This window comes from Flavobacterium sp. SLB02 (assembly GCF_009664855.1).
Taxonomy (GTDB): Bacteria; Bacteroidota; Bacteroidia; order Flavobacteriales; family Flavobacteriaceae; genus Flavobacterium.
The window spans coordinates 3615543-3846228 of the sequence record NZ_CP045928.1 but is presented as its reverse complement, the minus strand read 5'-3'; the positions used below and the strand labels follow the sequence as shown (position 1 = coordinate 3846228).

The window sequence follows — 230686 nt, the reverse complement described above, 5'->3', positions numbered from 1 at the left end:
GGGAGATGCAAAAGAACATAGGGTCCTGTAGTATTCCAGCAAAGGAGTGCTTAGAGGTTTATTGATGATATTGATTCCGAAAAAAGTTTTTCCAAAATTATCTACAAATCCAATTCTGTCTTCTTTAATTGAATTTGCTGTAGTTTCGCTTTTTTCTTTTGGATGTCCATCAGGATTATCACTTGTTTGTAATAAAAACGGAACTACCGACGAGATTAAAGCTGCTTTTGTAACTCCTTTTCCGCCGTAACGACTAAAATAGCGAACCACTTCGCCGCCACCCATTGAGAACCCTACAAGAGTTGCGTTTTCTAATTGAAGCTGTTCAATAATTTCTTTTAAATCATCTGTTAACGTATCATAATCATAACCATCATAAGGCTGAGATGATTTGCCAAATCCTCTACGGTCATAAGCAATAACCCTGTAATTGTTCTGAACTAAAAAATCGATCTGATATTCCCACATTTCATTCGAAAGTGGCCAGCCGTGAATTAAAATTACTGGTTTTCCTTTTCCATAATCCTTTACATACAAGCGTACATTTTTAGCAGTTTCTATGTATTTGTCTGTATTTAGTTCTTGAATATCAAAATCAAAATCTCTTAGAGATTGGTCGGCGTTAAGGAGGGTTTTTTCCATTTTATAATTTTTTAGTTTGAGCTTAATAACTTGTTGAGTAAAATTAGCAGTAGTACTAAAAAAACGGTTATAGAATTAGTGGTAATAATTACAAAATTAATAGGTTTGTAATTCAACAATATTGAAAATAAAAATGGATTTAACCTGGAATGAATTCGAAAGAACCGATATGCGTGTCGGAACCATTATAGAAGTAAATGATTTTCCCGAAGCAAGAAAACCGGCCTATCAGCTCACAATCGATTTTGGTGCTGAAGTTGGTATTCGAAAATCATCGGCACAAATTACCAAACGCTATCAAAAAGAAGATCTGGTAAACAGACAAATTGTAGCTGTTGTAAACTTCCCAAGAAAACAAATCGGGAAATTTATGAGCGAATGTTTGGTTCTTGGTGCTGTAGGCGAGCAGGGAGATGTTATTTTATTAGCTCCTGATTTTAAAATAGAAAACGGTCTTAGGATTGGGTAGTTTTTTGAGTTTACAGTCTCAGTCCAAAACTGTAAACCGCTACTGAGACTGTAAACTAAGAAACTTTCTTAATTAACTGCTGTAATATCAATTGCCCTTCTTCCCAGTATTTTAAATCAGAATCAGAGTTGATGTGTCCTTGCTGACCAACATTTACAAAATCGCTTCCCCATTGTTGGGCAAAATATTGCTTTCTTTCAAAGGTAGCATAAGGATCATTTTCGCTTGCCACAACTATCGACGGAAAAGGTAATTTGTAAATTGGCATTGGTGAAAAATTACGAACAGATTCTGGTGTGTGTTGAGGTGAATCTACATCTGCAGGAGCTACTAAAAAAGCACCCACAATATTTGGATTGCTATTTTCTTTTGCCCAATGCAATACTAATGAAACTGCTAAACTATGTGCCACTAAAATAGTGGGCTGATCTAGTTTTGATACTTCTTCATTTAATCGTTTCAGCCATTCTTCGCGAATGGGTTCGTCCCAATTGTCCTGAACTAAACGTATTGAGTTTTCGAATTTTTTATGCCAAAAGGTCTGCCAGTGTTTCTCACCGGAATTTCCTAGTCCGGGTAATATTAATAATTGTGTTTCCATTGCCGTGGATTTGTTTTAGGGATTATTTTTTCTTTTCTTTTACAATTCGGTTGATTTCATTTACAAGTAATGGAAATGCCGGTTCCGTCATTCCGTGGCCGTAACCGTCTAGTTCGTAAATTTTGGTTTGTTTATGACCAACCAGTTTCATCATTCTTGCCATATAAGCGTTTTCTTCATATCGCCCCAGCATTTCTAATTCGCGATCTCCGGTGATTAGTAAAAGTGGCGGAGCATCAGCGCGAACATAAAACAAAGGTGCAAAAGCATCTATAGTGGGAGTTGTTTCCGGAATTCCGTTTTCTCTTCTAATTTCAAAATGAGTAATACATTGCCCGCTAAACGGAATTAATCCTGCAATTTTATTGGCATCGATTCCTTCTTTCTTTAAGTATTCTTTATTTAAACCAATCATTGAAGCTAAATAACCTCCTGCCGAATGTCCGGAAACGAAAATTAAAGAAGTATCTCCCCCGTAATTGGCAATATTGTTAAATGCCCAGGCAACTGCCGCGGCTGCATCGTCGATTGCTTTTGCTGCTTTTGCTTTTGGCGATAATCTATAATTTACACCAATAATGGCAAAACCTTTATTTTTTAAAGCTTCCGGAATTTCTTTGCTTCCGCCTGTTAATCCTCCTCCGTGAAACCAGACAATCGTTGCGAAATTTTTAGTGTTCTTAGGATAATAAATATCCAAAACACATCTTTCATTAATATAACTGTCGGACTTATTGGTTGCTGCGTTGTGATATTGAATATTTGATTTGGTTTCGTATTCTAATTTCTGTGAGAAAGAAGTCGTATAGATAAAGAAGAAAGTAAGTAAAAGGATTAATTTTTTCATTTTAAAGATATTGAATTGTTGTTGTTGAGTTGTAGTGAATTTAAGAAGTCTAAAATCTAAAAAACTAAACTCTAAAATAATAAATTAATATATAAAAAAAGTCCAAAATGCAGAACATGTTGGACTTGTACTTTTTAAAAAGTTATTTTCGACTAAATATCGTCAAAATCAATATCGGTAAAACTGGTTCTTTGCCCCTCAGGTTTATCAGAACCATATTCTTTCTTAAAATCTTTTTGGTGTCTCTCAGAAATTACTTCTTCGCCTTTGTGGTTCAAGACATACGAAGTCATTTCTTCTAGTATTTCGGCGAAAGCACTAAAATCTTCTTTGTACAAGTAGATTTTGTGTTTTTTAAAATGAAAAGAACCGTCTTCTTCGGTAAATTTTTTGCTTTCGGTAATAGTGATATAATAATCATCAGCTTTAGTAGCTCTCACATCAAAGAAATAAGTTCTTCTTCCTGCTCGTAATACTTTAGAAAAAATCTCTTCTTTTTCTAACATGTCATTTTCTCTCATAATACGTTCTATCATTTTTGGAATTAATAGTACTCAAAAATCATAAAAAATTATCTATTACGCAACATTTAAAGTAATTCTTTTTCCGAAAGTTGTTTTAAATATAACGATGCATAATATCCTTCCTGATTTATTAATTGATTATGAGAGCCTTGTTGAATGATCCTTCCGTCTTCTAAAATGATTATGTTGTCTGCATTCTTTGCTGAGGATACTCTGTGGCTTACAATTATTGTAGTTTTATCTTTACAGATTTCGAATAAATTATTCAAAATTGTTTCTTCTGTCTCGGTGTCTACTGCCGATAAACAATCATCAAAAAGCAGTATGGCCGGGTTTTTTATAATGGCACGCGCAATAGATACACGCTGCTTTTGTCCGCCCGAAAGTGTGATACCTCTTTCTCCTAAAATAGTATCATATTGTTTGTTGAAAGCTGCAATATTATCGTGAACTACAGCATTTTTGGCCGCTTCGATTACTTGCTCGTCTGTAGCGTTTTGATTACCAAATTTTATATTGTTTTTAATAGTGTCTGAGAATAGAAAAGCATCTTGAGGTACAATTCCGATATTATTTCTCAGATCATTTAAGTTCAAAGTGCTGATTTCGTTTCCGTCAATGGTGATTCTTCCTTCAGTAACATCATATAAACGGGAAATCAGAGATAAAATAGTCGATTTTCCAGACCCTGTTTTTCCTAAAATAGCCAGTGTTTCTCCTTTTTTTACTCTAAAAGTTACATTTTTCAACGCTTCGATATTTGTATCTTCATAAGTGTAGCTCACATTTTCGAAAGCAATCGAACCTTGAATATCGGATGAATTCTCATTTTTATTTTTAATTTCCGGCTCCAGTTTTAAAAATTCATTCAAACGTTTCTGAGAAGCTTCTGCTTCCTGTACCATAGAGGAAACCCATCCTAATGAAGCAACAGGCCAGGTAAGCATATTTACATATAAAATAAACTCAGCAATCGTACCAATATTGGGAATTGTCCCGTTGATGTACATAACACCTCCAAAATAAATCACCACCAAATTACTGATTCCGATTAAGGCAATCATTAAAGGACCAAATAGCGATTGCACTTTGGCTAAATCTAAACTTTTCTTTTTGCTTTCATCAGCAAGAGCCACCATATTATTCTGATGTTGGTTTTCTAACGAATTTGCTTTGATTACTCTGATTCCTGAAAAAATTTCCTGAGAGAAACTCGAAACTTTCGATAAATATTGCTGAAAAGTGGTGCTTCGTTTATTGATTTCAGAACTTAATTTAAAAATGCAATACGAAAGAATTGGTAAGGGCAAAATAGTATATAAGGTCAATAATGGTGAAACATTATACATATATATAATAACGATGGCAAAACGTATAAATGTATTGATGGTGTACATTACGGCCGGACCAACATACATACGTACTTTTGAAACATCTTCACTAATACGATTCATTAAATCTCCCGTACGATTTTGTTTATAAAAATTTTGCGAAAGATTTTCATATTGTCTGAAAACCTCATTTTTTAAATCAAACTCAATATGGCGTGACATTACAATTAAAGTCTGGCGCATTAAAAAAGTAAGGAAACCTGCAACAATCGTAGTGGCTATGATTAGCAATACGTTATGAATTAATCCATCGCGATAAGTATCAATAATTACTTGCGATGTCTGATCGGCTTCTGGCAGCTTATCAAACTTTTCGATAGCGTTTAAAGACTTACTAATAAGCTTAGGAGTGAATAAAGAGAATATTTGTGCGATTATAGTGATTAAAATTCCTAAAGAGAAACTATATTTATATTTTATGAAATATTTGTTTAAATAGCTTAATTCTTTCATTTTTTTATGATATTCAATGTTGAATTGTGTTGATTTTGTAAATTTTTATGAATTAAAATTAACGGAAAGTACAATTTAATCAAAACAAAACGATTGTTATATTGTTATTTTAAAGATAAAAAATTAGCACAAGTGTATTTTTTATATAAATTTGAGAAGTCTTTTTGACAAATTCATAATTTTAACTAATAAAATACTAGCGCTATGGATGCAACTTTCGCAACTGGAAAGGAACTTCAAAAAATGGATCCTGTTTTTGGTCAACTATCTTTTGATGATCACGAACAAATTGTTTTTTGCAATGACAAAGATACGGGTTTAAAAGCAATTATTGGTATTCATAATTCAGTTATGGGGCCAGCTTTAGGAGGGACCAGAATGTGGAACTATAATACCGAATGGGAAGCATTAAACGATGTTTTGCGTCTTTCAAGAGGTATGACATATAAATCTGCCATCACAGGATTAAACATTGGTGGAGGTAAAGCAGTAATTATTGGGGATGCTAAAACGCAAAAAACGCCTGAATTAATGCGCAAGTTTGGAGAGTTTGTACACTCTTTGGGCGGAAGATATATTACAGCAGAAGATGTTGGAATGGAAACTAAAGATATGGACACTGTAAGAGATGTAACGCCTTATGTTACGGGTATCTCGGAAGAAAGAGGTGGTTCAGGAAATCCTTCTCCAATAACAGCTTATGGTGTTTATTTAGGTATGAAAGCTGCTGCTAAAAGTCAGTTTGGTACTGATGTTTTAGACGGTAAAAAAGTTTTGGTTCAGGGAATTGGTCACGTTGGTGAAGCTTTGGTAGAGTATTTGACTAAAGAAGGAGCAATCGTTACAATTGCTGATATTAACGAAGAAAAATTATACGAAGTAGCTCAAAAATACAACGCAACAATATTTACAGGAGAAGATTTATATGCTGCTGATGTTGATATTTATGCGCCATGTGCAATGGGAGCAACTATTAATAACGATACCGTAAATAAAATCAAAGCTAAAGTTATTGCTGGTGCTGCCAACAATCAGTTAGCTGATGAAAATATTCACGGAGCAAGATTACAGGAAAGAGGTATTTTATATGCACCTGATTTCCTAATCAATGCTGGTGGAATTATCAATGTTTATGCTGAATTAGAGCACTACGGTAAAGCCGAAATCATGACAAAAACCGAAAATATCTATAACACTACTTTAGAAATTATCGATTATGCTGTGAAAAACGGAATGACAACTCATAAAGCTGCACTTACAATTGCTCAAAATCGTATCGATTTAAGAAAAATTGAAAACGCTGCTAAGAAGTAATTTTTAGTTTACGGTCTCGGTATACAGTCTCAGTCTCAGTTTTCAGTTTTGAAAATTGAGACTGAGACTTTTTTTATACTTATGGCCTGAAATCGCGACTAAAAACGGGGATTTTTTAACCACTTTCTGCAATATTGAAAACCGCGACTGATAACTGTGACTAAAAATTGCGAATTAATTTTAATATAAGGATTGAAATCCTTAATTTTGCAGACTAATTTTTAAATGTTCTTACAAGGTGGTAAATAGAAGACACATACGCGTTAAAGTAATGCAATCCATTTATGCAATGCATCAAAGCGGTTCTGATAATCTGGAAAAAGAAGAAAAGTTTCTTTTTTACAGTATCGATAATATTCAGGATTTATATCTTATAATGCTTTCTTCACTGATTGAAATTTGCAAAAAAGAATCTGTTTTTTTACATCTTTCAAGCAAAAAACATCTTGCAACTGCTGCAGAACGTAATCCGAACGAAAAGTTCATCAACAACAAAATTTTCCAACTTCTTGCCGAAAGTAATTCTTTGAGTATTGCTTTAGAAAATCGTAAAATCAACAATTGGTCTTTGAATGATGATTATATCATTTTACTTTTAAATGATATTAAGTCAAGTGATTTGTATGCAAAATACATGAGCACTACAACTAATACTTTTGAGGAAGACAGACAATTTGTAATCGATTTATTTGCTGATGTAATTGTTCCTAACGAAAAATTATATGAGTATTTAGAAGATGATAAATTAACCTGGGTTGATGATATTCCGGTTGTAAATACACATATCGTTAAGCAATTAAAAGCAATAAAAACTCAGGATCCTGATGATTTTAGAGTGCCAAAATTGTATAAAGATGTTGAAGATAAAGACTTCGCTAAAGATTTGTTCAGAAGAACAGTTTTGAACGAAACTATTTTTGCAAAAGAATACGACGATAAAACACCAAATTGGGACAGTGAAAGAATCGCCGAAATCGATACTATTATTTTGAAAATGGCAATTTGCGAATTTTTAAAATTCCCTTCGATTCCAGTAAAAGTAACTCTTAACGAATATTTAGAAATTGCAAAAGAGTATTCTACACCAAAAAGTAGTATTTTTATCAACGGAATTTTAGATAACCTTGTTAAAGAGCTTACGGCTAATAAAAAGATGGTTAAAGTTGGGCGTGGTTTAATGTAATTAAATTTCAATCTTAAAATTCCAAACTCCAATCCCGATACTATCAGGAATAAGAGCTAAAAACATAAATATTAATAACAAAAATAAAAACTGAATACTATGCAAGATTTAATGAAATTTGCTCCTTATTTACTAATGTTTGTAGTGTTGTATTTCTTCATGATAAGACCACAACAAAAAAGAGCAAAAAACGAAAAAGAATTTGAAAGCAGCCTAAAAGTAGGTGATAAAATAATTACAAAAAGTGGTTTTCACGGTAAAATTGTTGAGCTTGCTGAAACAAGTGCAGTAATCGAAACAATGTCAGGAAAATTAAAAATTGAGCGTTCAGCTATTTCTATGGAAATGAGCGCTGCTTTGGCTAAAAAAGCGTAAGTTTTTTTATAAATTTCAATTTTAAAAAATCCCAAATTCCAATTTTACGATTGGAATTTGGGATTTTTTTTGTTCAACGCATTTTATGTCCTTTGCGAGGAACGACGTGTTAACCGGGAGAAGGTAATCTCAATTATATTTCCGTAAAAGTTTACACACGACCTAGCTGTAATCTTGTGATCTCGACGCAGGAGAGATCACACAAGAAACTCGACAAAGATTGGCGAATATCTGAACGGAAATACGAGTATGATCTAATTGGTCTGTTTGCTATCGAGTCTCCCTTCGTTCGAGATGACAAACTAGAGGAAAATTCCTCGCAAGGACAAACGTGCGTAAAAAAAACCTTTGTCAAAGTTTTAAAACTTTGACAAAGGTTTATACAGATAATTGGAATTTGGAATTTGTGCCTTTCCCAATCTTCAAAATTAGAATTTATCTTTTTCTTTTAGTTTTTTCAGCTACATCAAAAGCGCCCGGAATTGCAGTTAATTCGGCAATCTTTACAATTACATCTGTTGCTTTTTGGATACTTTCTGCGGGAACATATTCGTATTTACCGTGAAAGTTATGTCCGCCTGCAAATATATTTGGGCAAGGTAGTCCCATAAATGATAATTGCGATCCGTCAGTTCCGCCACGAATAGGTTTAATGATCGGTTTGATATTTAATTCGCGCATTGCTTTTTCAGCAATATCAACGATATGTTTTACTGGAAGCACTTTTTCTTTCATATTGTAATACTGATCGTTAACTTGGGCAGTTACAATATCTTCACCAAATTGTTTGGCGAATTTTTTATTGATTTTCTTGGCAATTTTACCAATTAAATCTTTTCGTTTTTCGAATTTCAATTTGTTATGATCACGAATAATCAATTCTAAAACTGTTTCTTCGATACTTCCTGTAATGTGATGTATGTGAAAAAATCCTTCGTAACCTTTAGTTTCCTGAGGTGTTTCTCCTTTAGGCAGTTCGTTGATGAAATCATTAGCAATCAACATCGAATTGATCATTTTTCCTTTGGCATAACCCGGGTGAACACTTTTTCCTTTGAAAGTGATTTTGGCTCCGGCAGCATTGAAATTTTCATATTCTAATTCACCAATCTGGCTTCCGTCCATCGTATACGCCCATTGTGCGCCAAATTTCTCCACATCAAAATGATGAGCGCCACGGCCAATTTCTTCATCGGGGGTAAAACCAATTCTGATTTTTCCGTGTTTAATTTCAGGATGCTGAATCAGGTATTCCATTGCCGAAACAATCTCGGTAATTCCAGCTTTATCATCGGCACCTAACAAAGTAGTTCCGTCGGTTGTGATGATTGTTTGTCCTTTATATTGTAGTAGATCTTTAAAGTAATTTGGAGATAAAACAATGTTTTTCTCAGCGTTTAAGATGATATCTTTTCCGTCGTAATTCTCAATAATTTGAGGTTTTACATTAGCTCCGCTAAAATCAGGAGAAGTATCAAAATGCGAAACAAAACCAATCGTTGGTACGTCATGAGCTACATTACTTGGTAAAGTGGCCATGATATAAGCTTTGTCATCAATAGTAACATCTTCAAGGCCAATTGTTTTTAGTTCTTCGACTAATTTATTGGCAAGATTCCATTGTTTTTCTGTACTTGGAGTGGTATTTGAATTTGGGTCTGACTCAGTATCAATAGTTACGTAACTGATAAAACGATCTATAATATGTTGCATTTGTTTAATTTTTAGCAAATATAAGCAAATAATTAGGCGTTGTGAAGCTCTAAATTATGAAAAATGAAAAAACGAGTTGAAAAGGGTTTGCCACGAATTTCACGAATTAGCACTAATATTAACTGTTTGGTTAAAACTTTAAAAATCCAATTTCACGTATCTTAATTGGTGAAATTGGATGATTATATTAAATTGATTCGTGCAAATTGGCGGCAAACTTTTTTCAAAAAATTATTGCACACATCTAAAACCAATATGGTTTGCCGGTGATTTGTAGTCACCTTTTCCTCTGGTGCCAACCATATAGCGCGTACAATATTGATCGGTACATAAAAATGATCCTCCGCGCTGTACTTTTTTAGGTAAATTTGGTTCTCCCGGGTCGTATGATGACTCAGGGCCCTGCGGATTTTTGGCTACTTTTCCACTTTGTTTTAAAACATCATAATAATCTGCGGTATACCAGTCATTTGTCCATTCCCATACATTTCCTCCAATGTCATAAAGACCATACGGATTTGGTTCAAATTGAGCAGTTGGTGCAATACCAATATACCCATCTTCTCCAGTATCGCCTTTTTCTATAGGAAAGTGTCCCTGATAAATATTAGCCTGAAATTTTCCTTTAGGTTTTAATGTATTTCCCCAGGCATATAATTGTCCTGATTTTCCGCCTCGTGCAGCAAATTCCCATTCGGCTTCTGTTGGTAATCTTTTACCTGCCCATTTGGCGTAAGCCGCCGCATCATCGTATGAAATTTGAACAACAGGATAATTGCCTCTTCCTTTTATAGAACTTCCGGCGCCTTCAGGATGTCTCCAGTCTGCCCCCTTAGCATAAGACCACCATTGCATATAATTACCCAAATTTACCTTAGCAGCAGTAGGGGTAAAAACGGCAGATCCGGCAACTAAATTTTCCAGTGGTGCATCCGGATATTCTTCGTGAGTTGGTTTTATTTCGGCTAAGGTAACATAACCCGTAGCTTTAACAAAGGCTTCAAATTGATCGTTGGTTACTTCGGTTTGATCCATATAAAAACCATCTACATAAACCTGATGTATGGGTGCAGCATCTTTTGTAACGCCTTTTATGCTGCATAAACTTTCATCTTCGACATTGCTTCCCATCGAAAATTCTCCGCCTGGAATCCAGACCATACCTTTAGGCGCTTTATTTAAAGGAGGCTTGTTTTTATTTTCGATGGTGGGTTTAAATAAAGATGTATCAGAAGTATTTGGAGTTTCGGCACAATCCATTGCAGCTAATTTTTGCTTGGGAACAATAATTTTGGTGTAGCCGTAAGCAATGGAAATGATGGAGATGGTGAGAATTGCTAAAATCCAATAAGTTTTATTTTTCATTATGGTGGTATTTTATTTGTGTCAGTTAAAATAGGGGATAAAGTTAAAAAAATAACATTAAATCATAGTAATCCTATGGAGTTAATTCTATTCATTCTTCACTGAAAATAATCTTGTAGTATAATACTATCAAGTTAAGTTAAGAACTTTTGGTTGAGTATATTTTGCTTTGTTTTGTAAGCTGCTTTTTATGTTTTTCATTTACAGTATTTTAAGCTCATTAAAATTATAAAAAAATAAGAATAATTATAAAAAAGTAACATTATTTAGTTTGAAATCTATTAAATTAAAATCCACTTTTTCGACTTTAAATTTTTCAATTGCAAAATCGGTATGCAGGCCTATAGCCCAGTTTTTATGAAACTGAAAAGTATAATCAACTCCACATGCCGAAAGGCTTAAAACTTCACGATTTCCTTCGCCGTCTCTTCCTTCAAAAACATGAATATAATTGATTGAAATCCCAATTTGATGATGGGGTTTAAAAAACTTCTTTATCCTCATTTTCCTGAGCTATAGATTTATTAGTAAGGATGCTAATGAGGCTAAAAAGAAGTGCAAAAAGCAAAGTTTTTTTAAATAACCACTCATTCTGTGTAGCATTTTGTTGTTTATTAAATCAGACTTTAGTTTAGAAGTTTTAAAATTAAAGAATAAAAAGTCTAGTAAGTTTACCGAAAAGCCTTAAGGTGTTTCATTTTATAACTTGCAACATTAAAAGATGAATTTTTGTCTGGAGTTTAAGGGGTCAATTTGCCTGAGAAATCCTTTAAAATCACTTACTAATTTGTTTCTGTAAAAAAGAAGTCATTTTCAAGTATTATAATTAAATTTGCAATCGAAAAAAACACACAACAACTCTTATGTATAAATTGATAATTCGCCCGATACTTTTTTGGTTTGATCCGGAAGAAGTGCATTACTTTACTTTTTCATTTGTTAAATTTATTTCGAAAATTCCAGGAGTTTCATCAATTATCAGATCAATATACGAAGTAAAAGATACCCGTTTAGAACGTGAAGTTTTCGGAATTAAATTCAAAAATCCGGTAGGACTTGCAGCGGGATTCGACAAAGATGCCAAGCTATACAAGGAATTATCTGATTTTGGTTTTGGTTTTATCGAAATAGGAACTGTAACACCGGTTGGTCAGGAAGGAAATCCTAAGAAACGTTTGTTTAGGCTAAAAGCGGATCAGGCCATTATTAACCGAATGGGTTTTAATAACGGAGGAGTTCTTGAAGCCGTAGAGCGTTTGAAAAAGAATTCAGGAGTTTTGATTGGTGGAAACATCGGTAAAAATAAAGTGACGCCAAACGAAAATGCCGTAGAGGATTATATCATTTGTTTTGATGCGCTGTTTGATCATGTCGATTATTTTGTGGTAAATGTAAGTTCTCCAAACACACCCAATTTAAGAGCTTTACAAGACAAAGAACCTTTGACAGCTTTATTGCAAACGCTACAAAACAGAAATGTTGAAAAGCAAAAAACAAGCACTCAAAAAATAAAACCGATACTTTTAAAAATCGCTCCCGATCTTACAGACGAGCAATTATTAGATATTATTGATATTGTAAAAACGACTCAAATTGCGGGTGTAATTGCTACCAATACGACAATTTCAAGAGAAGGTTTGCAATCTGAAAATCAAACCGAAATGGGAGGTTTATCCGGAAAACCATTAACGAAACGTTCGACAGAAGTAATTCGTTTTCTTTCTGAAAAAAGCAATAAAGCATTCCCGATCATTGGAGTAGGAGGAATACATTCTGTAGATGATGCCATCGAAAAACTAAATGCTGGAGCAAGTCTGGTACAATTGTACACCGGATTTATTTACGAAGGCCCTGCTTTGGTAAAAGCGATCAATAAAAAGGTTTTAGAGCAATTGTAAAAGCAACGTCTGAACAATTAATCCTGTAATAATAGAGATTCCAAAACTCATCAAAGTACCAATCATAACGTACTCGGTGAGTTTTCTGTCTTTGGCTTCTTTTAAATCCCCAAATCTAAAAATAGATTTAGCAGCCAAAAGAAAGCCAATCGCTTCAAAATGTCCTGTTACGATAAAACAGAACACAAATAATCTTTCCAGTATTCCAATATAATTTCCTGCGGTAGCCAGCGAATTGTCGTTGTGACTATTCTGGCTTTCCGGAGTCCAGATCGAAATAATAGTTTTAATGAAAATAGAAGTGGGTTTGGTAATCAATAAAACACCAGTAATTAAAACCCAAAACTGATTGTTAAACCATTGAAATTGTATTGGTTCGCCTTTGTAAAGTAATACAACTCCAATCAAAATTAAAACATGCGCAATTTGGTCGAGAACAAACCAGGTACGCTTTGTTTTTTTCTTCTGAAAATTGAGTTTGATCAAATCGATAATGCCGTGCGTAACAGCAATTAAAACAGCATAAGGTATAAACTGAATTTCCCCAACCAAAATTGCAGCCAGGATTCCGTGTAAAAGAATATGAAGGTATAAATAAATACTTTTATGTTTTTTGGCTTCTTTATCCGCTACCCATGAGTTGGGCTGCCATATAAAATCGCCTAATAAATGTGCTAAAAGTAGTTTTATAAATAAAATCATGGCGTTGTAAGTTGTTTTATTTGGGTTCTAAAATAACGATCTAATTGTTGTATCAAATCAAATTGGGCGCGCTTTTGTCTACGGCTCACTGCAGCTTGATTAATGCCCAATTTTTGTCCTAATTCTTCTTGCGACAACGCAGGATTTTCTATTGCAGCGGCTACAAATTCAGCTTGTTGTGCGAGCCAGTTATCCATAAAGGTTAAAGCCAGTTGAATCATCAGGTTTATCTTTTCATCAAAAATAGCATCACCGGTTCTCATTGCTAAAGTTAGTTTTTGTTTTTTTAAAGTTTCAAAAAGTTCTCCTGAATGTATAAAAGCAATGCCATTACTTTCGGATATTTTCTCTGCTTCATGCGTTTTGTCGCCAAAACCAATACTCATTCGGGCATCTAATTTTATAGTTCTTAAATGCGCCTTTATCAAAATTGCAGACCATAACGCTTCTTCGGGATTTTTAATTTCGATTTGAAATTCATCACCCCTGTAGACTTCCCATTGACTTGGCGTTTCTCCAAACGGAGACAGGATTTTTTTTAAATCCTCCACCCAATGTTTAGACGTTTGTTGTCTTGAACCAATGATATCTCCGGTAATTACGCTTGTCATATTCAAATATAATTAAAAATAAATTAATCTCTATATTACAAATATACGTAATAAATAAATATATTACATTTATGTGTAATATTTATGTTTATTACTTTTTTAAGTAATAAGAAATATTTAAAAACTTAAATGATTTTTATCACTAGCATTCATACAATTATTTTAAAATGAACTTATATAAATTATATGATAAAAAATAACACCAAGAGTTTTTTTTTATTTCTTTAAAAAAGAAACTAACTTAGCCTTCACTAAAGAATAAGCTTTGAATAAAGAAATCAAGATTATCGAATGTCCACGTGATGCTATGCAAGGTATCAAAACTTTTATACCCACTAAAAACAAGGTTTCTTATATACAAGCTTTGCTTAGAGTAGGATTTGATACGATTGATTTTGGGAGTTTTGTATCGCCAAAGGCCATCCCACAAATGCAGGATACGGCTGAGGTTCTGGCACAACTTGATTTGTCGCAGACTACTAGCAAATTGCTGGCTATAATTGCCAATACGCAAGGCGCAGCAGCAGCGGCAGAACATGAACCTATTCAATATTTGGGATTTCCTTTTTCGATATCCGAGAATTTTCAGATGAGAAATACGCATAAAACCATTGCTGAATCTTTAGTAACGCTAGAAGAAATTCTTGAAATTGCAGACAAGAAAAACAAAGAAGTCGTAACCTATCTTTCAATGGGCTTCGGGAATCCGTACGGAGATCCCTGGAATGTTGAAATCGTGGGCGAATGGACAGAAAAGCTAGCCGGAATGGGTGTGAAAATTTTATCACTTTCAGATACCGTTGGCAGCTCTACGCCGGAAGTGATCACTTATCTTTTTTCAAATCTGATTCCTAAGTATCCTCAAATAGAGTTTGGGGCACATTTACATACCACGCCTACTACTTGGTTCGAAAAAATCGATGCCGCATCAAAAGCAGGCTGTACCCGTTTTGATGGTGCAATTCAGGGATTTGGCGGATGCCCGATGGCAACAGATAAACTAACGGGAAATATGCCTACAGAAAAACTGATTTCTTATTTTACATCCAACAAAAAAGCTACCGGTTTAAACTCTTTAAGTTTTGAAAGTGCTTATAATGAAGCTTCGAAATTATTTGGTAAATTCCATTAGGAAATTTACTATATTTACTTATAGCAGATAATAAGTAATAACAGAATAACGTTGTGTGTTATTTAGATATATAACCTACCCATGAAAGCAACTTTTGTAAAGAGAATCTCTACGATATTATTTTTATCAGGCTTGTTTCTTTCATGTTCAAGCGACCTCGATTTTGATCAGACCAAAGACCTGAAATTAGAACCTGTTTTTGTGGCCAATCTGGCTTATTTCAATGTTCCCGCAACTCAACTTGTAAATGACGGAAGTTTAGCGCTCTATCCTGATGTAACTGAATTTGATGCTTTTAAAGAAAAATTCTTCAGGGATAATTTGGTCAAAACAGAACTTGACTTCGAAATTGAAAACACCATAATTAGAGCCTTTAGAATTGATCTTTTGCTTCTCGATGCTAATAATGAGGTACTTGAAACAGATTCGTATAATGTTCCGGCATATTCAGGAACCTCAAATATTATTAAATTCCCAACAGAAGTATTTGAAGGCCAAAGGTTAGATCTCCTAAAAAGAACTACTAAGTTAGGTTTCCTTGTAACAATGGCGCCCGGACCTCCATTAGATCAAAATAGTACAGGTAATTTAAAATTCAAATCAGGCGCAACCGTTTATATGGTAATAGAATGAGAAAATTATACCTGATTTTAATCGTCGCTTTACAACTTTCCGGTTTTGCCCAAAACAAAGAAGTGTTGTATAATTTTACTTCTATTCCGCAATCATCGCTCGTAAATCCAGGAGCCGATGTTTCGTATAAATTCTATTTTGGCATTCCCGTTTTGTCCGGAGTATCAGCCAATTTAGGTTCCAGCAGTTTCTCTGCCTATGATTTATTCGCTAACAACGGAGTCGATTTTAATGATAAAGTGCGAAATGTGATCAATAATTCTTCGAGTAAAGATAAAACACAGGTCAATCAGCAACTCGAATTATTTTCCGGAGGATTTAGAGTAGGAGGAAGAGACAGCCAGTCTTATATTTCGTTTGGCGCCTATCAGGAATTCGATTTCTTAATGTATGTTCCTAAAGATCTCGCCATATTAGCCTTAGACGGAAATCGCGATCATATTGGCAGAGCATTCAATCTGGCTGATTTAAATGTAAGGGCTGAAGTACTTTCTGTATTTCACGTAGGATTTCATAAAAAGCTAAGTGAGAAACTAGTTTTAGGAGGTCGTGCAAAATTGTATTCAAGTGGTGCAAATGCAACTTCTACCAAAAATTCAGGATTTATTTATACAGGTCAAAGTGTGGGAACGCCCAATATGTACGAGCAGATAATAGCCTCGAATTTAGAATTGAAAACCTCAGGTATTACTACTTTTACCAAAGATGAATACGAAGGAAGTATTCCTAAAGATATTGCTCATAACACCTTTTTTAACGGTAGTTTAGGATTTGGTATCGATGCTGGACTTACCTATTATTTCAAAGATAATCTTCAGTTTACGGCGAGCATTGTTGATCTTGGTTTTATAAATCACACTAAAGATATCGAAACATTAACCTACAAAGGAACTTATAATTATAAAGGTGCAAATCCTAGTTTTGATCCTACAAACGAACCGGAAGATATTTTTGATGAATTCGATAAAGCCATACCACGAGATACGCTTTATAGTAAGTATACCACCTGGCGGCCAACCAAATTTTATTCTTCGATTCAGTATTCATTTGGTGAATCACGTTCTAATGCCGATTGTAATTGCAAAGGAAAAGTAACCACAAGTTATGCCAATGCAGTCGGTGGACAATTGTTTATCATGTCAATGCCAGTCGAACCTTTTGTAGCACTAACCGCTTTTTATAAACGCAATATTTTCGAGAAGCTAGATGTCAAAGCCACTTACACCTTCGATCCTTATTCGAACAAAAACATCGGTTTAGGAATTTCGGGAACACTAGGGAAACTCAATATGTATCTTCTCGTCGACAATGTTCTGGAATTTAAAGATGTCTCGAAGGCCAATAGTATTGCATTTCAGTTTGGTTTCAATTTTGTTTTCCATGATTCGGAAGAATAGAACAAATTCCAATACTTTAAAATTCCAAATTCCAAGTGAGCCGTAAGAGTTGTATTGGCGTTTGGAATTTAATCGAAAATTGGCATTTAGAATTTTTTTATTGGATTTTAAACCCGCAATTGGAATTTAAAATTTAAAAATTATTGGAATTTAACGTCAAGTTATTTGTAAGATCTTTCGTGTAAAGCTAAATTTATGAATAAGTTAGTAATCAAGTTTCCAATTTATTCACTATATTTGCACGCAATTCAACTAGAAATTGCAACATGATAGCACACAACTCCAAGATTATCGGCGAAGGTTTAACTTACGACGATGTATTATTAGTACCTAACTACTCGAATGTGCTTCCTCGCGAAGTGAGTATCAAATCAAAATTTTCACGAAATATAACACTAAACGTTCCAATAGTATCAGCTGCTATGGATACAGTTACCGAAAGTTCTATGGCAATCGCTATGGCACAAGAAGGCGGAATAGGTGTTTTGCATAAAAACATGACAATCGAGCAACAAGCTGCGAAAGTTAGAAGAGTAAAACGTGCTGAATCAGGAATGATTATCGATCCGGTAACTTTACCAACAAATTCTACCATTGCAGATGCAAAAAATGCGATGAAAGAATTCGGAATTGGCGGAATCCCAATTGTTGACGAAAACAAAATTCTAAAAGGAATCGTTACTAACCGTGATTTACGTTTCGAAAAAAACGGAGCAAGACCAATCGCTGAGGTAATGACAAGTACCAATTTAGTTACTGTTGCCGAAGGAACTTCACTAGAACAAGCCGAAGTAGTTTTACAAGGACATAAAATCGAAAAATTACCAGTAGTAAATGCTAACTATGAATTGGTTGGTTTAATTACTTTTAGAGATATTACAAAACTGACTCAAAAACCAATCGCTAACAAAGATGTTTTTGGTCGTTTAAGAGTAGCTGCAGCCATTGGTGTTACCGGTGACGCAGTTCAAAGAGCAGAAGCATTAGTTGCTGCCGGAGTAGATGCGATCATTATCGATACCGCTCACGGACATACTGAAGGTGTAGTAAATACATTGAAAGAAATAAAATCAAAATTCCCAAATATTGATGTAATTGTAGGGAACATTGCAACTCCTGAAGCGGCTAAATATTTAGTAGCAAACGGAGCAGACGGAGTAAAAGTAGGAATCGGACCTGGTTCTATCTGTACAACCCGTATCGTTGCTGGTGTTGGTTTTCCTCAATTCTCAGCAGTTCTTGAAGTAGCTGCGGCTATTAAAGGAACCGGAGTTCCGGTTATTGCAGATGGAGGAATTCGTTATACAGGAGATATTCCTAAAGCAATTGCTGCCGGTGCTGACTGTGTAATGTTAGGATCTTTATTAGCAGGAACAAAAGAATCTCCAGGTGAAACTATTATCTTCGAAGGAAGAAAATTCAAATCTTACCGCGGAATGGGTTCTGTTGAGGCAATGCAAACAGGTTCTAAAGACCGTTACTTTCAGGATGTTGAAGACGATGTTAAAAAATTAGTTCCGGAAGGAATCGTTGGTCGTGTTCCTTACAAAGGAGAATTAAACGAAAGTATGCTTCAATTCGTTGGAGGTCTTCGTGCCGGAATGGGATACTGCGGTTCAAAAGACATTCCTACTTTGCAGGAAACAGGACGTTTTGTTAGAATCACATCAAGCGGAATCACAGAAAGTCATCCACACAACGTAACGATTACAAAAGAAGCTCCAAATTATTCAAGATAATCCAATATGAATTTACAGTTCAAGTTGAAAGACACTCTTGAAGTTGATTTGTATTATGGTTTTTATGATATTTTTGTTTTGGGTGGTTTTGATGTTCAGGTAAATGATGACTTTTTTATCGAAATTCTGGATTTAAAAACTAATGAAGCAATACTTTTAAGAGAAAAAAACTTAAAAGTAAGGGATTATAAAAATGGAAAAAGAGCAGTGAAATTTTTTAGTTTTCAGGTCACTGATAAATCAAAATATAAAATTTCAGTTCATAATTATGAAGATCTGACTGTGTTTTATTCCATGATTGGTCCTAATCCATTTAGTATTTTCAATTTATTAAAAAAACTATACGGAGTAAAACGGAAGCAAATTCAATTAGATGAAGTTGAAATACTGATTAGTTGAAAATGATATAAATAATAAAACAAAAGGCATAAGATTTAGTTTCTTATGCCTTTTGTTTGTTTTACTCATTTTTTTTCGGAAGCTAATCCCGCTATTCGCTACAATCTTTTGTGTCTCCCGATAGCTATCGGGACCGCCACAAAAGGATTTCCACTTCTATCGGGGCTAGAATCAGTTTTTACAATATATTTGTTATTTGGTTGATATTTAAAATAGTAATCGCAATCTTGTCATCCTGAGGAACGAAGGATCACAATCGGAAATCACTAAAGATTGGCGACATTCGACTAACTTTTGAGCAATATTCGATTCAGATTAAATGAACTTATATACTTTATGGTAAAAGAAAAAAACATTAAACACCACCGCGGCTATTGAGTATCTTCTCAGTTGTAACATCAGAATGCAGTAATACCTCCATTTGATAAGTGGTGCGTTGCGCTTCAAGAGCATAACCAAACATTTTTTGTTCATAATCGTCAATTGCATCCTGGGTAGTTGAGAATTCTCCGTTCGTCAAATTTTCAGTTAGTTGATAAGCATCCATTAAGCCCATATTTACACCTTCGCCAGCAAATGGTGGCATTAAGTGTGCCGCATCGCCTATAAGTGTAATGTTGGAATGTTTTTTCCAGGATTCTTCTAAAGAGAACAAACGTAATGGCAATCCTGAAAAATCTGTAGCAGCGGCAAAGAATTTTTTATAATCTTCGTTCCAGTTCTCAAATTTTTTATTCAGAAAAGCAATTACAGAAGCATTGTCTTCAAAGTCAATTCCGTTGTTTAAAACCCATTCTTCATTTGTTTTAAAAGAAACTCCAAAATGTACAGAACCATCGCGTAAGGTGTGCGTATAAAACATTTTTTGTTCCCCCATTGCCATTACATTTCCGTCACCGTATTTAGGTTTAAATTCAGGATAATCACGATCCGGATGTTCAATTTCTCCTTGAATAATATAAGTACCGGAAAGCTGAGGTTCTTTATCGGTAACAAATTTTCTGGCATTCGATCTTCCGCCATTCGCCACAATAACAAAATCAGCAATTGTTTTAGTACCGTTTTTAAATTCTAAATGATATTGTTCGTCGATTTTCTGAATTTCAGTCAACTGGCTATCCCAAACTACAGTATTTTCCTTTAAGTTTTCCAGCATGATTTTTCTCAAATCATTCCTGTCAATTTCAGGTCTAGAATAAGCATTCTCTTCAGTAGGCATTTCCTCCGAAGTAATATTGCCGTGCATATCAGCCATTTTCTCTCCGGTTGGTCTGGCGTAGCGATAAAATTCATCCATTAAATCAGCTTTTTGAATCGCTTTTTGTCCTGAATCAGAGTGGATGTCTAATGTTCCTCCCGAAGTTCTGGCCTGAGCATTTACATCTCTTTCGTAAAGCGTTACATCAGCCCCGTTAATTTGTAAAATTCTTGCTGTTGTTAATCCAACAGGTCCACCGCCAATAATGGCGATTTTTTTATTTTTTATAAGTGAAGTATTCATTTGATTTTTTATTTAATTGATATTGTATTGATTAAATTTTCAGTTTGAGTTAGCCATTGCATTTGCCATTGAATTTACCATTGCCATTGATGTTGCCATTGATATTGATATTGATTTTTATCTAAGGAGTCAAAGCTTTAATAACTACATTAAAAGCCTCATCTCTAATTTTCTGAGTAAAAACAAAAGGCTTTCCCGACATTGATTTACCTTCTCTGTGAAGTTCTAAGAGAGAATAAAGCGATCCATAAGCAATGCTCCAAAAAACCTCGAAAGTAATGGGTAGAAGTTCTTTCTTTTCAATAGCTTTTGTGATGAATTTTGTCATTTGTTCCTTGAAGTCTGTTGTAATTTCTGCTAAAATAGCATCGCCATAAGTCGAATGTTTTAGAAGTTCTAAACAAGTAGTTTGCAAAGAAAAGTTGATCGCAAACTTAGAACGGTTATCCCATTGCTTGCGTAAACCATCTATAAAAGACATTTCAGGCGAAAATCCGACTAACATTTCTTCAAAGAAATTTTTACCAATTTCGATTCCAATTTTCCTGATAAGATCTTCTTTATCCGAATAATAAATATAAAGTGTTGCCACAGAAACTCCGCATTCTTTCGCCAGTCGGTTCATCCCAAAACCTTCTACGCCTTGTGAAACCAGCATTTCAATAGCTTTTTGTTTTACGATTTCTTCTTTATTTATATCTCTTGTTCTCATGATTTTAAGTGATTATGGTACAAATATATAAATAATAAATGAACGTTCGCTTATTTATTGATGAAAAGGTTCAAGGGTCCATAGATCCATAGGTTCAAAGGGACAAAGGAGCAAAGTTTAGGTAGAAACGCACTGCTGTGCGTCTATTTTGAGGTTTTAATTGAATAGTCCCCAGCTTTAGCTGGAGGATGAAAGGGTGGGATAGAGAAATAGGCTTTAGCCGAATTTTATTGATGATAAATTCTAAAAAAAAACTTTGTGTCTTAGCGCCTTCGTGGCATAAAAAACATAAAGCAAAAAAAAAAAACTACTACTACAATTCGTCAAAATTATAATAGCAGCTTTTCCTTGGATAACAATATTTTTACGGAGTAGCGGTTGGTTCGGCTTCTCTAACTTTTTGATTTTCTAAAATCTTTTGTATAAAAGGTTTCGTTTGATTTTCCACTTCAGCTTCAGAGATATCCAATGCTTTTGGATCTTTCACTAATTCGAACCAGGGTTTTGGCCCATCAAAATTGTAACTTCCAAAAACGATTACCGGGGTTCCTTTTACTTTTACATTTTCTTTATCCTGTAAAATCCATTCATCGGCAAATTTGTATAGAAATTTGGCATCATTTTCTTGTAATCTTAAACAAGAATGAGAGGCAGGATAACCTGGCAATGCATATTCGTGAAAACCAACACCTAATTTATTTTCGATATTAAAATTCCATTTTAAGTCCCATTCGTCGTTAAAAGTACTCGTTGTTTTTTCGGCTTTCCAGTTGGTGAAAAATAATCCCGTTGGAGTTTGATCTTTCTTTCTACCCATATTGGTAGGACCTGTATGTACTAATTCACCATTTTCATAAGCGGCAAATGTTTGAGTAGGATAAGAGAAGATAATTACTTTTGAAACTTCTTCAAGTGCTTTTACATGAAAAGGAAACGGAAGATAATACACAATATCTCCAGTAAAATCTGCAGGAAGTACCACTGAATCTAATTTTGCAAAATTAGCTTTATCCGTTCTGTTTATAGCATAAGCTATACGAAGTTTGGTGCTGTCAGATCCGTTTGTTTTAAGCCATTCTTTTGTTTTTTCAAATTGATAAGAAATAGTTTTGGGTTTAGTATGCTCAATTGATTTTTTTGGTTTTGCTTTTTCTTTAGTATCAGTTGATTCATTTTTTTTACATGAACCTAATAAGACTAAGATTAATACAAGCAGGATATTGGATGTGTAATATAACTTTTTCATAAACTGGTTTTTTTAGTACTGTAAAGTTATTTTAATCATCCCGAAAAAGACTTACACAATTTTTTGAATTGTTTACTGGATTTTCATTTTGTTAAAAAAGCAGAAATGTTTTTAATCCATTCTGTTTTATTTTTTATCAAGTAGTTCTCGTGTCCTGTTCCTTTGTAGGTATTTAGTCTTTTAGGACCTTTTAAGTTGGAATAAATTCCGTCAATTTCTTTACGACTTACGCTTTTATCTTTTTCTCCGTAAAGAAGCAGAGTAGGACAATCTATATTTTTTGCATATTCTGTTGGATTATGGTTGAATCCCCAAAAACCATTTTGAATACCTCCCCAAAAAACTAAAATTCCTGCCATAGGAATGGTAGGTGCGTTCATTTTTTTAAACCTTGCGCAAACTGTTTCATACATAGAGCCAAATGGACATTCAATGATTATCCCTTTTGGTTTGATTTTATTATCGTTAATACATTTCATAATGGCTACAGCTCCCATAGAAGTGCCAAATAAATAGATGTTTTTTTCTCCTGATTGAATTAAATAATCAAATGATGTTTTTACTTGTGCAGCTTCTTTATATCCAATTGTGGTTTGATTTCCTTCTGAATTTCCACTACCCATAAAATCAACAAGCATTGTATTAAAGCCGAGTTTTATAAATTCATTTGATTTATCGATCATTGAAGATTTCGCGGCACCATAGCCATGGAACAAAATAATTGTTCCTTTTGAATTTTGACTTTTAATTAACCAACATTCAATTTCTTTATTACTTTTTAGCTTTAGAGTTTGATATTTCTGAAGAGGATACTTTTTATTTTCAGGTTTAGGGTTATTCACGCCAAAAATTAAAGTTTTTACTTTTTCGGATGTTGATAATTTTTCAGGGTTTTTGGTCTTTATTGATCCATTTTCTGCAAAATGTGTGAATTTATATGCATGTACAAAAGCTACGATGTTAATGATTAAAAAAAGAATGAATACTATTCGGATAAATTTTTTATAATTTTTAAATATGCTCATTTTACTTTTTCTCAATTAATTTCAAAACATACTCCATTTGAGCATCTTTATTTTGCATAAAATCATCAAAACTCTGTTTAACTTCAACGTCCGGAATTACACCACGACCAAAAATCTGATTTGGTTTTTTAGGAACGTCCTGTTCTAAATTTACGATAGAGAACTGTGTTTTTATTTTTGTATTGGGCAATTCGTACTCGATAGGAGTATGGCCATTATGTCCGTAATAACCTCCCATAGTCTCTTCGCCAATAATAATTGCATTTGTTTTTGCTGTAACTAACGATGCGAAAAGCGATCCCGCCGAAGCCACTCTTGGACTGATTAATAAGTAAACCTGACCTTTAAAGGTATTTTTATCCGGCTGTAATAAACGATTGAATTTTGGATCCTGAGGATATATTTTGCCTTTTAAGATTGGGTATTCTTCTTTTAACTCCGCTTCAAAATCATTTTTTTCTTCCAGCTTTTTTTCGGTCTTAGTTTCTTCGTAAACAAAATAAGGAAGAAATGGAATTTTCTGAAAATTGATGTAGGCACTTTTATTTTCGCGATAGTTTTTTTGAGTTAGGTACGAAAAAGTTACCAAATCGTTGGGGTCTGATCCACCACCATTATTTCTAACGTCTACAATTAGATTCTTTATTTCAGGATGTACAGAAAGCATCTGAAAACAGCTATCCAGATATTTTTTATACACTATATGTTCCTTATCTTCTGCATTTCCTCCAATGGCAAAAGTATGAACGGCAAGTAAGGCGGTATTTTTGGAAATAATCTTAAATGAATATTTGTCTTTGAAATTGGTGTAGAATAAACTGTCAGAAGGAAAAGAGTGCCGCTTTTTAAAGTTCTCCTTTCTTTCTTTCTTTCTTTCTTTCTTCATTAGAAATACCGGCAATAGTTTTAGAAAGCTTTTCAGTTTGTTTTGGAAGAGAGTATTCGACTGAAAATGCTTCTTTTGGTCCATATTCCATTTCAAAGTATCTTGGAAAGGCAGCATTAATTCCGATTGATTTTCCGGATATATTAAAACCATCTGTGGTGTAATATTTATAAAAAGAGCGTACTATTTTATTTATTTCAATTCCGTTAATGCTATGAATTTGTGAACCTAACGCAATCTCATCGTTTTTTAAATTGACGATTGTTTTGTTGCCAATCAACTTTACAGGAAAAGGAAAAAATACTTTTCCTGATGTATTTTTATATACGTCAGGAAGAGTGGTATTGTTATGTACACTGCCTTCGAAGTTAGTTATTTGTAGAATTATTTTGTAGAAATCCACTACTTTCCTGGGATTTTTTAATTGCAAAAATGCCCAATTGTAAATACTGTCAATTTGTTTTTTAGTTCGGTATTTGTAAATGCCCGAGTTTGCTTTTTCTCTAATTTCTCTAAAAGTAGTAAGGTCTTGTTTTAATTTTTCTGCCGGAAATTTTTCATTTTGAGAAAACAGGACAAAAGGGAAAAATAGAAAAAACGCAATTTTAAATTTGATCATATAAAGGTCTTTTTACAAACCTAAAAATAGTCAAAAAATCTAAATCAAATTTTTTATTTTGGCGTGTTGTAATAACAAAATGGTTTTAGCATCTGTAATCTCACCAGATTCAATCATGTTGTAAGCTTCTTCAAAAGTGTATTCCAACACTTCGATATTTTCCTGTTCAGCATCCAATCCTCCGCCATCATTTACCTTCATGGTTTCGTCGTACTCTCCAACAAATAAGTATAAAATCTCTGTAACAGAACCTGGAGACATATAGGTTTCTATTACTTTTTGAACCTTTTTTAAGCGATAGCCTGTTTCTTCTTCGGTTTCGCGAATGACCGCTTGTTCTGCATTGTCCTGATCAAGAAGTCCTGCACAAACTTCGATCATCATTCCGGTTTTGTTTCCGTTAAGATAAGTTGGTAAACGAAACTGACGCGTTAAGATTACTGTTTTTTTAGCTGAATTATACAATAAAATGGCGGCTCCGTTTCCTCGGTCATAAACTTCACGAATATGAGATTCTACTTTACCGTCCTTTTTTTGGTAGTCAAAAGTTACTTTGTTTAGTATGTACCAATTGTCTGATAGTAACTTTGTTTCGGTAACTTTAATTTCTGGATTTTTCATAATAAGAAATCTTTTGTATAAAAAAAACGCTCTGGTTATCAGAGCGTTTAGATGTATTATTTTGTTATTGTTTGCTTTCTGTCTGGTCCAACAGATACAATCTTAATTGGAACGCCAACTTCTTCTTCAATAAACTCGATATATTCTTTTAGCTCAATTGGTAATTGATCGTAAGTCGTCAATCCTGTTAAGTCAGCTTTCCATCCTTTAAATTCCTTATAAACAGGAGTTACGTTTTCCGGCTCGATGTTGTAAGGAAAGTGAGAAATGTTTTGTCCTTTATAGTTGTATTCTGTACAAACTTTCAAAGTTTCGAATCCTGAAAGAACATCGCCTTTCATCATCATTAACTGAGTAACTCCGTTTACCTGAACAGCATACTTTAAAGCTACAAGGTCTAACCATCCGCAACGTCTTTGTCTTCCTGTAACAGATCCAAATTCGTTACCCACTTTTGCCATAGTAGCACCAACTTCATCAAAAAGTTCCGTTGGGAAAGGTCCACTACCAACACGCGTTACATAAGCTTTAAAAATTCCGTAAACCTCTTTGATTTTGTTAGGAGCAATTCCTAAACCAGTACAAGCTCCGGCAGCAGTAGTATTTGATGAAGTTACGAAAGGATAAGTTCCGAAATCTACATCTAATAAAGATCCCTGAGCTCCTTCGCATAAAATAGATTTACCTGCTTTTTGAGCTTGGTACATATATTCTTCACTGTCGATAAAGTCTAATTTTTTTAATTCTTCGATAGCTTCAAAAAACTCTTTTTCAAGTTCAGCTAAGTTGTATTGAATTGCTACATCATAAAAAGCAATCATTGCCTCATGCTTGTCAGCCAATGCTCTGTAACGTTCTTTAAAGTCTTCTAATTCAATATCTCCAACACGTAATCCGTTTCTTCCGGTTTTGTCCATATAAGTTGGTCCAATTCCTTTAAGGGTAGAACCAATTTTAGCTTTTCCTTTAGATGCTTCAGATGCTGCATCAAGCAAACGGTGTGTTGGTAAAATTAAATGTGCTTTTCTTGAAATGATCAATTTGCTTTTGATATCAAGGTTAAATTTCTCTAAACCTTCGATTTCTTTTTGAAAAACTACCGGATCTATTACAACACCATTACCAATGATGTTTATTGAATTTTTATGAAAAATTCCAGAAGGAATGGTTCTAAGTACATGTTTAATTCCGTCAAATTCTAATGTATGTCCTGCATTTGGTCCTCCTTGAAAACGTGCAATAATATCATAATTAGAGGTAAGAACGTCAACAATTTTCCCTTTACCTTCATCTCCCCATTGTAATCCTAGTAATAAATCTACGGTCATTCTGTTTTAATTTGCGTTGAGGCAACCCAAGTTGCCCTACTGATTAATGTAGTTAATTTTTTTTTTTTTTTTATTTCTTTAAATAATGCGTTTCCGGACTATTGTTTTTGCTTTTTGTTTCCGTAGAAATACAATGAATGATTCGTGATTTCGATATCAAATATTTCTTCGATTGTTTTTTTGATGGTTTGAATTCTTGGATCGCAAAATTCGATTACTTCACCAGAATCAGTCATGATAATGTGATCATGCTGTTTATCAAAGTATGATTTTTCGTAGTAAGCCTGATTTTGCCCAAATTGATGTTTTCTAACCAAAGCGCAGTCTAACAATAACTCGATCGTGTTGTATAATGTAGCCCTACTCACACGATAGTTCTTGTTTTTCATTTTGATATATAAGTTTTCTATGTCAAAATGCTCTTCGCTATCGTAAATTTCCTGAAGTATAGCATAACGCTCAGGAGTTTTGCGATGCCCTTTTTGCTCAAGATACATTGTAAATACATTTTTTACAATTTCTTGATTCTTAGTGTTGTCAGTTGAAATGAGTGTCATATCCGGCAAAGATAAATTTTTATTTTTAATGAATAAAAGTTTCGGGTTTAAAGTTTAGTTATAAATCCCTTATAGATAGGTTAAAAAAGTTTAAGTTCTGTACTCTCTTGTAACTTTGTCAACACCATCAATTTTTTTAATCGCATTAATCATTTTCTTTAAAATGGTATTATTCTGAACAATAACGGCAATCTGGCCGTGAAATATTCCGGCATCTGTACTCAAAGAAATACTCTGAATGTTCACGCTCATATTATTCGAAATTACCCTTGTTAACTGGTTTGTAAGTCCTAAAACATCCATTCCGGTAATGTTGATAATGGCTTTGAATTCTTCTTGCGATGAATCAATCCATTTGGCACTCATAATTCTGTAAGCGTAATTAGATTGCATACCAATCGCGTTCGGACAGTCTTTTTTGTGTACTTTGATTCCTTCGTTTATGGTTACAAATCCAAAAACATCATCACCGGGAATCGGGTTACAGCATGGAGAAAGTTTATAATCTAATTTATCATGTTCAGTTCCAAAAACCAGCATATCATAATTACTGCTAATTACTGGTTTGTGTATATCATCAGCGGCGGTTGTATCTTTATTTCTCTTAATTTTATTTTTAAAGAAATTGATAAACGTATTGCTTTTTTGAGCTGCGTAATCTTTTAGCTGTTGATTTTCGATCGCTCCAATTCCAACTCTGTAAAATAAATCTAAACTTGTTTTTAGTTTAAAAAAGTTGACCAGTTCGTTGATAACTTGCTCGTTGATCGTTATTTTTAAATGTCTCAGTTTTCGGGTAAGCAATTCTTTTCCTTCTTCTGCAATTTTTTTAGTGTTCTCGTTAAGAACGTTTTTGATCTTGTTTTTGGCTCTCGAAGTGGTTACATATTCCAGCCAGTTTACCGTTGGTTTTTGGTTTGCAGAAGTAATAACTTCGACCTGATCACCACTTTTTAATTCATGATTTAACGGAACCAAACGACCGTTTACACGTGTTCCTCTGGTTTTAATTCCAATTTCGGAGTGAATACTAAAGGCAAAATCCAGTGAAGTAGCACCTTTTGGCAACGATTTGATTTCTCCTTTTGGCGTAAAGACAAAGATTTCTTTTGAATATAAATTCATTTTAAAATCCTCTACAAAATCAACCGCATTGGTTTCCTGATTCTCCAGCGCTTCGCGAAGTAAATTCAGCCAAACATCAAGACCGCTTTCTTCTGTAGCTCCGTTTTTGTATTTGTAATGTGCTGCATAACCTTTCTCTGCAATTTCATCCATACGCTCGCTTCGAACCTGCACTTCTACCCAGCGACCTTTTGGTCCCATCACGGTAATGTGCAGAGCTTCGTAACCGGTCGATTTTGGAGATGAAATCCAGTCGCGCAAACGACTTGGGCTGGGTCTGTAATGATCTGTTACGATTGAATAGATTTTCCAGGCTACAAATTTCTCGTCATGTTGATCTGATTTATAGACAATTCTAAGGGCAAATTTGTCGTACACTTCATCAAAACTCACATTTTGAGCGCGCATTTTACGACGAATCGAATAAATAGATTTCGGACGTCCTTTAATTACATAATCAATTCCCTCATTATCCAGAGATTTCTTCAAAACATCCGAGATATCTTTGATGTAAGCATCCTGTTCTTCTTTGGTTTCCCTGATTTTGCTTACAATATCATTGTAAACAGCAGGTTCAGTATATTTTAAACCTAAATCTTCTAGTTTAGTTTTAATGTTATAAAGTCCTAAACGATGGGCGAGAGGGGCGTAAATATAAAGCGTTTCCGAAGCAATTTTGGTTTGCTTGTATTCCGCCATCGAATCCATGGTTTGCATATTATGCAAACGATCGGCGAGTTTTATCAAAATTACACGAACGTCATCGTTCAGTGTAAGGATCATTTTTCTGAAATTTTCTGCCTGCATCGACGCATTCAGATCTTTTTGAACTAACGAAATCTTGGTTAAACCTTCTACTAATTGCGCCACTTTTGGGTTAAATAAACGCTCAATATCCTCGACAGTTATGGGAGTATCTTCGACAACATCGTGCAATAAGGCCGCAGCAATAGAGGTCGCTCCTAAACCAATTTCAGAAGCCACAATTTTTGCAACTGCAATAGGATGAAAGATATACGCTTCGCCAGATTTACGTCTTTGTTCTTTATGTGCATCTACTGCGACATCAAATGCTTTTCGGATTAATTTTTTGTCGGTTGGACTTAAAGTCTGATAACTGATTCGAAGTAATTCTTTATACTCTTGGGCAATTGCTTTATTTTCTTTCTCAATATCTATTTCTATCATAACGGCATAGTTCAAGTACTAAAAATAAGAATAAGTTTGAATATACGCAAGGGAATGAAGGGTTGATTTTAGAATGAAATTATTTTGTTTCACGTTTCAGGTTTCAAGTTTTTGACCACAGTTTTAACGTTGCGTTTTAAACCTGAAACCTGAAACCTGAAACCTGAAACCTGAAACGTGAAACAAAAAATTATTCCTTAGAAAAATCCAAATCCTGAAAATCATAACTAAAATCAGTTAACTCAGAGATTGGAAGCATTTTTAAGTTGATGACCTTTCCGGTTTGATCGTATTTGAAAAGCAAATGCGCATCGGCATGAAAAAAGGCATTGTTCCATTTTACGACATAGTTTCCATCTTTGTAGAAAAACACTTCACCAACTAGTTGCGGCGAACGTTTTGAAGCAAAATAGGCTTTTGCTTTTTTCTCTGTTATGGTAACTTCTCCAAACCAATTGTCTTTGTAAGTTCCGGTAATTTTAGAGAAATCAATTTTTAGTTTGTCTTTTTTATTTTTGGCAACGCTTGCCCAAACTTCATCTGTCACTTTATCTGCCGATGCTTCGCTGGCTTTTACGCGGTTGCTGTAAGTTGTAACGTAATCTTCGGGTTTAATGCCTAAATAACTGTCTTTTATCGTATTGGTAATCGCGTTAAAAGCAGCTCCGGATTGTTGATTGGTCAGGACAATAATTCCCAAGCCTATCTCCGGAATTAAAGTCGTTTGAGTTACATTTCCTTCTAAACCACCGGTGTGCGAAACTTGTTTGTATCCTTTTACATCACTTAAAAACCATCCTAAACCATATCCTGAAAAATGAGTATTGTAAGGTGGTTTTGTCTTAGTTGGAATAATGGTTTGCAATTGCCACATTTCGTCGTGTTCTTTTTCAGAAAATAACTGTTTATTATCGCCGTATTTTCCGTTATTGATTTGCAGAATTGCCCATTTGCTCAAATCATTTACACTTGAATAAATTCCTGCTGCTCCGTCAAAGAGCTGATTTTCGTAACGTTTTATGGTTTTTAGTTTTCCGTCAAGCGGAACGTGGGGCGTAATAACGTTTGTAGTATCTTTTAAACGTTTTACAGAAGCTATACTATTGTTCATTTCCAGAGGTTTCATAATGCGTTCTTCGACAAAATCTGCCCAGGTTTTTCCGCTTACCACGTGTATAATTTCTCCTGCAATGATGTACATCAAATTGTCATAATCGTATTTGGTTCTAAAACTCGAAACCGGTTTTAAGTATCTTAAATTATGAATGATATCCTGCGCTTTAAAATCGCTTCCGTCAGGCCAGATCATCAAATCTCCGGCGCCAAGGCCAAGTCCGCTTCTGTGTGTTAAAAGATCACGAATCGTAAATTCACGCGTTACAAAATCGTCGTACATTTTAAAATCCGCAAGATATTGTACGACTTTATCATCCCATTTTACTTTACCTTCATCTACCAGCATAGCAAGTGCGGCTGATGTAAAAGCTTTACTATTTGAGGCAATCCCAAAAAGGGTATTCGCATCAACTTTTTGTTGGCTCAAAACCGATTTTACTCCATATCCTTTTGCCAGCACTACTTTTCCGTCTTTTACAATCGCAACCGCAATTCCGGGAACATCAAAAGCTTTTATCGTACGATTGACCAACTCATCTACTTCCTGATTCGAAATTTGTGCCGATACCGAAAAACTAAATAATAAGGCTAAAAGTGATAATTTATAACTCATAATTTCGAATTTATAATTAATTAAATCCTCTTTGACGTTTGGCTTCAAAAATTAAAATTGCCGCAGCAACCGAGACATTCATACTGTCGATTTCGCCCTGCATGGGGATTATAATATTTTGGGTGGCAGCATCACGCCAATCTTGCGTTAAGCCTGTAGCTTCTGTGCCCACAACCAAAGCAGTTGGAGTAGTGAAGTCTTGTGTATGATATGAAGTTGAATTTTGTAAGGTAGCACAATAAAAATCGATCTTTTTTTCTTTCAAAAATGCGATGATTTCGCCTGTTGTTCCTGTTGCTATTTGGTTCGTAAACAAGCAGCCAACGCTCGAACGAACAATATTTGGGTTGTATAAGTCACTTTTAGGATTTGCGATCAAAACTGCATCAAGATTTGCAGCATCGGCAGTACGTAAAAGCGCGCCTATATTTCCTGGTTTTTCTGGCGCTTCCGCAACAATAATCAACGGATTATCGGATAGTTTTAAATCAGATAAAAGCATCGATTTGGTTTTGGCTATAGCCAAAATGCCTTCGGTCGTATCTCGATACGCTAATTTTTGATAGACTTCTTTGTTGATTTCGATTAATGAAACTGGTGTATTGACCAATTTATTAATCTGATTTTCAGTTACTAATTCCGGTAAAAACAAAACAGTTTCTATTTCGTAACCGCCTTTTATGGCTAATGAAATTTCGCGTAATCCTTCAATCAAAAATGTTCCGGTTTGTTTTCGGGCTTTTGCCTTTTCTTGTAGTAAAACGAGCGATTTTATAAACGGATTTTGTATTGAAGTGATTTGTTTCATTCTGAAAGTTACTGAGTTTCTAAGGTGCTAAGATACTGAGTTTTTTTGTAAAGTTACAAAGGTTCATAGTTGCAAAGGTTCAGAGGTTTAAAACGAAGTAAAAAAAGTTTGCCAATAATTTATTCCCCCTGTTCGTTATCGCTCAAGTTAAGAATCTTTACGAATTCTTTTTTTTTTGCTTTGCGAAAAAAGCGGCTTAAAAAAGTTTAGCCACAGATTAAAAGATTAAAATGATTTCTGATTTTTGAATCATCTTTAATCCTTTAATCTGTGGCAAAAAAAAATTATTCCTCAGTAGAATTATTTTCCTCTAATAAAGCGGTTTCTTCTTGAGGTCTTGATACAACCTGATCTTTTTTACCGAAGATAAATTTCTTAAGAGCCGCAAATGCTGCAATAATTCCGATTACGATAATTTTTCCAAATTTAGCCAAAATAGCAAAAAAGCCAACTTTTGCCAGTACTTTTCCGGCAACTAAACCTCCAATTGTCCAGGCGGCAACAGTATCTGTATCGGCATCAAAGTCCAGATATTTATGTCCCTGATTGAATTCTACACTTTTTAAAATTCCCGGAATACTTGCTTTTACTTCTGCCAGTTCATTCATTCCTGCTACGGCCGAAATATTGTACATTCCTTTTCTTCCTAAAACTCTTAAATCATAGTTTAAAGTATTGGCTTTGTCTGTGCCGAATTTTAATTCTTTAGCCCAATGTAATACTTTTAAATTGGTGTCATAGTAAGGCTTTGATGCCCAGCCTACTAATTGCACTTCTGGATAACCGCCTTTTTTACGTTCTTCATTTTCTGCCTGAACATCTTCTTTCATGGTTTTTAGCAAGTCGTCATAATCGATATCTCCGGCATCATCATCTTTTACAAAACCATCTCCCTGATAGCTAATGACGAACATCCAGCTATTGCTGTGCGTTACGCCTTTTCCGTCAGGAACAAGCGATCCTAAAACGCTTTTGTCTTCAGGATTGCCCCATAAATTAGTCAAGATTCCCTGAGTTTGTTCTGCATTGAGGAACTTAAATCCTTTAGGAACATTAAGAGTTCCTTCTCCTTCAGATAAAGTAATTTTTCCGGATTCATATTTGAAAGATTTTTCAATCTTATCATAATATGCTCCAAGGGTATCGTTTTCTTGCGCTAGTAATTTTGGACTGAAGACAGTCATTAAAAAAAGAAATAATAAAGTTTTTTTCATTTGAATAAATTGGTTTTGGTTGGTTGTTATTTTGGTTTGATTGATTATTGCTGAAATATTTCTTTAATTTCATCGGCCACCGGATGCGAAGTTGTAAAAGTGTATCCCATAACTTTGGCGATGGTTTGGGCCGTTTGTTTTTGATACAATTGCGATTGGGTTTTAAGTTCGCCTTTTGGTGCAATTTCCGGTCCCATTGCAGCAAACCAAATCTCAGATGCTCCTGCAACGTCAGATCCGTGATCTGTCCATTCTTTCTTCTTTTTATCACCGCGGCCGTGATCGACAGTGATCAGTAAAGTCGTTTTGTTTTTGTATTGTGGATCATTTTGTACAAATTCCCAGATTTCCTTAATCCATTTATCTACCTGATTGGCAGCATCAAGATAAGATCTGTATTGTCCTGAATGTGCCCATTCATCAGTTTCTCCATAAGCAATATAAAGTACTTTTGGTTTGTTTGTTTTAAGTTCATTTAGCGCTTGATAATGGGTAAAAACATCCAGACATTCATCTTCATGAAAAGGCTTGTAAGAGTTATCACGCATTGCATTGAGCAATTTTTGAGTTTCGGTTGGATTATTTCCTCCAATGCTGTCAAAGGCCGAAATTACAGGAAAGCCGCTTCTTTTTTCGTTTAAGATTCTATCAAATGCATTCCATGCACCAAAAGCTTTTACTTTACCCTTTAGATTAGGCTGCTGGTTCAAAAACTCCAGCACATTTACATTTGGATTGTCTTTATAATGATTAGAATTTACTGCATTATCAGCATTTCCGGTCATCATTTCGCTATATCCGGGATAACTTATCCAGTATTTATTGGTAACATCTACTTTGTTGCCCAAATCACGATTACCATAAATTTGTCCTTTCGAAGCAATTTCAGACCATAAAAAAGGCATTATTTTTTGGCGGGCTTCTGCAATATCAGCACTTCCGTATTTTTTGTAAATGTAAGTTCGGTCTCCCTGATTGAATCTTTTATTGTCGGCTATTTCTTTGTCCATTCCCTTAAAAACTTCCTGCCATCTAAAACCGTCTGTGGTGATAATAATGATGTTTTCTGTTTTTTGTGCGTGAGACAAAAGGCTTGTAAAGGCGAATATAAATGCGGTTATTTTTTTCATATTTAGTTAATTATATTAAAAATGATTAATTGGATTGTATAAATCGATATTTCAAAACTAACTAAATAATGCTGTAGCGATAAATTATTGTTAGTTCATATCTTAAATATAACCATAAATTAACAAATATCTTCTACAAAATTCCCCTCGCTTTAATCTCTAAATATTTATTAATCGTATCCAAAGTCAGATTCTCAGGTTGCGTTAAAACCGAATGTATTCCGTATTTTTTGAGTTCGTTTGCGATTAATCGTTTTTCGAACATGAATTTTTCGGCGATTACTTTATCATACACTTCCTGAATGGTGTCTGTTTTTTTGTTGATGATCGAATTCAGTTCTGTATTACTAAAAAAGACAACAACTAATAAATGGCTTTTTGCAATTCCTTTTAAATAAGGTAATTGTCGATTTAAGCCATCCATGGTTTCAAAGTTTGTGTAGAGAATAATCAAACTCCTCTGATTGATGTTTTTCTTGATGTCGACGTATAAACGGCTATAATCACTTTCGAAAAAATCAGTTTTAATATTGTATAAGGTTTCGAGTATTTTTTGCATTTGCGACGCTCTCTTCTCGGCAAAAACTCTGTTTTCTACCTTTTTAGAGAACGCAAAAATTCCGGCTTTATCCTGCTTTTTCAGAATTACATTAGATAAAACCAAAGTCGAATTAATGGCATAATCCAGTAAACTCAATCCGTCAAAAGGCATTTGCATGACGCGTCCTTTATCGATCGCCATATAAACCGATTGTGATTTTTCATCCTGAAACTGGTTGACCATCAATGCATTTTTCTTTGCTGTGGCTTTCCAGTTTAGTGTTCTTAAATCGTCGCCCTGAACATATTCCTTGATTTGTTCAAACTCCATCGTGTGGCCAATGCGTCGGATTTTCTTGATTCCGTATTGATACAAATTATTCGAGAAAGCCAGTAAATCGTATTTTCTTAACTGAATATAGGAAGGATAGGTAGGTACCATTTTATCCTTATCGAAAGAAAATCTTCTGGAAACTAATTTCAAAGGAGAAGAGACATAGATATTCAGATATCCAAAATAATATTCACCACGTTCAGTTGGGCGAAGATCGTAACCAAATTCTTTTTGCTCAGAGGCTTTAATCGTTTTTACAATTTTGAAATCACGTACCTGAAACTGAAACGGAATCTCGTCTATAATCTTAACTGAAATTTTAAAAGTATAACGGTTTTTGATACTGACGGTTACAGGATTTAAATCACCATTAGAAAGTTTTTCTGGTGTTATTCTTTCAGCTTGGATTCCTGTTTTGGTGATGTATAAAATTAAAATATCAAGCCCTAAAAAAGTGACTAAAACCAAAACCAAAAACCAAACAGCATTGTATAAGTTCGGAAAAATAAAAGCACAAACAAATAATCCAATAATGCCCAAAAGCATATAGAAGAAGAAGTTATTGAGGTAAAGGCTTTTTATGAATTTCAATTTTTATAAAATTAGGGTTAAAGGTTTTTTACTATATTTTAGTAAAGCTTTTATAATCAAAACCATCTAAAACGGCAATTCTCCAGATTCCATTTTCTTTAACTGCAGTTACTTTATATGTAGGAGTTTCTTTCCATTCTGTCCAGGTCCAGTAAAAAGTAGCTTTGTTATTTTGAATCTTTAAGTCGTTTATTTTTAGTGTTTTCCAATACGATTCCGGATTGTCCTGACAATCGCACCAGGGATTACTATCAGAGCCATATGGGGGTAATTCTCCAACAAAATATTCGATCTTATTGGTTTTAAGATTCTCTCCAATTTTCAGTGCAATTTTGTTATAATTGTCAATGAATTGTTGTGTAAAAAAATTAGAGTTTTTAAGTTCTGCCAATATTTTATTGTGCGTTTTTACATTTAGTGCAACATATTTATCTCCTTTTTTATTCTCGACAACATCAAAATCAACTTTTGTTTTCTTGGTTTCGATCCATTCATAGGTTTTTCTTATTAATGTTTCGAGTTCTTGTTTGTCAGTTAAAAAATAGACAGACGTTTTGTTTTTTTTCAAAGTTTTCACTTCCATTGGTTTAAAACTTACCAATGGAACGAATATAAAAGACAGAAAAAATATTGTAGAAAATTTCATTAAAAAAGGTTTATTATTTAGCATAGCACTGAACACTGAAAACTGCGACTGGAAAACTATCTCGGAATCTCGACTGTTTCTATAATTTGCCTGATAATTTCAGAACTTGTAATTCCTTCCATTTCACGTTCTGGTGCTACAATTACGCGATGCTGTAAAACCGGAATTGTGGCTTCTTTAATATCTTCGGGAGTTACAAAATCACGTCCGCGAATGGCTGCGAAACCTTTTGAAGCGTTTAGAATCGCGATCGAAGCACGAGGCGAAGCTCCCAGATATAAAAAGGCGTTTTCGCGTGTGTTCACTACAATTCTTGCAATATATTCCAGTAGATTTTGTTCTACTCTTATTTGTTTTACCAGCGCCTGATATTCTTTTATCTCAGCGGCAGAAAGTATGGTTTTTATAGCTTCCAGTTTTCCGTGATCCTGCAATAAATGTTCTCTTTGAATGATCAGGATTTCTTCGTTTAATTTTGGGTAATCAATGGTGATTTTAAACAAGAAACGGTCTAATTGTGCTTCGGGCAAACGATAAGTTCCTTCCTGCTCGATTGGGTTTTGTGTTGCAATAACCAAGAAAGGTGTTTCAAGCTTATAGGCAGATCCGTCAATAGTGATCTGGCGTTCTTCCATAACTTCAAAAAGTGCTGCTTGTGTTTTGGCAGGGGCACGGTTTATCTCATCAATTAAAATTAAATTAGAGAAAATAGGCCCTTTTTTAAACTCAAATTCAGAAGTTTTTAAATTGAAAATCGAAGTTCCTAAAATATCAGACGGCATTAAATCCGGCGTAAACTGAATTCGGCTAAAGCCAATATTCAAGGTTTTCGATAATAATTTGGCTGTGATGGTTTTAGCAACCCCGGGAACACCTTCGAGCAAAACGTGACCGTTTGATAAAATGGCCACCAAAAGCTGATCGATCATTTTGTGCTGCCCTACAATTACGGTTTCCAGTTCTTTTTTGATACTGTTTACGTGATCTAAAAGCGGCGTTAGATTTATTCTGGTTTCAAAATTCACATTTTCGTTTGTGATTTCATTTTCTGTTGTATTGATATTGTCCATGTTTGGTCTGTTTTCTGGGTTGTTTTTTGCCACACATTAAAAAGATTAAAGAGGATTTTTTATTAAAATTGATTAATTTTTTCTAATCTGTGTAATCCTTTTAATCGGTGGCAATTTTTTTTTATCTAATGTATAATCTTTTCTATTGCATTATTAATTCTAATTAAATCTTCTTCAAGACTTCCGTGATAACTATTTCGATGTTCGTTGATCAAAAATACAAGTTCCTGAATATCTGTTTCACTTTTTCCTGTTTTGTGATGCAATTTTTGAATAAAAGTATCGTCGAGTTTTGTGGTATCGATCAAATATTCGGTTCGCATTTTTTCTAAAAAATAAATAATCTTTTTATCGATGATATTGCGGTGATCGCCTTCCTGATAATATAAATTGCCTATAGTTTTGGTGAAATCAACTGTTGAATTGGCCAAAGGTTTAAGTATAGGCACCACACGTTGCTTACGTTTGGCATTAAAAATAATAAAAATCAACATTCCGAATAAAAAGAAATACCAGGCCCATTTTAGTCCGGGCTGAGCCAGGATATAACGCAGGGGCGATTGAGAAATATTTTCATTATTCTGACCTTTGGTATACCAGAAAATATCGCCTTTTGGTAAATAAGATAAAACACTCTCGGCATATTGATAATGATCTGCTTTTAATAAATTAAAGTTCGTAAAAGCGACAGGCTGCGTATGTAAATAAAAATAGCCTTGTCTGTAAGGAACTTTGATATAATTGATGTGTTTTTTTTGATTTGATTTTGTGCCCTGATATCCCAGAACGGTTGTATTTAAGGTGTCAATTTTAGAAAAATAATCTTGTAATTGATGTTCAAAAGTATATTTTTTAGTCTTTTTGTTGGCCAGCCATATTTGAGTTGTATTGGCATTGAGATAATCTGAATTAACTTCCAGTTTCAGGGTGTCTAGTAAATATTTAGGGAAACTCTTCATGCTTAAAAAAGCATTGTTTCCGTGCGAGACAAAATAAAAAATCTCCTTAATTGATTGTTCGTCAATTGTATTGGATTCTGATATATTGATGAAAGTTCCTTTTATTTTATAATTTTCTACCAGCGTATCCTCATCATATTTTGAATCTAAAAATTCATATGGCGTTACATTTGGAATTCTTTCTACTTTATGATTTTTAAAAAATCCATTAATTTCCTTATCAAAAACATATAATCCGTAGGGGATTTTGTCATTGACAGCATAGGTTGGTCGCCAATCGATGGGTTTTGGCTGGTCACGATCTATTACTAAAATCAGGGTTAAAATAAAAACCAGAACAGCAATGTAAATTTTGATGCTTTTATCCATTACTAAAGGTTTTTATGGCGTTCTTAAATCGGTTTTCGGCTTTTATAAACGAGATTTCATCAATGGCAAATTCGCCATACCAGATATAATTATACAAGTAAGACAAGTAGGTAAATTCCTCTTTATGTGCAGGTCGCTGCAGTTCGTATAAATAATCAGAATTGGTTTTTTCGATATCCCATTCGATATAATGATTTTGTGCCATTACTTTTAGCAGCCATAGATAATAATAACGAATCGCGATTCTTTTCTCTCCCGTTTCAAGACTTTCTTTTATTAATTTTTCGAAATCCACAAGGTGAATATTCTTTTCGATATCAGAGTAATAAACATTTCTTTTATTCGAGTTTTTACCAAAAATCCATTGACCTTCTTTATTAATTACTGCTTTTGCTATTAAGTAGATTACAATAACAATAATTAAAACCGCTATTACTCTTAAAAAGATCGTGACAAAATCCAGAGAGGCTTTGGTATCTGACTCGCTAAAAATGCTTCGGTAAATACGGGCAAGCCATTCAATAAAGCTTTGCCATAAACCTTTTTCAGGAGCTTTTTGTTTGTATACGAAATCAGAATCAGTATATTTTTTTTTGAAATTCTTAGAGAAGGTTTTGGCTTCTACAGTACTGCTGTCAATTTGAATATCTTTCTCGGTATATTTTACGGTACTTATTTTTGGAGGCTCGGCTCTAGCCAAAGAATCCTGGGCATGCGAAATACCGGAAAAAAAGAGAAAAGATAAAAAGAGGAGGAGTTTATTCATTATTGCTTCCAATTGATTCAATTTCAGTTGCCGAAATTCTATCTTCTGCTCCCAAACTATAATAGATAATTCCCTGATTGATTACCAAAACGTTACTAAAAATGTTACTCAATGCCATAATTAAAACAAATGCTACAGTAATCAGGATTAAAAAAATGGGCGAAGGTTCAAAAGGCATTTTATCGAAATCAGGATTGGCTATTGCAAAGAAAATAAAGGCAAATATTCCAACAAAATAAAAAAACATAGTGATGGATGCCTGTACCATCTGAAGCATAATCATGACGATAAAACTGGCCCCAATTGTAGACCAGAAATCTTCTTTTAGCAAAAGATGTGCATGGTTTAAAGATTCAAAAAAGCTTTTATCCTCCGTTAAATAGGTATAAAAACTCAAATTTACCCAGGTAAATAAAGTAGGTATTGCCACTATTAATAATGGTATGCCTACTAAGACAAAGCAGAGAAAAAATAAAGCGATTATAAGGATAAATAAAATTGGAAATATAATGAATACAACGCCCAGACCGAACTTAATTATTTTCCAAAGGCTTTTTCTAAAGCCGGCTAATATATCCTGTGTGGTAAAATCGTTGGTATTTTTTTCGGCTATTAATTTTAAATATAAAATTGGATAGGAGGAATTAAAAAGGGATAAAAATATAATTACCACTAAAAAGAGTATGGCAAATCCTCCAAGAAGAGGATAACTGTCAAAGTAATTGAAAAGTTCATCGGGAGTAGTTTTTTCTAAATTATTACCTGCCAGAGACTTAAAATTAGTTTCTAAAAATAAATACATTAACGCCCCCATAATGAGCAGCATACCAACGTTTATGGCGAAAAAAATCTTAAAAAAGTGTTTGCCAAAATTTTTAAAGAAGGTAAACGAATCTACTATATAGTCGCCGAGTTGTCTTTTTTTGTAAAGTTCAAACATTATAATGAAGTTGTTTTTTTGTGAACAATGAAAGGATAAACCAAATAATAAAATGAGATGATTGCTAATGTAAATAAGATGATAAAACTACTGAGCCAATTGGGCATATCGATCGAATATCGGGTTATAAAACCTTCGAGAAATCCGGCGCTTATGGTAAAAGGAAAGGTGCTCAGGAATATTTTGAAACTGTTTTTGAATCCTATTTTAAGTGAATTTAATCTCGAGAAAGTTTTAGGAAACAGGATCGAAGCGCCCAGAATAAATCCGGCCGCACTTTCGATTACGATGGCGAAAATCTCCATAGAACCGTGAATCCAGATACCGCGAACACTTTTCCAGAAAACACCCTGATCGTAGAAAAAGTACTGAAATGATCCTAACATCAATGAGTTTTGAAGAAAAATATAAAATGTTCCCAAACCGCCAAATATGCCGTAAATGTAACATCTCGCCCCTACATAAAGGTTGTTCAGGGTAATACCTATAAAACTTCCCCAGTTGCTTCCGGAGCCGTAAACCGCCATTGGATTTCCTTTTTTGATGTTGTCAAGAGTCATGTTTACATAATAGTCGCCTAGAATTAAGCGAACAAAGTTTTGATCGTATCTAGCCGAAACGACGCCCATGGCAACGGTGACAAAAAATAAAATAAAGGCATACAAAAGATATCTCCTGTATTCGTAAAGCAGTAAAGGAACCTCGGTTTTAAAAAATTCAAGGAATCTGTTTTTTTCGGTTCTTTTGGTTTTGTAAATTTTTTGATAAATCTGTGAGGCGAGGTGATTGAGATACACAACTGTCTTACTTTTTGGGTAATAGGTTTGCGCATACGACAAGTCATTCATCATTTGAATGTACAAATTAGCTAACTCATCAGGATTTTTTTTAGCTTTACCAAAAATAGCGAGCTCAAACTCCAGCCATTTTTCTTTATTTTGTTTTATGAAGGCAACTTCTCTCATTGTAGGCTAAAATATAAAATATGTCAGAATTATCTATTAATACAACCCAAAATGTTAAAATAAATTTCATTGCCGCTTCACCAGGCGAGCGAATAGGTTCTTATTTCATCGATTTGGCTATTAAACTGGCCTATATAACCGTGGTTTCTCTTGTATTTTTTTATTGGTTAAATCTCGGTAAATTATTCGATAGATTAGACAATTGGTCGAAAATTTCGATTGTTTTAATTCTTTATTTTCCGTTTTTTATTTATTCGCTCACTTTAGAAAGTATTTTTGAAGGTCAGACTATCGGGAAAAAACTAGTAAAAATAAAAGTGGTTAAAATTGATGGCTATCAGGCAGGATTTGGAGACTACTTAATGCGCTGGTTTTTTAGGTTAGTTGATATTACACTTTTGTATGGCATTGTGGCTATAGTAAGTGTGGTGTCGAGTAAAAAAGCCCAACGATTGGGTGATATGGTGGCGGGAACTGCCGTTATTACTTTAAAAAATAAAATAGACATTAGTCATACCATTCTTGAGGAAATAGGCGAGGCTTACGTTCCTACTTATCCTTTGGTTATTAAATTGTCTGACAATGATATGCGTATCATTAAGGAGACTTTTAAGAACGCCGAAGCCCGAAATGATCATGAAGTTATTTACAAATTGGTCGCTAAGATCGAAAGTGTAACAGGAATTAAAAACCAATCCGGTAACAGCAGCGATTTTTTGAGGGTTATTTTGAAAGATTACAATTTCTACACCCAGAATATGTAAAGGTGTTTTACGTCAGAAATATTCTGTGTTTTTTGCTGTTTCTTATAAAAACTATATCCTAGTCCCGATAGTAGTGGAAATCTTTTAGCTTTTTCCTTTAAAAAGCTAAAGATTACTTCACTTAATTTTATTTTATTTTATTTCGGAGTTCAATGAACTTCGTTTGAAACGGATTGCTTCGCCAGTTCTCACTTTCAGGCTCGGGTGCGGGAATAGCTCCTAAAAAAAATCATTTACGAGTGAAATAAGATGATTTCATGACTTTATTTTTAATTTAATTTTATAAATTTAACAAGCCTTTTTTTTATAAAAGAGAAGCTGAAAAATTTAGTAGTAAGAAAATTAAATTTAAATACCATGAAATCTAAACAAATCATTACCGCAATATTGATGTTTATTACTGTTTTTTCTTTTGCTCAGGGCGTGAAAAAGCTCGATAAAATAATAAAACGAGATTATCAGATTATTGAATGTACGATTGCAAAAATGTCTGATAAAACGGTTGAATATTCGTTGCCGGGAGAAACAATGCAAATTTCGCTTGATGTATCGCAAATTGCGAGAATTGATTTTGCCAGCGGGCGTTCGCAAACTTTTGATGTTTCTGAGAATAATGCGCCATCTGGTAATTCGGTGCAGGTTACTTCTTCAGAAATGAAACCCAATACAATTGCTGTACTGCCGGTTCCGTATGTGAATTCAGGTACTATGGAAGAGTCTGGGGAAATGGCAAAATTTGCTCAAAATGACCTTTATAACAAATTGCTGGACAAATCTGCGAATCTTTTTCCGTTGACGGTTCAGGATTTAAGGGTTACAAATAGTTTGCTGCATAAGGCCGGAATTGATTATAAAAATATTGATGAAACCCCAATAGAAGATCTTCAAAAAATTCTGGGAGTGGATAATATTATTGCCGCAAAAGTTTCGTTTACCCTTACCGAAGGCTCAACGGCTTCGACTTACAGCAGCGGAAGCGCCAAAGTGAGCGATAATAACAAGAAGGTAAAAACGAGCGATGTATCGACTACCAATGCCAGTAATCTTACTTATTACAATTACATGGTTTATTTTGACATGTACAAAAACGGCACAAAAATTTACTCGCAAAGTCGTAAACCGTTCCTGAATATCAAAGACAGCTGGATGGATTCTATTACTTATTTGCTGAAAAGAAGTCCAATTTATGTAAAAAAATAAGCAGTAAATGGAAAAATTTGAATCTAAAATTGACCTGTGGCTTATACTTTTTTTGGTTTTAGTTTTTGGAGGAATCCTTGTAAGATCAGCTTATGATCAAAACTGGATTAGTTTTTCCTTTATACTTTTGGTAGTGATTTTTATTGCCTATATGTTTTCGACGACCTTTTATATAATCGAAAATAAAAAATTAGTCATAAAATGCGGGGTTTTTTATAATTTATCAATTGAAATTGAAAAGATTAAACGAATTTCTGAAAGCTATAATATTATTAGTTCTCCTGCGCTTTCTTTTAACAGGCTTGAAATTTTATACCATAAATTCGATATAGTTCTGATTTCACCAAAAGATAAAAGAAGGTTTATCGAAGCTATTGAAAAAATTAATCCTCAGGCAGAAATAAAAATTAAAGAAAAAAGTTACAAAATAAATTAAAATAATTGGCTTTTTTGAGTCTTTGTACCTTCGCACCTTTGTACCTTTGCACCTAAAAAAAATAAAATGTTTCATTTATTAGACCTTATTGGTACAATGGCTTTTGCAATGTCCGGCGCATTAACGGCAATGCACAAAAAACTAGATCCGTTTGGTGTTTTTATCATTGCTTTTGTAACGGCGGTGGGTGGCGGAACGCTTCGTGATGTTTTAATAGGCAGAACTCCGGTGGGCTGGATGCAGGATTTAAAATATGTTTATGTTATTATTTTAGGTTTTGGATTGGCAATTCTCTTTAGAAAAAAGTTTGACAAATTAAGAACTTCTTTGTTTTTGTTTGATACAATTGGGTTAGGTGTTTTTACTTTAATAGGCCTTGAGAGAGGTATCATGACGGGTTTGCATCCGGTAATTTGTATTGCTTTGGGCACCATGACGGCTTGTTTTGGCGGTGTAACCCGTGATATTTTGTGTACCGAGATCCCAACGATCTTTAGAAGGGAGATTTATGCTACGATTTGTATTTTTGGAGGAATTGTATTTTTTGCGCTAAAAAAACTCAATCTTGAAGATGACGTTTTGTATTTAGTTACCTCGGTTGTCATTATTACTGCTCGATTACTGGCGGTAAAATTCAAATGGTATTTACCGGCATTTGACCACAAATAAGATTTATTTGCTACCAATTTCACGAATCATGTCCACTGCAAAAAATGTGCGCATATTTTTTTTGTATTTTATGCAGAGAAAAATTAGTGTAAATTCGTGCGATTCGTGGCAAAAAAAGCAACCATAATAAATGACAAAATATACCGTAAAAAAATACGATCAGAGCGATTGTAAAATCTGGAATGAGTTTATTGCTCAGGCCAAAAACGCTACATTTTTATTTCATCGTGATTTTATGGAATATCATAAAGATCGTTTTGAAGATTTTTCGCTTTTGGTTTATCAGGATGAAAAGCTCATAAGTATTTTGCCTGCCAATAAAGTTGGAAATTCTGTTTATTCGCATCAGGGACTTACCTACGGCGGATTGGTATATGCCAGTAAATTGAAAGGTGAAAAAGTAGAAGCTGTTTTAGACGCCGTTTTACTTTTTTTGAAAGAGAATGCATTTGATACCTTTTATTACAAACCCATTCCAAACTTTTATTTTCCTGAAGGCAATAACGAAGTTGACTTTTTCTTGTTTAAAAGAGGAGCAGTGATAGAGCGAAAAGAAATGAATCTGGCTGTTAATCTTGAATTGCCTTTGCAAATTTCTAAAAGTAAGCTGAAACATTTTAGAAGAATTGAAGATCTTGATTTGGATATAATTGAAGAAGAAGATTTTAATCCTTTTTGGGATGAAATTTTAGCGCCGAGATTATTGGAGAAATTCAATGTAAAACCAGTTCATTCAAAAGAAGAAATCTTACTTTTGAAACAGAAATTCCCCGAAAATATCAGGCAATATTCTGTTTATCGAAACGATGAAATCATTGCCGGAATTACGATTTTTGAAACCGAAAATGTTATAAAATCGCAATACGGGGCCACATCAAAAAAAGGAGAGGGAGTAAGAGCACTTGATTTTTTATTCATTAATTTGATCGAAAAGTACAAAGGAAAAGGCAAACGCTTTTTTGATATGGGAATTGTAAATGAAGAGAATGAAAGCGGCTATCATTCCGGACTTTTAAAACAAAAAGAAGAATTAGGTTGTAGCGTTTACAATCAGGATTTTTATAAAATTGATATAAAATGATACCATTTCTGGACCTAAAAAAAATAAACCAACCTTATGAAACTGCTTTTCAGGAAAAACTGAAATTGGTTTTAGATAATGGCTGGTATATTTTAGGAAAAGAAGTAGAGACATTCGAAAAGGCTTTTGCCGAATATTGCCAAACCCAATATTGCATAGGAGTAGGGAATGGTTTTGATGCTTTGGTTCTGATTTTTAAAGGATATATTCAACTTGGAAAATTGCAGAAAGGAGATGAAGTTATTGTTCCTGCAAATACTTACATCGCCAGTATTCTGGCTATTTTGCAGGCAGATTTAATTCCGGTTTTGGTTGAACCAAAGTTGGAAACCTACAATATCAACCCGGCTTTAATCGAGGAAAAAATTACGTCAAAAACTAAGGCAATTTTAGTGGTTCATTTATACGGTCAGTTGGCTGAAATGGATAAAATAAATGAAATAGCAAATCGAAATAATTTATTAGTTGTTGAAGATGCTGCGCAATCGCATGGAGCTTTTGGGAATTCCAAAAAAAACAAATTCCAAATTCCAAATACGGATGTCCTGGAAAATAATCTAAAATCTAAAATCAGCAATCTAAAATCAGCTACGGCGTATAGTTTTTATCCCGCTAAAAATTTAGGCTGTTTGGGCGATGGCGGAGCCATAAATACAAACGATCCCGAATTGGCAAAAGTGCTTTTTTCGCTTCGTAATTATGGTTCTGATAAAAAGTATTTCAATGAATATATTGGTGTAAATTCGAGATTAGATGAGCTTCAGGCGGCGTTTTTGAATGCGAAATTGCCTAATTTAAATAGTGATAACGATAAACGCCAGATTATTGCAAAACGTTATTTAGCAGAGATTAAAAACGATAAAATAACGCTGCCGTTTTGGGATTTATCCAATAATCATGTTTTCCATTTGTTTGTGATCAGAACTTCAAAAAGGGAAGATTTACAGGCTTATTTATCTGAAAATAATATTCAGACGGTGATTCATTATTCGGTTCCTGCGCACAAACAGCAAGCACTTAAGGACTGGAATAATTTATCTTATCCAATAACAGAGAAAATTCATAATGAGGTTTTGAGTCTGCCTATTAGTCCTGTTTTGACAGATGAAGAAGTGAGTTTTATTGTTGATGTTTTAAATCGATATTAGATTGTATTTCCTGAAAAAAATAACGCAAACGACTCTGTTTAAAATCACTTCTTTAAACAGTCTGAGTATTGCAATTAAAATTGGTATAGGTTTAATAACCTCTAAAATATTAGCCATTTTTGTTGGTCCCGGCGGAATGGCTTTGGTGGGGAATTTGCGCAATTTTTTGACTTCATTAGAGAGTATTTCAACTCTTGGTTTTCAAAGCGGAATAATAAAATATGTAGCCGAAAATCAGAAAAACAAAGAAGTTCTAAAAAAAATATTAGCTACGGTTTTTATAAGTTTAGTTTTTATCGCTCTTATATTAAGTGGCATTTTGTATTTTTTTGCTTCTTTCTGGAACAATACTATTTTAAATTCAACTTTCGATTATGGTCTGGTTTTTAAGATCTTGGCGTTGGCTTTGCCCTGGTATGCGGTATCGGTTTTTTTATTGGCGGTTCTGAACGGTTTAAGTCAGTTCAAGAAGGTAATTTGGGTAAATATCATCGGGAATACTTTGGGATTATTGGTTTCTCTTTTCATGATTTTAAAGTTTCAAACATTAGGAGCATTGCTGGCAATTGTTATTACACCTTCTTTACTGTTTTTCGTTACCTTTTATTTTGTACAAAAAGAAATCAATTTTTTAGAGGCTATAAAGTGGCATTTGTATGATTTTAAAATTATAAAATATTTGTTGCCTTTCTCTTTAATGGCAATAGTTTCATCCGTTTTAGGGCCAATGGTTTATTTGGCTATGAGAAATAGTGTTATTGAAAAATTAGGTATCGATCAGGCAGGTTTTTGGGAAAGTATGACCCGAATTTCAACGTATTATATGCTCTTTGTAAGCACTATATTGTCTGTTTATTTTTTACCGAAATTAGCAATAGCAGAGGGGAATAAAGAAACAAAAAGTATTTTTTGGCAATATTATAAATTTATTTTACCCGTTTTTATACTCGGTGTAGTAGTCGTTTATTTTGCCCGGTTTTTTATCGTTCAGTTATTGTTTACTAAAGAATTTTTACCAGTTGCTTCACTTTTCTTCTGGCAGCTTATAGGTGATGTTTTTAAAGTCGCTTTCCTTATTTTAGGCTATGAGTTTTTTGCTAAAAAATTAACCAAAGCTTTTATTATTGCCGAAGTATCTTCTCTAGCGCTCTTGTATTTTTCGAATTTGGTTTTTATGGAATGCTTTGGAATACAAGGCGTTGTAATGGCTCAGGCTTTTGATAATTTTATTTATCTAGTGGTTTTATGTGTGTATTTTAGAAAAAGTTTATTTTAAAAAACACACCATTTATATCAAAACCTCAATTTCAATTCCAACGGAATATATTTGATAAACAACCCAATATCGTACGTTTTTTGCGCTTTTACCATTTCCTGATGCACTCGTTTTAGAACTGCTTTGTTTTCGGCTTTTGTTTTATTTAATGCAATTGCTTTTTTAATAATAAGATAAGTCGAATGATTTATTTTTCGGGTTCGGGAACTGAATTTTTTATAAAACTGACTTCCCAATGAATTCTCCAGTTCTCTTTTTTGGATCAAAACCGCATCAATAAATTCAAAGTTATAGTTTCGGGCTGTTCTGATCCAAAGGTCTAAATCCTCGTACGCCAGATTTTCATCGTAACCGTTTAGTTCTTCTAAAACTTTCCGTTTTACCATCGAAGAAACAGAACAAATCATGCTGCTTTGGCCTAATATAGACGAATAAATATCTCCAGTAGCTGGTTTTTTTAGTACTTTTTTCTCAGGATTCACTTCATAATAATAACGAAGATGTTTGTTGTTCTCTGATATTATTTCGGCATTTCCATAAACTATAGCTAGTTTTTTCTTATCCGAATTTAAAAAAGTACCGATTTGTTTTTCGACACATTTTGGCAATAAAACATCATCGGCCGCAAGATCAATTACATAATCTCCTTTTGCGATCTTCAATGCTTTATTGAACGTTTTGGTATTTGCTAAGTTCGTTTCGTTTGTGATGAATTGTATCTCAGGATATTTTTCGAGCCAGTTTTTAATGGTTTTTTTAGAAGAATCCGTACTGCAATCGTCCGCAATAATGAGCTCAATATTTTTATAGGTTTGATTTAAAACTGAATTCAATGATTCAACTACAAATTGCTCATGGTTGTAACACAAACAAATAATGGTAACTAATGGAGTTTTTTGCATAAAAGTTGAATATCAAAACGCTTCTTGAAGCATTCAAAAATAAGAAATATTATGCCTGATTGCGTTAAGATTTGCTGAATAGAAAAACAAAACTAAAGAGCAGGTTTTAAATTGTATTCTTTTCGTTTAGTATTTTTTACATTTGCTCTAAGATGGAAGATAAACTAGAAAACTTTTTTACGGAAAATGATGTTGAAATTTTGATTGCTACCATGAATCAGGATTCATTAGATTTTTTAGTTCCAATGTTTCCGTTTCTTCATTTTTCTAATTTCCGAATCTTAATTGTTAATCAAACTCAAGTCGGAAAAAAATTAGAATCAGAATATGCTAAGATCAGAGTTGTAAATTCTTTCGAAAAAGGTTTATCCAAAAGCAGGAATTTGGCACTTGAAAATGCTGTTGGAAAAATCCTTGTAATTGCTGATGATGATGTAGTATATCAACAAGGATTTATTGCTAAAATAATCAACGCTTATAGCCAATTTCCGGATGCAGCCGCAATCAATTTTTGTGCTGTAAAGTCAGATGGAAGTTTGATGAAAAAGTATCCTGATCGTTCTAAAACGAATTTGAATGCCTTTGATATTTTTAATACAAGTTCGATAGAAATGACGCTGAATCGAACAGTTTTGGATAAAACTAAAGTTAAGTTTGATGAAGATTTCGGGTTAGGAGCAGTCTTTGAAATGGGAGAAGAAGCCATTTTTTTATTTGATATAAAGAACAAAAAACAACAGCTGGTTTTTGAACCTGAGATTATTGTGAAACATCGAGAACCTACATCTTCGGACAAAAAAAGTATCACAGAAAAATATTATATACAAGGTGCATTGTTTAGTAGAATTTTCAAAAGCAATTATATTTATTGGATATTTGTGAAGTTCTTTTTCGATTTAAAACAACAAAAAATAAGATTTCGTGAGCTTAAATCAGCATTTAAAAGTTCAAAAGAAGGACATCAAAAATTGGAAAAACTACAGTATGGCAATAAAAAATAACGGAATACAAATTTTATCCATCCCAAAGATAGAGGACCCCAGAGGTAATCTTTCTGTGATCGAAAATGATATTGTTCCTTTTGGTATTAAGCGCGTTTATTATTTGTACGATGTGCCAAGCGGTTCGGAACGTGGCGGACATGCGCACAAAGAGCTTAAGGAGTTTTTGGTTGCTTTAAGCGGTAGTTTTGATGTGGTACTCAAAGATGGAGAAGAGGAAGAAATCGTGACTTTAAACAAGCCTTATGAAGGTTTATTGATCAATCCGGGAATTTGGCGTGAACTTCAAAATTTTTCTTCGGGATCTGTTTGTTTGGTAGTGGCTTCAGAAGTTTATATCGAAGAAGATTATATCAGGGATTTTGATGAGTTTTTGGAATATTCTAGTGATAAACAGAAAAATTAATTCCCCATTTTTTTAAAAGACGATTTGATTTAAAGAGAAAGCGTAAACAAAAAGGAGGCATATTCAATAAAAAACGAATCTTTAAACTGATATTTTGTTTGTCGAGATCTTTTAAATAAAAAGAGCTTTTGTCTTGATATCCAAAAACATAATATTTAAATCCATATTCTATTCGGTACAAATCCAGAAACTTTTTTAGAGAAGGATTTTCCTGTTCAGCGCTTTTAAATGGCGTAAAATCCATTACGTTCATCGAATTAATATTTTTCTTAGCGAGGCTTTCGGGGATATCATTATTGTAAATGGCCGTAATATTATTGGTTATCGCAATGGGAAATTGTATTCCAATTTTGGTCCACAATTCCAAGTCCTGGCCATTTGTTACACCCGGCGTAAATCCTCTAAAAGTTTCAAGAATTTGTTTGGGTATCGCCAAAGACGAAGTCCAGGTAATTCTAAAAGGCATATTTGAGGCGAAATAATCTTTTACAACTCCGCGAAAAGATTCCTCTAGACCAGAATAATAGGGAGTTTGAAAGTGTTTTTTGGCGGTTTTAATTTTGTAGCGTGAACAGTAAATACCACAATCCGGGAAATTATGATATAAGTGAGCTAATTCTTCGAGATGATTTGAAAACCAATAATCATCAGCATCCAGAAAAGCGATCAGTTTCCCTTTTGATTTTTCTATTCCAAGATTTCGGGCAACGGAAACACCTTGATTTTTTTGATTAAAGATCTGAATTCTCTCGTCATTCAATTTACGAACCAGAGCTTCGCTTTCATCAGTAGATTCATCATTAATTATAATGATTTCATAATCTGTAAAGGTTTGATTGAGAGCACTTTTTAGAGTGTTTTCAATATAGCGGGCTTTATTGTATAATGGAATGACAACGGAAAAAAATACCATAATCGATTATTTTTTTAGATTACAATAATAGCCTAATTTATAAAAATCCAGTAGATATAAACCCGGATTTTCTGAAGTTAAATTAGTTAGGATTCGTTTCTTTGTTTTTAGATATATTGCCTTTACAATTCCTGTAAGATATAGTTTATTTAAAATGACATAAAGTTTGCTCAATCTGATTTTTTTAGGATCAATTTTATGAAAGTAAACTAAGTGATGTAAGTTTTTGACCGCTATTTCGGATTTCTTTATAAAATCGATACTCTCTTCGTTGTTATGGTGAATTAAGGTATTTTCGATATGAGTAACAGGAACTGAATTGAAACGTAGGTTTTCTAGAAAAATAAAATCTTCATATCCGTATTGCTTTATAAATTCCGGAAAAGGGAATTGAAGAAGAATCTCTTTTTTTAAAAGTAAATTCCAGGTAAAAACAAAATCGTACTGATTTTTAAGCCGGTGTTGTAAAGATTTCGTTTCCCTGTTTATACCGTATTTCCATCGCAGTAATTTTTCTTTAGAAGGAATAGTTTCAGGGTATTTAACTCCGCCAAAAATCACATCAGGATTCCATTTCGATAGTATTTCGGTATAATTTTTAAGATAGGATTCATTCTCAGCCAAGGCATCAGCTTCCATAATCAACACATAATCATATCTTGATTTAGCGCATAATACATTGATGTTCTTTCCTCTGCCTAAATTTTCTGCATTAAGGGAGAAAGAACAATTTTCTAATAAATTGATCTGAGAATTTTCAGCAATAAATTCCTGACTGAGATCATCTTGTACAAGGATTTCATATTGAATTCCTAAATTATCGGCTTGTTTTTTAAGCTCTAAAACAAGCGGAAAAACATTATAATTATAAGTAGGAATTAATATAGAAAGCATTACACGCTGCGTTGCACCACTTCAAAAATTCTTTCGTCTTCACATTTTAATGTTTTAGACGGGAATTTTAGCAATAAAGCATAATCGTGAGTCGCCATGATAACCGTTTTACCATTAGCATTGATTTTTTTCAATACTTCAAGAACTTCAGAACTTGTTTGAGGATCAAGGTTTCCGGTTGGTTCATCGGCCAGGATAAATTCAGGGTCGTTAAGCAAAGCTCTTGCAATGGCAACACGTTGCTGCTCACCACCAGAGAGCTGATGCGGCATTTTGTTAACGTATTCTTTCATACCTACTTTGTCCAGAACTTCATCAATTTTACGTTCCATTCCTTCTTTGTCAACCCAACCTGTTGCTCTTAAAACAAAAAGCATATTGTCTTTTATAGAACGGTCCGGAAGTAGTTTGAAATCCTGAAATACGATCCCAATCTTACGTCTCAAATACGGAATATCTTTTTCTTTTAAAGTAGCCAAATCAAACTCAACTATGTGACCTTCACCTTCAGATAAGGGTAAATCTGCATATAAAGTTTTTAAGAAACTACTTTTTCCGGATCCTGTTTTCCCAATGATGTAGATAAATTCACCGTGGTTAACATCCAGATTAATATGAGATAAAATTTTTCTTCCTTCCTGATATATAGTGACTTCTTTAAGAGATAGTACGGTTTGTGACATAATAAATTGATTTGATTGGTAAAAGTAATAAGATAACGCTTCGATTCAAAATAAATTTGAATCATTTCAGTAAGAAAATTTTAAAAGTTGCCACAGATTAAAAGCATTAGAATGATTTTGCTGTTTTTTTTAAAGAAAAATTGAATTTAATTTGTGAGAATCTTTGACATCTGTGACAATAAAAATAAGCAGAATTTTAATATTGGTAAAACAATTATAGCTCAGAAAGTTTGAGAACCAATATTTTGGAGTCTAATAAGCTGTTTTATAACAACCATTAAAATATTTGTTCATAATAAAAGGCTGAAACGTTTCGTTATAAACGGTATAAAATGATACATTTGAATACTAAATATAATTAAAATGCGTAAACTTTCCTGGTTCTTTTTATTACCAATTATCCTTTTTTCGACCATAGTTTCGGCACAAAAATCAGCTATTTACACTTACGATTTAAAGGAATTTGACAAAGCACTGGCTTTATATAATGACAAACAATATGCCTCGGCACAACTTATTTTCGAACATGTAAAAAACAACGCTACGACCGAAGAAGTTCAGTCAGATTGTGCTTATTATATCGCCAATTGTGCCATTAGAACCAATAAAGCAAATGCTGATGCTCTGATGGAAAAATTCGTAACCGATTATCCGACAAGCACCAAACAAAATCAAGCTTATATCGAGGTTGCACAGTATTTCTTCGAGCAGGGAAATTACCCAAAAGCGCTCCAATGGTTTGATAAAGTAGATGAAAGTTACATGAGCAAATCAGACTCGGATAAATTTAATTTCCAGAAAGGTTATGCTTATTTCAATGCCAAAAAGAAAAAAGAAGCGACAACTTATTTTAATAAAGTGGTGAATTCTTCTGAATTTGGTTCTCAGGCCAAATATTATTTAGGTTTCATGGCCTATGAAGGTGATGATTACAAAGAAGCAACCAAATATTTTGATGAAGTTTCGGGCGAAGAAAAATACAAAGAGAAGCTTTCGTATTATCAGGCTGATATGAATTTCAAGTTAGGAAATTTCCAAAAAGCAATTGATTTGGGACAAAAAGCAATGTCTAAATCGAATGAACTTGAAAAATCAGAACTAAATAAAATCATCGGTGAAAGTTATTTCAATTTAAAACAATACGACAAAGCAATTCCGTTTTTAGAGCAATATGCAGGTAAAAAAGGAAAATGGAATAATACCGATTTCTACCAGTTAGGTTATGCCTATTATGAGCAAAAAGAGTATGAAAAAGCGATTTCCCAGTTCAATAAAATCATTGAAGGAAAAGATTTCGTTGCTCAAAATGCGTATTACCATTTAGGTTTAGCTTATTTGAATACGGGTAAAAAACAAGAAGCTTTAAACGCTTTTAAAAATGCTTCTGAAATGGATTTTAATGCCCAAATTCAGGAAGATGCGGCTTTGAATTATGCCAAAGTGAGTTATGATATTGGTAATGCGTATCAGACTGTTCCGGCTATTTTACTTGATTTCCTGAAAAAATATCCAAACAATTCAAGCAGATCTGAAGTAGAAAAATTATTGGTTGATTCTTATATCTCGACTAAAAACTACAAAGAAGCTTTGACTTTATTGGAGAAAAACAGATCGGCAGAAAATAAAGCTGCGTATCAAAAAGTACTTTTCTATAGAGGACTAGAATTGTATAATGAATCGAATTATCAGGAAGCGGGAAAAATGTTTAAAAGCGCGATCAGCGAACAAAAAACTCCTGAGTTTACAGCCCGCGCCACTTTCTGGAAAGCAGAAACAGAATATGTTACTGCCGATTTTCAGAATGCATTATTGAGCTACAAACAGTTTGCTGGATTGGCTGCAGCCAAATCAACTGATGAATATAAAAACATCAATTACAATATTGGATACACCTATTTTAAACTAAAAGAATACGATCAGGCAGGAAATTCATTTCAGGCACAAATCGACAATTCAAAAGAAGATAAAGTTCGTCTGAATGATTCGTATTTGCGTTTGGGAGATTGCCGTTTTGTAAATTCAAAATATACTGCTGCCAATGAAGCTTACGCCAAAGCCATCGAAGCAAGAGGCGTTGATGCTGATTATGCTCAGTTTCAAAAAGCGATTTCTTATGGATTCATGTCTAAAAATGATAAGAAAATTGATGAGCTGAACAATTTCCTTTTGATGTATAAAAAATCAGAATATCGCGACGATGCATTGTATGAATTAGGAAATACGTATGCCGCAGAGAAAAAGAACGATCAGGCGCTTAAAACCTATGATCAGTTAATTTCTGAATATAAAAACGGAGCTTTTACTTCAAAATCAATTTTAAAACAAGGTTTGATTTATTACAACTCAGATCGTGATGCTCTGGCTTTGACTAAATTCAAAAAAGTAGCTGCTGAATTCCCAAAAACGCCTGAAGCTTTAGAAGCAGTTTCTACAGCGAGATTGATTTATGTAGATTCAGGAAAAGTAGATGAATATGCAACCTGGGTTCGTACGTTAGATTTCGTTGCCGTTACAGATGCTGAACTGGATAATGATACTTATGATGCCGCTTTTAAACAATACAGCCAAAATAACAGCAAACTGGCCATTACTGGTTTTACAGGTTATATCAATAAATTTCAATCAGGACTTCATTCATTAGAGGCTAATTTCTACTTGGCACAATTGTATTATACGGAAGGTTCAGAGACGAAATCGGTAGCCAATTACCAATATGTAATCGATCAGCCAAGAAGCGAATTCACAGAGCAATCCTTAATGAAGTTAGCACAGATATATTTAAAAGCAAAAGATTGCGATAAATCGATTCCGGTCTTAAAACGCTTAGATGACGAAGCTGATTCAGCTCAAAATAAAAGTTTTGCGCAAGCGAACTTAATGAAATGTTACTACGACAAGAAAGATTATGATAACTCGGTTACCTATGCAGATAAGGTATTGCAAAATGCAAAAGCAGATACAAACGTAAAAGCCGACGCACAAATTATCGTAGCACGTGCTGCAATGCAAACAGGAGATGAAGACAAAGCGAAAGCAGCTTACGCAAAATTATCAACAACATCAAAAGGAGAATTAGCAGCAGAAGCGTTGTATTACGATGCTTATTTTAAAACGAAAGAAGGCAAGTTTGATGCTTCGAACGTTTCAGTTCAAAAATTGGCTAAAAATTATTCGGCTTATAAATATTACGGAGCGAAAAGTTTGGTGTTGATGGCGAAAAACTTCTACGGACTAAAAGACAGTTATCAGGCAACTTATATTTTAGATAACGTAATCAACAATTTCACTGATTATCCGGATGTTGTCGAAGAAGCTAAAAAAGAGTTGGCAGCTATAAAAGCAGAAGAGTCTAAGACAAATTCTTCGATTAATAAATAAGAATAAAGAGCATAGAATGCAGAAAATAGAAAAAAAGAGGCAAGAAGAAAGATTGCTGAAAAGTCTTTTCTCTATTTTCTAAGAAAAAAAAGAAAAATAATGAGTTTACCTTTTTACATAGTTGATGTTTTTGCGGATAAAAAATATGCCGGTAATCAATTGGCTGTTTTTATGGATGCAGGGAATTTAAGTTCGGCAGAAATGCAGCAAATTGCGCGTGAAATTAATTTCGCCGAAAGCACTTTTATCACCAAACTTGATAAAGAAAATAATAAAGCCGAGATAAAAATATTTACACCATCTCAGGAGATGCAATTTGCGGGACATCCGATAATTGGAACTTCATGGGTTTTGATAAATAAAATATTTGATAATTCGCCGGAGAATATAAAATTAAACGTTCCAATTGGACCCATTGCAATTCATCAATCGGAAGGTTTGATTTGGTTAAAAGCCGCTCAGCCGAAATTTTGGGATATTTTTTCGAAAGAAGATATTACAGTATTTAGCAATCTAAAAAATCACGATTTTGAAAATCAGTTTCCGATTCAGGAAGTAACGACCGGAAGCGCTTTTGTAATGGTTGGATTAAGCAGTAAAAGAGCGTTGGAAAATTTAGTCTTAGACAAAGATAAAACCGACAAATGGCTTAAAAAGAATTGCAAAACAGCACACAGAGGTTTATACTTTTATTATTTGGAAGGTTCGAAATTGTTTAGCAGAATGTTGTGTGTCGAACACAATCAATTGGTAGAAGATGCAGCAACAGGAAGCGCGAGTACTTGTTTGCAGGCTTTTCTATTAAAATATCATAAACCTGAATTTGAACTGATCAATTATCAGGGAGATTATATAGGTCGTCCCTCTCAGATTTATTTTAAAGGGAAATTAACCGACAATGATTTTGATATTCAAATAGGAGGAAAGGCTCAGTTTGTAGCCAAAGGCGAGTGGGAAGCTTAATTGAAAGAAAATAGAATAAAGAATAAAGAAAATAGAACAAAGAATAAAGAATAAAGAATAAAGAGAATAGAATATAGATTTTAGAATAAAGAACAAAGAGTTTGAGCAGAATAAAAAGGATTTAGCATAGTCTATTTTCTATATTCTTTACTCTATACTCTTAAAAAGAAGAAATATGAAAATTAATTGCCATAATAAAATCATCATTTTACTAGTATTGTTTGTTGTCCAGCTTTCGTTTGCTCAAAAGAAAAAAGAGGAAACTATAGGAACAGAAACGGTAAATGTGGTAAAACCTTATTCGCCAACAATTTCGGATGCATTTAAAGTGAAAGAGACTCCTTCGCTTGACGATACCGGAAATCAGCCTAAAGAAACTATCAAGTATAGTATTCTCTCGGTTCCTGTGGCATCTACATTTACGCCATCAAAAGGAAAAGCGGAAGGTGTTGAGAAATCAAAAAGAGAAAAACTGTTTAATAATTATGCCACTTTAGGAGTTGGGAATTACGGAACTCTAAATGCTGAATTATTCGTGAATCAGGATTTAGGAAACAATGATTACGTGGCAGGAATGTTTCGTCACCACTCTTCGCAAGGCGGAATCAAAGATGTAGATTTAAATGATGAGTTTTATGATACGGCATTAAATGTAGGTTACGGGGTAAACAATCGCGATATGTCATGGAATGTTGATTTGGGTTATCAAAACCAGGTGTATAACTGGTACGGTTTACCAGCTGATTTTGGTTCGACTTTGGCAGGACAAACTCGTGATGATTTAATTCGGGGGATTAATCCAAATCATTCTTATAATACGATTTCATTGGGTGGAAATGTCGAATTTAATGAAGGGATCTTTAGTAAAATATCCACTAAATTCACACATTTTTCAGATAGTTTCTCTTCTTCAGAAAATCGCTTTTATGTAAAGCCTTCTTTCAAGGTAGAAGTAATGGATCAATCCATTAATACTAATATTATTGTGGATCACGTAAGCGGATCTTTCGAACATAATTATGCGCGTGATAATACAAGTCCTTTAAAATACAGTTTAACTAATTTTGGTATTGAGCCAAGTTTTGTAATTCTTGAAAACGACTGGACATTAGAACTAGGAGCAGGCTTGTTCTACGGTTTGGATTCTGAGAACAGCGGAAACAAATTTTATATTTATCCAAAAGTAAACGCTTCATACAAATTAGTAGGCGATTTAATGATTTTCTACACAGGAGTAAATGGTAGTTTAGAACAAAATTCTTATGCCGATTTTGTAAATGATAATCCGTTTTTGTCGCCAACTTTAAACATGCGACCAACTAGTAATCAATACACTGTTTTTGCAGGTTTAAAAGGTAAATTGGCCAACAATATCAATTATAATCTTACGGGTTCATACCTGAATGAAAAAGACAAAGCATTATACAAAGGCAACGATTATACAGAAGATTTCTCGAATCAGAATTATGCTTTCGGAAACTCTTTTGCAGTGGTGTATGATGACGTAAGAACATTTCGTTTCTATGGAGAATTAAAAGCTGATTTTTCAAGAAATGTATCTTTTGGAATCAACGGAACTTTTAATAGTTATAAATACGATGGTATCGAAGCGTGGAATTTACCATCAATGAAAATAAGTTCAAATCTTGATGTAAACATTACCAAACAATGGTATGCAGGTTTGAATGTTTTCTTTGTAGGAGAACGTAAAGACATGCAATCGAACTTAGATTTGGGAACTGATCCGGTGATTACAACTCTAAAAAACTATTTTGATGCCAATGCGCATTTAGGATACAAATACAACGAACGTTTGACTTGTTTCCTGAAGTTGAATAATATTGGAAACCAGGCGTACGAAAAATGGCTGAATTATCCGGTACAAGGATTTCAGGTATTAGTGGGGGCAAATTATAAATTCGATTTTTAAGTTCTTGCCACAAAGGCGCTAAGCCACAAAGGTTTTTTATAAAGTTTCAAGCCGCCAATTCACGAATTTAGTTAAAAATAATTCGTGAATTTGTGGCTAACTTTTTTTTACGATCTTTGCAACTTAGCGCCTTTGTGGCAGACAACCTATGGAATTCAAACAAAAAATACATTCTCATTACCTGCAAATGGTTCAGGACCGAATAGATGTTTTCAGGGACATGATTTCGGCTTTGACCGAAGATTCTAAAAACGATGCAAAAGGTTCTGCCGGCGACAAACACGAAACTGCTTTGTCGATGATGCATATCGAACAGGAAAAACTTACTAATAAACTAAAAGAAGCGATTACTCAAAAAGCGATTCTGGATAAAATTGACGCTTTAAAAACAACTGAAAATATCATTTCTGGAAGTTTGGTAAAAGCCAACGGAATCTATTTGTATGTAAGTGTTGCGCTTCCTAAAATTGCAATTGATGGAATCAATGTTATTGCACTTTCTCCGCAATCTCCTTTGGGATCTCATTTAATGGGAAATAAAGTGGGGTTTACTTTTGAGATTAATAAGACGCATTACACGATTCAAAACGTTGATTAGTCTGTAAAAATAATCGACCAAGAACTTTGACAAAGTTTAAGTAAGCACAGAATATTTCATTCAGAGGAAAGAATAATTCTTCTTAACAATCAGAAAGGTGAGATAACTGTAAAGTATGGCAAAAACGACAAGATTGACAAAAACAACAGTTCCTCAACGATATTTCTTCTTCTCTTTGTTAATCTTTCAATGATTTTTAAATATCATAAAATTTAATTCAAAGATCTCTTTCAAACCTTGTGTTTTGTGCTTTGTTTTAGTTCTAAATTGAAATTTTCAAGTTTGAGCCTTTTTTTTGGGTTAAAATTTTACATTTTATATGTAAAAACAAATTTATGCTTTTAAATTATAACTGAAATCAATATTTATGTTTTTCAATTGTAACCATTAATGCATCTTTGCCCTATCAAAATAAAATTTATAATAAAAAATATATAGTTATGTGTGGAATCGTATGTGCCTTTGATCTAAAACAAAAAGCCGAAACATTAAGACCTCAAGTATTAGAAATGTCTAAAATCATTCGTCACCGCGGACCGGACTGGAGCGGAATTTACAGCAATGATAAAGCAATTCTTTCTCACGAGCGTTTGGCAATTGTAGATCCAGCTTCAGGAAAACAACCTTTATTTACAGAAGATAAAAAATTGGTTTTGGCTGCAAATGGTGAGATTTACAACCACAGAGAATTGCGTAAACAATTTGAAGGAAAGTATAACTTTCAGACAGAAAGTGATTGTGAAGTTATCTTGGCGCTTTACAAAGAAAAAGGACCTCACTTTGTAGATGAAATGAACGGAATCTTCGGATTTGCGATTTATGATGTTGAGAAAGATGAGTACTTTATCGCTCGTGACCATATGGGAATTATTCCATTGTACATTGGTTGGGATCAGCACGGAACTTTTTATGTAGCTTCTGAATTGAAAGCTTTAGAAGGATATTGCACAAAAATTCAATTATTCCCTCCGGGACATTATATGACAAGCAAAGACGGTGAATTTGTACAATGGTACAAAAGAGACTGGACAGAATATGATGCGGTAAAAGACAATGAAACAAGTATTACTGCAATTAAAGAAGCACTTCAAGCAGCAGTTCACAGACAATTAATGAGTGATGTTCCTTACGGAGTTTTACTTTCTGGAGGTTTAGATTCGTCTATTACTTCGGCTGTAGCCAAAAAATTTGCACAAAAACGTATTGAGTCAGATGATACGACCGATGCCTGGTATCCGCAATTGCACTCTTTCTCAGTAGGATTAGATGGTTCTCCTGATTTAGCAGCAGCTCAGGTTGTGGCAAAACATATCGGAACAATTCACCACGAAATCAAATTCACCATTCAGGAAGGTTTAGATGCAGTTCGTGATGTAATTTATAACTTAGAAACATATGATGTAACTACAGTTAGAGCATCAACTCCTATGTGGCTAATGGCGAGAGTTATTAAATCAATGGGAATCAAAATGGTATTGTCAGGTGAAGGTGCAGATGAATTATTCGGAGGATATTTGTACTTCCATAAAGCGCCAAACGCAAGAGAATTTCACGAGGAAAACGTTCGTAAATTAGGTAAACTTCATATGTACGATTGTTTACGTGCTAATAAAAGTTTGGCAGCCTGGGGAATCGAAGGTCGTGTACCGTTCTTAGACAAAGAATTTATGGATGTTGCCATGCGCATCAATCCACAAGATAAAATGATCAACAAAGAACACCCAATGGAAAAATGGGTAGTTCGTAAAGCTTTTGAAGATATGCTTCCTGAAAGTGTAGCATGGAGACAAAAAGAACAATTTTCTGATGGAGTAGGATACAGCTGGATTGATACTTTGAAAGAAGTGGTAGCCAAAGAAGTTTCCGATGAGCAATTGGCAAATGCGAAATATAAATTCCCATTGCAAACCCCAACTTCTAAAGAAGAATATTACTACCGTTCGATTTTTGCAGAACACTTCCCAAGTGATGCAGCAGCATTATGTGTGCCGCAGGAAGCAAGTGTGGCTTGTAGTACAAAAATTGCTTTGGAGTGGGATGAAGCTTTCAAAAACATGAACGATCCATCAGGAAGAGCTGTAGCAAGTGTACATGATGACGCTTACGCGAAAGCATAAAAACAGGAATTTTTAGAATTAGTATATATTATATTTCCGAAAGACGTTCTCAATGCTGAGAGCGTTTTTCTTGTCTTATAATGTTAAATTATATTATTTCAGTTACTTAAAATTATTTTTCAATAATTATTTAAGTTTCTTTTTTATATTTGACATTCGCCGAAATAATATTAAATCGCTTATGTTGTAGCGATATGAGTATATAAAAGCGGAATTTAATATTTGGTTTAGCTGAAAATTAGAGGACTATAAAAGGTTTTGTATTAGGCTTGCCTCTTTTAGTTGTGAGTAAAATTAAAAGAAATAAAAAAATAGAATAGTATGTCTGGATTATTGGCTGTTATTGGTAAAGGAAAAGACCCGCAACTCGTAAAAGAGCTTTCTTCAAGAATGTCGCATCGTGGTCCTGATGAAAGTGATTTGCATATTATGGAAAATGGCAGTATTATTTGTCATGAAAGTCTATCAATTATCGATCTTAAATCAGGTAAGCAGCCTATTCAGGGAACAAATAAAGCCTGGATGGTGCATGACGGAGAAATTTATAACTACCAGGAATTAAAAGATACAGTTTTAAAAGAGCATACTTTTAGAACAAAATCAGATTCTGAAGTAATTGTGCATTTGTACGAAGAATTTGGATACAAATTTTGTAATATGCTTGATGGCGATTTTGCTTTTGTGATTATCGATGGTGATAATTACATTGCGGCAAGAGATGCTGTAGGTGTTAAACCTTTGTATTATGGACTGGACGAAAGAGGAAGAATTTATTTCTCTTCAGAAATGAAATCAATTGCAGATCAGTGTAAGTCATTTTCGACTTTTCCTCCCGGACATTATTATACCGGTAAAACAGGTTTTGTAAAATATTATAATCCGGACTATGAGGATCATTCGAATGCGAATAAATCTTTAGATCTGGATTTGGTTCGCCAATCATTAATCGAGGCTACGCGTAAACGTTTAATGAGCGAAGTTCCGGTTGGCGTATTGCTTTCCGGAGGTTTGGATTCTTCATTGACATCAGCAATTGCATCGCGAATATTAAAAGATAGCGGGCAAAAGCTACATTCGTTTTCTATTGGTCTTGATGCAGATTCGCCTGATAATGCTGTGGCAAGAAAAGCTGCTGAATTTTTAGGGACCGAACATCACGAAATACATTTTACGGTAGAAGAAGGTGTTGCTATTTTAGAAAAAGTAATTTATCATATCGAGACTTACGATATCATTTCAGTACGATCCGGGGTTCCAATGTATTTATTGTCGAAAGCCATAGCCGATCAGGGAATTAAAGTAATTCTTTCGGGTGAAGGTGCCGATGAGGTTTTTGGAGGTCATTTGTATTTTAGAAATGCTCCATCTGCAGAAGAATTTCAGGATGAAACGATCGAAAGAGTCCAGAAGTTATTTACTGCCGATTTATTACGTGCCGATAAAACAACTATGGCGCACGGATTAGAAGCCAGAATTCCGTTTTTAGACAAAGATTTTTTAGATGTTGCTATTCGAATTAAAACCGAAGAAAAACAGCCCAAAACATACGATGGTGTCGAAAAATACATTTTAAGAAAAGCATTCGATACAGCTGAAAATCCTTATTTGCCAGCTGAAGTTTTATGGAGACAAAAAGAGCAATTTTCTGATGGAGTAGGATACAATTGGATCGATGAATTGATCGAGTATTGCGCAACACAGATTTCAGACGAGCAATTGGCAGGAGCAAGTGCAGAATTTCCGTATAATTCGCCAACGACCAAAGAAGCGTATCTTTACAGGTCTATTTTCCATAAATTTTATCCACAGGTTAGCGCGGCGCAAACCGTTCGAAAATGGATTCCCAAATGGCAGGAAAACCAGGATCCAAGTGGAAGGGCTAATGCAGCTCACTTAAAAGGAAATTTCGAAAGCGTAAAATCCGGAGTAGAAGTTTAATGTTTTAAATTCCAGTAAAAATAAATTCCAAATTCTAATTTGGATTAAAATAATATAAAATCCGAAAGAGCATTTAAAGTGTTTATTTCGGATTTTTTTGTGCGTAAATTTTATCATTACGGGTTACCGTAAATTACTAAAAGTAAGTTAATATTGATGTATGGTATTTAGGAAAAAAACTATATTTGGTTACCATAAATAACTAATCCTTTAACCATAATCTATGAGAAACTTATTGCTAAGCAGTGTTTTATGCTGTTCTCTTGTTTCATTGTCTTGTGTTTATGCACAGAAAAAGACAGAAGCTCCAAAATACATTAAAAATGTCGAAGGTGTAAAAGAATATTCGCTGAATAACGGATTGAAAGTTCTTTTGATTCCGGATGCTTCCCAAAGCAATATGGTTGTAAATATTGTTTATAACGTAGGTTCCAGAAACGAAGGTTATGGCGAAAAAGGTATGGCCCACTTGCTGGAACATATGCTTTTTAAAAGTACTAAAAATTTAGGAGATATTAAAAAAATGCTTTCTGATAAAGGAGGAAATGCTAACGGTACAACCTGGCTAGACAGAACGAATTATTATGAAGTTTTTCCATCAAGTGACGAGAATCTAAAATGGAGTATTGAAATGGAAGCGGATCGAATGATCAACGCGACTATTTTGCAGACTGATCTTGATAAGGAATTTTCTGTAGTAAGAAATGAATTCGAAATAGGTGAAAATAATCCGGATGGTGTTTTGCAGGAAAGGATTCTTTCTGCTGCTTATGTATGGCATAATTACGGAAGAAGTACCATTGGAAGTAAAGAAGATATCGAACGCGTGAAAGCAAATACGCTTAGGGTTTTTTATGAGAAATATTATCAACCCGATAATTCAACTTTAATAATTGCCGGAAAATTTGATGAACAAAAAGCATTGCAATATGTGGGACAGTATTTTGGAGCAATTCCAAAACCGAAAAGAAAACTGGATAAAACCTACACGATCGAACCGGCTCAGGATGGAGAAAAATATGTGGAGCTAAACAGGGCCGGTGATAGTAAAAATATTGGCGCTATCTATCATACTGCTGCTTATGTAGACAAGGATTATGCAGCGCTTGATGCCTTAGGAGAGATTTTAACCGCTGATCCATCAGGTTATTTGTATAAAACGCTGGTAGAAACGCAAAAAGTATCCAGTATTTATTTTTGGCAGCCAACAACCCGAGATGCGAGTTTTATGTATTTTGGCGTTGCAGTTCCTAATGATAAAGACGTAAAAGCGACTAAAGACATTGTAAGATCTGAACTGGATAAAATAGGATCGACCAAATACACAGATGAAGATGTAAGCAGGGCTAAGGCAAAAATTATCAAACAAATTGAAGGTATAAAAAACAATACCATTTCGTTTGCCATAAATCTTACTGAGATTATTGGAGCGGGAGATTACAGATTGGGATTTTTGTATAGAGATGCTGTGGAAAACCTGACAAAAGAAGATATACAAAGAGTGGCCGAAAAGTATTTTAGAAGCAATAATAGAACCGTAGGGGTTTTTATTCCCTCTAAAGATGAGCAAAGAGTAAAACCCGCAGAATATACAGATGAGCAATTACTGGCTTTAACCAAAGATTACAAAGGAAAAGCTTTAGAGAAAGAAGCGGCTGCTTTTGAAGCTTCTATCAAAAACTTAAAACAAAATTTTGTAGAAGGTAAACTGAGCAATGGTGCAAAATATGGCTTGATCAAAAAAGAAATAAAAGGCGGGAAGGTTCAGGCTAGTTTTCAGTTTCCTGTAAGTAACGAAAAGGATTTAACTGGAAAATCAGATACTGGAGGAATTTTGGCTCAGTTGTTAAAAACAGGAACGAAAACAAGAACTAAAGAACAAATCAGCGATCGCTTAGATCAATTAAAATCAAGTATTTATTTTAATTTTACAAGACAAACTTTATCAGTAAATATTAGTACTTACAAAGAGAATTTTAAAGAAGTAATGGAAATTTTAAACGATTTACTGACAAATTCAACTTTTCCGGAAAATGAGTTGACAAAGACAATCAGTGAATACAACACTTATTTAGAGGCAAATCTTAATGATCCCCAATCAGTTGCTTTTACGGAACTTTCAAGACAAACGACAAATTACCCTAAAGGAAGTATTTTTTATACACCAACGCTTCAGGAACAAATAGATGCATTTAAAAAAATCAAGCAAACTGAAATTGTAGATTTTTATAAAAACATTCTGGGAGGAAATAATGGAGTTGGAAGTGTGGTAGGAGATTTAGAAGGAAAATCTACAGTTGAGATTTTAGAAAATACTTTTGGAGAATGGAATTCAAAATCAAAATATGAATTAGCTAAACCTACTTATTTTGAAACAAAAGTATCAGATAAGGATTTTATAACTCCAGATAAAGAAAATGCGGTAGCGCTTGGTAGAATTGGTTTTAAAATGACAAGAAGCAGTACAGATTACCCTGCATTTGTAATGGCTAATGAAATATTAGGAAGCGGAGGATTTTTAAGTGCAAGAATTCCGATGAGATTAAGAGAAAAAGAAGGGATAAGTTACGGAGCAGGTTCATTTATTGATGTGCCTGTTGCAAGTGATGTTGCTTCATGGTCGTATTATGCTTTTTTAAATCCGACTAAAAAGAATGCTGTTCAAACCGCTACAAAAGAGGAAATTGCAAAAGCATTGAAAGATGGTTTTACAGCTGATGAGCTAAAAGCAAACCTGGTTAGTTGGCAGAATGAAAGAAAAACAAGATTGGGTAGTGATGATACTTTAATGAATCTTGTAAACACTTATTTGCAATACGGAATTCCGTTAGAAGATTATGATACATTAGAAACTAAAATAAAAGCGTTAAAAGTCGAAGAGGTAAATACAGCCTTAAGAAAGTATTTAAGTCTGGATAAAATGACTTCAGTTTACGCAGGAGATTTTAATAAGAAATAATAAAAAAAAGGAAAATTTCAATGTTGAAATTTCCAAATTCCAAAATCCGAAATGACATTAAATTGTCGTTTCGGATTTTGTTTTTAAAGTGTTTTAAGTATTGAAATTCAGAATTCATCCCGGTGCTTCGGGGTTGAAATTTTCTATTACTATTGAGAATTTTAAAAAAATCCATTTTAAAATTGATTGTGGTTGTTTTATTAGACTTTTTTTGATAATATGTTAATAACTTAAGTGCTTTAAATGGTATTTTAACGGATATATAATTTGCGTTTTTATATATTTGCGTGTTAGACAATAATTACATTTTTTAGAATAAATTATATGAGCGAAGAAATCAAGAAGAACAATTATTCAGCAGATAGTATTCAGGCATTAGAAGGAATGGAGCACGTAAGAATGCGTCCATCGATGTATATTGGAGATGTGGGAGTTCGAGGGCTACATCATTTGGTTTATGAGGTTGTTGATAACTCTATTGATGAGGCGATGGGAGGACATTGTGATACCATTGGTGTTGCAATCAACGAAGACGGTTCAGTGACAGTTGAAGATAACGGTCGTGGTATTCCAGTTGATTTACATAAAAAAGAAGGTGTTTCGGCACTTGAAGTAGTAATGACCAAGATTGGAGCCGGAGGTAAATTCGATAAGGATTCTTATAAAGTTTCCGGAGGTTTACACGGTGTTGGGGTTTCAGTTGTAAATGCACTTTCGGTTCATATGAAATCCACTGTTTTTAGAGAAGGTAAAATCTACGAGCAGGAATACGAAAGAGGTAAAGCAATATACCCTGTTAAACAAATTGGAGAAACAGATAAAAGAGGTACACGTCAGACTTTTTACCCCGATGATACCATTTTTACCCAAACTATAGAATTCTCTTATGATACTCTGTCAGCTCGTATGCGTGAGCTTTCTTTTCTTAACAAAGGAATTACAATCACCTTTACAGACAAAAGAGAAGTAGATGAAAAAGGCGAATTTAAAGTTGAAGTTTTTCATTCAGATGAAGGTCTTAAAGAATACATCCGTTATTTAGATGGTAACCGTGAACCAATTATTTCTCACGTTATCAGCATGGATCACGAAAAAGGTGAAATTCCAGTTGAGGTTGCCTTGATTTACAACACAAGTTATACAGAGAATATTTTCTCATACGTAAATAATATCAATACGCACGAAGGAGGAACGCATTTACAAGGTTTTAGAAGTGGTTTAACAAGAACCCTTAAAAAATACGCAGATGCATCGGGAATGCTCGATAAACTGAAATTCGAAATTGCAGGAGATGACTTCCGTGAAGGATTAACAGCTATTATTTCGGTAAAAGTTGCTGAACCACAATTCGAAGGACAAACCAAAACAAAACTAGGCAACAGAGAAGTGGTTTCTCCGGTTTCTCAGGCAGTTGGAGAAATGTTAGAGAATTATCTGGAAGAAAATCCAAATGATGCCCGAATCATTATCCAAAAAGTAATTTTGGCTGCACAAGCCCGTCACGCTGCTAAAAAAGCACGTGAAATGGTACAGCGTAAAACCGTTATGGGTGGCGGTGGATTACCGGGAAAACTTTCAGATTGTTCTGAGCAGGATCCTGCAAGATGTGAGGTTTACCTTGTCGAGGGAGACTCGGCGGGTGGAACGGCCAAACAAGGTCGTGACCGTAACTTTCAGGCGATTTTGCCATTACGTGGTAAGATTTTGAATGTTGAGAAAGCGATGCATCATAAAGTATTCGAAAACGAAGAGATTCGTAACATCTTTACCGCTTTGGGAGTTACCGTTGGTACTGCAGAAGATAGTAAAGCCTTAAATCTTGAAAAACTAAGATATCATAAAGTAATCATCATGTGTGATGCCGATGTCGATGGTAGTCACATTTCTACCTTAATATTAACGTTCTTCTTCCGTTTCATGAAAGAACTGATCGAAGAAGGTCACGTTTATATCGCAGCACCACCTTTATACTTAGTTAAAAAAGGAAACAAAAAAGAATATGCATGGAACGACGTTCAGCGCGATCAGGCAAACGAAAGAATGGGGGGTAGTGCTGCTATTCAACGTTATAAAGGTCTTGGGGAGATGAACGCGGAGCAATTATGGGAAACTACAATGGATCCGAGTTTTAGAACTTTACGTCAGGTAACTATTGATAGCTTGGCTGAAGCCGATAGAGTTTTCTCAATGTTAATGGGAGATGAAGTTCCGCCACGTAGAGAATTTATCGAGAAAAATGCCGTTTACGCTAATATCGATGCATAATAAATTTTAATCATCAATTCGTTTAATTGTTTAAATTTACTTAGACCATTAAACGAATTGTCGATTTATTAAATACACAAATTAATTAATAACCGATAAAGTATAAAATATGAAAGTTACCATTGTAGGAGCAGGAAATGTTGGAGCTACATGTGCAGATGTTATTTCTTATAGAGGAATTGCAAGCGAAGTAGTGTTGTTGGATATTAAAGAAGGTTTTGCCGAAGGGAAAGCGTTGGATATTATGCAATGTGCAACAAATACAGGTTTTAATACCAAAGTATCTGGAGTAACCAATGATTATTCTAAAACTGCCGCAAGTGATGTAGTAGTGATTACATCAGGAATTCCAAGAAAACCAGGAATGACTCGTGAAGAATTGATTGGTATAAACGCAGGAATTGTAAAAACAGTTGCTGAAAATGTATTGAAATTTTCTCCAAATACTATAATTGTTGTAGTTTCTAATCCAATGGATACTATGACTTATTTAGCTTTAAAAGCGACAGGATTACCAAAAAACAGAATTATTGGTATGGGTGGAGCGTTAGATAGCTCTCGTTTCAGAACATATCTTTCTTTGGCTCTTGATAAACCTGCAAATGATATCTCGGCAATGGTTATTGGAGGTCATGGTGATACTACGATGATTCCTTTAACGCGTTTGGCTTCTTATAACGGAATTCCGGTAACAGAATTTCTTTCAGAAGAAGTATTACAAAAAGTAGCTGCTGATACAATGGTAGGAGGAGCTACACTTACAGGTCTTTTAGGGACATCAGCCTGGTATGCGCCGGGAGCTTCTGTTGCTTTTCTTGTAGATAGTATTTTAAACGATCAGAAAAAAATGATTGCATGTTCTGTTTTTGTTGAAGGCGAATATGGTCAAAATGATATATGTATAGGAGTGCCTTGTATAATAGGTAAAAACGGAGTAGAAGAAATTTTAGACATCAAATTAAACGAGCAGGAGAAAGCTTTATTTGCTAAAAGCGCAGATGCAGTTCGTGGAATGAATGACGCTTTAAAATCGATTTTAGTATAACTATTTTCGAAAAAAAAGGAGAAGACTGCACTTTTGCAGTCTTTTTTTTAAGATTAATTAATAAATAAATTGGTTAATCATTTCGAGAATTATATATTTGCTCGGTTTAAAAAAAATGTTGTAATTCGTGATCTCGATTTTTTAGTTTTAAGAACTCATGTCAGGGCTTATTTTTAGGGAATTTAAAACCAAAAACAAACAATAAAACATAATTAATTTTTAGTAATAATGCAGAATAAAGGACTTATTAAATTTTTCGCAATTCTATTTGCATTGGTAAGTATTTACCAACTTTCTTTCACTTTTGTGGCAAATAATGTCAAAAGTGAAGCTAAAGCCTTTGCAGGGGATAATCCTGACAAAGAATTAAAATATTTAGATTCTATTGGTAAAGAAAAAGTGTTGAACCTTGGTTTTTCGGATTTTACTTATAATGAAGTAAAAAACAAACAACTTAATAAAGGTCTTGACTTAGAAGGAGGAATCAACGTGATTCTTCAAATTTCTATTAAAGATGTTTTGAAAGGTTTAGCTAACAATTCTAAAAATCCGGTATTTAATAAATCATTAGCTGATGCATCTGCAAATTTAGAAGGAAACAAAACCTATTTAAATAAGTTTTTTGAAGCTTTTGAAGCCAATTCAAACGGAACAGTGAGATTAGCTTCACCTGATATTTTTGCAAACAGAAGTTTACAAGGAGAAGGTGGAATCGATTTTCAAATGTCTGATTCGCAAGTTCAAAAAGTAATTAAAAGAAAAGTTGATGAGTCTGTTGAGAGTGCTTACAAAGTATTAAGAGAGCGTATCGACAAATTTGGTGTTACACAACCAAACATCCAAAAATTAGGAGAAACAGGAAGAATCTTAGTGGAGCTTCCAGGTGCTAAGGATGTTGATAGAATTAAAAAATTATTAGGTGGAAAAGCTCAGTTAGAGTTTTGGGAAACTTATAAAATTGAAGAAATCGGAAACTTCTTGGTTTCTGCAAATGAGGCTTTAAAAAAGACTGAAATCAAAAAAACAGAAACTAAGACTGTTGCTAAAGATTCATTAAATGCTTTATTGACTGATACTAAAGATTCAGTTGCTGCTAAAAAAGGAAACAACCCATTATTTGACAAAATTATAGGTCAGGGTGGTGGACCAGTTTTAGGTTACTTCGCACCAAAAGATACTGCTGTTGTAAACAGCTATTTTAAAAGAGCAGATATCAGAGTTTTATTAGGAGCTGACCAACACAATGCAAAATTTGTATGGAGTAAACCAACTACTATAAAAGATCCACAAGCAAAAGATGTAAAAACGGCTAAAGATATTGAAGTAGTTGAATTATATGCTTTAAAAGGAAACAGAGATAACGTTCCTGCGATGAGCGGTGGAGTTGTTACTGATGCAAAAGATACTTTTGACCAATTAGGAAAACCAGCTGTTTCTATGCAAATGAACAGTCAGGGTGCTAAAGTTTGGGAAGAATTAACAGGTAGAGCTTTCTCTCAAAAAGGGTATATCGCTATTGTTTTAGATAACATCGTATATTCTGCTCCTGGTGTTACCAGCGGATCAATTGCCGGAGGTAGATCTGAAATTACAGGATCTTTTGATGTTGCTGAAACTAAAGATTTAGCTAACGTATTAAATGCAGGTAAATTACCGGCTTCTGCTGATATTGTTCAGTCAACTGTTGTAGGGCCATCTTTAGGTCAGGCTGCAATTGATGCAGGTACAATTTCATCTGTATTAGGATTCTTATTGGTTTGTTTATGGATGGTATTCTATTATGGTAAAGCAGGTTGGTATGCTAACCTTGCCTTATTATTAAACTTACTTTTCTTATTCGGAATTATGGCAAGTTTTGGTTTTGTACTTACATTGCCAGGTATTGCGGGTATCGTACTTACATTAGGTACAGCGGTAGATGCGAATATTATTATATACGAAAGAGCAAAAGAAGAATTGCGTGAAGGTAAATCATTGTCTGAGGCAGTTGCTGCTTCTTACGGATGGCATGGAGCAATGCGTTCTATTATTGATGCGAACGTAACACACGTTTTAACTGGAGCTATCTTGTTTATTTTTGGAACAGGACCAATTAAAGGTTTTGCTTTGACTTTACTTATTGGTATTGTAACTTCAATGTTTACATCAATTTTTATCGCTAGAATTTTCATCGACAGAAATATTGCTGGAAAAGGTGATTTAACTTTCTCTACAAACATTACTAAAAACTGGTTTACTAATTTCCACTTTGACTTTATTAAAATCAAAAAATTCACTTATATCTTCTCTTCTATTGTAGTTGTAGTAAGTTTAGTTTCTATCTTCTTTGTTAATGGATTAGATGAGGGTGTTGATTTTGTTGGAGGTAGAACATTCCAGGTGAAATTTGAAAAACCTATTGATGCTACAACAGTGTCAGATGAGTTATCTGCAGCTTTTGGAACTCCTGTTGAGGCTAAAATTTTAGGTGATGATGATCAGTTAAAAATCACTACAAAATATAAGATTAAAGAAGATGGTGTTGCTATCGACGAAGAAGTGAATCAAAAGTTATACAATGCATTGCAAAAGTATTACCCAAAGACTTCTTACGATAAATTCATCAACTCATTTGATGGTAAAAGAATCGGTGTATTACAAGCTTCTAAAGTTGGAGCTTCTATCTCTGAGGATATCAAAACTAACTCATACTGGGCAGTTCTTGGTGCAATGGCAGCAATCTTTTTATACTTAATGGTTTCTTTCCGTAAATGGCAATATTCATTAGGAGCGATCGCAGCTGTAGCGCATGACGTTATCTTTGTATTAGGTATCTACTCTTTATGTTATAAATTCATGCCTTTCCACATGGAAATGGATCAGCACTTTATCGCTGCAATTCTTACCGTTATTGGTTATTCTATGAATGATACTGTAATTGTATTTGACAGGGTGAGAGAGTTTATCATCGGAAACCGTAAAGGTAGTTTCGAAGATATCGTAAACGCTTCTATTAATACTACATTATCAAGAACGTTGAATACTTCATTGATGATGATCATTGTATTATTAACGATGTTTATCTTTGGTGGAGAATCTATCAGAGGATTTATCTTCGCGATGTTAGTAGGTATTGTTGTGGGAACTTACTCTTCATTATTTATTGCAACACCGGTATTGGTTGATACAATTTCAAGTGATGAGAAACACACAATTGAAGAAAAACACAAACAAGCATAATTTCAAGTTGATATAAAAAAAAAGATCCAACGAAAGTTGGATCTTTTTTTTGTGCTATATTTAAACTTATAAAGAGTTGTCTATGGGTAAAAAATTACTGTTGGTTGTATTGTTTTTGTGTGTTGCGTTTGTTGTTTCCGGACAAGATAAAAAGGATAAAATTGCGATAGGTTTTAATTACGGTTTTGGGAGTGAGTTCAATAATAGAAATTACACCTTTACCAATCACTTTTATAAAGCTCAATTGTATTATCGAATTAAAGAAACGAAACACTTTCAGTATGAAATTCTGGCGCAGCCCGAAATTAATTTTGCCACACATCAATTGCTTAATTTTTATTTTGTAAAGCCTCAAACGCCTGATTATATCCAAAAAAGAGAAGAATATACCAAGTTGAAGAATGTTCATGAATATGTTTTAAATCTCGGATTTTTAATAAGAAAGCCAATAGGTAAAATATTCTCAATTTATGCTTTAGCAAGTATAGGGCCTATGATTACAGATACTCAAACCGAAAGAATGTCTGAAGGGTTTGCTTTTGCAGATGTTTTGGCTTTTGGAGTTTTAGCTAACGTAAATAAGTTTAGGTTTGATATGCGACCGAGTATCCGGCATGTGTCAAATGCAGGGTTAAATGGTGAAAATGCGGGCTATAATACAAGGAATGTTGAAATAGGTATTTCCTATGGTTTGTAAAATAAAAAAGCCCAAAATCTAAGATTTTAGGCTTTTTTATTTTGAATGAAATTTTTAAGATGCTGCTAAAGGATTTCTTTGCGCTCTAATGATAAAGAATAGGCCGATTATAATAAAAGGAATACTTAACCATTGTCCTGTAGAGAAAATTCCTAATTCTTCTTCGATTCCTCCCTGGCTTTCTTTTACAAATTCTACGATAAAACGAACTACAAATAAAAGAACCAAAAACAATCCGAATAATAATCCTGATTTAAGTCTTGCGTTTGTTTTCCAGTACAAGAAATATAAAGTAGCAAAAACAAATATATAGGCGATACCTTCGTAAAGTTGTGTTGGATGTTTTGCAGGAACCTGAGCTAATAATTCAGCAAATTTAGGATCTGTTGCAATTGCCGTGTAAGCTGCTTTTGGATCTGCAATTTGTGTTGCGTTTACAGCTTCAGATTTGCTAAATTGATCATGTAAAAAACGAATTCCGAATGCAGAATCAGTTTCTTTTCCGATAATTTCAGAATTGAAAAAATTACCAAGACGAACAAAAATAGCACCACTGGCTACAGGAATTACTACACGGTCTAAAATCCATAATAAAGAACGTTTTAAGATTTTTTTACTGTAATAGTACATCGCGATTATAATAGCGATTGCTGCACCATGGCTTGCTAAGCCTTGAAAACCGGTAAATTCAAACTTTGGTTCAAATCTAAATGGTAAGAAGATTTCAAGTAAATGATTTCTGAAATATTCCCAGTCATAAAACAAAACATGTCCCAGACGTGCGCCTATCAAAGTGGCTAAAACAGTCCAGACAAATAAAGAGTCTAATTTATCTAGTGATTCATTTTCGCGTTCGAAAATCTTTTTCATTATGAACCAGCCTAATCCAAAAGCGATTACGAACATTAAACTGTAGTAACGAATAATAAAAAATCCTAAGTCGATTCCTTCTGAAGGATTCCAAATGATATTTGAAGAAAGTGTCATATGTTAAATTGTTTTTGTGTTGTAAAAATAAATATTTAAAGTAAAGTTGGTCTTTATAAAAAGTTAATCTTTATGTGAGCATTTCTTTTCGGGAACAGGATCATAGCCGGTTCTTCCCCAGGGATTACAACTCAAAATTCGTTTTATTCCCAGATATCCGCCATAAAATAATCCATGAGTTTGCAGTGCCTGAATCATATAACTCGAGCAAGTAGGTTCGAACCTGCAGCTTGCCGGTGTAAAAGGCGAGATTGCAGTTTGATAAAAGCGAACTAATAAAACAAATGGAGTTGTTACTTTCATGATTTATTAGAAAATGAATGGATTATATTGAAAAGCTTGTGCCTTCTTTTCCGTCTTTCAATTGGATGCCTAAAGCAATCAACTGATCACGAATCTGGTCAGAAAGTGCAAAGTTTTTATCGGCTCTGGCCTGATTTCTCATCCCGATAAGCATGTTTACAACACCTTCTAACTTGTCATTATTAGTATCAGCACCTTTGTCATCGCTTAAACCTAAAACATCAAAAACAAAAGCATTAACAGCAGTTGTAAATGAAGTTAGATCTTGGGCAGAAATCGTTTCTTTTCCTTCTTTCAGTAAATTGATATAACGAACGGCCTCAAACAATTGCGCGATTAAAATTGGAGTATTAAAATCATCGTTCATGGCATCGTAAGACAATTGCTTCCATGAAGCAATATCTATAGAACTCGTTGCACTTGCCGAAATACCCGGCAAGGCATCCACAGCTTCCATTAATCTTTTATATCCCTTTTCAGCTGCAACAATGGCATCGTCAGAAAAATCCAAAATACTTCTGTAATGTGCCTGTAACATAAAAAAACGAGTTACAGATGCAGAGAAAGCTTTACTTAAAATAGTATTATCACCGCTTAAAATTTCGCCTGGTAAAATATTATTTCCAGTCGATTTGGCCATTTTTTTACCGTTCAGGGTCAGCATATTGGCGTGCATCCAGTAATTTACCGGAGACTGGCCTGTACAAGCTTGGTTTTGAGCAATTTCGCATTCATGGTGTGGAAATTTCAAATCCATTCCGCCACCGTGAATATCAAAATGATTACCAAGATATTTGGTACTCATGGCAGTACATTCAAGATGCCACCCCGGGAAACCATCACTCCATGGCGAAGGCCATCTCATGATATGTTCGGGTTCTGCTTTTTTCCAAAGAGCAAAATCCTGAGGGTTTCTTTTATCAGACTGACCATCAAGATCACGGGTATTGGCTAGCATATCTTCGATATTTCGCCCGCTTAAAACACCATAATTATGATTTTGGTTATATTTTACAACATCAAAATAAACAGACCCGTTGGCTTCATAGCCAATTCCGGTATCGATGATTTTTTTGATAATTTCGATTTGTTCAATAATATGTCCTGTTGCTGTAGGCTCGATACTTGGCGGTAAAAAGTTGAAAGATTTCAAAATATCATGAAAATCTACCGTATAGCGCTGTACAACCTCCATAGGTTCGAGTTGCTCTAAGCGTGCTTTTTTGGCAATTTTATCTTCACCTTCATCAACATCATCAACAATATGCCCCACATCGGTAATATTACGTACATAACGCACCTTATAATCCAGGTGTAAAAAATATCGGAATATAACATCAAAAGACATAAATGTTCTCACATTTCCTAAGTGTACATTGCTATAAACCGTAGGTCCGCAAACATACATTCCAACATTTCCTTCATGGATTGGTTTGAAATTTTCTTTTTCACCAGAAAGTGAATTGTATATTTTTAGAGGTTGTGATGTGTATAATGGCATTGTTTAAATGTTTGTTGATGTTTTAGGAGCTAATCCTGCTATCGGCTATATCTTTTATGGTGAACCCCACCATAAAAGGATGCCGCTGCTATTAGGAGTAGACCATAAATATAATAGAAATATCGTATAAAACTAGAATTGAGTGTCTAATTTAATATAATCTAAAAACTCTCTCTTAGTTTGAGGATCTTTGAATTTTCCACCAAATTCAGACGTTACAGTGCTGCTTTCGATATCTTTAATTCCTCTTGAGTTTACACAAAGGTGTTTGGCATCGATAACACACGCAACATCTTCAGTGCCTAAAGCTTTTTGTAATTCCTGAACAATTTGCATCGTTAAACGCTCCTGAACCTGAGGTCTTTTGGCATAATATTCTACAATTCGGTTCATTTTTGATAAACCAATCACTCTTCCGCTTGAAATATAAGCAACATGCGCGCGTCCGATAATTGGCAGTAAATGGTGTTCGCAGGTAGAATAAACGGTAATGTTTTTCTCAACTAACATTTCACCGTATTTGTAATTATTATCAAAAGTTGAAGCTTTTGGTTGTTTTGAAGGATTAAGACCACCAAAAATCTCCTTTACAAACATTTTTGCTACTCGGTTTGGAGTACCTTTTATGCTGTCATCGGTTAAATCCATTCCTAAAGTCTGTAGGATGTTTTCAACATCTTTTTTTATTCTTTCTATTTTTTCATCATCACTTAGATCAAAAGCATCCTGTCTTACAGGGTTTTGCGCGTTGCTGCTAAAATGATTGTCTCCTGTTTCGTCTAAAAAATCTTCGTTATTTATCATTAAAAACTACTATTATGATGGGTATATCTTTTTAAGGCGGTAAAGATAATTAATAAAAAGGAAACCTTTTCTATCGTTTTTACTATTTAATCGTTCCTTTTTGGATATAATTTAAATTAAAACTAAAATGGTATTTTTTTTTAAACACAAAAGACAATAACATAAGGTGTTATTGTCTTTTGAAGGTTTTTGTTATTTGTTATTATTTTTTGTTGTAAACCAAAAGTGCTTCTTTTAAAATCTTTACAGCAGTCACTAAATCTTTTTTGTTTAATACATAAGCAATTCGTACCTGATTGAGTCCCATTCCAGGAGTCGAATAAAATCCTGCAGCAGGAGCCACCATGACAGTTTCTCCGTTAAGATCATATGTTTCAAGAAGCCATTGTGCAAAATCTTCAGAGTTTTCTATTGGCAATTGTGCAATGCAGTAAAAAGCACCTTTAGGTTTGGTAACAATTACACCTTCAATTTTATTTAATTCGGTAATTAGAGTATCACGTCGGCTTTTATATTCTGAAATTACATCATCAAAATAACTTTGTGGCGTATCTATTGCAGCTTCGCAGGCAATTTGCTCAATTGTTGGCGGACTTAAACGTGCCTGGGCAAACTTCATTACGGTTGCCAAAACCTCTTTGTTTTTAGTAACCAGACAACCAATTCTTGCCCCGCACATACTATAGCGTTTTGAAACAGAGTCGACCATGATTACGTTTTGCTGAACATCATCAAGATTCATTACAGAATAATGAACATCATCGCCATCATACAAAAACTCACGATAAACCTCATCAGCAATTAAGTACAAATCATGTTTTTTGATTAAGCCGGCTAGTTGTTTTATTTCGGCTTCTGAATATAAATAACCTGTTGGATTACCAGGATTACAAATTAATATCGCTTTGGTTTTTGGTGTAATCAATTTTTCAACATCTTCAATACTTGGCAATGCAAATCCAGTTTCGATTGTTGAAATTACAGGAATTACAGCTGCACTTGTAGAGGATGCAAAGGCATGATAATTGGCATAAAAAGGTTCCGGAATAATGATTTCATCTCCGGGATCTGTAATTGTGGCCAATGCAAACAATAAGGCTTCAGAGCCACCAGTAGTAATAATGATGTCTTCTGGGTTAACATTTACGTTTTGACGTTGGTAAAATTGAGCTAATTTTTTTCTATAACTTTCATATCCGGCAGACGGACTGTATTCTATAAGAGTTAAATCAATGTTTTTTACCGCCTCGATGGCCACTTCGGGTGTCTTGATATCCGGTTGACCAATGTTTAAGTGATACACTTTTTTCCCTTTTTGTTTTGCAAGATCTGCAAAAGGAGCAAGTTTACGTATCGGTGATTCGGGCATGTTTCTGCCTTTGTGTGAAATTGTTGGCATGAGTTTTATTATTGAAGTGCAAATTTGCATTTTTTTTTCCAATTTAACGTAAACATTACAGGTACTTATTAAAATGTAACAATTATCAATATTTTTAGTAATTTTATCATAAAATATTATCAATGAAAAAATATTTCATGTTGTTTTTTGGGCTTTTGACATCTTTGTCACTTATGGCACAAGGTGATTTTTTGATCGATAAGCATAGTGGCAAGGTTACTATTCCCTTCAAACTCATTAATAACCTTATTTTTATTCCTATAAAAGTAAACGGTATCGAATTAAATTTCCTGCTTGATTCCGGTGTCGAAGAAACGATCTTGTTTAGTATGGAAGAAAGACAGGAAGTGAGTTTTCATAATATCCAGAAAATAAAATTACGCGGTTTAGGAAGTGAAGAAGAAATTGAAGGTTTAAAATCAACAAATAATGTTTTAGAATCACACGGTTTAAAATCGAGCAATCATCTGTTATATATAATTTTAGATCAGAGTTTTAATTTGTCATCGCACATAGGGATTCCGGTAAACGGAATTATTGGATATAAATTTTTTAAAAATAATATCGTAGAGATCAATTATCAAAAAAAGAGAGTAGTTATACATGCAAACGATGAGCAAACCAAACAAAAACTAGATAAAAGATTCAAGAGAGTTCCTATAACTATCGAAAGGTCTAAACCTTATATTTATGCCACAGCGATTGTTGATCAAAATACAGTGCCTGCAAAATTACTGATCGATATAGGCAATAGTGATGCTTTCTGGATTTTTGAGAACAAAAAAATAAAATTGCCTAAAAAGAATTTTCCTGACTTTTTAGGAAAAGGTTTTAGTGGTGATATTGAAGGACATCGGGCTAAAATTGATAATTTTTTAATTGATGATTTTAATTTTAAAAAGCCAATAGTTTCATTTCCGGATTCCACTTCTATTCGAAATGTAAAAATGGTACCTGATCGAATAGGATCTGTAGGTGGCGAAGTTTTAAAAAGGTTTACCGTAGTTTTAGATTATGCAGATAAGAAAATGTACCTTAAAAAAAACAGTAAATTTTCTGAACCCTTTACTTATAATAAAAGTGGAATCACCGTTCAGCACAACGGTCTTCAGTGGGTTCAGGAAACGGTTCATTTAGAGATGGTAAAAGTAGCTTCAACATTAGATGAAGTTGCAAATAATGAAAAAAAAGACGGAAATTTCAGATACAAATTTTCATTAAAACCAGTTTATGAAATTGTCAATATTCGTAAAAATTCAGCTGCCGAGAAATGCGGATTACAAAAAGGAGACATCATTGTAAGTATCAACAAAAATGCACCATATAAATATACACTTCAGCAAATAAATACCCTTTTAAAATCAGAAGAAGATATTTGGATAAACCTTGAAGTAGAAAGAAACAGCCTGATTTTAAAGTTTAGATTTAAGCTTGAAGATGAATTATAAAAATCTCAAAAACAATCAATTAAAAATCTAAACAGAATTTAATTTTATTGGCGTTTATTTTATGATTTATTTGAATTTTGTGAAAATTTAACTATTAAATCACTTTTTTTGTTCAAGGAACGTTATTATTTTATTATGTTTATAAAAAAATAACGGTTTATGGTTAAAAACTACTCTAATTTCTTACAATTTATATTGTTTTTTATTTTCTTATCGGTTTTACCCTCAAAAATGTACGCACAATGTGCTGGTGATGATGCGCAAAAAATAATTTGTGATATTCAGAATTCAGCTCATCAAAACCTTTCTTTATTTTCATTATTAGGAGGCTCACCAACTCCGGGCGGAAAATGGACAGACGATAATAATTTTAGAGGTCTGGATTCCATTACCGGAAATTTAAATGCTCAACTTATTAAAGAAGGTGGGGTTTATCATTATACCTATACCGCTCCTGATGTGGCCGGATGTACAGACAATACAGCCACAATCACACTTACTATTGGTGCCTACGTAGGAGTTGGTTCTAAATCTACTGCTTGTAGCAGAGAGGGATTTTTTAATCTTTTTACAGCATTTGATAGTACCGTTATGGGACCGCATGAAAACGGAATATGGAGAGATAGTTCAGGAAAAATTTTAGATTCACCTGTAATTGGGATTAGATATATAACAACCCAAACAGAAACGCGTCAATTTACCTACGAAGTGCCGCTTATACCGGAATGCCCATCTACGCCATTAATTACCACTGTATATGTCACTATTGTAAGAACACCCGAAGAAGGAACGCCACAAGAATTAACATTATGCGGAACTACAGATTTAGCCGGTTATACCAACTATGATATGTTTGAATCACTTCTTGGTGAAGATAAAGATGGTGTTTGGAAAGGACCAGATATCACATCACGATCAGATCACAATGTTAACCTTCAGGATTTGTTTAACAAATACGGAGCGGTAGAATTGAAATATACTTATACCGTTTTTGCGGTTCCTAACCAGAATGTTTGTAAAGACAGAACTGCAGATGTAGTCATTACACTCGAGAAACGAATTGACTTTACAGGTGCAGAAATTGTTGTACTTAATGATATTTGCGAAAGTGAAATGGCTACTGCGACCTACTCAGCAAGAGTTACGGCAGGTCCTCAGGGTATTCCTGACGGTGCATATAGGATTACTTATAATGTTAGTGGTCCAATAGCAGGATCAGAAACTGTTGCAGTAAATTTTAGAGGCGGCGTTGTGGTTTTTCCCGTTAGATCGGCTTATTTTCAAAGTGTTGGTAAATTTACTATTACCGTTACAAGCATTGTTCCAACTCCTGGTCCAAAAAAATGTATTAGTTTATTTAGTCCTTTTTCTTATGATTTAAATGTATTTCCATTGCCGCGTTTAGATAATGCTGTAATAACTACCAGTCCAATTTGTCAGAACGATATTGCAACTATTCAAATTTCGAATGCCACTCTATTGGCCGATGGTAAGTATCGTATCGTTTATAATATTAATGGTGATAATTCAGCTACAGCCCAAACGGCCACTATAACAGCTGTTGGAGGAAAAGCCAGTTTTGACATTCCCGGAAACTTAAACGCAAAAAGCGGATTATCTGTAATTACAATTACCAATATCACCAATATTACAAATCCAACTCCGCAATGTACTAATACAGCAAATGTTGTAGGAAACCTGACAATTAATTCTTTGCCTGTTGTTAGCAATGTAAAAGTAGTGGTCAATGATGATTGTGTAAACGGAGTTTTTACCGCTAGTGTTTCAGGATTGGGAACTTTAACAAAAGCGAAACTTTCTTATGTACTTTTAGATAGTAATACTTCGACAGAACAAACTGTCGATTTAACGGTTTCAAGCGGAAATGCCAGTTTTGTAATTCCGGCAAGTTTACTTGTAAATACAGGTTCTACCGTAATCTCGGCTACTTATCTAACGAATGATATTACGGGTTGTGGCAATCTTTTGGTAAATGTATTAGATAGTTTTTTAGTCAATCCAATTCCGCTGGCACCCGTTGCAGTGAATCCGCCTGATTTTTGCAAAGTAGACAGAGCGACAATTGCTAATTTAACACCGCATGGCCCGCAATATAAATGGTATAATTCTGCTGCGTTAACCACACCGCTTGCAGATACTTATCTTTTAAAATCTGAAGACCTCTATGTTACCGAAACTTCTGCTGCAAATTGTACATCGCCAGCCAGTATGATTTCGGTTGTAGTAAAAGATACACCCGCACCAACTTTAAATCCTGACGGACAAAATTTTTGCGGTTTAAAAAATCCAGCGATTTCAGATCTTTCAAAAGCGACAAATGTACCTTCGACAGTTTCGTGGTATGATGCTCAAAATAACGGTAATTTATTAGCTTCGAATACTTTGCTTATCGATAAAGCCACTTATTACGGGTATGATCTTTCGAGTGTGACCGACTGTATTTCGGATAGTGTCTTAGAGGTTACAGTTTCCTTAACGGACTGCGATCCTGCACAATATGCCTTTTTTATTCCTGACGGATTTTCGCCCAATGGAGATAATGTAAATGATACGTTCAGAATTCCTGATATTGAATATTTATACCCGGATTATACGCTTGAAATTTTCAATAGATACGGAAATGTAATGTTTAAAGGAAATGCAAATACACCCAATTGGGACGGAAGAAATTCTCAAGCTGCAGGTTTTGGAGACGCAATAGCGCCAAACGGAGTCTATTTTTATATTGTCAATTTTAATAAAGACAATAGAAAAGCGCAGCAAGGTCGACTTTACCTCAATCGATAATTCCTTTTTATATTATTTAATATAATTTTCAAATGAAAAAAATACCACTTTTTATACTTTTTCTCTTTTACATAACATCAGCCTCAGCCCAGCAAGATCCGGAATATACCCACTATATGTACAATATGAGTGTAGTAAATCCCGCGTATGCTACAGGAGTTCCTGCCATGTTAAATCTTGGAGGATTATACAGAACGCAATGGGTTGGAGCCGTAGGAGCGCCAAAAACTTTTACCTTTTTTGGTCATACTGCTCTGACAGATAAAGTCGAAGTGGGGATTTCTTTAGTTTCTGATGATATTGGTGATGGCGCTAAAAAGGAAAATAATTTCTATGCTGATTTTGCCTATGTCCTGAATCTTGGAGGAAAAAACAAACTTTCGTTAGGATTAAAAGCAGGTTTTACTTCACTGCAAACCAATTTTAACGGATTCAAATTTAGTGATACACAAACAGATTTGGCTTTCGCTGATAATATAAACGTCACCAGACCCAACATTGGAGTAGGAGCGTATTATTTTAGAGATAATTTCTATGTGGGTTTATCGGCGCCAAATTTACTGAGTTCTAAACACATCGAAGAAAAGTCCGGAATCAACGCCTACGGATCAGAAGCCATTCATACGTTTTTAACCGCCGGATATGTTTTCCAGATCAATGATATGGTCAAACTTAAACCCGCATTTATGTCCAAGTTTGTGCCCGGAGTGCCAATTTCTGTAGACCTTACGGCAAATGTCTTGTACAACAACAAATTTGAGTTGGGTGCGGCTTACAGAGTAAATGATGCGGTGAGTGCTTTAATGAACATCAATGTTACGCCGTCGCTTCGAGTAGGTTATGCTTATGATCATACACTTTCGAATATGGGGCAGTTTAATTCCGGTACACACGAAATTATGTTGCTGTTTAATTTAGATTTATTAGGAAAAGGATATGATAAATCACCAAGATTCTTCTAAGATGAAAAATATGAAAAAACTACTCGTTATTATATTCGTATTTTCAATACAGTTTATAAATGCTCAGGATCTTGAATTGGCAAGAGCCAAACGATTTTTTGAGAAAACTTATTACAGCGAAGCAATTGTCCTTTATCAAAAGTTAGCTGATGAAAAACCGTCGCAGCAAATCATTAAAAATCTGGCGGACTCTTATTTTTATACCAATGATTTAATAAAAGCGCAACGCTATTACAGGCTTTTAGTTCAAAATTACAGTAATAATTTAGATCGAAATTATTATTTCAGATACGCTCAAACCTTAAAGGCGAGCAATAGTCATGATGATGCCAATGCAGCCCTGAAAGAATATTATGCAAAATCTGCTAATACAGATGATATGGTCAATTTTGAAAAAGAGATTAAAACCTTAGAAAATGTTACGGCAATCGGGAAAAGATTCGATATAAAAAACCTAGCCATAAATACACCAAATTCTGAATTTGGAGCGGTAAAATACAATGATAATTTGGTTTTTGCAGCAGTAAAGCTAAAGCCGGGATTGTTTGATAAAAAGTTCAAATGGGATAATGAAACCTATTTGAATTTGGTCGAAATTCCACTAAAAAACATTAATTCGGCCGATTCTACCACGCATTATTTTGCTAAAGAATTAAAAACTGGAATGCATGAATCGAATGCTGTTTTTACAAAAGATGGCAAGACAATTTACTTTACAAGAAATAATTCTAAAAAAGGAAGCAAGAAAACAGACGATAAAAAAATCTCCAACCTTCAAATTTTTAAAGCCGAACTAATCGAGGGAAAATGGAAGAATATCACCTCGCTTCCGTTTAATAGTCCAAATTATTCGGTAGAGCATCCTGCGTTGAGTGCCGATGAAAAAGTATTGTATTTTGCCTCTGATATGCCGGGAACATTGGGTTCTTTTGATATTTATTCGGTAAACATTAATAAAGGAGCATTTGATACGCCTAAAAATTTAGGTACAATTATTAATACCGATAAACGGGAGCAATTTCCTTTTGTTTCATCAGATAATAAACTTTATTTCTCATCAGACGGACATTTAGGCTACGGGTCTCTGGATGTATTTGTTTCAGAAATTAACCGAAACGAATATTCAAAACCCATAAATGTTGGTTTGCCATTAAATTCAAATTTAGATGATTTCTCCTTTTATATAGATTCAAATACCAAGGAAGGTTTTTTTGCCTCGAATAGAGAAGGCGGGAAGGGAAGTGATGATATTTATTGGTTTAGAGAAACCAAGGAATTAATTGTAGAAGACTGCAAGCAGTTTATTGCAGGAACCATTACAGATATTGATACCAAACTGGCTTTAGAAAATGCAATTGTAATTTTGCAGGATTCAGATAAAAAGATTTTAAATACGATTATTACAAGTGCCGATGGGAAGTTCAGTTTTACGGTTCCTTGCGAAAGTGCGTTTACCGTTTTAGCTTCAAAAGAAAAATATACCAGCGACTCAAGATCGTTAACTTCAGGAAAAACAAGAGAGGCAAGTAATGACGCTTCGATGGCATTAAAATCTCTTGAAGCCATAAAACTCGAAGAACAAAAAATTGCTGAAACGAAAAAGAAAGAAGAAGAAATTCAAACCACCCGTAAAAAAGAAAGAGAAGCTTTGGCAGTTATTGCCTTAAAAGAAGCACAGAAAAAAGCAAAAGCTGATCAAATTGTAGCGGCAGAAATTAAGAAGAAAGAAAAAGCAGAAGAAATTGCAGCAACAGAAATCAAGAAAAAAGAAAAAATAAAGCAGATTTTAATTGATGAGAAAGATGTTGTAAAGGATAAAGACAGACTGATCATAAAAACAGATCCAATTTATTTTGATTACAATTTGTGGTACATTCGTAAAGAATCTAAAGTTATTTTAGGTCGTGTTGTAGCGCTAATGAAGAAATACCCGGACATGGTGATCGAAATAGGATCTCATACCGATTCAAGAGGAAATGAAAAGTTTAATGAAAATTTATCTCAAAAACGAGCCAATTCGACAAGGGATTTTATAATAGAATCAGGAATTAATGCCAAAAGAGTTCAGGCAAAAGGTTACGGAGAATCTGTACCAATAATCAAATGCAAAACAGATGATGCGTGTTCTGAAGAAGAACACGAACTCAACAGAAGATCTGAATTTGTGATTAAGAATTTATAGATTTTCTTTACATACAGTAAGTTAACCTAACAGGTATTAAAAACCTGTTAGGTTTTTTTAATTTTAATTCAGAAGCCTTTTTTTTGGCTTCTTTTTTATTTAACTTTATAAAATAACAATAACCTAAAGATTTGATTTATGAAAAAACTAGCGATATCTTGTTTGCTTTTGTCTTGCATTGGATTTCAAAGCTGTAAAAATGATGAAAAACAAAAAGAAGCTGAAGCTGCTCAGGCCCAAGCCGAAAAAACGGTAAGTACAGAATGCTATAAAGCAGTATATGAAAAAGATACTATTGATCTAAAATTGAATACGCTAAAAAACGGAAAAATTGGCGGGGATATGGTGATGAAAGTGGCAAATGCACCAGAAAAAAACGGAGAAATCAAAGGAGAATTTCGTGGTGATACTTTATTTGTAGATTATACTTTTAAAGAAGTGACAAATAAAGATAAAACATTCAAAAACCCGATGGCGTTTTTAAAGAAAGACAAACAACTTATTTTAGGTAACGGAACCATGCAAACAACGATGGGCGTTACTTATTTAGTAAAAGATAAACCAATTGATTTTGATCGCGTAAAATATAAATTTGACAGTGTTCAATGCGTTGAGAAATAAAAACAGACGTAAGAATCTTTGTCAAAGTTTTAAACTTTGACAAAGATTCTTCATTATACCATAAACCCGATAGTTTTTTAAAACCTGTCGGGTTTTGTCATGTTACAAGATCGTTGCTACTTTGTATTTGTCTGCAAATCTCACCTGAGCGGAGTGGAAGGGTGCCACAATCTTGTCATCCTGACCGGGGAAGGATCACACTAGAAACTCCAGAATCAAATAATCTTTGCCGAATCCCGCGTGTGATCCTTCCCTGGTCAGGATGACAAACTTTACGCTGAAAACTGCAACTGAAAACCGAAAACTGCGACTAAATTACTACTTCTCTTCGCTCGCGAGAGGATAGCAGGACATTACCTTGTAACGCGGATAGCCCTAGAGCATCGCGCTAAGAGGGCGTATAAGGGCAAAGAATTTTTGCCCTTCAGGCGGGATATGGTTATAGTATTATATTTTTAGGGAAGTTTTTTATGCTCGGGATTCTTTAGGTTAAAAAAGTGTATAAAAAAACCGCTTCTTATAAAGAAACGGCTTTTAGTATTTTTAGATTTTATCTTTTTATAAAACTTCTCCCTTGATTTTAAGGGCAACTCTCCCATCAGGATAGTTTACAGCATTAGTCTCAACAGTAATTGTTTTACGAATTGGACCTGAAACCATATTGTATTTTACATCAATTTTACCTTTTTTACCAGGCATAACTGCTGCTGAGGGTTTTGTGACAACGATAGAACTTACAGTTGATTCTGCACCGGTAATCAATAGTGGTGCATCGCCGGTATTTGTAAATTCAAAAGAGCGAAGTCCGTTGTCGCTTTTCGAAATTTTTCCATAATCAATCGTATTGTCTTGGGCTGCAAATTCAATTTTTGGGCCATTTTGTGCATAACCTATTGCGCTAAACAATACGACTGCAATAAAAGAGGCTACATTTTTCATTTTGAAATTGTTTTTAAGTTGTAAGTAAATATACATTCTTTTAATTAACACACAAATTATTAATTCTCTTTTTATAGTGTACTTAATTATTTACTTTTGCTGTCAGTTATAATTACAAAAATTGAACCAAAGTTTTTATGGTTTATTTGTTTAACTGTTTAGCCGGTTAATTGATTTGTAAAATTGTGGTAATAAAGAACCATCAAAAACAAATCAGGGATTAAACAATTTAACGATGAACCAAATCAACGAATTAACGATAAAACAAACCTATTTAAATGACAATTCCAGCACAATTTGACGCTAAGACGATTGAGAATAAATGGTATGATTACTGGATGAAAAACAACTATTTTCATTCAGAACCAGATCATAGAACGCCGTACACTATTGTAATTCCGCCTCCAAACGTCACTGGTGTCTTGCATATGGGACATATGTTAAATAATACAATTCAGGATGTTTTAATTCGTAGAGCACGTCTTAAAGGTTTCAATGCTTGCTGGGTTCCGGGAACGGATCACGCATCGATTGCAACTGAGGCAAAAGTTGTGGCGAAATTAAAAGCGGAAGGAATCAATAAAAACGATTTGTCTCGCGAAGAATTTTTAGCACACGCCTGGGAATGGACGCACAAATATGGCGGAACAATACTTGAACAACTTAAGAAATTAGGTGCTTCATGTGATTGGGAACGTACCAAATTTACGATGGATCCCGATATGTCGGCAGCTGTAATTAAATCGTTTGTAGATTTATACAACAAAGGACTTATCTACAGAGGATACCGTATGGTAAACTGGGATCCTGAAGCAAAAACTACGCTTTCTGACGAAGAAGTAATTTATGAAGAACAACAAGGAAAATTATTTTTCCTAAAATATAAAATAGAAGGATCTGAAGATTTCTTGACTATCGCAACTACGCGTCCTGAAACTATTTTTGGAGATACTGCTATTTGTATCAATCCAAATGATGAGCGTTTTACGCATTTAAAAGGAAAAAAAGCGATTGTTCCTATTTGTGGAAGAGTAATTCCAATTATAGAAGATGAATATGTAGATGTAGAATTTGGAACCGGATGTTTGAAAGTAACTCCGGCGCACGATATGAACGATAAAACGTTAGGAGAAAAACACAATCTTGAAATCGTTGATATTTTTAATGAAGACGCTACATTAAATAGTTTCGGATTACATTATCAGGGGAAAGACCGTTTTGTGGTTCGTACCGAAATAGCAAAAGAATTAGAAGAAAGTGGAGCTTTGGCCAAAACCGAAATCCATTTGAATAAAGTAGGAACATCTGAAAGAACCAAAGCGGTAATCGAACCAAGATTATCAGATCAATGGTTCTTGAAAATGGAAGAATTGGTAAAACCTGCAATTAAGTCGGTTTTAGAAACAGGAGATATTAAATTACATCCAAAACGTTTTGAAAACACTTACGCGCATTGGTTAAACAATATTCGCGATTGGAATATCTCGCGCCAGTTATGGTGGGGACACAGAATTCCTGCGTTTTATTACGGAGACGCAAAAGAAGATTTTGTGGTTGCTGAAAACATCGAAGATGCATTAAAGTTAGCGCAAGAAAGAACATCTAACAACACACTTACAACATCTGACTTAAGACAAGATGTTGATGCATTAGATACCTGGTTTTCTGCCTGGTTGTGGCCAATGTCGGTTTTTGATGGAGTAGTGAATCCTGAAAATGAAGATTTTAAATATTATTATCCAACAAATGATTTGGTTACAGGTCCGGATATTTTATTTTTCTGGGTAGCCAGAATGATCATTGCGGGTTATGAATATACAGGAGAAAAACCATTTAAAAATGTATACTTAACGGGTTTAGTACGTGATAAACAACGTCGCAAAATGTCTAAATCATTAGGGAATTCTCCTGATCCTTTAGATTTGATCGAAAAATTCGGCGCCGATGGAGTTCGTGTAGGATTGCTTTTAAGCGCTTCTGCAGGAAACGATATTATGTTTGATGAAGAGTTATGCCTACAAGGAAAATCATTCACAAATAAGATTTGGAATGCCTTTAAATTGGTTAAAGGCTGGGAAGTTTCTGAAACTATCCCACAACCGGAATCATCGAAAGTAGCCATCGAATGGTACCAAGCCAAGTTGCAACAAACTTTAGTTGACATTGAGGATAATTTTGAGAAGTACAGAATTTCAGATTCATTGATGGCCATTTATAAATTGGTTTGGGATGATTTCTGTTCTTGGTTTTTAGAGATGATCAAACCGGCATACCAACAGCCAATTGATAAAGCAACGTTTGACAAAGCAATTGAAATGTTAGAAAGTAACTTAAAATTACTTCACCCATTTATGCCTTTCTTAACAGAGGAAATTTGGCATTTAATTGCTGATAGAACTCCCGAAGAAGCTTTAATTGTATCAACTTGGCCAGAATTAAAACCTTTTAATGCAGGTTTAATTGCTGATTTTGAAAGTACAATTGAGGTAATTTCTGGAATTAGAACCATCAGAAAAGATAAAAACATTCCGTTTAAAGATACTATCGAATTAAAAGGAATCAACAGCGAGAATCTGTCGACTTATTTTGATACCATTGTAAGAAAACTAGGGAATATTTCAGCTTTCGAATATGTTTCGGCTAAAGTTGACGGAGCGTTATCTTTCCGTGTAAAATCAAATGAATATTTCATTCCGATTTCAGGAGGAAATATTGATGTTGAGGCTGAAATTGCAAAACTAACAGCAGAGTTGGTGTATACGCAAGGTTTCTTAAAATCAGTTCAGGCAAAATTATCAAACGAGAAATTTGTTGGTGGAGCACCAGAGAAAGTTTTGGCTAACGAAAAACAAAAAGAAGCAGATGCTTTAGCAAAAATTGCTACAATCGAGCAAAGTATTGCTGGTTTGAAATAAGAATCAGATTTTTTTTTAAAACATAAAATCCCAATGCTGAAGAATTTCAGTATTGGGATTTTTTAATTTTTATGATATAAAAAAAAATTAATAATAAGTAAACGTTTTTTCTATAAGGTATCGGTCGATGTTATTATTATCATAGTGATGACGTTTTTCTTTAGGGTAGCCATCTGTATTAAGATCGTAACTATAGCGTTTAGTTTCAGTATAAATTGAATTAATTTGTTCAGTAAAAAATGTTATATTGTTAGAATTATTGATGTCTTTAATATCAAAATGTCTATTAAAAACATTTTCAAATGAATCTGTAAAGTACAATTTGTCGAACCCTGTTATATTTTTGTATATATTAGGTTTGTTGTCATATTGGTAATTAAGCGTAGATGTAATTAAGCCTTTTGAACTGAATTTTTCTCTTTTTATAATGTTGCCGTTATCGAAATATATTTTTACTTGAGGAAGAGAACCGGTTGGTACCCAATCATTATTAGAATAGGTGTAAACATAAATCTCCACAAGATTTTCGGAGACATAATTATAGACATATTTAGTTTGATTCATCGCGGGGAAGGTAGTTCCGCTATTCGTGTTTTTAAAAATAGCAGTCTTTAATCTGTTATTCTCATAAGTATAGTCGGTGCTAACATATAATTGATCCTCCACGTATCCATCTTGTTGAGTTATTAAATCTCCAGTATAGCTATAAGTTATTTTTAAAAGACCAACATTTGTCCCAATTGTTGTAGCTTCTTTTATTTTAAAACCATTATAATTAAATGTTGTTACTGAGCCAGTTGAAGGGTTTATCTCCGTTATTGATCTGATTAAAGGCTTAGTGTTTTCTTTTACCGGTTCGTTAGGATTTATTGTTTCTATTGGTTCTTTTATTTCACTTTCTGAACAAGAGGTGATAATTAATAGTAATAAGACAATTATAGGTTTTAATTTATTCATTTAGAATTTGTTTTAAGACAAGTAGCAACTTGTCATTTATTTTAATCAGAATAACTGTAAATCTAGCAAATGTAATTAAAAGGTCTAATTAAAAAAATGAGTTCTTTATTTGATCAAACTAATGTTGTGAGTTTTATTTTAAGTGTTTAATTTATTTTTTCTTCCTGCTCAAAACCAAAAACAAAGGATAAGAAACCAAAGTAATCAAAACTATAATCACAAAGCTTTTAGGATCGCTATAAACAAAACCAATTAATAAAGCCAGCGAAGCTATAATGGCAATAATAGTTGTCCAGGGATACCAGGCAGAGCGATAAGGTCGAGGTAAATCAGGTTCTGAGATTCGTAGTTTAATAAGAGAAAAATAAGCCAGTCCCCAAACGATAATAGAGGTAAAGGCCGCAAATGAAAACAAGACCTCGAAGGAACCAATACAAATTAGAAATAAACTGAAAAGCGATGAAACCAAAAGCGCTACAATTGGAGTTCCGCCTTTATTAACCGTTGTTCCTTTTTCGATAAAAAAACCATCACGGCTTAATCCGTATAAAATTCTTGGCGGAATCATCATAAAGGCATTTAGAATACTAATCAGCGAGAAAATAGAAATCACAGTAACGATAATCGCTCCGTTTTTTCCGAAAATAACCTTGGCAACATCGGCCGCAGCCAGATTCGATTTTGCTATGGTTTCTATGGGTAAAACGTGAAAGAAAGCCACATTGAGTAAAACATAAATTGCGATGACAAGTAACACGCCGCTAAATAATGATTTGGGAATATTTTTACTTGGATCGTCGTTTTCTTCGGCAAAAAAGCAAACACTGTTCCAACCATTATAAGTTCCGATGATGAGCTGAAGTGATTTGAAAAAGCCGAATAATAAACCAATCTGGACAAGGGAATTATCTTTTGGAATTGGAGCTAACTTCACGCCTGTGTACATAAAACAAGCAACAAGCAGAGCAAAAAAGCAGATGACTTTTAATAAACTGGTAATTTGCTGGATAAAGCTTCCGTTTTTTACACCGCTTAAATGCAATAATACAAAAGCTATCAATAACGAAATGGCCATTTCGGTTGAGTAGTTTCCAAGTGCAGGAAATAAAATAATAATGTATTCACTAATTACGATACAGTAAAAAGCGGGCGGAATAACATTGGTGATATAATCGAACCAACCGGACAAAAATCCTGCATACTCGCCAAAAGCCCTTTTGATATAATTGTAAGATCCTCCGGCTTTAGGCAGCATTGTAGCCAATTCTGCGTACGAATTGGCGCCAATCAAAACAAATAATCCGCCAAAGATCCAGGAAGCAATAACAAGCCAGTAATTATCTAATAATCCTGCAATGGCACCGGGTGTTCTTAAAATTCCAACTCCTATTGTTCCTCCAATTAATACGGCAATATTAAAACTTAAACCCAGACTTTTCTTTAATTGGTTTTTCTTGGAATCTGACATATGTAGAATTTTTATTTTAATGAGATAGAAAGTATCTGCAGGGCAAAAGTAATACAATTAGAACACTTTCTTTGATCTAATCCAAAAGCCTCATTTAGGACTAAATGAGGCTTTGTATTTGTTTAAAAACCAAAAACTTCTTCTGTTTTTCAAAAAATGAAAATCCAGAAAAAGCTTTGGAAGATAAAAATCTAATTCAAATTTTTAGAACTTGTATCTAAGGCTTGTCATAATTTGACGAGGCGCTATAGGATTCACGCTGTAATTTTCGTGAACGGTATAATTCAATTCGTTTGTAATGTTTGATAATCTACATAAAATTGAAAATTTTCTCCAGCTATATCCTGCTGATACATCAATTGTTGTATATCCTTTTAAAGGAATTTCTCTGTCCCAGATTCCGTCTGGTTTTGTAGAATCGTATTGATTGTTCCATCCACCAATTCTATCTCCAATATAATTTCCTATGGCTCCAATAGAAACACCTTTGAATAAACCTTCTGGTAAAGTGTAAAAGAAACTTAAATTAGCCGTGTTTAATGGTGTTCTTGCCACACGTTCTCCTTCGATAAAACTTCCATTTAAGCCTGAAGTTTTGGTGTAACGCATATCATTGTAGCTATAACCTGCAATAATATTTAAACCTTCAACCGGTTGTGCTATAACGTCAATTTCTACACCTTTACTTTTAGTTTCTCCGCTTAATACCTTAATGCTTGTTTCTAAATTATCACTTCCGTCAGCTTTAAATGGAGCCATTTGTGCCAAATTACTGTTGGTGATTTGATAAACTGTAACGTTTGTGCTTAATAATCCTTTTAGCCACTGAGTTTTTACTCCAGCTTCATATTGGTCGATAATAGAAGGTTTAAGAGGTTGTAAATTTACAGTTGTTCCTGTATTTGGGGTAAAAGAGTTAGAATAACTTCCAAAAATCGAAATATCTTTTGTTGGTTGGTAAACTAATCCTGCTTTTGGAGAAAATGCATTATCTAAACGTTTTGGAGTAACAGTTGGAACTGCATTTTCTGGAGCTACAGTTTGTTTTCCGCCAGCAAAAGTTTCTTTGTATGTAGTAACTTCTGCTTCTTGCCAAGACCAACGAACACCGGCTAATACCTTGAATTTATCTGTAATTGATATAAAATCCTGAAAGTAAACCCCAAAACGATTTGTATCTGTTTTTGCAATTTGAGTAGCTCTGTCTGTAGTTGGGATATCCATTCTTTGATTACTAGGATCAAAAGTGAATAAATTTATACTATCATAAAGTGTTGGCCCGTAAACTGGTTTTCCGTCTTTTACACCTGTTTGAACGTATTTTTCATTAAATGTAAAAGTATAAGCTGTTACAAATGAATTTTCCCAATCTACACCTGTAAAAATTTGATGTTTTACAGATCCGGTATTAAAGTTTCCTTGCAAACTTAATTGGTCTCCTAATATTTGTTCTAAGTTTTTATTCTTAGTTAAACCTCTATTCCAATCACCCGGAGTTGCATAAGTTTCTAATCCTGATAATTGTGCGGTAGAATAACTTCCTCTATTATAGGTTTGAAAAGAGGTATTAAAATTTAATTTCCAGTTTTTGTTAAAATCATGATTTACTAATGCAGATGCACTGGCAGATTTAGTATTTCCGTTTGACCAAAGTGATCCGTAAAATGCATTACGAGGTAAGTCTAAAATTTGTTTTCCTATAATTCCGGTTCCAAAATCAGGAGTCCAGTCTGCACTTAAATAATCACCTTGTACTGTAATTTGAGTTTTAGGATCGATAATAAAAAGTAAAGATGGATTAATATATACACGTTCGTTTTTTACAACATCTCTAAAGCTCTCAGAGTTTTCGTAAGAACCATTGATTCTAAAAGCGATTGATTTGCTTAGAGGACCATAAAAATCTATCGATGGTTTATAAAAAGCGTTACTTCCCATTTGCATGGCCACCTCACCACCGCTTTTGAATAATGGAGTTTTGGTTACTAAATTTACGATTCCTCCAGGTGCAACGTTACCAAATAATAAAGCGCTACTACCTTTAAGAAATTCTACTTTCTCTAAACCAGAAATATCAGGAATAGATCCTGCGTTGTAACGAAATCCGTTTTTAAGCATATTATTAGCCGACATATCGTAACCTCTTGAGAAAAAAGATTCCTGAGCACCACCACGTGCTGAGCTTACATAAACTCCGTTAGCATTTTTAAGAACTTCGCTCAATCTTATTGCTTGCTGTTGTTGGATAATCTCTGAACCAATAACTTGTATCGTTTGTGGATTATCCATTGGTTTTAAACCAGAACGAACAGCAGTAACAGGTTTTGGTTCTTTATTTTTGGTAACGATTACTTCATTTAGAATTTCTCCCTTTTTGTTTTTTACAGTATCATTTGCTGTTGAGGTATTTTCTGCCTTTGCATAGTCCTGACTATAAGTAGCAATGCTTATAAAAGATAAAACGAGTAGTAAATTATATCTCATGGTATTTATTTAGATTGAATAAAAATAAGTTTTTGCAAATATAAGCGCAGTTAGATGTTTTAACAAAATTTATTGATAGATTTTCTTACTTAAAACTTGATTAGTTTTGTCTTAATATTTGCTTAAGATTTTGCTTTGTTGGATTTAATTATTTATACATAAAGTACCTATTTATGCTTAAGATATTTCTGTTGTAATAATTATCAGGCATAAAAAAACCTTGCTCAAAAGAACAAGGTTAATTGTATTTAAGACTTAGGAAAGAATTACTTATTTAACCGAGATTTGATAAGTAGCCATTTTCCAGATTTCATCATATTTTTTACCATTATGATCGCCAGAAGCTTTTTCAGTGTGAGCATATTCTACCATATAGTTTCCAGACCAGATTGGTGTAAAAGAGAATTCACCTTTATCGTTTGTCCATAATTCTTTTTCCCATCCATTTGGAGCAATTACTTTAATTTTTGTTTCTTTTGCCATAGCGCCGTCATAAGAAGCAACTCCAGTAATTTTGGTATCTTTTTTTGCAACATCTGCATTTTCTGAGAATACGGCAATTTTATTCGTGTTTGATGCAATAGTATTTCCTGCGGCTTTATTTCCTACTACTACCGTAGCACTTGAGTTGTAATCTAAAACCATAGTTCCGTACACATCTTTTACTTTGTGGTGCATTACAATAGTATAAACCCCATCTTCATCAGGAGTAAAAAAGGCCTGGTATTTATTATCTAAAGCTTTAGAAGTAAGTTTTGTTTCTTTTTTTGAAGGAGAAACCAAAACTAAAGTAAAATCTTTTAAATCAGAAAACCATTTGTCTGCTTTTGTGATGTCGTTATCTGAAAATTCTCCAAAATAAACTGAAATTTCCTGAGCTTTTCCTTTTGTACCGGTTGATTTAGTTTCGATCCAAAGAGCGTGAGCAAATAATTGCGGACTTGCAACTAACATAAATAGTACAAATGCTATTGATTTTAAAGTTTTAGATTTCATAAGATGAAGTTTAAATTTATTAGTATTAATATTTTTTACAAACTTAAGTCTTATTTAGAATAATTAAAAATAAAACTCAACAAAAAGACTTTTAAATTGCAATAATTTGAATGTATGGATAAAAATAAGGGAACTAATTTTTAAGATTAGTTCCTTTTGAGATTATGTTGTTATTAAAATTTATAAGCAAAACTTGCTACAAGATTTCTTGGTTTTTGCGGATTCAATGTCGACCATCCACCATTAAAATAATCTTTATTGGTAATGTTATTGATATTTAAGCTTACGCGGAATTTATTTGAATTATAAAAAACCGAACCGTTAATAACAGTATAAGCAGGCAAAACAAATTTTCCCGTTACAGCACCGTCTAAAATAGCATTTTCGCTGGCGTAATTTCCTCCAAATCCAATCCCGAAGTTTTCTAAAGTACCTTCATCAAATTTGTACGTTGCCCATAGGTTTGCTAAGTTTTTTGGACCGGACCAGAAAGGTCTTTTTCCTTGCTCAAGCCAAACATTGCCAACATCTCCTTTTGTAATTTTACTGTCGTTATAACTGTATCCGGCAATAATGCTTAATCCTTTTATTGGTGAAGCATTAAGGTCAAATTCAAAACCTTTGCTTCTGGCTTCACCTCCTTGAGAGCTGAACGTTTGACCGCTTGTTACTAAATTGGCAACATTAATATCATAATAACTTACAGTTGCATTTAATTTATCTGTAAAAAGATCTGCTTTTACTCCAAATTCTAATTGATTGGCATGTTCAGGCTCAAAGGTTTGTGATCCTAATAAAACACCATCGGGATCGTAATTCAGTGCAGGAGCCACATTTCTGAAACCATTCATATAATTAGCAAATACAGCCAGTTTATCCTTTATGGGCTGATACAGCAAGCCAAATTTTGGTGAGAATGCAGTTTGTGTATAGTCATCATCGTCATTATTGATATTTCCTTGGGTATCAAAATAATCTACTCTCAAACTTGCCATTGCTAAGAATTGTGGGGTAATATTAAGTACATCTGAAGCATAAGCACTATAAGTTGCATCTTTCGGCTGGTAATTTCCGGCAGGTTTATTGGCAAGAAGTTTATCTACAGATGTCTGAGTAAGATAATTAGGTGCATCAGGATCTAATTGTCTCACTTCGCCCTGAGCCGTAAGATTATATAATTTACCATAACCTGAACCTCCATACATTACATTTCTTTCAAAGTAGTCAAGACCTACAACCAGACGATTACGCATTGTCCCGATTTTGAAATCACCAATAAAATTTTGTTGGATATCCGTTACAATTGTTTGAGATTGCTCTTTTGTAATCCATAGAGCAAAATCCTTATTTCCGTCTTCATTATCATAAATATACGAGTAGTACCCACTTGATTTAGAAGAACTTCTTGATAATACCGTTTGCGAAGTCCATTGATCTGAAATTTTATATGTCATTTGACCTTGCAAATTAAATCTGGGATTCTTCATGGACAAATCATTACTATAAAAAGACAACTTTGTGTTGTAATTTAGTTCAGCTAAGTTGGCGTATTGCAAAGGAGCATCTCTTCCTAAAAACAACATCGATGGAGTTGTTTTTTCTTCCTGCATAAATTCAGTATTAATTATAAAAGAAAGTTTATCGTTTACTTTATAAGAAAGGGAAGGTGCTACAAAGAGCGAAGTACGAAAACCTGCGTCCTGAAAACTATTTTCTGTTTGATATGCCGCATTAATTCTAAAAGCGATATTATCTGCATCGTCCAGCGATGTATTTACATCTGCAGTAACCCTGTTTAAACCAAAACTTCCTGTGATATAGGAGATTTCGCCACCAAAACCGCTATATGGCTTTTTGGGAACGGTATTAATAAGTCCGCCGTAACTCACTAAACTGCTCCCGAATAAAGTTCCTGAAGGTCCTTTGATTACTTCAATACGTTCTACATTTGCAGGGTCTAAACTTCCGTTTGTTAAACCAGGTAATCCGTTTACGATATTGGCCTGAACTTCAAAACCACGCAATGTATAGTAGGATCCGCCGTCGCCGCCACGTCCTGTCGATTCCCATAATTTTTGAATTCCGGGTACGTTTTTTAAGGCATCTTCATAATTGGTAATGGCTTGTTCTTTGATCAATTCAGAGGATACGATATTGTAAACCTGAGGATTTTCAACATTTTTCAATGGCATTTTAGAAACATAAACACTTTGTTTCGGGAATGCTTTTCCTCTGTTTGCAGTAATGATAACTTCTTTTAATTGCTTATTAGAAACCTTCAATTGCAAATCAAGAGTTGTGGTTTCATTGATAGCCACGTTTACTTCCTGCTTTAGTGTTTCGTAACCGGTTAAGGAAACCTGCAAGGTGTAAGTATTGGCTTTTACACGATTAAACTCAAAAGCACCATCTTCATTTGTGATAGTACCGTATTTTGAACTTTTAAGGATAATGTTTACTCCAACTGCCAGTTCGCCGTCTGAGGTCGTTATAGTTCCTTTAATTTTTCCTGTGTTTTGTTGGGCCAACATAGTGTTTGTGACCAATAAAAAAAAACATAATGCAAAAGTGAAATGCTGAATGCGTAAATTAAGATATTTCATTTTTTTTGGTTTAGTTAATTTGCTCCTATTTATATGCGAAAAGAGTTTTTTGAAATACTCCCAATTAAAAAGCACCTCGGGATAGAGATGCTTTTGATAGAGTTTTTAAAACTTCAAGGTTAAGTTTACTAATATGTTTGACAGAGTCTGAGCCATTCCGTATGAATCCCAGTATTCTTTATTACCGATGTTGTTGAATTTTACACCAAGTCTCCATCTTGGCTGATCATAAAATACAGTTGCATTATAAATCATGTACGATGGAGCATAAAAACTTTCATCTTCAAATTTATATTGTTTGTCTACATAATTTCCTCCAAAACCAAAGCCTAAATCTTTTAGTTTGTTTTGAAATTTATAAGACAACCAAAAGTTAACGACATTCTCCGGAGCACTACTGGCTTTGTTTCCTTCGATAGCAGCATCTGATGATTTTATGATACGATTATCGTTATAAGCATAACCAATCACGGCGTTTAAACCTTCGATAGGATTTGCAATAAATTCGAAATCCAGACCTTTACTGACTTGTTTACCATCCTGAATACTAAATCCGTCAGGCGTTGTTCTTGTAGCATTATCAATAGTAATATTGTAATAACTTAGTGTAGTGCTAAATTTTTTATTGAATGCTTCTACTTTTACTCCTGCTTCGTATTGGTTGGCATAAACAGGTTTTAAGATTAGCAAGCTTCCGTCTGGCTGATTTACCGGACCCGAATTTTGAAAACCATTCATGTAATTTCCAAATAAAGAAACCTGATCCTTAACCACTTCATAAACCAAACCTAATTTTGGCGATAAAGCAGTTTGGTTATATCCTTCGACATCTACAAGCTTTTTCTGAACGAAGTTGTCCAGACGAAGACTCAACATGGCCGATAAACGATCTGTAAAACTGATCACATCTGAGGCATAAACACTAAATATTTGCTCGTCCGCAACAGGCCATGTCAGTTGAGACAGAGCGGCATCAGCTTGTTTTTTTCGAATAGGCGCAAAAGGTTTTGTTACATCAATAGTGTCCAGAACCGGTGTTGCACCATAATTAAAAGTACCTTTTGAAAATCTGTAATTTACACCTAATAATAGTTTATGTTTGATGCTTCCGGTAGAAAACTGACCATTAATGTTTTCTTGTATATTGGTAAACTGATTCGATATTGGTCCAAAACGAGATACACTTCTTTGTACTTCTGTTGGCGAACTCCATTTCGTGTAATATTGATAACTACGATCGACATTTTCGTCTATAAAAGAGTAAAGTGTCGTAGATTTCCAGTTTTCTGCCAATTGATATTCTGCCTGAACAAAAACTTTTGAAGATGAGGTTTTGGCATCAAGATCATCATGAAATAAACTTTTTCTGTAGTCTATTTTAAGATCTGTTGGGTTTGTAATTCCCGGCGCATACGAACGCCCGTAAGTAGGACGTGTGTTGTTTACATTGTAGATCTCAGTATCAATACTTAAGGTTAATTTATCCGTTGCTTTGTAAATAAGACTTGGCGCAATGAGGAATGTTTTATTAAAACCATAGTCTAAGAAGCTTTTTTCAGTATTTACCGAAGTATTTAATCGAAACAATACTTTATTATCCGGTGTTAATGCAGTATTAATATCAAGGGTAAGTCGATTTAATCCAAAACTTCCTCCCGTATAAGATACTTCTGTTTTTTTACCTTCAAAAGGTTTTTTTGTCACTAAATTGACAACCCCTCCAAAAGACGATACTGACGATCCGAATAAAGTTCCTGATGGCCCTTTTAGCACTTCGATACGTTCTGCATTGTCAATCGAAATAGAGCTTCGGCCCGTCATGTTTTCCATTCCGTTTCGGGCATTAACCCCAGTGCTAAATCCTCTGAAAGAAATTTCAAGTCCGCCTGATGGATAAATTTTTGTGGTTACACCAGGTGCATTTATAACTGCGCTTCTAATATCTACAGCAATTTGTTCCTGCAAAAGTTCTTTCTGAATCACGCTGTAAACCTGAGGATTTTCCAGATTTTTCAGAGGCATTCTTGCCACATAATCTGTTTTTTTAGATAAGATGCTTTTCTTGCCGTTTACAACAACTTCGTGCAATTCTTTGTTCGAAACTTTTAATTGCAGGGTTATTGTCGAAGTTTCACTTTCTGCTACAATAACTTCCTGTTGAGTAGTTTCGTAACCGGTTAAAGATATTTGTAGCGTATAAGTATTTGCTCTTACTCTGTTTAGTTCAAAAGTTCCGTCATCATTGGTAGTTGTACCATATTTGGAGCTTTTTAGAATAATATTTACACCGGCAGCCGCGTCGCCGTCAGAGGTTGTTATAGTGCCTTTTATTTTTCCGAAATTTTGTTGTGCAAATGAACAAAAAACCGAGAATAGTAAACTGATTGTGAATAGAAAACGATAGGTTTTCACAGTAGTATATTTCATTTTTAAATTAAATTTGGTTAAGGTTTTTGTTTTTATTTAGAATGAATAAAAACAGCGCAAATGTAAAAATTAATATTTCCTTAACAAATATTATTACGCTTGATTTAATGTACTTTTTGTTATATTTTGGTAAACTTTTTTTAAAAAATTGAGATAAAAGGATTAATTGACTTAAATTTCTCACTTTTTAAAAAAATCTGGAAAGGGTAGAAGTTACACTTCAAATGACTTAATTTTGCAGTCTGAAAAATTGCTTCATGATTTTACCTTTCTTTAAAAAAATTCAAAATACGCCCAGAGGATTTAGAATAGCCAATACTGTATTTTTTTTCCTTTCCGGATTTGGATATTCTTCCTGGGTTTCCCGAATCCCACATATAAAAGCGCAGCTCAATTTATCCGAAGCTGAATTCGGGACTGTTTTATTCGCTTTCCCCATTGGTTTAATGCTAACCATGCCTTTTACAGGAAAATTATTAAATAAATACAGCAGTCGTTATATCATGTTGCTTGGAGCGGTGATGTTTAATATTGTACTCGCTCTGCCGGGTTTGGCGGGTTTTGTATGGCAGTTGGTCATCATACTTTTAATTTTTGGAGCTTCGCGTAATATTTTCAATTTGTCTATTAATGCACAATCGCTTGAGGTTCAAAAATTATATAAACAATCGATTATAACCCGTTTTCATGCTGTTTGGAGTATTGCGGTTTTTTCAGGCGCAGGTTTAGGCTATGTAATGGTATCAAGGCATATTGCGCCAGCGCATCATTTACTAGGAGTAAGTGTTTTTATGATGGCTCTTACGGCTTGTTTTTATCCGCTAAGTATTCATAATGAGCCGGTACCGGTAAAAAAGAAATTCTTTTCGATGCCAGAAAAAAACCTGATCAAGTTTGCCATCATTTGTTTTGTTTCTATGGCCTGCGAGAATACAATGTACGATTGGAGTGGTATTTATTTTGAAAATATATTACACGCTTCGCCAAAGTTAACCAGCGCCGCATTTGTATTTTTCGCCACAGCAGTAACCTTAGGGCGTTTGTTTGGAGATTATGGCGTAATGAAATTTGGTACCAAACGAATCCTGCTTTACAGCGGTATTTTTATCACAGTAGGATTTTTAATTTGTTTTCTGTTGCCTTTTATTTATCCCACGATTTTTGGTTATGTATTAATTGGCGTTGGGGTTTCCTGCGTCGTTCCCTTAGTATTTAGCATTGCCGGAAGATCATCAAAATTAAGCAGCGGTTCTGCCTTAACTTCTATATCTACAATTGGTTATTTGGGGTTTTTATTGGTCCCGCCAATGGTGGGTTTTATCTCTGAATATTTAAGTATGAAATTTGCGTTTTTGGTAATGGCGCTTTTGGGTATTTTGATGATTTTTATGGTGAATAAGATTGGGGAGAACGAATAGGTTTTTTGGGAAGGTGCTGAGGTTCTGAAATTTTTTAAGAATCTTTTTGTTGATTCATTATTTTTACTTTTAATTTTTGGTCATGCCTTTTACTATTTATCTTACTGTTTAATATCCAGTAAATGGCAAAACAAAAGACTAAAGTCAGAATTACTGAAATTAAGGTTATTCCCCAAAAAGCATAAACTATAATAAGTAAAGCTATTAGAAAGATCTCTATGTAGTAAGTCTCTTTCTGGTTAGTACGCTGTTTTATGATCATTACATTTCCTCGTCTTTTTCCAATTCTTTCAATTACTTTTTTTGTAATCTTATCAATACTATAAGTTTTATCAAGATCAGGAAAAGTAAAACAAATTGAAAACTCTAATTCCAGTCTGTCCATGAATTTATTATACCTTTTTACTCCTTTGAAAGAGTTTTTAATATTATTCTTCGAGTGTGCAGGAAATGTCAGGAAATCTAAAAAATGAGATTCCTCAAATGCTAAATCTGGTCTTTGTCGTTCTTCCTTAAAGATTTCTAATATTTTTTCTTTGATTTCAGTTTCGGTCATTTTGATTATTCTTTTCTAATTCATTAAGATAATCTTTCCAATTTTGTTTATTGATAATGTAAGAAAATTGATAACTCTTTTCGCAGATTCTTACCTTGTTTTTAAATTCAATTGTATCAACATAAAAATAGTCAAGCTCTTCTTTTTTGTTTAGAAAGTGAATAGAATAAGAGTTCTTTGGACAACAACAATAATCTGTTTTTTCAGTATTTAGAAATATTTTGTCAAATTCTTCAAGTTGTTTTTTTGTTCTGGCCCTATATATTTTCGATGGAATATAAGCCTCGACATTAACTCTTTTATTTGCTAATGTTGAATCGTAAGATTTAATAATAATTTGAGTACTATTTGAGATTGTTGTGTTAAATGAGTAATCTTCCCAAATGTTCTGGATTGTATTTTGAGTTTTATCACTGCAACTAAATAGTAAAATTGAGACAAGAATTATAATGAAACCTTTTTTCATTTAGTCATGATTTTCCCATTTATGATGTTTCTTTGTCATTTTACTTCTTCACCATAATAAACCTCTCCGTAGTCACTTTTCCTTGTAAATTTCCGGTAGCTTCCGCTGTTATAGTATTATTTGCACCTATTGTATAAGTAATTTTTTGAGGATAATCGTGTTTTGGATTTTCGAAAACCAGTTGTTTATCAGATTCTGCAGTTGAAGGAAATGCAACTGATTTATCATCATTCTGACCTTTTACAGTAGCAAAATACGTTAAGGTTTCTCCTTTTTGAGCCAGGACGATGCTTTCGAAATGTAGGGTGTCTTTTCCTTTAATGAAATAAGAGGCTCCACTAAAAGTACTGTCGTTTAGTTTGGTCCAGTTTTCGGTTAAAGTACCGTCTGGAGATGTATTTTTCCAGTTCCCGATAAGCCAGTCTGCAATTTTGATTTTATCTTTTTCTACAGATTCTTTTTTCTGGCAAGAAACAACGGCAACTAAAAGCATTGAAAGAGTAATTTTCTGAAACATATTTTGGTTTTTTGATGTTAAATTGAAAAGCTAAGATATTAAAAAAAAAGTTTGCCACGAATCTCACGAATTTACACGAATTGATTTGTGTATTAGAATGTAAAAATGCCACAGATTAAAGGATTAAAATGATTTTTTTTTCACGCAGATTTAAAAAGATTTAAGCAGATTTTTTGATCTCAATCAAAATTAAATCTGCCTTAATTTGCACAATCTGCGTGAAAAATAATTCATGAAGATTCGTGAAATTCGTGGTGAAAAAAAATCATTTTAATCCTTTAATCTGTGGCAAGAAATCTATTTTAGACGCTTTCTTGCAAAATAGAATAAACCAATTCTTTTGTGGGTTTTTGATCTTTTAATTTGGCCCTTACATCATCAAAAGTCACTTTAAAATCGCACCCCAATTTATAATCGCCACAACCATAAGCAGTTTTTCCTTTCATGATGGTTCCTTTTTTGCATTTCGGGCAAGTCAGAGCATCAGAATCAGCTGCTGCGGCTGGTTTCGGTTTAGGAGCTGTTTTCTTGACTTCTAATTTTAGTTTGTAATTTTCTTCAAAACGAATCAAACCTTCTACGGTTCCTTCTTCGGTTTTAAAGCCTTTTATGTTTACAGTCGATCCTTTTTGAACCAATCTTAAATATTGATTTTCGGATATTTTTTTCTCTGCAAAAACATTTGGCAATAGAAAATCACAGCCTGCCTTATAATTTCCACATCCGTAAGCCGATTTTCCTTTTATTAAAGTAGCTTTCTGGCATTTCGGACAGGTTTCTGCCAGGATTCCCGCGGCTTTCTTTTTCTCGACTTTTACCACTTCTTTCTGAGTGGCGGTTGCATGCGAGATATTGGCGTGTCGGGTTTCGCTTCTTACTTCGGTAACCAAAGCCTCGACCATTCGCTTCATGTTTTTGATGAATGCTCCGGCGGTAAAAGTACCTTTTTCGATATCTTTCAATTGTTTCTCCCAGGAACCCGTAAGCTCAGCCGATTTGATCAATTCATTCTGAATCGTGTCAATAAGCTGAATTCCCGTAGGAGTTGGTAAAACCTGTTTTTTGTTTCGAACAATGTACTGACGTTTGAATAGCGTTTCGATAATATTCGCTCGCGTAGAGGGACGACCAATACCGTTTTCTTTCATCAATTCTCGTAAATCTTCATCATCGACTTGCTTCCCTGCGGTTTCCATAGCACGAAGTAAAGTTGCCTCTGTAAACTGATTGGGTGGTTTGGTCTCTTTTTCTAAAAACGATGGTTCGTGCGGACCTTTTTCGCCCACAACAAAATTGGGTAATAAATCAGCTTCTTTTTCTTTGGCGTTCGGATCTTCAAAAACAACACGGAAACCTTTTTTTAAGATCACTTTTCCAGTAGTTTTAAACATTACCTCGGCTGCTTTTCCTATTACTGTGGTATTGGCCACCAGACAATCATCATAAAATACAGCAATAAAACGTCTTGTAATAATGTCGTAAACTTGCTGCTGATTGAATTGCAAATTGCTTTCTATTCCCGTTGGAATAATAGCGTGGTGATCTGTAACTTTTTTATCGTTGAAAACCTTAGGCGATTTTTTTATTTTCTTGCCTAAAAGAGGTTGGGTTAATTCGGCATATTTAGATAATTTTTGCAGAATTCCCGGTACTTTAGGGTAAATATCATTGGGTAAAAATGTGGTATCAACTCTGGGATACGTCACTACTTTTTGCTCGTACAAAGTCTGTACAATTTTTAGCGTTTCATCTGCCGAAAATCCAAACTTGGTATTGCAATACACCTGTAAACCCGTTAAGTCAAATAGTTTTGGTGCATATTCGTTTCCGTTCTTTTTATCCACAGAAACAATTTCGAATTCACTTTCTTTGACTTTATTGGCGAGAAGTTCCCCGTCTTCTTTTTTCAGGAAACGGCCTTCTTCATAACTAAAAAGGGTTTCTCTGTATAACGTCTGTAATTCCCAATAGGGTTGAGGTTTAAAGTTTTCGATTTCTTTCCAGCGATCAACAACCATTGCCAATGTTGGCGTTTGCACGCGGCCAATAGACAATACTTGTTTGTAACCGCCATGTTTTACGGTGTATAAACGTGTAGCATTCATACCCAATAACCAGTCGCCAATCGCTCTTGAAAATCCGGCGTAGAATAAATTATCGTAGTTTTCAGAGGGTTTTAAGTTTTCGAAACCTTCTTTTATCGCTTCGGTTGTTAAGGACGAAATCCATAAACGCTGTACTTCACCTTTGTAATTGGCTTCGTTCATTACCCAACGCTGAATTAGTTCTCCTTCTTGCCCGGCATCCCCGCAGTTGATGACCACTTCGGCTTTTTCGAACAGGCTTTTTACAATTCTAAATTGCTTTTCGATACCTGAATTCTGAACGACTTTGGTTTCGAATTTCTCCGGAAGCATGGGTAGGTTGTTTAAATCCCAGCTTTTCCAGTGCGGTTTATAGTCGTTGGGTTCTTTTAAAGTACATAAATGCCCAAAAGTGTAGGTCACGGCATAACCGTTTCCTTCAAAATATCCATCGTGCTTGGTATTGGCTCCCAAAACGGATGCGATTTCTCGTGCTACACTTGGTTTTTCAGCAATACATACCTTCATTTTTCTCCTTCTTATTTATAAGGCGAAATTAGCGATTTTTTATAAGAAAGGAGCAAAGGTTATTAGGAACAAAGGGACAAAGGTTGTTTTTATTTAATCGCGCAGTCCCGATAGCTATCGGGAGCAAAGGTGCAAAGTTTTTGTTTCACGCAGATTATGCAGATTAAGGCAGATTTAATTTTGATTATAAATCTGCGATCATCAGCTTAAATCTTTTTTAATCTGCGTGAAACAAAAAAATCATTTTAATCAGTGGCCTTAAATAAAAAACTTTGCGACTCTGCGCCTTTGTGCGATTATTTTTTCCTTCTTTCCGTCAAATATTTTCGAATAGGAGTATCATAAAAATTCATCGTTAAATAGGCGATTCCCACAAGAAGAATTGTGCCGATAATAACAACAAAAGTCAGTTGAGTTGTATCTGGTTTATACTTAGTATAATAATTTGCAAATATCCACATGGCGGCGTAATGTGTCATGTACAACGGATAAGATATTTGGCCAAAGAATAGACATGTTTTCTTGAATCCCGGTGCCAAAGTTGCTCCGGCTCCCAATACGATCAATAACGGGAAATAAAATAAAACCACCATAGGTTCTGTAAGCCAATTGAAATCTGAAAAAGGAAATACGAAGGCCAAAAGCAGTAATACTGATAAAGCAATAAAGCCCAGTTTTGATTTAATGATCCAATTGGAGCGGTAAATGAGCATTCCTGCTAAAAACGAAAATGAAATACGACCAAGGCCATCCCAAAAGGTTTCTCCGCTCCATCCGCCCATTAAGGAACCTCCCGCACGTTGACTGACCAGACAAATTCCTGCTGCAGCCAAAATGGTTAATACAAATAGAGAACGTCGGCTTAGTTTATAAAGGAAAAGCGCATAAAAAATATTGGCCACATATTCCCAAAATAATGACCACCCTGGCGCATTTAAACCAAACAGGTTAAAATAACGATCAGCCATTATGGGTAAAGGAATCAGAAAAACGGATGCCAGAATTATCAAAATGATTTTACCGGTTTGGTAAGCTTCAGGATGACCGCCAAAAGGATCAAAAAGAAAAGCCAACAAACCCAATACAGAACCAAAGAGAACTAAAGGATGTAATCTGATTAATCTTAATTTGAAAAAGTCGGTAAGTTTCATTTTGCCAATGCGGTCATGATAGGCGTAGGCAATAACAAATCCGGAAAGGCAAAAGAAAAAGTCAACGGCTAAAAATCCATGCGCAATAAAATTTTCGCTGGGCGGATGAACGATTTCCATAAAATGAAAAATAACAATGGACACAGCGGCTATTCCTCTTAATCCGTCGAGGATTTCAAAATGTTGTTTTGGTTTTAGGGTTTCGGTTTGGGGTTGTATCATGGTTTTATTTAATACTGCAGAACAATTATAAGAAACTCAATTTAATTGAATATTTTATTCCTGATCTATTTTAAAAATTCTTGAATAATTCCCAAATTCAGTTCCTTTAAGGCGCTCTTCGATTACTTTTTTGGCTATATCAAAGTCAACAACCATACATCCAACTTCCATAGTTCCGCTGCCAATACTTCCGCCATCGGTATGTCCAAGTCCTGTCCAGCCTAAAACTTCATCCATTTTTTGTTCAAGTATATGTCGTTTTGCAAGATCTTGTTCGGTTCCAAAACCATCAATGCTATATTCGATTTCTAAAAAAGAGACTTTATCCTGGTCAAACTCTGTATAGCCTTCTTTTAGTTTCTGGTCAATTTCTTTTTGAACATTTTTTCTGAAACTCGAAAATAATCCGCCTTTGACTTCTTTATTTTCTCCTTGCTCTCCAACGACTCCCCAATGTACAATGGCAGTTTTTTCGTCTTTATCCCAAGTTTCCCAGTACCAAAGCTGATTGTCTTTTTGTTTGTAGAGTTTAAGCATATTTGAGTTTTTTAAATTGTTTTTGGTTCTATAATAGAGATTTGCAATCTGTTTACACAAAGATTGATTTTTTCCGGTTATAAAAAAAGCCGCAAATAGTGTCTAACTTTTTGGGGCATGTTCAAAATTTCTTGTGGCTTTATTTTATTGTGATGATAACAAATTGAAATGTTTACTCTTTAAAAACATCAATTCTTTCCATCCAGGCAATTCCTGATTCTAAAAACTGAAGTTTTGTCTTCACGATTTTGTCGCTTTTATCTCTTGGGTTTTTGGTTATGAATCTTGCTGTTGAATTATTAAAATCTAAAGTGTATTTCTCGTCAAAATCTTCTTTTTTGTTAGAAGAAAAAGTAATCATATTGTCTTTTGCGCTCCATTTTCCTTTTCCGAATTTATTGACTTCCGGTGGAGTTCGGCCCTGCATTTTCGAATACGAATGAAATTCAAATGTTCCATCCTGATTTAAGGTCAATTTATATTCTATGATATGTTTTCCTTTTTCATCAAGTGAACGCGTATAATCGCCAGCGAAATTGTTCGATTGTGCGAATAGGGTTAGGTTGAAAATTAAAAGTAAGGTGGTTAGTATTAGTTTCATTGGTTTGAAAATGGATTAGAACTTCTTTATCAAAAGTAACTGTTTTGAATTTAAAATCTTTACGTGAAGTTGTAAATCTATTCATGTATATCGGTTGAATGCAACCGATTGTATGCCATTACCTAAAAATAATCTATTATTTGTAGTTTCGTTTCGATGAAAATCGAGATAATAAATAAATATTCAATTAAAATCCAATCATGGAAACACAACATACAAAACAAGTCAAGGAGTTTTTAGAGTCGATGAATAGAATCAATAAATTCGACAAACTAAATCAGAGAATAGCAGTGATAATTCGTTTAGTGTACCGCTAAAGGTTTCCGGTTATAACGAGCTTAATTTAATAGTTTTAGATCTTCTTAAAGCGAGTATTGTTTTAATGAATAAGGAAGCTCGAAGTTTAGCTATTTTTGAATCAGATACAGATATTAATGTAGTGACTTTGCTTGAAATTGCCTTGCAGCTTTTACCTGATCAGGAAATGGAGTTATTGGATGATTTGCATAAGATTTGCTTGGCTTCTGATACACAAAATAAGGTTTTCTATTTCTAATCGATATTATGTATTAAAAATGACCAATAAAAATATAGCGGGGAATCTAGGTCTTTTTAAATTTCCCAATATCTACATTTTTTAGGAATTAATTCTAAAAACTTATTTCGATTATCTATAAATAAACCTTTCCATCCTTCAATAATTCTATTTTCTATTAGCTGATCAGAATAGTTACTATAAAGCTCTTTATTGTCAAAATCGATATATAAACTCGGAAGATAATTATTAAAAGAGGCTTTAGCTAAATTACCACCCTCAGTTTTATATGCTTTGTTTATATTTTCAAATTCAATCTTTAAGTATTCTATTTCCTGTAAATAAGTATTTTTTAAAATATTATGCTCCCAATCATCTAAAAGCCACCAGGAATTTTCCCCATAATAAATAGATAATTTATTATCTATTTTGATAACTACGAATATTCCACCCTGAAATTTATTAAAATAAGAGTTCATCTATTTTAGATTTTTTGTACTTCCATAATATAATCCGATAATGCGAATTTGCAAACCGTCCTTACAAATATTGGTTTGTTCTGTTTGTAAATATAAAATAAAAGCGACATATTTTTTGTCGCTTTTGTTTTGATTATAAGTATTGTTGCTGCGGCTAACGCGATCGTCTCGATCCTGACTTGTTTTTTTGTTTTGTCCTAGAAAAAACTACATTATTTAAACATAATCTTGGAATAGATTTATATTTATTTTTATTTGGCTTGTGTTCACGAGCGGGACGCTTGCGCTAGCGGGGATTGAGTACCTTAAATTTAATAATAAATATAATCGGCTATAACTCGAACGACAATCCATTTTTCATTTTCTTTTTTCATAATTACAACTTGTGGCTGATTACTACCAAAAAAAGATGCTATATTGAAATAAAACATAACGTATTTTTTATCCATATAATACATCGGCTCAGATATCATTACAACATCTTCTATCTTACTGTTTATATATTTATCATGAAATGCAGAGCCAAATAAACCTTCTTTACTTTCTAATATGAAGTCATCTTTAGGAAAGTTTTCTTTTTTCCAATATCTTTTTATTGTATCATATGCGTATTCTTTATACATTTTTTTCCAATGTTTCTCTACAAATAAACCGTCTCTATAATCTAAAGGGACATTTGGCTCTCCAACATGATCAGGTCCTTCTGATCCATTAAAAATTCTTAAAGCCTGTTTGTTTGAAGGTTTATCAGCTTGTAGAATGAACTTCTTGTCCTGAACTATTTTTTGAGTTTCTAAAAATATATTGATTGGCTCGTAACTTTCCACATATTGTGCACTGGCACATGATAATATGAAAAAAGAAATTATTATAAATATTGTTCTTAATTGCTTCATAATTGTTTACTTTTTACAAGGTGTTCCTATTGGAGAATAAATACCATATACATCTCCTTTTTTTTCTGTAATTATTCTACCCAAATTCTTTCTCTGTCTTTATAATTCTTGTGATTCGGATCGTTCGGATAAGTCGTGTTAAATATTTTTGTTTTATCCAAGCCTCCCCACGCCATGTCAAAATACACTTGATTTGGAAAACCTGAAGTGACTGGTTGTCCTGTATGAAATTCTTGAATAGTAGATGCTATTGAATTGACATATTTTTTAGCAATTAATTCATGATGTTCATCAGGAGTCGGAGACTTTTATCAGATTTAGAGTTTCTAAGAGCATAAAAAAAAACGCAAAGTCAGAGACATTTGCGTAGCTTTTTATGAGGAATATTTCGTGGAGCGGGGTATTTATTTTTTCTCATTTAGTATCCTCTTTTTTGGGGCATTCCCTTTGGTTATAATTTTTACTCCGCCAACATGTTGCAGATTATCGCTAACGGGAGCCGGCATAATATAAAATTTGTCAATTAAAAATCTGAATATTCCCAATCAACTTCATATTTAATTATTTTATTAGATTTTATTTTTTCAAAAATATATATTTTAAAAAAGGAGTTGTAGCCTTTGGGTGGATAGAGAAGTTTAACTTTGTTTTTACTTTCTACTTCTTTTTTCTTATTTTTATAAAATACAATTGCATCATTCTCTAATTCACTAGGGTTTTCTAAGCTAATTTTTTTTAGAATATCAACAGAACAAGTATCTACAATATTGTTTTTTATATCAAACTTAAATCGCTCTTTTTTAATTTGAAAATAAGTAACTTGTTTGTCTTGTATTTTACTATTATCATTGTTGCCGGAATCAAACATTACATATTTTATTGGTTTTAAATATTTTTCTCCTCCCTTATAAAAAGAAAAATAATCAGTTGGTTTTGTCTGTGCATTAATCGAATTAATTAGTACAAGCATCAAAAGGTAAATATATTTTTTCATAATTAGTAACAATTAGATGGTCCATTATAAAAATTATCATTAATTAAATTATTTATTTTATTTTTTTCTTCGAGTGATAAATTGTCCCACGCTATTGTAGTAATATTACTATCTAATTTTCCTAAGCCAACCCAAGATACTGCTTCATATGTAGATCTTGGAAGTCTATTATTGTCAAATTGTTGAATAACATCTGCGATAATGCCTTTGTAATGATTCGCCATCATTTCGTGATTCCATGTTGGTTTATATCTCTTAAAGTAGTAATCATATAACCCTGGGAAATTATCTTTCATTGAATTAATATAATTTACTTGTTGCTGAGCAGTCATATTACTTCCGTCAGGCGTTAACGTTCCAATTTGAGCGGCCGATAACATTTTACGATATATTTCAGCATGAATTATCTCATGTGCAAATACAGTCGCTTTACCTAAATCTGATAAGCTATTTAATGCAGTATTACTTATTTGAATTTCTGTTATAAAATTAACAGGTAATTGAGTTTGTCCATACACATTCGTGGATAAATTATTATTAATTGTCAATTTTAGATGACTTACTGTGAAATCTCCATCAAACTTTTTAATCGCATTTTCAAAACCAGAACTAGAACTTCTGAGACTTTCATAAATACATTTTGCTTTTCCTGTAAGTTGGTTTATAATTTCTACCACCGTTGGCGCTGTAATTCCTCCCCCTCCTGCATCCCATGAATAGTAATCAACACCTCCATAATCATTAAATCCCCCACCAAAAATATCATTACCAAATATACTAGAATATCCAAACATATCTAAAGCTTGTACAGTTTTTCGATAATTGTTTTGTATAACAACTCCATCTGATGATGATGGAGTTTTACGAGTTAATGTTGGTATTTTGCCATTGTCAATATTAGTTTTTAAAGTGCTGGTATTTTCAAAAAGCTGACTTACAATAATTCCGTTCTTGGCTCTAAAACCACTAATAAAATTACCATCTAAAGAATAAGAAAATAACTCACCGGAAAAACTTTCCTTAGAAGAATTTTCATCAGGATACATAATAAAAACGACACTTTTAACGTCATTATCAATTTTTAACATCAAAATCCTTTTATTTTCAAGATCATTATTTGTTGTAAAAGGAATTACAGTTAACAGCTGGTCAGTACCTTTTATTTTTTCTTGTGCAATTTTATTGAATTCAAGATTTTCGAATTCGTTGTTGGTTGATTTTGCCGAAGAATTACTTCTTGAATGCATCAGGAAATTTTTTGCTTCATCAATACTTACCGTTTCAATCTTGTTTTGCAACTGATCTGGTAAATTTTCATCATTTTGGCAATTAAACATTAATAACGCAATAAATAATAGCATTATTACTTTTATATGGCTTTTGGTTTTTATTTTCATAATCTTTGGTTTTTTATTAATTAAATTCAAATATATAAGAAGAAATTTGTAAGAAAAATATTTTATTAAAAAAATAAACTTACATAATTAATAAGCTTATTTTTTCATATTCGCAATTTTAAATTTCCACATTTAATTATATACTTGCTGATTTAAATGTTATGCTTTACAGATTCAATTAAAGATTACAAATGTTCTGATGAAGAGTGAATGTCGAAAAATGATTAAATATTTTGCAAAAATAATTTCTTTGAAACAAAAAACTTTACGGAAATCCATAAACACCTAAATAAACCCGAAAACCCCTAGCCCTGATAGAAGTGAAAATCCTTTTGTGACCGTCCCGATAGCTATCGGGATGAACAAAAGATTGTAACGAATAGTCAGTCCCGATAGTTATCGGGATCCTAAAAACGATCCTAATTCCACCAAAAATTAGTCTCAAAAAACACAACAAATCAATAATAGAATTTTAAACAAAAATTTCGTAAATTTGCACTCCAATAAAAGGAATTAGAAAATGTTAGATAGACTTCAAATAGTAAAACAACGTTTTGATGAGATTTCGGACTTAATTATCCAGCCGGATGTTATTTCTGATCAGAAACGTTATGTGCAATTGAATCAGGAGTACAAAAACCTGAAAGCATTGGCTGAAAAGCGTGATGAATATGTACTTGTGATGGCTAATATAGATGAGGCAAACGAAATTATTGCTGATGGAAGTGATGCAGATATGGTTGAAATGGCCAAAATGCAACTAGATGAAGCAAAAGAAAGATTGCCTGAACTTGAGGAAGAAATCAAGTTTATGTTGATCCCTAAGGATCCTGAAGATGCTAAAAACGTTATGGTCGAGATTCGTGCAGGTACGGGTGGAGATGAAGCGAGTATTTTTGCAGGAGATTTATTTAGAATGTATACTAAATATTGTGAGAACCAAGGTTGGAGAACTTCGGTAGTAGATATGAACGAAGGAACTTCGGGTGGTTTCAAAGAGGTTATTTTTGAAGTATCTGGAGAGGATGTTTACGGAACTTTAAAGTTTGAAGCTGGTGTGCACCGTGTACAACGTGTTCCTCAGACAGAAACGCAAGGGCGTGTGCATACATCTGCAGCGACGGTAATGGTTTTACCGGAAGCGGAGGAGTTTGATGTACAAATTGATATGAACGATGTTCGTGTGGATTTCTTCTGTTCATCTGGACCTGGAGGACAATCTGTAAATACAACGAAATCTGCGGTACGTTTAACGCACATTCCTACGGGATTGGTGGCGCAATGTCAGGATCAGAAATCACAGCATAAAAACAAAGATAAAGCCTTGAATGTTTTACGTTCTCGTTTATACGAACAGGAATTGGCGAAGAAAGAGGCTGAAGATGCTACAAAACGTACATCTCAGGTAAGTTCTGGTGACCGTTCGGCTAAGATTCGTACTTATAACTACGCTCAGGGTCGTGTAACAGATCACAGAGTTGGTTTGACTTTATACGATTTAGGAAATATCATGAATGGTGACATTCAGAAAATTGTTGCCGAGCTTCAATTGGTAAACAATATGGAGAAATTGAAAGAGGCTTCGGAGGTTTTCTAAGTTTTAGGGACAAAGGTTCAGAGAGGCAAAGGTTTTGCCAATCTATAAATATAAAAAATCCTGTTTCACAATTAGTGAAACAGGATTTTTTTTTGACCATAATGATAAAATATGCCCAGTGGTTTTAACCACTGGGCCGCAATTTATGTTGTCCAATAAATTATCATATCTATTTTTCTGTATTTCATTTCCCAAGGTTAAAACCTCGGGCTGTAGTTGAAATATCTTAAATACAAAAAGCCCCTGTTTTACTAATGTGAAACAGGGGCTTTTTTTGGTTCGGACAAAGTCTGGTTTTAGACTTTCAAAGAAATCTTAGTAACTTAGCATCTCAGAACCTTAGATATATAGTGAAGGATATTAACTCTTTAACCGTTTGTTTATAAAACGTATAAAGCAAGTTAGATACCTAGAAATACTCTTGAAAATTCGAAACATTTATATAGATTCGAGTAAACGTATACACCATTTTTTAATACTATTTCGCTTAACTTTTCCATAATACATAAATTTGAGTTAGACAATTACTCTCTTGATGGTTCATGTTGTGATGATTCCTCGTTTTGGGATTCATGATGTGGTTTTGAAACTAAATTAGTTACGACAAGCTGTAATAAGGATCCAAATATTCCTTTAAAGACTGAAGTGCTTTTACCCACTACAAATCGTTTTGCGAGATAACCAATCCCTATGCTTATTGCTGATTGTGCCAGATTACTTTTAAATCCTACAGTTTCGTTGATTTCTTCAACTGTGTTTCGGATTAGATTAAGCGGTTTTAAATTGTGCTTAATTTCATCAATTTCGTCTTTTATAGCGCACCATTCTGCGTCCTGTCGAATTTCTAATTCCTGGATCGTCTGATTTAATCCATCAATAGTGTAAATAGTTTCCATAACAGTCTTTTTTAGTTATTAATTAATTTAAATCAGCTTTTGTTTCATCCTTTTTAGTTTCTTTTAAAATACTGGAAATAATCATATTTCCAATTGGTGTTTTAATGATCTTGTGTTGCAGAGTATGCATTACAATTGCAACGATAAGGTAAAAAAGCGCTACGATAAAAAAACCGTAATAATACTCCCCAAGTACTTTACCAAGCCATAAACTAATCCCTATATTAAGGAATAAGGTAAAAAATGCAACAACAGCTCCAACTGCTATTCTTGATGTTAATGTTGATAAAACATCTGCTGCTGCCGATACCGTTTTAAGCTTAATTAATTCTAAGCTAGTTTTGGTATAGTTTTCAGCTTTTTCATAAAGATTTAAGTTCTCGTTTGTTGTTGCATTTGATTCCATGATATAGGGTATTTATGGTTTAAAAATTTCACTCTTTAGTAGTTCGTTTTTACACTTTTTGCTTCATCTTTGATTGTGTTGAAGTCTTCTTTTGCCTGGTTGAATTTTGCTTTTCCTTCTTCGATAATATCTTTACCGTTTGCAGTAATTGTGCTTACAACTCCGTCAAATTTTGTTTTTAAATTATCTCCGTAATCTTTTGATTTATCTTTGATTTTTTTTCTAGTGTTTGACCCTTTGTCCGGTGCAAATAATACTCCTAAAAATGCTCCTGCAGCTGCAGCTCCTAAAATTCCTAAAATTGTGTTACTCGTTTTCATAATATTTGATTTAGTGATTAAAATAATTTTTTATAATGTTGATTTTTAAACTTCTCGACCTTTGATCAGTCTGAATAGTATTGCAATAATTGCAATTACCAGTAATATATGGATGATACTTCCAAGGCTATAAACAAAGAACCCAAGAGCCCAAAGAATAACCAGAATTACCGCGATTGTATATAATAAATTTGACATGGTTTTTATATTAAGGGGTTAATAAAAGTTTTTTTTAGTTTAACTTATATGATAAGTATACAGTTAGGTTGCTGTTTTTAGCGTCTGGAAATGTGTAAGTACCTCCAAAACCATCATTTCTTTCTTTACCTACTTTTGTTAGACCATAGTTGTAACGTACACCAATACTTATTGGGTCAAAGTCTACACCAACACCTGCAGCGATACCGGCATCAAACTTGTTTAAATCGTCTGTGTCTACATTTTCATCAAAAGTAATGTCTCCGTCACCTTTTACTTTAGAACTTACTAAGTATGAAGCGTAACCACCGGCGTGAACGTTAAAATTTTTGGTGATATTTACTCTTACTAATAAAGGAACTTCAATATAGTTTAATTTAAATTTTGCATCTCCTGAAACAAGAGCACTATTATATTCTAATTTTGCCCCTTTTGTAGTAAACAAAATCTCTGGCTGAATAGCGATGAAATCTGAAATAGGTAAAGTGGCATAAACCCCGGCATTGAATCCGTATAATACATTATTGTCGTCTACGTCATCTCCGCTACCGTATAAATTCGACATATTGAATCCTCCCTTTACACCAAACTCGGTATTTACATTATTGTCCTGAGCGTGTAGCATTCCAAATGAAGCTGTTAAAAAAAGTGTTAAGGCGCATAAAAAATTTGATTGCATTTTCATAGTTTAAAATAATTTAGTTAATAATAGATATTTAGGCATTTAATTAATCTCTTTGTTGATCCTCTGCATTTCGCGCAGGATTTGATATTGTTCAGGTAAATATTGTAACACTAATTTTAATATCGTCTTGTCATTTGTTTGTTTGGAAATAGATTCAAACAATCCAATTTGCTCTTTTAATGATTCTGTCATTGAATCCAGATACGCTTTATTAAAATCGGCACTACTTGCATCAATCAGTTCGTATAAATCGAGTTTATTATGTGTCGCATTGATTTCTGTAATAATAATGAGCTTTTTATTGGCCATTTTAGAAACATCCTGCAACAATTGATTCTGATTGATTTCTATTTTTCTACTCCACTCCTGTAAGGTAGAATCTGAACTTTTTTGTTGTGCAATTTGACTTTTTGAAATAATTGATTTTGTTACATTGGCAGTCGCAATAAAAAAAAAGGCTTCTATTTCTTCTTTCTCCGTTTTAGTAAAAGTTTCATTTTTTAGTGATGTTTCTATCGGATTATTTTTCTTGCACGACGTAATGCAAATTATAATTGTCAATAAAAAAATTAGTCTAAAAATTGTCGCTTTTAGTTGGTGCACTGCTATCATTATTACTTCATAAAGTATTACATTACAAAGATGCTAACGAAACAAACATTTCGCTTTACAGCATAAAAACGAATCTTTATATAATTCCCATAATGGGTTTATATAGCTATTTTATCCTTTAATTCTCAGGTGATTATTAACTAAAGTTTAGAGCAAAAAAAAAGAAACCACATTTTTTTGTGGTTTCTTTTTATATTTAGGTATGTAATAGATGTAATTTGTTTTCCTACATATTGAGTCTCAGTTTTCAGTTTCAGTTTTGAGCCGCAGTACGTACTCTTATTAATGAGATTTAGTTTTCGGTTTTATATTCACTGAAAAACTGCGGCTGTAAACTTTTTTTAAGACTGTAAACTTTTACTCAGGTAGAAATACTGTAAAAATAGATCCTTTATTAGGAGTACTGTCTGCTATAATATGACCTTTGTGGTTGTCTACTATTTTTTTGCAGATAGCCAGACCAATTCCGGTTCCGGGATAATCTGTTTTAGAATGCAAACGCTGGAATAAAACAAAAATAGTTTCTTTGAACTGAGGATCAAATCCCATTCCGTTATCTGTAAAGGTGATTTTATGGAATTTTTTAATATTAGGTTCTAATAAATCAGGATAATCGGCTGAGTTTACTTTCTCGCTTTCGATCTTAATTTCAGGCGCAATATCAGGCTTGCTGTATTTTAAAGAATTCCCGATAAGGTTAATAAAAAGCTGCTCGATCTGATAAGGTATAACTGCCAGTTTAGGCAATTTCGAAACGGTGATAACAGCATGTTTCTCCTCGATGATTTCTGCCAATTCCGATTCGGCATTTTCAAGCAGTTCGTTCAGGCTTAATTTTATAAATTCCTTTTTGGTTGTATTGGTTCTTGAGAATAAAAGTAAATCGTCGATTAACACACGCATTCTTTTGGCTGAAACTTCGATTTTCGAAATATAAGCTTTTGCACTATCAGACATAACAGCTTTATCAGATTCTGGAATTCGCGAAACAAAAGTTTGAATTTTTCTTAAAGGTTCCTGTAAATCATGACTTGCAACGTGGTTAAAAGAAGCTAACTCTTTGTTGCTTTTCTCCAGTTCTCTGTTACGCTCCTGAAGTTCTATATTTAAGAGATGTTCATCGGTAATGTCAAAATTAATTCCCAGTAAAATTTTACTTCCCTGTTGATCCGTCAATAACTTTCCGGTAGATTTAAAATAGCGTATTTCGTAATCCGGTCTTGTAATTTTGTAGTATACAAAAGGCAATTGTTTTTTCTCGACAATGCCTTCCATCGATTTTGCTACAGTAGCTTTGTCATCAGGATGCACAAATTCAAGGAAAGTTTCTTTTTCCGGAACAAATGCATTGGGTTCAAAACCCAGTAAACGAAACTGATTGTCTGAGTAATCGATTTTATTAGAATCCAGATCCCATTGCCAGGTACTGAATTTGCCGATACTTTCAGATTCGGCCATTAGACCGCTGGAGATCAAAAGTTTTTTATTGTAAATTTTCAATCGTTCAAAGTCACGACTAATTTGTCTGTAGGCCAGTAAAATAAAACTTAAGGCTACCAGAAATAAAGAAATAGAAAATAGGGGGCTTAATGAGATTTCGGCAGCATATATTTTGAGTCTTTTTGCCAGATAATTTTTCTCGATATCATTCATTTCGTCTACCTGAAAACGAATATTTTCCATCAGGATTCGACCGCCAAACATATGATTGTCGAGTTTTCTCTTATCATATGTTTTGGGATCGCTGTATTTTAAACAATTTTCGAAAGAAACAAAACGCTGAATAATTAGTTTAAATAATTTTTCAAGATTTTTTTGCTGCTTCGGATTATCGGCAGTAAGCTTTTTTAGGGTAATAAACGAAGTATTTACCTTATCGCGCGAATAAATATAAGGCGTTAAAAATCGGGCATTTCGTGTTATAATATAGCCACGCTGCCCCGTTTCAGCATCCTTAATTGCCGACATTAATCGCTCTAATTGAATGTTTATTTCATACGTATGCATTACCACTTTACTGGATTCGTCTAAATCCCGATTGTGTTTGTAAGCAATAGAAGAAAGAAATAACAGAATGAAAACCGCGATTACAAAAATAACTCTCAATGAGTTTGAAGAATTAAAATTTGGTATCCATTTCATTGTATGCTATTATTTTAGTCGAAGCAGGAAATTATCACGATTTAAACCTGATGTATGATAGTGCCAGTTTACTGTCACGACTTCATTGATGATTTTTTTAAGCGTATTAAAATCGCTTGGTTTTTTAATGTAAATATTAGCTCCCTGAATAAAGGTATCTTCTATGTCTTCTTCAGATGATGAAGTAGAATAAATGGCAATAATAATATTTTTAAGATGTTCTGTTTTTTTTATTTCGATCAAACATTCTTTACCTGTTTTTTTAGGCATGTTCAAATCCAGAAATAAAATATCAGGCAGCTTGGTTTCAGGATCCATTAAATGATCCATCAATTGCATTCCGTCATGAACAAAATCCACTTTTGTCTGAATTTTTATTTCTTCGAAAGCATCCTTAAAAAAAAGACGATCATCTTCATCATCATCAGCCAATAAAATGTATAATGCGTTTTTTTGCATTTTAGTATGGTATTATGGGTTTTATTTTAAATTTTCTCTACGTTTCTTAATTATCCTTTGAAAAGCCGATGGCGTAATTCCTGTTGTATTTTTAAACTGCGTACTCAAATGGGCCACACTCGAGTAGTTCAGTAAAAAAGCAATTTCGGTCAAACTCATTTCGTTTATAATAATTAATTGTTTGGCTCTTTCAATTTTTTGTAAAATGATAAAGTTTTCAATAGAAGAGTATGTTACTTCTGAGAAAACATTAGACAAATAACCGTAGCTGTGATTTAATTTCTCAGCTAAAAACACAGAACTTTTATAATTATTGCTGTCTTCCATAAAAACAAGCTCAATTATGGCATCCTTTATTTTTTGAACAAGAACACTTTTCTGATTTTCGACAACTTCGAAACCACAAGGTAGTAAATTATTTTTTAAAGATTCGAGCGCATCAGCATCAAGATTGTCCGCAATTTCAATTTCGCCAAATCCCAGAGTTGTAAAATTTACATTTTGTTGTTCCAGATTTTGTTTCAAAAAAAGTGAGCAAATGGTGTTAATATCGAACTTTATAAATAGTTTCATTTTATAGAAATTTGGTTAAAGATAATTAATTTATTTTTGGTTATAGAGTTTAATGCCTGATAGCGGTTTAGAACAGCGAAAAATTTAAATAAAATTCTCAAAAAAATACCGCCTAATATGTTGTACTAGACGGTATTTATGGTTGATTTAGAAGATCTTACAAATCAGCAATGATTTTGCGTACTTCATCTTTTGTTTTGCCTAATTTTTGTTGAAGTTTTCCGTACATTTCATCTTCTTTTCCTTCGTCATACAATAAATCATCATCTGTTAGATCTGCATATTGTTGTTTCAATTTTCCTTTCAACTCGTTCCAGTTTCCTTTTATCTCTGTAGTATTCATGATATTTTTTTTTAAAGTATTAATAGTATTGTAAAATTCGGATTTATGGTTGAGGTCCTTGTTACATTTATTTCTAAAACCTTTTCATAATTCACATTTTGATCTTTTTTAAACCTGATAGCGTCTTAAAACCCACGCCATTTTTTCGTGTTGTTGCAGTAATCCGGTCACAAAGTCAGCAGATCCTATATCATTATTATCTTCTTCAAAAGCCGGTATATAACCTCTAAACTCTGTAACCAGCTGCTCATGGTTTTCTAATAATTCCTCAAGCATATGTTTTTGCGAAGCATATTCTTTTGGAGATTCTTTTAGGGTAGAATTGTCGATGAATTCCTTCATTGTTCCTATAGTTTTTTCTCCAAGCTGGCTAATGCGTTCTGCCACTTCATCGATATTGGCTTCTAAAATTCGGTATTGATCTTCAAACAATTTATGCAACTCCATAAAACTGTTTCCAGAAATATTCCAATGAAATTTTCTGGTTTTTACATAAAGAGTCATTTCGTTAGATAAAATCGTGGCTAATATAGTGGCGCTCTTCTTTAGGTTTTTTGGCGTTATTCCGATATGTGGGATCATAATTGTTTGATTTAATGTTCTTTATCAAAAATAGAGAAGAAGCAATTGGCTTTTCTTACATAATTTGTTGAAGATGTTATATGAATTCAATGTTGCGGTAACACGTTTGTAATTCTAAAAGTGTAGTTTTGCCTCCGAATTTATCTAAAAAACCAAATTTTAATGAAAAAAACTTTACTTAGTTTATTACTTATTACCATTACTTTTTCGGCCAGAGCCCAGTCTTATTTAGGGTATACGCATGATAATTATGCAGGTATTCAGAGTGTACTTTTCAACCCGGCTTCTATTGCCGATTCTCGTTTTAAAACAGATATTAATATATTTTCTGTTAGCGGATCAGTAGCCAATGATTTGTACGGAGTAAACATTTTTGATACCTATAAAAAAGGATACGATTTTGACAAAGAGTCTAAAATGACTCCAAGAGGTGCCAATAACGGTCTGGCTAATTTCGATATTATGGGACCTTCTTTCATGTTTAATATTGCGCCAAAACATACTATTGCAGTATTTACAAGAGCAAGATCTGTGAGCAACGTAAGAAATATAAACGGAAATCTTGTTGATCAGGTAAAAGACGGTCTGGATCAGGCAAATGATTTTAATTTTAATGCAGGAAATGCCAATGGCGCTTCGAATACCTGGGCAGAACTAGGACTTTCGTATGCGGCAGTTTTATACCAAAAAGACCAACACTTTTTAAAAGGAGGTTTAACCGCCAAATATTTGCAAGGTGGCGTAAACGGATACGTAAAAGGGAACAATGTAAATGTTGCTTATAATGAAAATACAGTAAATCCTGAGCAGGGAACTCTTGTTTCAAGCGGAGAAATTTCTGTGGGAACAAGCCAGGATTTTGAAGCCAACGAAGATTATAAATTTGATTCGAATGCAAACGGATTTGGTTTTGATTTTGGATTGGTTTACGAATGGAGACCGGATTATGATCAGTATGATTTGAGCAGAGCAAAACCGGCAGATAATAATTTTAGAGATTTAAATAAATACAAAGTACGTTTCGGGTTATCGGTTACTGATATTGGATCAATCAATTACAAAAATGCAAGACAGGATACTTATAATGTAAATGGTACCATCACACAGGAAATGATTGATGATGCAGATAATTTCTACGATTTCCTTAACGAACATTATACCAAAACATCTTCAAAAAAAGGGATGAAAACCAATTTGCCAACAGCGCTTCATGCTGATGTAGACTGGAATATACACAGAAAATTCTATTTGAATCTTAACGGAGATATCAATATGGTATCTGCCAATAAAGTAAATGGTTACGGAATTGCTGATCGTGTAACGCTTACACCTCGTTACGAAAGCAGATGGTTTAGTTTTTATGTACCAATGACATATATGGAATACAGCGGAATGCAGGTAGGTTCAGGATTACGAGTGGGAGCATTCTTTATTGGTTCGGGGTCTATCCTGACTAATTTAGTTTCGAAAGAATCAAAAGCAGCTGATTTTCATCTTGGGATAAAAATTCCGGTTTATGAAAAGAAATTCAAAGACACAGACGAAGACGGAGTGATCGACAAAGAAGATGCTTGCAGAAAAGTAACAGGTCCGGCAGAAAACAAAGGTTGTCCTTGGCCAGATGCAGATAAAGATGGCGTTTTTGATAAAGATGATGCTTGTCCGGATGTAAAAGGCCCGGCAGAAAATAAAGGCTGCCCTTGGAAAGATACTGATGGCGATACACTATTAGATAATGTAGATGCTTGCCCAACAATTGCTGGTCCGGTAGAAAATAAAGGATGTCCATGGCCGGATACTGACGCAGACGGTGTTTTAGACAAAGACGATGCGTGCCCAACCGTTGCAGGTTTAGCAGAAAATAAAGGCTGTCCGGTTCTGGATGCTGACAAAGACGGAGTTTCGGATAATGTTGATGATTGTCCTTTAATTCCTGGCCCGGCTGAAAACAAAGGCTGTCCTAAAGTGACTAAAGCAACTTTAGAGAAACTAAAAGTAGAAGCTAAATCGATCTTTTTCGTTACCGGAAAAGCAACATTAAGCGATGCTAAAAAAGGAGTAACTTCAGGAAGATTAGATGCTATTAAAGAGATTTTGAAAAACTATCCAAACGCTAAATTTGCAATCAACGGACATACAGACAATGTAGGGAATGCAAAAGCAAATCAGAAATTATCTGAGGAGCGAGCAAAAGTGGTTATGGATGCATTAATTGCAAAAGGAGTAAATCCGGATAGTCTAACTTCACAAGGATTTGGAGCTTCAAAACCAGTTGCGTCTAACAAAACTGCTTCTGGAAGAGCACAAAACAGAAGAACAGAAATTGTATACTTAGGTAATTTATAAGCCTAAACTGAATATAAAGCCAAAAAGCCATTCGTAATTGAATGGCTTTTTTTATTTTTGCATACTTCTAAAAAAGAATCACTTTTGATGCATTAGAAGAACTAAAAAAACAAGAATGACAACACAACAACTACACGAACAAATTCTTTTAAAAAAATCATTTTTATGCGTTGGATTAGATCCTGATCTGACCAAAATCCCACCTCATTTATTAGAAACCGAAGATCCTATTTTCGAATTCAATAAAGCTATAATCGATGCTACTCACGATCTTACAGTTGGTTATAAACCTAATACCGCTTTTTTTGAAGCATACGGGATAAAAGGATGGATATCTTTGCAAAAAACGATCAATTATATCAACGATAATTTCCCTGAAATTTTCACCATTGCCGATGCAAAACGTGGTGATATCGGGAATACTTCGAGCATGTATGCAAAAGCTTTTTTTGAAGATTTGAATTTTGATAGTGTAACCGTTGCGCCTTATATGGGGAAAGATTCCGTTGAGCCATTCTTGGCTTTCGAAAACAAACATACGATCATGTTAGCCCTAACTTCAAACCAAGGTGCTTTTGATTTCCAGACCTTAACTACAAACGGACAAGAATTATACAAACAAGTTTTAGAAACTTCTAAAACGTGGAAAAATAGCCACAACCTAATGTATGTGGTTGGCGCTACAAAAGCAGAGTATTTTGCCGATATCAGAAAAATTGTTCCGGATAGTTTCTTACTGGTTCCGGGAATTGGCGCTCAGGGTGGAAGTTTATCAGAAGTATGCAAATACGGAATGAATGATAAAATTGGCTTATTAGTCAATTCGGCAAGAGCGATTATCTACGCCTCAAAAGGAACTGATTTTGCAGAAAAGGCAAGGGAAGAGGCTTTAGCGGTTCAACAGGAAATGGAAAGCATTATTAGTTTAAAGTCTCAGGTTTAAAGTTTTACTTTGAACATAATTTACCACAGAGTTACACAAAGTTTTTCACAAAGATCCACGAAGTTATAAAACAAGGCTTTGCGAAACTCTGTGGTAGAAAAACACCATCCAAGAACTTTAAACCTGAGATAACAAAAACATGAAACAACTCACAGATCAGCTCGGTACTTCACATTCTTTTGAGAAAACCCCAAAAAGAATTATTTCTTTGGTACCTTCTCAAACCGAATTATTATGCGATCTGGGTTTAGAAGAAAAGATCATCGGCATTACCAAGTTTTGTCTACATCCGTATCATTTAAAATCGACTAAGAAGATTGTTGGCGGAACCAAGAAAATTCATTTTGAGAAGATAAAATTATTGCAGCCCGATATTATCATTTGCAATAAAGAAGAAAACACGCCCGAAATTGTCGAGCAATTAAGCACTATTTGTCCGGTTTGGGTAACAAATATTGTTACTATAGAAGATAACTTTCAGATGATTTCAGATTTCGGCCAGCTCTTTAATTGCAGAACCGAATCTCAAAAATGGAATGACAAACTGACTTTCGCTTTAAGCGATTTCAAAAAATATATGGCAGATATTCCGGTACAAAAAGCAGCCTATTTTATCTGGAAGAACCCTTTTATGGTGGCAGGAAAAGATACTTACATCAATGAATTATTAAAACTAAATCATTTCACCAACATCTACGAAGACAAAGGAAGATACCCTGAAATCGAACTCAAAAAAATGCGTATCGAAGGCGATCCGGATATTGTTTTTCTTTCATCAGAACCCTATCCTTTTAAAGAAGAAGATGCTTTTGAAATTGGACGCTTTACACATCACGCCAAAACGATCTTTGTAGACGGCGAAATGTTCTCCTGGCATGGCAGCCGATTATTAAAGGCATTTCCTTATTTTAAGATACTGCATGAAAGACTAAAAAGTTAATTAAATGAACTTCTAAATTCTAAAGGAGAAACATTGGTTTTACTTTTAAACAATTTATTGAACGATTGCGGATATTCAAAACCCAATTGATAAGCCATTTCGCTCACACTTAAAGAAGTAGTGGTAAGTAATTCTTTTGCTTTTTCGATGATCTTATTATGAATATGATGTTGTGTGCTTTGCCCCGTTAAAGAACGTAACATATCACTTAAATAATTAGCAGAAACATTCAATTCTTCTGAAATGTAAGCCACAGTTGGTAATCCGAATTGCTGTACTTTATCACTTTCAAAATAATCAGATAACAATATTTCTAATTTGGTTAAAAGCGTATTGTTGGCAGATTTTCTAGTGATAAACTGGCGGTTGTAGAATCTGTTACAATAATTAAGCAATAATTCGATATGTGAAACCATCACATCCTGACTAAAAGCATCAATAGATGAGCAATATTCATTTTCGATATTTTTCATTATTCCGGTAATCATCACTTGTTCTTTTTCTGAAAGATGCAAAGCTTCACTTACAGCATAAGAAAAGTAACCATAATCTTTAATGTTTTTGGCCAAAGCATAATTCTGAATAAAATCAGGATGAATGACTAACATCGCTCCATAAACGGATGTGTCAACTGAAACTTCTGTAGAAATAACTTGTCCCGGTGACATAAAAGTCATGACCCCTTCATCAAAATCATAGTAATTTTGTCCATATCTCATTTTTCCAGTAAAGCCTTTTTTAATGCAAACGGTATAAAATTCGTAGACAACACTTTTAAGATTGTCATCAAAATGGCAGCTTATCTGACTTAAATCAACAAAACTTATTAAGGGATGTTCCGGTTTTGGAATCTTTAATAAGGAATGCATTTCTGAAATAGAGCGAATTGTATACGGAATGTGGGCTTCTTTTTTCATGATGAAATATATAGAATATTTAAAGAAATATGCAGTTAGTAAAAGCTACTGTAAAGATAAGTTTCTTTTAATGATTTGCTTTGATTGTTATTGGTAAATCTAAAACTTCGCTCAGCAGACGATCATTGTCAGGCTGAGGCGAAGTCAAAGTTTTTATTGATCGATGCCAGCCATATTGGCCTCATCATATCTTGCACCGGTAATAGTACCAAGAGGAATAATTTTTTCTAAGCGATCTATTTCATCTGTAGTTAGAATCATTTGAGCAGCAGCAATATTTTGTTCAACATATTTTACACGCTTGGTTCCAGGAATTGATAGAATATTTTTTGAAGCAATCCATGATAGCGCTAATTGCGAAGCTGTAATTTGTTTTTCGTTGGCTAATTTCTGTATTTCATTGACCAATTCAATATTTTTCTTAAATTGTTCTCCCTGAAAACGCGGAATAGCTTTTCTGAAATCATTCTCAGGAAAGTCATCGGGACTTTTAATATCACCTGAAATAAAACCTCTTCCGAGTGGAGAATAAGCTACAAATCCAATTTCTAATTCGTTCAGTGTATCTAAAATACCGGACTCTTCAACACTTCTTTCAAACAAAGAATATTCAGTTTGAACAGCAGTTAAAGGGTGAATTTTGTGTGCTCTTCTAATGGTATCTGATGAAACCTCCGATAATCCTATATAACCCACTTTTCCTTCTTTGACCAATTCAGACATTGCAGTAACCGTTTCTTCAATTGGAGTATTAGGATCCAGTCTGTGCAGGTAATACAAATCGATATAATCTGTGCCTAAGTTTTTTAGAGAACGTTCTACCGCTTTTTTAACGTAATCTTTTGTGCCGTTAAATTTCCAGGTTAGTTGCTCATTATCGTCAATTTCATAACCAAATTTAGTAGCAATACTATAAGCATTACGATTCTCCTTTATGGCTTTTGCAATTAATCTTTCGTTGTGTAATGGTCCGTATAAATCTGCAGTGTCCAAAAAGTTTCCTCCCAATTCAAGCGAACGGTGAATGGTAGCGATCGCTTCTTTTTCGTCTGCTTTGCCATAAATATCGGCTCCTGCGATTTGGGTCATTCCCATACAGCCTAAACCAATGTTAGGAACAATAAGTCCCTGATTTCCTAATTTAATTCTATTGATAGCATTCATAATTTCGTTTTTAAATTTTAGTTTGAAAATGATAAGGCAAAGATCAGTGAGTATTACTTTTTTAAAGTATCTAAATCTCGTGAAGTTGTATCCAAAATGGAGAAGGAGGAAGGTTTAGGTTTCAAGTTTTTGGATTGTTTTTTTTACCACAGAGCAGCACAAAGATTTCACAGAGTTTCACAAAGCTATGCGCAAAAAATAACTCCATGCCTTTGTGAACTCGACAGCTTATTAAAAATAAAAACTCGGTGAAACTCTGTGGTAAAATTATACTCAAAGTAAATCCTTGCGAAACTTTAAACGTGAAATAAAAACTTGACATAAAAAAAGAATGCCGGCATCTCGAAGACGCCGGCACTATTTAACTAACCAAAACCAAAATAATAAATAACCAGTTTATTACATTACAAAGATCCGACTTATATCAATCTTATGCTGTTAAGGTCTTGTTATTACTTTGTTGAATATAAGTTAATGTCCAAGTTTTCATTTTGCATATAGTTTTGCAGAAATAAAACTTTAGTTTTTATGTGAAGCTAACTACAGAATATCGGAAATGGAAGCTTTAAACCTGAAACAAAAAAGATAAGAATTGATATAAAAAAAGAATGCCGGCATCTCGAAGACGCCGGCATCATTTAACTAACCAAAACCAAAATAATAAATAACCAGTTTATTACACTACAAAGATCTAACATATATGAATGTTTAGCTGTTAAGGTTTTGTTATTACTTTGTTGGACATACGTTAAGATTTTTTAATACTGGATTCTGAGCTTTCTGTAGTGCTAAATAACTTTTGATTATTAAAATATAATAACAATCAATTTTGTTTATGAATGTCATAAAGATATCTTCGTATATTTGATAAAATATTAAATATCAGCATTATGGATTCAAACAAAAAATTAACAACTGCAACAGGAACTCCCGTTCCGGACAATCAAAACATACAAACTGCTGGCCCTCGTGGACCCGTTTTATTACAAGATTTTTGGTTTTTAGAAAAAATGGCTCATTTTGACCGCGAGGTAATTCCGGAAAGAAGAATGCATGCCAAAGGTTCTGGAGCTTATGGGACTTTTACTGTAACTCATGATATTACAAAATATACAAGAGCAGATTTGTTTTCGCAAATTGGTAAAAAAACAGAAATGTTTGTACGTTTTTCAACCGTTGCAGGTGAAAGAGGTGCTGCTGACGCCGAAAGAGACATTCGTGGTTTTGCCATGAAATTTTATACCAACGAAGGAAATTGGGATTTGGTAGGTAATAATACACCGGTTTTCTTTTTCCGTGACCCAATGAAGTTTCCAGACTTAAATCACGCAGTAAAACGTGATCCAAAAACCAATTTAAGAAGTGCTGATAACAATTGGGATTTTTGGACTTTATTACCCGAAGCTTTACATCAGGTTACCATTGTAATGAGTGATCGTGGAATTCCCAGATCCTACCGACAAATGCACGGATTCGGAAGTCATACTTTTAGTTTCCTAAATGCTCAAAACGAAAGACATTATGTGAAATTTCACTTTGTATCACAACAAGGAATCGAAAATTTATCTGATGAAGAAGCAGCATTATTAGTAGGTAACGACAGAGAAAGCCACCAAAGAGATTTATTCGATGCTATTGAAGAAGGAAACTTCCCAAAATGGAAAATGTTCGTTCAGATCATGACAGAGGATCAGGCTGCTAATTATCGTTTTCATCCTTTCGATTTGACTAAGGTTTGGTTAAAAGGAGATTTTCCTCTAATTCCCGTTGGAGAATTCGAATTGAATAAAAACCCTGAAAACTATTTTGCTGAGGTAGAACAAGCCGCTTTTAATCCGGCGCACGTACCACCTGGAATTAGTTTCTCACCGGACAAAATGTTACAAGCCCGTTTATTCTCTTACGGAGATGCACACCGTTACCGTTTAGGAGTAAACAATTACCAAATTCCGGTAAACTCATCAAGATGTCCTTATAATACTTTCCATAGAGACGGAGCAATGCGTGTAGACGGAAATAACGGAAGCCGTAAACACTACGAACCAAATAGTTTTGGAGAATGGCAGGAACAACCAGAATTCAAAGAACCGCCATTAAAACTTCATGGTGATGCGTATGCACATAATTTCAGAGACGATGATAATGACTATTTCACCCAGCCAGGTTTATTATTCCGTTTATTAACCGAGGAGAAAAAACAATTATTATTCAAAAATACTGCAGCACAAGTAGGAGGAGCACAAAGATTCATTCAGGTGCGCCACATCAGAAACTGCTACAAAGCCGATCCGGCATACGGAGCAGGTGTAGCAAACGCTTTAGGCCTGACAATGGATGAAGTAAATAATTTTTCTGACCCAAGATTACTAATCGAAGTGAGGTAATTTTTTTGAAGGTTCAAAGTAACAAAGTAACAAAGGGACAAAGGGACAAATGTTATCTTTGATATTAAATAGTAGACCCGACAGGTTTTAGACCCTGTCGGGTTTTGTTATTTGATATAAATAAATATTTTTTTATGTAAACTGGACTTCAGTTCAGTTTATTAATAAGGTAGATTCAAAAAAAAATAGTGAAAATCCGTTAAATCAGTCTAATCCACGGGCCAATAATTATACACAAAGCTTTGCGACCTTTAATAAACTCATCAAACACCAAGCATAAAAAAACTTAGCGACCTTTGCGTAACTCTTGGCGTACTTTGCGTTTTAAAAAAAAACTTAGAATCTTAGTGTCTTAGAAACTTATTTACTAAGAAAAAACCACCGTCTTATTGCTATAAACCATTGTCTTACGTTCGGCATGCAATTTTATAGCACGCGCCAGAACAATACGCTCCAGGTCACGCCCTTTCATAATAAAATCATCAACCGAATGTATATGTGAAACCCTTGCAATATCCTGCTCGATAATTGGCCCTTCGTCTAATTCAGCCGTAACATAATGACTTGTTGCACCAATGATCTTCACACCACGCTTAAAAGCCGAATGATACGGTTTCGCACCCGGAAAAGCAGGCAAAAACGAATGGTGAATATTGATGATTCTATTCTCGTAAAGCGCAATCAAATTTGGAGTGATAATTTGCATATAACGCGCCAAAACAATAAAGTTGATTTGGTACCGCTGCAATAATTCAATTTGTTTCGCTTGGCCTTCTTCCTTATTATCTTTTGTAAAAGGCACACAATGAAACGGAATATCAAATCGTTCCGCAATCGATCTTAAATCGTTATGATTGCTTATAATTACCGGAATTTCAACATTCAGTTCCCCAGCGCTGTAACGTCCTAAAATATCAAACAGACAATGATCGTATTTCGAGACAAACAAAGCCATTTTTGGTTTCTGTTCCTGATTGTACAAATCCCATGACATATTAAAGTCGGTTGCGATCGTTCTGTCAAAATCAGTTTTTAGGTTTTCAATTGTTATGTTATGATTAGTCAGTTCACATTCCAATCGCATAAAAAATACATTTTGCTCTACATCAACATGCTGATCGATGTAGGTAATATTTCCTTCTACTTTAGCAATAAAAGTAGTCACTGCCGCGATGATTCCTTTTTGGTCTTTACAGTGAATCAGAATGGTTATTTTTTGCATTTCAAGGTTTAGTTTTTTTGTTTAGTTAAAGGCTAAAAGGTTCAAAGTTACAAAGGCTGCTTTGTGCCTTTGAGCCTTAAGGAAAATTATTTTTTATCCTGCATAGCAAATACTTTTTGTAGTAAAGGGGTAGTTCTGGCATTAATATTCGTGCGGATATCTTTTTCTTCAACAGCAATCATTTTAAAAACACCTGCCAAAGCCTGATTCGTTGTATAATCAGTTAAATCAGGATTTACTTTCTTCACGAACGGGATTGTGTTGTATTTATTAATGATATTTTTCCACACCACATCAGCACCCACTTTTTCAAAAGAACTTTTAATCACCGGATTAAACTTGGCGTACAAAGCGGTATTAGTACCCTTTTGTAAATAAGTAGTGGCAGCACTTTCATTGCCTAACAAAATATTTTTAGCATCTGTAAATGACATATTTTTTACAGCCGAAACAAATATCGGAGTCGCTTCTTTTACCGCATCTTCAGCAGCACGATTCATTACTTTTATGCCTTCGTCGGCAAGAGAACCTAAACCTATTTTACGCAAGGTAGCGTCAACTTTTTGTAATTCCTCAGGCATTAAAATTTTTACGGCTTCATTTTTATAAAAACCATCCACAGCGGTCAATTTACTCACTTGCTGCGTAATTCCTTTGTTTAAAGCCTCCTTTAATCCAGACGCAATATCAACGCCACCAACTCCCGAAAGCTGAGTGGATAATTTTGCCAGTTTTTGAGCTAAAGTTTCTTTTACCTGAGCTTGAGAGCTAAGAGACAATAGAAGAGATAGAATTAAAATCTTTTTCATTATTAGTGTTATATATAAGTTTCAAAAATACTACTTATTCAAAAACAAAGCCACAATTTTATTTCAGGAGCACAAACAATTTGTTTTATAAATAACATTCGTCCCGCTCTACGTTGCAATCTTTTGTGCCAAACCCCAGCACAAAAGGATTTCCACTTCCATCGGGGCTCATATTAGAGGTTTTAGTTTTTTTAATACGTGAAGGTTTTACGCATAAAAAAAAGAGATTCAGCCTTAGCCAAATCTCTTTTTGAATTTCTATTAATAAAGACTTTATTTTTTTAAATCAAATTTACCATCTTTCTCACAGTAAATCTCATGTGAACTTGATTCGTATTTTTTATAGCATGAATCAACTGTTTTTTCTACTAAAATAAAAACATTATTATATTTAATAAATTTCAATTCTAATCCTTTATCTGTCGTAATAGTTGTTTTGTCATCAACTACAACAAAATCAACTTCTGCATTATCTTTATAAACCCATACTTTTGCTTGCGTAGGATTATTTGATTGCATAATGCTACCTTCGGAAAGATTAGAAAAACGATCAGTTTTCATTTTTCCAGTAAGTGTTTTTCCGTTTTGAGATACACTTCCGTTTAAATAAATATAATAAGCAGAATCGAATGTTGGGTTTGCAACTTTAGCAGAAAAACTCTTTTGGTTTACCGCCATCAAACTTGTAATGTTTGCTGTAGCTTCGTCTGGCCACATACTCATCATACCTGCTCCTTGTTTGGCAGTTTCAAGGTATTCTAAAGCTTTGTCAAAATTAAAAAGAAAGAGTTGTGTTAAAGATAGGTTAAGGTAAATTACTTTATTGTAATCTTTTGGTTTTAGTTTTTTGTACTCTTTACCAACATAACCCAAATAGAATTTCTCAAGATCAGTAAGGTAAGATTGATCTAAAGAATTACTTGCAATTTTGTTTAAAAAATCATCGGTTTTAGTATTAAATTCCATAAGTTCAGGAAACTCTTCGGCCTTTTCAAACAATCCGTAGTTTAAAGAAAATTCTTTTTCAGTTGCCAGGATATTATTGTCTGCAAGATATTTGTATCCAATATTATTCAAATCACTAGCAAGGCTTTGATATGGTTTTCCGTTTACGTAAGTACCAGAATACATTTTAGCATTAGCACCTTTTTCGTAAATGATTTCATTATTTTTTCCTAAAATCAAATATTTAAAATCACCATCTAAAAGGTAAGTACCATTATCTGCTTTTTTATAAGTAGCTCCTCTGTATCCCATTAAAACTCGAACGTCAGGATTTGCAACGTCTTTTTTAGAGTAATCTTCAATGCTGTTTTTTACAACATTGTTCTCATAAGTCTGGGTGTTTTTATCAATATAAGTTGCATTCCACGAATCATCTCCTTGAATTATAATGTTATAAGTCTTAATATTCTTGAAAAAATCCGACTTTGGAATTGTAATCTTGACTTTTTTCTTGTTCGTATCTGCTTTTTGAGCATAAGAAGTACTGCCAATTACAGTTAGCAATAACAATAAAGTAATTTTTCTCATAGGTATATTTTTGCCAAATATAGTGATATAGCGATCAAAAAAGTTAGTAAAAACAGATGTTTTAATTGAAAAAAAACAATTGCTTAATACATATTTTTGTTTAGAATTTGGGCTGTGCTTGTAGTTCGTTGATTGGTTTTATGATTCTAATAACTTAGAGCCTAAGCATCTGAGTAACTTAGCAGCTTTCCCTACGGCCAATACATTCGAACATTATAATTCCAATAAATTTTACTGGAGATATAAGTAGGCTGAAATTCCGGTATTGGCATGTTATTTTCGTCGTACAATTGAACCCTGATAATCTTTTCGTTGGTATCATCTTTTAGGTCAATGTTTCCTTCGGCATCGTCAATGAGTTCCTTTTTTTTTAAATACAAATTGGGCTTCTCGATAATAAATACTACTCCCGATTCATTTTTAGATTCTCCTTCTCCGGCCAGTTTTCCATTAACATCAAAAGTTTGAATTTTTTCTAAATAATCATTTTTGTAATAGAAAAGCTGATAAGCAATTCCGCCGTGCTGTATTTGTAGTTTGTGATGCTCTAAACGAAAACGCAATACCTGCTTTTTTGCATTGGTAAATTCTACCGGACCATTTCCCGTTGCGTCAATATGTTTGTTTAAAATTCTGGCGGGTTTCGAAAACTGTTGTATTTTATTAATTAGGACTTGAAAATTATCAGCTTGTGCGGATACCGAAATGCATTGCAGGAAACTAAAACAGATAAAAAATACTTGTATTAGTTTTCGGTTTGTGTTGATGCTACTAATTGTATTCACCGTTGATGTTTTTGCGGTTTATTTGTTTGATTCCGGTTTTAGTAAAAGAATAAGTCGATTCTTCCTGCCAGCTCCATGTTTTTTGTTTGTCCAGATCTTCACCAACGGCACTGTAAAGAATTTTAATAGTGTCATTGGTAGTTAGCATTTTAACTTCAATAAAATGATCCTGAATTTTTGCCGAAGATTCTGTTTTATTACAATATTGCAATCTCTCCAAAACCTTTGTATCCTCTTTAAACCATTTTCTTAAGAAAGACAAATGCATGTCAGAGCACTGATATCCCAAATGGAGTGCCCAAAGAAATCTACATTTTAAATTACTTCCATCGGCTTTTTTTACGCCATCCCAATTACATTCACTGCTAACATCCGTTGCGATATAACCTAACGCAGCGCGCTGTTGATCTGTTAGTGTCTTAATATAATTAGTATTGAGCTGAACAATACCATTGCTGTCAAGCCACAATATTTTGATATAAATATCCTGACTTGCATTTTCTGCAGAGGATTTATTTGCTGATGTAGAGCTTGTTGCATTGGTTTGAGAAAATACTGAAGTAGAAACACTGAAAAGAAATAATAGCGTAAATAGGCGAATAGTCATAATCGAAAATGAGAAAATTTGTTCCTGATAAAGATACTGTATCTAATATTGTTTTTTCAATAAAAAAAGCCAGAAATCTTTTTAAAGAATCTGCCTTAATTTATATGCAATTATTTTTTCAGTAAATCAATTTCTTCTTTTGTTGCTTTCACAAAAACAGTCATTTCGCTGTATTTCCAGGTGCCCTTTTTTTCAGCAACGACAAATAAGGTTGCTTTTCCTTTAGGTCCTTTTATCGGGATTTGTAAATTACAATTTCCGCTATCGTTGTTTGTGGTGTTTATGCTTCCGGAAGTCATTCCGTCATCTTCAATTGGAGTTCCCAGTTTTTCGATTACCAGTTTGTTCTTTTGTACTTCGGTCATAGCGCCTTTGTAAGCATCAGAATTGGTCATCATCGAGGTAACTCCAAAGAAAATACTGGCAATAAAAACTACAAAAATCAGCAAAATACTGACACACCCTGTTGGTACAAACCATTTCCAGTTTCTTTCCCACCAGCTTTTTCTAACTTCAACGTAATCGTCTTCCATAATAGATTTTTAGATTCGGGTTTAAAGTTAGAAAGATACTATTAATTAAGATTTAAATGCAAATGAATTTTAGACAGAAAAATAGAGCAGGTTATTATTTTGACGAAATTTATTTACTTCACACCAGCATAAGTATTGGTAAACAGACGACCTTCTTCAATTTCCATTAAAGTTTTACTCGGATCAACATAATCATCAGACATGATCGATGCCAATTGCAAATTTTTGATACCTTTTATTTTATTATCGTGAAGATCTATTTCACCAGATAAAATAAGTTTATTTTTTTCCTGCCAAAAAAAACGGGAACTCAGTTGAATGAATTCCCGATTGTATATTTAAAATTTACTAAAATTAATTTGCCGAAACAGCTCGTGTCGATAAGATATTAGTTAGTTCACTATCTTTTTCGTAAACATCCTGATAGAAACCAATTTCGCCATTTTCACTTACCAATGAAGTAAAATACGTAATATAAATAGGCACTTTTTTAGCTAATTTAAAACTGTTTTCTGTTTTACCTTCCATCGCTTTATCAATTTTGGCGGGAGTCCATTCAGGATAATCTTTAAGCATGGCAGCCGCTAATTCTTTTGCCATTTTTACGTTGATACAACCGTGGCTGAAAGTTCTTTTTTCAAAATCGAACAAAGTTTTAGATGGTGTATCGTGCATATAGATATCATCCGGATTAGGGAACATAAATTTTACCAATCCCAGAGAGTTATCCGGCCCTGGTTTTTGTCTTACCTGACCATTTACTATTTCCATATTTTTTTCGGCAAGATAATTTTTATTTGCAGCTATTTTACCTTGCAGCTCATTTTTTACAATACTTTGCGGTACTGTCCAGTAAGGGCTAAAAACGATTCTGTCAATTTCGCCGTTAAAAATCGTTGTTTTAGTCAATGGCGCACCAACAAATACACTCGAGGTCAGTTGTACTTTTCCGTTTTTTACATAAATCAATTCATACGAAGGAACGTTTACTAAAACATACTCATCGCTCGCGGCAATCTGAGCCGAAATAGCGCGGCATCTTTCCATATTAAGTTTTAATGTTTCCATTTTATCAGAGAGCGGCACATTCATTTCTTTAATATGCTCTTCGGCAAGAATATAGTTAGGTTTAAAACCATTACGAACTTTATATTTCATTACCGCATCCATCAATTCGCGATCGTAAATGTTGCTTTTAGAATCCGTTTTTAAATCCCCTAATAAATATAAACGCGTTCTAACTTGTGCAATAGTGTTCGAAACAGCATCCGGGCGTAAATCTTTATAAGGTGTCTCTTCCGGAACGATAGGTTTCCAATTATTTGTTCGTTCTAATTTTTTATATTTTTTTAGAACATCCTGCAATTTGTAATATTGATCATATTCTACTTTTACATCTGCAGTGGTGGTCGATGCATTTGCTTCTTCAATAGTGCTGTAGTTTAAAAAATCTTTCAGCATCGCATCATAAGATATTTTTTTCTTAGCATCAGAATTGCTTTTTTTAGCATAAGCAATATACAAAGAGCTTATAAGCATGTCCGCATCTGTTTTAGCAATTTTTGTTGATGATGTAGAAAAAAGGTCATCAATTTCTTTTTGATAAGGAATAACCAGATCATTTGTTTTTTTTGCTTTTTGGTAAAGTACAGACCCAAATTCATTGATGTTATCTTCGTCAAACCAAATAGTTCCTAAAGTTCTGTTTTTATATAATGACATGACATCAGATTTATATTTTTTTAAATCAGAATATCTTTTAAAGAAATCATTTGAAAGTTCTTCTACATTATCAGAACCTGAATTAGTGTAAAGAGTTGCACTAGATGCAGTTTTTTTATAGGATAGAATGTCGTTTTCTACTGTATTAAAAGAAGATACAAAGAAACTTAAACTTAAAATTACGGTGAATGGGAATAATGTTTTCATTTTTTAAATTTTTACGTTTATTACTTGAGAATAAAAGTTTTTGGGTAAAAATTTGGGGCTTTTCTACCATGCTAAATTACTTTAGGTATCTGGAAAACAAGTTGTTGTATTTAAATTAAATTTTTCAAGATTACCATGTTGTTAACATTTCTATAAGACTTATGTTGGATATATACGATAACGATTGAAATTGTTACCCCTGGTTTTAAAAAAAAAAATATTTTTTTTGTTAACAAAAAGATATTACGATAACCAAATATTATAATATTTTGTAAATTGCTCCCTTAAAATTATCATATTCATAAAATGGAACAACAAATACCATATATTCCTAAAAATAAAGTAAGAATTGTTACTGCAGCATCTCTTTTTGACGGACACGATGCGGCGATCAATATAATGCGTCGTATTATTCAGTCAACCGGAGTTGAGGTGATTCACTTGGGCCACGATCGTAGTGTCGAGGAAGTGGTGAATACCGCTATTCAGGAAGATGCAAATGCGATTGCTATGACATCATATCAAGGAGGGCATAATGAATACTTTAAATATATGTATGACTTGCTCCATGAAAAAGGAGCGGGACATATCAAAATTTTTGGGGGCGGAGGCGGAGTAATCCTGCCAAGCGAAATTTCAGAATTACACGAATATGGTATTACCAGAATTTATTCTCCAGATGATGGCCGTTCTTTGGGTTTACAGGGAATGATCAACGATTTGGTAGAACGTTCTGATTATCCTATTGGAGACAAACTAAACGGAGAAATCGATCATATCGAAAATAAAATTCCAACGGCAATTGCACGATTAATTTCGGCAGCTGAGAATTTCCCCGAAATTGCAAAACCGGTTTTTGACCAGATACATACTAATAATACCAATTCTATAATTCCGGTTCTGGGAATTACAGGAACAGGTGGAGCCGGAAAATCATCTTTGGTTGATGAATTGGTTCGTCGTTTTTTAATTGACTTTCCGGAGAAAACAATCGGATTAATTTCTGTCGATCCTTCGAAACGTAAAACCGGAGGAGCGCTTTTAGGAGACAGAATTCGAATGAATGCTATTAATAATCCTCGCGTTTATATGCGTTCTTTGGCAACACGTCAGTCAAATTTGGCTTTGTCTAAATATGTAGCCGAAGCGATTCAGGTTTTAAAAGCCGCAAAATATGATTTGATTATTCTGGAGACTTCGGGAATCGGGCAATCAGATACCGAGATTATGGATCATTCTGATGTTTCTTTATATGTAATGACGCCCGAGTTTGGTGCCGCAACACAGTTAGAGAAAATCGACATGCTTGATTTTGCTGATCTGGTAGCATTGAACAAGTTTGACAAAAGAGGCGCTCTTGATGCCATTCGAGATGTGAAGAAACAATACCAGCGCAACCATAATTTATGGGATAAAAATCCTGATGAAATGCCGGTTTTTGGAACCATTGCTTCTCAGTTCAATGATCCGGGAATGAACACGCTGTATAAAGCGATCATGGATAAAATTGTCGAAAAAACAGATTCAGAATTGCATTCGACCTTTGAAATCACGCGCGAAATGAGCGAGAAAATCTTCGTGATTCCGCCACACAGAACCCGTTATTTATCTGAAATTGCAGAGAACAACAGATCCTATGACGAAATTGCGCTTTCGCAGCAAAAAGTAGCTCAGAAACTATACGGAATCTTTAAAACCATAGAATCGGTTTCAGGTAAAATCCCGCAAATTAATAAAGCAGGAATCGACGATTCGACTGTTTTACCAAGCGGAATTCAGGAGCATGACGAAAATAGAATATTTCTTAATCTTTTACTGAATCAGTTTGATAAGGTAAAAATGGATTTAGACCCGCACAATTGGGAAATTATCCTGAATTGGGACGAGAAAGTAAACAAATACAAAAATCCGGTATATACCTTTAAGGTTCGTGATAAAGAAATTAAAATAGCGACCCATACCGAGAGTTTATCACACATACAAATCCCGAAAATAGCGTTGCCTAAATACGAAGCCTGGGGTGATATCCTGCGTTGGAATTTACAGGAAAATGTTCCGGGTGAATTTCCGTTTGCTTCAGGATTGTATCCGTTCAAGCGTGAAGGCGAAGATCCGTCAAGAATGTTTGCAGGTGAGGGCGGACCGGAAAGAACAAACAAACGTTTTCATTATGTGAGTGCAGGATTGCCGGCAAAACGACTTTCGACCGCTTTTGATAGTGTGACGTTGTACGGAAACGACCCTGATATTCGTCCGGATATTTACGGGAAAATTGGAAATGCGGGAGTTTCGATTTGTTGTCTTGATGATGCCAAAAAACTGTATTCAGGTTTCGATCTGGTTCATGCCTTAACATCTGTAAGTATGACCATCAACGGGCCAGCGCCAATGTTGTTAGGCTTTTTTATGAATGCGGCGATCGATCAGCAATGCGAATATTACATCAAAGCAAATGATCTTGAAAAAGAAGTTGAAGCTAAAATCAACAAAATATACAAAGACAAAGGACTTGGACGCCCAAAATACCAAGGCGATCTACCCGAAGGAAACAACGGTTTAGGATTAATGCTTTTGGGCGTTACCGGAGATCAGGTTTTGCCTCAGGAAGTCTATAATGATATAAAAGCCAAAACTTTATCGCAGGTTCGTGGTACGGTTCAGGCCGATATTCTAAAAGAAGATCAGGCGCAAAATACCTGTATTTTCTCTACCGAATTTGCCTTGAGATTAATGGGCGACGTTCAGGAATATTTTATTACCAAAAACGTTCGTAATTTTTATTCCGTTTCGATTTCAGGCTATCATATTGCCGAGGCAGGAGCGAACCCCATTACGCAATTGGCCTTTACGCTTTCGAATGGTTTTACTTACGTGGAGTATTATTTGAGCCGCGGCATGAACATCAACGATTTCGGACCTAACTTATCGTTCTTTTTCTCAAACGGAGTAGATCCTGAATATTCGGTTATTGGTCGTGTGGCACGTAAAATTTGGGCGAAAGCCATGAAAAACAAATACGGGGCCAACGAAAGAGCACAGATGCTGAAATATCATATTCAGACTTCCGGACGTTCGTTGCACGCACAGGAAATTGATTTCAATGATATCAGAACCACTTTGCAGGCTTTGTATGCGATTTACGACAACTGTAATTCATTGCACACGAATGCATACGATGAAGCAATTACAACACCAACAGAAGAGTCTGTACGTCGTGCCATGGCCATTCAGTTGATTATCAATAAAGAATTAGGTTTAGCGAAAAACGAAAACCCAATTCAGGGATCGTTTATCATCGAAGAATTAACCGATTTGGTAGAAGCGGCCGTTCTACAAGAATTCGACCGAATCACAGAACGTGGCGGAGTTTTAGGTGCAATGGAAACCATGTACCAACGTTCTAAAATTCAGGAAGAAAGTTTGTATTATGAAACCCTGAAACACAACGGAGATTTCCCAATTGTGGGTGTAAACACATTCTTGAGTTCAAAAGGTTCTCCAACGGTTATTCCGGCAGAAGTAATTCGTGCCACCGAAGAAGAAAAACAATATCAAATTACGATGCTGGATAACTTACACCAGTTTCACGAAGCAAAAGTAAACGAGCACTTAAACAAACTACAGGAAGCCGCCATTAAAAACGAAAACTTATTCGACCATTTAATGGAAGCTACAAAGGTTTGTTCTTTAGGTCAGATTACTTCAGCGTTGTTTGAGGTGGGCGGGCAGTATAGAAGGAATATGTAAAATGTATAATTCGCCTAAATCAAAATAAATAAAAGCCTAGTATTTTCAATGCTTTTGTTATTGGTAAGGTTTTAATGAATTTATCGGAATACACTTTTGGTTGACTAATTGTTGGCTAAAAGTGTATTTTTTATTTATATTTGACATTCAAAAGAATAAACATGGCAACTATCAAATATCTAATTCAAAGTAAAAATGAGAATGCAAACATTTACGTGCGTTATTCGTTGAACAGAGAATCTGTCTGGAAGCGTAAAACTGGTTTTGTAATTAATCCAAATGATTGGAATAAAGACAAAGGTCAGCCAGTGCAGAAAAATCAAGAATTGAAAGCAATTAAATTTAAGTTGGATAAATTATCTCTCTTTATTAATGAAGCTTATAACAATGATGTTGATAAAGGAATAATATTCACTGGTGAATGGTTGCAATATCAAATAGACTTATTCAATAATAAAGTTGCTGTTGTTGACTTAGATGTACTAACTAATTCTATAGATTCTTATATAGATAGTGGAGATAATTTAACCAGAGGTTCTATCAAAAATTTAGAAAACCTGAAGAAATTTATTATTAATTATGAAGTTGATAATTTAAAAGGTAGACCGGTGATTATTAGAGATGTTGGTTTAGATTTTATCGATACATTTAAAAAATATCATAAAGCTAAAGGTCGTTCTGTTAATTATATAGGCACTTACATTTCAATATTACGAGCAGTAATTAATAAAGCATCATTAAATGGAATTCTGACCCACCCACAGTTTAAACAAATCAAATCAATAAAAGAAGTCAAAGAATCTGAGGAGATTATAATATTGACAGAAGAAGAACAAGAGCTTATAAAGAATGTCGAATTAGTACGTGAAGCGCACATCAACGCTAGAAAATGGCTATTGTTAGGTTGTTTAATAGGACAAAGAGCAGGTGATTTACTTAATATTACAGACAAAAATATTAAGATTATAAAAGGTTCGAAAATTATAGAGTTAAGACAGCAGAAAACTGGTAAATTGGTGGTTATTCCATTACTTCCAAAGGCATTAGAAATAATTGAAAATGGATTGCCATATAAAATAAACTTGGAGCATTTCAATCATTACAGTAAAGAAGTATGTAAAGAGGCTAAAATTAATACGAAGGTAAAAGGTAAAATGCGTATTGATGATAAGAGGACTTTAACTTTTGGAGTATATGAAAAATGGCAAGTTATTAGTTCTCATGTTTGTAGGCGTTCTTTTGCGACTAATTTTTATGGTCATATTCCAACCTCAGTTTTGATGGGTATAACTGGTCATGGAACAGAGCAAATGTTTTTAAAGTATATTGGCAAAACGACTTATGATAATGCTTTTCAAATGTTGGAATATTTTAATAAATTGGCACTTTAGAAAATATAAAGAATAAAAACAGTTATAAATGAATGGCTCAGAATTAATATCGTTTTTCAATGAAAGATGCAAACTTACTGATTTTGAAATTAGAAGAAAAATTTATGATTTAACTAATAATTTAGATATTGATTTATTGTATGATTTGATAGAGGAATATGGTACATACGTTTCTTGTTTAAAACGAAAGATAAATTTGGCAAATGGTATAGATGAGTCAAATATTTATCCCGCAAAACATAGATTGTGGACAATTACACGCAAACAAATCTACATTGATACTCATTTAAAAGAAAATATTCAGACAGATGTTAAAGAGGTAGAAAAAGAAAGAGATTATTTTTTGCAAATTGTCCGTGATTTAGCACTAAGAAAAATAAGTGGCATGCCAAAAAATTCAAGACAAAGGAATAATTCAAGATTTGAATGGTTCATTGATGAAATTCTTGATTCTAATACTGATATGTACGGCTATCATGATGAGAATTTGCAAAAAGACGATGAAATTACCGACTTAAGTGATACAACCATAACTGCAAAAATAATTTATTTAGAAAAACTAGGGATAATTAATTATCTCAGAACTCAAAAACCATTTAGCACTTCTATTAATAGTATTGCAACAGTATTGAGTGCTGTTACAGGAGCGAAAGTAACCTCAATACAGCCATTGTTGAATCCTCTCTTAGGGAAAGATACTCATAATAAAAACAATCCTTTAAATTCAGTTAAAAACGTATTGTCCATTGAAAAGACATTGATAAATATGGGATTTGAGGTTAAGTAGTAAAAATAATAACTGTTTTTTAGCATATTGCGAAATACATTCTTTTTGTAATCCTGTATATGATATCTAATTCTATATTTTTAAACTTAAAAAAAGAGAATCATCTTTTTCTTCAACTTCTATAAAACCACATATTTCTGATTTATTTAATAGAATATTTGAAAAGTCGTCTTGTCCAATATCATCTATTATACTTTGCATGTTTTTTTTTAAAAGCAACATATTAGTAATTCTATTATTTTCATTATTTGCATTATGCCAGTTTTTAATAATTTCATGATATTCATTAATTGAAAATTCAAGTTTTACTTCTGGAGTATCATTTCTAAAAATATTATTTAGTAGTTTTCTTAATTCTCTTTTATTATCGATTAAATCTTTAAATTCATCTCGTGCTCTGTTTAAAAAATCTGTTTTATTGGAAAGATATAGATATATAAAACCGAATATCATCCCTAAAAAAATAAAGCTTAAATTTAAAATATATGTAAGATTTTCGGATATTGGTATATTAATTAATTTTAATAATTGCAAAGTGAAGTTAGTTATCAATGCTAATAATCCTCCTATCATTCCAAAAAGTGACAAATTCTCTTTGTGTAAAAATATTTTTCCTTTAAATCTATTTCTTTTTAAATATTTCATTTTAATAATTTATAAGATTAATGATAACGTTTTAATATTTGAGGGAGTTGGCAAATCTACTTTAGTTAGACTTTTTTAAAAAGTGTATTTATAAAGTTTGATGTTAAAGTAATAAGGAATTAAAGATTGGAAAATTTTTCCAATAGTTAAAGTTTATATACTGATTTAGACTAAAGGATAATGTATTTTTTCCAGAATTAGGGATAATCTCTAATAGCTTGTGTATAATTTTCCAGATTAAAATTTCCTTTTTCAAAATTATCAATTAAAAGATTTATGTCTTCAATGTTTTTGATGTAATTTATTTTTAGTTTGACATCATCAAAAACTTCTTCAATCATATTTTCCATGAATTTAAAAATATGATACATTAGTAAAAGTTTTGTTTTTTTGAATTTTAAATCTCTTAAAGTCATGTAATAACTTGAAAAAAATTCTTTTTGAGAAAATTGACTTCGATGGTGCCAAGAAATGTCTTTGGTTAATCCCCATGTTTTTAATTCTATATAGTTATGATGTGTAATACTGTCATATCCCTTTATTTTGCTTAACTTAGAAGGATTTAATACCGACAACATTGGAGAATCTTTTGAATCAATCTCTTTGATGCTTTTAATTACTGAGGAATATTGTTTTGTTGTACATATTTGATGTGGAAATTCTAAAATAAAGCATTTATCTATTGGTATTTTTACTGATTTATTTCCTATGCTTTTTGGTACGCTTTGTTTTAGAGAATTCCATTTTCTTTTTATATTGCCGTCTATTAATTTAATGCTTACTAGAGTATTGTTTGAAATTGATGAGTTTTTTTCAAAGCAACATATTCCATCTCTTATAAGTTCATTCGCTATTAAAAGAAATAATTCAATCAAAACTACTTCTGTGCTATTTCCTCGCCATGTATCAGGATGTAGCTTGAAAATATTCGTAATTTCCTCAAGTATTGTATTAGAATCCTGCGCTTCTAAGGTAAAAGTTATTAAACCTTTTCTATGTTCAAATTTATCAAAGCTCAAATCCTGCATTAACATACTATGGTGAAAGTAGCTGGCTTCTCTATAATGGTAATCATAAGGATATCTAAATTCGATAGATATTTGATTTGTTTCTTCTTCCATACTTTATTCTTTTGTGATGCGTAAAATCTTATTGAACAGGTTTCTTTGATTTCCCTTGGAAAGATATATTGCGCTATCTTTTGCATCTATAAATGTCAAAAGGTAAAACTCTAAAAATATCTCTTCATAGTCATTTTCTCTATAACTATTGTCTGTAAGATACTTTGATATTATACTTTTTTTGAAATGATTTGTGTTAATTTGATTGCTGTTAACAAATTCGATAATATTCTTTGAACGGTTATTGTTTTCATGGAAATTGTGTCCAACACCTAGCTTATCATTTTTATAAAAGGCATAAGAAGAAGTAAAAATTTCGATTTCAGTCTTAGAGAAATTATTTTCGTTCCAAATTTCAATTGCTGTGTTCCAAAATGATATGCCTGTTAATTCAGTATATATATAGCAGAGACCCGTAATTTGAAACAATTCGATGTGAATCTGGTAAGCTATTGCTAAAGGATGAATGTATTTCTCTTTGTATCTAGAATTAAGGGAGTAAAAAGCTGTTAACGAGCTTTTTAAAAATGGTGTAAAAAGATTTTTAAATTTTGTTAAATCTTTTTCATACAGGCAATTATTTAATTCTTCTGATAAAATTGAAAATGAACGACCAAATATATCAGGGTACTCTTCATCCCAATTTACACTGCATATTTTTTCAATATTATTACTCGTTTCAAATATTATTGCCTCTCTTACTGAATATAGTTTTTCTTTAAATTTAGGAATGTCAATTTTGCTCCAACGAAAATTTCCTTTATATAAATTATTTCTATCAAAACTATCAACTAATGTTGCTATTCTACTAATTCGAAATTCAATTTTGCTTGTTGACTCCAATGCTAAGTGGCAAAGAAAAGATACTGTTAAAAAATCCTTTTTTTCTTTAGATTTATCGATTAGTGGATTAACGAATTTATCTAGTTGACTTAGTGCTTGTGTGAATTCTTTTTCAATCAAAATTAGATATTCGGCTGTGCAATGTTGAATTATATACCAATCTGGTGTTATTTTTTTGCCTTCAATAGCAATTTCATTTTCTATATTACTGTGATACTTCTCTAGATGAGAATATAAATGCTTTGGAAGTTTTGATTCATATATAGATTCTTTTTTACTCCAATTAATCTTTATAATCTCGTTGTTAAAATTTTCGACAGTTAGCTCTTCTATAGCATTAAAAAAGGAAATTTGAAAATTTGCCAGTGAGCGCACAAAAGTTTCAGCTAATATGAAATTAGCCTTAGATTCTTTGTATGAATTGTGTTTAATTTTTAAAAATGAATTTTTGGCAACAAATAAATTTTCGCTGAGTAATTTGTAAGCAGGCTTAAATTCAAATTTATAACCATAAAATTGAAGAGTATTCATTGATTTTAATAGATACTCACTTGTTATTTCATAATTTGAAGTTTTAATTAGTTTTTTGCCGAGCTCATTTAATATTTCAAAAATTTCTTCTTCAAACCACAAAAGATTTGCATCAACTGTACTTTGAACATAAGTTTTGGTGTTAATGGATGTTTGCCTTATATGGTCATTAGTTTCAAAAAATGACCTGTGGTAATCTTTGTTTTTGAACCATTTGCTTTTTACAGGTATCTTGCTTTTTTGTAAAGAATAATAATTTAAGAGTGAATATGTTTGTGAAATTGTATTTAAAAATGACTGTTTGTTTATTAATACAGCATCAAAACTTAACTCAATAATTAGTCTTATCTTATCAATGTTTTTTTCAGCTTTTCCTCTAAAATGATTTTGAAAGCTTGGGTTGTTCCAATAGACGCTTTTAATAGTTGCGTTTTTGATGTTTTCTCTAATATCTTTGTTAACGATATTTAATAATGTATCAGGTTCAAATAGATTGTAAACTCCAGCTCCTAATCTTAATAGAGAAAATAGGCTGATTAAACTTAGAAAAAGAAGAACTAAAAGAACAAGGTTTCCAGGAGTATAACCAAATGTTATTAATAAAAGAGTTAGTATTGAATAAGAAGTTAAAAATGCTAATTTTCTTAGATAGTTTTGAGTAACAGGCTCTATGAAAATTAAGTTTCTAATGCTTGAATTGACTTTTGCATATCCTGTACTTGCAATAGTAGCTAAAATTGGATAAAATAATGCAAGTAATACACCAGATACGCTAGCAATTAATGAAATGAATTGAGTAACAGAGTCGTTGCTATCTGGATAAGATGGCTTTGGTACTAATGTAATAATTTTTGTAACTTCTATGGGAAGGAAAGAAGCATTTTTATTATAAAGTAATTGTGTAAAATACTCAACTGTAAATAAGAATACTACATAAATAATTGCACGGGTGATATTCTTTAAAAATGCAAATAAATAAAAACGACTATATGAAAGATTTTCTTTCTCGAAATCAAATTTTTGAGTTGTTTGAAATTTAAAGATATTAAATCTTAATTTAATTTGTCTTTTCTTTTCTCTAATTATCCAAAATATCTTTTTATCGTAAAGCTTATAACTATTCAAATTTACTTTTTTAGTAAAAGTATATATTTTTATTGAATAGCCTTACAAATTCATATAAATATCATCTAATTCCTCTTGTCTAATTCCTAGATATCTTTTGGTAATTGCTGGTGATGAATGGTTAAATAGCTCGCTGAGGTATAAAAGGGCTTTATCTGTCTCATTATTGTTTGACCATACTTGGCGACCAAAAGTTTTTCTAAGACTGTGAGTAGAAATTGCTAGATTTTTAGAACCTAAGATTTCTTTTAATTTACGATTAACATATTGAGAGCTAAAAACTGTATTTTGGTTTGAAGTAAATACATATCCTGTAGTTTCTGGACATCTTTCTTTTAGTAAAATATAAGCATTTTTAATATTATCGTTTAATCTGATAACTCTCTTTTTGTTCGTTTTTGATTCAACTAAAGAAATAGAATTGTTTTCTAAATCTTCATGCTTCAATTCCAATATATCAGATATTCTTAATCCAGCATTTATTCCAAATACAATCAAAAAGCCTAATTTGAAATTTTTATCGGTTTTGATAATTTTTATTGCTTTGTTCAGGGTCGAATCAAAATTTAAATAATCGCTAGTAGTAGAAGAATTTTTTAGGCTCATGGCTATCTTGTTTATTAATGTAAAAATAAAAACAAAAAGTTTCAAAAACAAATAAAAATGATTAAAAGTGAAACTTTTTTACAGGCAAGAATTACCAAATCTTTGTCAGCCCTTTATTTATAGGGGTTTAGTTAAATTAAAAAGTTTCACTATTATTAGAAGTGAAACTTTTAAGTATTTATAGATTTTTTGTTCACGTTGTTCATAAATAGAAACGTGAACACTGTGAACATAAAATATCGAAATGAACTTTTTAAAATTAGCTTCGATTTTTATATTGCAGTAATTTTGAAAGTTCACGAAATTGTTCGGGTGTAAAATTTGACTGTTTAAAAATTATTGGAAATTTTAGGTCTTCTTTTTCTAGAATCTTTTTTAGTTGAGATAAGGTTAACTTTATTTTCATGATTACTTATTTTTTGATGGTATTGATAAAATCCCAGTCTTCCCCGTTTAGACCATCTTTAGACATATAAAACAATCCTGCTTTATATTTATCATATTGGCTCACATCAATTCTATCGTAGCTGAAATATGCTTGAATATCGGTTACAATTTCCTTATGTAGTTTCTTATCCTCAATATATATTACAAAATGGTTATGATATCCTTTTCGGTTGGTAAACGGTTCAGTAGTGAAGAAGATTCTTAAATCTGTTGTGTTACCGTATTTTTCAACCAAATAATCATAAAGCCCGTGCATTTGCTTAAAACAGCTGTTCTTTTTACGGTCTAATTTGTAGGCAACAGTAAAGAAGAAACTCCAATGCATCTGCCAAAAAGTAGATTGCAGGCTGTCTTTATCCTCCAGACATTCAATTAAATTTCTCATAGACTGGTTTTCCTGTCTGAGAATCTTATTTTCATCAAACATTACCTCACTGTCAAAATAGCGTGCGTGGTCTATTGGAAATAACCTCTTTCCATTTTTTAGCATAGTGGCTGAAAATAAATCTTCATTCTTATTGTAAAATCTATATATTTTACTTTTACTGGCTTTGGTAGTATTTTTAAATTCTATTATATTTTCATATTTCATATTTTAATCTGTTCCTATTTATTTTTTGTTATTTAGATGCAAGAACTCCATACAAGGGTTTTAATCAAGCATCTGTATAATAAATACTAACAAATTCTTCAAAGTGTAGCTTATTGGGACTTTTTTTGAAAAATATTTTTTTTTGGACTGGATAATTTCTGTGTCAAAGTGAGACAATTATGCCGAAATCCTGAAAATATATCTAATAATCTGTTCACAGTATCATAAGAGCTTATGAATTAGATGTATTTTGTGTAATATAAGAAAGGTAACCAGATTAAAAATCTTGGTTATTTTATCATAAAAGATAAGGCGGGAGGGGGCATAAGGCAGGGATATTCGGGGGATAGCACGGATTGTCTCATAAGTAGGATACGTGCTCTTTTAGAATTATAATACAACTATTTTTCCTGTAAAAAATACCCCTTAAAAGCAAAAACCACCCTAAAAGGATGGTTTAAGCATATCAAACATTTAACGTTTTAAGATTATCTACACGTAGGACATGAGCTTCTACGGGCTTCACTGCAACATTTCTGTGAGCAATAATATCCTATTGATGTTGTGGAATTTGTTCTATAGCAATCTGACATTTTGCCTAAATGAGTATAGTGCTCTCCACTGAAAGATTTTCCGCACCATGAGCATGTTTTGCTTGACGAGTAAGAACTGCTGTTTGATGATGTTGATGATGAATCATAATCATATCGGCTGGCTGTAGCCAATACTTGTTTGCAATGTGCTATTTCTTTTAGAACCTCATGAATGTGTTTATCCCTATTTCTAATTCCTCTTTTTTGACAGTCACCGTTAAAACTTGTTATATCGTTACTCAATTCGGTATAATCATTTAATAATTTCTCAAAATCATTGGTGGTTTTTGATGTGTCTGCCTGAACAGATAATTTATCATATCGTAAATCATTTGCTTTTTTCTTGAGTTTTAGGTCAGCTGGATAGTCGTTACAACTAACCGATAGAATTGAAACTATCAGTATTAATAAAAATCTATAAAACATTTTGTAATCTAGTTTTGGGTTTCTTTCTAGGAAAAATACTTTTCTCATTTGTGTTTTTGGTTTTTAAAGTGAACATTATTTCTTATTGTATGGCAAATATATAAATTATAGCACAAGTGCTATAATGATTTTATTATTTATATCTTCATTTTGATGAAGTGAAAAAAGATGAAACTAAAACCCGAAAATTAATCTTCGACCAAGAAGGTTTACAGTTGCTTGCCAAGCGACTTAAGGAAATACGCTCTGAAAAGGGGATTTCACAAGAAGAACTCGCTTATCGTTCCGAATTAACATTATCTCAAATTGCTAGAATCGAGACAGTCAGAATAAATCCTACTATTAGTACTATATTTAAAATTGCCCGTACTTTAGAAGTACCATTGCAGGAGTTATTTAATTTTGAATTACCACCATTTTTGAATAAATAATTTTTTGATTTAAAACATAAACGTAAAGCCACTTTAATTTAAAGTGGTTTTTTTATTGTATTTAAGTCTTGTAAATCAATGTGTTAGTAATTTTATTTATTTTGATTATGCGAATTAGGGAATCCCTAAAAATACCCTAATCTTCATTTGCATCATAATCTTAAACATGATAAAAATGAATAATCAAATCTTATTAAACGGTATTACAATTGAACAACTAGCAGAAGCATTAAAAGTATTAATGTTTGAAAAAGCCCCAGAAAAAATGAACGCTGAAAATGTGTTATTAACAAGAGATGAGGTATGTGAACTTCTTTCTTTTAATAAGACAAGTCTATGGAAACATACTAAAAGTGGAAAATTAAAAAGTTACGGTATTGGAAATCGTATTTATTATAAGCGTCACGAAGTATTAGAAGCCGTTAAACCTATTAATTCATAAGTCATGATAAATCTGTATAACGATGTGGAAATATGTGCTAATACAAGTGATATGGCTGTGATTGAAAAGGTTTCAAGAGGGCTAAATGAGAATATTGGATTATTCACTATTAAATCTGCTACCCAATGGATGGAAGAGGCTAAAAGTAAACCAGTTCCAAAAATGCTTTTTGGCGAATTCTGGTTTGAAGGCGAATTATGTATTCTTTTTGCAGATACAAATTTGGGGAAATCTATTCTGGCTGTTCAGATTGGAAATAGTATAAGTAAGAATGAATCAATAGTGCCTTTCAAATTAGATTCACCAAAACAGGCTATTTTATATTTTGATTTCGAACTTTCATTAAAGCAATTTGAAAATAGATATTCTAAAGACTATAGCGAGCATTATGATTTCGATGACAATTTTATAAGAATAGAAATTAATAGTGATGCTGAAGTGCCAGATGGTAAGGATTTTGAAGATTATCTTTGTGATTCTTTAGAACATTCAATTATTTCAACAGGTGCAAAAATAATTATCATAGATAATATTACTTTTCTTAAAAATGGAAATGAGTCTGCTAAGGATGCCTTGCCATTAATGAAACAATTGAAAGCATTAAAAAATAAACATGAATTATCAATATTAGTTCTTGGTCATACACCTAAGAGAGATTTGTCAAAACCTTTAACTATTAATGATATAGCAGGAAGTAAAATGTTGAGTAATTTTTGCGATAGCGCATTCGCAATTGGGCAAAGTTCTTCAGATTCAAGTTTACGATACTTAAAGCAGTTAAAACAGCGAAACACGGAACAAATTTATGATTCTGAAAATGTCTGTGTTTGTCAAATTTCAAAGCCTGAAAATTTTCTGGAATTTGAGTTTGTAAATTACGCTGAAGAACGAACTCATCTGAAAGAATTTAAGAAAACGGACAAAGAGAATATAATTGGTAAGGTTAAAGAATTATCAGTATCTGGTAAAACACAAAGACAAATTGCTACAGAATTATGTATATCTCTAGGAGTCGTAAACAAATATCTAAAAAAATAGTGTTCATTTTCACGTTGTTCACGTTTTTAGCATGAACATTATGAACACCATGAACAGAAAAAGGGATAGATATTGGCTGATATTAAAATTGTCCATGTTTATTATGTTCAGACTTTTAAAAATGAACACAATGAACGAAAACTTCATAAGTGTGGGAAAATAGTATATATTAGCAAAAGGATAAAACCTTACATTTTTATACTATAAATCTAGAACAATTAATCTTAATTTTAGAAGTACAGCAATTATCAACAAATGAAATACGATTTATTACATACAGAAATATATCAAACTCCGTGTCCAGAATGTAAAGCTATTTCATTCCCAATTACGCAAGAAAATTTATCCAATTATTTTCATAAAATAAAAATCAAGTGCCCCAAATGTGAAACAAATCTTGACTGGTGGGCTTTATTATTAAGGCATTTCGAATGGGATGTTCCTTCATACACCTATGCAATAGTTGGAGGTTTTACTACAAGTTTAAGAATTTTTATGAAGCCAAATGAAATTTTTAATTTAGATTTAGAACAGATTGGAATCCCTAAGCAATCAAAAATTTTACAAACTAGCTATACTCCAAATGGAACTGGTTTATTTCCAGTTGAATTACACGGGAACACTCCTCCTAGGCATTATATTCCCAATATTATCAATTTATATGGTCGTCCATTTGGTGAGACCGCAGAAGAAACTCCAGTTGCAATACAAATTAACTGGGCTGAAAAATCGGATGATAATCAGATTTGGGAAAATCTTATTAATGCTGTTGAGTCTTTTACATTAAAAGATTATAATGGATGTGTAATTCCATCAAATGTATCCGTCGAGTCTACATTAAATAATATTATGACAAGATACTTTTCAGAATTTGCGGCTAAAGATAGGGTTGAAGATTTTTTAAGTAGTGGTGCGACTTATAGTTATCAGTTAAATATTTTACTTCCTTTAATAGCACATTACAATAATTTTCCTAAAATTCCAGACTTCATTAGAGGTAATTTAAACAGGTTGAGAGCTTATAGAAATTCTCTAGCTCACACTGGTAAGACTGAAAAGCAAATAGATAAGAAAACAGCTTCTGAGTTGGTATGTTCAGCATCATTTGCATTGTCATATCTAAATCTTCTTGAAGAAAAAATGAGTAAGAATTAAAATAAATTCTTAAAAAATTTGCACAACGATATCAACTAAAAAAATGAAGAATATTTACGATTTATTAGTTCCAGAAAAAAATCTTCACGCAAGATTTAAACTGCTTACTGAAAGCAATTTATTTGAACCAGCGAGAAATATTATTGAGAATATTTGTAATCGCTTTGATGATAAAGATGGAAATTTCATAAAAGATTTTCAAAGTACTGGATTTGATGCAAGGTTATGGGAAATATATTTATTTATTTTTTTATTTGAAAATAACTTTGAACAAATTGATGATGTAAATAGACCTGATTTTCATGTACAAAAGAATGGATATGATTTCTTTATTGAGGCAAGTTTATCCGCTGAAAAGGAAGATGAGAGATACTCCCGAGAATTTATTAAAGAAGCGGTAGAAAAAAATGATTTAAAAATTCAAAAGGAACTTATAGATTATTATTCAATAAGATTAGGAAGCGTTTTATATTCAAAATTAAACAAAAGGTACTGGGAATTAGATTGGGTTAAAGGCAAACCTTTAATTTTAGCTGTAACCCCATCACATAATTATATATCAAAATTCATTCCTGACGCTAAAATCATGGAATATTTGTATGGTATAAAAATCACATCTGAAGAGATAGGAGGATTATTATTAAATGCTAAAAATGAACCAGTAGAAGAACATATTCATGAAGGTAAAACTATTCCTTCAAATTTCTTTTCGCAACCAGACACAGAGAACATAAGTGCTGTAATTTTTTCTAATAATTGTGACTTACACAAATTTAATAGGATGGGATTTGAACATAACTTATCTAAAAGAGATTTAATTATTATTCGTTCTGGCTATGAATATGATGATTCTAAACCAAATGCAAAAGCTAAAGATTTTGCACATCAAGTTAAAAAAGGAGAGGTAACTGAAAATTGGGCTGAAAGCCTAACGATTTACCATAATCCAAATGCAAAAATAAAACTTGATAGGAATATTTTTGAAAATGTCAAGCAAATATGGGTTAATGAAAAAGGAGATTTCGATGGAATTATGACAAAAAAATTTGTATTTCACTCGATAACAATTACTAGTGAGATGTAATAATAACTCTGTCATTTTTCTGTGTAAAAAGATATTATTCTGAATTTAAACGAATTATAAAATTAAAGCTATGATTAAAGTATATCTTGATTGGAATGTAATATCACAAATGAAAAACGGGAATCATCCAGAATTGAATAATATAATTTTTGACAATCCTAAATTATTAGTACCTTATTCAACTTCTCATATTGGCGATATCTTGTCTAGTTTTAATGAAACCGAAAGGCAAAAAGAATTAATACGATTAGATTTAGAATTCTTAAGTAAGTTAACAAATGACCATTGTTTATACAATGATGGAAAGTCTATTCTTTTAGATTATACGTCTCCTATTGAATTATTTGGACAGAGAGTTGAAATGAAAGATACTTTTAACGACATAAGTCTTGATGGTTTAAGTGAAATTTTCAATCAAGACGAATCAACAAAAGAAATAGGAGAAACATTTATTAATTCTTTAAAATCTATCTCACTTGGAGAGGATTTTATTCAAGCACTTGAAAATCCAGAAGTTGCAGACCAAATGGAGAAAATGTTTCCTGGACTGAAAGAGAATCCGACAATGGAGGGGTTTTTTCAAAGCTTTAGTAAAATGAATATTGCCCTTAATGAAAATGATAATTATAAACATTTACGAGAAATTGTTCAAGATGGATTCGGTATTAATAGAGATAAGATTTTCAATATAGAAGAACCTTATAAATTAATAGACAAAGAACAAAAAAATAAGGGGTTTGCAATTGATGGATATATTGATAATTCGAAAAATGCTCCTGAATGGTTTAACAAGATTTCCAATGAATATATTTTATTGGATATGTTTGGATATCAAGAGGACAATGTGAATGTAAAGAAAGGTCGAAAAGAAACATTTAAAAATACTACAGAAGATGCATTTCATGCATCATTTGCTTCAACGTGTAGTTTTTATGTTTTAAATGATAAGAAATCATATAATAAAACAAAAAAGATATATGAAAAGCTTTCAGTAAAGACTGTTGTATTTAAACCTGAAGAGTTTGTTGATTATTATAATAGATATTTAAATATCGAAGATGTTAGTTTAAATTTACCTATAGCGTACGATGTATTAAAAAATCATGAGTTTTATGAAAGCGAAGAAGAAGGAGGTAAATTAAGGACATATTTTATGCCATATTTTTTATTTGATTTTTTTAATAAAATTCTTGTATATATACCAAACGATGATAGTTACATAAGTCTTTTATTAAGTCAAAATAAGTCTGATAATTATATAACATATGTAAAGCAAGTAATAAAATTAGTTGATAATATTACAGAGCTGTTAGGAATTGATGTTGAAAAAATCGGAAGAGTGAAAGAAGAAGAATTTATTGATGGGAAATGGAGTGGAAGAACATGGAAGCAAAATAATATTACATATAGATTAATACTTAATAATGTGACTTTTCAATTTTACATTGAGGAGTAGAATGTTAATTTATTTCTGTATTATATGTAGTGTTTAAGCCTGTATTCTCTAGTGAGGGTAATTATTGACGTAATTTTGTTAATAACAATTGATTCATTTTTATGCAATAAAGAATTATATTTGTCTTGATAATGAAAAACATTATTACGCGAAACAAAAAAACCAAAAGCGGGAACTTTTGGTTTTCGTGGAATTTATAATCCCATATTATTTTCGGTCTTATGAAAATACTTTATGTAATGTGTGCATCCCTGATGTTATCTCAGGTGAGCCACCTTGTCAAGCAGATTAGAAAACTAATCCAAGCTTGTAAAAAGTAAACTTTTAGCCACTAGATTTCGTTACTGGAACTGGTGGCTTTTTCTTTGAAACAAAAGTAGTAAAAAAAGTAAACAAAAGTTTGTGTTATCGAAAAAAATATTACTAAGTAATATGATATTACTTTTTATTTTTTAGTGATATTATTGCATTGATATTCTGTTTTTTATGGGTGATTCGCTATCCGTAGAAGAGCTAATATTTAGCACTATTGTTTTAACTTAAAGTGAATTTTAGATTTTCTTTTTGGCTCTAATTATTTTACTCTTATTGACTAAATGTTGACTAAAACTATATTGATGTCAGTAAAATAAGGGTAAATCAGTATAGAAGGAATATGTAAAAATTTACAATTTATATTTATGGAAAACCTCTCAAGATATTGAGAGGTTTTTTTGCTTTGTTTGTAAAATTTAAGTGCTTTACGTGTTTCCTTAATTTTAGAAATGTTTGTTTGTATATATTAGCATTTAAGTTTAATATTATTTTATAAAAGACATAAATCTTAAGTTATAATGAAAATTGTTCTAGAAAATACAGGGATTAAAACAGATACTTTTTATATACCGCCTTTTGTTTTGTATGAAGGTGAAGTAGTCGTTTTGTTTTTGTATAAAGAGGACGATTATTATGATGCTCAGGTATTCCTAAGAGATGTTTTTTGCGGTAAAATTAAGCATGAAAATGTAATCTTGCATCGAAAGATGAGATTTGTCGAGTATTTTAGAAGATCATATTTTAGGGATAACTTTTTCCCTTTGACAGTTGGAAGATATCTTAAGAAAAACGCAGATCTTAAAAGTCCTTTTTCTAATAGAATATTTGAAGATAAATGGATTACAAAAGAAACTAAAATAGAGAAGTTGGCAGGAACCCCAAGAAAGCTTTTGACTTTATATGCAGCTCTTTCAAAAACAAAAGATATAATATTTGACTTACCCGCACTGGATTGGGAGGGAACTGAGTTTGCTTTTAAGATGGTAAATAATGCAGTAAAAGAAGGAGGGTCAGCGATTTTGCTTGATGGTATTGAGAATATGAAAGAATATGCATCAAAATATATTGAAGTAGAATGGAATGAAGATTATGTGCCACCACATAAGCATTTAGAATTTAAGCTAAGCTGTTAATACAAACTTCCTGCTCGTGAACCCAAAACATATAAGTCTTTCTATATTTTACGTCTTACCGTTGCGTTAGATTTACTTTTTAGTTTTTCTATCAATGCATCGGCTTTTTCGTTTTGAGAAAGGGATCGCAATGATTCTGCGTAGCGATAATAATAGATGGGGTCTAAATCTGATGTCATAGCAAATAGTTCGCCGTACCATACTGCTGCTTTATCAAAATAACAATGTGTATAAGAGGAGTTTCCTAATTTTTGAAACAGGTCTACAGATTTGTATCCTTTTGCAGCAACATTTTCGTAAGTTTTAATTACGTCGACATAAGCATATTTGTCGCTTATTTTATCAGTAGTGTAAAATTCTTCAGTCTGGGCAGCAACCCGAAATGAAAAAACAGTCAATAATAGTAAAATAGCTGGTTTTTGTTGCATAGACATTTTTTTGAATGAATTTGAGAAATGCTTAATCCTTAAAACAATAAAAAAAATCAATTGTATTTGTTTTTATTGTAAAATTATGTAAATCAATTGTATAACTCATAATTGTTTGTTTTATTATGGATGAAATCATTTTTTATAAAACAAAAAAAGCATCAGCCACGGCCGATGCTTTTCAGTTTTTACGTAAAAAACAATTAACGACGGAAACCAGGACTTTCGTTTACTGATTCGTCAAGCTTAATAGTTTTTGATTTTTTAGCAGAAACAGCAATTTCGTGTTTCGCAACTTTACCATTTTCGTTTACTTCTAAAGTGTAAGTTCCGGCAGGAAATGCCTCTAAACTTAAAGTTTTCGAAATCTCTAATTTATCTGTAGCAGATGCTCCTGTGTACACTAAATTATGGTTTTCGTCGTAAATAGAAAAAACTGATTTCTCAACGTTGTGCAAAGTAAAGCTAATTACTTTTCCGTTTCCGGTTTTTATATTCAAAATATAATCCCCTTTTCCATCAATTGCGTAAGTAAAGATTGTTGTTAAAAATACGGCAACAACTAAGCCCATTTTGGTAAAATTTGTCATGTTTTTTTTAAATTGTTAATTACTGTTTGTGGAACGCTCAAAACTACAAATTGAAATTTAATTTTATGCAAAAAAATCACTTTTTTATATGTGTAAATTGCTGAATTAAAGATGTTTCTGTGTTTTGACTGAACTATGTACGTAATTACTGGGCTTCTGGATGTTTTTAGTTCCTGTTTTTTAATCGTGTAAAAATCAAACTATTATATTTATTAAGAATAGTTTTCTAAAAATAAGCTCACGAAAATTTTCAGGTAAAAATTGGGCATAAAAAAACAGCCCAATAACCACAAAGAGCTGTTTAAAAAACGATTATTCGTCTTAAATTTTACTAACTATCTAACCTCACTTTTATACTTTTCAGTATAACTTCTTAACGTACTGCTACGTTTGTATTTTTAGCAGAAAAACCTGCTTTGTAAACTGATGAAATTGCTTTTTTTGATAATACAGTTGCATTATCAGTTATAGTAATTTCGTGTCTCACTTTTTTTACATTATCTTCAACTTCCAGGAAGTAAGTTCCGGCAGGAAATTCTTCCAAGCTAAAAGTTCTCAAAATTCCATCTTTACCTGAAGCGCTTTCAGAATAAATTAAAGTACCTTCTTTGTCATAGATCGATAAATTGGCTTTTTTTACCTGATTAAGGGCAAACGTAATTACTTTTCCATTATTCTTTAATACGTGAAGATTAAAATCTTCATTTCCGTCAATTGCATAAGTACTCATTCCAGTAAAAAGTACCGCACATACTAAACTTAATTTTAAAATCTTTTTCATGGTATTTAGTTTTAAATTAATAGTTCTAATTCTCTGATGCTAAATTACTTATGATGTAGGTGTTTTTTAACAACTCTATTTGCCAATTTCGATGCTGTATTCTCATTTACGAAACCGTTATAGGTTAAATTTTGAATTATTTTTATCGTTTTTGTTAATTAGGTTATTATTTTTTAATGTTTTGTTTGAATTGAGATAATATTGATTGATCTGGTTTTCTTACAAAATTTTTGTGGAGTAACGTTGAGAGGGTACGCGCATGACAAGGATTCGCTAAAGGGAAAACGCAGATTAAAGCGGATTTTTCATTTCCTCCCAATGTCCTCCCGAGGAACTAAGGATCTTCGCAAGAAACTAACACAAAGCATTTCTACATTGTTTAGCTGCAAATAGGAATAATTGATTTGGGATGATATTATTGAGGATTTTATAAAACACACAATCGCAAAGCTTTTTGAACTTTGTGTTTTTGAGCGTAGTGTTATATAAAACTCTTAGTGTTTAATGCTAATTTCAACATGTAGCAAGTTTTTATTTAACCACAGAGAACGCAAAGATTATATTTAAAGGGGTTTAAAAACATAAAGTTCACGATCCCGATAGCTATCGGGATTGCCTCTTTACGGTTAAACAAAAAAAACACAAACTTTGTGTCTTAGTGCCTTTTTGGCAAATCCAAAAAAGTAGGGCACAAAAAAAACAGCTCAATAACCACAAAGAGCTGTTTCAAAACAATCATGTTTTTAACTTTACTAACTATCTAACCTCATTTTTATACTTTATGAGAAGTATAAACTTTTTTAGCGTACTGCTACGCTTGAATTTTGAGCAATTGTATTTGCTTTATATGCTGACGAAACTGCTTTTGACGATAATACAGATGTATCATCAGTAATTGTAATTTCGTGTCTTACTTTTTTAACGCTGTCTTCTACTTGTAAGAAGTAAGTTCCTGCTGGAAGTTCTTCTAAACTAAAAGTTCTTAAAATTCCTTCTTTTCCAAAAGCATTTTCAGAATAGATTAAAGTATTGTTTTTATCGTAAATACTAATACTTGCCTTTTTAACCTGGTTTAAAGCAAACGTAATTAGCTTTCCATTAGCCTTTAATACATGAAGGTTAAAATCAGCTGCACCATTATCATTTCCGTCAATTGCATAAGTAGTCATTCCTGTAAAAAGTACTGCGCACACTAAACTTAATTTTAATATCTTTTTCATAGCTCTTAGTTTTAAATTATTGCTTTAATTTTCTGATGCTAAATTACTCTGGTCATTGCTTTTTTTTCACAACTGTATTTTCCAATTTATGTGCTGTATTCTCATTTACGAAACCGTTATAGGTTAAATTTTGAATTATATTAGGCGTTTTTGTTAATTCGGCTATTATTTTTCAATTATTCAATAAAATTAACATTTGTATAAAATTTCTAATATTCTTACAAATATCGTGTATCGGTATTAAATAGCAGTACTAAATACGATTTATGGAAAAAATCTACCAAAAAAATACGGATCATGAAAAAAATCTATCAAATGTAGTTGTTCGGGCATTTAACTTTTAATGATTATTATGCAAAATTCTCATTTACGAAACCGTTATAGGTTAATTTTTAAATTATATTAGGTGTTTTTGTTAAATTTGCTATTATTTTTTAAAGAAATTATCATGAAGACAATTGCCCCAGCTCTTGAAGTGATATCAAACTCATACGGAAGTTCTTTTACCTACACAAAGCACGCCGAAAAGACCAATAGTAAAGCGCATTTATGGCATTATCATCCAGAAATCGAGTTGGTTTATATAAATGGTGGGGCGGGCAAAAGACAAATAGGAAGCCACGTTTCTTATTATACGAATGGTAGTTTGATACTTATAGGTGCTAATTTACCACATTGTGGTTTTACAAATGAACAAACGGGAAACATTAATGAAACCGTTATTCATATAAAACCGGAGTTTTTAGGGAACGATTTTTTTGTTGCTCCCGAAATGAAAAAGATACAAAATCTTTTTAGTCAGGCAAAAGCCGGAATTGCTTTTGGCGGAGAAACTAAAAAAAGAATCGGTAAGAAAATCGAGATGATGGAACACCAGCTTCCTTTTGAACGTTTATTGACGCTCCTGAGTGTTTTAGACGAATTAGATTCTTCTGAAGAATATACTGTGCTTAATGCCGACGGATTTTCGTTAGAATTGCAAACACAGGACAATGATCGTATCAATGTTATTTTTAATTATGTAAAAGATCATTTTCAGGAATCTATCGCAATAGATGAGGTTTCAAGTCTGGTAAGTATGACAACGCCTTCATTTTGCCGTTATTTTAAGAAGATTTCCAATAAAACCTTTACAGAATTCGTAAACGAATATCGTTTGGTTCATGCCTCAAAACTACTGGCCGAAAAACCAATAAGCATAAATGAAGTATGTTACGAAAGCGGCTTTAATAATTTTAGTCATTTTAGTAAATCTTTCAAACAATACACCGGTAAAAGCGCTTCGCAATACCGTCACGAACACAAAATTATTATTAGCTAATTCTATAGGAGGAAGCTTTAGATTTTTTGCCACGAATTTACAAATTAGCACGAAATAATATTTTTATTTTACTTAGAAAAAATTAGTGCCAATTTGTAGAATTAGTGGCAATTTTTTTTATTCTGTCTAGCTAAGCGTAGTTGAAGCTTTTTTTGGGAATTTGGAATTTAAAATTTGGATTTTTTTAATTTTTGATGTTGTTATAAAAATTATATTTACATGCTTGTTATCTTGAAATTATAACAATTCAAATAATGAATTATTTCCATCAACCAAAATTTATAACCGAATGAGTTTATTTAGAAAACCTGTTACATTCCTTCTTATCGGAATGACATTTTTTAGCTGTAATAAAAAAGAAGTCGCATTTTCAGATCCTTTAATTACCAATCGCGATACCACCATCAATCCGGCCGATGATTTTTTTAATTATGCCAATAATGGCTGGTTCAAAAAAAATCCTATTTCGAAAACGGATAGCAGTAACGGAATAATGAGAACTGTAGTTGATACGATCAACGGACAAATTAAAAGTATCTGCGAAAATTCGGCTAAAGATGAATCGGCGGCAAAAGGAAGCAACAAACAAAAAATAGGTGATTTTTATGCTTCGGGTATGGATACGATTGCCATTGAAAAAGCAGGTTTGTCTCCGCTAGATACCGAAATCAAAAAAATCAACGAAATTAAAGATGTTTCAGGACTGGTCAATACAATTGCACATTTGCAAACCGTAGGAGCAGATCCGGCATTTACATTTTATGTTTCGCAAGACGATAAAATCAGTACAAAATATGCGCTGTTTTTCGGGCAAGGCGGTTTAGGAATGAAACAGAGAGATTATTATCTTGATTCGGACAAACGAAATGTCGAAATTCGTGCGGCTTATTTGTCTCATCTTAAAAACATGATGCGATTTACAGGAGATGAAGAATCAGTTGCGGTAAAAAATGCAGCATCGATTATGAAACTCGAAACCGAACTGGCAAAATCATCCCGAAAATTAGAAGCGCTTCGTGATCCTATAAAAAATTATAATAAGATATCTGTAGAAAAGTTCAATACGCTTACACCAGATATCGACTGGAAAAAAGTATTGCCAATTTTAGGTATTGCAAAAGCGGATACAATTATAGTAGGGCAGCCGGAATTTTTTAAAGCATTAAATACCACGATAAAAAAATATACGATCGAAGATTGGAAAACCTATCTTAAGTTTAACCTTGTTAGTGCTTACGCTCCATATTTGAACGCAGCGATCGAAAAAGAAAATTTCAAATTTTATTCGACAGTACTAAATGGTGTTGCAACTCAAAAACCACGTTGGAAAAGGGTAGTAGAACAAACAGATTCATCTTTAGGAGAATTGGTAGGTCAGGTGTATGTTAGTGATTACATGCCAAAAGGCGTTAAAGAGAAGTTGCTGGAAGTAGGAAATAATATTCGTGATGTCTTTGCTTTACATATTAAAAAACTGGACTGGATGAGCGAACCTACTAAACAGAAAGCTTTATTTAAGTTGAGTAAAATGGTCATGAAATTGGGTTATCCTGATAAATGGAAGGATATGAGCGCACTTTCTATAGATCGAAAATCATATTGTGGCAATGTCATGAAAGCTTATATTTGGGATTATCAATACATGATCAACAAATTTGGAAAACCTGTCGACAGAAACGAATGGGTGATGCAGCCGCAAACGTACAATGCGTATTATAATCCTAGTAATAACGAAATCGTAATTCCGGCTTGTAACATTATTGTTCCGGGTTACGAAGGACGTATGCCGGACGATGCTGTTTTGTACGGAATTATTGGTGGTTCTTTCTTCGGACATGAAATCACGCACGGTTTTGATGATCAGGGAAGTCAATATGATGAAAAAGGAAACCTGAACAATTGGTGGACGGCCGAAGATTTGAAAAAATTCAAAGCCAAAACAAAGTTGATAGTAGACCAATATAGTAAATATGCAATATTGGGTAAAAATATAAATGGTGATGCCACTCAAGGTGAAAATATTGCCGACTTAGGCGGCGTAATTATGGGTTATGAAGCATTCCAAAAAACAGCACAATTTAAACACAAGGAAAAAATTAGCGGATTAACTCCCGAGCAGCGTTATTTCCTTGCTTATGCTTATTCATGGATGATCAACAGAAGAGATGAATCGAAAATCAATCAAATCATGACTGATGTACATTCACCGGAACAATTTAGGGTGAATGGACCTTTGAGTAATATTCCTGAATTTCATAAGGCATTCAATGTCAAAAAAGGAGATAAAATGTATCAGCCGGATAGTTTACGAGTAATAATCTGGTAAAACATAAAATAATAAGTGATATATAAAACCATTCGTTGCAGCGAATGGTTTTTTTTGTTTTACGATGTAATTGTCCACAGATTGTACGGATTAAAATGATTTTATTTTGTCTGAAAAATGTGTGGATTTTTGTTTCACGCAGATTCTGCAGATTTTAGCAAATTTTACTTCGATTTAAAATTAAAAATCTGTGTACATCCACTTAAATCTTTTTAAATCTGCGTGAAAAAATTAATCGTAATCCAATTCGTGAAAATTCGTGCAATTAGTGGCAAACCCTTACTACCAAAAAACCAGTCGGATTTTTCATATAATTTACGCGGAAAAAACTATATTTACAATCCCAAAAAAGAAAAAATATAAATATGAAAAACTTTAGAATCTTAATGTTTGCTGTTCTTTTATGTGCTTCTTCAATGAGTTACGCTGCAAAAGTAGATACTTTACAAGTTGCCAGTACCGCCATGAGCAAAACCTATAAAGCGGCGGTTGTATTACCCAATTCTTATGCAAAAAGCAAATCGGCGTTTCCGGTGATGTATTTATTGCATGGAGCTTACGGTCATTTTAGCGATTGGCTGAAAAATACACCAAACAAAAAACTAGTTCAAAATTTATCTGATCAGTATAATATTATTATTGTAATGCCGGAAGGAGAGACATTCAGTTTTTATCTGGACAGTCCGGTAAATAAAGGAAGTCAGTTTGAGACTTTTATTACTCAGGAAGTAGTTCAAAAAGTAGATAAAACCTATAGAACGATAAGTAACCGAAACGGAAGAGTAATTACAGGACTTTCTATGGGAGGTCATGGCGCATTATACTTATCTGCCAAACATCCTGAATTATTTTGCGCTGCCGGAAGTATGAGCGGTGCGGTAGATATGAGTACGATGCTTAATCGTGAATCTTCGGCTCAGGTAGTAAAACTGATGCAGCCTGTTTTTGGAGACAAAAGCGATAGTTCTGAAATGTATGCCCAATATGCCGTAATGGGAATGCTGGATAAAATTAAAGCCAATAAACTACCTCTAATTATCGATTGTGGAGTTGATGATTTTTTGATAGAACCCAACAGAGAATTACACCGAAGACTGGTATATAACAAAGTAGATCACGATTACATAGAACGTCCCGGAGCGCATACCTGGGATTATTGGGAGAATTCTCTACCTTATCATGTACTATTTTTTAATAAAATCTTGCTTAAAAACCAGCAGGTTGCAAAAAAATAATAGAAATTTTTTACAGAAAGAAACGTAAAAGCTTTTTTTGGTTTGATTTTTGGAATACCTTTATGTATAAACTTAAAAAAATAAAAATTATGAAAAAGATACTTACCTTATTCGCAGTTGTTGGATTAATTGTGTTTTCAAGCTGTGAAGGCGATCAAGGGCCTCCGGGTGAATCGGTTGCCGCTAACGTTTTTGAAGTTGAAAAAGTAAATTTTAGTGCGACTGCTAATTCTGATTTTGATTTTAATTTTAAATCACGAATTTTTCCAGGTGATGTCGTTTTAGTATATAGATATGCTGGATTCTCTCCTACTACTAATTTAGATGTCTGGACAATTCTTCCTGATTCTCACTATTACACAGATGGAGGGCTTTATTTTAGCTATAAATTTGATTTTACTCAAGATGATGTTAAAATTTATACAGAAGGATTGGATTTAATTGCAAATCCAATACCAGCTGATTTAAGGACTAATCAAATATTTCGTATTGTAGTTGTTCCTGGTAACAATCCTATAGTTACTACGGCTAAATCTATAAATAAAGCTGACTATTCAGATTATTATGCAGTTATTAAGAAATATGGTATTGATGATAGTAATGTTAAGAAATTAAACTAATCACTAAAGGCTAAAAATAAAAAAAGGAAATCGAAAGATTTCCTTTTTTTATAAATTTTTTATCATTGTTTAATAAATGCCCTTTGTGTAACTCCTAAATTTTGATTTTCAATTGTAATAAAATAAGTCCCTGTTGGATAATTGGCAACGTTTATACTTATTAATTTAGGGCTTATTAGTGAATAATCATTTGAGTTTACTATTGTTCCCATAATATTTGAAATTGTTAATTTGACATTTGTAAGATCAACTGTGCTTTCTATGTTTAAAATTGAAGTAGAAGGATTGGGATATAACTTTAGGAACGGCTCGTTCTTGGATCCAATTAAAAAAGTTTCGTTACTATAACTAGAGGCGATTCCGGTAATCAGTTTATTAGTGTCATTGTAAAAATGATAATTAATATTGGCGATTCTTCTGTATTTATAAGAAACTTCAAATCCGTCAGTTGGCCTTCTTCCTCCTCCATTAGATACAATAAGTGGTTGTGTTGGTAGATAATCTTTTGATGTTGCACCAGAAATATTATACCATATCGAAGGTGTACTACCTTGAAGACTTTGATTTTGCCATTGATATGTAATTGATTTAATTAGAAAACCTGTCCCTTGAACAATATTACTTTCAACAAATGGAGGTGATCCAGAAATGATTTGCGGTTTTTCAAATTCAGTATTAGAAGTTATCTTTAAGCTTTGATCACAACATATTGTATTATTATATCGTATTCCTCTAATTAAAACTTTTATTGGTTCAGTTGCATTCGTTATATTTTGATAAATTGCAATTCTTCGTATTAAATAATAAGTATCTTCTAAATTAGATTTTTCTGATGGGTCATAAAAAGTTAAGTTTGAAGAATTTTCATTAGGTATAGTAACCCATATTCTGGGTCCTCCAAGCGCTGAATTCGTTTTTGTATACTCCCATTTATAACCATCTACCTCTGCTCCGGGATCTCTTGTTTGGATAGTATAAAATGGATCTTGTAAAACTTTTAAGTTTACTATGGAGCTAAAACCTGAAATCGTCAGGTTTTTTAAATTTGATAACTCAACAAAACCTTCGGAATTTAAAGATTCATTAACAGAAATTGTATTTCTAAGTATCGGTGTAGGAACAACAGTAATATTTATTGTATTACTTTTGTTTGGATATTCATTATTTCCTTTATATCCTAATTCTCTTGTTACGGTTATATTTTTGAGTTCTGTAGTGTAATCCAGGTATAAAGTTTTATTGGTATTGTCTAAATTTAAAATACTGCCATTATTGGCTTTCCAACGATTATTGATACCATATATGAAATTTTCATACGGGTCTACATATTGAGAGCCAACAATTGGTGCTGGTTTGTCTCCTAGTCGTACAGTTTGATTGCAGCATAAAGTATTTGCTATTTTTGAAGGATTAAGAGCATCGGCAGGAGGGTTAATTGTTCCTCCTCCCATTGTGGCATTTTTTACAACTGAAATATAACCGCTTTTATATGCAACACCACTAGCTGTTTTGTATTCTGCAAAAATAAAACCTCCTGAAGTAGGGAAAGCACTCCAGTTTAAATTTACAACAAAGCTTCTTGAGGCTACATTCCCTTCATTAAAAATTAGAGATCCGCCATTACCTCCTGTAACGATATTGGCGTTTAGACCATTTAAGGAATATATGCTAATCGTTCCCGTATTTCCAGGAATTGAAGGCATTTCAACTCTTACTCCTAAAGAAACGGTTGAAGAAGGAGTTCCTCCTAAATTAATTGGTCCGCTACTGCTTACACTGGCTCCATTTACTGCGGTGGGTGTTAGGATAACTTTTTGTGCAAAAATTCCTGTATTAAATACAAGTAATAAAACGAGGTACATGTAATTTTTTCTCATGATAAGGCTTTTAAAAATTTATAATGAGCTAAATGTATTGAATATAAAAGTATTATCTTATTTTTTATTGTTAAATTGTAGTATAATATTTATTTTTATTAGTTTTGGCATAAAAAAAGGAAATCGTGAGATTTCCTTTTTTTATAAATATATGTTTCAAGAATATTATTCCTCTCCCAAATCAGTATCAGTAAGTTCTTTTTCTTTTCCGAATTTAAGAGAAACCAAGATTCCAACTAAAAGCGAAAGTGCAATAAATCCTAATGAAGCCCATTCTGGAACATGAATCCATTCGTGAAGTAACATTTTTAATCCAACAAAGGCTAAAATGGCTACCAGACTATATTCTAAATAACTGAATTTTGCCAGCATATTGGCCAGGAAGAAATACATAGAACGTAATCCAAGAATAGCAAAAATATTAGAACTGAATACCAAAAACGGATCAGATGTAATGGCTAAGATAGCAGGAACACTATCCACAGCAAAAAGAACATCCATAACTTCAATAACAATCAGGGCTACAAATAATGGAGTTGCAGCTCTTTTGGCTGTTTTGGTAGAAATGAAAAACTTTTCACCATCCATTTCAGCAGTAATGGGAATAATTTTTCCTAATGTTTTATATACAAAAGAATCTTTTGGCTGGAAATCATCATCTTCTCCAGAGAACAACATTTTTATTGCAGTAAAAAGCAGGAAAAGCCCAAATACATAAGTGGTCCATGCAAATTTATTAATAAGCATTACACCAAAGAAAATCATTAATCCACGGAAGATTACAGCGCCCAGGATTCCCCAGAATAAAACGCGGTGTTGGTATTTTTGCGGAATTTTGAAAGAGGCGAAAATAATGGCAATCACAAAGATATTATCTACACTCAAAGAAAGTTCAATCAAATAACCGGTAATAAACTTCATAGAAGCTACCGCTGGTTTTAGATTGTCAGGATTTGCGATATAATCAGTAGTGTAAAGCCAGTAAATTACTCCTGAAAACAGGAACGATAAAGTCACCCAAATAAGTGTCCATTTACTTGCTTCTTTGGTGCTAATAATATGTGGGTTTTTATTGAAAACACCCAAGTCTAAAGCAAGAATAAAAACAACGGCTAATAAAAACAAAATCCAGACTATCATGATACTTTTTTTAAATGATTTACAAAGATAGTTTTTGAAGTTTAACTTAAAAATTAATTGTCGAAAAGTTGTGTTCAAATTCTGAATAAAGCTTAAAGATTTCTAAGTTAGTGATGTTGGTTTTGTGTATCATGGGAAGATTGTGGTAAATGGCATGGGGATGACACCGATTCGCTTTGCGAAAACACAGATTTGAACGGATTTATTTCTTTTACCCATCGTAGCTACCCGTAATCTTGTTATCCTGAGGAAACGAAGGATCACACTCGGGATTCTACAAAGATTAGCTCCTGAAAAAAAATATAGCAATCAGAAAGGCAAACTATAGAGCAAAAAAAAGTGCCATCAAATTTGATGGCACTTTTAAGATATAATCTAAGCTTTGAATTATATCGCTGATTTAACAGTTTTGATAATTCTTGCAGCAATTTTGTATGGATCTCCGTTTGAAGCTGGTCTTCTGTCTTCAAGATATCCTTTCCATCCTTTTTGAACGGTATATAAAGGAATTCTGATTGACGCTCCTCTATCAGATACTCCGTAAGAGAAATCATGGATAGAAGCAGTTTCATGTTTACCAGTTAAACGTTGGTCGTTGTAAGCTCCGTAAACTGCAATGTGTTCTGCAACTACAGGACGGAAAGCTTCACATATTTTTTCGTAAGTTTCTTTAGAACCACATGTTCTTAATACTTCGTTAGAGAAGTTAGCATGCATACCTGAACCATTCCAGTCTGTGTCTCCAAGTGGTTTTGGGTGGTATTCTATATAGTAACCATATTTTTCAGTCAAACGATCTAGTAAGTAACGGGCAACCCAAATTTCGTCTCCGGCTTTTTTAGCACCTTTAGCGAATAATTGAAATTCCCATTGTCCGCAGGCAACCTCCTGGTTAATACCTTCAAAGTTAAGACCCGCAGCGATACATAAATCAGCATGTTCTTCTACTAATTTTCTTCCGTGAGTGTTTTTTCCACCTACAGAGCAGTAGTACATACCTTGTGGAGCAGGATATCCTCCAACAGGGAAACCTAATGGCAATAAGGTTTTAGTATCCATGATGAAATACTCTTGTTCGAAACCAAACCAAAAATCATCATTATCATCATCAATTGTAGCTCTACCGTTAGAAGGGTGTGGCGTTCCGTCAGCATACATTACTTCTGACATTACAAGGTATCCGTTTATACGAGTTGGATCAGGGTAGATAGCAACAGGAACTAATAAACAGTCAGAAGATCCGCCTTCAGCTTGTTTTGTTGATGAACCATCAAATGACCAGTTTCCAAGTTCTTCTAATGTTCCTTTGAAATTTTCATGCTCTTCAACTTTAGTTTTACTTCTAAGATTTTGAGTTGGTTCATATCCATCTAACCAAATGTACTCTAACTTAATTTTAGCCATAATAATATAAATTAATTTTTTTGTTTTTTTCGTTGGGTCAAATATAGATTTATTTTTTTAGCCGTAAAAATTAGGGGGCTGTTTTGTTTATGTCTCTATTATTTTTTGGATAAGCGCAATTTTCTAAGGGGTATATTTTTAAAAAAGCAATTTTTAACACTATTAAAAAATAAATTCGTAAAAATTACAGCTGTTTTTTATAAATCAGGGTTAAGGAATTATGAAAAAATGTTTATTTAATGAAGAATACTGATGTGTTTTGTTATATTTCTTTAAATCAAATTCATTATTCTTTGAAAAAAGCGTCTTATGTTGAAAAATCGTCGAACAAAAATCTCAAATTTATCTTATAAACAGGCTTTTTATTTGTTTATATTTGTCGATCATTTTTTAATAAAAATTATTACAAATTTTAAACTTATTATACATGTCAACATTACGTTTCCAGGCCTTGAGAGATGCTTCTACAAGAAAGCCAGTACATTTTGAAGAAATCGATAGAAAATCTAACATTTTTGGTGCAAATGTGTTTAATGAAAAAGCAATGAAGCAGTTTTTGACTTCGGATGCTTTAAAAGGTGTTAGAGACGCTGTTCAGCACGGAACTAAAATAGAAAGAAAACTGGCAGATTATATCGCCATGGGAATGAAAGAATGGGCATTATCTAAAGGTGTTACTCATTATACACACTGGTTTCAGCCCCTTACAGGAACTACGGCAGAAAAACACGATGCTTTTTTTGAAGTTTCATATGACGGAAGTGATCCTGTAGAGAAATTTGGCGGAGCACAATTGGTGCAACAAGAACCGGATGCATCTAGTTTCCCGAATGGGGGAATCAGAAATACATTCGAAGCAAGAGGTTATACGGCCTGGGATCCAACTTCTCCTGCTTTTATTTACGGAACCACTTTATGCATTCCAACTGTATTTATCGCTTATACAGGAGAAGCATTAGACAATAAAATTCCGTTGTTAAGAGCCTTATCTGCCATAGATGAAGCCGCAACAGAAGTATGTCGCTATTTTGATAAAAATGTAAAAAAGGTAACCGCTACTTTAGGCTGGGAGCAGGAATATTTCTTAATCGATAAAGCACTAGCCAATTCCCGTCCTGACTTGATGATGACCGGCAGAACCTTATTAGGACATACCTCTGCAAAAGGACAACAATTAGACGATCATTATTTTGGTTCTATCCCAACTCGTGCGCTTACTTATATGAGAGATTTAGAGCAGGAATGTATGTTATTGGGGATTCCGGTAAAAACGCGTCATAACGAAGTGGCACCTAACCAATTTGAGCTGGCACCCATTTTTGAAGAAACCAATCTTGCCGTAGATCATAACTCATTATTGATGGATGTGATGCAGAGGGTGGCAGAGCGTCATGACTTTAAAGTATTATTTCACGAAAAACCTTTTAAAGGAGTAAACGGATCAGGAAAACACAATAACTGGTCATTGGCAACAGATACTGGAGTTAATTTATTGAGTCCGAGTAAAACGCCAATGAGCAATTTACAATTCCTGACTTTCTTTATTAATACCATAAAAGCAGTTAACGATTATGAAACCTTATTAAGAGCGTCTATTGCAACTGCAAGTAATGATCACAGGTTAGGAGCAAATGAAGCGCCGCCGGCAATTATTTCTGTTTTTATTGGGGCACAATTAACCAAAGTTTTATCTGAGTTAGAAAGTGTGACAACAGGAAAATTGTCTCCTGAAGAAAAAACAGATTTAAAACTGAATGTAGTGGGTAAAATCCCGGACGTTCTTTTGGATAATACAGACAGAAATAGAACTTCGCCTTTTGCCTTTACCGGAAATAAATTTGAATTTAGAGCAGTAGGATCAAATTCGAACTGTTCGAATTCGATGACTACCCTTAATGCAATTGTAGCCAAACAACTAAAAGATTTTAAAATAGAGGTAGATACTTTGATCGAGTCGAAAGACATGAAAAAAGACGATGCTATTTTTAATGTTTTAAGAGAATATATCAAAGAGTCTAAAAAAATACTTTTTGAAGGTGACGGATATAGCGACAGCTGGGAAAAAGAAGCTGCAAAAAGAGGTTTAAGTAATTTTAAAACTACTCCGGAAGCGATTAAAGCGAAAGTTTCGAAACAAGCTTTGGATTTGTTTTCTGAATTAGGAATTCTAAACCATGTTGAAGCCGAAGCACGTTACGAAATTGAGTTAGAAGAATACACTAAGAAAATCCAGATTGAAGGAAGGGTTTTAGGCGATATTGCAAGAAATCATGTTATTCCAACGGCAATACGTTACCAAAATACCCTAATTGATAATGTAAAAGGATTAAAAGAAATCTTCGGAAAAGAATTTGAAACTATTGCAAAGGAACAAATCGTTCTCATTAAGGAAATTTCAGGTCATATCGAAGGAATAAATTCTAAAGTATTGGCGATGACTGATGAAAGAAGAACCGCCAATCATTTAACAGATGCACAAAAAATGGCCGAAGCCTATTGCAATAAAGTGAAGCCCTATTTTGAAGATATTCGTAATCACTGTGACAAATTAGAGCTACTTGTTGACGACGAAAGTTGGACATTAACCAAATATAGAGAGCTATTGTTCACGAAATAAATAGTACCTGAACAATTCTATTAAGCCCATCGAATTAAGATGGGCTTTTTTTTGTTTTAATGTTAAAATAAAGTAAGATAAGCATTGTTTTTATCAGATCACAGGGTATAAATGTAAGGAAATTGTAATAATTAGGTAATTTCCTACTTATGTTTTTGACGATTTCAGCAGTTCATCGAGATAGTTTTACAGTTCATCGAAAAGTCGTTATGTTATTGTAAAATAGGTATTTATACTTGATTTGATTTTCGATAAGTTTTCTAATTTTGGTCATGAAGAAAGAGAATAAGTCCTCTGATTTTATTTTCGAATGACGTTTTTTTGATGGCTCGATTTCCCCCAAATCACACTGACCTACATAATAAGTTGTATTAATAACCAATTAAATATATCTATTATGAAAAAAGTAATTTTAAGCATCTCAGCGATGCTATTTGTAGGGGCTGCAGCAATTGCGCAGGGAAACACTTCATCAGTGAATCAGGTAGGAAACTCTGACATTGGTATTGTAAATCAAAATGGAGGAACAAATGATTCCAAAATTGATCAATTAGGAGATTCGAACAAATCAGAAGTTTATCAGGGAATTCAACCGGGCGTTTACAATGCTAAAAACAATGCTGCAGATGTAAAACAAAAAGGTAACAACAACAATGCTTTTGCTTCTCAAAGTAACCATGATAACAAAGCGTATCAAACTCAAACAGGAGACTGGAATAAAGCAACAATCTGGCAAGATCAAATTGCTCCTCCAGCATCAGCATTAGGAGGATTTGATAAAGCAACTCAGGTGCAAACAGGAAAACACAATGAAGCTATTATTGACCAAGGAACAACTGGAAATGAAAAACCAACCGGAGCTCCTTTCAATGCAGCTCAATTGGCAGCTGTTAATGCAGTAAGTGTACCATTTGCTCCTCATAATACTAATGAGGCTACACAAACTCAAAATGGTGATGGTAATTATGCTTATGCTACTCAGGGTGGTGTTAAAAACCAATCTTGGCAAACTCAAAAAGCTCCAGCAGGTACAGCTGTAGCAGATGGTAATAAATCATACCACTATCAATATGGTGAAGAAAATAAAGCTACAACTACACAAGATGGTACTAAATTGAAAGAAAGTACATTGCAAATTGGAAACAAAAATACTGCAACTGTGACTCAAACTGGTGCATCTCATGCTAGTGTTGCATTTTCACTTGGAAACATGAACACAATTACAGTGACCCAATCAGGTATGTAATTTATGAAAATGAAAATGAGATAGTCATAGAAGGTGACTATCTCATTTTTTAATCTAAATCAATCAGGATGAAAAGTTTTATTTTAAATATTGTATTGCTTGTACTTTTTTCTCCTGTATTTTATGCACAGGAAAAAGAAGATAAATCCGACTTTAAACCTTACAGCTCTTCTGTCTTTAATTCAAAAGAAAAAGCTTTTAGTGTGGTTTCGAGTATGGATAAAAAGGCACAGGATAATTTAAATTCAAAAATTCAGTCTGGAATACAAATTCAGCAAATTGGGGATTTAAATAAAGTAAGAGCATTTTTAAAATCAAATGAAACAAAAGTTGCTGTAAACCAGAATGGTGACCGCAATGAATTGTTTCTGGATAAAAATGCTAAAACACTGACCCAGAATATTGTTCAACAAGGAGATAATAATAAAATTTCAGATTTTACATTGCATACCAATTATAATGTAAATATGGAAATGATCCAAAAAGGAGACAATCAAAACATTCAAAGTATTGGAACCAATTCCCTGTCAAAAAACATGAAAATTACCCAGACAGGAAATGGCGCCTCAATAATTCTTATCAATAAATAAATTTAAACATGCGTTTTTTATATCGACATATCACATTCTTATTTCTGGTTTTTACTGCCACAGTATATGGTCAGGTCCCCCAAGACAAAATAAAAGCAAAACTGGAAATTGAAAAAGTAGAAGGTAATGTAAAAATTACCGGTACAGCTGAAAATCTTACCGATGTCATCAGAGGTGCCGCCTATAGAATGTCTGTTATAAAAAATAATAATAAAAGTAATAATCAGTCTAATAATGACCAGGTTGGTGTTTTTACCTTACAGCCAAACGAAAAACAAAAACTATCTACTTCTCAAATTAATCTGTCTGAAGATGATGAGGTAGTTGTATTATTATTGTTTTATGATGAAGACAAGCAAATAATAGCGAAAGATCGTGTGGTTTTGGGTGAAGAAAAAAAAAAGATGTAGCTGTAATTGTATTGCCTGTTGACGGATTTGTGTTAAGAGGAATTATTACAGACGATACTAAAACCAAAATGGGAAAAGATTTTTACGACCGGTATTATTACAAATACAATGATCTTGGAATCAACGCTGAAAAAATAGTCACAATAGGTGAAGAATATAGTTTTGCAAGAAATACATCCATAACCATAAGTATCGACAATGAAGTTATTTATGAGTTTCTGGCAAGGCCGGATGATGAATTTTTAGATGCAGTTGCAGAAGAATCTGTAAATGCCACCTTCACTTACCTGAAAGAAAAAGAAAAAGAGCGCAAATATTTCACTCAGTATTAATTTTATTATTAGCGACATGAAATTTATAATCACCCTGGCAGTATTCCTGCTTATTTCTCCGTTTATATATGCTCAGGCATTAGTTTATAAACCAGTCAATCCGGCTTTTGGAGGAGATACCTTTAACTATCAATGGCTTTTGAGCAGTGCCGAAGCTCAAAATAAGCAAAAGGATAAAACAGCCGAAACCAAAACGCAAACTGACTTAGAGCGATTTAAAGCCAATTTAAATTCGCAATTATTGAGTCAGATTTCAAGTACTCTCTACAAACAACAATTTGGTACTGATGGTATAAAAGAAGGTTCCTATACTTTCGGGAGCTATTCAGTGGATGTTTACCCATCTGCAGACGGACTTACCCTAAATATTTTAGATACCAATACCGGGGAACAAACTCAAGTAATTATCCCAAATCAATAACATGAGATTACATCACTACTTATTTATAGTATCGGGATTACTTTTTTCGGGTTGCGGTGCTTATTATAATCAGCCAACCGGCGTTCAAAAAGCAGTTTTAGGAGAAGGAACTCCTGCAACTTCATTATTAAAAGATCTGCCAAAACCCAAAGAGCAAGTTGTCGTGGGTGTCTATAAATTCAGAGACCAGACCGGACAATATAAACCGCAGGAAAACGGAAGCAGTTTTAGTACCGCCGTTACTCAGGGCGCGACTTCTATATTGATAAAAGCGCTGGAAGATTCTAAATGGTTTATACCCATCGAGCGTGAAAATATTGGTAATTTATTGCAGGAACGAAACCTTATTCGGGCAACGCGTCAGGAATATGTAAAAAATGCCAATCCAAACGAACCTCAGTTAACTCCTTTATTATATGCCGGGGTTTTATTAGAAGGCGGAATAGTTTCGTATGATTCTAATATTATTACCGGAGGTTTTGGAGCGCGATATTTTGGAGCCGGAGCTTCTGTAAAATACCGTCAGGATCGTGTTACCATTTATTTGAGAATGATTTCAACCTCAAACGGAAAAATTTTAAAATCAGTTTATATATCGAAAACCATTTTGTCTCAGGCAATTGATGAAAGCTTATTTAGATATGTAAATTTTAAAAGGTTATTAGAAGTTGAAACCGGATATACCACAAATGAACCGGTCCATATGGCCGTCACTGAAGCCATTGAAAAAGCGGTAGAATCTTTGGTTCTCGAAGGTATAAAAGATAATATCTGGGAAGCTGATGCACCAAAATGGCAAGTCGATAATTTAATAAAAGCATATGCCGAAGAAACCAAAACGGCTGATGTAACCGCGCTTTACGGAAGAGAATTAGAAAACAGAAGAAGCAAATTTGCTATCGAAATTTCAGGAGGAGCAACCCTTATGGATGGCGATTATCAAGATCCGCTTTTACGGCCTTTTGGTCGCGGAGCTTTAAAGTATTTTTTAACTCCCGCTTTGAATATCAGCGCTTCTACCAACGTGGTTAATCTCGCCAACAAAAATTTACTCGACGTAGGTTATATCACTTATGATCTTAATCTCGAATGGATTTTACTTCCCAAAGATCGTTTTACACCTTATCTCTACGCAGGCGGAGGATATGCAACAAACAGGAAATTCGAGAATGCTTATGGTAAAATTCAATACGGTTTAGGTCTTGAATATCTGGTTTCAGACAAAATTGGAATCAAATTGTTTGGAGAGCAAAACATTAATTTTAGTGATAATGTCGATTATATAAAAGCTGGAACCCGTGACGATTACTATTATAAATTCGGGTTAGGACTTACTTATTATTTTACAAAAAAGAAAAAATAGGATAATTGAAAGACCAGAATTTTAAAGACATAACGATGAAGTTTAAATTTAAAAACAAATTAATAATGAAGTATTTATACAAAATAGCAAGCGTACTTTTTTTATTGTTTTTGGTTTCATGTAGTGAAGAGAAAATAGGAGAATCGGCATATGGTACTGTTAGCGGAAGAGTGGTGAATGCAGATACTTTTGAACCAATGGAAAATGTAAAAATCCTTTCAAGTCCCACAACAAGTACTGTTTTTACAGATGCAGATGGTAAATTTACAGTTTCGAATGTAAAAGTGGGCGAATACTCTTTTCAGGCACAAAAAGAGGGTTTTATAGCAAAATTCGAAGCCACAACCGTTACAGCAAACAATACATCAGAAGTGGTTTTTGAACTCAAAAAAGCATCAGCCAATAATAAGCCGCCAACAGTTCCCGTATTAGTAAGTCCGGTTGATAACAGTACCGCCCAAGCTGTATCATTAGATCTTACCTGGACAGCTACAGATCCGGATAAAGATGAATTAATTTTCAAGATAACCCTTAGAAACGACAGAAACAGCGAGGTGAAAGTTTATGATGCTGTAAAAACGAACAAACTTACGTTGACAGATTTGATTTTTGGAGCAAAATATTATTGGCAAATCGAAGTTACCGATGGTGTAAATACACCTGTTTTAAGCACCGTAAGTACCTTTACCACAATTGCTTTTCCGGCAACACGATATTTGTTTGTAAAAAATATAAACGATAATAATGTGATTTTTACTGCCGATGATGCGGGTAAACAATATCAATTAACGAGTTCAGACAGAAATTACTGGCGTCCCAGAAGAAATAATCTGGTAAAGAAAATTGCCTTTATAGGAACAAATGGTTCTCAAAATGATCTTTACACGATGAATTATGACGGAACGGGAATTAAAAAGTTAACAAGTTCAGTGCCTGTTGCCGGGTTCAATTCAGATTATATAGGCTATTCCTGGAATGCCTCAGGAAGTGAACTGATTTATCCTAATTTCGATAAATTATACAAAATCAACAATGACGGAAGCGGTTTGACCAAAATATTCCAGACCCCAAATGGCAAATTCATATCAGAATGTGACTGGAGCGCCGACGGCTCAAAAATTGCTTTAAAAGTAAATGATGCCAACGGATATAATGTTGAGGTCTACGTAATCAATGCTTCAGGAGTGGTGATAACAACCATTCTTTCAGGACAAAACGGAGCAGTGGGCGGACTAAACTTTTCCATCACAGGCCAAAAAATAGTCTATACCAGAGATGTTTCAGGATTCGAAAGTTCAAATTACCGACAGTTAGATTCTAAAATTTTCGAATACAGCTTTGCATCGGGAAATACTACACAAATTATAACAGAGAAAATATCCGGAACAAACGATCTCGATGTACGCTATTCACCAAACGAGTCCGAATTGATTTTCACCAATACCTCAAATGATGGTATTTCGATAAAAAACATTGTAAAAACAACAGTAGGAGTTGTCAATTCCAGAGTAGTATTATTTTCAGGAACAGCAATGCCCGACTGGGAGTAACTTTTAGGAGCCAAAATTTTATAACCAATTTTACTCAGGAAATTCGGCAGCGCTATAAAACCTGCCGAATTTTTTTGTGCGTCAAAATCTTCAATTTTAAATACTATAGCCCTGAGAATTAAAAAAAGGGATTATCTTTGCACCACATCAACACAAACTAAGTTTCATGAGTTCAGATTCTAGCAAAAGGTATGCACAAAGAGGTGTTTCGGCATCAAAAGAAGACGTACACAACGCCATAAAAAATATTGATAAAGGTTTATTTCCTCAAGCATTTTGCAAAATTGTTCCCGATTATCTTACCCAGGATGAGGAATATTGCTTAATAATGCACGCTGACGGAGCAGGTACAAAATCGTCACTGGCGTATATGTACTGGAAAGAAACAGGCGATATTTCAGTTTGGAAAGGAATTGCTCAGGATGCCTTAATCATGAATATCGACGATTTATTATGTGTTGGCGCAACAGATAATATTCTGCTTTCATCCACAATAGGAAGAAATAAAAACCTAATTCCTGCTGAGGTTATTTCGGCCATCATCAACGGGACCGAAGAATTAATCAACGAATTAAAATCTTTTGGCGTAACCATTCATTCAACAGGCGGAGAAACTGCCGATGTTGGAGATGTAGTGCGCACCATAATTGTAGATTCTACGGTAACTGCACGTATGAAACGCAGCGATGTTGTAGATAATGCCAACATAAAAGCAGGCGACGTAATTGTTGGTTTAACCTCTTTTGGTCAGGCAACTTACGAAAAAAGTTATAATGGCGGAATGGGAAGCAACGGATTAACCTCTGCGCGTCATGACGTTTTCGGGAAATATTTAGCTAAAAAATATCCGGAGAGTTTCGATGCTGCAGTTCCTGAAGAACTAATTTATTCAGGTCAGGTAAATCTAACCGATGAAGTAGAGAATAGCCCAATAAATGCAGGTCAGTTGGTACTTTCTCCAACCAGAACTTACGCACCAATTATCAAGAAAATTTTAGACACTTACACACCAAACGAAATTCACGGAATGGTGCATTGTAGTGGAGGAGCGCAAACTAAAATTTTACATTTCGTTGAGAATTTACACATTATAAAAGATAATTTATTTCCGGTTCCTCCATTGTTCAAGTTAATTCAGGAACAATCAAAAACCGACTGGAAAGAAATGTATCAGGTTTTCAACTGCGGTCACCGTATGGAAATCTATGTTCCTGAAAACATTGCACAGGATATTATCGCGATTTCAAAATCATTCAATGTCGATGCACAAATCGTAGGTAGAGTAGAAGCAGCCGATGCTAAAAAACTAACAATTACCAGCGAGTACGGAACATTCGTATATTAATTTTTTTGAGTTACAAAGTTACAAAGGTTCTGAGTTGCAAAGGTTTTATATACTGGAGTTTATAACAGAACCTTTTTTATTAATAATCAGCTTTTTTAGGAGCTAATCCAGCTATCCGCTATATTTTTTGTGGCGAACCCCGCCACAAAAGGATGCCGCTACTATCGGGGCTAAAAAACACCAGGCTATGTACGAATTACTTTTTTGGAGATATTTAGAGGAGGTTTACCTAAACCATCATGAAGTTTACGAAGCTCTTGTAGAAAGAGAAGATGTAGAAGGTCTTGAAACACTTCCTGTTGAGGTGATCATGAACAGAATCGCTTCGGTATTCTCAAAATGGGAAAGAGTCGATGAAAATAGCTGGCAAAATACTACAGGAAAAGGTGCTTTTCAGGTTATCACAACCCCTCAAAGTGTTAAAATCGACTGTTACGGAACCGAAGGTAAAACTATGAATAAGCTGGTTGAAGTAATGGAAGAATTCAAATGTCCGTTGTACGATCCCCAGGTGCCGGAACGTTATGATGAAATGAGTGAGTAATTAAACTTTGCAAAACTTCGTGGTATCTTTGAATCTTTGCGAAATAGCTATAACACAAAGTTACACAAAGATTTCACAGAGATTCTCAAAAGTATACTCCCTACAGGACAATTTTTCTTAACGATTTTTTTTCTACAAATATTTAATTCCTAACGGAATAAGTATTTATTAAAGTAAATATCTCGTAGAGATTAAATGTTGATAGAAAAAAATTACGAATATCCATTTTGTCCCTCAGGGACTACACATTCTACTATAAAATAATGATTATATAAAGTTTTTTTTTAATCTTTATAATAAATTATCCCAATTGCTATCGGGAGTGACAAAAAAATATATGACATCCATCTCTAACTTCAGTTTCTCAGACAATATCATTTTAGAAGACGATTTAGTTTTATTGCGTCCTTTGCAAGAATCAGACGTCGATAATTTATTAGAAATATCGATCAACGAACCAGAAACCTGGAAATATTCCTTAGTAGGAGCAGACGGAAAAGAGAATCTGATTAAATATATTCAGTTGGCGATAAAAGCAAGAGAAAATCAAAAAGAATTTCCCTTTATTGTTTTCGATAAAAAGTCTCAAAAATACGCTGGTTCAACACGTTTCTACGATATGAATCTGGAGTTTAAAACCCTTCAGTTAGGATACACTTGGTACGGTTCAGCTTTTAGAGGAACCGGACTCAACAAACATTGTAAATTCTTACTACTACAATTTGCCTTCGAAACCCTCGGAATGGAACGCGTAGAATTCCGTGCTGATAATGACAACAAACGAAGCATCGCTGCTATGAAAAGCATCGGTTGCAGAGTCGAAGGCGTTTTACGAAGCCATATGCCAACATTAAATAAAGAAATACGCCGTGATTCAATCGTCCTGAGTATCCTTAAAAACGAATGGTTCAACGAAGTAAAAGAAAACCTAAAACAAAAGCTTTAAAGAGCCAAAGGCTCGCCAAATATTGTAGGGCTGGATTTTAATCCAGTCTAGCAAGGATTTACCCATTATTTAAATTGAAATTTTAAATTCCAAAAGTTTGAAATTTAACAATCCTATCCATCATGCAAAATAAGATCCTGTTCCTTTCTTAGTTTGGCAGTTAAATTATCGACATACGTTTTTATTTTTGGCGGTAAAGAATTCCAGTTAGCATCTTTTTTGAAACTTCTGCAATAATCAAGAACACATTCTACGGCGCGAATTGCATACTTTTTGTTTTTATAAACCGTAATAATTTTAACCCTTCTTATTTCATTATTTTCATTTCTGGTTCCGTAAACAATTACAGGATCGATGTAGCCATCGCCGTCAAGATCTTTGGTGCTGCAATATTTGGTCCAGAACCAAACATTGGTTTCTTTAGGTTCAGTAATTTCAAGTAAATCATTAATGCGCCATTTTTCAAGAAAACCACCATGATCGCTCATTGTATAAATCGCCTGAATTTTGGTGTTTAAAGTATCTTTTTTAGTAATATTTTTTTGGTTTTCGCACAAAAGCAAATTATAAACCCCAGCCTTATCAGAACATTCAAAAGCTTTATAAATAGGGAAATCCGAAACCTGATCGAGTTCTCTTTCTTTTATCTCGCTTTTTGTTAATTTATAACTTTCTGTTTTTTGCGAAAAGCTTAATAAGGAATAAGAAAACAACAGAAATAAAAAATATTTTTTCATGTGTAGCATTGCATTTTTTGGATCAATCAAAGATATTTAAAAGCTTTTTATTGCAGTAAATTTTATATTTTTTAAAAAGCAGATTTTGTTGTATTTTTCTAACCTGGAATTATTAGAAAAACGTTTTAGTAAGTACCTGATACTGTTTTGTAGAAATTATAATGTTTAAAAAAACACCTAATGAATAGAATAAATTACAAAAGTTTTCTCTTTGGATTCTCCTTTTTAGTGATTGGCTTTGGAGTAAAAGCTCAGAAAAAAGCAATAGAAAAACGTAATCTAATTCAGTATGTTGATCCCATGATTGGTACGGCTAAGATGGGACATACCTATCCGGGCGCAACCGTTCCATTTGGGAGCGTACAGCTAAGTCCGGAAACCGATACCATTGCGTACAGTTTAAACGGGAAATACAACGGGGATGTCTATAAATATTGTGCGGGATACCAATACGAAGACAAAACAATTGTAGGTTTTAGCCATACCCATTTTAGCGGAACAGGTCATTCTGATCTGGGAGATTTTTTAATTATGCCTACAACAGGAAAATTGCAACTGAATCCCGGAGTAGCTTCAAAACCATTATCAGGTTATCGATCAGCATTTTCTCATTCGACCGAAAAAGCAGAACCGGCTTATTACAGTGTAATGCTGGAAGATCATAAAATAAAAGCAGAACTTACAGCAACTACGCGTGTGGGAATGCATCAGTACACATTTCCAAAGTCCGATCAAGCACATATTATTCTGGATCTGACTTCCGGAATTTACAATTACGATAAAAAGAACGTCTGGACCTTTGTTCGTGTTGAGAATGATACTTTGATTACCGGATATCGCCAAACTAACGGATGGGCGAGAACCAGAACGGTTTATTTTGCGATGTCATTCAGTAAACCCATTAAAAGTTACGGACAAGCAGCACTGGAAAAAAGTGTCTACAGAGGCTTTTGGGGAAGATTCGATCAAACGAAGAATTTCCCGGAAATGGCAGGTCAAAACTTAAAATTGTTTTTTGATTTTAATACCCAGCAAGGAGAGAAGATCAAAATAAAGATGGCTTTATCTCCTGTAAGTTCTGCCGGTGCACTGGAAAATATGAAAAAAGAAGTTCCGGGCTGGGATTTCGAAAAAGTAAAAAAACAAAGTCAGGAAGTCTGGAACAACGAATTGAATAAAATTCAGGTAGAAACCATTCAGAAAGAGGATTTGGTAAATTTCTATACCTCTATGTATCATGCCTTTTTGGGACCAACAGAATACATGGATTTAGATGGCAATTATAAAGGTTTGGATATGAACGTTCATAAAGCTGAAGACTTTACAAATTACACCAGTTATTCGTTATGGGATACTTACAGGGCTTTGCATCCTTTGTTCAATTTGGTACAGCCAGCCCGAAACTCAGATATGATTAGTTCGATGTTGGCGCATTCAGACCAAAGTGTACATAAAATGTTGCCGATATGGTCGCACTATGCCAATGAAAACTGGTGTATGATAGGCTATCATTCGGTTTCTGTAATTGCCGATGCAATTGTAAAAGGAAATGGCAACTTTGATCCTGAAAAAGCACTTCAGGCTTGTGTAAACACAGCAAAAGTACCATATTATGACGGATTGGAATATTATATAACAAAAGGTTATGTTCCTGAAGATAAAAATGGGGCTTCGGTTTCTAAAACTTTAGAATATGCTTATGATGACTGGGCGATTGCACAGGCAGCGAAAAAATTGGGTAAAACAGAAATTTATAATGAATTTATCGAAAGATCTAAAAATTATAAAAACGTTTACGATGCAAAAACAGGTTTTATGCGTCCTAAATTAAACGACGGAACTTTCAAAAAAGAGTTTGATCCGCTTGATACGCACGGGCAGGGATTTATAGAGGGGAATTCATGGAATTACAGTTTATATGTTCCGCAGGATCCTGCTGATATGATTAAAATGATGGGAGGAAACGACAAATTTAATGTTCGCCTTGATTCGTTGTTCAGTATGCATTTACCGGATAAGTATTTTGAAAATACAGAAGATATTACCAGAGATGGAATCATTGGGAATTATGTTCACGGAAACGAACCTTCGCACCATGTGGTGTATTTGTACAACTGGACCAACTCGCCCTGGAAAGCGCAAGACAAAATTAGAATGATCCTGAAAAAAATGTATCGAAATGGGGCCGATGGTTTAGGTGGAAATGATGATTTTGGGCAAATGAGTGCCTGGTATATTTTTAGCAGTTTAGGGTTTTATCCTGTAGCGCCGGGCTCTGACGAATATGCATTGGGAAGTCCGTTGGTTAAAAAAGCGATTTTTAACTTAGAAAACGGAAAAAATTTCGAGGTAGAAACGGTAAATCAATCGGATAAAAATGTGTTTGTAAGTAAAGTGCTTTTAAACGGAAAACAATTAGAGAAACCTTTCCTGAAGCATTCGGATGTTATCAATGGCGGAAAAATTACTTTTTATATGAGTGCGAAACCCAATAAGAAGAATTATTAAACTAAGTAAATTTGCCCACGGGTTTTACGGATAAAACGGTTTTATGCGATTTTTTTATGTCAGACTTAGAAGTCGAAGGGCTTTCACGATGAAAAAGACTTCGACTTCGCTCAGCCTGACAATGTGTAATATTTAAATTCGAGAAAATTTTTGCAATTCGTGGCGGAACAACAAAAAACTTCACGAAATTTGCACTTTAAATAAAAAGTAAATATGAAAATAAATCTAAAATCAGGAATTGATAAATTGCTTTTCGGAATGAAGCAAAACGATGTAAGCGCTGCTTTAGGAAAACCGGACAAAAATTATGTAGATGAAGATGATAATGTGATTTTTGTATACAACGCACACAAAATCAGATTGACATTTTATCAGGAAGAAGACTTGAAATTAGGTTATTTGGTAGCGTCAAGCAATGATTTGGAAGTTTTCGGGTTCAAGTTAATTGGAAGAAAAATTGCTGATGTGAAGAAGGATTTAGCGACTAAAGGAATTACAAAATATACTCAGGAGACTTTTGATACTTTCGAAAACTACTTTAACGAAGATAATTGGTTTATTCTTCAAACTGAATTTGATGAAGTAGTGAAATTTGAAGTTGGTGCGATCATCAACGAAAAAGACGAATTTGACTGGAAGTTTGCGGTGAAGAAATAAGCACAATCTTGTCAGGATGACAAAAAAACAAAAGCCGACAATTATTGTCGGCTTTTTTTGTGGTCATTATTTAGGGGGTAATCACTTCAATATTACACGATAGTTCTTGAATTATCTAAATCCCTAGCCCTGATGGGAACGGCATCCTTTTGTGGTGGGGTTCACCACAAAAGGTACAGTGGACAGCAGGAAATAGCTCCTGATTTTTAATATTATAATTTTTAGTAAAGCATAACTAAAACAAAAAAACCGACAATCGCTTGTCGGTTTTTTTTATGTTTTGAGGAAAAGAAATTACCCTTTTAACCATGCATTTTTAAGTTTGTCTTTTGAAGCATCTGTCGCTTTAAAAGTTTCTTTTTCTTCGAATGGTACTTTTACAGTTCCTTTGATGGTTTGTTCTTTTCCGTCACGTTTGATTTTAATCGTGATAGGATCGTTTTCTTTCCAGTTTTCACTTTCTGTAATCAAATCATAAATATTGTCTAAGTTGTACGCTTTACCGTTTACAGTAAGGATTTGATCGACTGCTTTAAGATTTAAACTGGTAAAAAATACGTTAAGTTCAATTCCTGGACGAACGCTTATTATTTTGGTTACCTGATCAACACCAATATATGGAGCTTGTCCTTTGATGAAAATGGATCCCGGAACTTTTTCTGATGCTTTGCCTACGCCCACTTTAGCTAAATAAAAATCGTAAGGAATTGGAGTTGTTCCCTGAACATATTTGGTTAAAAATTCGCCAACTTCAGGATAAGTAAGCTGAGTGATTTTAGCAAAAAGTTCGTCATCATTAAATGGTTTTTCTACACCGTATTCGTCAGATAATTTATGCATTAGATCAAGAATTCCTCTTTCGCCATTGCTTTTTTCTCTAATGATAATATCAATGCACATACCAATTAAAGCTCCTTTTTGGTATACGTTTAAGTATTGGTCTTTATAAGGCTGCTCTAATACGTTTTTACTCATAACGGTAAACGACATAGTATCATTTAGATCTTTTGCCTGTTCGATTTTATCAGCAATACGAGTATAAAATTCAGCTTCGCTAATTAACCCCTGATTGATCTGAAAAAGGTTGGCAAAATATTCTGTTACCCCTTCGTACATCCATAAATGTTCAGACATTTTGGGTGCATTATAATCAAAATACTGAATTTCTTTTGAGTGAATCGTTAATGGTGTTACAATATGAAAAAACTCGTGCGAAACAACGTCTTTCATTGATTCTACTAATTTTTCTTTTGGCATAGATTCCGGTAAAACAACGGTAGTTGCAGTAGGGTGTTCGAGAGCTCCAAAACCATGGGCATCATCTTTTGCCATGCTTGATAAATACAATAAAACAGTATATTTTTTAGTAGCATTTACTTTTCCTAAAAAGTTTTTCTGAGCTGTCATCATTGTTTTCATCTCAGGAGTAATACTTTCGGCAGTAAATTTTCCTGTTGGAGAGTAAACAGCGATTAAAATATCCATTCCGTTTACGTTAAACGTAGTGTAATCCGGTTTAGAATACATGATTGGGTTTTCGACTAAAACAGCATAACGCGGAGTTGTAAAAACGTCGCTTGTGTTGCTTGCATCTTCATCATTCATTGAAGTTGCTCCCCAAAGTGTTTCAGGATGCGTGATGGTCACTTTATAAGGTACATCTAGTTTATCCTGAAAATAACCTACAAAACCATGCGTATTCACCATAAAGTTGATTCCTGCATTGATGTTGGTTCCTGCCGGCGAAAAAACGTCGTCATTACCAAATCCGGTTCCTTTTTCAGTATCAAAAGTATCACCTACTAAATAGGTTACTTTTTTTAATTTTTTGGCATCAGCAATTGACCATGAGTTATCGTCAATTCTTTTTACTGTTAATGGGTTGCCTTTTGCATCAAAAGCTTTAAAATCATCCGAAAATTTACCGTAATTGTCTGTAGAATATGTTCCCGGAACTGTTTTTGGGATACTATAGATTACTTCGTCGGTTTTTATTTGAGGAGGTGTAACAGTCACCAGTACTTTGTCATCTTTTACATCAATAAGATTAATGTTAACACCCACGACATTTGCGGCACCAGATGAGCTTCCTGTTTTACAGCTCCAAAGAGTTGCTGCAAGAGCTAAGGTGTAAAGTATTTTTTTCATTTATTTAAGTTTAGTTATTTGTATATGACTTGTAAATTATAAAAAAGTTACATTAATAGTAAAAATAATAAAAAAACTCCTGAATTTCAGGAGTTGTGTGTTAGTCTAGTTTATTTTTTATATAATATTTACCATCCAGATCTTCGTCAAAATCATCTATTTTAACAGGCTTTGGTTTTGGTTTATTTGCAATTGCCTTTTTTTTCCACATCTCAAATTTTTCAAGTGGCATCTTCTTTTTCATGATTTCCAGAACTTCTTTTTCTGCCAATCCAAATTCCTTTTTTATGATCTCAAATGGATTTTTTTCTTCTAAGGCTAACGAAACAAGTTTTTCGGTTTGCTCCCAATTCAATTCTTTGCGGTTACTCTTTTTCATCACGTGAAAATTAATTCAAAATAGGGGTTAATGATTAATAGATTGATTTTCAATTTAAGTATCAATATTAATAAAAAAAATAATTAGTTGGTTCGATCTGGGATATTTTTTTTAATGATTTTAACTGTTTTTTGCAGATCTTGATTTTTGAAACGGAATTTGCAATAAATTTTTCAATTTATTGTTTTCTTGAGGTTCCATATGTGTGTCTACTCCGTAGATTAATTCTTCTTTTGGAAGTGTTGTAAAAGTGCCAAAAAGCCGGTCCCAAACCGAAAAAATATTCCCGTAATTACTGTCAGTATAAGGTAACACATAATGATGATGTACTTTGTGCATATTGGGAGAAATAATAAAATAACTCAAAAAGGCATCAAATTTAGCTGGTATAGAAATATTGGCATGATTAAACTGCGAGAAAATAACGGATAAACTCTGGTATAAGAAAATCATCCACATTGGGCTTCCTACAATGAAAACGCCCAGGGTAGTAAATATAAAACGAATTATACTTTCTCCCGGATGATGCCTATTGGCGGTTGTGGTGTCGATCCAGGTATCTGTATGATGAACGATATGAAAACGCCATAGAAATTTTATTTTGTGCTGTACAAGATGGGCCAGATAAGCGCCAATTAAATCTAAGAGTAATAATCCGATGATGGTATAAAGCCAAATAGGAATTTGAGGCAGCCATTGCAGTATTCCAAAATGATTTTCTGTGGTCCAGTTTGCCGTTTTGATGAGAATAAAAGCCAATACGAAGTTGACGATAATGGTAGTGAATGTCAAAAAGAAATTGATTCCTGCGTGCTGCCATTTTCGGTATTTCATTTGAAATAGTGGAAAAGTATTTTCGATGAGCCAAAAGATAGTAATTCCTCCCACCAGAATTAAACTTCGATGGGTAGACGGAATGGTGCTGAAATATGCTATAATATCATTCATAAGTAAAATTTAGATTGATAAAAAGTGTAATCTGTTTTCTATGAAGAGATTAATGTGAAATATAGGCGTATAAAAAAAGAGAAAACCGAATATAAATATATCTGATTTTCTCTTTAAAAGTACGTTATAAGGTAATTTTTTTTATGCTTTTTTAATCAGGCTGATTAAAAACAATAATACCCAGGCTCCTGCAACAGCAATTAAAATTTGCCAAAGAATTCCGCCTCCGCCAATGCCAAGATTTCCGGCAATCCAGCCGCCAATGATCCCGCCTATAATTCCGACGATGATATTACCCAATAATCCAAAACCTGCGCCTTTCCAGATTTGGCCAGCAAGCCATCCGGAAATTGCACCTATAAGTAAAAAATATAAGAATGCCATATGATGTTTTTTTTAGTTTAATTGAATTTGATTAAGCTGCGTCGTGATTTTGTAATAATGTTTTGTATAAAAACCCGGCTACAATTGCGCCTAAAATTGGTGCAACCCAAAATAACCAAACTTGTGATAATGGCTCACCTCCCGTAAAAATTGCCTGAGATAAAGATCTTGCAGGGTTTACAGAAGTATTGGTAATTGGAATACTGATTAAGTGAATTAAAGTTAATGCCAAACCAATTGCTATACCGGCAAATCTTCCGTTTGCAAATTTATCTGTAGCGCCAAGGATTACTAATAAGAAAAATAATGTAAGCACAAATTCAGCGATAAATGCTGATGCTAACGAATATCCGTCAGGTGAGAATGCTCCGTAACCGTTTGAAGCAAAAGCTCCGGCTTGTGTGTTATTGATTGCATTTCCTGCTTTTCCTGACCAGATGATGAATAATGTTCCTGCCGCAGCTAGTGCGCCAACACATTGTGAAATGATGTAAGGTGCAAGGTCTTTTGCCGGAAATCTTCCGCCGGCCCATAAACCAAATGATACTGCCGGATTAAAATGTCCACCAGAAATATGCCCTACAGCATATGCCATTGTTAGTACTGTTAAACCGAAAGCTAATGCAACTCCAGCGAATCCAATTCCTAAATTAGGAATTCCAGCAGCAAAGAGTGCGCTTCCACAACCTCCAAAAACTAGCCAATACGTTCCAAAGAACTCTGCAAATAATTTTTTCATAATAAAAATAATTTTAATTAATAGTTGATTGTTAAAGGGTATATTGGTATGCCCAAAAAATCAAAACAAATTGTAAGGGCAAGCGTATAAATAAAATCCAATTTGGTAAACCAAAACTTGCTTTTTTATTTTGATACATGAAAAGATTTGCAGGAAAGACTGCAATTAGTAATGCAATAATTCCCCAGGCAGCAAAATTTGTTGTGCAATTAACCATTAGGAGTATGCCAAGAACAACTTCGGCACCTCCGCTTAAAATATTTATTAATTTGGGGTTGGAGAAAAAGGGTGGAATGATTCTGATATACATTCCGGGATTTCTAAAATGATTTAATCCGGCAATAATATAGAGCGCAGCCATTAAATATAAATGCCAAGGTAAATTCATGATAATTAAATGTTTGTCACGAATTTATGAAAAAATTAACAATTATTACATTACAAGTCTCTTTTTTTTAGATACTTGTAAAATAAGTTAATTTTTACGCTTAAAATTGACGTTCATAATAATTATGGCAAGGATGATCAGGACAATTCCAATCCATTGAGAAAGAATAACTTGTTCATCTAATAATACATAAGCCATCATTACAGAAACAGGAAGTTCAAGTGCAGAAACAATGCTTCCTAGACCAATTCCGGTTAAAGGAAAACCTGCAGTCATAAGCATAGGAGGAATAATAGTTCCGAAAAGAGCTAAGATAATTCCCCATTTCATGAAGATCTCAAAGTTAAAAGGAGTAACCTGAGTAGCAATTGCGAATGAAAATACAATTACAGCTCCTCCTAAAAGCATATATAAACTACGTTGTGCCGATGAAATTTCGGTAGCAACGCTATTTGCCGTAAACATTGTTGTAGTAAAGGATGCGGCTGCCAAAACTCCCCAGGCAAGACCACGCCAGTCAAGATCTACATCATTGTGAATGATATTGGTAGCCAGAACAGTACCAATAAGTACAATAATCACAGCAATTACTTTTTGTTTTGATGGTAATTTTTTTTCTAAAAACATTTCCAGTAAAACTCCCATCCAAACGGTTTGCATTAATAAAACAATACCAATAGAAACCGGAATGTATTTTACTGCCAGATAGTAGAATAAACTTGTCATACCTAATGATGTACCGGCAAGCATTAAACTGAATATATTTTTTTTGGTCGCTTTTACAACCTTATCTTTGTGTTTTGCTTTTTGAAAAGCGTTTATCAATAAAATACCAATGATTCCTAATATAAATTGAGATGTGGTTACTTCGGCAGTTGTATATCCTTCTGAATAGGCCATTTTTACGAAAGTAGCTAACATTCCGTAAGTTGTAGCACCTATTGCTACTAAAAATACTCCCTTTAATACGTTGTTTTGTGACATCTTAATTGATATTGATTAAAAAAATAAAGCCGGCAAAGGTAAGCTATTTTGTTTAGGATTTAATAGAAAACAGGGAGAAACATTATAATGAGTTTGGTTTACGGCCTAATTCACACTCTAATATTGTGAATTTGACAGAATTGGATAAAATAAAAAACCCATCAAGATTTTATATTTTGATGGGTTTAAATTATATTCTGATACAATAAATCTTATTTTGCTGCAGGCTGATTTTGGTAGGTTTCAATTTCGAAAACCAAAGTTGAGTTAGGTGGAATAACTCCTCCGGCACCTTTTTCTCCGTAAGCTAAATTTGAAGGAAGAAAGAAGATTGCTTTTTCTCCATCAGTCATCATATCTAATGCTTCGATGAAACCAGGGATCATTCCGTCTTTTTTACCCACTGTAAAAGGAAACGCCTGATATCCTTTTTGGGCATCGCGGTTTGCATCGTATTTGCCATAAGCTTTTGCTACGCTTGCAATGCTACTGTCAAAAAGATTTCCATTTTCAAAATACCCTGCATAGTGGAAATAAATATTAGAACCTTCGGCTCCTTTTACGCCAGTTCCTTTTTTTGTAACTACATATTTTAAACCTGATGCAGTTGTAGTCGCTTTTGCTTTAGTAGCGGCAAAATAAGCTGCTTTTTCAGTTACGACTTTTTGAGATTCGGCGTTTTTAGCTTCTTGTTTTTTTGCATCATCAGCTAAAACTTTTACAGCATTAAACTTTTTAGCAGCATCACCTTTGCGGGTAATGGTAATTTTTGTCATGATATCATCCTGAACAATTTTGTTTACATTATCCATTCCTGAAACTACATGACCAAAAATCGTATGTTTTCCGTTTAACCACGGAGTTTCTTTGTGCGTGATAAAAAACTGGCTTCCGTTTGTAGCAGGGCCAGAATTTGCCATAGCAAGAACACCGCCTTTTTCAAATTTTAGATCTTCAACAAATTCATCTTTAAAAGAATATCCAGGGCCTCCAGAACCGTTTCCGTCCGGATCTCCACCCTGAATCATAAAGTCATTGATTACTCTGTGAAATTTTAATCCGTCGTAAAAAGGTTTTCCTTTCAGTCTTTCCACTTTTACATTAGGATTGGTTCCTTCTGCCAGCGAAATAAAATTAGCTACCGTTACCGGTGCCTTTACATATTCTAATGAAAGTACAATATCTCCTTTTGTAGTTGATATTGTAGCAAAAATTCCATCGTTTGGATTGGTTGGCGGAGCCACTTTTGTCGCTGCTTTTGTTGCAGGCGCTTTTGGTTTTGCTAAGGGTTTCTTTGTCTGAGCCTGAATATTTAATACTGCCAGGCAAAATAAAAATAGAAATTTAAACTTCATGTGTTCCAAATTTAAGTCTACGTTAATCTTTTATATATAATTATTGTGGCTTTTCTAATAATTGAATTTCAAAAATAATGTTAGCGTTTGGCGGAATAACTCCTCCTGCACCAGTTGCTCCGTAAGCTAAGTGAGACGGAATAAAAAGTATCGCTTTATCTCCAAATGAAAGTTGCTCGATTCCTTCAATAAACCCAGGAATCATACCATCTTTACGGCCTGCCTGAAACGGGATTGGCTGATAGCCGTGTTGTTCTGCTCTTGCTGCATCAAATTTCCCAAAAGCGTTATTAACTTCTTCTACGCTTGAATCAAACAAAGTTCCGTCTTCTAAGAAACCTGAATAGTTAATGTACAATTGAGTTCCTGCAGTTGGTTTTTTTCCTGTTCCTTTTTCAGTAATTAAATATTCTAAACCTGAACTTGTTTTAGTAGCTTTTGGTTTAACAGAAGCAAAATAAGCTACTTTTTCTTTTTGAACTCCGGCGTATTTGCCTTTTTCTTTAGCAATTTCAGAGAAATAATCGTGAAATACTTTTACAGCATCAAACTTTTTAGCCGCTTCACCATTTCTGATAATAGTTACGGCAACAATAGTATCGCCTTGTTTTACCTGATTTACTACTTCCTGACCTTTGTCTACAACATGTCCAAAAATAGTATGTTTTCCGTCTAACCATGGAGTTTCAACGTGCGTGATAAAAAACTGACTGCTGTTTGTTCCGGGGCCATTATTGGCCATTGCCAAAACTCCTGCTTTGTCAAATTTTAAATCCGTGATTTCATCTTTAAATTTATATCCAGTATCTCCTGAACCAGTTCCTTCAGGATCTCCAGTCTGAATCATGAAATTTTCAATAACTCTATGAAATTTTAATCCATTAAAAAAAGGTTTATTTTTTAGATAGTCTTTTGTTACAAACTCGTTTTTACCTTCGGCTAAAGTGACAAAGTTAGCGACAGTAACAGGTGCTTTTGTATAATCTAATTCAACAATAATATGCCCTTTATTGGTTTCAATATCTGCATATAGACCATCAGGTAGGTTGCTGTGCTCGTCTTTACAAGAATATAATGAGCTAACGGTAACAGCAAGTAATAATAGAATACTCTTTTTCATTTTTAAAATGTTGTTTTATGGGTTTATTGTATCTTTTTTAGTTGGAGCTGCAGGTTTTGGCGCTACAGTTTTTGGAGCAGTTGGAGTTGGAGTCTGACCCGCTGCAGGCGTTGGTTTAGCTGCTGGATCCGGTACAAAATTACGAAGTGTAACAGTACAAATTAAGGATTGATTGGTTCCTATTTTTTTGTTGTCTCCATGATATCCATAGGCAATATGCGAAGGAAACAGGAAAGTTACGGTTTCATTTTTATGCATCATTTTGATACCATCGCGCAATCCCATCATGATTTCCTGTTTGTCTACATAATAAGTTTGTGGACCAAGATCAGCTTCAGAATAAATAATTTTGCCTTCTATGTCTTTTACTTCCAGATTAAAATAGGCAATATCTCCTTTTTTAGGTGTCGAAAGATCTGTTGTGTTTTTTTCGTCGTAATACAGCCAATATCCTTTTCTGGTAGCGTAATATTTTATTTTTGGATTACTCTTGATTATTTTTTTTATAACATCTTCTTCGTTGGCCACTAACTTTTTGTTTCTGTCCACCGATTTTTTCATGAAAGTACCGGAAGCCTGAGATATAGGTCTTCTGGCTTCTTCGTGTTGTTTACAACTTACCCATAAAACAGCAAAAAGTAGGGTGTAAATGCTTAGTTTTAAGTAGTTCATATAAGGTTATATTTTTAGTTTATTTACTAAATCTTCAAATTTTTTCAAGGTTTCTGCCATCGAAACGTCAGATCTTCCGCCGGCCGCATTGCTATGTCCCCCACCATTAAAGTGATCTCTGGCAAATTGGTTCACGTCGAATCCTCCTTGTGAACGAAACGAAATCTTGATGATTTTCTCGTCTTTATTTTCGATAAAAATAGCAGTAAAAACAATACCTTTTATACTTAATCCGTAATTAACGATTCCTTCAGTGTCACCTTTTACATAATCAAAGGAATCCAGTTCTGCCTGAGTAAGCGAAGTATAAGAAGTTTTATGTTCTGTAAGCACTTTCATATTTTGTAAAGCACGACCTAATAATTGCAAACGGCTGTATGAACTATTATCAAATAATAAAACAGGAATCTGAGTGTTTTCGACTCCTAGATCAATTAGCTCGGCAATGATTCTGTGCGTGTTTCCTGTTGTTCCCGGAAAACGGAAAGAACCGGAGTCGGTTAATATTCCGGTATAGATGCAAGTAGCAATGGTTTTGTCTAAATCTTCTTTTTTTCCTAAGAAAGAAATGAAGTTATAGATCATTTCGCAAGTTGATCCAAAAGAAGTATCAGAATAGGTATAAGCGGCATAATCATCCGGTTTTTGGTGGTGGTCGATCATGATAAACGGAGCCGTTAGTTTTGCTAAAGTATGTTCCATTTCGCCTGTACGGTGAAAAGCATTAAAGTCTAATGTAAAAATCAGCTCAGCTTCTTCTAATATTTTGGTGCAGTTTTCAGTGTCTTTTTCGAAAATTTTTACGGTTTCAGAACCTGGTAACCAGGCTAAAAAATCAGGAAAATCATTGGGAGCAATCACAGTTGGCTGGTGATTGTTTTTTAATAAAAAATGGTATAAACCTAGGGTTGAACCCATAGCATCACCGTCAGGACCTCTATGCGGAATTATGGCGATTTTCTTTGGGGTGGCGAGTAACAATCGTATCGCTTGAATATCTTGTATTTTCATAGTGTGCGAATTTACATTTTTTTAATGTAATGTTGAAATCATTTTACAGATTAACACACTTTTATTAGTTGACAGTTTTCGGTCGCTTCCGATAGCTATCGGGATCAGTCTCAGTTTTTCAGTTTTCTGAAATAGAGTTGATTGTACAAATGCGATAATTGTGCGCAGATGAAACGGATTCGCTAAAGCAAAAACGCGGATTTTAAACGGATTTTTTCTTTTTGGAATTTAAATTTATACGCAGATAAAACGGATTCGCTAAAGCGAAAACGCAGATTCAAACGGATTTTTTTATTTTGAAAATTGAAATTCTTGCTAATACTTGAATTTAGAATTTTAATTTTAATTTGAAATTTAAAAATTAGAATTTAATCTCTGATACAGCTTATATTTTGCTCCTTTGACAATTTGCGATTTATAAATCCCCACAGAACCTGATGAAAAGTACGCTATTGTACATGCAATGGCGATAAATATTCCGGGTTGAATGCCAAAAAGTTCCATACCCATAATGGTACAGGCGATAGGAGTGTGGGTTGCGCCTGAAAATACAGCTACAAACCCCAAACCTGCCAGAAGCGCTATTGGTAGCGGAATTATTAGCGATAAAGCACTTCCTAAAGTGGCGCCTACAAAAAATAACGGAGTTACTTCGCCGCCTTTAAAACCTGCCCCTAAGGTAAATCCTGTGAATAGAATTTTAAGTAAAAAATCATACCACGCATTGGCATTCGAAAAGGAATCTACAATTACCGGAACACCTAATCCTGCAAATTTTGTAAACCCAAAACCTGCAATGGCGATCGCCAGAACTACTCCTCCTGTAAAAGGGCGTAGTGGCGGATATTTTATTTTAGCAAAAAGAGATCCCCAAAAATGAGTGCTTCTGGAAAATAATAAAGCTGCAAGACCGGATAAAATGCCAATAAAAATTGCATAAAATAAATTCGTAAGAGTAATTTCTGGAACAACAGGAATGTTGTAATGTGTATGTTTTACCTGCCAGAATTCTACCGTAAAATAAGCAGCGTAAGCCACTAAAAAGGATAGAATAATACTTTTAAAATTGATTTTACTGAAATATAAAACCTCCAAAGCAAAAATTGCCCCAGCCAACGGAGTTCCAAAAACCGATGCGAACCCGGCACTGATTCCGAGGATAATTAGAATCTTTCTTTGGGAATGATCTAAATTAAAAATCTTGGTGAATTGATCTGCAATGGCGCCTCCCATTTGAACGGCTGTACCTTCGCGACCCGCAGAACCTCCAAATAAATGGGTTAGTAAAGTTCCTAAAAGTACCAAAGGAGCCATCTTAAACGGAATAACCTTCTTGGGATTTTCGTATTCTTCCAGTAATAAATTATTGCCCTTTATGACAGATTCTCCCCAATAATAGTAACTCAGTCCGACTAATAATCCTCCAAAAGGCAATAGCCAAATAATACAGTCGTGGTGAATTCTAAATTGTGTAACCCACTCTAAAGCAACCAAGAAAAAAGCCGAAGCAGATCCGGACAAAATACCTATCAAAACACAAATGAGAATCCATTTGAAAATCGTAAAAAGTATTTGTTTTGGGTTTTGAAAGCTCATTAAATTTAGTTTTTTGCCACGAATTTCACGAATTATCACGAATTTTAAATTTTAAAATTTGTGATCAAAAATAATCTTTTAAATCTTTCTAATCTGTGGCAAAAAAATAATTTGCGAAAATTAGTGAAATTCGTGGCTAAAAAAATATTACTGCACAACAGCTGTAAATTCAATTTCAACTAAATATTCTGGTGCAACGAGTTTACTGATTTCATAAAAACCTGTTGTAGGTTTTACATCTTTAAAAAATGAAGCGTGAGCTCTTGCTACTTCTTCAAAAGTAGAAATGTCAGTAGTGAAAATACGCGTTCTAATTACGTCTTTCATTCCAACATTCAAATCTTCCAAAACTTTTTCAACACGTTCCAGGATGTTATAGGTTTGAGCATAAGCATCATCGGCTTTTACTTTTTCACCATCAACAATAGCCACAGTTCCTGAAACTTCAATAATATTACCAATTCGTACTGCACGGCAATATCCCATTTTGTCTTCCCAAGGTGATCCTGTTAAGATGTTTTCTCTTTTCATTTCTTCTAATTTTATTGAATTTGTTTTTTCGATTTAAAATCAAATTCCGGTTAGTTAATTTCGTTGCAATTTATAAAATATGCAGATGAAAAAGAGTATTATGGAGTTGAAATCATTTCTTATATCTTTCTTTTTTTGTGATATTTTGAGGAGTAGATCTTCTTTTTCTTTTGCCACAGATTTCACGGATTAAAATGATTAATGCTGTAGATATTTTTTTGTCATGAATTTTATAAATTAAGTGAATTAAAATTAGTGAGAATTAGTGTAATTCGTGGCAGTAATTAAATAATCATTACAATCATTTTAATCTGTGGCAAAAAAAAACTTACTCAATTTGATGCTGTTCGTAAAGGCGAAGTTTATTTTGAGTTACAGTAAGATTTTGCTGCAATACTTCGATTTTGTCCAAAAGATTTGCAATGACATCAATACCCTCTAAATTGATTTTTAGATCATAATGCAGACGAATCATTTTTTCTACGGCGGGTAATTGTTCCGGTTGTAAATATTCGTCTTCTTCCAGAAAAATAATTTTCACCAAACCATAATTATGAAGCTCCGTTATAAAAGTGTTTTCAATTTCGTGATACATACAAAATTGTTTTATTTGAATTAAGTTTTTACTATTCATGATTTCTTAATTTAGCTAATTCTTCGAATAATTCTTTTTCTTTTGCCGATAATTTGGTCGGAAGTTTTAAAGTATAGGTAATGTATAAATCACCAAACTGATTGTCTTTTTTATACACCGGAAAGCCTTTTCCTTTTAGTTTTACTTTTGTTCCGGGTTGTGTTTCCGGAGCTACTTTTATTTTTACTTTTCCGTCAAAAGTGTTTACATAGATTTCTCCACCTAAAATGGCTGTGTATAAATCAAGGTCAACATCGGCATATAAGTTATTGCCTTCGCGTTTAAAATCTGAATTATTATCAATTAAAAAAGTAATATACAAATCACCATTTGGTCCATCATTTGCTCCGGGAGCGCCATGATTAGGGATTTTTATAATTTGTCCGTTTTCGACTCCGGCCGGAATTGTAATTCGGATATTTTTGCCATTTACCGTCAGATTTTGTTTGTGCGTGGTATAAGCAGAAGCTAAGTCAAGCTGTAATTCGGCATTAAAATCCTGTCCTCTGTATTTGGCTTGCCCTCTGGAGCTTCTTCCACCTGAACCGTACATAGAATTGAAGAAATCAGAAAAATCACTTCCTGAGAAATCTCCTCCGCCAAAATCAGAATAGCTTTGATTGCCGCTTTGCTGTTGTCTGGAATATTGTTGTTGGTTAGGATCGTAACCGGCTTTTTCAAATTCATCAGCATGTTTCCAGTCTTTCCCGTACTTGTCGTATTTTTTACGGTTTTCAGAATTGCTTAAAACTTCGTTTGCCTCATTGATTTCCTTGAATTTTTTTTCAGCCTCTTTATCATTCGGATTCAAATCAGGATGATATTTTCGGGCTAATTTTCGATAAGCCTTCTTAATTTCGGCTTCAGTGGCCGATTTTGTGATATCTAATACTTTATAATAGTCAATGTAGTCCATTTGCTTGTATTTTTATAAAGGTAAATTAAAATCTTGAAGTTAGTCATAACTTATTAATTGTCAAAGTAAAAAGATCAATTTCATCTTAATAATAGTATTTTAAGAAATGTGAAAGAAAATTTAATTTATTTAATTTAAATCTTACTATTAAATAGGGTTTTTGTAAATACTTTCTATATAATTGAAAAAATAAACTTACAAATATATATAAGAACTAACCTTTTAATCTTTGAATTATGAAGAAATTATCTTTTTTAAAATCAACCTTTAGCTTTGCGCTTTTGATCTTTATGTCAATTTCAATAACAAGTTGTAGTTCAGGTAGTTATAATGATGATGCATCATCAGGTACTGCATTTAATCCAGTAAATTTTTCACTAACCATTACAAAGAAAGAAGTGGCTGCAACTGTTGGTTTAATGATTACATACGACTTAAAAAATATTTCAAAAGATGCATATAATGATTATACGCAAGGTTCTTTTTCTGTAAAGTTTACTGTTAAAGGTACCGATGGAGAGACATTTCAGGATATTGTGAGTATGGATTATATTGACGCAGGAATTACTTTCTGTGGATTAACTTTTCTTGATTATAGTGAAGTAAAAACTTTAGATCTTTCAACATTGACTGCTGTTATTATTAAAAATAAATAGCATTAAAATGAAAATAATTTATTCTAACAGTGTTTTGACCGATTTTTTTTTAAAACAAATCGGTTTTTTACAGTTTTGGCAGGTTTTTTGCTTTCCAAAAATTAGCCTAATATATTGTTATAATAGTCTTAAAGTTGTAGTGCCTAACTAAATTATACTATTTTTGTGATGCTATGCTTTGATCTTATAAAATTTTTAAAAGCCGATTCGATAATACTTTCTCAATGAAGCACATCTTATTTTTCATATTATTTTTTACCGCTGTCACTGTTTCAGCCCAGACTGAATTTGGTACAAAATACAGACCTATTGCAGCACCTAAATTTGGTGCAAAGCCAAAGAAGACTCCATTGCCAGAGGTTAAAGATCCTCAGGCTAATCCTATGGATATACCAAGTATTAAAACGCCAAACGTTTTTGATAATACCAGTATTACACCAAAATCGCAATTGCAGGTAGGTGCAGAGAAAAGTAAATTTACGATGTCTACCGAAACTGATTTTGCCAATCCGGGAGATCGTTATGTGCCTAAAATGGAAAAAGATCTGGATAAAGCTTTAAGAGATGCCGGACTAAAAGAAGGCCGCGGGCAACTAGTGAGAAAGAATATTTCGCTGGGAGATTTTAGGACAAAATCGAAATATTTTATTGTAAAACTGAGAGATTTTGGTGCGATCGATGGCGACCTGGTAAAGGTATCTTCTAATGATCAGGTGATTAAAGATCAGGTATTTTTAGAGGGTAATTTTAAAGATGTAAAAATTGATCTTGTCAATGGTTTTAATAAGCTTGATTTTGAAGCGTTAAACATTGGTAGTTTAGGAGGAAATACAGCTGAAATTCGTGTTTATGATGATAAAGGTCAATTGGTTACGAATGACTACTGGGATAATCTTGCAGCAGGCTTTAAAGCTTCGATAGTAGTTACAAAGGAAGAATAAGACACAACGATAGTTTTGCGGCATCTTATTCTGTTTTCTTTATTTTTATATTTGATTCTTTTGCAGTTCGGCATTATTAAAGGTTTTTCCCTCACCAGTTTCTTTTAATAGAAAGCTAACCAGAATTGCTATAGAAATTCCAACTATCCAGAATAAACCTGCTTGTTGAAAATGTATCATTTTATCATTAGCGTCATTTAGCGTTTGCCCAAATAAACGACTGAATAATGGACTTAAAAGCGTTGTTACTCCAAAAGTTATAAAATTAATGGCTCCTGTAGCACTTCCTTTTACATTGTCAGGATTCGCTTCTTTAATTATAGAATACGGAATCATGGCAGCACCAGAACCAACGCCCAGCAAAAACATACTGATTTTCGCAGGAAGTAAATCGGGGAAATACAATAACTGAATCAGGCTCAAAATCATAAATAACGCTCCAAATATTAAAACTGGTTTGCGCTTATTTATTTTATCTGTAATAAATCCTAATAACGGACAGCCAAATACCCAGCCAAAAGCAACCATCGCACTCGAAATTGTTGCACTATGAAAGTCGAAAGCACGATCTTTCTGAAAAAAATCAACTGCCCAAGTCATAGCAAATATCGTAGTAGGAGCAAATAATAATCCTGAAACGATTCCGCATAACCAAGATTGAGGATTGCTAAAAACAATTTTATAAGGATCAAGTAAGCTTTGTTTTTTTACGATAGTTTCGGCCTTTTTCTCAACTATGTGTGCCGGAGTTATAAACCAAAGTCCAAAAGCAACGATTATAGTAAAAATTCCGATAGAAAGCCAAAATGTATTAATGTCCATTCCTTTTTCTATTAGCGGACCTACAACAAATTGTCCTGCCGAACCGCCAAGCATTCCTAAACATTGAGTAAAACCAATGGCAGTTGCCAATGATTTTGCTGAGAATCCTTTACTGGCCAAATACACACAACCCGGAAAAGCGAAGGCACATCCGGCACCCTGAAACAATCGGCCAACCACTCCGCTAAACTGACTCGAGATCATAAATAACAAACAGCCAATTCCTAAAATAAGAGCTCCGGTAAAGAGCGAATATTTTGCTCCAAATCGATCCAGGGCAATTCCTGCGATTAAACTGCAGGTAGAATAAGTATAGTAATAAGTTCCTATAATTGTCACCAATCGAATCTCTTTTACAGAAAAACTCTGTGCAAGTTCCGGAAGCATTACTGCCGGAGAGGAGCGTATAACATAATCTAAAAAATAGAAAAGCAAACCAAATACCCATGCAATAATGTAATATTTAGTATATGATTTATTTGTATTGATGTCCATAAAATGTATTTCTTTTATTCGACCTTAAGCTGTATGAACACGAATTGCACGAATTGGCACAAATTTTTAATGAGTAATTTAATTTGCGAAATTAATTTTACAAAGTGCATTAGTGCAAATAAGTGCAATTAGTGTTTTATTATGTTTAAAATCAGTTTAGATGCCTTCTTTTAGGTGTTTGTAATTGGATTTTATAGTATCTAAAACTTCATCCATTTTACCGCCCAGCATTAATCGGGTCATCGATTTTGCCATACCTACAACTTGTTCCCATTCTACTTTTGGGGGCATTGCCAAAGCATTTGGGTTGGTGAAGATGTTCAATAAAACAGGGCCATTGTGTCGGAATGCGTTTTCAATTGCTCCCTCAACTTCTTCGGGTTTATGTACATTTACACCCTGAAAACCCATTGCCTGAGCAATTAGTCCAAAGTCCGGATTGACCATGTCGGTTTCATTATCGGGTAAGCCGGTCACTTCCATTTCGAGTTTTACCATTCCCAAAGCACGATTATTGAAAACTATAATTTTTATAGGAATATCATATTGTTTAATGGTTGCCAAATCGCCCAATAACATTGAGATACCACCATCGCCACACATGGCAATAACTTGTCTTTCAGGATGCGCCAGAGCTGCTCCAATTGCCATTGGCATGGCATTGGCCATTGATCCATGATTGAAAGAACCCAGCATTTTTCGTTCTCCGGTTCCTTTTATAAAACGGGCTCCCCAAACACAGGTCATACCGGTATCTACGGTAAAAATAGCATCTTTAGTAGCCAGTTTATCAATGATATGTGCTACATATTCCGGCTGAATTGTATCTTCTCCGCCATTATCATTAATATAGATATTCATGTTTTCTTTTACGCTGGCATATAATTTAAGCTGCGCTTGTAAAAAACTATCGTCCGTTTTGGTTTCTAATAAAGGTAATAAGGCTTCTATAGTATCAGCAACATCACCGCACAATCCCATATACAGATTGGCTCTTCGTCCTAAACGTTCTGTGCTGGTATCGATTTGGATGATTTTATTATCACCCGGCATGAATTTATCATATGGAAAATCAGTTCCTAGCAGCAATACCAAATGCGATTCGTGCATGCTATGATAAGCAGAAGGCTGGCCAAGTAAACCCGTCATTCCTATTTCATTAGGATTATTAGGCTGAATACTCATTTTTCCGCGGAAAGAATATCCTACGGGAGCTTTGATATGTTGCGATAATTGCACCACCTGATCGTGTGCTTTTTCAGCACCAATTCCGCAGAATAAGGTGATTTTGGTACTCTCATTGATCGCTTGTGCTAAATGCTGTAATTCAGTATCAGAAGGTCTGATGACAGGATTGCAATGAAAAAACTGAGTAGATATATTGCTTTCAACTGCTTTTAATTCCGAAACATCTCCGGGTAAACCAATAACGGCAACACCTTTTTTGCCCAAAGCATGTTGTATGGCAGTTTGTATGATTCGGGGAGCTTGTTCAGCTGTCATAATCATCTGATTGTAATAGCTGCAATCGTCGAAAAGTTTGATGGTGTTGGTTTCCTGGAAATAATCCATTCCCATTTCGCTAGTATTTATTGTCGATGCAATTGCTAATAAAGGAACATGCGATCGGTGCGCATCATACAACCCGTTGATTAAATGAACGTGTCCGGGTCCGCAACTTCCGGCGCACACGGCAAAACCATCCAATTCGGCTTCGGCTGCTGCTGCATAGGCGCCAACTTCTTCATGACGAACATGAATCCATTTTATTTTTCCGTTTCTGCGTATCGCATCATTAAAATGATTTAAACTATCGCCGGTAACTGCGTAAACGCGTTTTACTCCAGCCTCTACCAACATGTCAACTAATTGTTCTGCAACTATTTTACTCATGGATTATATTTTTAAAATTAATATTCAGATAGTACAAACATTGGTTATGGTTTACTTTCTTAATGATTAGATTTTAAGATACACTTGGTTATGATGTAAAAGTGATTTGGTATGGTTTTATAAATTTAGGGAAATTTTTTAAAGAAATTAAGTTACTAAGGTTCTAAGTTGCTAAGTTTTTTTTGAAGGTACAAAGCGACAAAGGTTCAAAGGAACAAGTTTTTGATCTCGTTTACCTTTGAACCTTTTTTTAAGTCTAAGATTCTAGTTTTTTTAACTTAGCAACTGAGAATCTTAGCAACTTTTAGAAAGGATCCGCCGTCACTCTAAACTTCATATCAGCTTTAACGGTTACATCTTTCGTAAGGGTTTCTTTTAAGGTAACTTTTGTTCTGATTTTATATTTATCGGCTTTAATGTATTGGTCCAGCCTGGCATCGGTACAAATTAAATCGATAGTATTGCTGGTGGAGTTGATATTGTCCTGATACGCCAATTCTATTTCATCAGAATCAGTTGTTGAGATGTACAAATGAATTGACTTTAAAAATGTAAAAGTTTTATCTGAAGGATCAGAAATCGTCAGTTTAAGGGATCTAATTTTTACATCCTTAACTAAATCGGCTTTGGTTTTGTTGTTTTTAAATTCAGCTGAAGAATTTGTAGTAACATCAGGCGTGATGATTTCTGATGGCAAATTAATAGGCAAATTGCTTTGAATTTTTATCGAAGCAGAATTCGAAATATTAAAACTCAACAAATCATCTACAGCATCGCATGAACTTAAAAATACAGCTAAAAAAAGAGAAAGGGCAACTAGTTTTGATTTCATAAATATGGTTTTATCTAAATACGATGTTTTTTGAAGGTTGGATTTTTTTGGGAAGCTTCTAAGATGCTAAGTTTCTGAGTAACTAAGTTTTTCTATTTCAAATGCTTTAAAAAAAACTCAGAAACTTTTTTAGAAAAAAATCAAAATTCCATTTTTCAAATTCGAATATAAAAAGTATTTTTGCGCATGCAACACAACGTACTTATTTTAGATTTCGGATCGCAATATACACAGCTTATTGCGCGTAGAGTTCGCGAATTAAATATATTCTGCGAAATTTTCCCTTACAATCACTTTCCTAGTGATTTATCACCTTATAAAGCCGTAATTTTAGGAGGAAGCCCATTTTCTGTTCGTGCAGAAGACGCTCCGCATCCTGATTTATCTCAAATTCGAGGCAAACTACCTATGTTGGCAGTTTGTTACGGAGCACAGTATTTAGCCCACTTTAGTGGAGGTGAAGTTGCTGCTTCGAACACTAGAGAATACGGTAGAGCAAATTTATCTTATATTAAAGAAGGGGAAACTTTCTTTAACGGAGTTTCAGAAAACAGCCAGGTTTGGATGAGTCATAGTGATAGTATCAAGGCTTTACCAACAAATGCTGTAAAGCTTGCAAGTACACACGACGTAGAATATGCGGCTTACAAAATTGAAGGAGAAACTACTTATGCTATTCAGTATCACCCGGAAGTTTTCCATTCTACTGATGGATCAAAGATGCTAAAAAACTTTTTAGTAGATATTGCTGATGTTCCTCAAAACTTTACACCAAATGCTTTCGTAGAAGAAATGGTGGGAGAATTGAAAGAGAAATTAGGAAATGATAAAGTTGTTTTAGGATTGTCAGGCGGAGTAGATTCTACTGTAGCAGCAGTTTTATTGCACCAGGCTATTGGTAAAAACTTATATTGTATTTTCGTAAATAACGGTTTACTTCGTAAAAACGAATTCCAAAATGTATTAGATCAATACAAAGGAATGGGATTGAACGTAAAAGGAGTAGATGCCGGAGATCGTTTCTTAAGCGAATTGGCCGGAATTAGTGATCCTGAAACCAAACGTAAAACTATTGGTCGTGTATTTATCGAAGTTTTTGATGATGAATCACACTTAATCGAAGACGTAAAATGGCTGGCACAAGGAACTATTTATCCTGACGTAATCGAATCGGTATCTGTAAAAGGGCCATCGGCAACGATTAAATCACACCATAATGTAGGTGGATTGCCGGATTATATGAAATTAAAAATTGTAGAGCCACTTAGAATGTTGTTTAAAGACGAAGTTCGTAGAGTTGGAGCTACTTTAGGAATAGATCCTGAATTGTTAGGAAGACACCCTTTCCCTGGACCAGGATTGTCAATCAGAATTTTAGGGGATATTACTCCGGAGAAAGTTCAAATTCTTCAAGATGTTGATGCGGTTTTTATCGACGGATTAAAATCTTGGGGACTATATGACAAAGTTTGGCAGGCTGGAGCAATTTTGCTTCCGGTAAACAGTGTTGGTGTGATGGGCGATGAGCGTACGTACGAAAAAGTAGTAGCGCTTAGAGCTGTAGAATCAACAGATGGTATGACGGCTGACTGGGTTCATTTACCTTACGAATTCCTAATGAAAGTGTCGAATGACATTATAAATAAAGTAAAAGGTGTGAACCGCGTGGTTTACGATATTAGCTCAAAACCACCAGCAACAATTGAGTGGGAATAGTATTGTTTTTCAAATTAAGGCGTTACATTTGTAATGCCTTAATTTTTTAAACCTACTATTTATGAGAGAATTTTTAACGATTTCTCTTGTCTTTATTTTGTCTTTTAACAAAATAACTGCGCAAGATTCAATTATTGAACACAAAATTCAAAAAGGAGAAACTGCCTATTTTATTGCCCAAAAATACAAGGTTTCTGTAGATGAAATTTACAAACTCAACCCCGAGTCGCAGAGTGGAATCAAAGACAATCAAATTATTAAGATTCCGGTTCACTCGGCAGAAAAAGAAAATTCAAACCAGCAAATTACTCATATTGTTGATGCCAAAGAAACCCTTTTTGGCTTATCAAAACAATACAATATTACTGTAGAAGCCATCCAAAATGCAAATCCCATTCTTGCCAACGGATTACAGATTGGTCAGGAATTAATTATTCCCAATCCTTCAAGTCTCCCTAAAACTGAAAGTACAACTTCTTCAAAAGTTACGCATCAGGTTGTTGCCAAAGAATCCCTGTTTAGTATTGCAAGAGCATATAATGTATCGGTTAATGATTTAGAAAATCTGAACAAAGATATTCTTATCAACGGATTGCAAATTGGACAAATGATTTCAATTCCAAACAAAAGAAAAACTTTAGACGGAAGAGTTCGTGTGATCAATCAGGAAACGGTTTTTCATGTTGTTGAACCAAAGGAAACTAAATTTTCGATTGCGAAAAAATACAATATTTCGATCGATCAGTTAGAATCTCAAAACCCTGAAATCGTAAACGGGTTAGTTGTTGGGAATAAATTAGCTATAAATACTAAGGAAGTAAAACCAACCAACGAAAGCGAAGAATTGATGCTAGCTCTTGCCGAAAAGCAAGTGGTGGTCGAAAAAGGAAAAGCCAAAACGGTTGAACTGGAAGATTTAAAAGACAGATTGGTGGTTCAGAAAGAAATGAATCAGAAGATTATAAAGATTAATGATCTTAAAGTCAATCTGAATGATATGAACGGTTCTAAAGAAAATTCGGTCGAAAAATTGCGTTTGGTTTTGGAAGCGAATAAAAATGTGCAGGATATTTTAATGGCAAAATTAGATTCGTTGGTAAACACGATGAATAATGATTTGGTCGATTTAAAAAGAATGGATATTTTGAATATGGATGAATCAAAAAGATTAGAAAAACGATCGTATGAAAGCATCGGGAAAACCAGTGAATTATCTTCTCAACTTAAAAAAGAATTAGCCGAAAACCGAAAAGCTTATGCCGGTTTAATGAATAAAGTAGAAAAAATTGCTGTTGAAGAAAATCAGGAATACAAGAAGAAAATCCGCGAAAGCGAAAAAAATACAAATGTTACTTCTTTACAGCAGCGACTTTCGTTAGAAGAAATAAAACGATATAAAATAGAACAGGAGCAGGGCGATGCACAAAATCAGCTTTTGATTGCTAAGATTGATTCGCTCGATACGCAGAAAAAAATCGAAGTAAAACGACATATCAGCAAAGCGACTTATTATAGTATGGAAGCCCGAAAGTTTGATGATAAACTGGCTTTGATCAAACTGAAAAAGTATCAGGATGAAGCGATTAAGAAACAGGATAAATCGAGTACGGCTCAAACTTCAAAAACAATTTCGCTGGAAGAAATGAAACGTGAACTTAAGGAAAATCCGCTTAGAACAGACAAAACAGTAAAAGTTGAAGTTTATGATAATCTTAAAGAAGTTTCAAACGGCTATTACTTAGTTTTAGGTATATTTACAGACGCAACGCTAAGAGATAAGCTCATTATGAAACTCATTGATTCTGGCGATTTTAACGCTAGTTTCTTCTTTAATATCAACAGTCTTTCGTACTATGTTTACTCAGATAAGTATCAAAATATGGAAGAAGTGCTGTATAAATGCAAGAAAAACGAAGAAGATGAGTTATATAAAGAGGTTGTTATTGCTAAGATAGAAATTGATCTTAGACAATAATTAGCGGCAAAATAACAAGTGGCAAGAATCTTGCTTTAAAGAGAACTTAGTTACTTGTTCTGAATTAAAAATTAAATTGTTTTAAGTCTATTATGAAATATTATTCAACATTATTGTTCCTTGTTTTTTTTGTAACGTTTTCTGCTTTTTCACAAGAAAAGGTCATTAAATATACGGTTGCGAATGGGGAAACTATTAACCAGATTGCCGTAAAATTTAAGGTTACTCCTTATGATATTTATGCATTAAACCCGGATGCTAGAAGTGGTATAAAACCCAATACAGTTTTACTGATCCCAACCAATACTGCAAAATCGGCAGCGGTTAAAACAGAAACAGCTGCGGCAAAAACGGGCGGTAATACAAAAGAAATAATTCATGAGGTACAGCCTAAAGAGACTTTTTATAGTATCGAAAAAAAATACGGTATCTCTGATGAAGCTTTGAAAGCTGCAAATCCTACTTTGGCAAAAACTGGAGTTCAGATTGGACAAAAACTGGTGATTCCTGCAAAAGGATCAGCGGCAAAATCGGCTGTAAAATCTTCGGTAACCGCTGAAAAACCAGCGAAAGAAAAAACTCAGGAAAAATATGTATATCACGATGTTATGGCAAAAGAAACTAAGTTTTCGATCGCTAAGCAATACGGAATTACCATTGAAGAATTAGAAAAACGCAATCCTGAAATTGTATCGAATTTGCCTGTTGGATACCGATTAACCATAAAAGGAAAAGTGCCTAAAACAGATGCTGTAAGTTCTGCTGTTACAACTACTACCAAACCAGTTGAAACTGCTAAAAAAGTGACCACCTATATGGAGTATCAGGTAAAACCAAAAGAAACTTTTTATAGTTTAGAAAGAACTTTTCATATTTCTCAGGAAGAATTAACGGCGTTGAATCCGTCACTTTCTGAAGGTGTAAAAGAAGGAATGGTTTTAAAAGTTCCTGCAGGATATTTAGCTCCGGCTCCAATTATTCCGCAACAGCAACCTGTTGAAAAAGCAATAGAAAATCCAAATAGCGGAGGTTCTATACAAATTGTAGATAAGGTAAAATCTGAAACCGTTACTGTTAATCCTGAAGTTGTAGAACTAACAAAGAAAAGAGGACAAAACGATCGTAAAAAACTAGTTTTATTGTTGCCATTTAATTTGAATAAAATGCAGAATGATACAACAAGCACAGCTAACCGTATCAAAAATGATAAATTCTTAAACATGACTCTTGATTTTTATGCAGGAGCAATGATGGCAATCGACTCGGCTAAAACCTTGAAACTGCCAATTGATGTGGCAATTTATGATTCGCAGGAAACAAAAACAACATCAAATGTTTCGACTTTGATCGCTCAGAATAAATTGCAGGATGCCCATGCAGTAATTGGACCATTTTATCAAAATAATGCTGAGGCTACAGCCAACACTTTACGTATGTATAATGTTCCTGTGATTTCTCCTTTATCAAAAGATAAGGCAAACCCAATTGATAATTTATATCAGACAATTCCCTCTAATGATGTGGTGAGAAATGCTATGTTTGATTTTATGCGTGCGAAAAACGGAAACATTGTTGCCGTTGTCGATAAAAAGAAAGAATCAGTTATTAGTTATATCAAACAAAACCAAAAAGCTGTTGTTTTCGCAGCTTTAACAGAGACAGGAGGTTTGGATGTAGCCAATTTAAAAAGTTTGTTATTGCCAAACAGAATGAATTATGTGGTGATGGAAACCGGAAATACGGCTATGGTAAAAACTACCATAAAAGCCTTGCTTGATGCGCAAAAAACATGTCAGGTACAATTGGTTATTTTAGAACCAAACAGCACTTTGGATACTGACGAAATTAGTTTTGATAATTTAGTAAAATTGAAATTAATGTATCCCTCTGTAACTCGTGAAAGCGATGAACCGAGAGTTTTAATCTTCGATAAAGAATACAGATTGAAGAATAAGATAAATCCAAATACTTATGCAACACGAGGATTTGATGTCACTTTTGATACCATGATGCGTTTGGTACAAGGAAAAACATATCAGGAAACAGCCGATTTAATGACAACAGAACAAGTTGACAATAAATTTCAATTTTATAAAAAAGAAGATGGTGGACACGCCAATAAAGGAGTGTACATCTTATATTACGATTCAGACTTAACTTTAAAAGTAGCCAATTAATGACATCAAAAGTAACCTATTTAGGAGATTTAAGAACAAAATCAATTCATGTGCAATCAGGAAGCGAAATCATCTCTGATGCACCACTAGACAATAACGGAAAAGGAGAAGCATTTTCTCCAACAGATACAGTTGCCAATGCTTTAGCAAGTTGCATGATGACCATTATGGGAATCAAAGCGCGTGATTTAGGCGTAGATTTCATAGGTTCAACTGCGGAAGTAACTAAGATAATGAACGCTGAACCAAGAAGAATTGGGGCAATTGAAATTGTTTTTGATATGCAGGGTGTTGAAGAGGAAAAAAGCAGAACAATTTTGGAACGTGCCGGAATGACTTGTCCGGTATTTTTGAGTTTAAGCAGTGAAATCGAAAAGAAAATTACTTTTAACTGGAAGTAATTTTAGAAATATTAAAGTAAAAAAGAAGCCATTCAATCACGAATGGCTTTTTTTTATAAACCTTTTTCAGGTTTTAAATCTTCCAGAATTGGAGTTAGAATAGTCTTTACCTCTTTTTGAATAGTTTCATTTTTTTGTTCGAAAATGATAATGCTGTTTTTGCCTTTTTTAAGCCAGCATCCGGGTAAGTATAGCGTTTGCTGCGGGCCAACACTCCAATAACGTCCAATATTGATTCCGTTTACAAATACAATTCCTTTGCCCCAATCGCGCATGTCCAGAAAAGTATCTCCGGTTTTAGTGAGATTAAAAGTTCCCTGATATAAAGTAGGGCGGTTTATTTTGCCTGAGTTTTTATACGCTGTTACATCAGGTACAGAGGTCATTGGTAATTTGTACATTTCCCAATCGCCGGTAATGGTTTCGTCGTTAATAATTACGGGGCTTATAATACCTTTATTGTTGGCATTAATTTGAGAACCATAATTAATACGTCCCATGTTTTCGACCAGTATATCTAAAGTGGCATTAAAAGGAACTTCGATTTCGCAATCGTATTTTTTATAATATCGGTTCAGTTCAGCCACTTTTTTGCCGTTAACATAAACGATGGCATAATCACGTAATCCTTTTAGTTCTAATTTTCCACTAATGGGCTGAGTAAATTTTTTACTGTACCAAACATAACCATCGCCTTGATTTAATTGCTCAAAAGTCAACGGATTATCCTCTATAACTGGAGATATTTTGGATTTTAAATCGGCAAGATCAACCACTTTATTTAATGTAATATTCGGGATTGCGATGACAGGCATTTTTTCCGGAACTGCAGGAGTTTCGCTTGTTTTTAGTAATTCTCTTAGTACATTGTATTTTGGAGTTGCCCAGCCTGCTTCACTAATAGGAGCGTCATAATCATAAGAAGTCATATCAGGCTGAATATCGTGTTCTTTATCGTAATTGGCGCCTGAGGTAAATCCGAAATTGGTTCCGCCATGCACCATATAATAATTGAAAGAAACCTGATTGTCCAGATATTTTTTTGTCTGACGAACGGTTTGTTCTGGTTTTTGTGTCGGGAAAGGTTCTGCCCAATGATCCAGCCAGCCCGGATAAAATTCGGCTACCATATAAGGCCCTTGGTTATTATTAAACTGATTGACAACTGCTTTTAGTTTTGCAATATCGCTTTCGCCATTGGCAGTTGGTAAAGCACCCGGTAAAGCTCCGCCTTCAAACAGCCAGCTTCCGTCTGATGTAAAAAACGGAACATCAAAACCAACATCTTTTAATTGCTGAAAAACTGCTGCGCTGTATTTTTTGTGCTCTTCTAAAGAGATGTCTTTACGTTGCGCAACATAAGAACCAAATTCATTTTCGCCCTGAACCATAATAATTGGTCCGCCTTTGGTAATTTGTAAATTTTTAACCTGACCGTATAATTCGGTAAAATAAGCTTTTGTCGCAGCCAAATATGAGGTGTTATTGCCACGAATTACCATGTTGGTAACATTTTGTAAAAACCATGGATAACCGCCAAATTCCCATTCGGCACATACATACGGACCTGGTCTAAGAATGACAAATAAACCTTCTTCCTGCGCCGTTTTAATGTATTCTGCTAAGTTTTTATTACCGGTTTTAAAGTCCCAAACTCCGGGAGTAATTTCATGATAGTTCCAGAAAACGTAGGTTGCCACAGCATTTAAACCCATTGCTTTCATCATTTTTAAGCGATGACGCCAGTACGGTTGCGGAATTCTGGAATAATGCATTTCGCCTGAATGAATCTGAATTGGTTTTCCATTCAACAAAAAATTCCCGTCACTTATGGTAAAAGTTTGTTTTTCTTGTGCTGTTAATGCTGAAAGGATAAAGAAATTAAATAGGAGGATAAAATAAACTTTTTTCATTTTTATTTGAAATTGATGATGTTTATAAAAAGCAAGAGAGCACCATGAATTGCGCTCTCTTGCCTGACCTAACTAACCAATGAATATATTACTCTGAAAATTCTAATTTTTGTAATTTTTTCCATCCTCCACGAGTGAAATCAGGAATTTCTACAGGAGCAGAACCGTTATCAAGTGAGATTTCTGTTAACGGACCTAAACAAGACCATTCTGCCAAATCATATACATCCATGTCTAACGGAAGACCTTTTTGCAGACAGTGAATCAATCTGTAATCCATTACGAAATCCATTCCGCCGTGACCACCCACTTTTTTAGCTTTCTCTTCGATATCTTTTACAATTGGATGTTTGTATTTTGCCATCAATGCTTTTTTAACATCTTCAGGAACAAATGAATGGGCACTTAATTTTTCGTGATTTGGTTTTACATCATCCCCTAATGCTGCACCATCTAAAGCATAACCTTCTAACGGATATTTGTTGGCAAAACCTTTAGTTCCGCTCAATTGGTACATTCTGCTGTACGGACGAGGAGAAGTAACGTCGTGCTGAATCTGGATTGTTTTTCCGTTTTCAGTACGAATCATAGTCATGGTATGATCTCCGTTTCTAAAATCTTTAATCTCCTGACCTGATTTTTCTTTGATGTAAGCAGGATTTCCTACTGCTTTTGTATCCATAGAAACTAAGAAATTCATTTTATCCCCACGGTGAATATTCAAAGCCTGACAAGCTGGCCCCATACCGTGAGTGGCGTAAATATCACCACGGTGTTTGATGTTATAATCCATTCTCCAGTTGTTCCAGTATTCGCCCCAAAAAGGCTGAAGACCGTGAATGTAAGAACCTTCTGCATGAAGGATTTCTCCAAAGACACCTTGCTGTGCCATGTTTAATGTCGTTAATTCGAAGAAATCGTAAACGCAATTTTCAAGTTGCATACAATGTTTTCTTGTTTTTTCGGAAGTATCGATAAGATCCCAGATTTCTTTCATGGTCATAGCACCCGGAACTTCGATTGCTACGTGTTTTCCGTCTTTCATTGCCTGAACACCAATTAATGCATGGTGTTTCCAATCTGTTGCGATATACACCAAATCAACATTTGGTAAAGCAGTAACTTTTCTCCAGGCATTTTCATCTCCAAAAAATTCCTGTGCTTTAGTAAGACCAGCTTTTGTTAAAATTTCATTAGCCGATTGTGTATTTTTTTCTGTCATATCGCAAAGCGCTACGATTTCTACCCCGGGAATATGCGTCATACGCTCAACAGCTCCCGGACCACGCATTCCTAAACCAATAAAAGCAACACGAACAGTTGGAATTGGATCAGTAGCCAAACGCAAAACATCTTGCTGACCTTTTGGGCGGGTTGGTGTTTTGGTCTTGATCATTTGTGCCGATGCGATTGCTCCTCCAAACAACAGACAGGCCACTAACATTAATTTTAAAATACTAGTTTTCATAATTGAATTAATTTGATTTGAAATGATGATAATCTAAGCTGATTATCGGGAATTATTGTTTTTTGTAAATTGTTTATTTTTAAAACGTCTTTTTAAGGTAATGTATCAAAATTTATTTCTGGTTTTTTATTGTTTAAAGGTCGTGTAAAGATCGTTTTTGGTGTTGTATAATTGTTGAAAAAACCGCCGTCTTTTAGATAAAAGGAACTATTATCAAGTCCGCCTGCAAAATCCATTCGGTATTCTTTTGCTCCCGTATTATCTGTTGTAAAGCGAGCCGAATTGATCTCTGACCAAACTCCTTTATCGTCGCAAACCCATTGATTATTGAATAATACTTTACGGGATAAATCGCCTTGCTCCGGAATAAAATTTTCTAAAAACGAATGAAATCTTTTTAAATACGTATTAGTTTCGGGACGATTAAAACTAGCGATTAATAGCCATTTTTGCAATTCAGGCGCATAAAAATACGCGGTATATGTTGTTGTGTTATTGTTTTGAGGGAATCCTTGTAATAAAAATTTATAAGTGGTTCCTGCTTTCCAGTTGTATTTGAGATAGCTTTGACCGCCTGAACCTTCATTTCCAAATTCGCCTGTGTGAACATTTTCGCCTTTTTTGAGCATTTTAATTTTATGTGATTCAGGAATACTGGCCGGATCATCGGTATTAAACGGACTCCATACAGAAAATAAAACTCTTCTTTCTGAAGCCGAATTGACCTGGATACCAAAATAGCCTTCTCCAAAACCATTTGCCATAAAATAAGAACCAATTTTATCTTCGTTTTCCGGAACGGTAAGTTCGTTATAATACCATTTTGCATTGATGTTTTCCGGAACCTGATAATTTAAATGTACAGATGGTCCGCGGCGTCCCCAATGATAAAAGTTACCTTCATTATTTGGGACATAGGATATTTTTGCATCATAATCATTACTCGAAATCGTTAAACGATTTATAGCGGGAAAACGATCACCTGTTTTACTGATTCCTTTTATCTTAACAGCAACATAACCTTCCTGATTAATTTTCCAGGTACCAATGGTTACGGCTTTTTTTGAAGTATCAAATTTTACTTTTTTAGCTTCATTATTAATCGAAAATTCTAATTCTGATTTTCCAGATAGTTCTACCGATTCTTCAACAGTTAACTGAAAACTTCCGGCTTTCGAAATTCTGAAATAAACCATAAAAAATTCTTCGGCACTGGTCCAGTTTTCTATTCCGTTATCAGTAATAGTGTTGCTTTCTAAATGTTTAGAGCTGTAAGCATTTCCAGCCAACGGAAGCGAAATACTGGTTTTTGGATTCTGTAAAGGATCTTTCTCGGTGGTTTCGTTATTCTCTGTACAGGAAAAAGATACGAGTAATGAAGCAAAAAATAAGTAAAATAAGTTTTTCATGGTATCTATAGTTCATTTATTTCTTTTAAAATTACCTCTCTAATCTACCAAATTAGAGAGGCTTCAAAAACAAAACAATTCTAAAAATTATGGATTTTGCGTTAAAGTTCCCGGATAGGCATTAATTTCTGACTGCGGAATATATTGCACTACTCTTAAACTTGTTGCAGGCCAGTCTGTCATTGGTAAGTGAGGACCGGGATAGTGACGTGTCATCGTTTGACCATTTCTGTAAACATCATAACCTCTATGTGCTTCAAACGCTAACTCTAACTGACGTTCTTCGTCTACTCGCTGTACAGCATTTGTACTGTTTAATGAGGTATAACCTCCACCAACAATCGATCTTTCGCGAATTATGTTTAAGTTGGTTAAAGCACTATTATAATCACCCTTTTTGACATATGCTTCTGCCATGTTCAAATACATCTCGGCCAATCTTGAAATAGTAGGCGAGTGCAGGTGCGAATCATTGTTTTGAAGAGAACATTTCGTGATATAATACATTGGATAAACACGGTTCAGCAACATCATATAATCTTTTTCGCCTTTATAAGTTTTGCCTTCATATACAATCGAATATTGATTTTCGGCTGCATTTACAACTGTCAGATTATAATTTGTAGTTCCTATTGTTATATAAAATGAGTTATCAGGATTACGTTTTATAGGCTGCTGAATATAGTTGTAACCTGTTTGCGTGCCACCAGTATTGTAAACATCATAAACAAAACGGAAAGCTTCGGTTTTATTTCCTGCATCATCTGTGGTATATTGAGGATCGATAAATGCCCAACGAGCGTCTTTCTTCAAACCGGCTTTTCTTAGCAAATCAAGATATTTGGCACTGGCGTACATTTCACCCCAGCCTTGTCCCTGAATATTAGCATACATTCCGCCAATTCCGTAATAATGATCGTAACCTGAAAATTCTGATGCTACTTGTTTTACAGCAAAAATAGTTTCGGTTTGCTCATCAGAATCTGGAGCGTAAGTATTAAATTTCATGAAGCTGTCTCTGCTTAATAAATGATATCTTCCACTGGCAATTACTTTGTTTGCATATTCTATCGAAAGCGTTGCATATTCCTGATTAGGTGTTTCATATGTTCCACTCATATACAAATAAACTCTTGAAAGCATCGCCTGAGCTGCTTCTTTTGTTGCATACGCCGCTTTTCTTTCAACTGTCATTAAAGCTTCGGCTTTTTTCAAATCGCTGATAGCCTGAGCATAAGTGTCTTTTACTGTTGATCTGTCCGGAAGGTTAAGATTATTTAAATCTGCCGGTAAACCATTTACGATTGGTACGCCTAAATTAGTTTCTGGTGATTGCGAATAAGGTCTTCCGTAAGTACGACATAAATAGAAATAAATCATACCTCTTAAATAGTAAGCTTCACCTAATTGCTGATCCATTGCAGGACTTTCTCCTTCGGCAATCATTTTCATTAAATCACTTGATTGCGAAATAATTTTGTAGCTATTATTCCAAAAAACAGATAAACGACCATTGTCAGGAATATGCTGATATGAGATAAAAGAATAAAAAGAATCTGTAGAGGTACCTCTAATCATGATATTGTCACCCGGATATTCTCCAACTCTGTGCATAACATCAGACCAGCCTTTTAATTGTGCGTAACATCCGTTTAGTAAAACTTCGATCGAAGCTTCTTTATCTTGTTCAATTTTGTCTTTTGTATAGGAATCAAAAGGCTCTCTGTCTAAATCACATGAGGACAGGAAACTAATTGCCATACATAATATAAATATCTTTTTCATGATTTTGTTTTTATAGAGTTAAGTTAAGTCCTAATACAATTTTGCGCGTTTGAGGATATACTTGTGTCGCAACACCAGTAATAATGCCATTTGCAGGAGGTATTTCAGGATCAACTCCGGAATAATGAGTAATCGTAAATAAGTTTTCACCGGCGATGTACAATCTTAGGTTGGCGATATGTAAACGTTCGATAGGTACATTATAGCCTAAAGTGATACTTCTCATTTTTAGGTAAGTTCCGGTTTCTAAGAAACGTGATGATGCTTTATTAGAGTTACTAGAATTATTATAAAGAGCTTGCGGATGCGTTGCGATATCACCCGGTTTTTCCCAACGGCTCCATCCGCTATGAAGGTTCATTTGGTTTCTATCAGTATAAGCACCATCAGAATCGAATTCTGCTCTGGCATAATTATAAATTTCGCCTCCTACAGAATAACTAAAAATAGCAGCAAAATCAAAGTTCTTGTAATTTACAGTGGTAGAAAATCCTCCAAAAAAGTCGGGAGTATAGGCACCAATTACTTTTTGGTGTTTAGACGCATCACCATAATTAGAAGTTTTTACACGTTCTCCTGCAGCATTTGTCGTAAACCATTGTGGTTTTCCGTTTTCAGGATTTACACCAGCCCATTCTGTCAAATACCAGCTATCAACATCTTTTCCGGGAGTTAATAATTTTGATGCAGATCCTGCAATACCACTACCATCTCCAACAATAATTTCCTGCTTGTTTCCGTAAAGACTCGTTACTTTATTTTTATTGGTACCAATGTTGGCATCTACAGACCAGTGTAAATTTTCATTTTTAATGATATCAACATTCAAAGATGCCTCAAAACCTCTATTGTTTACGGCTCCTACGTTTCTCCAGATACTTGTAACACCAATTACTCCAGGCAATGGCACTCTGTATAATAAATCTGAAGTGTTTTTGTTGTAATAATCCAACGTAATATTTACCCGGTTAAAGAAACTAACATCAACACCTACGCCGCCAGTATATGTTTTTTCCCAGCTTAAATCGGGATTAGCCAGTTGCGAAATCAATGCTCCCGGATTTTCATTATAACTTTGAGAGAAAGAATACAAAGGAAGGTGAGGGTACAAACTGTTTGGACGATTTCCTACCGAACCATAACTTGCTCTTAGCTTAAGATTATTGATATAATCGGCATGAAAAAAGGCTTCGTTATGAAGGTTCCATCCACCACTTACAGAGAAAAAGTTACCATATTGCGCATTTGATCCAAAGTTAGAAGCTCCGTCACGACGAAAAGAAACTTGTGCTAAATAACGATTGTCATACGAATAGTTCACATTTGATAACAAAGACTGCACAGCCCATTGCGATCTGTTACCGCCCACTTTTTCAGGCACCGCAGCAGCATCAGTAACTATAATTCCAGGAGGAATTCCAGTGGCAACGCCAGTACTTGTTTTAGAGTTGTATTCGTTCCATTCATAACCTGCAAGAGCATTAAAGTCATGTTTTCCAAACGATTTATTAAATTTTAATAATTGGTTGGTATAAATTCTGTTATAAGTAGAAAAGTAATCTTCAATTCTTCCTTTTACCGCTTCTCCCGCAGAAGATCTTGGATCTGAATAATAAGTTGAATTATAATTACCAAAAATGTAATTGTTTACAGAAGAATATGTTAGCCAGCTGGTAAATTTAATATCAAAATCAAGATTTGCCCTGACAGTATAAGATTCAGATTCACCATAATTCCATTGCAAATCGTATAAATAGTTAGATCCGGTTGTATTCACCCAGGTTGGGTTTGGCGCGTTTCCTACCAAAGTTCCGTCTGCCAGATACGGACTGTCCCAAGGCATATTTCCGTAAAGTGCACCAACTGAATGTTGCTGGTCATCTGTTGTTTCTCTGGTTAAATTTACCTGTGGTCTCAGCGTAAACCAACTATTTGGTTTGTACTCAAATTTCATCAAACCGTTGTATTTTTTGTACTCGTAACCTTTTATAGCACCGGTTTCATCATATAGGCCAATAGAAACGTAGCTTTTAAAGTTATCTCCGCCACCGCTAATCGATAAATTGTAATCCTCTGCAAGTCCGGTTTGTGTACCATTATTCCACCAGTCAAAATTTTGGTTTCTTAATTCTGGTTTCCACCACCAGACATTTTCAAAATCTTGTTTGTTGGCAAACGAATCGTACAAATCATACAATTGCGATCCGTTCATAATTTTAAAATTTCCGTTATTGATAGTAGTTAAGGCTGTTTTAGCAGAAAAACTAATTTTAGATTTCCCCGCTTTTCCGCTTTTTGTAGTAACCACAATAACACCATTGGCACCTTGTGAACCGTAAACCGCCGTAGACGCTGCATCTTTAAGAACCGTTAACGTTTCGATATCAGATGGATTCATGTTTGCCGAACTATTCCCCACAATAACTCCGTCAATTACCCATAAAGGATCTGTACTTCCGTTAACGGTTGTTCTGCCTCGAATGATTATTTTTCCTACTGCTCCCGGTTGTCCGCCACCAGTATTTACATATACTCCCGTAGCTTTTCCTGCCAGCATATTTTCTACAGAAGGAGTCGTTACATCTACAATTTTTTTGTTGTCTAAAGTTTGAAGTGATCCGGTTAAACTCTCTTTTTTAACTTTAGCATATCCTACAACCACCACCTCGTCCATTTGTTCACCCGCTTCTTTCATCACTACGTTGATAGAACCGTTTCCTGCCGCAACTTCCTGATCCTGCATTCCTAAAAAAGAAAAAACTAAAATCGTATTTGCATTGGGTACATCTATGGCAAAACTTCCATCCATATCAGTTTGCACTCCTTTTGATGTGCCTTTTATGATCACATTTACTCCGGGAATCGGAATTCCCTTTTCATCGACAACCTTACCCTTCGTTATTTTTTGAAATGCCAGTAAATTGGTTTTGTTTACCGGAATTTCTTTTGAAGGTGCTGCATTGGTAACTTGAAAACTTAAAGACAACAATGAAAGTAACGTTGCTTTTAAACTTTTTTCAAGTACAGTATGCAACCTTGAGTTTCCAGGTTTTTTTGAGAATACTTTTTTCATACTCTTTGTTTGGTTTTGGTTAATTAATGTGTTTTTGTTTAGTTGTTTTTTTATTTTTTTTAAAATTTCACCACTCATTTTTTCGCTTTTTTGGTGTAATAAAATAGGCCTTAAAAGCGGTGAAAAAGGGTAAAAAAAGCCATGTTATTTTTTTATTCTTCGACGAAACTATAGATTATATTTTTATTAACCAAGAAAAAACACAAAAAATGTGCTCGAACACACAAAAAAAGTGTTCTCGAGCACATAAAATTGTGCGATACGTTTTTTTTAATATAAATTGATGCGATTATTCTAAAAAAAAGCACAAAAAGCACATCGCTTTATTTTAGGCGTATTCGCAACTATGGTATTTTATTTTTAAGGAATAAAAACTACTTGTTTGTATTTATAAGAATATCGCAATCATCAATTAATTTGTTTAATAATAAATCAAACTTTTAAAGATTTTAAATTGATCCGTTTTTTCTTATTTTTTACTTTTTAAATAAAAAAGCAATAAAAAACAGCGATTAGGTTTTAAATAAAAGTTTGACTTATATTAGCATTTTGATAAGAAGATTTTTTAAGGTGATTTTGTATCCTTTGAAATGATTAAAATGCTTCAGAATTTTATTTTTATTAAATTAAATTTTTCCAAAAAATATGCACGAAATTTTAAAAGAATATCAGGTAGTTTTAATCGATAAAAAACAAAAAAATGATGACGCTATTTTGACTTCTTCTTTCTGGGAAAAAGCAAATTGTTTAACTGATTTTTGTTCTCCCTGGAAAAGCGATTCATTTTCTAAAATTGAATTTAGGGCACTTCATGATCTCGAAAATTTCTATTTTAATTTTAGGGTTTTTGATACTGATATTAACATTGATCAAAAAGACAATAGTTTCCTGAGTATAGGAAATTCAGACAGGGTAGAATTGTTTTTCAGGACCAATGAATCCCTAAATCCTTATTACTGCCTTGAAATAGATATATCAGGTCGAATAATGGATTTTAAGGCACTTCCTGAAAAGGATTTTGATTTTAAGTGGAAATGGCCTAAAAATAATATAGAAGTAAAAACGTCAAAGGATGAAATCTCATTTAGGGTTGAAGGCAGGATTAGTATTCAATCCCTAAAAGATTTAAACTTAATTCAGAACAATACAATCGAAGCCGGAGTTTTCAGGGCAAAATTCTCTCTGGTTGAAAATCTGCAATACGAACCCACCTGGATTTCATGGGTAAACCCAAATACCGAAACTCCTAATTTTCATATCGCTTCTTCGTTTGGGAAGTTTGTATTAATGAGTTAAAAAGGTGTAAAGGTTCAAAGTAACAAAGGTTCAAAGGTATTGCCTACAGATTTGACGGATTAAACGGGGTTTCGCTGGTTTTTGTACAAAATTTAATGAAAAAAATCTGCTCAATCTGCCAGATCTGCGAGGCAATTTTATTTTTTGCTCACATCCTTTAACGATTTTAATTGATTTTCGCTTTTTTTTATGACAAAAATTAATCTCGCAAACTGCAAAGGTTTTAATTTATGGTAGAGGCACACAGCAGTAAGTCTTTGGTATTTGAAATTCTAAAAAAAAAAATATGTGTAAATCAGTTTAAACCCGTGGGCTATCATTACGATACGTAAAACGAAGCATTCTCCACATTAATAATATCAATAGGCAGTAAAATCGTTTCCGGAATATCTTTGCGGAATAAAAAATGCTCTACTAAGGTACTAACGCCTAAATAAGCCTGTCTTTTTTGATTTTGATGAATTAAAAAATGAACCAATCCCTGATTTAGGAAGTTGACATTCTTCTCTACTAAATCGTAACCAATAATGGCAATTTTTTTATTTTTTAAAGGAGCTAAAATAGAAGCGATCTGATACGCTTTCGAAGTGGTGATAAAAATTCCTTTCAGGTTTGGATTTTCCTCTAAAAAGGCCGAAAATTTACTTTCAACGTTTGGATGTTTTAATTTTAAGGTAGTTAAAGAAAAATCGGCAATTTTCTTCTCGTCGAAATAATTTCTAAAACCCTTTTCTTTTTCCTGCATGTGAACTGCATTTTTTACGCTTTCATCAATATGTATAATCGCAATCTGACCATCGCTTAAAATTAAATTCATTAAACTGGCTGCCACGCGACCACTTTTATACAAATCCTGACCCACAAAACTTTTGATGGATTCACCTTCAATCTGGTTATTAAAAGTATTCACTATTATTTCGAGTTCGTCGTATTGTTTTACAATTTCGAGCGTTTCCTTATGAAATAAAGGTGCAATTAAAACAGCATCAGGCGATTGTTTAAGAATCGTTTCATGTGCGTTCAAAAAAGATTTTTTGCTTTCAGGATTAAAGTAATGCGTTTCTATAATAACACCATAGGCTTTAAACTCTGTTTTGGCTTCCTGAATTCCGTTTACACACGGCAACCAATACGGATCTATTTCCGGATCCGGAAGCAAAACACAAATACGGTAAACTTTGGTGTTTTTTAAATTACGGGCAATTAAGTTAGGCTCATAATTAATGACGTTCAAAACTTCATTGATTTTATCCAGCGCCGTTGGAGAAACTTTTCCTCTGTTATGCAAAACGCGGTCTACAGTTCCTTTCGAAACTCCGGCCATTTTTGCTATATCCTTAATAGTGTACTTTTTGTCCATATAAGCAAATATAGAAACTTTGGTTTAATTATTTGAAAAAATATTGTTGGAATTATTTAGTGTGCTCGAGAACATTAGTTTAGTGTGTTCGAGCACATTTTTAATTTTTTTCTTGGTTTATAAAAATATAATCTATAGTTTCGTAGAATCAAAACCAAAAAAACAGAGTAAAATCTTAACCTATTAATGTTGTAATTATTTGTATTACAATGTTTTATTATAAAATTTATAAGTGAAAAAAATTACTTCATTAGCTCCCGGCCGAACGTGCCTCTTTGGAGATCATCAGGATTATTTAGGATTGCCGGTTATAGCCTGTGCAATCGATCGAAATATAAAACTAACTGCCAAGCAAAATGCGGCCAATACCTTTGTGCTGAACATGATCGATATTGGCGAAATCAGGGTCATTAATATCGATGCTACTTTCGACACATTAGAACCTCGTGATTATTTTGCGTCTTCGTTGCGGGTTTTGCGACGATACGGTTGTGTGCCCAATGTAGGTTACACTATTACAATTACAGGAGATATTCCAATTAATTCGGGAACATCAAGTTCATCAGCCTTATTGATGGCCTGGATTCGGTTTTTGATTGATGCCTTTGGAGTTGATCACCAAGTTACTCCTGAGTTTATAGCCAAAGTTGGATATGAATCTGAGGTTTTAGAACACGGTGAGCCAGGCGGAATGATGGATCATTTTAGCATTGGGGTAGGGAATGTGGTGTACATTAATACAAAAGAACCTTTCTCGTTTAAAGTAATCAGATCAGATCTTAAAGGTTTAATCACAGGAGTTTCGGGTGTTCCCAAAGAAACGATTGGATTAATTGGCGAAATAAAAGGAAATGCCTTAATGTCTATTGGTATTGTAAAACAAAACTTCCCTGATTTTGATTTGAATACTTCTGAAATTGAAGATATAGATCGTTACCGAAATTGTTTACCGGATCGATTGATTCCGTTTTTCGAAGCTGCACTGAAAAATTACCATTATACCAAAGAAGCCCTAAAAGAATTCGAAAAGCCTGTTTTAGACCTCAAAAAAATTGGAGCATTAATGAATCAGCATCACGAGGTTTTGCGCGATTTATTGAAAATTACGGTGCCAAGAATCGATGATATGATCAATGCAGCTTTGCGTGCAGGAGCATATGGGGCCAAAATTGTAGGCTCTGGCGGTGGCGGAAGTATTGTGGTGATTGCCGATCCTGAAAAGGAAGCTGCCGTAATCGAAGCTATTTTAAAAGCTGGGGCAGAAGAAGCTTATGCAGTTGCTGTAGATCCGGGCGTGAGAATTATAGAAAATATTGAAATTTAAAAAATAAATATGCACAACAATTTAGTTATTCTGGCTGGTGGAGCATCATCCCGAATGAAAAAAGAAGCCGTTCTTGATAATTTATCAGCAGAAGAAATCGCTCAGGCAAACGAAAGAAGCAAAGGTTTAATTGGCGTTGGCGCAAGCGGGAGACCTTTACTGGATTACCTTTTATTGAATGCCAAAAAAGCAGGATACAAAAATATCTATATCATTATAGGTGAACAAGGCGAGTTGTTTAAGGAATTTTACGGAAGCCAAAATCTTAATAATGATTTTCACGGACTCAACATTTCCTTTGCCGTACAATATATTCCCGAAGGAAGGCTAAAACCTTTTGGCACGGCCGATGCTTTGTTTCAGGCCGTAGAGCAATTTCCGGAATTAAACTCGCAGCAATACTCCGTGTGCAATAGCGACAATTTATATTCGGCGAAAGCCTTATTGGCACTTAGAGAAACGACTAGTCCTAATGCTTTTATCGCTTATGATCGTGATGCATTAGAATTTCCGTCTGAAAGGATTTCGCGTTTTGCCATTGCAAAATTAGATCAAAACAATCAATTATTAGACATTCTCGAGAAACCGTCTGCCGATGTTTTAGCTGATTATAAAGATGTTGAAGGCAGAATCAGAGTGAGTATGAACGCTTTTAAATTCAACGGAAGTACATTATACATCCATCTTAAAAATTGTCCTGTTCATACGGAAAGAGACGAAAAAGAACTGCCAACCGTACTTTTAAATTCAGTAAAAGAACATCCAAATACCACTTTGGGAATTCCTTTTTCTGAGCATGTTCCGGACTTAACCGCAAAAGAAGATATTGCCGATGTCAAAGCATATTTAAAGCAGTATTATCCGGTTCTAGACTGGCAAGCCTAGAAAAAATTAACAAAAAATTGATATCTAATTTACGAATAAGTACAACTTATTAGAGTACTTTTGTTTTAAATTTGCAAAAAAAATGCATTAAATTGTATTTTAATTGCAATATATTTGCAAAAGTGTTGATGCTATTTTAGATAGAAAGAATAACTAATCTATTAATAATCAACCAAAAAATTATGTCAAACATTGAAAGCGCATTACAAATAGAAAAACGGAGTACCATTATTCCGATGGTCATTTTAACCGCATTATTTTTTATTCTCGGTTTTGTAACCTGGCTCAATGGTCCATTAATTCCATTTTTTCAATTAGCGTGCGAGTTAACCTCTTCTCAGGCTTATTTTGTAACTTTTGCTTTTTACATAGCTTATTTTGTAATGGCAATTCCGTCATCATGGGTCATCGAAAAAGTAGGGTATAAAAATGGTATTTCGTTAGGATTATTGATCATTGCTGCGGGCGCATTTATGTTTTATCCCGCTGCCGAAAGCCGAACTTTTTTACTGTTTTTAATTGCATTATTTGTAATGGGAACTGGTTTGGCAATTTTGCAGACAGCATCAAATCCGTATGTGGTCGTAATTGGCCCGAGGGAAAGTGCCGCAGCCAGAATTAGTGTGTTGGGAATTGCAAATAAACTAGCCGGATTTGTGGCCCCATTGATATTAACAGCTTTGGTTTTGTCTAATATGCAGGAGTTTACAGCAGATAAAATAGCATTGCTGGATTCGGTTTCAAAATCAAATGCTTTAAATTCTCTTGCATTGCAATTGCAAAGACCTTACCTTTATATGGGATTAATTATAATGGTTTTGGCGCTTTTGGTAAAGCTATCGCCGCTTCCTGAAATTGATTTGGATGAAGAAGGAAATGTGACACATTTGAGTATTTTTAAACAAATGAGAAATGCGTTCAAACGCCCTCAATTGGTTTTAGGAGTAATCACTTTAATGTTGTATTTGTCTGCCGAAGTTTTAGCCGGAGATTCTATAGGAGCTTTCGGAAAAGAATTAGGAGTATATGGAACAGAAGGAAATTTTTATTTAAAATTAACTTCTTTCACAATGTCAGCAATGGTGGTGGGGTATATATTAGGAATCACATTAATACCTAAATATCTTTCGCAGGTAACCGCTTTAAAGGCATCCGGAGTTTTAGGTGTAATTTTGGTTTTGGCAATTGTTTTTATTTCGCCAAAAATAATGTTTCAGTTGCCTGGAATTCCAAACTTACCGGTTGTGATACTTTTAGTAGCATTATTGGGTTTGGCAAATGCATTGTGCTGGCCCGCAATCTGGCCAATGGCGTTGGAAGATTTAGGAGGATACACTAAAATTGGAAGTGCAATTTTGATCATGGGTATTATAGGAGGAGCAGTTTTTCCTTTGTTTTACGGATTGATCACAGAAAATATAAACGCATCGAATATTGCAAGCGGAACTGCTGAAATTTCAAAAAGCGGCAATCAGATTGCCTATTTAATATTATTACCATCTTATTTGATGATTCTTTTTTACGCTATAAAAGGTCATAAATATCGTAGTTGGAAAATGTAACGAGAGGAATTAAAAAAAACTATATCATGTTAAAAAGTAAAATAGACAAAGCGACAGGATTCGAGAAACGATTTGAAAACATCAATACGGTGGTTTTCGAAAATTCTGGCGAAGCATCAAAAGCAGTAGCGCAGGAAATTGCAGCTTTAATTCAATCCAAACAAAAAGAAGGTAAACCTTGCATTTTAGGGCTTGCAACTGGTTCTTCTCCAAAAGGATTGTATGCTGAATTGGTTCGCTTGTATAAAGAAGAAGGTTTGAGTTTTAAAAACGTAATTAGTTTTAACCTGGATGAATATTATCCGATGGAACCAAACTCAATCAATAGTTATGTTCGTTTTATGAAAGAATTGCTGTTTGATCACGTTGATATTTTACCTGAAAATGCTCATGTACCCGACGGACTTTTAACAAAAGAACAAATCGCAGATTATTGCCACGAATACGAAGCTAAAATTGAAGCTTTAGGCGGAATTGATCTTCAGATTTTGGGAATTGGTGGTAACGGACATATAGGTTTTAATGAATCGGGTTCGCTACAGAACTCTAAAACACGTTTGGTTGCTTTAGATCATATCACAAGAGTTGCTGCAAGTAAAGATTTCTTCGGGTTGAGTAATACACCAAGAACTGCCATCACACTTGGAGTGAAAAAAATCATGGAAGCTAAAAGAGTGATCTTATTGGCTTGGGGAGAAGGAAAAGCAAATGTGGTAAAAAGATCTGTAGAAGATGAAGTTACGAATCGAGTACCAGCTTCATTTTTGCAAGAGCACAACAATGCTGTTTTTATTTTAGATAAAGAAGCTTCTTCAAAACTAACAAGAATCAACAAACCCTGGTTGGTAGAAAAAGTAGAATGGACAGATAAACTGACTCGTAAAGCGGTTTTAGGATTAGCGCTTCAGCTTAAAAAACCAATTTTAATGTTGA

General features: G+C 33.8%; 197 protein-coding genes (2 of these 197 only partly in view). 81 read left to right on the top strand and 116 right to left on the bottom strand.

The features are described 5' to 3' along the window. A protein-coding gene (locus GIY83_RS14005; RefSeq protein WP_208681918.1) for an alpha/beta fold hydrolase crosses the window boundary here: on the bottom strand, nt 1-642 show its 5' portion. Its footprint begins 252 nt before the window's first position; 642 of the gene's 894 nt are visible here — the first part of the coding sequence; its start codon is at nt 640-642; its stop codon lies off the left edge, out of view. A gap of 133 nt (nt 643-775) precedes the next feature. Here GIY83_RS14005 and GIY83_RS14000 point away from each other — a divergent pair, with 133 nt between their 5' ends. Further along, entirely contained in the window at nt 776-1111 is a 336-nt protein-coding gene (locus tag GIY83_RS14000; RefSeq protein ID WP_194616430.1) for a tRNA-binding protein, read from the top strand. Between the two features lie 55 nt (nt 1112-1166). Here GIY83_RS14000 and GIY83_RS13995 read toward each other — a convergent pair whose 3' ends face one another. The 4 genes from GIY83_RS13995 to GIY83_RS13980 form a co-directional block, all read right to left on the bottom strand. After that, entirely contained in the window at nt 1167-1712 is a 546-nt protein-coding gene (locus tag GIY83_RS13995; protein WP_208681916.1) for an alpha/beta hydrolase, read from the bottom strand. A gap of 22 nt (nt 1713-1734) precedes the next feature. After that, complete coding sequence (locus GIY83_RS13990; protein ID WP_194616432.1) at nt 1735-2559, bottom strand: alpha/beta hydrolase; 825 nt, start codon at nt 2557-2559, stop codon at nt 1735-1737. A gap of 152 nt (nt 2560-2711) precedes the next feature. Continuing rightward, nucleotides 2712-3080 carry a PUR family DNA/RNA-binding protein gene (locus GIY83_RS13985; protein ID WP_017495419.1) on the bottom strand — a complete coding sequence of 123 codons (369 nt, stop codon included), beginning with the start codon at nt 3078-3080 and terminating at the stop codon, nt 2712-2714. A 68-nt stretch (nt 3081-3148) separates the two neighbouring features. Next, nucleotides 3149-4927, bottom strand: coding sequence for an ABC transporter ATP-binding protein (locus tag GIY83_RS13980; RefSeq protein WP_208681914.1), 1779 nt, complete (start codon nt 4925-4927; stop codon nt 3149-3151). Between the two features lie 204 nt (nt 4928-5131). On the opposite strand from GIY83_RS13980, the gene GIY83_RS13975 reads away from it, so the two are divergent. The 3 genes from GIY83_RS13975 (at nt 5132) to yajC (ending at nt 7799) form a co-directional block, all read left to right on the top strand. Next, nucleotides 5132-6241 (top strand): Glu/Leu/Phe/Val dehydrogenase, encoded by a 1110-nt coding sequence (locus tag GIY83_RS13975; RefSeq protein WP_305038385.1) that lies wholly within the window; start codon nt 5132-5134, stop codon nt 6239-6241. 271 nt (nt 6242-6512) lie between these two features. Next, nucleotides 6513-7424, top strand: coding sequence for a transcription antitermination factor NusB (nusB, locus tag GIY83_RS13970; protein ID WP_208681912.1), 912 nt, complete (start codon nt 6513-6515; stop codon nt 7422-7424). Between the two features lie 99 nt (nt 7425-7523). Continuing rightward, entirely contained in the window at nt 7524-7799 is a 276-nt protein-coding gene (gene yajC / locus GIY83_RS13965) for a preprotein translocase subunit YajC (protein ID WP_055098477.1), read from the top strand. Between the two features lie 435 nt (nt 7800-8234). Here yajC and pepT read toward each other — a convergent pair whose 3' ends face one another. The 3 genes from pepT to GIY83_RS13950 form a co-directional block, all read right to left on the bottom strand. Further along, nucleotides 8235-9512, bottom strand: a complete 1278-nt coding sequence (gene pepT, locus GIY83_RS13960) for a peptidase T (RefSeq protein WP_208681910.1) — start codon at nt 9510-9512, stop codon at nt 8235-8237. A 231-nt stretch (nt 9513-9743) separates the two neighbouring features. Continuing rightward, nucleotides 9744-10877 (bottom strand): formylglycine-generating enzyme family protein, encoded by a 1134-nt coding sequence (locus GIY83_RS13955; RefSeq protein ID WP_194616436.1) that lies wholly within the window; start codon nt 10875-10877, stop codon nt 9744-9746. Between the two features lie 246 nt (nt 10878-11123). Continuing rightward, nucleotides 11124-11381, bottom strand: coding sequence for a hypothetical protein (locus GIY83_RS13950; RefSeq protein WP_208681908.1), 258 nt, complete (start codon nt 11379-11381; stop codon nt 11124-11126). A gap of 359 nt (nt 11382-11740) precedes the next feature. Here GIY83_RS13950 and GIY83_RS13945 point away from each other — a divergent pair, with 359 nt between their 5' ends. After that, nucleotides 11741-12775: a quinone-dependent dihydroorotate dehydrogenase gene (locus tag GIY83_RS13945; RefSeq protein WP_208681906.1), complete on the top strand. Its 1035-nt coding sequence runs from the start codon at nt 11741-11743 to the stop codon at nt 12773-12775. Here GIY83_RS13945 and GIY83_RS13940 read toward each other — a convergent pair. Both GIY83_RS13940 and GIY83_RS13935 read right to left on the bottom strand, forming a co-directional pair. Beyond that, entirely contained in the window at nt 12761-13477 is a 717-nt protein-coding gene (locus GIY83_RS13940) for a DUF3307 domain-containing protein (RefSeq protein WP_194616439.1), read from the bottom strand. The two genes, GIY83_RS13945 and GIY83_RS13940, sit on opposite strands and share 15 nt — an antisense overlap. Then, nucleotides 13474-14088, bottom strand: a complete 615-nt coding sequence (locus GIY83_RS13935; protein WP_194616440.1) for a SatD family protein — start codon at nt 14086-14088, stop codon at nt 13474-13476. Before GIY83_RS13935 ends, GIY83_RS13940 begins: the two co-directional genes overlap by 4 nt. A gap of 265 nt (nt 14089-14353) precedes the next feature. Here GIY83_RS13935 and GIY83_RS13930 point away from each other — a divergent pair, with 265 nt between their 5' ends. The 5 genes from GIY83_RS13930 to GIY83_RS13910 all read left to right on the top strand — a co-directional run bounded on the left by GIY83_RS13930 (nt 14354) and on the right by GIY83_RS13910 (nt 19388). Further along, nucleotides 14354-15220: a hydroxymethylglutaryl-CoA lyase gene (locus tag GIY83_RS13930; RefSeq protein ID WP_194616441.1), complete on the top strand. Its 867-nt coding sequence runs from the start codon at nt 14354-14356 to the stop codon at nt 15218-15220. An 81-nt stretch (nt 15221-15301) separates the two neighbouring features. Further along, entirely contained in the window at nt 15302-15853 is a 552-nt protein-coding gene (locus GIY83_RS13925; RefSeq protein ID WP_194616442.1) for a hypothetical protein, read from the top strand. Continuing rightward, nucleotides 15850-17250 (top strand): DUF5723 family protein, encoded by a 1401-nt coding sequence (locus tag GIY83_RS13920; protein WP_208681904.1) that lies wholly within the window; start codon nt 15850-15852, stop codon nt 17248-17250. Before GIY83_RS13925 ends, GIY83_RS13920 begins: the two co-directional genes overlap by 4 nt. 266 nt (nt 17251-17516) lie before the next feature. Next, entirely contained in the window at nt 17517-18989 is a 1473-nt protein-coding gene (gene guaB, locus GIY83_RS13915) for an IMP dehydrogenase (protein ID WP_072956599.1), read from the top strand. Between the two features lie 6 nt (nt 18990-18995). Beyond that, nucleotides 18996-19388: a hypothetical protein gene (locus GIY83_RS13910; protein ID WP_194616444.1), complete on the top strand. Its 393-nt coding sequence runs from the start codon at nt 18996-18998 to the stop codon at nt 19386-19388. 355 nt (nt 19389-19743) lie between these two features. On the opposite strand, the gene GIY83_RS13905 is transcribed toward GIY83_RS13910, so the two are convergent. From GIY83_RS13905 to GIY83_RS13810, 21 genes are all read right to left on the bottom strand, one after another. Beyond that, nucleotides 19744-20889, bottom strand: a complete 1146-nt coding sequence (locus GIY83_RS13905; protein ID WP_194616445.1) for an NAD(P)/FAD-dependent oxidoreductase — start codon at nt 20887-20889, stop codon at nt 19744-19746. Nucleotides 20890-21010: 121 nt separating this feature from the next. Continuing rightward, nucleotides 21011-21601 carry a TetR/AcrR family transcriptional regulator gene (locus GIY83_RS13900; protein ID WP_194616446.1) on the bottom strand — a complete coding sequence of 197 codons (591 nt, stop codon included), beginning with the start codon at nt 21599-21601 and terminating at the stop codon, nt 21011-21013. A gap of 364 nt (nt 21602-21965) precedes the next feature. Continuing rightward, nucleotides 21966-22847: a L,D-transpeptidase gene (locus GIY83_RS13895; RefSeq protein WP_194616447.1), complete on the bottom strand. Its 882-nt coding sequence runs from the start codon at nt 22845-22847 to the stop codon at nt 21966-21968. A gap of 83 nt (nt 22848-22930) precedes the next feature. Next, nucleotides 22931-23872 (bottom strand): alpha/beta hydrolase, encoded by a 942-nt coding sequence (locus GIY83_RS13890; protein ID WP_208681902.1) that lies wholly within the window; start codon nt 23870-23872, stop codon nt 22931-22933. A 1-nt stretch (nt 23873) separates the two neighbouring features. Further along, nucleotides 23874-24758 (bottom strand): S41 family peptidase, encoded by an 885-nt coding sequence (locus GIY83_RS24950; protein ID WP_229029106.1) that lies wholly within the window; start codon nt 24756-24758, stop codon nt 23874-23876. Then, nucleotides 24718-25377 (bottom strand): hypothetical protein, encoded by a 660-nt coding sequence (locus tag GIY83_RS24945; RefSeq protein WP_229029105.1) that lies wholly within the window; start codon nt 25375-25377, stop codon nt 24718-24720. Before GIY83_RS24945 ends, GIY83_RS24950 begins: the two co-directional genes overlap by 41 nt. Before the next feature lie 39 nt (nt 25378-25416). Then, nucleotides 25417-25998 (bottom strand): NUDIX domain-containing protein, encoded by a 582-nt coding sequence (locus GIY83_RS13880; protein ID WP_208681901.1) that lies wholly within the window; start codon nt 25996-25998, stop codon nt 25417-25419. 56 nt (nt 25999-26054) lie between these two features. Beyond that, nucleotides 26055-27326, bottom strand: a complete 1272-nt coding sequence (locus GIY83_RS13875) for an adenylosuccinate synthase (protein ID WP_194616450.1) — start codon at nt 27324-27326, stop codon at nt 26055-26057. Nucleotides 27327-27424: 98 nt separating this feature from the next. Then, entirely contained in the window at nt 27425-27883 is a 459-nt protein-coding gene (locus tag GIY83_RS13870; RefSeq protein ID WP_026981862.1) for a Fur family transcriptional regulator, read from the bottom strand. 90 nt (nt 27884-27973) lie between these two features. Beyond that, nucleotides 27974-30196, bottom strand: coding sequence for a bifunctional (p)ppGpp synthetase/guanosine-3',5'-bis(diphosphate) 3'-pyrophosphohydrolase (locus GIY83_RS13865; protein ID WP_194616451.1), 2223 nt, complete (start codon nt 30194-30196; stop codon nt 27974-27976). Between the two features lie 190 nt (nt 30197-30386). Continuing rightward, nucleotides 30387-31925 (bottom strand): serine hydrolase, encoded by a 1539-nt coding sequence (locus GIY83_RS13860; protein ID WP_208681898.1) that lies wholly within the window; start codon nt 31923-31925, stop codon nt 30387-30389. Nucleotides 31926-31941: 16 nt separating this feature from the next. After that, the gene (locus GIY83_RS13855) at nt 31942-32733 is read right to left on the bottom strand and encodes an RNA methyltransferase (RefSeq protein ID WP_194616453.1); all 792 of its coding nucleotides are present in this window, start codon (nt 32731-32733) and stop codon (nt 31942-31944) included. Between the two features lie 284 nt (nt 32734-33017). Then, nucleotides 33018-33947: a DUF2167 domain-containing protein gene (locus GIY83_RS13850; protein WP_208681896.1), complete on the bottom strand. Its 930-nt coding sequence runs from the start codon at nt 33945-33947 to the stop codon at nt 33018-33020. 44 nt (nt 33948-33991) lie between these two features. Continuing rightward, the gene (locus GIY83_RS13845) at nt 33992-35077 is read right to left on the bottom strand and encodes a phosphoglyceromutase (protein ID WP_194616455.1); all 1086 of its coding nucleotides are present in this window, start codon (nt 35075-35077) and stop codon (nt 33992-33994) included. 133 nt (nt 35078-35210) lie between these two features. Then, nucleotides 35211-36497, bottom strand: a complete 1287-nt coding sequence (locus GIY83_RS13840) for a DUF58 domain-containing protein (protein ID WP_208687197.1) — start codon at nt 36495-36497, stop codon at nt 35211-35213. Between the two features lie 76 nt (nt 36498-36573). Next, a complete protein-coding gene (locus tag GIY83_RS13835) occupies nt 36574-37125 on the bottom strand; it encodes a hypothetical protein (RefSeq protein WP_229029104.1) in 552 nt (183 codons plus the stop codon). A 119-nt stretch (nt 37126-37244) separates the two neighbouring features. Next, the gene (locus tag GIY83_RS13830; protein WP_208687195.1) at nt 37245-38258 is read right to left on the bottom strand and encodes a MoxR family ATPase; all 1014 of its coding nucleotides are present in this window, start codon (nt 38256-38258) and stop codon (nt 37245-37247) included. A gap of 125 nt (nt 38259-38383) precedes the next feature. Then, nucleotides 38384-39586, bottom strand: a complete 1203-nt coding sequence (locus GIY83_RS13825) for a DUF4350 domain-containing protein (RefSeq protein WP_208681892.1) — start codon at nt 39584-39586, stop codon at nt 38384-38386. Beyond that, on the bottom strand, nt 39579-40352 hold the full coding sequence (locus GIY83_RS13820) for a DUF4129 domain-containing protein (protein WP_208681890.1): 774 nt from the start codon (nt 40350-40352) through the stop codon (nt 39579-39581). The genes GIY83_RS13825 and GIY83_RS13820 overlap by 8 nt, the downstream gene beginning before the upstream one ends. Further along, nucleotides 40345-41292: a hypothetical protein gene (locus GIY83_RS13815; protein ID WP_208681888.1), complete on the bottom strand. Its 948-nt coding sequence runs from the start codon at nt 41290-41292 to the stop codon at nt 40345-40347. Before GIY83_RS13815 ends, GIY83_RS13820 begins: the two co-directional genes overlap by 8 nt. After that, nucleotides 41292-42257, bottom strand: a complete 966-nt coding sequence (locus GIY83_RS13810) for a stage II sporulation protein M (RefSeq protein ID WP_208681887.1) — start codon at nt 42255-42257, stop codon at nt 41292-41294. Before GIY83_RS13810 ends, GIY83_RS13815 begins: the two co-directional genes overlap by 1 nt. Before the next feature lie 20 nt (nt 42258-42277). Between GIY83_RS13810 and GIY83_RS13805 the strand changes: the two genes are divergently transcribed. The 7 genes from GIY83_RS13805 (at nt 42278) to GIY83_RS13775 (ending at nt 48831) form a co-directional block, all read left to right on the top strand. Next, a complete protein-coding gene (locus GIY83_RS13805; RefSeq protein ID WP_208681886.1) occupies nt 42278-43021 on the top strand; it encodes an RDD family protein in 744 nt (247 codons plus the stop codon). Nucleotides 43022-43378: 357 nt separating this feature from the next. Then, the gene (locus GIY83_RS13800; RefSeq protein ID WP_208681885.1) at nt 43379-44221 is read left to right on the top strand and encodes a hypothetical protein; all 843 of its coding nucleotides are present in this window, start codon (nt 43379-43381) and stop codon (nt 44219-44221) included. Between the two features lie 7 nt (nt 44222-44228). Further along, nucleotides 44229-44657: a PH domain-containing protein gene (locus GIY83_RS13795; RefSeq protein ID WP_208681884.1), complete on the top strand. Its 429-nt coding sequence runs from the start codon at nt 44229-44231 to the stop codon at nt 44655-44657. 66 nt (nt 44658-44723) lie between these two features. Then, nucleotides 44724-45326 carry a trimeric intracellular cation channel family protein gene (locus GIY83_RS13790; RefSeq protein ID WP_194616465.1) on the top strand — a complete coding sequence of 201 codons (603 nt, stop codon included), beginning with the start codon at nt 44724-44726 and terminating at the stop codon, nt 45324-45326. A 130-nt stretch (nt 45327-45456) separates the two neighbouring features. Further along, entirely contained in the window at nt 45457-46407 is a 951-nt protein-coding gene (locus GIY83_RS13785) for a GNAT family N-acetyltransferase (protein ID WP_208681883.1), read from the top strand. After that, nucleotides 46404-47555 (top strand): DegT/DnrJ/EryC1/StrS aminotransferase family protein, encoded by a 1152-nt coding sequence (locus GIY83_RS13780; RefSeq protein WP_208681882.1) that lies wholly within the window; start codon nt 46404-46406, stop codon nt 47553-47555. The genes GIY83_RS13785 and GIY83_RS13780 overlap by 4 nt, the downstream gene beginning before the upstream one ends. Before the next feature lies 1 nt (nt 47556). Next, on the top strand, nt 47557-48831 hold the full coding sequence (locus tag GIY83_RS13775) for an O-antigen translocase (protein WP_229029103.1): 1275 nt from the start codon (nt 47557-47559) through the stop codon (nt 48829-48831). A gap of 17 nt (nt 48832-48848) precedes the next feature. Here the strand turns inward: GIY83_RS13775 and GIY83_RS13770 are convergent, their stop codons facing one another. Further along, nucleotides 48849-49733, bottom strand: a complete 885-nt coding sequence (locus GIY83_RS13770; protein WP_208681880.1) for a glycosyltransferase — start codon at nt 49731-49733, stop codon at nt 48849-48851. A gap of 152 nt (nt 49734-49885) precedes the next feature. Here GIY83_RS13770 and GIY83_RS13765 point away from each other — a divergent pair, with 152 nt between their 5' ends. After that, nucleotides 49886-50734, top strand: a complete 849-nt coding sequence (locus tag GIY83_RS13765; protein WP_208681878.1) for a glycosyltransferase family A protein — start codon at nt 49886-49888, stop codon at nt 50732-50734. Beyond that, nucleotides 50718-51140 carry an FdtA/QdtA family cupin domain-containing protein gene (locus tag GIY83_RS13760; RefSeq protein ID WP_194616470.1) on the top strand — a complete coding sequence of 141 codons (423 nt, stop codon included), beginning with the start codon at nt 50718-50720 and terminating at the stop codon, nt 51138-51140. Before GIY83_RS13765 ends, GIY83_RS13760 begins: the two co-directional genes overlap by 17 nt. On the opposite strand, the gene GIY83_RS13755 is transcribed toward GIY83_RS13760, so the two are convergent. The 3 genes from GIY83_RS13755 to GIY83_RS13745 are packed head-to-tail and all read right to left on the bottom strand — an operon-like array spanning nt 51118 to nt 53630. Next, nucleotides 51118-52053 (bottom strand): glycosyltransferase family 2 protein, encoded by a 936-nt coding sequence (locus tag GIY83_RS13755; RefSeq protein ID WP_208681876.1) that lies wholly within the window; start codon nt 52051-52053, stop codon nt 51118-51120. The two genes, GIY83_RS13760 and GIY83_RS13755, sit on opposite strands and share 23 nt — an antisense overlap. Nucleotides 52054-52059: 6 nt before the next feature. Beyond that, nucleotides 52060-52947: a glycosyltransferase gene (locus GIY83_RS13750; RefSeq protein ID WP_208681874.1), complete on the bottom strand. Its 888-nt coding sequence runs from the start codon at nt 52945-52947 to the stop codon at nt 52060-52062. Then, nucleotides 52947-53630 (bottom strand): cell division ATP-binding protein FtsE, encoded by a 684-nt coding sequence (locus GIY83_RS13745; RefSeq protein WP_194616473.1) that lies wholly within the window; start codon nt 53628-53630, stop codon nt 52947-52949. The genes GIY83_RS13750 and GIY83_RS13745 overlap by 1 nt, the downstream gene beginning before the upstream one ends. Nucleotides 53631-53993: 363 nt before the next feature. Between GIY83_RS13745 and GIY83_RS13740 the strand changes: the two genes are divergently transcribed. The 11 genes from GIY83_RS13740 (at nt 53994) to GIY83_RS13690 (ending at nt 74739) form a co-directional block, all read left to right on the top strand. After that, nucleotides 53994-57008 (top strand): tetratricopeptide repeat protein, encoded by a 3015-nt coding sequence (locus tag GIY83_RS13740; RefSeq protein ID WP_208681872.1) that lies wholly within the window; start codon nt 53994-53996, stop codon nt 57006-57008. 99 nt (nt 57009-57107) lie between these two features. Then, a complete protein-coding gene (locus GIY83_RS13735; protein ID WP_208681871.1) occupies nt 57108-57971 on the top strand; it encodes a PhzF family phenazine biosynthesis protein in 864 nt (287 codons plus the stop codon). A gap of 175 nt (nt 57972-58146) precedes the next feature. After that, nucleotides 58147-59901, top strand: a complete 1755-nt coding sequence (locus GIY83_RS13730) for a TonB-dependent receptor (protein ID WP_208681869.1) — start codon at nt 58147-58149, stop codon at nt 59899-59901. 148 nt (nt 59902-60049) lie between these two features. Beyond that, nucleotides 60050-60499: a hypothetical protein gene (locus GIY83_RS13725; protein ID WP_194616477.1), complete on the top strand. Its 450-nt coding sequence runs from the start codon at nt 60050-60052 to the stop codon at nt 60497-60499. Between the two features lie 440 nt (nt 60500-60939). Beyond that, nucleotides 60940-62616, top strand: coding sequence for an asparagine synthase B (gene asnB, locus GIY83_RS13720; RefSeq protein WP_208681868.1), 1677 nt, complete (start codon nt 60940-60942; stop codon nt 62614-62616). A gap of 321 nt (nt 62617-62937) precedes the next feature. Next, on the top strand, nt 62938-64554 hold the full coding sequence (gene asnB / locus GIY83_RS13715; protein WP_194616479.1) for an asparagine synthase B: 1617 nt from the start codon (nt 62938-62940) through the stop codon (nt 64552-64554). A gap of 223 nt (nt 64555-64777) precedes the next feature. After that, nucleotides 64778-67513, top strand: coding sequence for a pitrilysin family protein (locus GIY83_RS13710; RefSeq protein ID WP_208681866.1), 2736 nt, complete (start codon nt 64778-64780; stop codon nt 67511-67513). Between the two features lie 324 nt (nt 67514-67837). Then, nucleotides 67838-69778, top strand: a complete 1941-nt coding sequence (gene gyrB / locus GIY83_RS13705) for a DNA topoisomerase (ATP-hydrolyzing) subunit B (protein ID WP_194616481.1) — start codon at nt 67838-67840, stop codon at nt 69776-69778. Between the two features lie 109 nt (nt 69779-69887). Further along, nucleotides 69888-70823: a malate dehydrogenase gene (mdh, locus tag GIY83_RS13700; protein ID WP_208681864.1), complete on the top strand. Its 936-nt coding sequence runs from the start codon at nt 69888-69890 to the stop codon at nt 70821-70823. Between the two features lie 228 nt (nt 70824-71051). Next, the gene (gene secDF, locus GIY83_RS13695) at nt 71052-74042 is read left to right on the top strand and encodes a protein translocase subunit SecDF (protein WP_208681862.1); all 2991 of its coding nucleotides are present in this window, start codon (nt 71052-71054) and stop codon (nt 74040-74042) included. A gap of 82 nt (nt 74043-74124) precedes the next feature. Then, on the top strand, nt 74125-74739 hold the full coding sequence (locus GIY83_RS13690; RefSeq protein WP_208681860.1) for an acyloxyacyl hydrolase: 615 nt from the start codon (nt 74125-74127) through the stop codon (nt 74737-74739). Between the two features lie 54 nt (nt 74740-74793). On the opposite strand, the gene lgt is transcribed toward GIY83_RS13690, so the two are convergent. The 5 genes from lgt to GIY83_RS13665 all read right to left on the bottom strand — a co-directional run bounded on the left by lgt (nt 74794) and on the right by GIY83_RS13665 (nt 79733). After that, complete coding sequence (gene lgt / locus GIY83_RS13685; RefSeq protein ID WP_208681858.1) at nt 74794-75726, bottom strand: prolipoprotein diacylglyceryl transferase; 933 nt, start codon at nt 75724-75726, stop codon at nt 74794-74796. A 63-nt stretch (nt 75727-75789) separates the two neighbouring features. Then, nucleotides 75790-76029, bottom strand: a complete 240-nt coding sequence (gene yidD / locus GIY83_RS13680; RefSeq protein WP_194616486.1) for a membrane protein insertion efficiency factor YidD — start codon at nt 76027-76029, stop codon at nt 75790-75792. Nucleotides 76030-76051: 22 nt separating this feature from the next. Beyond that, nucleotides 76052-77530: a cysteine--tRNA ligase gene (gene cysS / locus GIY83_RS13675; protein ID WP_208681856.1), complete on the bottom strand. Its 1479-nt coding sequence runs from the start codon at nt 77528-77530 to the stop codon at nt 76052-76054. A 132-nt stretch (nt 77531-77662) separates the two neighbouring features. Further along, nucleotides 77663-78334 carry a GTP cyclohydrolase I FolE gene (gene folE, locus GIY83_RS13670; RefSeq protein WP_055098419.1) on the bottom strand — a complete coding sequence of 224 codons (672 nt, stop codon included), beginning with the start codon at nt 78332-78334 and terminating at the stop codon, nt 77663-77665. A gap of 202 nt (nt 78335-78536) precedes the next feature. Then, nucleotides 78537-79733, bottom strand: a complete 1197-nt coding sequence (locus tag GIY83_RS13665; RefSeq protein WP_208681854.1) for a pyridoxal phosphate-dependent aminotransferase — start codon at nt 79731-79733, stop codon at nt 78537-78539. A 122-nt stretch (nt 79734-79855) separates the two neighbouring features. Between GIY83_RS13665 and GIY83_RS13660 the strand changes: the two genes are divergently transcribed. The 5 genes from GIY83_RS13660 to GIY83_RS13640 all read left to right on the top strand — a co-directional run bounded on the left by GIY83_RS13660 (nt 79856) and on the right by GIY83_RS13640 (nt 87754). Next, on the top strand, nt 79856-81181 hold the full coding sequence (locus tag GIY83_RS13660) for a PDZ domain-containing protein (protein WP_208681852.1): 1326 nt from the start codon (nt 79856-79858) through the stop codon (nt 81179-81181). A gap of 231 nt (nt 81182-81412) precedes the next feature. Beyond that, nucleotides 81413-83989 (top strand): gliding motility-associated C-terminal domain-containing protein, encoded by a 2577-nt coding sequence (locus GIY83_RS13655; RefSeq protein WP_229029102.1) that lies wholly within the window; start codon nt 81413-81415, stop codon nt 83987-83989. A gap of 32 nt (nt 83990-84021) precedes the next feature. After that, entirely contained in the window at nt 84022-84951 is a 930-nt protein-coding gene (locus GIY83_RS13650; protein ID WP_194616492.1) for a type IX secretion system membrane protein PorP/SprF, read from the top strand. 10 nt (nt 84952-84961) lie between these two features. Next, nucleotides 84962-87133, top strand: a complete 2172-nt coding sequence (locus GIY83_RS13645) for an OmpA family protein (RefSeq protein ID WP_208681847.1) — start codon at nt 84962-84964, stop codon at nt 87131-87133. Between the two features lie 138 nt (nt 87134-87271). Further along, nucleotides 87272-87754: a hypothetical protein gene (locus GIY83_RS13640; protein WP_194616494.1), complete on the top strand. Its 483-nt coding sequence runs from the start codon at nt 87272-87274 to the stop codon at nt 87752-87754. A 558-nt stretch (nt 87755-88312) separates the two neighbouring features. On the opposite strand, the gene GIY83_RS13635 is transcribed toward GIY83_RS13640, so the two are convergent. Further along, nucleotides 88313-88693 carry a DUF1573 domain-containing protein gene (locus GIY83_RS13635; RefSeq protein WP_194616495.1) on the bottom strand — a complete coding sequence of 127 codons (381 nt, stop codon included), beginning with the start codon at nt 88691-88693 and terminating at the stop codon, nt 88313-88315. Nucleotides 88694-88971: 278 nt separating this feature from the next. Here GIY83_RS13635 and GIY83_RS13630 point away from each other — a divergent pair, with 278 nt between their 5' ends. After that, nucleotides 88972-91608 carry a valine--tRNA ligase gene (locus GIY83_RS13630; protein WP_194616496.1) on the top strand — a complete coding sequence of 879 codons (2637 nt, stop codon included), beginning with the start codon at nt 88972-88974 and terminating at the stop codon, nt 91606-91608. An 87-nt stretch (nt 91609-91695) separates the two neighbouring features. On the opposite strand, the gene GIY83_RS13625 is transcribed toward GIY83_RS13630, so the two are convergent. The 6 genes from GIY83_RS13625 to GIY83_RS13600 all read right to left on the bottom strand — a co-directional run bounded on the left by GIY83_RS13625 (nt 91696) and on the right by GIY83_RS13600 (nt 102543). Beyond that, nucleotides 91696-92565: a hypothetical protein gene (locus GIY83_RS13625; protein ID WP_208681845.1), complete on the bottom strand. Its 870-nt coding sequence runs from the start codon at nt 92563-92565 to the stop codon at nt 91696-91698. A 151-nt stretch (nt 92566-92716) separates the two neighbouring features. Next, the gene (locus GIY83_RS13620; RefSeq protein ID WP_194616498.1) at nt 92717-94033 is read right to left on the bottom strand and encodes an APC family permease; all 1317 of its coding nucleotides are present in this window, start codon (nt 94031-94033) and stop codon (nt 92717-92719) included. Between the two features lie 204 nt (nt 94034-94237). After that, on the bottom strand, nt 94238-96517 hold the full coding sequence (locus GIY83_RS13615) for a TonB-dependent siderophore receptor (protein ID WP_208681842.1): 2280 nt from the start codon (nt 96515-96517) through the stop codon (nt 94238-94240). A 270-nt stretch (nt 96518-96787) separates the two neighbouring features. Further along, nucleotides 96788-97513, bottom strand: a complete 726-nt coding sequence (locus GIY83_RS13610) for a DUF4198 domain-containing protein (protein ID WP_194616500.1) — start codon at nt 97511-97513, stop codon at nt 96788-96790. A 173-nt stretch (nt 97514-97686) separates the two neighbouring features. Continuing rightward, nucleotides 97687-100116, bottom strand: coding sequence for a TonB-dependent receptor (locus GIY83_RS13605; protein ID WP_208681840.1), 2430 nt, complete (start codon nt 100114-100116; stop codon nt 97687-97689). Between the two features lie 105 nt (nt 100117-100221). Continuing rightward, a complete protein-coding gene (locus tag GIY83_RS13600; RefSeq protein ID WP_208681838.1) occupies nt 100222-102543 on the bottom strand; it encodes a TonB-dependent receptor in 2322 nt (773 codons plus the stop codon). Between the two features lie 257 nt (nt 102544-102800). Here GIY83_RS13600 and GIY83_RS13595 point away from each other — a divergent pair, with 257 nt between their 5' ends. Further along, nucleotides 102801-103961: an MFS transporter gene (locus GIY83_RS13595; protein ID WP_194616503.1), complete on the top strand. Its 1161-nt coding sequence runs from the start codon at nt 102801-102803 to the stop codon at nt 103959-103961. A 34-nt stretch (nt 103962-103995) separates the two neighbouring features. Here the strand turns inward: GIY83_RS13595 and GIY83_RS13590 are convergent, their stop codons facing one another. From GIY83_RS13590 to GIY83_RS13560, 7 genes are all read right to left on the bottom strand, one after another. Further along, nucleotides 103996-104517, bottom strand: a complete 522-nt coding sequence (locus tag GIY83_RS13590) for a hypothetical protein (protein WP_194616504.1) — start codon at nt 104515-104517, stop codon at nt 103996-103998. Then, nucleotides 104504-104983: a hypothetical protein gene (locus GIY83_RS13585; protein ID WP_208681836.1), complete on the bottom strand. Its 480-nt coding sequence runs from the start codon at nt 104981-104983 to the stop codon at nt 104504-104506. The genes GIY83_RS13590 and GIY83_RS13585 overlap by 14 nt, the downstream gene beginning before the upstream one ends. Nucleotides 104984-105023: 40 nt before the next feature. Continuing rightward, complete coding sequence (locus tag GIY83_RS13580) at nt 105024-105500, bottom strand: DUF6265 family protein (protein ID WP_208681834.1); 477 nt, start codon at nt 105498-105500, stop codon at nt 105024-105026. Between the two features lie 302 nt (nt 105501-105802). Further along, nucleotides 105803-108112, bottom strand: coding sequence for a type IA DNA topoisomerase (locus GIY83_RS13575; RefSeq protein ID WP_208681832.1), 2310 nt, complete (start codon nt 108110-108112; stop codon nt 105803-105805). Between the two features lie 296 nt (nt 108113-108408). Beyond that, nucleotides 108409-109485 (bottom strand): acyltransferase, encoded by a 1077-nt coding sequence (locus GIY83_RS13570; protein ID WP_208681830.1) that lies wholly within the window; start codon nt 109483-109485, stop codon nt 108409-108411. Between the two features lie 54 nt (nt 109486-109539). Then, a complete protein-coding gene (locus tag GIY83_RS13565) occupies nt 109540-110022 on the bottom strand; it encodes a hypothetical protein (protein WP_194616509.1) in 483 nt (160 codons plus the stop codon). 172 nt (nt 110023-110194) lie between these two features. Further along, nucleotides 110195-110623 (bottom strand): copper resistance protein NlpE N-terminal domain-containing protein, encoded by a 429-nt coding sequence (locus tag GIY83_RS13560; RefSeq protein ID WP_208681828.1) that lies wholly within the window; start codon nt 110621-110623, stop codon nt 110195-110197. A gap of 382 nt (nt 110624-111005) precedes the next feature. Here GIY83_RS13560 and GIY83_RS13555 point away from each other — a divergent pair, with 382 nt between their 5' ends. Continuing rightward, entirely contained in the window at nt 111006-111179 is a 174-nt protein-coding gene (locus GIY83_RS13555; RefSeq protein ID WP_194616511.1) for a hypothetical protein, read from the top strand. A gap of 56 nt (nt 111180-111235) precedes the next feature. On the opposite strand, the gene GIY83_RS13550 is transcribed toward GIY83_RS13555, so the two are convergent. The 4 genes from GIY83_RS13550 to GIY83_RS13535 all read right to left on the bottom strand — a co-directional run bounded on the left by GIY83_RS13550 (nt 111236) and on the right by GIY83_RS13535 (nt 114924). Further along, complete coding sequence (locus GIY83_RS13550) at nt 111236-111637, bottom strand: hypothetical protein (RefSeq protein ID WP_194616512.1); 402 nt, start codon at nt 111635-111637, stop codon at nt 111236-111238. A gap of 311 nt (nt 111638-111948) precedes the next feature. Then, nucleotides 111949-112533, bottom strand: coding sequence for a hypothetical protein (locus GIY83_RS13545; protein WP_208681826.1), 585 nt, complete (start codon nt 112531-112533; stop codon nt 111949-111951). 523 nt (nt 112534-113056) lie between these two features. After that, nucleotides 113057-113527 carry a hypothetical protein gene (locus GIY83_RS13540; protein WP_194616514.1) on the bottom strand — a complete coding sequence of 157 codons (471 nt, stop codon included), beginning with the start codon at nt 113525-113527 and terminating at the stop codon, nt 113057-113059. Nucleotides 113528-113529: 2 nt separating this feature from the next. Beyond that, nucleotides 113530-114924 carry a hypothetical protein gene (locus GIY83_RS13535; RefSeq protein ID WP_208681823.1) on the bottom strand — a complete coding sequence of 465 codons (1395 nt, stop codon included), beginning with the start codon at nt 114922-114924 and terminating at the stop codon, nt 113530-113532. A 520-nt stretch (nt 114925-115444) separates the two neighbouring features. Here GIY83_RS13535 and prfA point away from each other — a divergent pair. Continuing rightward, nucleotides 115445-116521 carry a peptide chain release factor 1 gene (prfA, locus tag GIY83_RS13530; protein WP_065449322.1) on the top strand — a complete coding sequence of 359 codons (1077 nt, stop codon included), beginning with the start codon at nt 115445-115447 and terminating at the stop codon, nt 116519-116521. A 524-nt stretch (nt 116522-117045) separates the two neighbouring features. Here the strand turns inward: prfA and GIY83_RS13525 are convergent. The 11 genes from GIY83_RS13525 to GIY83_RS13475 form a co-directional block, all read right to left on the bottom strand. Then, nucleotides 117046-117417: a hypothetical protein gene (locus GIY83_RS13525; protein WP_194615290.1), complete on the bottom strand. Its 372-nt coding sequence runs from the start codon at nt 117415-117417 to the stop codon at nt 117046-117048. A gap of 22 nt (nt 117418-117439) precedes the next feature. Beyond that, nucleotides 117440-117823 carry a hypothetical protein gene (locus tag GIY83_RS13520; protein ID WP_194615291.1) on the bottom strand — a complete coding sequence of 128 codons (384 nt, stop codon included), beginning with the start codon at nt 117821-117823 and terminating at the stop codon, nt 117440-117442. Nucleotides 117824-117858: 35 nt separating this feature from the next. Continuing rightward, nucleotides 117859-118143 (bottom strand): YtxH domain-containing protein, encoded by a 285-nt coding sequence (locus GIY83_RS13515; protein ID WP_194615292.1) that lies wholly within the window; start codon nt 118141-118143, stop codon nt 117859-117861. Between the two features lie 45 nt (nt 118144-118188). Further along, nucleotides 118189-118341: a lmo0937 family membrane protein gene (locus tag GIY83_RS13510; protein ID WP_109746162.1), complete on the bottom strand. Its 153-nt coding sequence runs from the start codon at nt 118339-118341 to the stop codon at nt 118189-118191. A gap of 34 nt (nt 118342-118375) precedes the next feature. After that, nucleotides 118376-119020, bottom strand: a complete 645-nt coding sequence (locus GIY83_RS13505; RefSeq protein WP_229029101.1) for a porin family protein — start codon at nt 119018-119020, stop codon at nt 118376-118378. Between the two features lie 45 nt (nt 119021-119065). Next, a complete protein-coding gene (locus tag GIY83_RS13500; protein ID WP_229029100.1) occupies nt 119066-119587 on the bottom strand; it encodes a DUF4142 domain-containing protein in 522 nt (173 codons plus the stop codon). A gap of 408 nt (nt 119588-119995) precedes the next feature. Beyond that, nucleotides 119996-121780, bottom strand: a complete 1785-nt coding sequence (locus GIY83_RS13495; RefSeq protein ID WP_208681820.1) for a CHASE3 domain-containing protein — start codon at nt 121778-121780, stop codon at nt 119996-119998. A 9-nt stretch (nt 121781-121789) separates the two neighbouring features. Then, nucleotides 121790-122239 (bottom strand): response regulator, encoded by a 450-nt coding sequence (locus GIY83_RS13490; protein ID WP_055098384.1) that lies wholly within the window; start codon nt 122237-122239, stop codon nt 121790-121792. Between the two features lie 21 nt (nt 122240-122260). Continuing rightward, nucleotides 122261-122812, bottom strand: a complete 552-nt coding sequence (locus tag GIY83_RS13485) for an AraC family transcriptional regulator (RefSeq protein WP_173970931.1) — start codon at nt 122810-122812, stop codon at nt 122261-122263. Nucleotides 122813-122969: 157 nt separating this feature from the next. Further along, on the bottom strand, nt 122970-123155 hold the full coding sequence (locus GIY83_RS13480; RefSeq protein ID WP_055098382.1) for a CsbD family protein: 186 nt from the start codon (nt 123153-123155) through the stop codon (nt 122970-122972). A 108-nt stretch (nt 123156-123263) separates the two neighbouring features. Further along, a complete protein-coding gene (locus GIY83_RS13475) occupies nt 123264-123737 on the bottom strand; it encodes a Dps family protein (protein WP_194615296.1) in 474 nt (157 codons plus the stop codon). 162 nt (nt 123738-123899) lie between these two features. On the opposite strand from GIY83_RS13475, the gene GIY83_RS13470 reads away from it, so the two are divergent. The 3 genes from GIY83_RS13470 to GIY83_RS13460 all read left to right on the top strand — a co-directional run bounded on the left by GIY83_RS13470 (nt 123900) and on the right by GIY83_RS13460 (nt 127966). Then, entirely contained in the window at nt 123900-126083 is a 2184-nt protein-coding gene (locus tag GIY83_RS13470) for a DUF5723 family protein (protein ID WP_208681818.1), read from the top strand. A 115-nt stretch (nt 126084-126198) separates the two neighbouring features. Further along, nucleotides 126199-127026, top strand: a complete 828-nt coding sequence (gene pyrF, locus GIY83_RS13465; protein WP_208681816.1) for an orotidine-5'-phosphate decarboxylase — start codon at nt 126199-126201, stop codon at nt 127024-127026. A 139-nt stretch (nt 127027-127165) separates the two neighbouring features. After that, on the top strand, nt 127166-127966 hold the full coding sequence (locus GIY83_RS13460; RefSeq protein WP_208681814.1) for an ABC transporter substrate-binding protein: 801 nt from the start codon (nt 127166-127168) through the stop codon (nt 127964-127966). Here the strand turns inward: GIY83_RS13460 and GIY83_RS13455 are convergent. Beyond that, nucleotides 127963-128883 carry an AraC family transcriptional regulator gene (locus GIY83_RS13455; RefSeq protein WP_194615300.1) on the bottom strand — a complete coding sequence of 307 codons (921 nt, stop codon included), beginning with the start codon at nt 128881-128883 and terminating at the stop codon, nt 127963-127965. The genes GIY83_RS13460 and GIY83_RS13455 overlap by 4 nt on opposite strands. Nucleotides 128884-129036: 153 nt before the next feature. Next, nucleotides 129037-130047, bottom strand: a complete 1011-nt coding sequence (locus GIY83_RS13450; protein WP_208681812.1) for an aldo/keto reductase — start codon at nt 130045-130047, stop codon at nt 129037-129039. A gap of 890 nt (nt 130048-130937) precedes the next feature. Between GIY83_RS13450 and GIY83_RS13445 the strand changes: the two genes are divergently transcribed. Continuing rightward, nucleotides 130938-132431: a catalase gene (locus GIY83_RS13445; protein WP_208681809.1), complete on the top strand. Its 1494-nt coding sequence runs from the start codon at nt 130938-130940 to the stop codon at nt 132429-132431. Nucleotides 132432-132798: 367 nt separating this feature from the next. Here the strand turns inward: GIY83_RS13445 and purU are convergent, their stop codons facing one another. The 7 genes from purU to GIY83_RS13410 form a co-directional block, all read right to left on the bottom strand. Next, nucleotides 132799-133653: a formyltetrahydrofolate deformylase gene (purU, locus tag GIY83_RS13440; RefSeq protein ID WP_194615303.1), complete on the bottom strand. Its 855-nt coding sequence runs from the start codon at nt 133651-133653 to the stop codon at nt 132799-132801. 86 nt (nt 133654-133739) lie between these two features. Continuing rightward, nucleotides 133740-134462 carry a DUF4197 domain-containing protein gene (locus tag GIY83_RS13435; RefSeq protein ID WP_194615304.1) on the bottom strand — a complete coding sequence of 241 codons (723 nt, stop codon included), beginning with the start codon at nt 134460-134462 and terminating at the stop codon, nt 133740-133742. Between the two features lie 273 nt (nt 134463-134735). Beyond that, on the bottom strand, nt 134736-135995 hold the full coding sequence (locus GIY83_RS13430; RefSeq protein ID WP_208681807.1) for a hypothetical protein: 1260 nt from the start codon (nt 135993-135995) through the stop codon (nt 134736-134738). 191 nt (nt 135996-136186) lie between these two features. Continuing rightward, complete coding sequence (locus tag GIY83_RS13425; RefSeq protein WP_229029099.1) at nt 136187-136780, bottom strand: hypothetical protein; 594 nt, start codon at nt 136778-136780, stop codon at nt 136187-136189. After that, the gene (locus tag GIY83_RS13420; RefSeq protein ID WP_208681805.1) at nt 136767-137387 is read right to left on the bottom strand and encodes a hypothetical protein; all 621 of its coding nucleotides are present in this window, start codon (nt 137385-137387) and stop codon (nt 136767-136769) included. The genes GIY83_RS13425 and GIY83_RS13420 overlap by 14 nt, the downstream gene beginning before the upstream one ends. 110 nt (nt 137388-137497) lie before the next feature. After that, nucleotides 137498-137920 (bottom strand): cytochrome c oxidase assembly factor Coa1 family protein, encoded by a 423-nt coding sequence (locus GIY83_RS13415; RefSeq protein ID WP_208681803.1) that lies wholly within the window; start codon nt 137918-137920, stop codon nt 137498-137500. Between the two features lie 354 nt (nt 137921-138274). After that, nucleotides 138275-139849: a murein L,D-transpeptidase gene (locus GIY83_RS13410; protein WP_194615308.1), complete on the bottom strand. Its 1575-nt coding sequence runs from the start codon at nt 139847-139849 to the stop codon at nt 138275-138277. Between the two features lie 306 nt (nt 139850-140155). Between GIY83_RS13410 and GIY83_RS13405 the strand changes: the two genes are divergently transcribed. From GIY83_RS13405 to GIY83_RS13395, 3 genes are all read left to right on the top strand, one after another. Continuing rightward, a complete protein-coding gene (locus GIY83_RS13405; RefSeq protein WP_208681802.1) occupies nt 140156-143596 on the top strand; it encodes a methylmalonyl-CoA mutase family protein in 3441 nt (1146 codons plus the stop codon). A gap of 161 nt (nt 143597-143757) precedes the next feature. After that, nucleotides 143758-144987: a phage integrase SAM-like domain-containing protein gene (locus tag GIY83_RS13400; RefSeq protein ID WP_208681800.1), complete on the top strand. Its 1230-nt coding sequence runs from the start codon at nt 143758-143760 to the stop codon at nt 144985-144987. 28 nt (nt 144988-145015) lie between these two features. Continuing rightward, a complete protein-coding gene (locus GIY83_RS13395; protein ID WP_208681798.1) occupies nt 145016-145774 on the top strand; it encodes a hypothetical protein in 759 nt (252 codons plus the stop codon). Nucleotides 145775-145846: 72 nt separating this feature from the next. Here GIY83_RS13395 and GIY83_RS13390 read toward each other — a convergent pair whose 3' ends face one another. The 6 genes from GIY83_RS13390 to GIY83_RS13365 form a co-directional block, all read right to left on the bottom strand. Continuing rightward, nucleotides 145847-146419, bottom strand: a complete 573-nt coding sequence (locus GIY83_RS13390) for a hypothetical protein (protein ID WP_208681796.1) — start codon at nt 146417-146419, stop codon at nt 145847-145849. A gap of 197 nt (nt 146420-146616) precedes the next feature. Next, nucleotides 146617-147540, bottom strand: coding sequence for a hypothetical protein (locus GIY83_RS13385; RefSeq protein ID WP_208681795.1), 924 nt, complete (start codon nt 147538-147540; stop codon nt 146617-146619). A gap of 3 nt (nt 147541-147543) precedes the next feature. Next, entirely contained in the window at nt 147544-150039 is a 2496-nt protein-coding gene (locus GIY83_RS13380) for a hypothetical protein (protein WP_208681794.1), read from the bottom strand. 42 nt (nt 150040-150081) lie between these two features. Continuing rightward, a complete protein-coding gene (locus GIY83_RS13375) occupies nt 150082-150645 on the bottom strand; it encodes a tyrosine-type recombinase/integrase (RefSeq protein ID WP_208681792.1) in 564 nt (187 codons plus the stop codon). A 412-nt stretch (nt 150646-151057) separates the two neighbouring features. Beyond that, on the bottom strand, nt 151058-151684 hold the full coding sequence (locus GIY83_RS13370; RefSeq protein ID WP_208681791.1) for a hypothetical protein: 627 nt from the start codon (nt 151682-151684) through the stop codon (nt 151058-151060). A gap of 488 nt (nt 151685-152172) precedes the next feature. Further along, the gene (locus GIY83_RS13365; protein ID WP_208681790.1) at nt 152173-152703 is read right to left on the bottom strand and encodes a hypothetical protein; all 531 of its coding nucleotides are present in this window, start codon (nt 152701-152703) and stop codon (nt 152173-152175) included. A 158-nt stretch (nt 152704-152861) separates the two neighbouring features. Between GIY83_RS13365 and GIY83_RS13360 the strand changes: the two genes are divergently transcribed. The 7 genes from GIY83_RS13360 (at nt 152862) to GIY83_RS13330 (ending at nt 159757) form a co-directional block, all read left to right on the top strand. Next, complete coding sequence (locus tag GIY83_RS13360) at nt 152862-153134, top strand: helix-turn-helix transcriptional regulator (protein WP_208681789.1); 273 nt, start codon at nt 152862-152864, stop codon at nt 153132-153134. A 175-nt stretch (nt 153135-153309) separates the two neighbouring features. Next, entirely contained in the window at nt 153310-153576 is a 267-nt protein-coding gene (locus GIY83_RS13355) for a helix-turn-helix domain-containing protein (protein WP_229029098.1), read from the top strand. A gap of 51 nt (nt 153577-153627) precedes the next feature. After that, nucleotides 153628-154614, top strand: a complete 987-nt coding sequence (locus GIY83_RS13350; protein ID WP_229029097.1) for an AAA family ATPase — start codon at nt 153628-153630, stop codon at nt 154612-154614. 255 nt (nt 154615-154869) lie between these two features. Then, complete coding sequence (locus GIY83_RS13345) at nt 154870-155769, top strand: hypothetical protein (RefSeq protein ID WP_208681781.1); 900 nt, start codon at nt 154870-154872, stop codon at nt 155767-155769. Nucleotides 155770-155812: 43 nt separating this feature from the next. After that, entirely contained in the window at nt 155813-156853 is a 1041-nt protein-coding gene (locus GIY83_RS13340; protein WP_208681779.1) for a hypothetical protein, read from the top strand. A 70-nt stretch (nt 156854-156923) separates the two neighbouring features. After that, on the top strand, nt 156924-158309 hold the full coding sequence (locus GIY83_RS13335) for a hypothetical protein (protein WP_208681778.1): 1386 nt from the start codon (nt 156924-156926) through the stop codon (nt 158307-158309). Nucleotides 158310-159142: 833 nt separating this feature from the next. Next, nucleotides 159143-159757: a hypothetical protein gene (locus GIY83_RS13330; RefSeq protein ID WP_208681777.1), complete on the top strand. Its 615-nt coding sequence runs from the start codon at nt 159143-159145 to the stop codon at nt 159755-159757. Between the two features lie 41 nt (nt 159758-159798). Here GIY83_RS13330 and GIY83_RS13325 read toward each other — a convergent pair whose 3' ends face one another. The 4 genes from GIY83_RS13325 to GIY83_RS13310 form a co-directional block, all read right to left on the bottom strand. After that, nucleotides 159799-160185, bottom strand: coding sequence for a flagellar motor protein MotB (locus GIY83_RS13325; RefSeq protein ID WP_194615311.1), 387 nt, complete (start codon nt 160183-160185; stop codon nt 159799-159801). 203 nt (nt 160186-160388) lie between these two features. Further along, on the bottom strand, nt 160389-160775 hold the full coding sequence (locus tag GIY83_RS13320) for a secretion protein (protein WP_208681776.1): 387 nt from the start codon (nt 160773-160775) through the stop codon (nt 160389-160391). Nucleotides 160776-161148: 373 nt separating this feature from the next. Further along, entirely contained in the window at nt 161149-161556 is a 408-nt protein-coding gene (locus tag GIY83_RS13315; RefSeq protein ID WP_194615313.1) for a T9SS type A sorting domain-containing protein, read from the bottom strand. Nucleotides 161557-162356: 800 nt separating this feature from the next. After that, complete coding sequence (locus GIY83_RS13310) at nt 162357-162776, bottom strand: secretion protein (RefSeq protein WP_208681775.1); 420 nt, start codon at nt 162774-162776, stop codon at nt 162357-162359. Nucleotides 162777-163224: 448 nt separating this feature from the next. Here GIY83_RS13310 and GIY83_RS13305 point away from each other — a divergent pair, with 448 nt between their 5' ends. The 4 genes from GIY83_RS13305 (at nt 163225) to GIY83_RS13290 (ending at nt 168278) form a co-directional block, all read left to right on the top strand. After that, nucleotides 163225-164097 carry an AraC family transcriptional regulator gene (locus tag GIY83_RS13305; RefSeq protein WP_194615315.1) on the top strand — a complete coding sequence of 291 codons (873 nt, stop codon included), beginning with the start codon at nt 163225-163227 and terminating at the stop codon, nt 164095-164097. 289 nt (nt 164098-164386) lie between these two features. Then, entirely contained in the window at nt 164387-166423 is a 2037-nt protein-coding gene (locus tag GIY83_RS13300; RefSeq protein ID WP_208681774.1) for a M13 family metallopeptidase, read from the top strand. 365 nt (nt 166424-166788) lie between these two features. Then, nucleotides 166789-167658, top strand: coding sequence for an alpha/beta hydrolase family protein (locus GIY83_RS13295; protein ID WP_208681773.1), 870 nt, complete (start codon nt 166789-166791; stop codon nt 167656-167658). Between the two features lie 89 nt (nt 167659-167747). Beyond that, nucleotides 167748-168278 (top strand): hypothetical protein, encoded by a 531-nt coding sequence (locus GIY83_RS13290; protein ID WP_229029096.1) that lies wholly within the window; start codon nt 167748-167750, stop codon nt 168276-168278. Between the two features lie 62 nt (nt 168279-168340). On the opposite strand, the gene GIY83_RS13285 is transcribed toward GIY83_RS13290, so the two are convergent. From GIY83_RS13285 to GIY83_RS13275, 3 genes are all read right to left on the bottom strand, one after another. Beyond that, nucleotides 168341-170155, bottom strand: a complete 1815-nt coding sequence (locus GIY83_RS13285; RefSeq protein WP_208681771.1) for a T9SS type A sorting domain-containing protein — start codon at nt 170153-170155, stop codon at nt 168341-168343. A gap of 165 nt (nt 170156-170320) precedes the next feature. Next, nucleotides 170321-171295 (bottom strand): TerC family protein, encoded by a 975-nt coding sequence (locus tag GIY83_RS13280; RefSeq protein ID WP_065447717.1) that lies wholly within the window; start codon nt 171293-171295, stop codon nt 170321-170323. Between the two features lie 387 nt (nt 171296-171682). Then, nucleotides 171683-172699, bottom strand: a complete 1017-nt coding sequence (locus GIY83_RS13275; RefSeq protein WP_194615319.1) for a glutamine synthetase beta-grasp domain-containing protein — start codon at nt 172697-172699, stop codon at nt 171683-171685. A gap of 427 nt (nt 172700-173126) precedes the next feature. Here GIY83_RS13275 and GIY83_RS13270 point away from each other — a divergent pair, with 427 nt between their 5' ends. The 11 genes from GIY83_RS13270 to GIY83_RS13220 all read left to right on the top strand — a co-directional run bounded on the left by GIY83_RS13270 (nt 173127) and on the right by GIY83_RS13220 (nt 184063). After that, nucleotides 173127-175316, top strand: coding sequence for a glutamine synthetase III (locus tag GIY83_RS13270; RefSeq protein ID WP_208681770.1), 2190 nt, complete (start codon nt 173127-173129; stop codon nt 175314-175316). Nucleotides 175317-175713: 397 nt separating this feature from the next. After that, nucleotides 175714-176562, top strand: coding sequence for a hypothetical protein (locus GIY83_RS13265; RefSeq protein ID WP_208681769.1), 849 nt, complete (start codon nt 175714-175716; stop codon nt 176560-176562). 68 nt (nt 176563-176630) lie between these two features. After that, a complete protein-coding gene (locus GIY83_RS13260; protein WP_208681768.1) occupies nt 176631-177152 on the top strand; it encodes a hypothetical protein in 522 nt (173 codons plus the stop codon). 8 nt (nt 177153-177160) lie between these two features. Then, nucleotides 177161-177562, top strand: coding sequence for a hypothetical protein (locus tag GIY83_RS13255; protein WP_208681766.1), 402 nt, complete (start codon nt 177161-177163; stop codon nt 177560-177562). Between the two features lie 68 nt (nt 177563-177630). Then, a complete protein-coding gene (locus GIY83_RS13250; RefSeq protein ID WP_194615324.1) occupies nt 177631-177894 on the top strand; it encodes a CsgE family curli-type amyloid fiber assembly protein in 264 nt (87 codons plus the stop codon). A 16-nt stretch (nt 177895-177910) separates the two neighbouring features. Beyond that, the gene (locus GIY83_RS13245; RefSeq protein WP_208681764.1) at nt 177911-178315 is read left to right on the top strand and encodes a curli production assembly/transport component CsgF; all 405 of its coding nucleotides are present in this window, start codon (nt 177911-177913) and stop codon (nt 178313-178315) included. A gap of 1 nt (nt 178316) precedes the next feature. After that, on the top strand, nt 178317-179678 hold the full coding sequence (locus tag GIY83_RS13240) for a CsgG/HfaB family protein (protein WP_208681762.1): 1362 nt from the start codon (nt 178317-178319) through the stop codon (nt 179676-179678). Between the two features lie 65 nt (nt 179679-179743). Beyond that, a complete protein-coding gene (locus GIY83_RS13235) occupies nt 179744-181228 on the top strand; it encodes a carboxypeptidase regulatory-like domain-containing protein (protein WP_208681759.1) in 1485 nt (494 codons plus the stop codon). Nucleotides 181229-181394: 166 nt separating this feature from the next. Beyond that, nucleotides 181395-182573 (top strand): AIR synthase related protein, encoded by a 1179-nt coding sequence (locus tag GIY83_RS13230; RefSeq protein WP_208681757.1) that lies wholly within the window; start codon nt 181395-181397, stop codon nt 182571-182573. 187 nt (nt 182574-182760) lie between these two features. After that, the gene (locus tag GIY83_RS13225; RefSeq protein ID WP_194615329.1) at nt 182761-183117 is read left to right on the top strand and encodes a hypothetical protein; all 357 of its coding nucleotides are present in this window, start codon (nt 182761-182763) and stop codon (nt 183115-183117) included. Between the two features lie 337 nt (nt 183118-183454). Beyond that, nucleotides 183455-184063: a GNAT family N-acetyltransferase gene (locus tag GIY83_RS13220; RefSeq protein WP_208681748.1), complete on the top strand. Its 609-nt coding sequence runs from the start codon at nt 183455-183457 to the stop codon at nt 184061-184063. 113 nt (nt 184064-184176) lie between these two features. Here the strand turns inward: GIY83_RS13220 and GIY83_RS13215 are convergent, their stop codons facing one another. Next, complete coding sequence (locus GIY83_RS13215) at nt 184177-184800, bottom strand: M949_RS01915 family surface polysaccharide biosynthesis protein (RefSeq protein ID WP_208681746.1); 624 nt, start codon at nt 184798-184800, stop codon at nt 184177-184179. Between the two features lie 180 nt (nt 184801-184980). Between GIY83_RS13215 and GIY83_RS13210 the strand changes: the two genes are divergently transcribed. Continuing rightward, nucleotides 184981-187308: a GH92 family glycosyl hydrolase gene (locus GIY83_RS13210; RefSeq protein WP_208681744.1), complete on the top strand. Its 2328-nt coding sequence runs from the start codon at nt 184981-184983 to the stop codon at nt 187306-187308. A gap of 213 nt (nt 187309-187521) precedes the next feature. Continuing rightward, on the top strand, nt 187522-187965 hold the full coding sequence (locus GIY83_RS13205) for a hypothetical protein (protein ID WP_194615334.1): 444 nt from the start codon (nt 187522-187524) through the stop codon (nt 187963-187965). 294 nt (nt 187966-188259) lie between these two features. Here GIY83_RS13205 and GIY83_RS13200 read toward each other — a convergent pair whose 3' ends face one another. From GIY83_RS13200 to GIY83_RS13130, 15 genes are all read right to left on the bottom strand, one after another. Beyond that, nucleotides 188260-190113, bottom strand: a complete 1854-nt coding sequence (locus tag GIY83_RS13200; RefSeq protein WP_194615335.1) for a peptidase M61 — start codon at nt 190111-190113, stop codon at nt 188260-188262. A 100-nt stretch (nt 190114-190213) separates the two neighbouring features. Next, nucleotides 190214-190492: a DUF2805 domain-containing protein gene (locus GIY83_RS13195; protein ID WP_055098339.1), complete on the bottom strand. Its 279-nt coding sequence runs from the start codon at nt 190490-190492 to the stop codon at nt 190214-190216. 120 nt (nt 190493-190612) lie between these two features. After that, the gene (locus GIY83_RS13190; protein ID WP_208681742.1) at nt 190613-191440 is read right to left on the bottom strand and encodes a sterol desaturase family protein; all 828 of its coding nucleotides are present in this window, start codon (nt 191438-191440) and stop codon (nt 190613-190615) included. Between the two features lie 141 nt (nt 191441-191581). Continuing rightward, nucleotides 191582-191824: a GlsB/YeaQ/YmgE family stress response membrane protein gene (locus GIY83_RS13185; RefSeq protein WP_194615337.1), complete on the bottom strand. Its 243-nt coding sequence runs from the start codon at nt 191822-191824 to the stop codon at nt 191582-191584. Between the two features lie 31 nt (nt 191825-191855). Continuing rightward, entirely contained in the window at nt 191856-192563 is a 708-nt protein-coding gene (gene aqpZ / locus GIY83_RS13180; protein WP_208681740.1) for an aquaporin Z, read from the bottom strand. Nucleotides 192564-192594: 31 nt separating this feature from the next. After that, nucleotides 192595-192951: a DoxX family membrane protein gene (locus GIY83_RS13175; protein WP_194615339.1), complete on the bottom strand. Its 357-nt coding sequence runs from the start codon at nt 192949-192951 to the stop codon at nt 192595-192597. 87 nt (nt 192952-193038) lie between these two features. Continuing rightward, entirely contained in the window at nt 193039-193935 is an 897-nt protein-coding gene (locus GIY83_RS13170) for an EamA family transporter (protein WP_194615340.1), read from the bottom strand. Nucleotides 193936-194147: 212 nt separating this feature from the next. Then, complete coding sequence (locus GIY83_RS13165; RefSeq protein ID WP_208681738.1) at nt 194148-195290, bottom strand: peptidylprolyl isomerase; 1143 nt, start codon at nt 195288-195290, stop codon at nt 194148-194150. Nucleotides 195291-195330: 40 nt separating this feature from the next. Further along, the gene (locus GIY83_RS13160; protein ID WP_208681736.1) at nt 195331-196410 is read right to left on the bottom strand and encodes a peptidylprolyl isomerase; all 1080 of its coding nucleotides are present in this window, start codon (nt 196408-196410) and stop codon (nt 195331-195333) included. Nucleotides 196411-196425: 15 nt separating this feature from the next. After that, a complete protein-coding gene (gene gldI, locus GIY83_RS13155) occupies nt 196426-197082 on the bottom strand; it encodes a gliding motility-associated peptidyl-prolyl isomerase GldI (RefSeq protein ID WP_208681734.1) in 657 nt (218 codons plus the stop codon). Between the two features lie 6 nt (nt 197083-197088). Continuing rightward, on the bottom strand, nt 197089-198093 hold the full coding sequence (locus GIY83_RS13150; protein ID WP_208681732.1) for a bifunctional oligoribonuclease/PAP phosphatase NrnA: 1005 nt from the start codon (nt 198091-198093) through the stop codon (nt 197089-197091). A 354-nt stretch (nt 198094-198447) separates the two neighbouring features. Then, complete coding sequence (locus tag GIY83_RS13145) at nt 198448-199689, bottom strand: voltage-gated chloride channel family protein (RefSeq protein WP_208681730.1); 1242 nt, start codon at nt 199687-199689, stop codon at nt 198448-198450. A gap of 147 nt (nt 199690-199836) precedes the next feature. Next, nucleotides 199837-200220, bottom strand: a complete 384-nt coding sequence (locus GIY83_RS13140; RefSeq protein WP_208681728.1) for a RidA family protein — start codon at nt 200218-200220, stop codon at nt 199837-199839. A 328-nt stretch (nt 200221-200548) separates the two neighbouring features. Further along, nucleotides 200549-200815, bottom strand: coding sequence for a chaperone modulator CbpM (locus tag GIY83_RS13135; RefSeq protein ID WP_229029095.1), 267 nt, complete (start codon nt 200813-200815; stop codon nt 200549-200551). Between the two features lie 31 nt (nt 200816-200846). Beyond that, nucleotides 200847-201770 carry a DnaJ C-terminal domain-containing protein gene (locus GIY83_RS13130; protein WP_194615348.1) on the bottom strand — a complete coding sequence of 308 codons (924 nt, stop codon included), beginning with the start codon at nt 201768-201770 and terminating at the stop codon, nt 200847-200849. A gap of 236 nt (nt 201771-202006) precedes the next feature. On the opposite strand from GIY83_RS13130, the gene GIY83_RS13125 reads away from it, so the two are divergent. Together GIY83_RS13125 and GIY83_RS13120 are read left to right on the top strand one after the other, a co-directional pair. Further along, nucleotides 202007-202426: a hypothetical protein gene (locus tag GIY83_RS13125; RefSeq protein ID WP_208681726.1), complete on the top strand. Its 420-nt coding sequence runs from the start codon at nt 202007-202009 to the stop codon at nt 202424-202426. Between the two features lie 224 nt (nt 202427-202650). After that, a complete protein-coding gene (locus GIY83_RS13120) occupies nt 202651-203367 on the top strand; it encodes a hypothetical protein (protein ID WP_208681724.1) in 717 nt (238 codons plus the stop codon). A 45-nt stretch (nt 203368-203412) separates the two neighbouring features. On the opposite strand, the gene GIY83_RS13115 is transcribed toward GIY83_RS13120, so the two are convergent. From GIY83_RS13115 to GIY83_RS13105, 3 genes are all read right to left on the bottom strand, one after another. Then, nucleotides 203413-204684 carry an MFS transporter gene (locus GIY83_RS13115; protein ID WP_208681722.1) on the bottom strand — a complete coding sequence of 424 codons (1272 nt, stop codon included), beginning with the start codon at nt 204682-204684 and terminating at the stop codon, nt 203413-203415. A 156-nt stretch (nt 204685-204840) separates the two neighbouring features. Further along, entirely contained in the window at nt 204841-206577 is a 1737-nt protein-coding gene (locus GIY83_RS13110) for a thiamine pyrophosphate-dependent enzyme (protein WP_208681720.1), read from the bottom strand. 304 nt (nt 206578-206881) lie between these two features. Next, complete coding sequence (locus GIY83_RS13105; RefSeq protein WP_208681713.1) at nt 206882-207409, bottom strand: hypothetical protein; 528 nt, start codon at nt 207407-207409, stop codon at nt 206882-206884. Between the two features lie 186 nt (nt 207410-207595). Here GIY83_RS13105 and guaA point away from each other — a divergent pair, with 186 nt between their 5' ends. From guaA to GIY83_RS13085, 4 genes are all read left to right on the top strand, one after another. After that, the gene (gene guaA, locus GIY83_RS13100) at nt 207596-209125 is read left to right on the top strand and encodes a glutamine-hydrolyzing GMP synthase (RefSeq protein ID WP_194615354.1); all 1530 of its coding nucleotides are present in this window, start codon (nt 207596-207598) and stop codon (nt 209123-209125) included. Between the two features lie 61 nt (nt 209126-209186). Next, the gene (locus GIY83_RS13095; protein ID WP_194615355.1) at nt 209187-211100 is read left to right on the top strand and encodes a LysM peptidoglycan-binding domain-containing protein; all 1914 of its coding nucleotides are present in this window, start codon (nt 209187-209189) and stop codon (nt 211098-211100) included. A 92-nt stretch (nt 211101-211192) separates the two neighbouring features. Further along, nucleotides 211193-213277 carry a LysM peptidoglycan-binding domain-containing protein gene (locus tag GIY83_RS13090; RefSeq protein ID WP_208681711.1) on the top strand — a complete coding sequence of 695 codons (2085 nt, stop codon included), beginning with the start codon at nt 211193-211195 and terminating at the stop codon, nt 213275-213277. Next, nucleotides 213277-213678 (top strand): OsmC family protein, encoded by a 402-nt coding sequence (locus tag GIY83_RS13085; RefSeq protein WP_208681709.1) that lies wholly within the window; start codon nt 213277-213279, stop codon nt 213676-213678. Before GIY83_RS13090 ends, GIY83_RS13085 begins: the two co-directional genes overlap by 1 nt. A gap of 53 nt (nt 213679-213731) precedes the next feature. Here the strand turns inward: GIY83_RS13085 and GIY83_RS13080 are convergent, their stop codons facing one another. The 5 genes from GIY83_RS13080 to GIY83_RS13060 all read right to left on the bottom strand — a co-directional run bounded on the left by GIY83_RS13080 (nt 213732) and on the right by GIY83_RS13060 (nt 223326). Then, nucleotides 213732-215591, bottom strand: a complete 1860-nt coding sequence (locus GIY83_RS13080; RefSeq protein ID WP_208681707.1) for a beta-galactosidase family protein — start codon at nt 215589-215591, stop codon at nt 213732-213734. Nucleotides 215592-215679: 88 nt separating this feature from the next. Next, nucleotides 215680-217035, bottom strand: a complete 1356-nt coding sequence (locus tag GIY83_RS13075) for a Gfo/Idh/MocA family protein (protein WP_229029321.1) — start codon at nt 217033-217035, stop codon at nt 215680-215682. Between the two features lie 116 nt (nt 217036-217151). Continuing rightward, nucleotides 217152-218468 carry a DUF3472 domain-containing protein gene (locus GIY83_RS13070; protein WP_208681703.1) on the bottom strand — a complete coding sequence of 439 codons (1317 nt, stop codon included), beginning with the start codon at nt 218466-218468 and terminating at the stop codon, nt 217152-217154. An 87-nt stretch (nt 218469-218555) separates the two neighbouring features. Further along, nucleotides 218556-220253, bottom strand: a complete 1698-nt coding sequence (locus tag GIY83_RS13065) for a RagB/SusD family nutrient uptake outer membrane protein (RefSeq protein ID WP_208681701.1) — start codon at nt 220251-220253, stop codon at nt 218556-218558. 10 nt (nt 220254-220263) lie between these two features. Continuing rightward, entirely contained in the window at nt 220264-223326 is a 3063-nt protein-coding gene (locus tag GIY83_RS13060; RefSeq protein WP_208681692.1) for a TonB-dependent receptor, read from the bottom strand. Between the two features lie 645 nt (nt 223327-223971). On the opposite strand from GIY83_RS13060, the gene GIY83_RS13055 reads away from it, so the two are divergent. Then, on the top strand, nt 223972-224622 hold the full coding sequence (locus tag GIY83_RS13055; protein WP_194615363.1) for a sugar-binding protein: 651 nt from the start codon (nt 223972-223974) through the stop codon (nt 224620-224622). Nucleotides 224623-224941: 319 nt separating this feature from the next. Here GIY83_RS13055 and GIY83_RS13050 read toward each other — a convergent pair whose 3' ends face one another. After that, nucleotides 224942-225982, bottom strand: coding sequence for a LacI family DNA-binding transcriptional regulator (locus GIY83_RS13050; RefSeq protein WP_194615364.1), 1041 nt, complete (start codon nt 225980-225982; stop codon nt 224942-224944). A 232-nt stretch (nt 225983-226214) separates the two neighbouring features. Between GIY83_RS13050 and GIY83_RS13045 the strand changes: the two genes are divergently transcribed. From GIY83_RS13045 to nagB, 4 genes are all read left to right on the top strand, one after another. Next, complete coding sequence (locus GIY83_RS13045; protein WP_208681690.1) at nt 226215-227306, top strand: mevalonate kinase; 1092 nt, start codon at nt 226215-226217, stop codon at nt 227304-227306. Nucleotides 227307-227315: 9 nt separating this feature from the next. Beyond that, the gene (locus tag GIY83_RS13040; RefSeq protein WP_208681688.1) at nt 227316-228191 is read left to right on the top strand and encodes a sugar phosphate nucleotidyltransferase; all 876 of its coding nucleotides are present in this window, start codon (nt 227316-227318) and stop codon (nt 228189-228191) included. 182 nt (nt 228192-228373) lie between these two features. Further along, nucleotides 228374-229753, top strand: coding sequence for a sugar MFS transporter (locus GIY83_RS13035; RefSeq protein ID WP_194615367.1), 1380 nt, complete (start codon nt 228374-228376; stop codon nt 229751-229753). Between the two features lie 26 nt (nt 229754-229779). Then, nucleotides 229780-230686, top strand: partial view of a glucosamine-6-phosphate deaminase gene (gene nagB, locus GIY83_RS13030; RefSeq protein ID WP_208681686.1) — the 5' portion only. Its footprint extends 1022 nt past the window's final position; only the first 907 of its 1929 coding nucleotides appear in the window; it begins with the start codon at nt 229780-229782; its stop codon lies off the right edge, out of view.

Coding starts and splice junctions, on each gene's coding strand:
- GIY83_RS14000 (WP_194616430.1), top strand. CDS start 776: ATGGATTTAACCTGGAATGAATTCGAAAGAACCGATATGCGTGTCGGA.
- GIY83_RS13995 (WP_208681916.1), bottom strand. CDS start 1,712: ATGGAAACACAATTATTAATATTACCCGGACTAGGAAATTCCGGTGAG.
- GIY83_RS13990 (WP_194616432.1), bottom strand. CDS start 2,559: ATGAAAAAATTAATCCTTTTACTTACTTTCTTCTTTATCTATACGACT.
- GIY83_RS13985 (WP_017495419.1), bottom strand. CDS start 3,080: ATGAGAGAAAATGACATGTTAGAAAAAGAAGAGATTTTTTCTAAAGTA.
- GIY83_RS13980 (WP_208681914.1), bottom strand. CDS start 4,927: ATGAAAGAATTAAGCTATTTAAACAAATATTTCATAAAATATAAATAT.
- GIY83_RS13975 (WP_305038385.1), top strand. CDS start 5,132: ATGGATGCAACTTTCGCAACTGGAAAGGAACTTCAAAAAATGGATCCT.
- nusB (WP_208681912.1), top strand. CDS start 6,513: ATGCAATCCATTTATGCAATGCATCAAAGCGGTTCTGATAATCTGGAA.
- yajC (WP_055098477.1), top strand. CDS start 7,524: ATGCAAGATTTAATGAAATTTGCTCCTTATTTACTAATGTTTGTAGTG.
- pepT (WP_208681910.1), bottom strand. CDS start 9,512: ATGCAACATATTATAGATCGTTTTATCAGTTACGTAACTATTGATACT.
- GIY83_RS13955 (WP_194616436.1), bottom strand. CDS start 10,877: ATGAAAAATAAAACTTATTGGATTTTAGCAATTCTCACCATCTCCATC.
- GIY83_RS13950 (WP_208681908.1), bottom strand. CDS start 11,381: ATGAGGATAAAGAAGTTTTTTAAACCCCATCATCAAATTGGGATTTCA.
- GIY83_RS13945 (WP_208681906.1), top strand. CDS start 11,741: ATGTATAAATTGATAATTCGCCCGATACTTTTTTGGTTTGATCCGGAA.
- GIY83_RS13940 (WP_194616439.1), bottom strand. CDS start 13,477: ATGATTTTATTTATAAAACTACTTTTAGCACATTTATTAGGCGATTTT.
- GIY83_RS13935 (WP_194616440.1), bottom strand. CDS start 14,088: ATGACAAGCGTAATTACCGGAGATATCATTGGTTCAAGACAACAAACG.
- GIY83_RS13925 (WP_194616442.1), top strand. CDS start 15,302: ATGAAAGCAACTTTTGTAAAGAGAATCTCTACGATATTATTTTTATCA.
- GIY83_RS13920 (WP_208681904.1), top strand. CDS start 15,850: ATGAGAAAATTATACCTGATTTTAATCGTCGCTTTACAACTTTCCGGT.
- guaB (WP_072956599.1), top strand. CDS start 17,517: ATGATAGCACACAACTCCAAGATTATCGGCGAAGGTTTAACTTACGAC.
- GIY83_RS13910 (WP_194616444.1), top strand. CDS start 18,996: ATGAATTTACAGTTCAAGTTGAAAGACACTCTTGAAGTTGATTTGTAT.
- GIY83_RS13905 (WP_194616445.1), bottom strand. CDS start 20,889: ATGAATACTTCACTTATAAAAAATAAAAAAATCGCCATTATTGGCGGT.
- GIY83_RS13900 (WP_194616446.1), bottom strand. CDS start 21,601: ATGAGAACAAGAGATATAAATAAAGAAGAAATCGTAAAACAAAAAGCT.
- GIY83_RS13895 (WP_194616447.1), bottom strand. CDS start 22,847: ATGAAAAAGTTATATTACACATCCAATATCCTGCTTGTATTAATCTTA.
- GIY83_RS13890 (WP_208681902.1), bottom strand. CDS start 23,872: ATGAGCATATTTAAAAATTATAAAAAATTTATCCGAATAGTATTCATT.
- GIY83_RS24950 (WP_229029106.1), bottom strand. CDS start 24,758: ATGAAGAAAGAAAGAAAGAAAGAAAGAAAGGAGAACTTTAAAAAGCGG.
- GIY83_RS24945 (WP_229029105.1), bottom strand. CDS start 25,377: ATGATCAAATTTAAAATTGCGTTTTTTCTATTTTTCCCTTTTGTCCTG.
- GIY83_RS13880 (WP_208681901.1), bottom strand. CDS start 25,998: ATGAAAAATCCAGAAATTAAAGTTACCGAAACAAAGTTACTATCAGAC.
- GIY83_RS13875 (WP_194616450.1), bottom strand. CDS start 27,326: ATGACCGTAGATTTATTACTAGGATTACAATGGGGAGATGAAGGTAAA.
- GIY83_RS13870 (WP_026981862.1), bottom strand. CDS start 27,883: ATGACACTCATTTCAACTGACAACACTAAGAATCAAGAAATTGTAAAA.
- GIY83_RS13865 (WP_194616451.1), bottom strand. CDS start 30,196: ATGATAGAAATAGATATTGAGAAAGAAAATAAAGCAATTGCCCAAGAG.
- GIY83_RS13860 (WP_208681898.1), bottom strand. CDS start 31,925: ATGAGTTATAAATTATCACTTTTAGCCTTATTATTTAGTTTTTCGGTA.
- GIY83_RS13855 (WP_194616453.1), bottom strand. CDS start 32,733: ATGAAACAAATCACTTCAATACAAAATCCGTTTATAAAATCGCTCGTT.
- GIY83_RS13850 (WP_208681896.1), bottom strand. CDS start 33,947: ATGAAAAAAACTTTATTATTTCTTTTTTTAATGACTGTCTTCAGTCCA.
- GIY83_RS13845 (WP_194616455.1), bottom strand. CDS start 35,077: ATGAAAAAAATAACCGCATTTATATTCGCCTTTACAAGCCTTTTGTCT.
- GIY83_RS13840 (WP_208687197.1), bottom strand. CDS start 36,497: ATGCTTTTGGGCATTATTGGATTATTTGTTTGTGCTTTTATTTTTCCG.
- GIY83_RS13835 (WP_229029104.1), bottom strand. CDS start 37,125: ATGGAAGTGAAAACTTTGAAAAAAAACAAAACGTCTGTCTATTTTTTA.
- GIY83_RS13830 (WP_208687195.1), bottom strand. CDS start 38,258: ATGGACAATATCAATACAACAGAAAATGAAATCACAAACGAAAATGTG.
- GIY83_RS13825 (WP_208681892.1), bottom strand. CDS start 39,586: ATGGATAAAAGCATCAAAATTTACATTGCTGTTCTGGTTTTTATTTTA.
- GIY83_RS13820 (WP_208681890.1), bottom strand. CDS start 40,352: ATGAATAAACTCCTCCTCTTTTTATCTTTTCTCTTTTTTTCCGGTATT.
- GIY83_RS13815 (WP_208681888.1), bottom strand. CDS start 41,292: ATGTTTGAACTTTACAAAAAAAGACAACTCGGCGACTATATAGTAGAT.
- GIY83_RS13810 (WP_208681887.1), bottom strand. CDS start 42,257: ATGAGAGAAGTTGCCTTCATAAAACAAAATAAAGAAAAATGGCTGGAG.
- GIY83_RS13805 (WP_208681886.1), top strand. CDS start 42,278: ATGTCAGAATTATCTATTAATACAACCCAAAATGTTAAAATAAATTTC.
- GIY83_RS13800 (WP_208681885.1), top strand. CDS start 43,379: ATGAAATCTAAACAAATCATTACCGCAATATTGATGTTTATTACTGTT.
- GIY83_RS13795 (WP_208681884.1), top strand. CDS start 44,229: ATGGAAAAATTTGAATCTAAAATTGACCTGTGGCTTATACTTTTTTTG.
- GIY83_RS13790 (WP_194616465.1), top strand. CDS start 44,724: ATGTTTCATTTATTAGACCTTATTGGTACAATGGCTTTTGCAATGTCC.
- GIY83_RS13785 (WP_208681883.1), top strand. CDS start 45,457: ATGACAAAATATACCGTAAAAAAATACGATCAGAGCGATTGTAAAATC.
- GIY83_RS13780 (WP_208681882.1), top strand. CDS start 46,404: ATGATACCATTTCTGGACCTAAAAAAAATAAACCAACCTTATGAAACT.
- GIY83_RS13770 (WP_208681880.1), bottom strand. CDS start 49,733: ATGCAAAAAACTCCATTAGTTACCATTATTTGTTTGTGTTACAACCAT.
- GIY83_RS13765 (WP_208681878.1), top strand. CDS start 49,886: ATGGAAGATAAACTAGAAAACTTTTTTACGGAAAATGATGTTGAAATT.
- GIY83_RS13760 (WP_194616470.1), top strand. CDS start 50,718: ATGGCAATAAAAAATAACGGAATACAAATTTTATCCATCCCAAAGATA.
- GIY83_RS13755 (WP_208681876.1), bottom strand. CDS start 52,053: ATGGTATTTTTTTCCGTTGTCATTCCATTATACAATAAAGCCCGCTAT.
- GIY83_RS13750 (WP_208681874.1), bottom strand. CDS start 52,947: ATGCTTTCTATATTAATTCCTACTTATAATTATAATGTTTTTCCGCTT.
- GIY83_RS13745 (WP_194616473.1), bottom strand. CDS start 53,630: ATGTCACAAACCGTACTATCTCTTAAAGAAGTCACTATATATCAGGAA.
- GIY83_RS13740 (WP_208681872.1), top strand. CDS start 53,994: ATGCGTAAACTTTCCTGGTTCTTTTTATTACCAATTATCCTTTTTTCG.
- GIY83_RS13735 (WP_208681871.1), top strand. CDS start 57,108: ATGAGTTTACCTTTTTACATAGTTGATGTTTTTGCGGATAAAAAATAT.
- GIY83_RS13730 (WP_208681869.1), top strand. CDS start 58,147: ATGAAAATTAATTGCCATAATAAAATCATCATTTTACTAGTATTGTTT.
- GIY83_RS13725 (WP_194616477.1), top strand. CDS start 60,050: ATGGAATTCAAACAAAAAATACATTCTCATTACCTGCAAATGGTTCAG.
- asnB (WP_208681868.1), top strand. CDS start 60,940: ATGTGTGGAATCGTATGTGCCTTTGATCTAAAACAAAAAGCCGAAACA.
- asnB (WP_194616479.1), top strand. CDS start 62,938: ATGTCTGGATTATTGGCTGTTATTGGTAAAGGAAAAGACCCGCAACTC.
- GIY83_RS13710 (WP_208681866.1), top strand. CDS start 64,778: ATGAGAAACTTATTGCTAAGCAGTGTTTTATGCTGTTCTCTTGTTTCA.
- gyrB (WP_194616481.1), top strand. CDS start 67,838: ATGAGCGAAGAAATCAAGAAGAACAATTATTCAGCAGATAGTATTCAG.
- mdh (WP_208681864.1), top strand. CDS start 69,888: ATGAAAGTTACCATTGTAGGAGCAGGAAATGTTGGAGCTACATGTGCA.
- secDF (WP_208681862.1), top strand. CDS start 71,052: ATGCAGAATAAAGGACTTATTAAATTTTTCGCAATTCTATTTGCATTG.
- GIY83_RS13690 (WP_208681860.1), top strand. CDS start 74,125: ATGGGTAAAAAATTACTGTTGGTTGTATTGTTTTTGTGTGTTGCGTTT.
- lgt (WP_208681858.1), bottom strand. CDS start 75,726: ATGACACTTTCTTCAAATATCATTTGGAATCCTTCAGAAGGAATCGAC.
- yidD (WP_194616486.1), bottom strand. CDS start 76,029: ATGAAAGTAACAACTCCATTTGTTTTATTAGTTCGCTTTTATCAAACT.
- cysS (WP_208681856.1), bottom strand. CDS start 77,530: ATGCCATTATACACATCACAACCTCTAAAAATATACAATTCACTTTCT.
- folE (WP_055098419.1), bottom strand. CDS start 78,334: ATGATAAATAACGAAGATTTTTTAGACGAAACAGGAGACAATCATTTT.
- GIY83_RS13665 (WP_208681854.1), bottom strand. CDS start 79,733: ATGCCAACAATTTCACACAAAGGCAGAAACATGCCCGAATCACCGATA.
- GIY83_RS13660 (WP_208681852.1), top strand. CDS start 79,856: ATGAAAAAATATTTCATGTTGTTTTTTGGGCTTTTGACATCTTTGTCA.
- GIY83_RS13655 (WP_229029102.1), top strand. CDS start 81,413: ATGTACGCACAATGTGCTGGTGATGATGCGCAAAAAATAATTTGTGAT.
- GIY83_RS13650 (WP_194616492.1), top strand. CDS start 84,022: ATGAAAAAAATACCACTTTTTATACTTTTTCTCTTTTACATAACATCA.
- GIY83_RS13645 (WP_208681847.1), top strand. CDS start 84,962: ATGAAAAAACTACTCGTTATTATATTCGTATTTTCAATACAGTTTATA.
- GIY83_RS13640 (WP_194616494.1), top strand. CDS start 87,272: ATGAAAAAACTAGCGATATCTTGTTTGCTTTTGTCTTGCATTGGATTT.
- GIY83_RS13635 (WP_194616495.1), bottom strand. CDS start 88,693: ATGAAAAATGTAGCCTCTTTTATTGCAGTCGTATTGTTTAGCGCAATA.
- GIY83_RS13630 (WP_194616496.1), top strand. CDS start 88,972: ATGACAATTCCAGCACAATTTGACGCTAAGACGATTGAGAATAAATGG.
- GIY83_RS13625 (WP_208681845.1), bottom strand. CDS start 92,565: ATGAATAAATTAAAACCTATAATTGTCTTATTACTATTAATTATCACC.
- GIY83_RS13620 (WP_194616498.1), bottom strand. CDS start 94,033: ATGTCAGATTCCAAGAAAAACCAATTAAAGAAAAGTCTGGGTTTAAGT.
- GIY83_RS13615 (WP_208681842.1), bottom strand. CDS start 96,517: ATGAGATATAATTTACTACTCGTTTTATCTTTTATAAGCATTGCTACT.
- GIY83_RS13610 (WP_194616500.1), bottom strand. CDS start 97,513: ATGAAATCTAAAACTTTAAAATCAATAGCATTTGTACTATTTATGTTA.
- GIY83_RS13605 (WP_208681840.1), bottom strand. CDS start 100,116: ATGAAATATCTTAATTTACGCATTCAGCATTTCACTTTTGCATTATGT.
- GIY83_RS13600 (WP_208681838.1), bottom strand. CDS start 102,543: ATGAAATATACTACTGTGAAAACCTATCGTTTTCTATTCACAATCAGT.
- GIY83_RS13595 (WP_194616503.1), top strand. CDS start 102,801: ATGATTTTACCTTTCTTTAAAAAAATTCAAAATACGCCCAGAGGATTT.
- GIY83_RS13590 (WP_194616504.1), bottom strand. CDS start 104,517: ATGACCGAAACTGAAATCAAAGAAAAAATATTAGAAATCTTTAAGGAA.
- GIY83_RS13585 (WP_208681836.1), bottom strand. CDS start 104,983: ATGAAAAAAGGTTTCATTATAATTCTTGTCTCAATTTTACTATTTAGT.
- GIY83_RS13580 (WP_208681834.1), bottom strand. CDS start 105,500: ATGTTTCAGAAAATTACTCTTTCAATGCTTTTAGTTGCCGTTGTTTCT.
- GIY83_RS13575 (WP_208681832.1), bottom strand. CDS start 108,112: ATGAAGGTATGTATTGCTGAAAAACCAAGTGTAGCACGAGAAATCGCA.
- GIY83_RS13570 (WP_208681830.1), bottom strand. CDS start 109,485: ATGATACAACCCCAAACCGAAACCCTAAAACCAAAACAACATTTTGAA.
- GIY83_RS13565 (WP_194616509.1), bottom strand. CDS start 110,022: ATGCTTAAACTCTACAAACAAAAAGACAATCAGCTTTGGTACTGGGAA.
- GIY83_RS13560 (WP_208681828.1), bottom strand. CDS start 110,623: ATGAAACTAATACTAACCACCTTACTTTTAATTTTCAACCTAACCCTA.
- GIY83_RS13555 (WP_194616511.1), top strand. CDS start 111,006: ATGAATAAGGAAGCTCGAAGTTTAGCTATTTTTGAATCAGATACAGAT.
- GIY83_RS13550 (WP_194616512.1), bottom strand. CDS start 111,637: ATGAACTCTTATTTTAATAAATTTCAGGGTGGAATATTCGTAGTTATC.
- GIY83_RS13545 (WP_208681826.1), bottom strand. CDS start 112,533: ATGAAGCAATTAAGAACAATATTTATAATAATTTCTTTTTTCATATTA.
- GIY83_RS13540 (WP_194616514.1), bottom strand. CDS start 113,527: ATGAAAAAATATATTTACCTTTTGATGCTTGTACTAATTAATTCGATT.
- GIY83_RS13535 (WP_208681823.1), bottom strand. CDS start 114,924: ATGAAAATAAAAACCAAAAGCCATATAAAAGTAATAATGCTATTATTT.
- prfA (WP_065449322.1), top strand. CDS start 115,445: ATGTTAGATAGACTTCAAATAGTAAAACAACGTTTTGATGAGATTTCG.
- GIY83_RS13525 (WP_194615290.1), bottom strand. CDS start 117,417: ATGGAAACTATTTACACTATTGATGGATTAAATCAGACGATCCAGGAA.
- GIY83_RS13520 (WP_194615291.1), bottom strand. CDS start 117,823: ATGGAATCAAATGCAACAACAAACGAGAACTTAAATCTTTATGAAAAA.
- GIY83_RS13515 (WP_194615292.1), bottom strand. CDS start 118,143: ATGAAAACGAGTAACACAATTTTAGGAATTTTAGGAGCTGCAGCTGCA.
- GIY83_RS13510 (WP_109746162.1), bottom strand. CDS start 118,341: ATGTCAAATTTATTATATACAATCGCGGTAATTCTGGTTATTCTTTGG.
- GIY83_RS13505 (WP_229029101.1), bottom strand. CDS start 119,020: ATGCAATCAAATTTTTTATGCGCCTTAACACTTTTTTTAACAGCTTCA.
- GIY83_RS13495 (WP_208681820.1), bottom strand. CDS start 121,780: ATGAAATGGATACCAAATTTTAATTCTTCAAACTCATTGAGAGTTATT.
- GIY83_RS13490 (WP_055098384.1), bottom strand. CDS start 122,239: ATGCAAAAAAACGCATTATACATTTTATTGGCTGATGATGATGAAGAT.
- GIY83_RS13485 (WP_173970931.1), bottom strand. CDS start 122,812: ATGAAACTATTTATAAAGTTCGATATTAACACCATTTGCTCACTTTTT.
- GIY83_RS13480 (WP_055098382.1), bottom strand. CDS start 123,155: ATGAATACTACAGAGATAAAAGGAAACTGGAACGAGTTGAAAGGAAAA.
- GIY83_RS13475 (WP_194615296.1), bottom strand. CDS start 123,737: ATGATCCCACATATCGGAATAACGCCAAAAAACCTAAAGAAGAGCGCC.
- GIY83_RS13470 (WP_208681818.1), top strand. CDS start 123,900: ATGAAAAAAACTTTACTTAGTTTATTACTTATTACCATTACTTTTTCG.
- pyrF (WP_208681816.1), top strand. CDS start 126,199: ATGACAACACAACAACTACACGAACAAATTCTTTTAAAAAAATCATTT.
- GIY83_RS13460 (WP_208681814.1), top strand. CDS start 127,166: ATGAAACAACTCACAGATCAGCTCGGTACTTCACATTCTTTTGAGAAA.
- GIY83_RS13455 (WP_194615300.1), bottom strand. CDS start 128,883: ATGAAAAAAGAAGCCCACATTCCGTATACAATTCGCTCTATTTCAGAA.
- GIY83_RS13450 (WP_208681812.1), bottom strand. CDS start 130,047: ATGAATGCTATCAATAGAATTAAATTAGGAAATCAGGGACTTATTGTT.
- GIY83_RS13445 (WP_208681809.1), top strand. CDS start 130,938: ATGGATTCAAACAAAAAATTAACAACTGCAACAGGAACTCCCGTTCCG.
- purU (WP_194615303.1), bottom strand. CDS start 133,653: ATGCAAAAAATAACCATTCTGATTCACTGTAAAGACCAAAAAGGAATC.
- GIY83_RS13435 (WP_194615304.1), bottom strand. CDS start 134,462: ATGAAAAAGATTTTAATTCTATCTCTTCTATTGTCTCTTAGCTCTCAA.
- GIY83_RS13430 (WP_208681807.1), bottom strand. CDS start 135,995: ATGAGAAAAATTACTTTATTGTTATTGCTAACTGTAATTGGCAGTACT.
- GIY83_RS13420 (WP_208681805.1), bottom strand. CDS start 137,387: ATGACTATTCGCCTATTTACGCTATTATTTCTTTTCAGTGTTTCTACT.
- GIY83_RS13415 (WP_208681803.1), bottom strand. CDS start 137,920: ATGGAAGACGATTACGTTGAAGTTAGAAAAAGCTGGTGGGAAAGAAAC.
- GIY83_RS13410 (WP_194615308.1), bottom strand. CDS start 139,849: ATGAAAACATTATTCCCATTCACCGTAATTTTAAGTTTAAGTTTCTTT.
- GIY83_RS13405 (WP_208681802.1), top strand. CDS start 140,156: ATGGAACAACAAATACCATATATTCCTAAAAATAAAGTAAGAATTGTT.
- GIY83_RS13400 (WP_208681800.1), top strand. CDS start 143,758: ATGGCAACTATCAAATATCTAATTCAAAGTAAAAATGAGAATGCAAAC.
- GIY83_RS13395 (WP_208681798.1), top strand. CDS start 145,016: ATGAATGGCTCAGAATTAATATCGTTTTTCAATGAAAGATGCAAACTT.
- GIY83_RS13390 (WP_208681796.1), bottom strand. CDS start 146,419: ATGAAATATTTAAAAAGAAATAGATTTAAAGGAAAAATATTTTTACAC.
- GIY83_RS13385 (WP_208681795.1), bottom strand. CDS start 147,540: ATGGAAGAAGAAACAAATCAAATATCTATCGAATTTAGATATCCTTAT.
- GIY83_RS13375 (WP_208681792.1), bottom strand. CDS start 150,645: ATGAGCCTAAAAAATTCTTCTACTACTAGCGATTATTTAAATTTTGAT.
- GIY83_RS13370 (WP_208681791.1), bottom strand. CDS start 151,684: ATGAAATATGAAAATATAATAGAATTTAAAAATACTACCAAAGCCAGT.
- GIY83_RS13365 (WP_208681790.1), bottom strand. CDS start 152,703: ATGTTTTATAGATTTTTATTAATACTGATAGTTTCAATTCTATCGGTT.
- GIY83_RS13355 (WP_229029098.1), top strand. CDS start 153,310: ATGAATAATCAAATCTTATTAAACGGTATTACAATTGAACAACTAGCA.
- GIY83_RS13350 (WP_229029097.1), top strand. CDS start 153,628: ATGGCTGTGATTGAAAAGGTTTCAAGAGGGCTAAATGAGAATATTGGA.
- GIY83_RS13345 (WP_208681781.1), top strand. CDS start 154,870: ATGAAATACGATTTATTACATACAGAAATATATCAAACTCCGTGTCCA.
- GIY83_RS13340 (WP_208681779.1), top strand. CDS start 155,813: ATGAAGAATATTTACGATTTATTAGTTCCAGAAAAAAATCTTCACGCA.
- GIY83_RS13335 (WP_208681778.1), top strand. CDS start 156,924: ATGATTAAAGTATATCTTGATTGGAATGTAATATCACAAATGAAAAAC.
- GIY83_RS13330 (WP_208681777.1), top strand. CDS start 159,143: ATGAAAATTGTTCTAGAAAATACAGGGATTAAAACAGATACTTTTTAT.
- GIY83_RS13325 (WP_194615311.1), bottom strand. CDS start 160,185: ATGCAACAAAAACCAGCTATTTTACTATTATTGACTGTTTTTTCATTT.
- GIY83_RS13320 (WP_208681776.1), bottom strand. CDS start 160,775: ATGACAAATTTTACCAAAATGGGCTTAGTTGTTGCCGTATTTTTAACA.
- GIY83_RS13315 (WP_194615313.1), bottom strand. CDS start 161,556: ATGAAAAAGATTTTAAAATTAAGTTTAGTATGTGCGGTACTTTTTACT.
- GIY83_RS13310 (WP_208681775.1), bottom strand. CDS start 162,776: ATGAAAAAGATATTAAAATTAAGTTTAGTGTGCGCAGTACTTTTTACA.
- GIY83_RS13305 (WP_194615315.1), top strand. CDS start 163,225: ATGAAGACAATTGCCCCAGCTCTTGAAGTGATATCAAACTCATACGGA.
- GIY83_RS13300 (WP_208681774.1), top strand. CDS start 164,387: ATGAGTTTATTTAGAAAACCTGTTACATTCCTTCTTATCGGAATGACA.
- GIY83_RS13295 (WP_208681773.1), top strand. CDS start 166,789: ATGAAAAACTTTAGAATCTTAATGTTTGCTGTTCTTTTATGTGCTTCT.
- GIY83_RS13290 (WP_229029096.1), top strand. CDS start 167,748: ATGAAAAAGATACTTACCTTATTCGCAGTTGTTGGATTAATTGTGTTT.
- GIY83_RS13285 (WP_208681771.1), bottom strand. CDS start 170,155: ATGAGAAAAAATTACATGTACCTCGTTTTATTACTTGTATTTAATACA.
- GIY83_RS13280 (WP_065447717.1), bottom strand. CDS start 171,295: ATGATAGTCTGGATTTTGTTTTTATTAGCCGTTGTTTTTATTCTTGCT.
- GIY83_RS13275 (WP_194615319.1), bottom strand. CDS start 172,699: ATGGCTAAAATTAAGTTAGAGTACATTTGGTTAGATGGATATGAACCA.
- GIY83_RS13270 (WP_208681770.1), top strand. CDS start 173,127: ATGTCAACATTACGTTTCCAGGCCTTGAGAGATGCTTCTACAAGAAAG.
- GIY83_RS13265 (WP_208681769.1), top strand. CDS start 175,714: ATGAAAAAAGTAATTTTAAGCATCTCAGCGATGCTATTTGTAGGGGCT.
- GIY83_RS13260 (WP_208681768.1), top strand. CDS start 176,631: ATGAAAAGTTTTATTTTAAATATTGTATTGCTTGTACTTTTTTCTCCT.
- GIY83_RS13255 (WP_208681766.1), top strand. CDS start 177,161: ATGCGTTTTTTATATCGACATATCACATTCTTATTTCTGGTTTTTACT.
- GIY83_RS13250 (WP_194615324.1), top strand. CDS start 177,631: ATGGGAAAAGATTTTTACGACCGGTATTATTACAAATACAATGATCTT.
- GIY83_RS13245 (WP_208681764.1), top strand. CDS start 177,911: ATGAAATTTATAATCACCCTGGCAGTATTCCTGCTTATTTCTCCGTTT.
- GIY83_RS13240 (WP_208681762.1), top strand. CDS start 178,317: ATGAGATTACATCACTACTTATTTATAGTATCGGGATTACTTTTTTCG.
- GIY83_RS13235 (WP_208681759.1), top strand. CDS start 179,744: ATGAAGTATTTATACAAAATAGCAAGCGTACTTTTTTTATTGTTTTTG.
- GIY83_RS13230 (WP_208681757.1), top strand. CDS start 181,395: ATGAGTTCAGATTCTAGCAAAAGGTATGCACAAAGAGGTGTTTCGGCA.
- GIY83_RS13225 (WP_194615329.1), top strand. CDS start 182,761: ATGTACGAATTACTTTTTTGGAGATATTTAGAGGAGGTTTACCTAAAC.
- GIY83_RS13220 (WP_208681748.1), top strand. CDS start 183,455: ATGACATCCATCTCTAACTTCAGTTTCTCAGACAATATCATTTTAGAA.
- GIY83_RS13215 (WP_208681746.1), bottom strand. CDS start 184,800: ATGAAAAAATATTTTTTATTTCTGTTGTTTTCTTATTCCTTATTAAGC.
- GIY83_RS13210 (WP_208681744.1), top strand. CDS start 184,981: ATGAATAGAATAAATTACAAAAGTTTTCTCTTTGGATTCTCCTTTTTA.
- GIY83_RS13205 (WP_194615334.1), top strand. CDS start 187,522: ATGAAAATAAATCTAAAATCAGGAATTGATAAATTGCTTTTCGGAATG.
- GIY83_RS13200 (WP_194615335.1), bottom strand. CDS start 190,113: ATGAAAAAAATACTTTACACCTTAGCTCTTGCAGCAACTCTTTGGAGC.
- GIY83_RS13195 (WP_055098339.1), bottom strand. CDS start 190,492: ATGAAAAAGAGTAACCGCAAAGAATTGAATTGGGAGCAAACCGAAAAA.
- GIY83_RS13190 (WP_208681742.1), bottom strand. CDS start 191,440: ATGAATGATATTATAGCATATTTCAGCACCATTCCGTCTACCCATCGA.
- GIY83_RS13185 (WP_194615337.1), bottom strand. CDS start 191,824: ATGGCATTCTTATATTTTTTACTTATAGGTGCAATTTCCGGATGGCTT.
- aqpZ (WP_208681740.1), bottom strand. CDS start 192,563: ATGAAAAAATTATTTGCAGAGTTCTTTGGAACGTATTGGCTAGTTTTT.
- GIY83_RS13175 (WP_194615339.1), bottom strand. CDS start 192,951: ATGAATTTACCTTGGCATTTATATTTAATGGCTGCGCTCTATATTATT.
- GIY83_RS13170 (WP_194615340.1), bottom strand. CDS start 193,935: ATGTCACAAAACAACGTATTAAAGGGAGTATTTTTAGTAGCAATAGGT.
- GIY83_RS13165 (WP_208681738.1), bottom strand. CDS start 195,290: ATGAAGTTTAAATTTCTATTTTTATTTTGCCTGGCAGTATTAAATATT.
- GIY83_RS13160 (WP_208681736.1), bottom strand. CDS start 196,410: ATGAAAAAGAGTATTCTATTATTACTTGCTGTTACCGTTAGCTCATTA.
- gldI (WP_208681734.1), bottom strand. CDS start 197,082: ATGAACTACTTAAAACTAAGCATTTACACCCTACTTTTTGCTGTTTTA.
- GIY83_RS13150 (WP_208681732.1), bottom strand. CDS start 198,093: ATGAAAATACAAGATATTCAAGCGATACGATTGTTACTCGCCACCCCA.
- GIY83_RS13145 (WP_208681730.1), bottom strand. CDS start 199,689: ATGAGCTTTCAAAACCCAAAACAAATACTTTTTACGATTTTCAAATGG.
- GIY83_RS13140 (WP_208681728.1), bottom strand. CDS start 200,220: ATGAAAAGAGAAAACATCTTAACAGGATCACCTTGGGAAGACAAAATG.
- GIY83_RS13135 (WP_229029095.1), bottom strand. CDS start 200,815: ATGTATCACGAAATTGAAAACACTTTTATAACGGAGCTTCATAATTAT.
- GIY83_RS13130 (WP_194615348.1), bottom strand. CDS start 201,770: ATGGACTACATTGACTATTATAAAGTATTAGATATCACAAAATCGGCC.
- GIY83_RS13125 (WP_208681726.1), top strand. CDS start 202,007: ATGAAGAAATTATCTTTTTTAAAATCAACCTTTAGCTTTGCGCTTTTG.
- GIY83_RS13120 (WP_208681724.1), top strand. CDS start 202,651: ATGAAGCACATCTTATTTTTCATATTATTTTTTACCGCTGTCACTGTT.
- GIY83_RS13115 (WP_208681722.1), bottom strand. CDS start 204,684: ATGGACATCAATACAAATAAATCATATACTAAATATTACATTATTGCA.
- GIY83_RS13110 (WP_208681720.1), bottom strand. CDS start 206,577: ATGAGTAAAATAGTTGCAGAACAATTAGTTGACATGTTGGTAGAGGCT.
- GIY83_RS13105 (WP_208681713.1), bottom strand. CDS start 207,409: ATGAAATCAAAACTAGTTGCCCTTTCTCTTTTTTTAGCTGTATTTTTA.
- guaA (WP_194615354.1), top strand. CDS start 207,596: ATGCAACACAACGTACTTATTTTAGATTTCGGATCGCAATATACACAG.
- GIY83_RS13095 (WP_194615355.1), top strand. CDS start 209,187: ATGAGAGAATTTTTAACGATTTCTCTTGTCTTTATTTTGTCTTTTAAC.
- GIY83_RS13090 (WP_208681711.1), top strand. CDS start 211,193: ATGAAATATTATTCAACATTATTGTTCCTTGTTTTTTTTGTAACGTTT.
- GIY83_RS13085 (WP_208681709.1), top strand. CDS start 213,277: ATGACATCAAAAGTAACCTATTTAGGAGATTTAAGAACAAAATCAATT.
- GIY83_RS13080 (WP_208681707.1), bottom strand. CDS start 215,591: ATGAAAAAAGTTTATTTTATCCTCCTATTTAATTTCTTTATCCTTTCA.
- GIY83_RS13075 (WP_229029321.1), bottom strand. CDS start 217,035: ATGTTAGTGGCCTGTCTGTTGTTTGGAGGAGCAATCGCATCGGCACAA.
- GIY83_RS13070 (WP_208681703.1), bottom strand. CDS start 218,468: ATGAAAAACTTATTTTACTTATTTTTTGCTTCATTACTCGTATCTTTT.
- GIY83_RS13065 (WP_208681701.1), bottom strand. CDS start 220,253: ATGAAAAAGATATTTATATTATGTATGGCAATTAGTTTCCTGTCCTCA.
- GIY83_RS13060 (WP_208681692.1), bottom strand. CDS start 223,326: ATGAAAAAAGTATTCTCAAAAAAACCTGGAAACTCAAGGTTGCATACT.
- GIY83_RS13055 (WP_194615363.1), top strand. CDS start 223,972: ATGCACGAAATTTTAAAAGAATATCAGGTAGTTTTAATCGATAAAAAA.
- GIY83_RS13050 (WP_194615364.1), bottom strand. CDS start 225,982: ATGGACAAAAAGTACACTATTAAGGATATAGCAAAAATGGCCGGAGTT.
- GIY83_RS13040 (WP_208681688.1), top strand. CDS start 227,316: ATGCACAACAATTTAGTTATTCTGGCTGGTGGAGCATCATCCCGAATG.
- GIY83_RS13035 (WP_194615367.1), top strand. CDS start 228,374: ATGTCAAACATTGAAAGCGCATTACAAATAGAAAAACGGAGTACCATT.